General features: G+C 64.7%; 196 protein-coding genes, 4 tRNA genes and 2 pseudogenes (2 of these 202 cut by a window edge). 89 read left to right on the top strand and 113 right to left on the bottom strand.

Annotated features, from left to right (window positions below; genetic code table 11):
* A protein-coding gene (gene folE2 / locus H7A87_RS09160) for a GTP cyclohydrolase FolE2 (protein WP_119128414.1) crosses the window boundary here: on the bottom strand, window positions 1-542 show its 5' portion. The gene continues 382 nt to the left of window position 1, outside the view; 542 of the gene's 924 nt are visible here — the first part of the coding sequence; the start codon lies at window positions 540-542; the stop codon falls past the left edge of the window.
* 35 nt (window positions 543-577) lie between these two features.
* The gene (locus tag H7A87_RS09155) at window positions 578-1,738 is read right to left on the bottom strand and encodes an N-acetylmuramoyl-L-alanine amidase (protein WP_119128413.1); all 1,161 of its coding nucleotides are present in this window, start codon (window positions 1,736-1,738) and stop codon (window positions 578-580) included.
* Between the two features lie 231 nt (window positions 1,739-1,969).
* Here H7A87_RS09155 and H7A87_RS09150 point away from each other — a divergent pair, with 231 nt between their 5' ends.
* Together H7A87_RS09150 and H7A87_RS09145 are read left to right on the top strand one after the other, a co-directional pair.
* A complete protein-coding gene (locus H7A87_RS09150; RefSeq protein ID WP_180497007.1) occupies window positions 1,970-2,182 on the top strand; it encodes a hypothetical protein in 213 nt (70 codons plus the stop codon).
* Window positions 2,183-2,390: 208 nt separating this feature from the next.
* Window positions 2,391-2,861 (top strand): hypothetical protein, encoded by a 471-nt coding sequence (locus H7A87_RS09145; RefSeq protein WP_232087955.1) that lies wholly within the window; start codon window positions 2,391-2,393, stop codon window positions 2,859-2,861.
* Here the strand turns inward: H7A87_RS09145 and H7A87_RS09140 are convergent.
* The 12 genes from H7A87_RS09140 to H7A87_RS09085 form a co-directional block, all read right to left on the bottom strand.
* Window positions 2,815-4,353, bottom strand: a complete 1,539-nt coding sequence (locus H7A87_RS09140) for an MASE1 domain-containing protein (protein ID WP_119128410.1) — start codon at window positions 4,351-4,353, stop codon at window positions 2,815-2,817. The genes H7A87_RS09145 and H7A87_RS09140 overlap by 47 nt on opposite strands.
* Before the next feature lie 385 nt (window positions 4,354-4,738).
* Window positions 4,739-6,166 (bottom strand): sugar porter family MFS transporter, encoded by a 1,428-nt coding sequence (locus tag H7A87_RS09135; protein ID WP_180496957.1) that lies wholly within the window; start codon window positions 6,164-6,166, stop codon window positions 4,739-4,741.
* 87 nt (window positions 6,167-6,253) lie between these two features.
* Window positions 6,254-7,591 carry a xylose isomerase gene (xylA, locus tag H7A87_RS09130; protein ID WP_180496956.1) on the bottom strand — a complete coding sequence of 446 codons (1,338 nt, stop codon included), beginning with the start codon at window positions 7,589-7,591 and terminating at the stop codon, window positions 6,254-6,256.
* Window positions 7,592-7,638: 47 nt separating this feature from the next.
* Window positions 7,639-9,132, bottom strand: a complete 1,494-nt coding sequence (xylB, locus tag H7A87_RS09125; RefSeq protein WP_119128408.1) for a xylulokinase — start codon at window positions 9,130-9,132, stop codon at window positions 7,639-7,641.
* Window positions 9,129-11,501, bottom strand: coding sequence for a glycoside hydrolase family 95 protein (locus H7A87_RS09120; protein WP_180496955.1), 2,373 nt, complete (start codon window positions 11,499-11,501; stop codon window positions 9,129-9,131). Before H7A87_RS09120 ends, xylB begins: the two co-directional genes overlap by 4 nt.
* Before the next feature lie 91 nt (window positions 11,502-11,592).
* Window positions 11,593-14,496: a TIM-barrel domain-containing protein gene (locus tag H7A87_RS09115; protein WP_119128406.1), complete on the bottom strand. Its 2,904-nt coding sequence runs from the start codon at window positions 14,494-14,496 to the stop codon at window positions 11,593-11,595.
* Between the two features lie 122 nt (window positions 14,497-14,618).
* Entirely contained in the window at window positions 14,619-16,289 is a 1,671-nt protein-coding gene (gene galD / locus H7A87_RS09110; RefSeq protein ID WP_119128455.1) for a GH35 family beta-galactosidase GalD, read from the bottom strand.
* A gap of 83 nt (window positions 16,290-16,372) precedes the next feature.
* Window positions 16,373-18,289, bottom strand: a complete 1,917-nt coding sequence (locus tag H7A87_RS09105) for a sialate O-acetylesterase (RefSeq protein WP_119128405.1) — start codon at window positions 18,287-18,289, stop codon at window positions 16,373-16,375.
* Between the two features lie 106 nt (window positions 18,290-18,395).
* Window positions 18,396-20,654, bottom strand: a complete 2,259-nt coding sequence (locus H7A87_RS09100) for a cellulase (RefSeq protein WP_119128404.1) — start codon at window positions 20,652-20,654, stop codon at window positions 18,396-18,398.
* Window positions 20,655-20,763: 109 nt separating this feature from the next.
* Entirely contained in the window at window positions 20,764-23,487 is a 2,724-nt protein-coding gene (locus H7A87_RS09095) for a TonB-dependent receptor (RefSeq protein WP_119128403.1), read from the bottom strand.
* A gap of 340 nt (window positions 23,488-23,827) precedes the next feature.
* Window positions 23,828-26,770 (bottom strand): TonB-dependent receptor, encoded by a 2,943-nt coding sequence (locus H7A87_RS09090; RefSeq protein WP_119128402.1) that lies wholly within the window; start codon window positions 26,768-26,770, stop codon window positions 23,828-23,830.
* Window positions 26,771-27,032: 262 nt separating this feature from the next.
* Window positions 27,033-28,004 carry a LysR family transcriptional regulator gene (locus tag H7A87_RS09085; RefSeq protein WP_104582918.1) on the bottom strand — a complete coding sequence of 324 codons (972 nt, stop codon included), beginning with the start codon at window positions 28,002-28,004 and terminating at the stop codon, window positions 27,033-27,035.
* A 374-nt stretch (window positions 28,005-28,378) separates the two neighbouring features.
* Between H7A87_RS09085 and H7A87_RS09080 the strand changes: the two genes are divergently transcribed.
* From H7A87_RS09080 to fdxA, 5 genes are all read left to right on the top strand, one after another.
* Window positions 28,379-29,011, top strand: coding sequence for a 2-dehydro-3-deoxy-6-phosphogalactonate aldolase (locus tag H7A87_RS09080; protein WP_104582917.1), 633 nt, complete (start codon window positions 28,379-28,381; stop codon window positions 29,009-29,011).
* A complete protein-coding gene (dgoD, locus tag H7A87_RS09075; protein WP_104582916.1) occupies window positions 29,008-30,156 on the top strand; it encodes a galactonate dehydratase in 1,149 nt (382 codons plus the stop codon). Before H7A87_RS09080 ends, dgoD begins: the two co-directional genes overlap by 4 nt.
* Window positions 30,150-31,061 carry an SMP-30/gluconolactonase/LRE family protein gene (locus H7A87_RS09070; protein WP_119128401.1) on the top strand — a complete coding sequence of 304 codons (912 nt, stop codon included), beginning with the start codon at window positions 30,150-30,152 and terminating at the stop codon, window positions 31,059-31,061. Before dgoD ends, H7A87_RS09070 begins: the two co-directional genes overlap by 7 nt.
* Complete coding sequence (locus H7A87_RS09065) at window positions 31,058-31,936, top strand: 2-dehydro-3-deoxygalactonokinase (RefSeq protein ID WP_119128400.1); 879 nt, start codon at window positions 31,058-31,060, stop codon at window positions 31,934-31,936. Before H7A87_RS09070 ends, H7A87_RS09065 begins: the two co-directional genes overlap by 4 nt.
* A gap of 117 nt (window positions 31,937-32,053) precedes the next feature.
* Entirely contained in the window at window positions 32,054-32,377 is a 324-nt protein-coding gene (fdxA, locus tag H7A87_RS09060; protein ID WP_006453280.1) for a ferredoxin FdxA, read from the top strand.
* Between the two features lie 122 nt (window positions 32,378-32,499).
* On the opposite strand, the gene H7A87_RS09055 is transcribed toward fdxA, so the two are convergent.
* Window positions 32,500-33,018, bottom strand: a complete 519-nt coding sequence (locus H7A87_RS09055) for a hypothetical protein (protein WP_104582913.1) — start codon at window positions 33,016-33,018, stop codon at window positions 32,500-32,502.
* A 16-nt stretch (window positions 33,019-33,034) separates the two neighbouring features.
* Window positions 33,035-33,943 (bottom strand): 4-hydroxy-tetrahydrodipicolinate synthase, encoded by a 909-nt coding sequence (gene dapA / locus H7A87_RS09050; protein WP_104648540.1) that lies wholly within the window; start codon window positions 33,941-33,943, stop codon window positions 33,035-33,037.
* 92 nt (window positions 33,944-34,035) lie between these two features.
* On the opposite strand from dapA, the gene H7A87_RS09045 reads away from it, so the two are divergent.
* The 10 genes from H7A87_RS09045 (at window position 34,036) to H7A87_RS09000 (ending at window position 40,212) form a co-directional block, all read left to right on the top strand.
* Complete coding sequence (locus H7A87_RS09045) at window positions 34,036-34,662, top strand: glycine cleavage system protein R (RefSeq protein ID WP_002813792.1); 627 nt, start codon at window positions 34,036-34,038, stop codon at window positions 34,660-34,662.
* Window positions 34,663-34,675: 13 nt separating this feature from the next.
* Window positions 34,676-35,026, top strand: coding sequence for a ribonuclease E inhibitor RraB (locus tag H7A87_RS09040; RefSeq protein ID WP_104582911.1), 351 nt, complete (start codon window positions 34,676-34,678; stop codon window positions 35,024-35,026).
* Window positions 35,027-35,063: 37 nt separating this feature from the next.
* A complete protein-coding gene (locus H7A87_RS09035; protein ID WP_104582910.1) occupies window positions 35,064-35,546 on the top strand; it encodes a peroxiredoxin in 483 nt (160 codons plus the stop codon).
* A gap of 82 nt (window positions 35,547-35,628) precedes the next feature.
* On the top strand, window positions 35,629-37,026 hold the full coding sequence (locus H7A87_RS09030; RefSeq protein ID WP_104582909.1) for a PhoH family protein: 1,398 nt from the start codon (window positions 35,629-35,631) through the stop codon (window positions 37,024-37,026).
* A complete protein-coding gene (locus H7A87_RS09025) occupies window positions 37,026-37,508 on the top strand; it encodes a hypothetical protein (RefSeq protein ID WP_104648538.1) in 483 nt (160 codons plus the stop codon). The genes H7A87_RS09030 and H7A87_RS09025 overlap by 1 nt, the downstream gene beginning before the upstream one ends.
* A 6-nt stretch (window positions 37,509-37,514) precedes the next feature.
* A complete protein-coding gene (locus H7A87_RS09020; RefSeq protein WP_104582907.1) occupies window positions 37,515-38,186 on the top strand; it encodes a YoaK family protein in 672 nt (223 codons plus the stop codon).
* A gap of 37 nt (window positions 38,187-38,223) precedes the next feature.
* Window positions 38,224-39,033, top strand: a complete 810-nt coding sequence (thiD, locus tag H7A87_RS09015) for a bifunctional hydroxymethylpyrimidine kinase/phosphomethylpyrimidine kinase (RefSeq protein ID WP_180496953.1) — start codon at window positions 38,224-38,226, stop codon at window positions 39,031-39,033.
* Entirely contained in the window at window positions 39,030-39,911 is an 882-nt protein-coding gene (locus tag H7A87_RS09010; RefSeq protein WP_119128398.1) for an alpha/beta fold hydrolase, read from the top strand. Before thiD ends, H7A87_RS09010 begins: the two co-directional genes overlap by 4 nt.
* A gap of 40 nt (window positions 39,912-39,951) precedes the next feature.
* Window positions 39,952-40,028, top strand: a tRNA-Arg gene (locus tag H7A87_RS09005).
* A gap of 107 nt (window positions 40,029-40,135) precedes the next feature.
* Window positions 40,136-40,212 (top strand) — tRNA-Arg (locus H7A87_RS09000).
* A gap of 147 nt (window positions 40,213-40,359) precedes the next feature.
* Here the strand turns inward: H7A87_RS09000 and H7A87_RS08995 are convergent.
* The gene (locus H7A87_RS08995; protein ID WP_104648534.1) at window positions 40,360-41,352 is read right to left on the bottom strand and encodes a DedA family protein/thiosulfate sulfurtransferase GlpE; all 993 of its coding nucleotides are present in this window, start codon (window positions 41,350-41,352) and stop codon (window positions 40,360-40,362) included.
* Between the two features lie 44 nt (window positions 41,353-41,396).
* A complete protein-coding gene (locus H7A87_RS08990) occupies window positions 41,397-42,341 on the bottom strand; it encodes a LysR substrate-binding domain-containing protein (RefSeq protein WP_119128397.1) in 945 nt (314 codons plus the stop codon).
* Between the two features lie 137 nt (window positions 42,342-42,478).
* Between H7A87_RS08990 and H7A87_RS08985 the strand changes: the two genes are divergently transcribed.
* Window positions 42,479-43,180, top strand: a complete 702-nt coding sequence (locus H7A87_RS08985; RefSeq protein WP_104582902.1) for a pirin family protein — start codon at window positions 42,479-42,481, stop codon at window positions 43,178-43,180.
* Window positions 43,181-43,377: 197 nt separating this feature from the next.
* Here H7A87_RS08985 and H7A87_RS08980 read toward each other — a convergent pair whose 3' ends face one another.
* From H7A87_RS08980 to rlmE, 15 genes are all read right to left on the bottom strand, one after another.
* Window positions 43,378-45,342, bottom strand: coding sequence for a PAS domain-containing methyl-accepting chemotaxis protein (locus H7A87_RS08980; RefSeq protein ID WP_232087972.1), 1,965 nt, complete (start codon window positions 45,340-45,342; stop codon window positions 43,378-43,380).
* A gap of 234 nt (window positions 45,343-45,576) precedes the next feature.
* Window positions 45,577-45,669 (bottom strand) — tRNA-Ser (locus H7A87_RS08975).
* Between the two features lie 83 nt (window positions 45,670-45,752).
* Window positions 45,753-45,965: a carbon storage regulator CsrA gene (gene csrA / locus H7A87_RS08970; RefSeq protein ID WP_003481884.1), complete on the bottom strand. Its 213-nt coding sequence runs from the start codon at window positions 45,963-45,965 to the stop codon at window positions 45,753-45,755.
* A 138-nt stretch (window positions 45,966-46,103) separates the two neighbouring features.
* Complete coding sequence (alaS, locus tag H7A87_RS08965; RefSeq protein ID WP_115676777.1) at window positions 46,104-48,752, bottom strand: alanine--tRNA ligase; 2,649 nt, start codon at window positions 48,750-48,752, stop codon at window positions 46,104-46,106.
* A 101-nt stretch (window positions 48,753-48,853) separates the two neighbouring features.
* On the bottom strand, window positions 48,854-49,342 hold the full coding sequence (recX, locus tag H7A87_RS08960; RefSeq protein ID WP_104582899.1) for a recombination regulator RecX: 489 nt from the start codon (window positions 49,340-49,342) through the stop codon (window positions 48,854-48,856).
* 275 nt (window positions 49,343-49,617) lie between these two features.
* On the bottom strand, window positions 49,618-50,652 hold the full coding sequence (recA, locus tag H7A87_RS08955) for a recombinase RecA (RefSeq protein ID WP_016904265.1): 1,035 nt from the start codon (window positions 50,650-50,652) through the stop codon (window positions 49,618-49,620).
* Window positions 50,653-50,824: 172 nt separating this feature from the next.
* Complete coding sequence (lexA, locus tag H7A87_RS08950; RefSeq protein WP_104596802.1) at window positions 50,825-51,469, bottom strand: transcriptional repressor LexA; 645 nt, start codon at window positions 51,467-51,469, stop codon at window positions 50,825-50,827.
* Between the two features lie 91 nt (window positions 51,470-51,560).
* The gene (gene ubiB / locus H7A87_RS08945; RefSeq protein WP_115677095.1) at window positions 51,561-53,237 is read right to left on the bottom strand and encodes a 2-polyprenylphenol 6-hydroxylase; all 1,677 of its coding nucleotides are present in this window, start codon (window positions 53,235-53,237) and stop codon (window positions 51,561-51,563) included.
* A gap of 775 nt (window positions 53,238-54,012) precedes the next feature.
* Window positions 54,013-54,507: a CinA family protein gene (locus tag H7A87_RS08940; RefSeq protein WP_180496952.1), complete on the bottom strand. Its 495-nt coding sequence runs from the start codon at window positions 54,505-54,507 to the stop codon at window positions 54,013-54,015.
* 345 nt (window positions 54,508-54,852) lie between these two features.
* Window positions 54,853-56,172: a ribosome rescue GTPase HflX gene (gene hflX, locus H7A87_RS08935; protein WP_115676775.1), complete on the bottom strand. Its 1,320-nt coding sequence runs from the start codon at window positions 56,170-56,172 to the stop codon at window positions 54,853-54,855.
* Window positions 56,173-56,183: 11 nt separating this feature from the next.
* Window positions 56,184-56,462 (bottom strand): RNA chaperone Hfq, encoded by a 279-nt coding sequence (hfq, locus tag H7A87_RS08930; RefSeq protein ID WP_005915027.1) that lies wholly within the window; start codon window positions 56,460-56,462, stop codon window positions 56,184-56,186.
* 77 nt (window positions 56,463-56,539) lie between these two features.
* Window positions 56,540-57,523 (bottom strand): tRNA (adenosine(37)-N6)-dimethylallyltransferase MiaA, encoded by a 984-nt coding sequence (gene miaA, locus H7A87_RS08925; protein WP_115677093.1) that lies wholly within the window; start codon window positions 57,521-57,523, stop codon window positions 56,540-56,542.
* Window positions 57,523-58,425, bottom strand: a complete 903-nt coding sequence (gene folP, locus H7A87_RS08920) for a dihydropteroate synthase (RefSeq protein ID WP_119128453.1) — start codon at window positions 58,423-58,425, stop codon at window positions 57,523-57,525. Before folP ends, miaA begins: the two co-directional genes overlap by 1 nt.
* Before the next feature lie 123 nt (window positions 58,426-58,548).
* Window positions 58,549-60,489 (bottom strand): ATP-dependent zinc metalloprotease FtsH, encoded by a 1,941-nt coding sequence (ftsH, locus tag H7A87_RS08915; protein WP_164739312.1) that lies wholly within the window; start codon window positions 60,487-60,489, stop codon window positions 58,549-58,551.
* Window positions 60,490-60,549: 60 nt separating this feature from the next.
* The gene (rlmE, locus tag H7A87_RS08910; RefSeq protein ID WP_119128395.1) at window positions 60,550-61,182 is read right to left on the bottom strand and encodes a 23S rRNA (uridine(2552)-2'-O)-methyltransferase RlmE; all 633 of its coding nucleotides are present in this window, start codon (window positions 61,180-61,182) and stop codon (window positions 60,550-60,552) included.
* 65 nt (window positions 61,183-61,247) lie between these two features.
* Between rlmE and yhbY the strand changes: the two genes are divergently transcribed.
* Both yhbY and H7A87_RS08900 read left to right on the top strand, forming a co-directional pair.
* Window positions 61,248-61,553, top strand: coding sequence for a ribosome assembly RNA-binding protein YhbY (gene yhbY, locus H7A87_RS08905; RefSeq protein WP_104582892.1), 306 nt, complete (start codon window positions 61,248-61,250; stop codon window positions 61,551-61,553).
* 14 nt (window positions 61,554-61,567) lie between these two features.
* Window positions 61,568-61,942 carry an Mth938-like domain-containing protein gene (locus tag H7A87_RS08900; RefSeq protein ID WP_119128394.1) on the top strand — a complete coding sequence of 125 codons (375 nt, stop codon included), beginning with the start codon at window positions 61,568-61,570 and terminating at the stop codon, window positions 61,940-61,942.
* A 188-nt stretch (window positions 61,943-62,130) separates the two neighbouring features.
* Here H7A87_RS08900 and H7A87_RS08895 read toward each other — a convergent pair whose 3' ends face one another.
* From H7A87_RS08895 to surE, 4 genes are read right to left on the bottom strand one after another with little or no spacing between them, the layout of a single operon-like run.
* On the bottom strand, window positions 62,131-62,907 hold the full coding sequence (locus H7A87_RS08895; protein WP_180496951.1) for a peptidoglycan DD-metalloendopeptidase family protein: 777 nt from the start codon (window positions 62,905-62,907) through the stop codon (window positions 62,131-62,133).
* Window positions 62,904-63,518 (bottom strand): YqaA family protein, encoded by a 615-nt coding sequence (locus tag H7A87_RS08890; RefSeq protein WP_104648524.1) that lies wholly within the window; start codon window positions 63,516-63,518, stop codon window positions 62,904-62,906. The genes H7A87_RS08895 and H7A87_RS08890 overlap by 4 nt, the downstream gene beginning before the upstream one ends.
* Window positions 63,519-63,536: 18 nt before the next feature.
* The gene (locus H7A87_RS08885) at window positions 63,537-64,214 is read right to left on the bottom strand and encodes a protein-L-isoaspartate(D-aspartate) O-methyltransferase (protein ID WP_104582889.1); all 678 of its coding nucleotides are present in this window, start codon (window positions 64,212-64,214) and stop codon (window positions 63,537-63,539) included.
* Window positions 64,211-64,990: a 5'/3'-nucleotidase SurE gene (gene surE, locus H7A87_RS08880; RefSeq protein WP_104582888.1), complete on the bottom strand. Its 780-nt coding sequence runs from the start codon at window positions 64,988-64,990 to the stop codon at window positions 64,211-64,213. The genes H7A87_RS08885 and surE overlap by 4 nt, the downstream gene beginning before the upstream one ends.
* Before the next feature lie 99 nt (window positions 64,991-65,089).
* On the opposite strand from surE, the gene H7A87_RS08875 reads away from it, so the two are divergent.
* Entirely contained in the window at window positions 65,090-65,629 is a 540-nt protein-coding gene (locus tag H7A87_RS08875) for a Smr/MutS family protein (protein ID WP_164739314.1), read from the top strand.
* Window positions 65,630-65,770: 141 nt separating this feature from the next.
* Here the strand turns inward: H7A87_RS08875 and truD are convergent, their stop codons facing one another.
* From truD to H7A87_RS08835, 8 genes are all read right to left on the bottom strand, one after another.
* The gene (gene truD / locus H7A87_RS08870) at window positions 65,771-66,880 is read right to left on the bottom strand and encodes a tRNA pseudouridine(13) synthase TruD (RefSeq protein WP_115676774.1); all 1,110 of its coding nucleotides are present in this window, start codon (window positions 66,878-66,880) and stop codon (window positions 65,771-65,773) included.
* Window positions 66,881-67,134: 254 nt separating this feature from the next.
* Complete coding sequence (ispF, locus tag H7A87_RS08865; protein WP_104582885.1) at window positions 67,135-67,626, bottom strand: 2-C-methyl-D-erythritol 2,4-cyclodiphosphate synthase; 492 nt, start codon at window positions 67,624-67,626, stop codon at window positions 67,135-67,137.
* Window positions 67,627-67,772: 146 nt separating this feature from the next.
* Complete coding sequence (gene ispD, locus H7A87_RS08860) at window positions 67,773-68,546, bottom strand: 2-C-methyl-D-erythritol 4-phosphate cytidylyltransferase (protein ID WP_104582884.1); 774 nt, start codon at window positions 68,544-68,546, stop codon at window positions 67,773-67,775.
* Entirely contained in the window at window positions 68,543-68,899 is a 357-nt protein-coding gene (ftsB, locus tag H7A87_RS08855) for a cell division protein FtsB (protein ID WP_016904016.1), read from the bottom strand. Before ftsB ends, ispD begins: the two co-directional genes overlap by 4 nt.
* Window positions 68,900-68,902: 3 nt before the next feature.
* Entirely contained in the window at window positions 68,903-70,195 is a 1,293-nt protein-coding gene (gene eno / locus H7A87_RS08850; protein ID WP_104582883.1) for a phosphopyruvate hydratase, read from the bottom strand.
* A gap of 283 nt (window positions 70,196-70,478) precedes the next feature.
* Window positions 70,479-71,312 carry a 3-deoxy-8-phosphooctulonate synthase gene (gene kdsA, locus H7A87_RS08845; RefSeq protein WP_119128393.1) on the bottom strand — a complete coding sequence of 278 codons (834 nt, stop codon included), beginning with the start codon at window positions 71,310-71,312 and terminating at the stop codon, window positions 70,479-70,481.
* Between the two features lie 204 nt (window positions 71,313-71,516).
* A complete protein-coding gene (locus H7A87_RS08840; protein WP_119128392.1) occupies window positions 71,517-73,181 on the bottom strand; it encodes a CTP synthase in 1,665 nt (554 codons plus the stop codon).
* Between the two features lie 174 nt (window positions 73,182-73,355).
* On the bottom strand, window positions 73,356-73,604 hold the full coding sequence (locus tag H7A87_RS08835) for a hypothetical protein (protein ID WP_164739315.1): 249 nt from the start codon (window positions 73,602-73,604) through the stop codon (window positions 73,356-73,358).
* Window positions 73,605-73,766: 162 nt separating this feature from the next.
* Here H7A87_RS08835 and parE point away from each other — a divergent pair, with 162 nt between their 5' ends.
* Together parE and H7A87_RS08825 are read left to right on the top strand one after the other, a co-directional pair.
* Window positions 73,767-75,656: a DNA topoisomerase IV subunit B gene (parE, locus tag H7A87_RS08830; RefSeq protein WP_104582880.1), complete on the top strand. Its 1,890-nt coding sequence runs from the start codon at window positions 73,767-73,769 to the stop codon at window positions 75,654-75,656.
* A 372-nt stretch (window positions 75,657-76,028) separates the two neighbouring features.
* Window positions 76,029-77,528, top strand: a complete 1,500-nt coding sequence (locus tag H7A87_RS08825) for a S10 family peptidase (protein ID WP_119128452.1) — start codon at window positions 76,029-76,031, stop codon at window positions 77,526-77,528.
* A gap of 272 nt (window positions 77,529-77,800) precedes the next feature.
* Here the strand turns inward: H7A87_RS08825 and H7A87_RS08820 are convergent, their stop codons facing one another.
* The 3 genes from H7A87_RS08820 to H7A87_RS08810 all read right to left on the bottom strand — a co-directional run bounded on the left by H7A87_RS08820 (window position 77,801) and on the right by H7A87_RS08810 (window position 80,447).
* Window positions 77,801-78,562 carry a YdcF family protein gene (locus H7A87_RS08820; RefSeq protein ID WP_119128391.1) on the bottom strand — a complete coding sequence of 254 codons (762 nt, stop codon included), beginning with the start codon at window positions 78,560-78,562 and terminating at the stop codon, window positions 77,801-77,803.
* A 121-nt stretch (window positions 78,563-78,683) separates the two neighbouring features.
* Complete coding sequence (locus tag H7A87_RS08815) at window positions 78,684-79,811, bottom strand: inorganic phosphate transporter (protein ID WP_104582878.1); 1,128 nt, start codon at window positions 79,809-79,811, stop codon at window positions 78,684-78,686.
* Between the two features lie 9 nt (window positions 79,812-79,820).
* Complete coding sequence (locus H7A87_RS08810) at window positions 79,821-80,447, bottom strand: DUF47 family protein (RefSeq protein WP_104532321.1); 627 nt, start codon at window positions 80,445-80,447, stop codon at window positions 79,821-79,823.
* A gap of 274 nt (window positions 80,448-80,721) precedes the next feature.
* Here H7A87_RS08810 and H7A87_RS08805 point away from each other — a divergent pair, with 274 nt between their 5' ends.
* Window positions 80,722-82,062: a hemolysin family protein gene (locus H7A87_RS08805; protein WP_104582877.1), complete on the top strand. Its 1,341-nt coding sequence runs from the start codon at window positions 80,722-80,724 to the stop codon at window positions 82,060-82,062.
* Window positions 82,046-82,717 carry an exopolysaccharide biosynthesis protein gene (locus H7A87_RS08800; RefSeq protein WP_166766939.1) on the top strand — a complete coding sequence of 224 codons (672 nt, stop codon included), beginning with the start codon at window positions 82,046-82,048 and terminating at the stop codon, window positions 82,715-82,717. Before H7A87_RS08805 ends, H7A87_RS08800 begins: the two co-directional genes overlap by 17 nt.
* Window positions 82,718-82,751: 34 nt before the next feature.
* On the opposite strand, the gene H7A87_RS08795 is transcribed toward H7A87_RS08800, so the two are convergent.
* Together H7A87_RS08795 and H7A87_RS08790 are read right to left on the bottom strand one after the other, a co-directional pair.
* Entirely contained in the window at window positions 82,752-83,252 is a 501-nt protein-coding gene (locus H7A87_RS08795; RefSeq protein WP_119128390.1) for a pyridoxamine 5'-phosphate oxidase family protein, read from the bottom strand.
* Between the two features lie 60 nt (window positions 83,253-83,312).
* Complete coding sequence (locus tag H7A87_RS08790) at window positions 83,313-84,314, bottom strand: LLM class flavin-dependent oxidoreductase (RefSeq protein ID WP_104582876.1); 1,002 nt, start codon at window positions 84,312-84,314, stop codon at window positions 83,313-83,315.
* Between the two features lie 366 nt (window positions 84,315-84,680).
* Between H7A87_RS08790 and H7A87_RS08785 the strand changes: the two genes are divergently transcribed.
* Window positions 84,681-86,090, top strand: coding sequence for an MFS transporter (locus H7A87_RS08785; protein WP_180496950.1), 1,410 nt, complete (start codon window positions 84,681-84,683; stop codon window positions 86,088-86,090).
* A 32-nt stretch (window positions 86,091-86,122) separates the two neighbouring features.
* On the opposite strand, the gene H7A87_RS08780 is transcribed toward H7A87_RS08785, so the two are convergent.
* Window positions 86,123-87,820, bottom strand: coding sequence for an ABC transporter ATP-binding protein (locus H7A87_RS08780; RefSeq protein ID WP_180496949.1), 1,698 nt, complete (start codon window positions 87,818-87,820; stop codon window positions 86,123-86,125).
* Between the two features lie 118 nt (window positions 87,821-87,938).
* Window positions 87,939-89,000, bottom strand: coding sequence for a serine kinase (locus tag H7A87_RS08775; protein ID WP_119128389.1), 1,062 nt, complete (start codon window positions 88,998-89,000; stop codon window positions 87,939-87,941).
* 156 nt (window positions 89,001-89,156) lie between these two features.
* Here H7A87_RS08775 and H7A87_RS08770 point away from each other — a divergent pair, with 156 nt between their 5' ends.
* Both H7A87_RS08770 and H7A87_RS08765 read left to right on the top strand, forming a co-directional pair.
* A complete protein-coding gene (locus tag H7A87_RS08770) occupies window positions 89,157-90,710 on the top strand; it encodes a radical SAM protein (RefSeq protein ID WP_115676770.1) in 1,554 nt (517 codons plus the stop codon).
* A gap of 57 nt (window positions 90,711-90,767) precedes the next feature.
* A complete protein-coding gene (locus H7A87_RS08765) occupies window positions 90,768-91,982 on the top strand; it encodes a nucleotidyltransferase family protein (RefSeq protein WP_115676769.1) in 1,215 nt (404 codons plus the stop codon).
* Window positions 91,983-92,089: 107 nt separating this feature from the next.
* Here H7A87_RS08765 and H7A87_RS08760 read toward each other — a convergent pair whose 3' ends face one another.
* The 15 genes from H7A87_RS08760 to H7A87_RS08690 all read right to left on the bottom strand — a co-directional run bounded on the left by H7A87_RS08760 (window position 92,090) and on the right by H7A87_RS08690 (window position 105,947).
* The gene (locus H7A87_RS08760; protein ID WP_147295433.1) at window positions 92,090-92,305 is read right to left on the bottom strand and encodes a hypothetical protein; all 216 of its coding nucleotides are present in this window, start codon (window positions 92,303-92,305) and stop codon (window positions 92,090-92,092) included.
* A gap of 10 nt (window positions 92,306-92,315) precedes the next feature.
* Window positions 92,316-93,428 (bottom strand): glycosyltransferase family 4 protein, encoded by a 1,113-nt coding sequence (locus tag H7A87_RS08755; RefSeq protein WP_115676768.1) that lies wholly within the window; start codon window positions 93,426-93,428, stop codon window positions 92,316-92,318.
* Window positions 93,425-94,555, bottom strand: a complete 1,131-nt coding sequence (locus tag H7A87_RS08750) for a glycosyltransferase family 4 protein (RefSeq protein WP_119128388.1) — start codon at window positions 94,553-94,555, stop codon at window positions 93,425-93,427. The genes H7A87_RS08755 and H7A87_RS08750 overlap by 4 nt, the downstream gene beginning before the upstream one ends.
* A gap of 136 nt (window positions 94,556-94,691) precedes the next feature.
* Window positions 94,692-95,390 carry a class I SAM-dependent methyltransferase gene (locus H7A87_RS08745; RefSeq protein WP_115676767.1) on the bottom strand — a complete coding sequence of 233 codons (699 nt, stop codon included), beginning with the start codon at window positions 95,388-95,390 and terminating at the stop codon, window positions 94,692-94,694.
* On the bottom strand, window positions 95,387-96,619 hold the full coding sequence (locus H7A87_RS08740; RefSeq protein WP_180496948.1) for an amidohydrolase family protein: 1,233 nt from the start codon (window positions 96,617-96,619) through the stop codon (window positions 95,387-95,389). Before H7A87_RS08740 ends, H7A87_RS08745 begins: the two co-directional genes overlap by 4 nt.
* A 12-nt stretch (window positions 96,620-96,631) precedes the next feature.
* On the bottom strand, window positions 96,632-97,474 hold the full coding sequence (locus tag H7A87_RS08735) for a class I SAM-dependent methyltransferase (protein WP_104582869.1): 843 nt from the start codon (window positions 97,472-97,474) through the stop codon (window positions 96,632-96,634).
* Window positions 97,475-97,632: 158 nt separating this feature from the next.
* A complete protein-coding gene (locus H7A87_RS08730) occupies window positions 97,633-98,484 on the bottom strand; it encodes a Wzz/FepE/Etk N-terminal domain-containing protein (protein WP_119128448.1) in 852 nt (283 codons plus the stop codon).
* Between the two features lie 43 nt (window positions 98,485-98,527).
* On the bottom strand, window positions 98,528-99,661 hold the full coding sequence (locus H7A87_RS08725) for a hypothetical protein (RefSeq protein WP_119128449.1): 1,134 nt from the start codon (window positions 99,659-99,661) through the stop codon (window positions 98,528-98,530).
* Window positions 99,658-100,608, bottom strand: coding sequence for a glycosyltransferase (locus H7A87_RS08720; protein WP_119128386.1), 951 nt, complete (start codon window positions 100,606-100,608; stop codon window positions 99,658-99,660). Before H7A87_RS08720 ends, H7A87_RS08725 begins: the two co-directional genes overlap by 4 nt.
* A complete protein-coding gene (locus H7A87_RS08715; protein ID WP_119128385.1) occupies window positions 100,605-101,858 on the bottom strand; it encodes an O-antigen translocase in 1,254 nt (417 codons plus the stop codon). The genes H7A87_RS08720 and H7A87_RS08715 overlap by 4 nt, the downstream gene beginning before the upstream one ends.
* Window positions 101,855-102,967: a DegT/DnrJ/EryC1/StrS family aminotransferase gene (locus tag H7A87_RS08710; protein ID WP_119128384.1), complete on the bottom strand. Its 1,113-nt coding sequence runs from the start codon at window positions 102,965-102,967 to the stop codon at window positions 101,855-101,857. Before H7A87_RS08710 ends, H7A87_RS08715 begins: the two co-directional genes overlap by 4 nt.
* Window positions 102,967-103,899, bottom strand: coding sequence for a GNAT family N-acetyltransferase (locus tag H7A87_RS08705; protein WP_119128383.1), 933 nt, complete (start codon window positions 103,897-103,899; stop codon window positions 102,967-102,969). The genes H7A87_RS08710 and H7A87_RS08705 overlap by 1 nt, the downstream gene beginning before the upstream one ends.
* Window positions 103,886-104,839, bottom strand: a complete 954-nt coding sequence (locus tag H7A87_RS08700; RefSeq protein WP_119128382.1) for a hypothetical protein — start codon at window positions 104,837-104,839, stop codon at window positions 103,886-103,888. Before H7A87_RS08700 ends, H7A87_RS08705 begins: the two co-directional genes overlap by 14 nt.
* A gap of 2 nt (window positions 104,840-104,841) precedes the next feature.
* Complete coding sequence (locus tag H7A87_RS08695) at window positions 104,842-105,513, bottom strand: acetyltransferase (protein ID WP_104582863.1); 672 nt, start codon at window positions 105,511-105,513, stop codon at window positions 104,842-104,844.
* Window positions 105,510-105,947 carry an FdtA/QdtA family cupin domain-containing protein gene (locus tag H7A87_RS08690; RefSeq protein WP_104582862.1) on the bottom strand — a complete coding sequence of 146 codons (438 nt, stop codon included), beginning with the start codon at window positions 105,945-105,947 and terminating at the stop codon, window positions 105,510-105,512. The genes H7A87_RS08695 and H7A87_RS08690 overlap by 4 nt, the downstream gene beginning before the upstream one ends.
* Before the next feature lie 354 nt (window positions 105,948-106,301).
* Between H7A87_RS08690 and H7A87_RS08685 the strand changes: the two genes are divergently transcribed.
* The 14 genes from H7A87_RS08685 to H7A87_RS08620 all read left to right on the top strand — a co-directional run bounded on the left by H7A87_RS08685 (window position 106,302) and on the right by H7A87_RS08620 (window position 117,781).
* A complete protein-coding gene (locus H7A87_RS08685; protein ID WP_180497006.1) occupies window positions 106,302-106,868 on the top strand; it encodes a cytochrome b/b6 domain-containing protein in 567 nt (188 codons plus the stop codon).
* Between the two features lie 83 nt (window positions 106,869-106,951).
* Window positions 106,952-108,295 (top strand): cytochrome C, encoded by a 1,344-nt coding sequence (locus H7A87_RS08680; RefSeq protein ID WP_119128381.1) that lies wholly within the window; start codon window positions 106,952-106,954, stop codon window positions 108,293-108,295.
* Window positions 108,296-108,328: 33 nt separating this feature from the next.
* Window positions 108,329-108,760, top strand: a complete 432-nt coding sequence (locus tag H7A87_RS08675; RefSeq protein ID WP_104648502.1) for a c-type cytochrome — start codon at window positions 108,329-108,331, stop codon at window positions 108,758-108,760.
* Between the two features lie 448 nt (window positions 108,761-109,208).
* Window positions 109,209-109,931, top strand: coding sequence for a hypothetical protein (locus tag H7A87_RS08670; RefSeq protein ID WP_164739913.1), 723 nt, complete (start codon window positions 109,209-109,211; stop codon window positions 109,929-109,931).
* A gap of 63 nt (window positions 109,932-109,994) precedes the next feature.
* Window positions 109,995-110,576, top strand: coding sequence for a sigma-70 family RNA polymerase sigma factor (locus H7A87_RS08665; RefSeq protein WP_104582859.1), 582 nt, complete (start codon window positions 109,995-109,997; stop codon window positions 110,574-110,576).
* Window positions 110,573-111,229 carry a zf-HC2 domain-containing protein gene (locus tag H7A87_RS08660; protein WP_164739900.1) on the top strand — a complete coding sequence of 219 codons (657 nt, stop codon included), beginning with the start codon at window positions 110,573-110,575 and terminating at the stop codon, window positions 111,227-111,229. Before H7A87_RS08665 ends, H7A87_RS08660 begins: the two co-directional genes overlap by 4 nt.
* The gene (locus H7A87_RS08655; RefSeq protein ID WP_119128379.1) at window positions 111,226-112,548 is read left to right on the top strand and encodes a S8 family serine peptidase; all 1,323 of its coding nucleotides are present in this window, start codon (window positions 111,226-111,228) and stop codon (window positions 112,546-112,548) included. Before H7A87_RS08660 ends, H7A87_RS08655 begins: the two co-directional genes overlap by 4 nt.
* Window positions 112,549-112,558: 10 nt before the next feature.
* On the top strand, window positions 112,559-113,317 hold the full coding sequence (gene ccmC / locus H7A87_RS08650) for a heme ABC transporter permease CcmC (protein ID WP_115676752.1): 759 nt from the start codon (window positions 112,559-112,561) through the stop codon (window positions 113,315-113,317).
* Window positions 113,314-113,523, top strand: coding sequence for a heme exporter protein CcmD (ccmD, locus tag H7A87_RS08645; RefSeq protein WP_119128378.1), 210 nt, complete (start codon window positions 113,314-113,316; stop codon window positions 113,521-113,523). The genes ccmC and ccmD overlap by 4 nt, the downstream gene beginning before the upstream one ends.
* Window positions 113,520-113,990, top strand: a complete 471-nt coding sequence (gene ccmE / locus H7A87_RS08640) for a cytochrome c maturation protein CcmE (protein WP_119128377.1) — start codon at window positions 113,520-113,522, stop codon at window positions 113,988-113,990. The genes ccmD and ccmE overlap by 4 nt, the downstream gene beginning before the upstream one ends.
* Window positions 113,991-114,052: 62 nt before the next feature.
* Complete coding sequence (locus H7A87_RS08635; protein ID WP_119128376.1) at window positions 114,053-116,041, top strand: heme lyase CcmF/NrfE family subunit; 1,989 nt, start codon at window positions 114,053-114,055, stop codon at window positions 116,039-116,041.
* Window positions 116,038-116,580: a DsbE family thiol:disulfide interchange protein gene (locus tag H7A87_RS08630; RefSeq protein ID WP_104582852.1), complete on the top strand. Its 543-nt coding sequence runs from the start codon at window positions 116,038-116,040 to the stop codon at window positions 116,578-116,580. Before H7A87_RS08635 ends, H7A87_RS08630 begins: the two co-directional genes overlap by 4 nt.
* A complete protein-coding gene (locus H7A87_RS08625; protein ID WP_180496947.1) occupies window positions 116,580-117,062 on the top strand; it encodes a cytochrome c-type biogenesis protein in 483 nt (160 codons plus the stop codon). The genes H7A87_RS08630 and H7A87_RS08625 overlap by 1 nt, the downstream gene beginning before the upstream one ends.
* On the top strand, window positions 117,056-117,781 hold the full coding sequence (locus tag H7A87_RS08620; protein ID WP_180496946.1) for a C-type cytochrome biogenesis protein: 726 nt from the start codon (window positions 117,056-117,058) through the stop codon (window positions 117,779-117,781). Before H7A87_RS08625 ends, H7A87_RS08620 begins: the two co-directional genes overlap by 7 nt.
* Window positions 117,782-117,877: 96 nt before the next feature.
* Here the strand turns inward: H7A87_RS08620 and H7A87_RS08615 are convergent, their stop codons facing one another.
* Window positions 117,878-119,950, bottom strand: a complete 2,073-nt coding sequence (locus H7A87_RS08615; RefSeq protein ID WP_104582849.1) for a PAS domain-containing sensor histidine kinase — start codon at window positions 119,948-119,950, stop codon at window positions 117,878-117,880.
* Complete coding sequence (locus H7A87_RS08610; protein WP_104582848.1) at window positions 119,937-121,451, bottom strand: ATPase domain-containing protein; 1,515 nt, start codon at window positions 121,449-121,451, stop codon at window positions 119,937-119,939. Before H7A87_RS08610 ends, H7A87_RS08615 begins: the two co-directional genes overlap by 14 nt.
* A gap of 237 nt (window positions 121,452-121,688) precedes the next feature.
* On the opposite strand from H7A87_RS08610, the gene H7A87_RS08605 reads away from it, so the two are divergent.
* Window positions 121,689-122,033, top strand: a complete 345-nt coding sequence (locus tag H7A87_RS08605; protein WP_104648493.1) for a response regulator — start codon at window positions 121,689-121,691, stop codon at window positions 122,031-122,033.
* A gap of 37 nt (window positions 122,034-122,070) precedes the next feature.
* Here H7A87_RS08605 and H7A87_RS08600 read toward each other — a convergent pair whose 3' ends face one another.
* Complete coding sequence (locus H7A87_RS08600; RefSeq protein WP_119128374.1) at window positions 122,071-124,929, bottom strand: PAS domain-containing protein; 2,859 nt, start codon at window positions 124,927-124,929, stop codon at window positions 122,071-122,073.
* Between the two features lie 415 nt (window positions 124,930-125,344).
* Between H7A87_RS08600 and H7A87_RS08595 the strand changes: the two genes are divergently transcribed.
* The 4 genes from H7A87_RS08595 to H7A87_RS08580 all read left to right on the top strand — a co-directional run bounded on the left by H7A87_RS08595 (window position 125,345) and on the right by H7A87_RS08580 (window position 130,343).
* Entirely contained in the window at window positions 125,345-125,809 is a 465-nt protein-coding gene (locus H7A87_RS08595) for a MarR family winged helix-turn-helix transcriptional regulator (RefSeq protein WP_104582845.1), read from the top strand.
* 36 nt (window positions 125,810-125,845) lie between these two features.
* Entirely contained in the window at window positions 125,846-127,030 is a 1,185-nt protein-coding gene (locus H7A87_RS08590; protein ID WP_119128373.1) for an FAD-dependent monooxygenase, read from the top strand.
* Window positions 127,031-127,441: 411 nt separating this feature from the next.
* Window positions 127,442-129,553 (top strand): methyl-accepting chemotaxis protein, encoded by a 2,112-nt coding sequence (locus H7A87_RS08585; RefSeq protein ID WP_119128372.1) that lies wholly within the window; start codon window positions 127,442-127,444, stop codon window positions 129,551-129,553.
* Window positions 129,554-129,938: 385 nt separating this feature from the next.
* Complete coding sequence (locus H7A87_RS08580) at window positions 129,939-130,343, top strand: hypothetical protein (RefSeq protein WP_119128444.1); 405 nt, start codon at window positions 129,939-129,941, stop codon at window positions 130,341-130,343.
* A gap of 10 nt (window positions 130,344-130,353) precedes the next feature.
* Here H7A87_RS08580 and H7A87_RS08575 read toward each other — a convergent pair whose 3' ends face one another.
* Complete coding sequence (locus tag H7A87_RS08575; RefSeq protein WP_180496945.1) at window positions 130,354-130,893, bottom strand: hypothetical protein; 540 nt, start codon at window positions 130,891-130,893, stop codon at window positions 130,354-130,356.
* Between the two features lie 178 nt (window positions 130,894-131,071).
* Window positions 131,072-131,365, bottom strand: a complete 294-nt coding sequence (locus H7A87_RS08570) for a hypothetical protein (RefSeq protein WP_119128371.1) — start codon at window positions 131,363-131,365, stop codon at window positions 131,072-131,074.
* Window positions 131,366-131,909: 544 nt separating this feature from the next.
* Here H7A87_RS08570 and H7A87_RS08565 point away from each other — a divergent pair.
* Window positions 131,910-132,461: a CPBP family intramembrane glutamic endopeptidase gene (locus H7A87_RS08565; protein ID WP_104648573.1), complete on the top strand. Its 552-nt coding sequence runs from the start codon at window positions 131,910-131,912 to the stop codon at window positions 132,459-132,461.
* Window positions 132,462-132,579: 118 nt separating this feature from the next.
* Window positions 132,580-132,954 (top strand): nuclear transport factor 2 family protein, encoded by a 375-nt coding sequence (locus H7A87_RS08560; RefSeq protein ID WP_104582838.1) that lies wholly within the window; start codon window positions 132,580-132,582, stop codon window positions 132,952-132,954.
* Window positions 132,955-133,095: 141 nt separating this feature from the next.
* Here H7A87_RS08560 and H7A87_RS08555 read toward each other — a convergent pair whose 3' ends face one another.
* Complete coding sequence (locus H7A87_RS08555; protein ID WP_104648486.1) at window positions 133,096-134,889, bottom strand: PAS domain-containing methyl-accepting chemotaxis protein; 1,794 nt, start codon at window positions 134,887-134,889, stop codon at window positions 133,096-133,098.
* Between the two features lie 306 nt (window positions 134,890-135,195).
* Window positions 135,196-136,272: a catalase family protein gene (locus H7A87_RS08550; protein ID WP_119128369.1), complete on the bottom strand. Its 1,077-nt coding sequence runs from the start codon at window positions 136,270-136,272 to the stop codon at window positions 135,196-135,198.
* Window positions 136,273-136,562: 290 nt separating this feature from the next.
* On the opposite strand from H7A87_RS08550, the gene H7A87_RS08545 reads away from it, so the two are divergent.
* Window positions 136,563-137,201 (top strand): DUF6766 family protein, encoded by a 639-nt coding sequence (locus H7A87_RS08545; protein WP_180496944.1) that lies wholly within the window; start codon window positions 136,563-136,565, stop codon window positions 137,199-137,201.
* A 244-nt stretch (window positions 137,202-137,445) separates the two neighbouring features.
* Here the strand turns inward: H7A87_RS08545 and H7A87_RS08540 are convergent, their stop codons facing one another.
* The 4 genes from H7A87_RS08540 to H7A87_RS08525 all read right to left on the bottom strand — a co-directional run bounded on the left by H7A87_RS08540 (window position 137,446) and on the right by H7A87_RS08525 (window position 141,752).
* Window positions 137,446-138,255, bottom strand: a complete 810-nt coding sequence (locus tag H7A87_RS08540; protein ID WP_119128368.1) for an OBAP family protein — start codon at window positions 138,253-138,255, stop codon at window positions 137,446-137,448.
* 40 nt (window positions 138,256-138,295) lie between these two features.
* Window positions 138,296-140,887 carry a DNA ligase D gene (ligD, locus tag H7A87_RS08535; RefSeq protein WP_119128367.1) on the bottom strand — a complete coding sequence of 864 codons (2,592 nt, stop codon included), beginning with the start codon at window positions 140,885-140,887 and terminating at the stop codon, window positions 138,296-138,298.
* Between the two features lie 13 nt (window positions 140,888-140,900).
* Window positions 140,901-141,077 carry a DUF3606 domain-containing protein gene (locus H7A87_RS08530; protein WP_119128443.1) on the bottom strand — a complete coding sequence of 59 codons (177 nt, stop codon included), beginning with the start codon at window positions 141,075-141,077 and terminating at the stop codon, window positions 140,901-140,903.
* A gap of 165 nt (window positions 141,078-141,242) precedes the next feature.
* Window positions 141,243-141,752, bottom strand: a complete 510-nt coding sequence (locus H7A87_RS08525) for a ferritin-like domain-containing protein (RefSeq protein WP_104582833.1) — start codon at window positions 141,750-141,752, stop codon at window positions 141,243-141,245.
* Window positions 141,753-142,422: 670 nt separating this feature from the next.
* On the opposite strand from H7A87_RS08525, the pseudogene H7A87_RS08520 reads away from it, so the two are divergent.
* Window positions 142,423-142,707: pseudogene (locus H7A87_RS08520) on the top strand (integrase); the annotation flags it as partial.
* A 448-nt stretch (window positions 142,708-143,155) separates the two neighbouring features.
* Here H7A87_RS08520 and H7A87_RS08515 read toward each other — a convergent pair.
* Window positions 143,156-147,925 (bottom strand): RHS repeat-associated core domain-containing protein, encoded by a 4,770-nt coding sequence (locus H7A87_RS08515; RefSeq protein WP_232087954.1) that lies wholly within the window; start codon window positions 147,923-147,925, stop codon window positions 143,156-143,158.
* A 350-nt stretch (window positions 147,926-148,275) separates the two neighbouring features.
* On the opposite strand from H7A87_RS08515, the gene H7A87_RS08510 reads away from it, so the two are divergent.
* Both H7A87_RS08510 and H7A87_RS08505 read left to right on the top strand, forming a co-directional pair.
* Window positions 148,276-149,073, top strand: coding sequence for an NYN domain-containing protein (locus tag H7A87_RS08510; RefSeq protein WP_180496943.1), 798 nt, complete (start codon window positions 148,276-148,278; stop codon window positions 149,071-149,073).
* A 266-nt stretch (window positions 149,074-149,339) separates the two neighbouring features.
* Window positions 149,340-149,627 carry a hypothetical protein gene (locus H7A87_RS08505; protein ID WP_119129150.1) on the top strand — a complete coding sequence of 96 codons (288 nt, stop codon included), beginning with the start codon at window positions 149,340-149,342 and terminating at the stop codon, window positions 149,625-149,627.
* Window positions 149,628-149,679: 52 nt separating this feature from the next.
* Here the strand turns inward: H7A87_RS08505 and H7A87_RS08500 are convergent, their stop codons facing one another.
* Window positions 149,680-151,272 (bottom strand): MobA/MobL family protein, encoded by a 1,593-nt coding sequence (locus H7A87_RS08500; protein WP_119129149.1) that lies wholly within the window; start codon window positions 151,270-151,272, stop codon window positions 149,680-149,682.
* A gap of 266 nt (window positions 151,273-151,538) precedes the next feature.
* On the opposite strand from H7A87_RS08500, the gene H7A87_RS08495 reads away from it, so the two are divergent.
* The 3 genes from H7A87_RS08495 to H7A87_RS08485 all read left to right on the top strand — a co-directional run bounded on the left by H7A87_RS08495 (window position 151,539) and on the right by H7A87_RS08485 (window position 153,073).
* Entirely contained in the window at window positions 151,539-151,865 is a 327-nt protein-coding gene (locus H7A87_RS08495) for a hypothetical protein (protein WP_119129148.1), read from the top strand.
* 182 nt (window positions 151,866-152,047) lie between these two features.
* Window positions 152,048-152,431, top strand: a complete 384-nt coding sequence (locus H7A87_RS08490) for an HNH endonuclease (RefSeq protein ID WP_119129147.1) — start codon at window positions 152,048-152,050, stop codon at window positions 152,429-152,431.
* Between the two features lie 111 nt (window positions 152,432-152,542).
* Window positions 152,543-153,073 (top strand): hypothetical protein, encoded by a 531-nt coding sequence (locus tag H7A87_RS08485; RefSeq protein ID WP_232087953.1) that lies wholly within the window; start codon window positions 152,543-152,545, stop codon window positions 153,071-153,073.
* 118 nt (window positions 153,074-153,191) lie between these two features.
* Here the strand turns inward: H7A87_RS08485 and H7A87_RS08480 are convergent, their stop codons facing one another.
* Genes H7A87_RS08480 through H7A87_RS08450 form a run of 7 tightly spaced genes read right to left on the bottom strand, consistent with a single transcriptional unit; the run spans window position 153,192 to window position 162,061 of the window.
* A complete protein-coding gene (locus tag H7A87_RS08480; protein WP_119129146.1) occupies window positions 153,192-155,351 on the bottom strand; it encodes a peptidase domain-containing ABC transporter in 2,160 nt (719 codons plus the stop codon).
* Window positions 155,333-156,166: a hypothetical protein gene (locus tag H7A87_RS08475; protein ID WP_147421111.1), complete on the bottom strand. Its 834-nt coding sequence runs from the start codon at window positions 156,164-156,166 to the stop codon at window positions 155,333-155,335. The genes H7A87_RS08480 and H7A87_RS08475 overlap by 19 nt, the downstream gene beginning before the upstream one ends.
* Window positions 156,163-157,449 carry a hypothetical protein gene (locus tag H7A87_RS08470; protein ID WP_147421110.1) on the bottom strand — a complete coding sequence of 429 codons (1,287 nt, stop codon included), beginning with the start codon at window positions 157,447-157,449 and terminating at the stop codon, window positions 156,163-156,165. Before H7A87_RS08470 ends, H7A87_RS08475 begins: the two co-directional genes overlap by 4 nt.
* Window positions 157,450-157,456: 7 nt before the next feature.
* Window positions 157,457-157,903 (bottom strand): toxin-activating lysine-acyltransferase, encoded by a 447-nt coding sequence (locus H7A87_RS08465; RefSeq protein ID WP_119129145.1) that lies wholly within the window; start codon window positions 157,901-157,903, stop codon window positions 157,457-157,459.
* Window positions 157,887-160,292 (bottom strand): hypothetical protein, encoded by a 2,406-nt coding sequence (locus H7A87_RS08460; RefSeq protein WP_147421109.1) that lies wholly within the window; start codon window positions 160,290-160,292, stop codon window positions 157,887-157,889. The genes H7A87_RS08465 and H7A87_RS08460 overlap by 17 nt, the downstream gene beginning before the upstream one ends.
* A 14-nt stretch (window positions 160,293-160,306) precedes the next feature.
* Window positions 160,307-161,053, bottom strand: coding sequence for a zinc-dependent metalloprotease (locus tag H7A87_RS08455; protein WP_147421108.1), 747 nt, complete (start codon window positions 161,051-161,053; stop codon window positions 160,307-160,309).
* A 27-nt stretch (window positions 161,054-161,080) separates the two neighbouring features.
* The gene (locus H7A87_RS08450; RefSeq protein WP_147421107.1) at window positions 161,081-162,061 is read right to left on the bottom strand and encodes a hypothetical protein; all 981 of its coding nucleotides are present in this window, start codon (window positions 162,059-162,061) and stop codon (window positions 161,081-161,083) included.
* 935 nt (window positions 162,062-162,996) lie between these two features.
* On the opposite strand from H7A87_RS08450, the gene H7A87_RS08445 reads away from it, so the two are divergent.
* On the top strand, window positions 162,997-164,400 hold the full coding sequence (locus H7A87_RS08445) for a site-specific integrase (protein WP_119129144.1): 1,404 nt from the start codon (window positions 162,997-162,999) through the stop codon (window positions 164,398-164,400).
* Between the two features lie 127 nt (window positions 164,401-164,527).
* Window positions 164,528-164,917, top strand: a complete 390-nt coding sequence (locus tag H7A87_RS08440; protein WP_147421106.1) for a hypothetical protein — start codon at window positions 164,528-164,530, stop codon at window positions 164,915-164,917.
* Between the two features lie 476 nt (window positions 164,918-165,393).
* Here the strand turns inward: H7A87_RS08440 and H7A87_RS08435 are convergent, their stop codons facing one another.
* Complete coding sequence (locus H7A87_RS08435; RefSeq protein ID WP_119129143.1) at window positions 165,394-166,323, bottom strand: SIR2 family protein; 930 nt, start codon at window positions 166,321-166,323, stop codon at window positions 165,394-165,396.
* A gap of 218 nt (window positions 166,324-166,541) precedes the next feature.
* Entirely contained in the window at window positions 166,542-167,615 is a 1,074-nt protein-coding gene (locus tag H7A87_RS08430; protein WP_119129142.1) for a hypothetical protein, read from the bottom strand.
* 27 nt (window positions 167,616-167,642) lie between these two features.
* Between H7A87_RS08430 and H7A87_RS08425 the strand changes: the two are divergent.
* The 7 genes and pseudogenes from H7A87_RS08425 to H7A87_RS08395 form a co-directional block, all read left to right on the top strand.
* Window positions 167,643-168,245: pseudogene (locus H7A87_RS08425) on the top strand (hypothetical protein); the annotation flags it as partial.
* Between the two features lie 44 nt (window positions 168,246-168,289).
* On the top strand, window positions 168,290-168,604 hold the full coding sequence (locus H7A87_RS08420) for a hypothetical protein (protein WP_119129141.1): 315 nt from the start codon (window positions 168,290-168,292) through the stop codon (window positions 168,602-168,604).
* Window positions 168,601-168,981: a hypothetical protein gene (locus H7A87_RS08415; RefSeq protein ID WP_180496942.1), complete on the top strand. Its 381-nt coding sequence runs from the start codon at window positions 168,601-168,603 to the stop codon at window positions 168,979-168,981. Before H7A87_RS08420 ends, H7A87_RS08415 begins: the two co-directional genes overlap by 4 nt.
* A gap of 317 nt (window positions 168,982-169,298) precedes the next feature.
* Window positions 169,299-170,435: an ABC-three component system protein gene (locus H7A87_RS08410; RefSeq protein ID WP_232087952.1), complete on the top strand. Its 1,137-nt coding sequence runs from the start codon at window positions 169,299-169,301 to the stop codon at window positions 170,433-170,435.
* Window positions 170,432-170,962, top strand: coding sequence for a three component ABC system middle component (locus H7A87_RS08405; RefSeq protein ID WP_119129138.1), 531 nt, complete (start codon window positions 170,432-170,434; stop codon window positions 170,960-170,962). Before H7A87_RS08410 ends, H7A87_RS08405 begins: the two co-directional genes overlap by 4 nt.
* Window positions 170,959-172,923: a DUF3732 domain-containing protein gene (locus tag H7A87_RS08400; protein WP_232087951.1), complete on the top strand. Its 1,965-nt coding sequence runs from the start codon at window positions 170,959-170,961 to the stop codon at window positions 172,921-172,923. Before H7A87_RS08405 ends, H7A87_RS08400 begins: the two co-directional genes overlap by 4 nt.
* Before the next feature lie 84 nt (window positions 172,924-173,007).
* On the top strand, window positions 173,008-173,301 hold the full coding sequence (locus H7A87_RS08395; RefSeq protein ID WP_119129136.1) for a hypothetical protein: 294 nt from the start codon (window positions 173,008-173,010) through the stop codon (window positions 173,299-173,301).
* 78 nt (window positions 173,302-173,379) lie between these two features.
* On the opposite strand, the gene H7A87_RS08390 is transcribed toward H7A87_RS08395, so the two are convergent.
* From H7A87_RS08390 to serS, 5 genes are all read right to left on the bottom strand, one after another.
* Window positions 173,380-173,598, bottom strand: a complete 219-nt coding sequence (locus H7A87_RS08390; RefSeq protein ID WP_147421105.1) for a hypothetical protein — start codon at window positions 173,596-173,598, stop codon at window positions 173,380-173,382.
* Between the two features lie 190 nt (window positions 173,599-173,788).
* Complete coding sequence (locus H7A87_RS08385; RefSeq protein WP_166743186.1) at window positions 173,789-175,261, bottom strand: site-specific integrase; 1,473 nt, start codon at window positions 175,259-175,261, stop codon at window positions 173,789-173,791.
* Between the two features lie 84 nt (window positions 175,262-175,345).
* Window positions 175,346-175,435, bottom strand: a tRNA-Ser gene (locus H7A87_RS08380).
* A gap of 306 nt (window positions 175,436-175,741) precedes the next feature.
* Window positions 175,742-176,758, bottom strand: a complete 1,017-nt coding sequence (locus tag H7A87_RS08375) for a LysR family transcriptional regulator (protein WP_016903391.1) — start codon at window positions 176,756-176,758, stop codon at window positions 175,742-175,744.
* Window positions 176,759-177,220: 462 nt separating this feature from the next.
* Complete coding sequence (gene serS / locus H7A87_RS08370; RefSeq protein WP_119129135.1) at window positions 177,221-178,501, bottom strand: serine--tRNA ligase; 1,281 nt, start codon at window positions 178,499-178,501, stop codon at window positions 177,221-177,223.
* A gap of 111 nt (window positions 178,502-178,612) precedes the next feature.
* On the opposite strand from serS, the gene H7A87_RS08365 reads away from it, so the two are divergent.
* Both H7A87_RS08365 and H7A87_RS08360 read left to right on the top strand, forming a co-directional pair.
* Window positions 178,613-179,278, top strand: a complete 666-nt coding sequence (locus tag H7A87_RS08365; RefSeq protein WP_180496941.1) for an energy transducer TonB — start codon at window positions 178,613-178,615, stop codon at window positions 179,276-179,278.
* A gap of 351 nt (window positions 179,279-179,629) precedes the next feature.
* Window positions 179,630-180,097, top strand: a complete 468-nt coding sequence (locus H7A87_RS08360) for an energy transducer TonB (RefSeq protein ID WP_119129249.1) — start codon at window positions 179,630-179,632, stop codon at window positions 180,095-180,097.
* Window positions 180,098-180,253: 156 nt separating this feature from the next.
* On the opposite strand, the gene aroA is transcribed toward H7A87_RS08360, so the two are convergent.
* The 3 genes from aroA to serC all read right to left on the bottom strand — a co-directional run bounded on the left by aroA (window position 180,254) and on the right by serC (window position 184,048).
* A complete protein-coding gene (gene aroA, locus H7A87_RS08355; RefSeq protein WP_119129133.1) occupies window positions 180,254-181,567 on the bottom strand; it encodes a 3-phosphoshikimate 1-carboxyvinyltransferase in 1,314 nt (437 codons plus the stop codon).
* Between the two features lie 126 nt (window positions 181,568-181,693).
* Window positions 181,694-182,896, bottom strand: a complete 1,203-nt coding sequence (pheA, locus tag H7A87_RS08350; protein ID WP_104648569.1) for a prephenate dehydratase — start codon at window positions 182,894-182,896, stop codon at window positions 181,694-181,696.
* Window positions 182,897-182,962: 66 nt separating this feature from the next.
* Window positions 182,963-184,048, bottom strand: a complete 1,086-nt coding sequence (gene serC, locus H7A87_RS08345) for a 3-phosphoserine/phosphohydroxythreonine transaminase (protein WP_119129132.1) — start codon at window positions 184,046-184,048, stop codon at window positions 182,963-182,965.
* Between the two features lie 178 nt (window positions 184,049-184,226).
* Here serC and msrP point away from each other — a divergent pair, with 178 nt between their 5' ends.
* Together msrP and msrQ are read left to right on the top strand one after the other, a co-directional pair.
* Entirely contained in the window at window positions 184,227-185,195 is a 969-nt protein-coding gene (gene msrP, locus H7A87_RS08340; protein WP_119129131.1) for a protein-methionine-sulfoxide reductase catalytic subunit MsrP, read from the top strand.
* 152 nt (window positions 185,196-185,347) lie between these two features.
* Window positions 185,348-186,004, top strand: a complete 657-nt coding sequence (msrQ, locus tag H7A87_RS08335; protein WP_119129130.1) for a protein-methionine-sulfoxide reductase heme-binding subunit MsrQ — start codon at window positions 185,348-185,350, stop codon at window positions 186,002-186,004.
* On the opposite strand, the gene H7A87_RS08330 is transcribed toward msrQ, so the two are convergent.
* Window positions 185,946-186,755 (bottom strand): FHA domain-containing protein, encoded by an 810-nt coding sequence (locus H7A87_RS08330; protein WP_104648461.1) that lies wholly within the window; start codon window positions 186,753-186,755, stop codon window positions 185,946-185,948. The genes msrQ and H7A87_RS08330 overlap by 59 nt on opposite strands.
* 174 nt (window positions 186,756-186,929) lie before the next feature.
* Here H7A87_RS08330 and H7A87_RS08325 point away from each other — a divergent pair, with 174 nt between their 5' ends.
* From H7A87_RS08325 to H7A87_RS08315, 3 genes are all read left to right on the top strand, one after another.
* Window positions 186,930-187,205, top strand: a complete 276-nt coding sequence (locus H7A87_RS08325) for a polyhydroxyalkanoic acid system family protein (RefSeq protein WP_102596972.1) — start codon at window positions 186,930-186,932, stop codon at window positions 187,203-187,205.
* Between the two features lie 182 nt (window positions 187,206-187,387).
* On the top strand, window positions 187,388-187,942 hold the full coding sequence (locus H7A87_RS08320) for a phasin family protein (RefSeq protein WP_119129129.1): 555 nt from the start codon (window positions 187,388-187,390) through the stop codon (window positions 187,940-187,942).
* 232 nt (window positions 187,943-188,174) lie between these two features.
* Window positions 188,175-189,179: a restriction endonuclease gene (locus tag H7A87_RS08315; RefSeq protein ID WP_119129128.1), complete on the top strand. Its 1,005-nt coding sequence runs from the start codon at window positions 188,175-188,177 to the stop codon at window positions 189,177-189,179.
* A gap of 40 nt (window positions 189,180-189,219) precedes the next feature.
* On the opposite strand, the gene hutC is transcribed toward H7A87_RS08315, so the two are convergent.
* Both hutC and H7A87_RS08305 read right to left on the bottom strand, forming a co-directional pair.
* Complete coding sequence (gene hutC / locus H7A87_RS08310) at window positions 189,220-189,957, bottom strand: histidine utilization repressor (RefSeq protein WP_164740304.1); 738 nt, start codon at window positions 189,955-189,957, stop codon at window positions 189,220-189,222.
* A 40-nt stretch (window positions 189,958-189,997) separates the two neighbouring features.
* On the bottom strand, window positions 189,998-191,362 hold the full coding sequence (locus H7A87_RS08305) for a formimidoylglutamate deiminase (RefSeq protein WP_119129127.1): 1,365 nt from the start codon (window positions 191,360-191,362) through the stop codon (window positions 189,998-190,000).
* Window positions 191,363-191,422: 60 nt separating this feature from the next.
* Between H7A87_RS08305 and hutI the strand changes: the two genes are divergently transcribed.
* The 4 genes from hutI to hutU are packed head-to-tail and all read left to right on the top strand — an operon-like array spanning window position 191,423 to window position 196,741.
* A complete protein-coding gene (gene hutI / locus H7A87_RS08300; protein ID WP_104648457.1) occupies window positions 191,423-192,628 on the top strand; it encodes an imidazolonepropionase in 1,206 nt (401 codons plus the stop codon).
* Window positions 192,629-192,641: 13 nt separating this feature from the next.
* The gene (hutH, locus tag H7A87_RS08295; protein ID WP_119129126.1) at window positions 192,642-194,183 is read left to right on the top strand and encodes a histidine ammonia-lyase; all 1,542 of its coding nucleotides are present in this window, start codon (window positions 192,642-192,644) and stop codon (window positions 194,181-194,183) included.
* 13 nt (window positions 194,184-194,196) lie between these two features.
* A complete protein-coding gene (gene hutG / locus H7A87_RS08290; protein WP_119129125.1) occupies window positions 194,197-195,057 on the top strand; it encodes an N-formylglutamate deformylase in 861 nt (286 codons plus the stop codon).
* A gap of 16 nt (window positions 195,058-195,073) precedes the next feature.
* Window positions 195,074-196,741, top strand: a complete 1,668-nt coding sequence (gene hutU, locus H7A87_RS08285; RefSeq protein WP_119129124.1) for a urocanate hydratase — start codon at window positions 195,074-195,076, stop codon at window positions 196,739-196,741.
* Between the two features lie 148 nt (window positions 196,742-196,889).
* Here the strand turns inward: hutU and H7A87_RS08280 are convergent, their stop codons facing one another.
* Window positions 196,890-197,978: a hypothetical protein gene (locus H7A87_RS08280; RefSeq protein ID WP_119129123.1), complete on the bottom strand. Its 1,089-nt coding sequence runs from the start codon at window positions 197,976-197,978 to the stop codon at window positions 196,890-196,892.
* 198 nt (window positions 197,979-198,176) lie between these two features.
* Here H7A87_RS08280 and H7A87_RS08275 point away from each other — a divergent pair, with 198 nt between their 5' ends.
* Window positions 198,177-198,905, top strand: a complete 729-nt coding sequence (locus tag H7A87_RS08275) for a hypothetical protein (protein ID WP_104582817.1) — start codon at window positions 198,177-198,179, stop codon at window positions 198,903-198,905.
* 204 nt (window positions 198,906-199,109) lie between these two features.
* Here the strand turns inward: H7A87_RS08275 and H7A87_RS08270 are convergent, their stop codons facing one another.
* From H7A87_RS08270 to ligA, 6 genes are all read right to left on the bottom strand, one after another.
* The gene (locus tag H7A87_RS08270) at window positions 199,110-201,587 is read right to left on the bottom strand and encodes a membrane-bound PQQ-dependent dehydrogenase, glucose/quinate/shikimate family (protein WP_119129122.1); all 2,478 of its coding nucleotides are present in this window, start codon (window positions 201,585-201,587) and stop codon (window positions 199,110-199,112) included.
* A gap of 195 nt (window positions 201,588-201,782) precedes the next feature.
* The gene (gene gyrA / locus H7A87_RS08265; RefSeq protein WP_119129121.1) at window positions 201,783-204,494 is read right to left on the bottom strand and encodes a DNA gyrase subunit A; all 2,712 of its coding nucleotides are present in this window, start codon (window positions 204,492-204,494) and stop codon (window positions 201,783-201,785) included.
* Between the two features lie 209 nt (window positions 204,495-204,703).
* Window positions 204,704-205,768 carry an S-methyl-5-thioribose-1-phosphate isomerase gene (mtnA, locus tag H7A87_RS08260; RefSeq protein ID WP_104582814.1) on the bottom strand — a complete coding sequence of 355 codons (1,065 nt, stop codon included), beginning with the start codon at window positions 205,766-205,768 and terminating at the stop codon, window positions 204,704-204,706.
* A gap of 1,001 nt (window positions 205,769-206,769) precedes the next feature.
* Window positions 206,770-207,456: a DUF3011 domain-containing protein gene (locus H7A87_RS08255; protein ID WP_119129119.1), complete on the bottom strand. Its 687-nt coding sequence runs from the start codon at window positions 207,454-207,456 to the stop codon at window positions 206,770-206,772.
* Between the two features lie 168 nt (window positions 207,457-207,624).
* Complete coding sequence (epmA, locus tag H7A87_RS08250) at window positions 207,625-208,587, bottom strand: EF-P lysine aminoacylase EpmA (protein ID WP_119129118.1); 963 nt, start codon at window positions 208,585-208,587, stop codon at window positions 207,625-207,627.
* The gene (ligA, locus tag H7A87_RS08245) at window positions 208,584-211,085 is read right to left on the bottom strand and encodes an NAD-dependent DNA ligase LigA (RefSeq protein ID WP_119129117.1); all 2,502 of its coding nucleotides are present in this window, start codon (window positions 211,083-211,085) and stop codon (window positions 208,584-208,586) included. Before ligA ends, epmA begins: the two co-directional genes overlap by 4 nt.
* 177 nt (window positions 211,086-211,262) lie before the next feature.
* On the opposite strand from ligA, the gene H7A87_RS08240 reads away from it, so the two are divergent.
* A complete protein-coding gene (locus H7A87_RS08240; RefSeq protein WP_119129116.1) occupies window positions 211,263-212,387 on the top strand; it encodes a pyridoxal phosphate-dependent aminotransferase in 1,125 nt (374 codons plus the stop codon).
* Window positions 212,388-212,567: 180 nt separating this feature from the next.
* Here H7A87_RS08240 and zipA read toward each other — a convergent pair whose 3' ends face one another.
* From zipA to H7A87_RS08210, 6 genes are all read right to left on the bottom strand, one after another.
* Window positions 212,568-213,299, bottom strand: coding sequence for a cell division protein ZipA (gene zipA / locus H7A87_RS08235; protein WP_104648445.1), 732 nt, complete (start codon window positions 213,297-213,299; stop codon window positions 212,568-212,570).
* A gap of 56 nt (window positions 213,300-213,355) precedes the next feature.
* Window positions 213,356-216,859 (bottom strand): chromosome segregation protein SMC, encoded by a 3,504-nt coding sequence (smc, locus tag H7A87_RS08230; protein WP_119129115.1) that lies wholly within the window; start codon window positions 216,857-216,859, stop codon window positions 213,356-213,358.
* 208 nt (window positions 216,860-217,067) lie between these two features.
* Window positions 217,068-217,517 carry a 50S ribosomal protein L9 gene (gene rplI / locus H7A87_RS08225; RefSeq protein ID WP_119129114.1) on the bottom strand — a complete coding sequence of 150 codons (450 nt, stop codon included), beginning with the start codon at window positions 217,515-217,517 and terminating at the stop codon, window positions 217,068-217,070.
* A gap of 240 nt (window positions 217,518-217,757) precedes the next feature.
* Window positions 217,758-217,988, bottom strand: coding sequence for a 30S ribosomal protein S18 (gene rpsR / locus H7A87_RS08220; protein ID WP_005991243.1), 231 nt, complete (start codon window positions 217,986-217,988; stop codon window positions 217,758-217,760).
* An 11-nt stretch (window positions 217,989-217,999) separates the two neighbouring features.
* Window positions 218,000-218,434, bottom strand: coding sequence for a 30S ribosomal protein S6 (gene rpsF / locus H7A87_RS08215; RefSeq protein WP_006451585.1), 435 nt, complete (start codon window positions 218,432-218,434; stop codon window positions 218,000-218,002).
* Between the two features lie 324 nt (window positions 218,435-218,758).
* Complete coding sequence (locus tag H7A87_RS08210; protein WP_115048965.1) at window positions 218,759-219,097, bottom strand: iron-sulfur cluster assembly accessory protein; 339 nt, start codon at window positions 219,095-219,097, stop codon at window positions 218,759-218,761.
* 218 nt (window positions 219,098-219,315) lie between these two features.
* On the opposite strand from H7A87_RS08210, the gene asnS reads away from it, so the two are divergent.
* The 11 genes from asnS to H7A87_RS08155 all read left to right on the top strand — a co-directional run.
* The gene (asnS, locus tag H7A87_RS08205; protein WP_119129113.1) at window positions 219,316-220,710 is read left to right on the top strand and encodes an asparagine--tRNA ligase; all 1,395 of its coding nucleotides are present in this window, start codon (window positions 219,316-219,318) and stop codon (window positions 220,708-220,710) included.
* A 259-nt stretch (window positions 220,711-220,969) separates the two neighbouring features.
* Complete coding sequence (locus tag H7A87_RS08200; protein WP_104582804.1) at window positions 220,970-221,275, top strand: hypothetical protein; 306 nt, start codon at window positions 220,970-220,972, stop codon at window positions 221,273-221,275.
* Window positions 221,272-221,598 (top strand): hypothetical protein, encoded by a 327-nt coding sequence (locus tag H7A87_RS08195; RefSeq protein ID WP_104582803.1) that lies wholly within the window; start codon window positions 221,272-221,274, stop codon window positions 221,596-221,598. The genes H7A87_RS08200 and H7A87_RS08195 overlap by 4 nt, the downstream gene beginning before the upstream one ends.
* A 1-nt stretch (window position 221,599) precedes the next feature.
* Window positions 221,600-222,238 carry an FMN-binding negative transcriptional regulator gene (locus H7A87_RS08190; RefSeq protein WP_119129111.1) on the top strand — a complete coding sequence of 213 codons (639 nt, stop codon included), beginning with the start codon at window positions 221,600-221,602 and terminating at the stop codon, window positions 222,236-222,238.
* Window positions 222,239-222,328: 90 nt separating this feature from the next.
* A complete protein-coding gene (can, locus tag H7A87_RS08185) occupies window positions 222,329-222,991 on the top strand; it encodes a carbonate dehydratase (protein WP_016902447.1) in 663 nt (220 codons plus the stop codon).
* 85 nt (window positions 222,992-223,076) lie between these two features.
* A complete protein-coding gene (locus H7A87_RS08180; RefSeq protein WP_119129110.1) occupies window positions 223,077-223,607 on the top strand; it encodes a 3-hydroxyanthranilate 3,4-dioxygenase in 531 nt (176 codons plus the stop codon).
* Window positions 223,608-223,809: 202 nt separating this feature from the next.
* Entirely contained in the window at window positions 223,810-225,951 is a 2,142-nt protein-coding gene (locus H7A87_RS08175) for an FUSC family protein (protein ID WP_119129108.1), read from the top strand.
* Between the two features lie 34 nt (window positions 225,952-225,985).
* Entirely contained in the window at window positions 225,986-227,257 is a 1,272-nt protein-coding gene (gene kynU, locus H7A87_RS08170; protein WP_119129107.1) for a kynureninase, read from the top strand.
* 174 nt (window positions 227,258-227,431) lie between these two features.
* On the top strand, window positions 227,432-228,799 hold the full coding sequence (locus H7A87_RS08165; RefSeq protein WP_104648565.1) for an NAD(P)/FAD-dependent oxidoreductase: 1,368 nt from the start codon (window positions 227,432-227,434) through the stop codon (window positions 228,797-228,799).
* A gap of 106 nt (window positions 228,800-228,905) precedes the next feature.
* Complete coding sequence (sbcB, locus tag H7A87_RS08160; RefSeq protein ID WP_119129106.1) at window positions 228,906-230,351, top strand: exodeoxyribonuclease I; 1,446 nt, start codon at window positions 228,906-228,908, stop codon at window positions 230,349-230,351.
* Window positions 230,348-230,686: the start of a DUF2461 domain-containing protein gene (locus H7A87_RS08155; protein ID WP_119129105.1), read on the top strand. It continues 348 nt past the right edge of the window; only the first 339 of its 687 coding nucleotides appear in the window; it begins with the start codon at window positions 230,348-230,350; its stop codon lies beyond the right edge, outside the window. Before sbcB ends, H7A87_RS08155 begins: the two co-directional genes overlap by 4 nt.

Raw genomic sequence — 230,686 nt, 5'->3', positions numbered from 1 at the left:
GGCAACGCATCGCGCCTTGCGTGTTGCTGCAAGAACGCACCGCTCAGCAACTGGCGCGACAAGGCCGCCGAACAGGGACAGGTGGAGGCGTACAGCACCTCGACCTGCAACTGGATCCGGGTGCGGCCTGCACTTGACTGGGCATCGATGCGCACCGGATAGGCGCGCCAGCCGCTCAGTCCTTCGCTGCGCAGCGCCGGCACCCGCACCATCAGCTCAAAGCTCAGCGTCAGCCGCGCCGCCCGGCTGCCGCAATCGGCATGACTGTCGATCATCGCCTGCAGCAGCTGCGACACCATCGCCGGCGACACCGGCTGTTCCAGATGCCGATCCAGCAAGCGATACAAGCGCGACATATGGATGCCCTTGAGTTCCGGGCGCGGCAGATCCACCTGCACGCCGGCACGCGCGGCCACGCTGCCGCCGGGTTCGGCATCGTCCAGGCGCACCGGCACGGCAATGTCCTGCATGCCGACCCAGCGCAGCGGCGCACTCGATGTGGACGGTTCGGTAACGGCAACATCGGGAAGCGTGGTGGACATCGAAAGCTCGTTGAAGGAGATGGGGGAATCGCGCCTCAGGCGCGACCGGGGAACATCTGGAAGTAATCGTCGATACCGGCATGCAGCGTTTGCGCCAGTTCGTCCTGATGCGTATCGCCACACAGCCGCCGGCAGTCGTCGCGATTGCTCATGAAGCCGGTTTCCACCAGCAACGACGGAATGTCAGGCGACTTCAACACCGCAAAGCCGGCCTGCCCGACCTGGTCCTGATGCAGGCGCGTCACCTGCTGCAGCCGCCCGAGCATCAACTTGCCGAACGCCACGCTGCTGGCGATGGTGCCGCTCAGCGACAAGTCGGCCAGCACCTGCGACAACACCGGGTTGCTGGGCACCCGCAAACGGCGCGCGCTGTCGCCCATCTGGTCGGCGGCGTTTTCGCTGTCGGCGATCCAGCGCGCCAATGCCGAGCTGGCGCCGTTCTGCGACAACGCAAACACCGAGGCGCCGCGCGCCTGGCTGCTGGGCGCAGCATCGGCATGGATGGACACGAACAGATCGGCATTGCGGCGATGGGCGATCAACACCCGCTCGTGCAACGCCACGAAGCGATCATCGCTGCGGATCATGGTCGGCCGGTAACGCGGATCGGCCGCCAGGCGCTGGTGCAGCCGCCCCGCGACCGCCATGGCCACATGCTTCTCGTAGCGCGCATCGGCACTGACCGCGCCAGGATCCTTGCCGCCATGACCGGCGTCGATGGCGACCACGTAGGGATGCAGGCGGGAGCGCGTGGGCGCAGCCGCCGCAACAGCCGGCTCGGTCGGATCGGCTGCGGACAACGACGCAGTACCGGACACAGCAGCAAGATCGAGCACCAGCGCACCATCCTCCCAGCGCGCCGTGGCTGTCAGCGGCTGCACCAGATCGAGCACCACGCGCAGCCCATCGCCATGCGGGCCGCTACGGATGGCAACGACTGCGAGACCGTCAGGCAATGGATCGACCTGCGGTGGCTGTGTCGAAACGCCCGGCAAGTCGATGACCAAGCGCGCTGGATTGGACAGGCTGAAGCTGCGGTAGGCGACCTGCGTACTCAATGCAAGTCGAAGCTGCAGTTCCCTACCCTGGCGCTGCAGATTGCAGCTGCGCAGCTCCGGGAGCGACTGCGCATGGGCAAGGCCCGGCGACAGCACCAAGGCTGCGCCGACGGTGCGCAACACCTTCCGCCGCCTCATCGGGCCGGTTCCGGAGGATCGACGCGGCCACCGAGCCGATTCGAGTATGGAAGGTTCGGCATGGTGACCAGGCAAACAACGCTTTTTGGTAAGGGGCGCGACACGATGTGACCAGACGAACGACGGAACGAAGTGTTATAAAGTAACATTTATCGCGCAAAAGCAAGCCTGTTGTGTCCCGCCTACACCCTCACGTTCACTCTTGCCGAAGAGCCACGATGTCCCCCCGTCATCCCCGACAGCTATACCGCCTGGCGCCACTGCATCGAGGTCGACTGCGGCCAGCCACTGACCGCCTCCTTCATCGCCCGACGTCTCGCGAGCCTGCACGACCTCGGCAACCACCACACCCAGCAGTTCTTGCGTCGTTGGGGCAAGCCTCATCTCCAGCGGGTGATTGGATGGTTTGAGCGTGCTGATGGCGAACTCAAGCCGAGCCGCTAAATAGCGCGCGCTCTAGCGCTGCACATCACGCCTGACCGGATAGGTCCAGGTAACGGCGGATGCGGTTGACTGTTCCTCGCTGATCGGCGGACGGTATGCCGCAGCGATTTTCTGCGACAAACAATCAACAAAATCTGCCATTCAACACGTAACGTATAAGCGCCTGAATCGCAGGCGGTGTTGCCCCATGCAGGGGGAAGGCAAAATCATGAAGAACGCAAAAAATTGGCTTATGGCTTTTTACGTCGTTGCTGGAATGCTGTCGTCAGGCACGGCAATGGCTCAGTGCTGTGCCAATGGTGGTGTCGGCGTACATGCAATGACAGGACTTGGCGACAGCAATCCCAAGGCAGCCAACCTAACGATGGATCCGTCGCTTGCCATTTATGAACTCCATCGTGATGGAGTGACATATCTCCAGATCAACGATGTAACTGGAGTGGTCCACGCAGTGGTAGCACGAGTGGACAACGCACTCTGGACCTTGCCAATGGGCAAGGATGTAGAACGTGTCGTGTTGCCGGCAGCAAACAGGATTTCGGCAAGCACGAGCTCAAACAATCCGCTAATGCTTGATTCAACTCAGCGTGATCAAGCACGACTTGTCTACAAAACAAAGAACTTCACGGTATTCAACTGGCGGGAAGCAAGTGGGGAACACTGGATAGTCTCCCCCTGACTGCAACGGAGACTGGCTCGGTAACCAGAAAGGTCAGAACCAACGCATGGCGGCGGCGAAACATGCCGCCATGCGCTTTCAACCGCGCCTTCAGTTCAGCCTCCACATCGATCGAGTCGCTCCTGGCCGCCTCAGCTGACGACGAATCCGCAATCACGCGCACCAGCACGCCCTTAGCCCCTTTCCCTGTCCAAGCACGAGCCTGGATGAAGTGCCGACTAGCCGGCGGCAAGATCTCCACACAATTGAGCGTGCTGCGATAAGCACTCAATTGGAGTTCCAATGACAGCTTCCTGCAGTCACCGCGAAACACGCATTGAAACTGAGATTGGCAGAAGCGTTCGAGTGCTGACGAACGCAGAGCCTGATACAGCCCATGCGTCTCGATTTCCAACGGATACAGCCCGGCGACATACTGCTGAAGCAATTGCGACTCAAGAACACCAACCCGCGTCATCTCCATTGCTGCAGAATGCTGCCCTCTCCCCCTCAAATCAGCCACCACATCTTTGCGCATCTTGTTGATCTGAACATTGATGTCAGAGTATTCAAGCACCCGATTGCGCAGCATGCGCTCAGCACTGGAATAGCTTGCTCGGGCTAGGGTGAAGGCGTCATCTCTTGGCTGGTTCGAAACCTTATCGCGAGCAAGCTCGCGCAGACGAGCATTGAAAACAAAAAGAGCTGTCGTCGTGACTGCATAGAGCAACTGGATACTAAAAACTTGTTGATCAAAAAAACCGATCTGATACACCCGAGGGAGCGAGAACTCAATTGCAAAGCTTGCCAATAGTGACCCTAGAGCACTGCCTCTCCACCCCTGCCTGAAAGTCAACACGACCATTGGCACGAGCATCGCAACCATCAAGATATTTCGAGTCAATGGTTCCTGCGAGACCCCTAATAAGAAGAACAGACTGAGGATAACAGCCACCGCGATTGCGAGATCTCGCTGGAGACTCGGGCGTACAGGACCGTCATTCCAGTTAGCCCATAACATCGCAGGAAGAAGCAAGACCAGCATGCCCAGATAGCTACCTGACCAATAGCGCAATATCAGGTCTAGTGCAGGGTAAGTCTGCGGCCCACCGAGGGTCGCGTTTATTACCAGGCTGCATATAGCGTTCCAGAGAGCTATAACAAGAGCAGCAGGAATAAACCACTGCTGGCTTTTAACGATATGAGGAACTTGGTATCGAAGTAGGCCAATCGCCCCAGCAATCAAAGGCGCATGAATGAAGGGACTCAGATATGACCATAACGGATTGAAGCCCTGTAACTCGCCTAGCGGAATACGCAAGAACAACATCGCCGCAGCGTCACCTGCCAACAGAAAAGGCCACTCGCGATAAGGCCGGAAGAGCAAGGTGACTACGCGCAAACCAACCGGCAGATACCATTGGTCGATCGACAAGCGCCAAAGCGTCAGAAACACCAAGCAGTAGCACACGCTGATCAGCATGCCCCTGACAAGCTCTTTAGCTACTGCCATACCACCACTCCTTGGTTCCACGATTCGCCCTAGTCTGGAGGGAAACTGCCTGGTGGAGTATAGCGGTGGCGCACAATTTGCAAAAAGAGCCGGTGCCCTTCACGGCGGTTATCGCCGTTGAAGACGCGCATTGCACTTTGCTGGTGCGTTGGGCCACGCGGGAATCGGGTCGCCTGACACAGCAGAGGCCAGAGCTGCGAGCAGTCGCGAGGAGGCGCATGCACCGCATCCAGCCCAACGATGACAGCCGGCGCGATTGAGGCGCCTGCAGCGATGCAGGCAAGCGAGACATCGGCAAGATGCCAGGCGAGACCGTCAACGAATAAGGCCGCGCAGTGCGCGGCCTTGTTCGTCATCCATGCCGATATCAGCATAACGGGAGAGATCAGCCCTCCATCTGCTCCAGCTCCTTGCCCTTGGTCTCGTAGACGTACTTGAGCACGAAGAACACCGAGATGAACGCGGCGACGGTGTAGATGCCGTAGGCGCCGGCCAGGCCGATGCTGCCGAGCAGGATCGGGAAGCTGACGGTGATGGCGAAGTTGGAGGTCCACTGCGCGGCGCCGGCAATGGCCAGGCCCGAGCCACGGATCTGGTTGGGGAACATCTCGCCCAGCATCACCCACATCACCGGGCCCCACGAGGCGTTGAAGAACACCACGTAGACGTTGGCGGCCACCAGCGCGAGCATGCCCATGGCATCGGACATGGCGAGCTTGCCGTTTGGGTCCAGCGAGGCGGTGGCAAAGGCATAGGTCACCAGGGCCAGCGAGACCGCCATGCCGGCCGAGCCGATCCACAGCAGCGGCTTGCGGCCGACCTTGTCGACCAGCATCACCGTGACCAGGCAGGCGCCGATGCTCAGGCCGCCGGAGAGCACGTTGATCAGCAGCGCGTCCTGTTCGGAGAAGCCCACCGCCTGCCACAGCACGGCGCCGTAATAGAACACCACGTTGATGCCGACCAGTTGCTGGAACACCGCCAGGCCTACGCCGATCCAGACGATCGGGCGGATCCTGCCGGTGGCCTTGTTGATGAGGTCGGAGAACTTGGGCTTGTGCTGGTCAGCCGACATCGAGGCCGAGATCTCGGCCAGCTTGGTCTGCGCGGCGGCGTTGCCGTACAGGCGCTTCAAGACCACCAGCGCCTGCTCGCGGCGGCCCTTGACCACCAGGTAGCGCGGGCTCTCCGGGATGACCAGCAGCAGCAACAGGAACAGCAGCGAGGGAACCGCCTGCATCCAGAACATCCAGCGCCAGGCGGCCTGCCCGGCCCATAGTGGCTCGGTGGAGGCACCGGCGGCGTTGGCCAGCAGGTAGTTGCTCAGGAACGCGCAGAACAGCCCGCTGATGATGGCGATCTGCTGCATCGTGGCCAGCCGGCCGCGATAGCGCGCGGAGGCGACCTCGGCGATGTAGGCCGGCGAGATGACGCTGGCCGCGCCCACCGCAAAGCCGCCCATCACGCGGGCGAAGATGAAGAAGCCGGAACTGTGCGAGGCCCCAGCGCCAATGGCCGAGAGCAGGAACAGCGCCGCAGAAATGATCAGGACCGCGCGGCGGCCCCAGCGGTCGGCCAGACGGCCGGCAAAGAAGGCGCCAATGGCGCAACCCAGCAGCATCGAGGCGACTTCGAACCCGGTCTCGGCGGCGCTGGAATTGAAGGTCTGCTTCAGGCCATCGACAGTGCCGTTGATCACGCCGCTATCGAAACCGAACAAAAAACCGCCGATCGTGGCTACGCAACTGATCAGGACGATGAAACGGGTGTTCTCGCCGGCATCGGGGGCGCCGTCTATGGAGACACTGGACATGGGTTCACCTGGAAGCATGCAAAGGAGCGGCCACGGGGGCGGCCGACATCGGCCGGCGACGCGCACTGCGCCGCCGGCCACGGGACATCAACGCGTCAGATACTGGTTGATCAGGTTCTCGTAGGCTTCCTGGCGGCCGCTGAGTTGCTTGGGCGCGTTATCGGCCGCGTACTGGGCCAGATCCACCAGCGTGCTGCTGCCGTTGGCAAACTCCGCACCGGCGCCGCTGTCGAAGCTGGCGTAACGCTCGGCGCGCCACTGCTCCAGCGGCGAGGACGTCAGCAGCGCATTGGCCACTTCCAGCCCGCGTGCGAACGCGTCCATGCCGCCGATATGCGCCAGGAACAGGTCCTGCGGGTCGGACGACTCGCGGCGCACCTTGGCATCGAAATTCAGCCCGCCCGGTGCCAGCCCGCCCTGGCGCAGCACCACCAGCATCGCCCCGACGGTGTCGTACAGGTCGGTCGGAAACTGGTCGGTATCCCAGCCGTTCTGCGGGTTGCCGCGGTTGGCATCAATGCTGCCGAGCAGGCCGGCATCGCTGGCAACCTGCAGGTCATGCTCGAAGCTGTGGCCCGACAATGTGGCGTGGTTGGCTTCGATATTGAGCTTGAAATCCTGGTCCAAGCCGTGCTGGCGCAGGAAGCCGATCACCGTGGCGCTGTCGAAGTCGTACTGGTGCTTCATCGGCTCCATCGGCTTGGGCTCGATCAGGAAGTTGCCTTGGAAGCCGATCGCACGGCCGTAGTCGCGTGCCAGGGTCAAAAAGCGCGCCATGTTGTCCTGCTCGCGCTTCATCTGGGTGTTGTGCAGGCAGGCATAGCCCTCGCGGCCACCCCAGAACACGTAGTTTTCGCCACCCAGCTCGACGGTGGCATCGATCGCGGCCTTGACCTGCACCGCCGCACGCGCCACCACATTGAAGTCCGGGTTGGTCGATGCGCCGTTCATGTAGCGCGGGTGCGAGAACAGGTTGGCGGTGCCCCACAACAGCTTGACGCCGGTGTCGGCCTGGCGCTGCTTGGCGATGCCGACCATGTGTTTGAGGTTGCGCTCGTACTCACCGATGTCGTCGGCATCGGGCGACAGGTCGATGTCGTGGAAGCAGTAATACGGCACGCCGAGCTTGGTGAAGAATTCGAACGCGGCATCGGCCTTGGCTTCGGCACGGTCCAATGCGGTGTTGCCGATATCCCACGGATACGCGCGCGTGCCGGGGCCGAACGGATCGGCGCCATTGCCGCAGAAGCTGTGCCAGTAGGCCACGGCAAAGCGCAGGTGCTCGGCCATGGTCTTGTCGCCGATCTGCTTGTTGGCGTCGTAGACCTTGAAGGCCAGCGGGTTGTCCGAGTCGCGGCCTTCGAAGCCGATCTTGCCGATACCGGGAAAATATTCCTTGGCGCCAATGTAGACGGTGTTGCTCATGGGGTGGAATGTCCTTGCTGCTGGGGGAGTTGTAGAAAGCGTGTCGATCAGCCGGCGTAGAGCGGGCTGATCACATGCAGGTGCTTGAGGAAGTGCTGGTAGTGCTGCTGATACTGGGCCACGCGCTGCGGATCCGGGCGCGCTGACAGGCTGTCGTCGACCTGCAGATGCTCCAGCACCACATCCGACAACGCGTCCGTACCGCCGTCATCGCGATCGCAGGCCCACAAGGCCTGCAGCGCGGCACCGAAGGCAGCGCCTTCGGGCTGGGTCGGCACCACGACCTGCAGGTTGAAGATATCGGCCACCATCTGCCGCCACTGCGCGCTCTTGCTGCCGCCGCCGGTGAGCAGGATGGTGTCGAACTGCAGACCCGCCGCGACAAAGGCATCGAAGCCGTTGCGCAGGCTGTAGGTCGCCCCTTCCATTGCGGCGCGATAGAAATGCGCGGCGGTGGTGTTGTGCAGGTCCATGCCGAACAGGCAGCCGCGGGCGTCCGGCAAATTGGGCGTGCGCTCGCCGTTGAAGAACGGCAGCAGCACCAGGCCATCGGCGCCCGGCGTGGTGCTGGCGATCAAGTCCTCGGTCTGCTCGCGGGTGATCGAGAACATGCGCATCACCGCCTCGGTGGCGACGGTGCAGTTCATGGTGCAGATCAGCGGCAGCCAGCCGCCGCTGGACGAACAGAACGCGGCCCAGCGTGCGTCCTCGTCCACCACCGGGTGATCGGCGTAGGCGAACAAGGTGCCCGAGGTGCCCAGGCTCATGGTCAGGCGACCGGGCACCACGTTGCCGGTGCCGATCGCGGCCATCATGTTGTCGCCGCCGCCGGTGGTGACACGCACGCCGGCCGGCAGGTTCAATGCGTCGGCGGCTGCGTCGGACAAGGCATAGACCGCGCCGGTCTCCACCAGCGGCGGCAATGCCTCGCGCAGGTCGCGCTGTGCGTCCACCGCGCCGAGCATGCGTTCGGACCACTGCCGTGTGCGCACGTCCAGCCAGCCGGTGCCGGAGGCATCGCCGACTTCGGCAAAGCGCTCGCCGGTGAGCCAGAAGTTCACGTAGTCGTGCGGCAGCATCACCGTGGTCATCGCTGCATACGCCTCGGGACGATGCTTGCGCGTCCATGGCAATTTGGAGGCGGTGTAGCCGGCCATGATCGGGTTGCCGGCGGCGGCCACGCTGCCTGCCGCGCCACCCACCGCGTCCATGATTTCGTCGCATTCCAGCGCGGTGCTGGTGTCACACCACAACTTCACCGGTGCGGTGACGCTGCCATCGGCGGCCACCGGCACGAAGCCGTGCTGCTGGCCGGAGACCGAAATACCGCGCACCCGCGCACGCTGCTCGCCATCGAGCTGGGCGAAGCAATGCACGATGCCGTCGATCCACCACTGCGCCTGCTGCTCGCGGGTGCCATCGTCGCGGCTGATCAGCTCCATCGGCGCGGCGATCGTGGCGACCACGGCGCGCTCCTGCGGATCGTAGGCGACCAGCTTGACGCTCTGCGTGCCCACATCCAGTCCTACGTACAAGCTCATTGCATCACCAATCGGTTGTTGTTGAGGCCCACCTGCTGGGTGCGACCGGCGCCCAGTTGCAGGTCCAGGGTCTGCCCTGCGTAAGACAGTTGATAGCGCCCGCCACGATCGCTGTGCACGCGGGCCTGCTGCAGGCGACCGCCGTCCCAGTGCAGGTCCACGCTGGCGCCGCCGCGCACGCGCAAGCCCCGCACACTGCCGCGCGGCCAGGCCTTGGGCAAGGCGGGCAGCAGGAACACGCTGCCGCCCCAGCTTTGCAGCAGCATTTCGGTGATGCCGGCGGTGCCGCCGAAGTTGCCGTCGATCTGGAACGGCGGATGCGCGTCGAACAGATTCGGGTAGGTGCGTTCGGGCGAGATCAGCAGTTGCAGGATGCGGTAGGCATGCTCGCCATCGGCCAGCCGCGCCCACAGGTTCAGCCGCCAGCCGATGCCCCAGCCGGTGGTGTTGTCGCCACGGGTTTCCAGCGTGCGCCTTGCGGCAGCCGCTAGCTCGGGCGTATCGCGCAGATTGATCTGGCTGGATGGATGCAGCGCGTACAGATGCGAGACGTGGCGGTGATGGATCTCCGGCGCCTGCATGTCCCAGTCCTGCTGCCACTCCTGCAATTGCCCTGCCTTGCCGATGCGGTTGGGCGGCAATTGCTCGCGCAATTCACCCAGGCGTTGCGCGAAGGCAGCGTCGACCTTGAGCAGCTTGCTCATCGCGATGCATTGGGCGAACAGATCGCGCAGCAGCTGCGCATCCATCGTGGGGCCGGCACACAGCGCGGCGTTGAACGGATGCTGGTTTTCCGGCGACATCGAGGGGTTGGTCACCATCGCGCCGGTCTGCGGATCCTTGACCAGCGTGGCGACGAAGAACTCCGCCGCGCCCTTGAACAGGGGATAGATCCTGCCCAGATAGGCACGGTCGCGGCCGTAATCCCAGCGATCCCATAGCTGTTGCAGCAGCCAGACGCCGCCCATCGGCCACAGGCTCCACTTGGCGCCATCGATCGGCCCGGCCTGGCGCCACAGATCGGTGTTGTTGTGCACCACCCAACCCGGTGCGTCGTACATCGCGCGTGCGGTGTGCGCGCCGGTTTTGGCCAGATCGAACAGCATGGCTTCCAGCGGTTCGACGCACTCGTGCAGCGCATTGGCCTCGCTGGGCCAGTAGTTCATCTCGGTGTTGATGTTGATGGTGTACTTGCTTTCCCACGGCGGCTGCATCAGGTCGTTCCAGATACCCTGCAGATTGGCCGGCTGGGTGCCGGGCCGCGAGCTGCAGATCAACAGGTAACGGCCGTACTGGTGATACAGCGCGGCCAGCGCCGGATCGTTGCCCTGTGCAAAACGCTGCACGCGTTCGTCGGTGGGCAGCTTGGCTGCGTCGCTGCTGCCCAGGTCGATCGCCACGCGCCGGAACAGCCGCTGGTGATCGGCCAGATGCGCACGCAGCAATGCGGCGTAATCCAGTTTGCCCGCCCTCTGCATGCTTGCGGCGGTCAAGGCGAGCGGGTCGCCATCGACAGCGTCGTAGCGTTGGTAGCTGGTGGCGGCGGTGAGCAGCAGCACCACTTCATCGGCCGCTTCGATGCGCAGACGGTCGCGCAGGCCACTGAGCGTGCCGCCCTTGACCTGCGGCAGCACGCGCAAGGCAAAACGCAGCTTGCCCTCGATGCCGGCGAAACTGCCGTTGCGACCGCTGAACAACAGCCCGCCCTGCTCCACCGTGACCTCGCCGGTCTGCGGGCTGTCGATGCCCACGCGCAGGGAAATCGCGCGGGGCCGATCGCAGGACAGGCGCACCACGATGCATTGCGACTGCGCCGACACGAACACCTCGCGCGTGTGCACAGCACCGCCGGAGCGAAACGTGGTGGTGGCCACGCCGGTATCCAGATCGAGCTGACGGCGATACTCGCTGATGCCGTCGGCACGATCGAAGTCCAGCAGCAGATCGCCCAGCGGTTGATACGGCATCTGCTTGAGCGGACGCGAGAGCAGCTTGGCGTCGGCCAGTGTCTCGGCCTCGGCATAGCGCCCGGCAAACACCAGCGCGCGCACCTGTGGCAGGGCCGCCAGCGCGTCGGGGCTGGTGGCGTCGTACGGGCCGCCTGCGTACAGCGTGTCCTCGTTGAGTTGCAGGCGCTCGTGGGCAATGCCGCCCCACACCATCGCGCCCAGCCGGCCATTGCCGACCGGCAGCGCCTGCACCCACTCGTTGGCCGGTTCGCGGTACCACAGCTGCAAGGCATCGGCGGGCGCCGCGGCCGGCAACGCGGCGTGTCTGGACGATGCGGCAGCCTGCACGGCAACCGGCGCAGCGCCCAGGACCGCAATCGCGGCCCCGGTTGCCTTGCACAGTTCGCGACGGGTCAGCACGGCCACCGCCGTGCTGCCTCACCGGAACCGCCCGCGACTGCCTTGCGGCGTTCCGGCATCTGCTTGCTCATCGACTGAAGACAGCCTGCGATCATCGACGACGCGCTTTGCCGGACGCAATCTTGCGCTGCAACACGCTGACCGGCTTGCCGTCGTACTGGATGCTGGCATCGGTCCTGGGCTCCAGCGCACCGGCATCGTCGCGCGGGCCATCGACGAAGCGCACGTTGATGGTGCGCTTGGCCTGCATGCCGGTCCAGCTGCCCTCGCGCTTGCCGATGCTCAGCTCGCCCTTGGCCTGGTTCCAGACCAACGGGATGCGGCTGAACTCGCCCTTCTCGTAGCCGTAGCCCTTGCCGTCGTCCTCATACAGCGAGAACTGGCCATCGGCGCCGGTGTAGACCACCACGGTGAGCGGCGCATCCGGGATCTGGTCCACGTATTCCTGCACCGGGCCGGTCGGCACGATGGAGCCTGCGCGCACGAACAACGGCATGCGCTCGATCGGCGCGGCCGCCTCGATGCTCTGGCCGCCCTCGTAGCGCTTGCCGGTGGCGAAATCCAGCCAGCTGCTGCCGGCCGGCAGATAGACCTGACGCGAGGTGGCCCCGAAGCGGGTGACCGGTGCGACCAGGAACGCCGGTCCGAACAGGTACTGGTCGTTGATGTCGCGGACCTTGGGATCGTTCGGGAAGTCCATCATCATGCCGCGCATGATCACGCCATCGCGCTGGTAGGTATCGCCGGCCAGGCTGTAGATGTACGGCAGCAACGCGTAACGCAGGCGGTTGTAGTACGCCATGCTGTCGTAGAACGGCGTGCCTTCGGGGGCGATGTTCCAGATCTCGCGGTACGGGAACTGACCATGCGAGCGGAAGATCGGCACGAATGCGCCGAACTGGAACCAGCGCGTGTTGAGTTCGCGCCACTCCGGCAGATGCGCCGGGTCCTGGTTCTCGTAGCGCTTCTCCACCGCAAAGCCGCCGATGTCGAAGGTCCAGTTGGGCAGGCCCGACAACGCCATGTTGACGCCCCCGGAGATCTGGTCGCGCATGTCGTCCCAACGCGAGACGATGTCGCCGCTCCACACCGCCACTGCATTGCGCTGGGTGCCGGCATAGCCCTTGCGCGAGAGGATGAACACGCGCTTGTCGTCGGCCGCGCGGTCGCCCACGTACACGCCATGGGTGTGCGGCAGCGGATAGGAATTGAAGTACTCGGTGGACGAGCCCAGTGCGTTGGGCGTGGTGCGTGCCTTGCGCTCGCCGATGTCCAGGTTGGAATGCACGTCCGGTTCGTCGGCGTCCATCCACCAGGCATCGAAGCCCTTGCTGTTGAGCTTTTCGTTGACCTGGCGCCAGTAGATCGCCTGCGCCTTTTCCGAATACGGATCGTAGAACGAGTTCTTGTAGCCCTTGCCGATCCAGTCCAGCTCACCGACTTCGACATTGCGCTTGTACATGAAACCGGCCGCGTCCAGTTCCTTGTAGTTGGCGGTGGTGGGATAGAACTTGGGCCAGATCGAAATCATGATCTGCGCATGCATGTCATGCACGGCCTTGACCATGCCATCCGGATCGGGGAAGTGCTGCGGGTCGAAATCGTGCGAGCCCCAGGCATTCTCGGGCCAGTACGACCAGTCGAGCACGATGTTGTCCAGCGACAGCTTGCGCTTGCGGTATTCGGCCACCGCACCGACCAGTTCGTCCTGGCTCTTGTAACGCTCGCGGCTCTGCCAGAAGCCATACGCCCACTTGGGCAGCATCACCGACTTGCCGGTGAGTTCGCGGTAGCCGGCCACGGCCTGGTCGTACGAGTCGGCAGAGACGAAGTAGTAGTCGATCATCTGGCCGGCTTCGGACCACAGCGACAGGTCCTTCGCTTCGGCGGCCGGCAGCGGGTCGCGATGCAGCAGCGCGATGTAGCTGGGGTCGATCAGGTCCCACTCGACCTTGACGGTGTGGCGCGTGCCCGGCTCCAGCGCCAGTTTGAACTCGTGATTCCAGGGGTTCCAGTTCTGGCGCCAGCGATCGACGATCAGCTTGCCGTCCACGTACAGCTTGGCGTACTCGCTCGAATACAGCGAGAAGGTGTGCTCGCCACCGGTGAGCGCTTCGATCTGCCCCTCCCAGGTGACCTGCATGCGGCTGTTCTTGTCCTTGGTGATCGCCTTCTTCGGATACTTGGTCAGGTCGCTGAGGTACTGGTAGTTCACCTCGCTCTCGCGACGCTCGACGATCTGCTTGCCATCGATCGCATAACGCGCGGTCAGCGCACCGGCCTTGCCCTTGGCGTCGTACAACTTCAGCGTCTTGGGCAGCGGCTGCAGGCCACGCGGGTCGCCCAGGCGACTGATCGAGTTGTTGTCCCACAGCAGGCCGTAGTTGCGGCTGGACACCAGGTAGGGCACCGCCATGTCGATGTTGTTCTGCTGCAGCTCGACGTTGCGGCCCTTCTGGTTCATCCAGCCCTGCTGGTGCTGGCCGAAGCCGTACAGCGCTTCGTCGTCGGGCGACTGGAAGCGCTGACGCACGGTCAGGTATTGCTTGCCTTCCATCTTCAGCGGGGCAAAGCTGCGCCCGCCGGCCACTTCCGACAACACCGGCCTGCCATTGGCATCGGCAAAGCTGACGTGGCCATCGACGGTGGAGACGGTGGCGGTGACCTTGCCGGTCTTCAGCTGCACGCTGTCGCCCTGCTCGGCCAGCTGGAAGCTGCCATCGCCCTGCACCGGCACACGCATCAGGCTGGGGCTGCGCGCGAAGTCGCCATCCGGGTCGGCACTGACGCGGATGATGCCGGCGTCGACGACCTGCAGACGTACCGGTGCGGCGCCCTTGGCGCTCGGCACCACGGTGACGCCGTCGGCGGCCTTGCGCACTTCCTGCGCGTGCGCGGCATTGGCCAGCAGGGCCAGCGACAACGCCAGGCACTGGGCAAGCGGTGTACGTCGGGTGGCAGGCGCATGGCCGGCGGAACGGTTGATGGTTTGCATGTTCACTCCCTTGGAATTACGAAACGGTGCCGCGGGGGCGGCAGCGCATGGTTCAGTGGATTCAACCTGGCGGACCGCGTGCTGCGCAGCGGTCGGGCTGTGCAGCACGCGGCCGACCAGGCTTATTTGTAGGTGGCCAGCTTGATCTTCAGCAGCTGCGGCGCGCTGGAAAAGTTGACCCCGTAATCGGTCTGGTCGCCGTTCCAGTTGCGCTCGAACTTCCAGTCGCTGCCTTCGTAGACGCCTTCCTCGACACGGTCGTAGAGCATGTTGGCGGTCGCCTCGCTGGCCGGATGCAGGGTCACGCGCACGTGATAGCCGGTGACCAGGAATTCGTCCGGACCCAGCTCGGCGATCAACGCCGCACCGATCGGCTCGGGGTTGCCCGGCGGCTCGCCCTTGAACCAGAACTGCGGCACGCCGTAGGTGATGGTGGCGCTCCAGCGGTCGTTGAGCTTCAGCTCCTGCACGGCCTGGCCGGGTTCTTCGGCGGTGCCGTGCAGCTTGCCTTCGGAGGCGGCCTTGGCGAACGGCCGCATGCCGCGCTTGACCAGGTCAAAGCCCAGCGCGAACGGCGCCAGGGTTTCTTCGTTGACGTGCTTGGCACCCAACGGGTAGTTGGAATAGCGCGTGTAATCCATGCCGAACGCCGACCAGCCGATGCCATCATGGCCCAGCGCGGGGAACAGGTAACGTGCGTATTCGGGGCGGTTGCCGGTTTCAGCGACGAACAGCGCATTGTCCGGGCGGGCGTAGCGTTCCAGCACCGTGGTGTAGGTGCGGTACTCGGGCATGTAGATATCCGGCGCCAGCAGATCGATATGCGGGCCGGCCGCCTTCCACACGTCCAGCACGTTGTCGGTGGGGCCGCCGCTGGCGTACTGGCCGGGCTGGCCGGGATTGAACGGGCCGCGCAACGCGGCATTGACGTACATCGGCAGCGGGTATTCGGCCTTGCCGGCCTCGGCCACCTGGTCGATGTAGCGACCGATCGACCAGGCATGGAAGATCTCGTCCGCATCGGCACCGAACACCTGTGCCCAGCTGCCCGGCTGCTTGTTCAGGCGCTTGAGCAGTGCGTCCGGCACCGGGCCGTCGAACAGCTTCTGCGCCATCGGCGAGAAGTCGCGCACGCTGCCGTAGGTGCCCGGCTCGTTCTCGGGCTGGATCATGATCACGGTGTGCTGCGGATCGACTTGCTTCAGATGCTGCATGAAGGCCACGAAGGCCTTGCGGTCGGCATCCAGGGTGGCCTGCGCATGCGGCGACAGCGACCCGATCGCCTTGCCCTCGCGCGTCACCACGCGCGGGAAGCGCTGGTTGTCGGTCTTGACCCAGTGCGGCGCGTACGCCGGGCCGTTGTTCTTCCAGGTCGCAAACCACAGCAGCACCAGCCGCACCTTGTGCTCGCGCGCTTGCGTGAGCAGCGTATCGACGAAGGAGAAATCGAACTTGCCTTCTTCCGGCTCGACCTGCTCCCAGGCGATCGGCACCTGCACGGTGTTCGGGCCCAGCACCTGCATCGCCGGCCACACCTTGTCCATCACGCCGGGATAGTTGCTGGAGTTGTTGACCTGCGCGCCCAGGATCAGGAACGGCGCCCCATCGACCATCAACGCGTGCTTGCCGTCCTTGCTGACGAACTGCGGCATCGGCGTCTGCGCAGCCGGCGCCGCTGCCGCGGCAGGTGCGGTCGCTGCGGTACCGGCAGTCGGTGCGACTGCGGCCGGCTTGGCTTTGTCGTCCTGCTCGCCGGATTGGCACGCAGCCAGGGCCAACGTCAGCGCGGACAGCAGCAGCGGACGCAGGCAGCGGCGTGCAGTGGAAGGAGTAATCACACGTGCAACGGGGGAATGCATGGACATAAGACTCCGTGTCACCAGGTATCGGTGCGGAAGGGGGAAACAGGAAGGTGTTCGCGATTGACCAGGTTGGCGTCTTCCGGGTTTTCGCTCCAGCCGTAACGCACCGCGACCGGTGCAGCCACCGCGTCGCTGCGCACGATTACCTGATCGCCGTCGATGCGCGCGGTGGCCGGATGGAAGTGTTTGTCGGCACCGGCGACGCGGAAGCCCTGCACATCGCCACCATTTCGCAGCTGCAAGGCACTGCCCTGCAGATCGAAGCGCAGCACGGCCTGGCCCTGGTCAAAGCGCGCCTGCTTGAACACCGGCGCGCTGTACACCAGCGTTTCGCCGTACGCCACATGACGTGCAGCAATCGCAAGTCGATGGCCGACATCGCGCTTGTTGGTCGGATGGATATCGGTGGGGTTGCCGATATCGATGATCACCGCCTGCCCGGTCGCCGGCAGCGCCAGCGTCTTGGACTGCGACTCGCGCAACAGTGCCCACGGGCTCAACTCGCCCCTGTCGCCACCGGCCTTGAAGTTGGCCAGCTGCACCCACAGGAACGGCAGCGTTTTCGCGCCGCGCTCGGCGCGCCATTGCTGGATCATCGCGGCGAACTGCGCGCGGTATTTCACCGCGCCGGCCTCACTGGCATTGGTCTCGCCCTGGTACCAGATCACGCCCTTGACCGGGAACGGCTGCAGCGGATGGATCATCTGGTTGTACAGCAGCGTGGGCAGCTGATTCTTGTTGTCGGCCAGCGACACGCGCACGGCGGCGGGACGGAACTTCCAGCCGCCCAACGCGCGCTTGGCACCGGCGCTGGTCTGTACGAAGCGCTGCTCGTCCGGGCCATGCATGCCGCCGCCGCCACTGAGATCTTCCACCCGCACCGCGATGTGGTTGACGCCTGCACGCAAGGCGGAGGCAGGCACCTGGTAGACGCGCGGCAGGTTCCACTGTTTTTCGGTCGTGCCGACCTGCTGGCCATTGACGTAAGTGATGTCCGAATCGTCGATCTGGCCCACGCCCAGTTCGATACCGGCCTTGGCCTCGGCAGCGCTCAGGGTGACCGTGGTGCGATACCAGGCGATGCCGTCCATGCCGTCATAGCCGCTGGATTCCCATTGCTGGCTGGTCGGGATGCTGTCCCAGTCGCTGTCGTCGAACGACGCTTGGCGCCACTGCGGCATGTCGCCATCGACCTTGGGCCAGCGCGCGATGCGCTTGCCGGTGGCGGCCTGCGCGGCAGCATCGCGCTGCTTGATCGCCTCGATCGCGCCCTGGTTCTTCTCGCCATTCAAGCCCAGCGAGGCCGCGTCCATCCACGCCTCGATCGCGCTGCCGCCCCAGGTGCTGTTGACGATGCCGATCGGCACGCCGGTGCTGGCGCGCAGCTCCCTGGCGAAGAAATACCCCACTGCGGTGAACTCGCCGGCGTTGTCCGGCGTGGCAGCCTTCCAGTCGCCGCCGGTCAGGCGCGCTTCCGGCTGCAGCGACCACGACTTGGGCACCTTGAAGTGCCGCAACTGCGGGTCGTTGGCCGCGGCCACCGCCTGCGGACCATCGCTGGCCTGCGCCAACGGCCACTCCATGTTGGATTGCCCGCTGGCCAGCCACACATCGCCGACCAGCACATCGCGCACCTGCAATTGGCCGCCGTCGCCCTGCACGCTCAGCACATAGGGGCCACCGGCCTTGTGCGCGGGCAGGCTGACCTTCCACTGGCCCTTGGCATCGGCCTTGGCGGTGGCCCGCTTGCCGTCGAAGCTGACCATGATGTCGGCATTGGGCGTGGCCCAACCCCACACCGGCATGGCCTGATCGCGCTGCAGTACCGCGCCATCGGCAAACAACAACGGCAAGCTCGGTTGTGCCAATGCGGTGGGGCTGGCCAGGACCAGGCCCAACAGGCAGCCACGACGGATAAGGGAAGCGCTCATGCAATGATCTCCAGGGACGGCGCGACCAATCGGCGCGCAGCGATGCGACGGCGCACGCCGCCGTACACGGTAAGACAGCGGGATGACGCGCGCAGCGACGCAGCGCTCATCGTGGATCGCCGTAGAAGATGCCACGCCCACCGGTGGCGAAGTACACGCGCCCGGGGATGCGCGGATCGCCGGTGACGCTGTACGGCTTGCCGAACCGGTGCGCGTCGTCGTTGATGCGCAACCACTGCGCGCCTTCGTCGTCGGAGCGGAACACGCCGTCCACCCCATCCACGCGGCCGGCCAGATACAGCGCCGGCGGTGCGCCCGCGTGCAACGCCTTGCCGATGCCCAGCGAACGCGCCTGGTCCGGTTTGGACAAGGTCTGCAAACGCCCGCCCTGCCAGCGCATCACGCCCAGCGTGGGGCTGGCCAGATACACCACCCCCGCCCGCCATGGATCCGGGCGCAGCTGCGGACGCGCACGCTCGTCGCGCGCCGGGCTGCCGACCTGGGCACCGGTGTCGCGAAAGCTCGCTGCGCCATCGCGGCTCTCGAACAGGCGCCCGCTGGCGGTATCCACTGCGTACCAACGCTGCGCATCGACGCGATCGGCCACTGCCACCGCGGTCTCGGGCAGCCCCTGTACACGCTGCCAGTGCTTGCCGAAATCGGCTGTGCGCCAGTTGCCGCCGGCGTCCGGCGCCCACACCACCTGCGAGGCATCGGCGGCAATGGCGATGTTGCCGGCGCCCTGCCCGGCCGGCGGCTCGCTGGCGAATGCCGTCCACTGCGCGCCGCCATCGCGCGAATACAGCGCACGAATCTCGTTGTTGCGGCGATCGCGCACGGTGCCGCTGCGCACCACCCACTGCGCGGCCTGCCCGGCGGCGTCGATGCTTTCGCCATTGGTCAGGCGCGGGCCGGCGTACTGCAGCTGCGCACGTTCCAGATCGTCGTGCCGAAAACCGTCGATATCGCCGAGTGCGCTGAGCAGATGCGCGCCGGCCATCGGGCTGAGCAGATCCAGCGGCACGGTCTCTTCCAGCCCGCGATCCTGGAACCACCACTGCAACGGCTGCTGCGCAGAGACCTGCTGCAGATTGCGCGAGGCCCAGATGCCGTAGCCGGTGACGAACAGGGCGTGGTTGCTGTCGAACGGATCGATCGCCAGCGCGCCCATCCAGTGCGGCGTGGCGTGCGCGGTCCACGGCGCATCGCCGTGATCGAACTGCGCGCGAGCCAGCAATGGCGTCCAGCTGCGCCCCCCATCGACGCTGCGGAACAGCTCATCGCGCGGGCTACGACGGCGGAAGGTGCTGGCCAGCAGCACCTGCGGCTGTTGCGGATCCACCGCCACCGCGCCCCAGCCGAAGCCATCGCCGCTGGCCGGCTGCGCGAGCGGGCTGATCTCGCTCCAACGCGCCAGTGCCGGGGTGTACTTCCACAGCGCGCCACCGGCCATCAGATCCGGGCCGGGCTGGTCGCCGTAGCTCAGGTACCACTGCCCATCGCTGCCACCGGCCATATGGCTGGGACGCAGGCCCCTGGGTTGCCCGGCCACTGCCGACCAGCTGCGGCCGGCGTCGTCGGAGACATACAGGCTGGTCTGCGCGGTGGACACGCCGACATAGATGCGCGGGGTCGGCCGACCGGCGCGGCCACTGGCGGCATCGAAGACGACAAAGGCAATGCCCACTGCCTGTTCGCGTCCGACATGATTGCGCGCGGTTGCACCTGCCAGGGCCTCGGCAGGAAATGCGTCCACCCGCGCCCAGTGCGCGCCGCGATCGTCGCTGCGCCACAGGCCCGCATCGCGTGAGCCCAGCAACAGCACACGGCCGTCGTGCGGGTCCACCGCCAGGCGTTCGCCATTGGACCGGCCCAGTTGATTGCCGCCGAGTTTGAACGGCAGCGCGGCACGCTCGAAACTGCGGCCGCGATCGAACGAGCGCAGCAGCGCGGCATTGCCGGCACGTTCGTGCATGTAGGTGCCCGCAGCCAGATACAGCGCCTGCGGGTCGGCAGGATCGACCGCAAACGCGTCGATCCCCATCAGATTCCAGTCGTCGGCGCCCAGCCAATCGGTCAGCGCCACCCACTGCTGCGCGCGCCCATCCCAGCGGTACGCGCCACCGACATCGGTACGTGCATACGCAAGATCGCGCTCGGCGGGATGAAACAGCACACCGGTGACGAATCCGCCACCGCCAATGGCGACGCTGCGCCACTGGTAAGGTCCCTGCACCGCCGGATCGGCAGCCTGCAGCGGCAGGATCGAAAACGGCAACAGCAACAGCAGTGCCAGCCACGCACGGACCGGCCGCATCGCTGCGGTAACGCGGCGCACAGTAGGCGGATCGATTACAGCGATCATTCCTCCGGCTCCCTTGCGATCGACGGCGCGCCGTCGATAGGAAAAACACCGGTCCGACGGGCTGCCTGCACAGCTCGCCGAACCGGCGACGCACTTCCTACGGCGCGTTCTACAGGCTGGCCCGCAAGGTCAGGCCATACCGACGATCGTTGATCACGAAGTCGCGGTAGCGCGACTCGGTCCCCAGGTAGCTTTCGCGCCGGGTATCGAGCAGATTCACGCCATCGAGCGAAATCGACCACACATCATTGATGTTGAAACGCAGCGAGGCATCCAGCTGGCCGAAGCCCTTGTTGTAGACCGGCAGATTGCCGGTGCCGTTGCCTGCGGTGGTCACCAGCCAGTCGCTGCGCCAGTTGTAGGCCACACGGCCCTGGAAGCGCGAGGTTTCGTAGCTGAGGATCGCGTTGTAGCTGTTCTTGGACAGGCCTTCCAGCGGCACGGTCAGCGCCTGGCCGTTGGTGTCGGTGGCGGTGGGGCTCGGCGCCTCGCTGTCGACATAGGTGTAGTTGGTCTGCAGGCCGAAGCCGCTCAGCCAGCCCGGCAGGAAGTCGAAGAACTGCGTGTAGCCCAGTTCCGCACCGCGGATCTTGCCGGCATCGCCATTGACCGGACGGGTGATCTGCCACACGCGGCCGTCGTAGACCTCGTTGAACACGCTGTCGGCGATGAAGCCTTCGACCTTCTTGTAGAACAGGGTGCCGTACATCATCGAACCCTGGCCGAAATACCACTCCAGCGCCGTGTCGAACTGATCGGCCTTGACCGGTTCCAGATCGGGGTTGCCCGCCCTGCCGGTGAAGGTCGAGGCGCCGTTGGAGGTGCCGGTGCTCAGGCTCAGGTTCGGGTTGAGGCGATCGAAGGTGGGACGCGAGATACCGCGCGAGGCGGCAAAACGCCACTGCAGCTGATCGCTCAGCATCCAGCGCAGGTTCAAGCTCGGCAGCACGTCGGTATAGGTCTGCTGCGCGTCCACCGGAATCAGGCCGCCGCCCTCGCCGTCGGTGCCGGTACGCACGCCGGTGGAGCCGACCTCGGTCCGCACCACGCGCACGCCGATGTTGCCGTCGAACGGAATCGAATCGCTGTCCACGCCGAAGCGCAACACGCCGTAGGCCGCGTAGGTCTTCTCGGTCTGCGCGTTGATGTTGTTGGGCGAAAACTCCAGAGGGCTGGCACCGAAGGTGGCCAGGGTCTGCCGATAGTTCGCCACCGCCGCATCGGACGCGGTCAGGGTCGGGCCGAAGGCATGACTTTCACCGCGGAAGAAATCGGTGATCGGATTGGTCACGACACCAACGCTGGGGAACTGCGAGAACGGCGCACCCGCGCAGTTGTTGATGCACATGAAGCGATAGATATTGCCCTTGGTCTCGGCATCGCGGTCGGTGTAGCGCACACCGGCCTTGAAGCTGCGCACGAAGTCGCTGTCGAAGGCCAGATCCATGTCGGCGCGCCAGGCGAACTCGGTGCCCTTGTTGTCGTCCTTGTTGTCCAGGTGATAGCGCCAGCCGTCGTAGTTGTTGACGTCGGCCAGGTAGCCTTCCGCGCCGCTGGCATCGGTCACCGACAGGCGCGGCAGATCGCCGCGGAAGTCGACGTTGAACTGCGGGCTGGTGGACTGACCGGTGGACAGGATGTAGCGCGTGCCGGTGGTGGTGGCATCGACATACTGGAAGTCGGTGCTCAGGGTCAGCTTCTCGTTGACCGTCCACTTGGCGCCCAGCGAGTAATCGGTGGTCACCGAATGCCGCTCGGTCAGGCTGGTGTTGGACTCGGTCGGCACGTTCTGGAACGCGCCGTTGACGAATTCGTTGCGGTCGTTGACTTCGATGCCGGGCAGGCCCTGCATCGGGTTGGCGCCGGTCAGGGCGAAGAACGAATAGTCGTGCCAGCTGAAGTCGTATTCCGAACGCAGCACCTGCGTGTAGACCTCCACCGCATCGTTGGGACGCCATTGCATCGCGAACGCACCGGTCTTGCGCTCACGCTCGCCGACGGTGGTGTTGATGCCGGCGCCGTGCGGCACCGACACGCCCTGGCCTTCATAGCCCGGCAGATCGGTCTGGGTGTACCACGGCTCGATCGAGATGGTGTCCTGGCGGAACGGGCTCTTCTGCTGCGAGTAGTTCACCAGCAGGCCGATCTCGCCGATGCCGGTCTGCCAGCGATCGCTGAACAGGCCCGAGAACGCCGGCTTGCCGTCGTCGGCCAGGTCGTAATAGTTGTACTGGACGCTGCCGGCGATCTTGCGGCCGTCGTAGTCGAACGGCAGGCGCGTGCGCAGGTCGACGGTGCCGCCCAGGCCACCTTCGATCATGTCGGCCGAGGGATTCTTGTAGACGTTGACGCCGCCGAGCAGTTCGGCCGACACGTCCTCGAAGCTCAGGCCACGGCCATCGTTGGCGGTGAAGATGTCACGGCCATTGAGTTCGGTACGCACCTGGGTCAGACCGCGGATGGCGATCGAGCTGCCTTCGCCGTAGTTGCGCGTGATCTGGATGCCGGAGATGCGCTGCAGCGCCTCGGCGACGTTGTTGTCGGGCAGCTTGCCGATGTCTTCGGCAACGATCGAATCGACGATCTGCTCGGCGTTCTGCTTGACCAGCTGCGCCTTGGTGACGCTGCTGCGCGTGCCGGTGACCTGCACGGTGTCGAGCTGCTGGGTGGTGGAGTCCTGAGCCGGAGCGGCAGTGGTGGTCGCATCCTGCGCGTAGGCCTGCGCGCTCAACAGCGTGGCCACACTGAGGGCCATCGCGGAGCGGCGGAAATCACGGATCGAACGCTGACCCACAGTCCGGCCTGCCGGAATGTGGCGATGTTGCACTGACATGGTGCTCCCTCCCAGGACGCATGTACTTCTAATTTTTTAGCGGGTCGGTGCGCGAACGCCCTGCCCGTCGTTGGTGCTGGCCCGCATCCGCCCACGACCGGAAGGCCGGGCGGTTGCGATGCGTGGTAATCCTGACAAGGCTTACCTAGCGGCTGCGGCCGGAGCATAGGGCGGCGCCGTCGTGCCACACCAATGAAATATTCCTGGAAAGCTATTCGTAAAAACTATAGCAACCCCGACAAACCCGCCGGGTCTGGCATTGCCGACCCGGCGGGCCGGATCGGCAAAAGCGGGCTCAACTCCGCGAGCCCGGACACAGCAGTTCCGTGACGGCCTGCGCTTACCAGTTCATGCGCAGCACCAGCGAGTAGCGCCGGTCGTTGACGAAGGAAGAGCGCGTATACAGACGCCGATCCACTTCACCGCCTTCGTAGGAGGTCGGCCCCATCAGCACCTTGGTCACCGTGTTGGTCAGGTTGTTGGCCTGCACGCCCAGTTGCAGGTGCGCGTTGAAGCGGTAGAAGAACGAGCCGTCGAGCTGGCCGTAGTCGTCGGCCCAGGTGGGCAGACGGGTGGACGCATCGCTGGTGGTCAGCAGGTAGCGCGAGCGCCAGTTGTAGGCCAGGCGCAGCGACAACGGCCCCTTCTCGTAGATGCCGGCCAGGTTGTAGCTGCGCCGCGACAGGCCTTCCAGCGGCAGCTCGACACCGGTGACGGTGGTATTGGTGTACGGGTCGGTGGCGGTGTTGGCGCCGCCCTGGCTGTCGACGAAGGTGAAGTTGGCATTGACGCCGAACCCGCTCAGCCAGCCCGGCAGCTGGTCGAAGAACTGGGTATAGCCCAGCTCCGCGCCGCGGATGGTGCCCTCGTCCATGTTGTACGGGCGCGTCACCAGCCAGGGACGGTTGTCGTAGATCTCGCTGCGGGTCTGGGTGGAGAAGTAGTCCTTGACCTTCTTGTAGAACAGCGTGGCGTACAGCATGTCGCTGGTGTCGAAGTACCACTCCAGCGCAGTGTCGAACTGGTTGGCCACCATCGGCTTGAGGTTCGGGTTGCCGGCGGTGCCGACAAAATCGGTCGCCTGGCCGGCGTCGTTGGTTTCCACGTTGAGCAATACATACGGCTGCAACTGGGTGTAGTCCGGGCGCGCCATCGCCTTGGAGGCGGCAAAGCGCCACTGCAGGCTGTCGGTGAAGCGCAGGCGCAGGTTCAGGCTGGGCAGTACGTTGGTGTAGCTGCCCTGCGAGTTGTTCTCGAAGTACTGCCCGGTGTAGCGCGCCTGCAGTTCCGGCGAGACATTGAGCCCGGCCAGGTTCTGGAACTGGCCGAAACCTTCGGCCTGGGTCTTGGTCTGCACTACGCGGATGCCGACGTTGCCATCCACCGGCACGCCCCAGGCCTCGTCGTTGCCGAAGTACAGCGCCGCGTAGGCGGCCTGGGTGCGTTCGTGCTGCCGGTTGGTGTCCTGCGGCTGATACGTGTCCGGCGCCCAGCCGTAGCCACGTAGCGCCACGATCTGCTGGATCATCTGCGAGGCCGAGGCGTAGTTGTTGACCAGGCCGCTGTTGGGCACCACCAGCGTGGTCGGCACGTTCACCCCGCCACGGAAAAAGTCGGAGAAGGTGAACAACGACGACTGGTCGGTCATGAACTCGGACATGTTGGCCAGGCCGTTGCTGGTGCCCGGAATGGCGGCCCAGTTGTCGGAGATCACGCCCCAGTTGTAGCCGGAATTCTTGTTGATCTGGTTGCGGTCGGTGGCGCGCATGCCGAAGCGCGCAAAGCGCAACCAGCTGCTGTCATCGAAGGTGTATTCCAGATCCACGCGCGTGGACAGCTGACGCCCGCGGTTCTTGCCCAGGTGGTCCATCGCCGCCGCCCAGAAGTAGTTGGACGGGTCCTGGGTGAAGGCCGGGTTGGCGATCTGCACGCTGGGATACCTGCCCGACACGTCATACGACAGGCCCGGCAGATAGGTCGCACTGAACACAGTGAAATCCAGCTGTTCGTTCTCCGACTCCACCAGCTGCATATCGCCCTTGATCTGCAGGTTGTCGTTGAAGAAGTGGCTGAAACCCACCGACATGTCGGTGGTGGTGGTGCGCTGTTCGGAATAGCGGTTGTCGGTGTTGAAGCGCACGCCGTCGCCGGTGAGCACCCCGCGCCACGAGCTGGACACCGGCGAGCCGCGCAGGAAGCCGCCGCGATCGTCGTAGTCGAAGGTCGTGCCTGGCGCCGGCGTGATGCTGTTGTTGCTGTCGTTGAAGAACGCGGCGCGCTCCTGCCAGTTCATTTCGTAGCGCGAGCGCAGGAACTGCGCGTAGATCTCGGTGGCATCGCTGGGCTTCCACTGGAACGCCGCCGCGATGCCGTCGCGCTTGCGCTCGAAATCCAGCTGACGCCAGTTCACCCCGCCCGGCACGAACACCTCGCTGCGTCCGCTGCCGGCCAGCACGGCCTCGTCGGTGCGCCGCACGTACGGCTCCACCTGGATGCCGTCCGAGCGCGTGGCCAGCTCCGAGTGCGCGACGTCGATCATGAAGCCCATTTCGCCGATGCCGGTGTTCCAGCGGTCGCTGAACAGGAATGAGGCCGACGGCTTGTACTTCTTGCTCATGTCGCCGTAGTTGTAATCGACATTGCCACCGACGATCCGGCCCGGGTTGTCGAACGGCATGCGCGTGCGCAGATTGACCGTGCCGCCCAGGCCGCCTTCGATGATTTCCGCCGAGGGGTTCTTGTACACGTCCACCCCGGCCATCAACTCGGCCGGCACGTCTTCGAAGCTCAGCCCGCGGCCGCTGGCGGCGCTGAAGATGTCGCGGCCATTGAGTTCGCCGCGCACCTGGGTCAGGCCACGGATCATCACGCCACTGCCTTCGGCGGAGAAATGGTCCGGGTCGCTGCGCGCGGCAAAGTGATCGATGGTCACACCGCTGACGCGCTGCAGGGTCTCGGTGACGCTGCGGTCGGGCAAGGCGCCGATGTCCTCGGCACTGACCGAATCCACGATCTGGCTGGCATCGCGCTTGATCACCTGCGACTTGATCAGGCTGGCGCGCACACCGCGCACTTCCACCGCATCCAGATCCACCGCGTTGCCGGCAGTATTGCCGGCAGTATTGCCGGCGGGGGCAGTCGGGGGCGACTGCGTCTGTTGGGCGTACACCGGTGCGGCGAGCAACAGCCCGATGCTGACGGCCATGGCGGAATGACGCAAACGCGGGGTACGACGTGCGTGCACGCCCGTCCCTGCCGAGGCATGGCTTGAAAACTTGTACATCTGAATCCCTCCCAGGACGCAAGACGACGGAAGACTGGTTAGCGCGGCACCGTCAACGGGCCGCGTGATCGTGCAGGACACGGACGTTGCCGCCCGGCTCCACCTCCCACTGCATGGCGGCTTGGCCGCCGATCACCTGCCCGACTTCACGTGCGCTTCAGCGTGCGATCTGGCTCACAGATATAGGCGCGTGGTCTAGCGCCAGCCAATGAAAAATTCACAGCCTGGTATGCCCTTCTGGAATACGAATGGAAGAGCCCGCTTATCCAGTGGATTCCGGCCCGCGCAAGGCCGGATACAAACGCCGTGCAGTGGTGCGCAGCGCCTGCAGGATGCGCTCGGCCCCCGGCGGCAGGATGTAATCGCGCCGGCGGATGATGCCGAACGACTCCATGCGCACACCCAGTTCGATCGGCAGCACGGTCAGCAGCTTGGCCTGGATCAGCGGCGCCACCGATTCCACCGGCAAGGCGGTCAGCATGTCGGTGCCGCGCAGCAGCGTGGAGGTCACCGGCAGCGACGAGGTCTCGATCGCATTGGTCGGCGTCTGCACGCCGTGCTCCATGAACATCGAGTCCAGCCGCGCGCGCAGCACGCTGTCGGCTGGCGGCAGGATCCAGCCATGCCGTACCAGGTCCGCATGCTGCAGGCCGACCCGGCTGGCCAGCGGATGGCCGGCCCGCGCGATCACCGAATGCGGCTCGTCGGCCAGCGGCTCGAATTCCAGCTCGCCCACGCCCTCGGGCCCCAGGATGCGGCCGATCACGATATCCAGCTGGCCGTCCAGCAACTTGGCCACCAGCGGACGGCTGTAGTCCATTTCCACCCGCACCAGGATGTCGGGGAACTCGCGCTTGACCTCGGCGATCGCCTGCGGCACCAGGTTGGTGCCTGGATTGACCACCGTGCCGATCGAGGCCTGGCCCATGCGCCCGGCCCGCAACGCGGCGATTTCCTCCTGCGCCCGGCCAATCTCCGACATCGCCGCACGCGCACGCCGGATCAGCACATGGCCGTACCAGGTAGGCTCCACCCCGCGGGCATGTCGCTCGAACAGTTTCACCCCCAGCATGTCTTCCATTTCCGCCAGCAGCTTGGAGGCGGCCGGTTGCGTCATGCTGGCGGCCTCGGCCGCGCGCAGCACCGAGCGTTGTTCGTGCAGATGCAGCAGCAGCAGCAGCTGGCGCGTCTTGAGGCGGGCAGCGTTGAACCAGGGAGTGCTGGAATTTGCCATGGAGTATCGCCACGCAGGTGTATTCGTAGGAGGAATAGAATATGCCGAAAATTTCATTTGCAGCACATATCTCCGCGCGCGAGGCTATCGAACGCCGCAGCAGGAGCCCCTACCTCCCGGGCGCGGCCAGAACAGACGTGACCCCATCTTCCACGAGATGGCAACACGCACGCCATGATTGCGGAGGTGGACGACGATGACGGCAACTTGCCGGCCAATTGCAGGCCGTTGGAGTGCGCACGCAGGTGCCGCAGCCACCGCGTCGTCGCTGCCTGCCATCCTCCGCGCAGCGCCGTGCAGCGCTGCACCCTCCCCCGACGTTGGCGGCCCTTCGGTCGCCGATGGCCGTTTTCCGCTCTATCGCGAGTAACACGATGACCTCAGACACCACCGCCAGCCTGTTCGCCCTGCCACTGATCGCCATCCTGCGTGGCATCACGCCGGAAGAAACGCTCGACCATGTCGGTGCACTGATCGACGCCGGTTTCGACGCGATCGAGATCCCGCTCAATTCGCCGCGCTGGGCCGAGAGCATCGCGCTCGCGCAGCAGACCTACGGCGAGCGCGCCTGGATCGGCGCCGGCACCGTGCTGCGCAACGACGATGTCGACACCCTGGCCGAGATTGGTGCGCGCTTCATCGTCACCCCGAACACGCGCCCGTCGCTGATCCGCCATGCGGTGTCGCGCGGGCTCACCGTGGTGGCCGGTTTCGCCACCGCCAGCGAGGCGTTCGACGCCATCGATGCCGGCGCAACGATCCTGAAGCTGTTCCCGGCGGCGACCTATGGCGCGGCGCACGTGCGCGCGCTGCGCTCGGTGCTGCCCACCCACATTCCGGTCTACGTGGTCGGCGGCGTCAGCCCGCAGACCCTGGCCGGCTTCCTTGCCCAGGGCGCCGCCGGCGCCGGCATCGGTGGCGAACTGTACAAACCCGCGCAATCCCTCGAAACGACCCAGACGCATGCACGCGCCTTCGTGCAGGCCTACCAGGAACTGCAAGGATGAAGATCACCCGCCTCACCACCTACCATGCCGCACCGCGCTGGCTGTTCCTCAAGGTCGAGACCGACGAGGGCATCACCGGCTGGGGAGAGCCGGTCATCGAAGGCCGCGCGCGCTCGGTGGAAGCTGCCGTGCATGAACTGGCCGGCTATGTGATCGGCAAGGATCCGGCGCGCATCAACGACCTGTGGCAGACCATGTACCGCGCCGGTTTCTACCGCGGCGGCGCCATCCTGATGAGCGCCATCGCCGGCATCGACCAGGCCTTGTGGGACATCAAGGGCAAGGCGTTGGGCGTGCCGGTGTACGAGTTGCTGGGCGGGCTGGTGCGCGATCGCATGAAGACCTATCGTTGGGTCGGCGGCGACCGCCCGGGCGCGATCATCCAGCAGATCACCGACTACCGCGCGCTGGGCTTTGACACCTTCAAGTTCAACGGCACCGAGGAAATGAAGCTGATCGACAGCGCGCGCGCGGTCGATGCGGCGGTGGTCAAGGTGGCCGAGATCCGCGAGGCCTTCGGCAACACCATCGACTTCGGCATCGACTTCCACGGCCGCGTCGGCGCGCCGATGGCCAAGGCGCTGCTGCGCGAGCTGGAACCGTTCAAGCCGCTGTTCGTCGAGGAACCGGTGCTGGCCGAGCAGGCCGAGTACTACCCGCGCCTGGCCGCAAGCACCTCGATTCCGCTGGCCGCCGGCGAGCGCATGTTCTCGCGCTTCGAATTCAAGAACGTGCTGTGCGCCGGCGGGATCGGCATGGTGCAGCCGGACCTGTCGCATGCCGGCGGCATCACCGAGTGCGTCAAGATCGCCGCGATGGCCGAGGCCTACGATGTCGGCTTCGCGCCGCACTGCCCGCTCGGCCCGATCGCGCTGGCCGCCTGCCTGCACGTGGACTTCGTGTCGCACAACGCGGTGCTGCAGGAACAGAGCATCGGCATCCACTACAACGAAGGTGCCGACCTGCTCGACTACGTCATCAATAAAGACGATTTTCAGTGTGTCGATGGCAGTATCGCCGCCCTGCCCAAGCCCGGGCTCGGTGTGGAGATCGACGAAGACATGCTCAAGCGCGCAAACGAAAATCCGCCGGACTGGCGCAACCCGGTCTGGCGTCACAGCGATGGCAGCATCGCCGAATGGTGAGCACGCCCGAACACACCGCCGTGCTGGCGGTCGACAGCCGCTGCACGCATGGCGAAGGCGTGCTGTGGTGCGAGCAGCGTGAAGCGCTGTACTGGGTGGACATCAGCGAGAAGCGCCTGTGGCGGCATCATCCGCACAGCGGCCACACCCGGTACTGGACGTTGCCGGACCGCCCCGGCTGCCTGGGATTGATGGACGACGGCCGCGTGCTGATCGCGCTGGCCAAGTCGATCTGCATCGCCGACCCAGACAATGCCGACGGCGACAGCCTGCCGCTCCAGCACCTGGCCGATATCGAAGCCGACAACCCGCATACGCGCAGCAACGATGGCCGCGCCGACCGCAACGGCAACCTCGTGTTCGGCACCATGGACGAGCACGACCACAAGGCCGCACGCGGCGCGATGTACCAGTTCTCGCTGCGCCACGGCCTGCGTGCGTTGCCGCTGCCGGGCGTGTCGATCCCCAACTCGATCTGCTTCAGCCCCGACGGCCGCACGCTGTACTACTGCGACTCGCTGCGCCCGCAGATCCTGTGCTGCGATTACGATGCCGACACCGCCCAGACCAGCAACGTGCGCGTGTTCACCACGCTGGACCGCGACGATGCCGAGCCGGACGGCTCCATCATCGACAGCCAGGGCCATCTGTGGAATGCGCAGTGGCGTGCCTGGCGCGTGGTGCGCTACCGCCCCGACGGCAGCATCGAGCGCATCGTGCAAGTGCCGGTCAAGCACCCCACCTGCAGCGCCTTCGGCGGCGCCGCGCTGGACCGCCTGCACGTGATCAGCTCGCGCCTGGACCACAGCGCCGAGGAACTGGCCCGCACCCCGGAAGCCGGCGGCCTGTACGTCTGCGACGTGGCGATCGACGGCCTGCCCGAGAGTCGGGTGGCCAGCGCATGATCGCCATCGACTGGGGCACCAGCAGCCTGCGCGGCTATCTGCTCGCTGCCGACGGCCAGGTGTTGGAGCAGCGCCGCGGCAGCGACGGCATCCTGGCCTGCCAGGGCCGCTTCGGCGAGGTGCTGAGCACGCTGATCGAGGGCTGGGACGGCCCGCTGCTGCTGTCGGGCATGATCGGCAGCCGCAATGGCTGGGTCGAACAGGCCTATCTGCCCTGCCCGGCCGATACCGCCGCGCTGGCGCAGGCGATGCGCAGCTACGACGACCTGCTGCCCGGACGCACGCTGTGGTTCGTGCCCGGCGTGAGCACCGGCCAGCAGCACGGCGTACCCGATGTCATGCGGGGCGAGGAAACCCAGCTGGTCGGCCTGCTCGCCGCGCTCGGCGACGGCACGCACGTCGCCTGCCTGCCCGGAACCCATAGCAAATGGGCACGGCTCGACCACGGCCAGCTGACCGGTTTTGCCACCGTCATGACCGGCGAGCTGTATGCGGTGCTGCGCCAGCACAGCATCCTGGGCAAGCTGATGCAGGACGATCCTGCGGACCTGGACACCGACGCATTCGCGCAAGGCGTCGATCGCAGCGCCGAGCCCGGCGGGCTCAGCCACCACCTGTTCGGCGCGCGCACCCTGGGTTTGTTCGACCGCCTCACCGCCGCCGCGCTGCCGTCCTATCTGTCGGGCCTGCTGATCGGCCACGAGCTGCGCGAGCACCGCGGCGATCACGCCACCGTGCACCTGGTCGGCAGCCCCGGCCTGGCACAGCGCTACGCGCTGGCGCTGGCGCAGTTGGGCGTGCGGACGCAGCTGCATCGGGAAGATCTGGCTGCCACGGGATTGTTCGCACTGGCCAGGCAGCGCGGGCTGGCCTGACCGGAGACGGTCAGGACCGCGCCGAGCGGCCAGGGCTGGAGGCCGACAAATCCCCGCCAACCCCACACCGGCCACCGGACTGCTTTAGAATTGACAGGCTAAACGCCGGATTCCGCCATGCCTTTTGTTGTCACCGAAAACTGCATCAAGTGCAAATACACCGACTGTGTCGAGGTCTGTCCGGTGGATTGCTTCCATGTCGGCCCGAACTTCCTGGTCATCGACCCGGATGAGTGCATCGACTGCACGCTGTGCGAGCCGGAATGCCCGGCCAACGCGATCTACCCGGAAGACGACGTCCCGGCAGGCCAGGAAGGCTTCGTCGCGCTCAACGCCGAGCTGGCCAAGGCCTGGCCGGTGCTGACCGTGCGCCAGGAGCCGCTGCCCGATGCCGCCGAATGGGACGGCAAGCCGAACAAGCTGCCGCTGCTGCAGCGCTGACATAGCGCCTGACCGCCCTCAGCCGCAGCAACACCACGGCTGCGCAGCGATGACACCGCATCAGAAACGCAAAACGGGCGCCCGAAGCGCCCGTTCTGCTGTCTGCGATGGCTGCAGCGGCCTCAGCCGCCCAGCTTGCCCTTCAACGCAGTGATCACCGCCACCGGCGCTGCCGCGGTGGCCGGCATGCCGCGCGGATCCACTGCCGACACGTAGCTACCGGCGTCGACCTTCACAACGCGCACCAGGAAGCTGGACCCTTCGTAGCTCACGTCATAGGAACCGAGCATCTGCGCCTTGCTGGCGATGGTCAGGCCGGGAATGTCGGCCAGTGCCGCACCGACCTTGGCGAACACCTCGTCGCGCTCGCCCGGCACGGTGAAGCCGCTGTTGGCGCTGGCAGACGGCGGCGCCGAGGTGTTCTGCTGCGCGGTCGAAGCCAGCGTCGGCACCTTCATCGCGCCGGAGGTATCGGGCAGGTTCAGATCCGGCGGCACTTCCAGCGGACGGGCTTCCGGGGCCAGCGCGTAGTCACCGCGTGCGCCCTTGTGGAACCAGCTGCAACCGCTCGTGGCGGCGACGGTGGCGGTCGCCAGCAACGCGAGCGAGAGCACGCGGACGGGGGAAACGGAATGACGCATCGATAGATCTCCTGGGTCAGGCCGCGAGCATTTCGCGGCTGGAAAGCGCTTCCAACGCAACAGCGTCGGCGGCAAGGCGGTCGGCGGCAGGCTGGTGCGCCGCAGAAAGGGGCAGTAACGGCAAACGCAGGCCGTGCCCGATCCCGGCGCGCTGCAGCAGCGCCTTGACCGGGATGGGATTGGATTCGATGCCGCAGAAACTGTGGTACTCGCTCAGGCGTGCGTCCCACGTGGTGGCCGCCTCGCGCTGGCCGTCGCGGGCCAGGTCGCACAGGCGCCGATAGGCCGACGGCAAGGCGTTGGACGCCACCGAAACCAACCCGTCGGCGCCGGACAGCATCGCCTGCGCGGCGCTGCCGTCATCACCGCTGAGCACCACGAAGGACTCGCTGCGCAGCGCCACCAGCGCGGCCACGCGCTCCGGCTCGCTGCGCGCTTCCTTGATGCCGACGATGTTCGGATGCCCGACCAGCGCGGCAACCGTCTCCGGCAACAGGTCGCATCCGGTGCGGCCAGGCACGTTGTACAGCACCACCGGCAACCCGCCGTTGTCGGCAACCGCCAGGAAATGCGCCTGCAGGCCGGCCTGGGTCGGACGCACGTACGGCGGCGTCACCACCAGCGCGTACTGCGCACCCAGCGCAGCGGCGCGGCGCGTCTGCGCGATGGTCTTGGCGGTGCCCGACAGGCCGGTGCCGGCCAGCACCGGCACGCGGCCGGCCACCTGCGCGACGGCGGCACGCAACAAGGTGTCGTACTCCTCGTCGCTCAATGCGGCGGCCTCGCCGGTGGAACCGGCGACGACGATTCCCTGCACGCCGCCGTGCAGTTGCTGTTCCAGCAACCGCCGCCAGGCATCCAGGTCGAGTGCGCCGTCCGGACCGAAAGGGGTCGCCAGCGCGGTGATGATGCCGGAAAGGGACAAGATTCTGCTGCTCTTACGTGACAGGAAAGGCCCGCGCGCACGCGGGTTGTGGCCGCCTGCATGTTACTTGCGGCGCGAAACCACGGGCAAGTATGCTGGTCACCGCCAGGGCGCCTGCCCGGGCGGCCATTCAGCCTGATGCAATGCCGGAAGCCCCTTTGACCGACTCGACTCCCCGGCCCTCGCCGACCGAAAACCACCTCCTGATCAACGCCTACACGACGCATCCGGAGTCCCCCCTGTTGCCCGTCACCCGCCGCATCGCCGATAGCGGCTGCAATCTCGTGGACGCCCGCCTGGCCACGGTGGGGCGCGATGTCTCGGTCACCGCCCTGGCCACCGGCTCCTGGGACTCGGTCGCCAAGCTGGAGGCCATGCTGACCCGCCTCGAGCGCGAGGAAGGCCTGAAGCTGGTGTGGTACCGCACCGGCCCCAAGCAGACCCAGTCCAACCTGCTGCCCTACATCGTCGAAGTCATCGCCGCCGACAAGCCGGGCATCCTGTTCCAGCTGGCCGATTTCTTCGACCGCCAGGGCATCACCATCGAGAACCTGCAGAGCACGCGCTACCGCGCCATGCAGACCGGCGCGGAGATGTTCTCTGCGCAGGTGACGATCGGCGTGCCGGCCAACATGCACATCGCCGCACTGCGCGATGATTTCCTGGAATTCTGTGATCACCTCAATCTCGACGCGATCATGGACCCGATGAAGTTCTGAGGCAGACGTCCCGATGGCCATTGCCCTTTCCGCACTGAAACAGATGTTCGAGCACATCCGCTCCGAGACCGACTGGAATCTCGACGGGCCGTTGCGCTGGGAATATTTCTTCGCCGACCCGGCGCAGCAACCGCTGCAACAGCTCGCCGCGCAACTGACCCAGGACGGCTATCGCGTCATCGACATCTTCCTCGGCGAACGCGACGAAGACGATGGCGACGACGAGGAGTCCTACTTCCTGCATGTGGACAAGCTGGAACAGCACACCATCGAGTCGCTGAATCAGCGCAATGCGCAGTTCGACGCGCTTGCCAAACGTTTCCACGTGGCTGCTTATGATGGGATGGACGTCGGCCCGGCATGACCGCGCCGCACGCCCCTCCACTTTGGGCTGAGCAACGATGACCGACGCTGTACTTGACCTCCCCGCCGCAAGCCTGGACCTGCCACTGTCGCTGTCCGGTGGCATTCAGACCACCTTGCGCGGCTACGCCGGCAAATGGCTGGTGCTGTACTTCTACCCGAAGGACAGCACACCCGGCTGCACCACTGAAGGCCTGGATTTCAATGCGCTGCTGCCGCAGTTCACGCAGGCCGGCGCGGTCGTGTTGGGCGTGTCGCGCGACTCGGTGAAGTCGCACGACAATTTCTGCGCCAAGCAGGGCTTTGCCTTCCCGCTGGTCAGCGATGGCGATCAGGCGCTATGCCGCGCCTTCGACGTGATCAAGGAAAAGAACATGTACGGCAAGCAGGTGCTCGGTATCGAGCGCAGCACCTTCCTGCTGTCGCCCGAAGGGGTGGTGGTGCAGGCCTGGCGCAAGGTCAAGGTGGCCGGCCACGCCGACGCCGTGCTGGCCGCGTTGAAGGCGCACGCCAGACAGTGACGCCCCCTGGTTTCCCGTGTCCTCCATCACCCTGCCCCGCAGGCGTGATGGCTCGCCCCTGTTCCATCACTTGGAAGACCCAATGACCCGAGGCAAGCGCATCTACGTGCTGGACACCAACGTGCTGATGCACGATCCCACCGCGCTGTTCAAATTCGAGGAACACGATGTGTTCCTGCCGATGCAGGTGATCGAGGAACTGGACAACGCCAAGAAGGGCACGTCCGAAGTCAGCCGGAATGCGCGCCAGGTCAGCCGCTTCCTGGACGAATTGCTGGAGAACACCAACGCCGAGCAGATCCAGGCCGGCATCCTGCTCAGCCATCCGCAGGGCATCCAGCTCAAGGGCCAGGCCGCGATCGGCCGGCTGTATTTCCAGATCCATCCGATCGACCCGGGCCGCACCTTCGGCGCGATGATTCCGGACAACAAGATCCTGGCATCGGTGCTGGCGCTGTGCGAGGAGAATCCGGATGTACCGGTCATCCTGGTGTCCAAGGACATCAACCTGCGCATCAAGGCCTACATCAGCGGCCTGAATGCCGAGGACTACCAGAACGATCGCGCGCTGGACGATTTCAGCCTGCTGTTCACCGGCGCCATCGAGCTGCCGGAAAACTTCTGGGAAAAGCACAACCAGGACCTGCGCAGCTGGAACGAGCGTGGCCGCACCCATTACGAGATCGTGCTGGCCGACGACGAGGACTGGTATCCGAACCAGTACCTGTATCTGCCGGGCGAGGACGAAGTGGAACTGCGCGTGGCCAAGGTCGGCGGCGGCAAGGCCACGCTGTGCCTGGTCGACGATTTCCGCAGCGGCCAGCACGCGGTGTGGGGCATCGTGGCGCGCAACCGCGAGCAGAACTTCGCGCTCAATGCCTTGATGGACCCGGAGATCGATTTCGTCACCCTGCTCGGCACCGCCGGTACCGGCAAGACCTTGCTCGCCCTGGCCGCCGGCCTGGCGCAGACGATGGATCAGCAGCGTTACCGCGAAATCATCATGACCCGCGCCACCGTCAGCGTCGGCGAAGACATCGGCTTTCTGCCCGGCACCGAAGAGGAAAAGATGACCCCGTGGATGGGCGCACTGACCGACAACCTGGAAGTGCTCACCCACAACCAGGAAGGCGGCTCGTGGGGCCGCGCGGCCACCAACGACCTGCTCGCCAGCCGCATCAAGATCCGCTCGATGAACTTCATGCGCGGGCGCACCTTCCTGTCGCGCTACCTGATCCTGGACGAAGCGCAGAACCTCACGCCCAAGCAGATGAAGACGCTGATCACCCGTGCCGGCCCCGGCACCAAGATCGTGTGCCTGGGCAATGTCGAACAGATCGATACGCCCTACCTCACCGAGACCACCTCGGGCCTGACCTATGCGGTGGACCGCTTCAAGGCCTGGCCGCACAGCGCGCATATCACGCTGCGTCGTGGCGAGCGGTCGCGCCTGGCCGACTTCGCCTCGGAGGTGCTGTGATGCACCTGCTGCGCGGCGCGGCGGCGTTCACCGTCCTGGCACTTGCCGGCTGCGCGACCACGCCGCCTCCGGCCAGCGTGCCCACCAACCTCAAGAGCGGGCAATCCTGGGTCATCACCCGCCAGAGCGTCGCCGAGCAGGTGCTGGACACCTGCTCGCGCGACAGCCCGGCGCGTCATCCTGGCCAGATCACCGGCTACTGGACACCGAGCCAGCAGCAGATCGAGCAGCTCGAATCCAGGCAGGATGCCTTGACCCCGACCATCCCCGAGCCACGTGATTTCGACCGCCAGTACGTCGGCGTGGTGATCCAGGGCCAGCAGCTGATCTACATCAACGCCTTCAGGCTGCCGAACGATCCGCCAGTGAAACCGGCCAGGGACGCGATCCGGGTGTGCGATGGCGGCAGTGCGTTCTGGGGCGCGTTGTACGACCCGCAAACCGGCGCGTTTTCGCAGATCGCCATCAACGGCACGCCCTGACCGGCGATGGGCCTGTTGCTGCCGCGCTGGGTCTGGATCGGCGCGGTCGCGTTGTCGGGTGTGGCCGGCATGGTCAACGTGGTCGGCTACCTGGGTTCCGAACACCAGGTGGTCAGCCACCTCACCGGCACCACCAGCCTGCTCGGCGTGGCCCTGGTGCAGGACAGCGCACCGGAGATCGGCTTCCTGTGGGGCATCCTGATCGCCTTCTGCGCAGGCGCCATGCTCAGCGGCCTGATCATCCAGGACGATGTCCTGCGGCTCGGACAGCGCTACGGCGCGGCGCTGCTGCTCGAAGCGCTGCTGTTGCTGGCCGCGATTCCGCTGTTCAAGCTGCATCACGTCGGCGGCGCGCTGGTCGCCGCAGGCGCCTGCGGGCTGCAGAACGCCATGGCCACCACCCTCAGTGGCGCCGCGGTGCGCACCACGCACCTGAGCGGCATGTTCACCGACCTGGGCATCGGCCTGGGGCACCTGCTGCGCGGGCGCCCGCTGCAGGTGCGCCGGCTCACGCTGAGCGGGTTGATCATCAGCGGCTTTCTCGCCGGCAGCGTGCTCGGCACCTGGCTGTTCCAGCGCTGGCACTACGACGCGCTCTACCTGCCAGCCGGCCTCACCGGATTGACCGGTGCCGGCTACATTGCCTACCTGCAATGGCGTCGCTGGCGTACGCAATGATCCGCACTTCCGCCAGGCGGCAGTGCAGAATCCCCCCATGACCACGTCCAGCACGCTGTCCGCCCTGACCATCGCCGGCTCCGATTCCGGCGGTGGTGCCGGCATCCAGGCCGACCTCAAGACCTTCGCCGCGCACCGCGTGCACGGCTTGTCGGCGATCGCTGCATTGACCGCGCAGAACACCCGCGCCGTCACTGCCGTGCATATCCCGCCGGTCGCGTTCCTGCGGGCGCAGATCGATGCCTGCTTTGCCGACTTCCAGATCCAGGCGGTCAAGCTCGGCATGCTCGCCAATGCCGAGGTCATCCATTGCGTGGCCGATCTGCTTGAAAGACATCGCCCGCCCTTCGTGGTGCTCGACCCGGTGATGGTGTCCACCAGCGGCGCCCGCCTGCTCGAAGACGCCGCGCTGGAGGCGCTGCGCACGCGCCTGCTGCCGCTGGCCACGCTGATCACGCCGAATACGCCCGAAGCCGAGCTGCTGACCGGCCGACGCATCGACGATGCCGATGCCGCCGAGCACGCCACCGCCGCACTGCTCGACCTCGGCGCCAACGCAGTGCTGCTCAAGGGCGGTCACCTGCACGAGGGCACGCGCGTGATCGACCGCTTCGATGACGGCGTCACCCAGGACGTGTTCATGCATCCGCGCCTGCAGGTCGATGCGCACGGCACCGGCTGCAGCCTGTCGGCGGCCATTGCCGCGCAGGTGTGCCAGGGCCTGTCCCTGCTCAATGCCTGCGAAGCGGCCATCGACTACGTCGCGCGCGCCATCCGCCTCGGCCACAGCCCCGGTCACGGCGAGGTGCTGGTCCTGGACCATTTCGGTGCCGCGCCCAGCCCATGAGCGTGCACGCCAGCACGCTCACCGTCACCGCCGTGGATGGACATGCCTGGCAGGTGCCGCGCCACGCCCCGGCGCGGCCGATCGCCAGCCTGCTGTGGCTGCCGGCACTCGGGGTCGCCGCGCGACACTACCAGCCGTTCGCGCATGCACTGGCCGGCACCGGCATTGCGGTGTACCTGCACGAATGGCGCGGCAATGGCAGCAGCACCCTGCGCCCCTCGCGCCAGCACGACTGGGGCTATCGCACGCTGCTTGCCGACGATATTCCCGCCAGCAGGGCGCTGCTCGACCTGCATGACCCGCAGCTGCCGTGCGTGCTCGGCGGTCACAGCCTCGGCGGCCAACTGGCCTGCTGCCATGCCGCGTTGCAGCCTGCACGGATTGCGCAGCTGTGGCTGGTCGGCAGCGGCTCGCCGTACTGGCGCAATTTCCCGGTGCCGATGCGCTACGGCCTGCCGCTGATCTTCCGACTGTTGCCATGGCTGGCACGTACCCAGGGCGTGCTGCATGGACGAACGCTCGGTTTCGGCGGAACCGAGGCGCGCAGCCTGATCGCCGATTGGGCGCAGGTCGGTCGCAGCAATCGTTATCGTGCGGCCGGCACGTCATGGAATCTCGAACAGGCGCTGGGCCAACTGCGCACGCCGATCAGCGCAGTGACCTTCGCACGCGACCGCTTCGGCCCGCCCGGCGCCTTACAGGCCTTGCTGCAGAAAATGCCGCAGGCACCTGCCGAGCGCATCGCCCTGGACGATGCGCAACTGGGCGCGCGTAGCGATCATTTTGCGTGGATGAAGACGCCTGCTGCCGTTGCCGCTGCGCTGCGGCGGCAGCTTGGCGATGCGGGCAGCGACGATCGACTTTCACAAAGGGATTGACGAGCACTCCAGGCATCCGCATAATTCCGCTCCTGACGACGCGCCCGTAGCTCAGTTGGATAGAGTACCTGGCTACGAACCAGGCGGTCGGGAGTTCGAATCTCTCCGGGCGCACCATCTTCAGAACAACGAGAGACAGCCTTCAAACGCTGTCTTTTTAGTTAAAAGGTCTTATCGCACTGCGATGGATCTGCAAGTCGAAACGCAAGTCAAAACAAGATAATGCGCCCGTAGCTCAGTTGGATAGAGTACCTGGCTACGAACCAGGCGGTCGGGAGTTCGAATCTCTCCGGGCGCACCAATCTTGAAGAAAACGACCAGCTTGCTGGTCTTTTTTTTTGCCTGCCGTTCGAGGACGAATCGTGGCTGCGCCGTTACGACGCAGCGAACGCCAAGCAAGACACGCGAAAGGCCAGCATGCGCGCGGCAAGTCACCGCATCACGGCGATCAGGCCATCGCATCCAGCGCATCGGCCCCGGCCACCACCACGACCGGCAGCAGCGAGGTCACCGGATGCCCGGCGTCGCGCCAGGCATCCAGCCCACCCAACAGCGGCCGCACGTCGCGATATCCGCGCTCGCGCATCCGAGCGGCCAGCCACGCCGCCGACACCTCGTCCGGACACGCGCAATAGATCACCACGCTGCGATCGCGCGGCACGCTGGCAAGGATCTGCGCCAGCTGACGCTCGTCGGCAAACACCGCGCCGGGAATCGTGTACGGCTGCAGATCGCGATGGCCCGGCGCCCGGATATCCAGCACCGTCGGCCGCAGCGCTTCGTCGCCATCGAGCAGCGGCACCAGCTCCTCCACGGCGATCCGCGCATGCTCCAGCGAACGCAGCAGGGCATGCCGGCGCCACCAGCGCCAGCCGACGTAGCAGGCCAGCGACACGGCCACGACGACGATCGCACCGGACCCCAGGTCGGACAGCAACGCCAGCACGTCCTGCACCTGCTGCGCGAACAGCGCGCCCAGGCCCAGGCCGACCAATGCCCACAGCGACGCACCCAGGGCGTCGTAGCGCAGGAACGCCGCCGGGCGCACCCGCATCGCACCGGCCATCGGCACCGAGACCATCGACAGACCGGGCACGAACTTGGCCACCGCCAACACCCGCACACCCCAGCGCGAGAAGAACCGCTCGGTCTTTTTCATGCAGGTATCGCGCGACAACGACAGCCGGCACAGCGACTGCAAGGTACGATTACCGAAACGGCGGCCGGCCAGATACCAGGCCAGGTCGCCGAGCAGGCTCGCCAGCACCGACACCGCCAAGGCCGTCAGTCCGGCCAGCCAGGCATCCTCCCCGCCCTGCAGCGCGTAGCCGGCCCCGACCAGCACCAGGGTCGGCAGCGCCGGCACCGGCAGGCCCAGCGACAACGCCAGTACGTTGGCAAAGACCAGCGCCAATCCGTACTGTTCGATCAAGCCCTGCATGCGGCGCCCCTGCGCGACGGCGAGGGCCCATTATCCGCCCTTCTTCACGCGCGCGACTGCCCGGCGGCGACGGAACGATACGTTTCGGCAAGCGACTGCAACCAGCCATCGAACAGCCCATCGCTGCGCAATGCGCGCCGCCACCAGCCCAGCGCCTCGCCCTCCTCGCCCGGCCGCCAGGACAGGTAGAACGTTTCGTCGGGTTTGCGGGTTTCCACCTGCAGCTCGCACAGCAGGCCATCCTGCAGCGCGCCGCGCGCATATGGCTCGGGCAGAAAGCCGTAGCCAGCGCCGGCCAGCTGCAGCTGCAGCTTGGTCTGCATGTCCGGCACGGTGAGCACATCGCGCGCGGACAGCAGGCCGACCGTGCGTGGCAGCAGACGCCGTGCCGAATCGGCCACCGCGATCGCACGATGTTCGGCCAGTTCGGCCGCACCCAGCGTGCCGGCGCCGGCCAGTGGATGCGTGAAGGCCACCGCGAACACAAAGCCCAGCGTCCCGATCGCCTCGGCGACGTAGCCACCACCGCTCGGGCCCTCGCCCGCCGCGACGATCAGGTCCACGCGCCGATCCAGCAGCGCCTCCCAACTGCCGGACAAGGATTCGCTCACCACGCGCAGGCGCGTGCTGTCGGCCACCGTGTAGAAGTCCAGGATCTGCGCCTGCAGCAAGGCGACCGGCAGGATCGCGTCCAGCCCGATCGCAAAGTCCGACTCCCAGCCCGACGCCACCCGCCGTACCCGCACCTCCAGCTCCTGCGCGGCGCGCAGCAGCTGCCGCCCTTCGCGCAGCAGCTCACGCCCCGCCTGCGTGGGCGTGGCCTTCGGTCCAACCCGCTCGAACAACTGCACGCCCAGGTCGTCCTCCAGCTTGGAGACCGTGTAGGAAATCGTCGACGGCACCTTGAACATCACCTTGGCCGCCGCGGTGAACGAACCGCGGCGGTCGATCGCGTCCAGGATCTGCAGCGCTTCCAGGCTGATGTTCATCGTTCGATTTTTTCGATGGTAGTTGCCAAATCTACTCGCTTTTCGTTACCGATGCGCAGGCCCAGACTACGCATCAAGCCGCTGGGACACCGATTTCCCCTTCCCGGCGACACTCGAACCTTTCAAGGAGAAGCAGCATGTTGACTGTCCGCAAGAGCGAAACCCGTGGCCGCGCCGAACATGGCTGGCTGTCCTCGCGCCATACGTTCTCCTTCGCCAGCTACCACGACCCGCGCCACATGGGCATCGGCCCGCTGCGGGTGATCAACGAAGACAAGGTGACGCCGGGCGAAGGCTTCGGCACCCATGCCCACCGCGACATGGAGATCATCTCCTACGTCCTGGGTGGCGCGCTGGAGCACAAGGACAGCATGGGCACCGGCTCGGTGCTGCACTACGGCGACGTGCAGCGCATGAGCGCCGGCAGCGGCGTCACCCACAGCGAGTTCAACCACTCGGCCAGCGAGCCGGTGCACTTCCTGCAGATCTGGGTGATGCCCGAACGCAACGGCATCGAGCCCAGCTACGAGGAGAAGCATTTCGATGCCGACAGCAAGCGCAACCAGCTGCGCCTGATCGCCTCGCCCGGTGGCGAGCACGGCTCGCTGCGGCTGCACCAGGATGCACGCCTGTATGCCTCCATCCTCGATGGCCAGGTGCGCCTGCAACAGCCGCTGGCCGATGGCCGCATCGGCTACGTGCAGGTGGCGCGCGGCAGCCTGAGCGTCAATGGCCAGGCACTGTCGGCCGGCGACGCGCTGCAGATCACCGGCGAGCCGGAGATCGTGCTGGCCGATGCACGCGATGCGGAAGTGCTGGTGTTCGACCTGCCGCAGTAAACGGCGCCAGCCCGGCATGCAGCGTGCTGCAGACAATGCGGCACGCTGCGCGCTGGAGACTTGTCGACAGCACAAAGCCCGCTTCCGGCGGGCTTTTTTGTGCTCAGGCGATCAGCCTGCAAGGCACCGGCGATGCCGCTGCCATGCATGGCGCCATGCATCGATGCCGCCGCGCATCAGCACATCCCTGCGCGGGATCACGCGGCCTGCGGCTTGGCGAGCGGCTTGATCGGGGCCTCGCTGCGCACAGCCGCCGCCCCGGTGTCGCGATCACCGTCGCCATCGCCATTGACCAAGGCAAACAGCGCATCGGCATCGGCTTCCAGCACACGCGCCGAACGCGCCAGGTCGTCGACCATCTGCGCCTGGTCACGCGCCTGCACACCGATCGATTGCAGCGCGGTATTGGCGGTGGAAATGTCCCGCGCCTGCTCCTGGCTGGCAGCGGCAATCTGCTCCACGGTCGCGGTGACGCGCAGCACCGAGCCGACCATGTCCTGCATCACCACACCGGCCTGCTCGGCCAGGCGCGAACCATCGCCCACCTGGTCGGTCGCATTGTCGATCAAGCCACGAATCTCCTTCGCCGAGACGCTGCAGCGCTGCGCCAGGCTACGCACCTCGGTCGCCACCACGGCAAATCCACGGCCCTGCTCGCCAGCACGTGCCGCTTCCACGGCGGCATTCAAGGCCAGGATATTGGTCTGGAACGCAATGCCGTCGATCACCTCGATGATCTGGCCGATACGATCGGTCGCCGAGCGGATGCCGGCCGTGGTCTTGACCATGTCGGCGATGACGGTGGCGCCACGTCGCGCAACATCGGCCGATGCTTCGGCCATGCGCTGGGCCGAATTGGCGCTGTCGGAATTGGTGCGGACGGTCTCTGCCAGTTGGTCGATGGTGGTCGAGGTCTGCGCCACCGCTGCCGACTGCGCGGACGAGCGGCTCACCAGCTCCTGATTGCTGACCGAAATATGGTGTGCCTCGCGCTGCACGTTCTGCGCGATGCTCAGTGTCTGCTGCATCAACTGCCCCATGCGCTCGGCAGAGCGCACCTGGTCGGTGACATCGGTGGCGTACTTGACCACCTTGTACGGCCGCCCGGACACGTCCAGGATCGGATTGTAAGACGCCTGGATCCATACCGAACTGCCATCCTTGTGCAGCCGACGGTAGCGGCCCGCATCGAACTGGCCACGCGCCAGCTTTGTCCAGAAATGCCCGTAGTCTTCGGAGGCGCCGTAGCTTGCGTCGACGAAGATGCGGTGATGCTGGCCGATCGCTTCCTCGGCGGAGTACCCCAAAATGGCCAGGAAGTTGTCGTTGGCGGTCAGCACACGCCCTTCCAGATCGAACTCGATCACGCCCATGACCTTGTCGATGGCCTGGATGCGGCCATCGGCATCGGCCGAATCGATCACCTGACGGGTCACGTCGGTGGCGTACTTGACCACCTTGTACGGCCGCCCGTGCTCGTCCAGCACCGGGTTGTAGGACGCCTGGATCCACACCTCCCGACCGTCCTTGCCGATGCGCTTGTAGCGGCCCGCGTCGAACGCGCCGCGCCCAAGCTTGTCCCAGAACGCGCGATAGGCCGCCGACTGACGCGTTTGCGCGTCCACGAACATGCCGTGATGCTTGCCGCGGATCTCATCGAGCCGGTAGCCCATGGCCGCAAGGAAATTCTCGTTGGCATCGAGCACCGTGCCGTCCAGCGAAAACTCGATGACCGCCATGACCTTGTCGATCGCATCGATGCGGCCTTCGAAATCGGCGGTCTGGCGCACCTGCGCAGTGATGTCGGTGGCGTACTTGACCACCCGATAGGCCTTGCCCGCACGATCCAGCAACGGGTTGTAGGAGGCGTTGATCCATACCTCGCGCCCCTGCTTGTCCAGGCGACAGAACCGCCCGGCGTTGAAGTCGCCGCGGCGCAGCGCCTGCCAGAACTGCCGGTAGCTTTCGCTGTCGCGGTCGGCAGGGGTCACGAACATGCGGTGATGCTGACCGACGACTTCGTCCAGCCGGTAGCCCATCAGTGACAGGAAATTCTGGTTCACATGCAGGATGCGGCCATCCAGATCGAACTCGATCACCGCCATCACCCGGTCCACGGCATCGGCCTTGTGCTGCAGCCCACGGCTCCGGGAAGAAAACAGGCGTCCAAGCAGCGGCGGTAGGCGCATCGGGTTGAGATCCGAAAGAGGTGTCACAGCCTTAGCGACCCATGCCCGGGTTACTTGAATCGCTGCCTACGGCACGTTTGTGGCAATTCAGACGCTGCCGCCGGTGCGGCTGCCGGCGTTGCGCCGGCGCCTGCCTGCAATCGCCACCACCACGTCCACACAAATGAAAACGCCCGCAAATCATGGATTTGCGGGCGTTCAAAACACTGGCGGAGCGAGAGGGATTCGAACCCTCGATAGAGCTTTTGACCCTATACTCCCTTAGCAGGGGAGCCCCTTCAGCCGCTCGGGCATCGCTCCAGTTTTTGCGTCCTGCCGCGGTGTCCGTTGCAGGCCGCGAAGAATACCGGGTAAGAGGGGCTAACGTAAACCCTTTATGACGATCAATTCGAAGAATCGTCGCCGTGATGCGCACCGGAAGCGACCGGCTCATCCCCACGCTGGATCCGCTGATAGATTTCTTCGCGGTGTACAGCAACATCTTTCGGTGCGGTGATGCCGATGCGCACCTGATTACCCTTGACGCCGAGTACGGTCACAGTGACCGAGTCGCCGATCATCAAGGTTTCGCCTACCCGGCGAGTGAGGATCAACATTTTGCAAATCTCCTGGAACCGGTGGGCTTCCCACCAGCATCGGCGGCCGATTGATAAGGCCCGCCCTAGGTAAAGGGAATAGACCGGAAATGGTAGCGGGACACCCTGCCAACCAGCAAGGCATACCAGCACAAGTGTTCAGCCCAAGTGTTGCTTGACCCAGGAGGGCACGCCGTCGAGCGCGGTCGCAAGGGCGGGACCATCCTCGCCACCACCCTGGGCGAGATCCGGACGACCGCCGCCCTTGCCCCCGATCTGACTGGCGATATGGCCGAGGAGTTCCCCCGCCTTCACCTTGCCAGTTGGGCTGCCATTCACACCGGCCACGAGCGCAACCTTGCCACCGGCGGCACCTGCCAACACGATGACCGAATCGCCCAGTTGCTGCTTGAGACGATCCATCGCATCGCGCAGCGCCTTGGCATCGAAACCCTCCAGACGCACGGCGACCACCTTGACGCCTGCCACATCGACGGCACTGGAACCCAGGTCCGCAGTGGCACCGGAGGCCAGCTTGGCCTTGAGCGACTCCAGCTCACGTTCAAGCCGCTTCTGACGCTCGGTGAGCGCGCGCACCTTGTCGACCACCTCGGTAGCGTTGCCGCCGAGCAGGCTGGCCGCCTCGAACAGACGTCGCTCTTCATCGGCGACATGATCCAACGCGCCCTGCCCGGTCACCGCTTCGATGCGACGCACGCCCGAGGACACACCGCCTTCGGAGGTGATCTTGAACAGGCCGATATCGCCGGTACGGGTCACGTGCGTGCCACCGCAGAGTTCGGTGGAATAGCCGCCCATCTTCAGCACGCGCACGTTCTCGCCGTACTTTTCACCGAACAAGGCCATCGCGCCGAAATCCAGCGCTTCCTGCATCGCCATGTTGTGCACTTCGACGCTGTGGTTGGTGCGCACCTCTGCGTTGACCTTGCGTTCGATCACAGCAAGCTCTTCGGGCGTGATCGGCTGGAAGTGCGAGAAGTCGAAGCGCAAGCGGTCCGGCGCCACCAGCGAGCCCTTCTGCTGCACATGCGTGCCCAGCACCTCGCGCAGGGCCGCATGCAGCAGATGCGTGGCCGAGTGGTTGAGGATGGTCTTGCCACGACGCTGCACGTCGATGCCGCCCGCCAGCACATCGCCCACTGCCAGCGTACCCTCGGTGATGCGCCCCACATGGCCATGGAACTGGCCGGCAAATTTCTGGGTGTCGACGATCTCGATGGAGACATCGCCACCGCTGAGCTGGCCGCTATCGCCGACCTGGCCACCGGATTCGGCGTAGAACGGCGTGCGATCGGTGAATACGATGACCTCGTCGCCGGCTTGCGCGCGCTCGACCGGGCGGCCCTGCTTGAGCAATGCAACGACCTTGAGCGCATCGGCGTCATAGGCTTCATAGCCCAGAAACACCGTCGGCGACATGGTGGCGACCAGATCGGCCGGCAATGCGACACCACCGCCGAACTTGCCGGCGGCACGTGCGGTCTCGCGCTGACGCTCCATGGCGAACTCGAAGCCCTCCATGTCCACGCGCAAGCCACGCTCGCGTGCGATGTCGGAGGTCAGATCGACCGGAAATCCATAGGTGTCGAAGAGGCGGAACGCATCGGCGCCGGGAATCACTTCCTGCGAGCGCGCGGCGACCTCGTCGAAGATCTTCATGCCGGCGTCCAGCGTCTCGGCAAAGCGCTCCTCTTCGGCCAGCAGCGCCCGCGTAACGGTCTCCCGTGCGACCACCAGTTCGGGATAGGCCTCGCCCATCAGCTCGACCAGGGTCGGCACCATCTTGCTGAAGAACGGCTGGCGCACCCCCAGCATCCAGCCATGCCGCAGCGCACGCCGGATAATCCGGCGCAGCACATAACCACGGCCCTCGTTGGACGGCAGCACACCATCGACGATCAGGAACGAACAGGCGCGGATGTGATCGGCGATCACCCGCAGCGACTTGTTCTCCAGATCGGCGACACCGGTCAGCGCACTGGCCTTGCCGATCAAGGCCTGGAACAGATCGATCTCGTAGTTGGTATGCACGTGCTGCAGGATCGCAGCCAGCCGCTCCAGGCCCATGCCGGTGTCCACGCACGGCGCCGGCAACGGCACCAGGGTGCCGTCGGGCTGGCGGTCGAACTGCATGAAGACCAGGTTCCAGATCTCGATGAAGCGATCGCCATCCTCGTCCGGCGAACCGGGCGGACCACCGGCGATGTGGTCGCCGTGGTCGAAGAAGATCTCGGTGCACGGGCCGCACGGGCCGGTATCGGCCATTTGCCAGAAGTTGTCCGACGCATACGGCGCGCCCTTGTTGTCGCCGATGCGCACGATGCGACTTTCGGGAATGCCGATCATGTCGCGCCACAAGGCGAAGGCTTCTTCGTCGGTATGGTAGACGGTGACCAGCAGCCGGTCGGCCGGCAGCTTCCAGACCTGGGTCAGCAGCTCCCAGGCCCAGCTGATGGCGTCCTTCTTGAAGTAATCGCCGAACGACCAGTTGCCCAGCATCTCGAAGAAGGTGTGATGGCGCGCGGTGTAGCCCACCGAATCCAGATCGTTGTGCTTGCCGCCGGCACGCAGGCAGCGCTGCACGTCGGCCGCGCGCACGTAGCTGCGCTTCTCCGCGCCGAGGAAGACGTCCTTGAACTGGACCATGCCGGAGTTGGTGAACAGCAAGGTCGGGTCGTTGCCCGGCACCAGTGGCGCGGATGGCACGATGGTGTGGCCTTTCCCCTCGAAAAACGCGAGGAAGTCACTGCGGATCTGGGAAGTGCTGAATTTGGCGGGTGCGTTCATGTGCTGGCATTGGGCGGGCGGCAGTCCCGGTCACCCAATGAGATGTGGGCGCAGATGAGCGGAACAACCTGAAACCACGAAGGGTAGCAGGCCTGACGCCCTCAGTCCTCAAGGTCGAAGCGCGTGGCACTACGAATGCTGTTGCCATCAAAACCACGCCGGGCCAGCAGATCGGCGGCCTTGCGCCGCTGCGGCAGATCGGTGGGGCCCTGGTCGCCAAAGCGACGGCGGATCAGATCGCGCGCGTTTTCGGTCCAGTCGCCCTCGAATGTCGCCATTGCGGCACTGATGGCGTCGCTGTCCAGTCCATGGGTTCCGAGCTCGGCACGGATATGCAGCGGGCCGTAGCCCGAGCCTGCGCGATTGCGCACGACAGAAGCCGCAAAACGGGTGTCGTCCTGCCATCCTTCATCCGCCAGGCGCTCTACGGCCGCCTGTGCGGCGTCCGGCTCGATCCCGCGCGCCAGCAGCTTGCGGTTCAATTCCTTGCGCGAATGCTCGCGCCGCACCAGCAATCCCAGTGCGCGTTGGACCGGCGTCTGTTCCTTGAACCGGCGTCCCCGCTTTGGCGCGGGCGGTTGCTCGTCCATCGTGGGTGTCCCGAGTACGAAACTCAAACAGCATCAATGCGCCATCCGTGGCGCCTGCCCTCCTGGCCTTCGATAGATCTACCGCGGGAAGCGACGGCACTGACTCCGCCGTCCCCGCGATAGAAAACTTGCCGCAGCCATCAGTTCGGCCGTTCTGCCATCAGCCGGGCGCGGCCGGCAGGCGGAACCGGGGATGGCCCACTCGGACATCCTGGTTCGCGCTTGCCGCCGACACCGACCTGATCACGGCTCAGCTCGCTCTGACGGGGCTGCTGTCATTCCTTCTCGACGTCGTCACCGGCTTCGCGCGGCGCTTCGGCCGGCTGGAACTTCTCGCGCAGCTCGGCTTCCAGCCGCACCGCAACCTGCGGGTTGTCGCGAAGATAGCCGCGTGCGTTGTCCTTGCCCTGCCCGATGCGTTCTTCGCCATAGCTGTACCAGGCGCCGGCTTTCTCGACCAGCTTGGCTTCCACGCCCATGTCGATCAGCTCACCCTCGCGGCTGATGCCTTCGCCGTAGAGGATTTCGGTCACGACCTGCTTGAACGGAGGCGCCAGCTTGTTCTTGACCACCTTGATCTTGGTCTGGTTGCCGATGATCTCGTCGCCCTTCTTGATCGCGCCGATACGACGGATATCCAGACGGACCGAAGCGTAGAACTTCAGCGCGTTGCCGCCGGTGGTCACTTCCGGGCTCTGGCCCGGCATCATCACGCCGATCTTGTGGCGCAACTGGTTGATGAAGACCACCAATGTGTTGGAACGCTTGATGTTGCCGGTCAGCTTGCGCAGCGCCTGGCTCATCAGGCGGGCCTGCAGACCCGGCAGCTGGTCACCCATTTCGCCTTCGATTTCGGCCTTGGGGGTCAGGGCGGCGACCGAGTCGACCACCACGATGTCCACCGAACCGGAGCGCACCAGCATGTCGGCGATTTCCAGCGCCTGCTCGCCGGTATCCGGCTGCGACAGCAGCAGGTCGTCGACGTTGACGCCCAGCTTGGCGGCATAGATCGGGTCCAACGCGTGCTCGGCGTCGATGAAGGCTGCGGTGCCGCCCTTCTTCTGGCATTCGGCAATCGCCTGCAGGGTCAGGGTGGTCTTGCCCGACGATTCCGGACCGTAGATTTCGACCACACGGCCCTTGGGCAGGCCGCCGATCCCCAGTGCGATGTCCAGCATCAGCGAGCCGGTCGGAATGACTTCGACGGCCTCGATCACACGGTCGCCCATGCGCATCACCGAGCCCTTGCCGAATTGCTTTTCGATCTGGCTCAGTGCGGCGGAAAGGGCGCGCTTCTTGTTCTCATCCATCTGGGTGATCCTTGTCAGTGATTTCGGTGTAGGGCTAATGTAACGGCGGCGTATCGCACAGGCTGAGACTGGCTGCGACACACTCAGATTAGAAAGGTGGCCATGGCGATGGCAGCGGGAAATCCTGTGGTAGCGGCTCGGGATAACGCCAGTGCAGCCATCGGCGCAGTGCTCAACGATTCGGCCTCAACAGCCCGCAGTACAGGCCCTCGATCGCGAAATCCTGATCCGGCAGCACTTCGATCGGCGCGTAGTCCGGGTTACGCGGCAGCAAGCGGATGCGGTCCTTGCCGATCTTCAACAATTTGACCGTGATCTCCTCATCGATGCGCGCTACCACGATCTGCCCCGAGCGCGCATCGCGGGTGCGGTGCACCCCGATCAGGTCGCCGTTGAAGATACCCTCGTCGCGCATCGAGTCGCCCTGCACCTTGAGCAGGTAGTCCGGCGACGGCGAGAAGAACACCCGGTCCAGCACCACGAAGTCGTCCGAGCCGATATCCGCACCGATCGGCAGACCTGCCGCCACACGTCCCAGCACCGGCAGGCGCAGTACATCGTCGCGCATCGGCTCGTTTGCGGCAGGCGGGGTGCGTGACTGGGCGCCCTGCCCGGCCAGGCGGATGCCGCGGGCCTGCCCGGGGACACGCCGGATCGCACCGGCCTGCTCCAATGCCTCCAGATGGTATTGCGCGCCGCGCACACCCTTGAAGCCGAAGGCGCGCGCGATCTCGGTCTGCGAGGGCGGTACGCCATCGGCATCGATGCGCTCGGCGATCAAGGCCAGGATTGCTTGCTGGGTATCGGTCAGGTCCATGGTTAGTAGTATTACTACTAACTGACGCCTGCGCAAGCGCCGCGTCCTGCCTCACGCGCAGGCCGGCAACCGGGCGGTACAGGCGCCGCGTCTAGCGCCGACTCCGCCAGATGGAAAACAGGATCCAGACACCGCAGATGGCTGCGCCGATGAAGCCGCCGACCCCCAACGCAAGCAGCCAACGGCTGGCACTGCCACCGACACTGTTCATGACGATCGACGAGCCGATCACCAGCGCGGCCGTCACGATGCCCATGGTGAGCCGGTTGGCCGCGCGATCGACCTGTTCGCCGAATTCGCGCAATGCCCGCGTTTCGACCTGCAGTTGCAACTTGCCGCGCCGTGCGGCCTGCAGCAGCCGTTTGAGATCGCGTGGCAGGTCGCCGATCAGGTCGATCGCGCCGGTCACGGTGCGACGGCTGCGCCGCAGCATCGCGCTGGGCGCATAACGCTGCAGCACCACGCGCTCGAGATACGGGCGCGCCTCGGTGGCCATGTCGAAATCCGGATCGAGCTGGCGGCCCATGCCCTCGAGGGTGAGAAAGGCCTTGATCATCAGCGCCAGATCCGATGGCAAGGTCAGCCCGTGATCGCGCAGGATCGAGGTGACATCGCCCAGCATCGCGCCGATGCGCAGCTCTTTCAGCGGCACGCCGCGGTACTCGTCGACAAAGGCGCCGATGTCCTGCTGCAGCCGCGATTCATCGATCTCCAGACTGGTGCCGGCCCATTCCAGCAACACGTCGATGACCGCTTCGGCGTCGTAGCTGACCATGCCATGCAGCAGTTGCGCGACCTGGAAACGACGTTGCTCGGAAACACGTCCGACCATGCCGAAATCGATGACGGCGATGCGCCCGTCGCGCAGGTAAAAGATGTTGCCCGGATGCGGGTCGGCGTGGAAGCAGCCATCCTGCAGCACCATTTTCAGCACGATCCCGGCGCCGGTGCGCGCCAGTGCCTTGCGGTCCAGCCCGGCCGCATCCACAGCGCGCATGTCCCGCCCGGGAATGCCGTCGATGAATTCCTGCACGTTGAGCGATTCGCAGGTCCACTGCCAGTAGACCGACGGCACCACCACCCCGGGGTCGTTGACGAAGTTGGCCGCGATGCGCTCGGCATTGCGACACTCGGCAGCGAAATCCAGCTCGCGTCGCAAGGAGACGGTGAATTGCTGCACCACTTCGGCAGGGCGATAACGCTTGAGATCGGGCGCGCGCGTTTCCACGATTTCCGCCAGGCGTGCCAGCAGGCGCAGATCTGCATCGATGACATCGCCAATGCCGGGGCGGCGGATCTTCAGCACCACCGGTGTGCCATCGGCCAGCCAGGCGCGATGCGTCTGCGCCAGCGATGCCGCAGCCAAAGGCTGTTCGTCCAGGCGTGCGAACACGCTTTCCGGCTCCGCGCCCAGGGCCGCGACCAGTTGCGGGCGGATCTGTTCGAACGGCAGCGCGGGCACTGCGTTCTGCAGCTCGCTCAGTTCTTCGATCCACTCCGGCGGCAGCAGGTCCACGCGCGTGGCCAGCACCTGCCCCAGCTTGACGAAGGTCGGCCCGAGTTCCTCGAGCGCGCGCCGCACCCGCATCGCCGCAGACAGGCGCAGGCGCCCCTCGGCGTTGTGCCAGTGCAGCAGCTTGCCGGCACGTTCGAGCACGTCGGCCAGGCCGATACGCCGCACCACGTCGCCGAATCCGTAACGGATCAGCACCGCGGCGATTTCCTGCAGCCGCCCGAGATCACGAACGGTGCCGAGTGCCTCCCACATCAGCACACCGCCTGCGATTGCGCTGCGGCAACAGGCGGCATCGCACCACGCCGCATCGCCGGCCGCTTCTCGTCGTTCGAAACCAAGGCTGACCACGCACCGCCACGCGCGACACCCATCGCTGCGCGATCGCTCGCGCACAGGACGGCGCAATCACCGGCTGCCTCACGCATCGGGCGCCAGAGGGCTGCGCACCGGTCATCCAGCAATGCCAGGACACCGCCAGCAGGTGGATGCGGCGCGGACAAAAACAGCACATGAGCAGAAAGCGGAAGCATCGGCACGCAGGTTGAAGGCGAGACCTTGTTTGTAGCCGATCTGCACGTGCCTGTCGCGCCATGGACAGCTGCGGGCTTAGCCGAGGTTGCGCTCACGCAGGCATCCTGGTGCCATGGCAAGGCCGCACCAGGGCCCGATGCCGCAACCGCAAGCTCAGCCCGTACGTGCGGGGGCGCCCAGAAATGCATTCCACGCCCCCGCCTGTAGCGGCGCATCGATGACGATCTGGCGACAGGTTGCGTTGCCGATATCTTCTGCCCACGCTTCCAGCACCAGCGCTCGTCGTCGGCGCCGATGCCCAGCCACGCATCGAGCACCGTACAGCCCGGTTGCACCTTCTGCAGATGCAGATCGGAGCGCGCAGCGAACCCGGCGCAGCCAAGGCTGCATTGCCACCATGCATCACATGCGCAACCGCCCGCTGTCGAAGAGAATCGCCGCGGCCAGAGCCACACCCCGCGCAGCAGGTACGTGCGCGTGGCTGCTGCGGCGTGGCCTAGAGCAGCGCGCTCAAGCCCCGCAACGCGGCAACCACAGTCTGGCGACGCACTGCATCGCGATCGCCAGCGAAGTGGAACAACTGCGCAGTGGCATAGCCGCCGCGCCGCTTCCAGCCGATCCATACCGTGCCGACCGGCTTGTCCTCACTGCCGCCCCCCGGCCCGGCGATGCCGGTCACCGCCACCGCAATGCTCGCGCCGGAATTGACCAGCGCGCCCGAGACCATTTCGATCACCGTTTCGCGGCTGACCGCACCATGCACTTCCAGCGTGTGGGGGCGCACTTCCAGCAAGGCCTGCTTGGCCTCATAGCTGTAAGCGGCCATGCCGCAATCGAACCAGTGCGAAGACCCCGCCACATCGGTGACCGCCTTGGCGATCCAGCCGCCGGTACAGCTCTCGGCAGTGACCAGGCGCTCGCGCGCGGCAAGCAGCTGTTGCCCGAGGTGTTCGGCCAGCTGCTGCAGTTCGGAATCGGCGGACATGGACATGGGCACGGCGAATGAAGGGGCAGCCGACGTTTTAGCCCAATTTGCCGCCCCTGTCTGCGCCGGCGTCCATTCGGCACCAGCGACGACGTGGCCCAGGTTCAGTGGCAGTGTGCAGCCCATCGCAGCAGGCATCGGCTGCGATGGCGAGCGGATCGCCAGGCTGTCGGCTGCGATGGCCTGCATCATCCTGCCCTGGCGACTGCGGCAGACCTGTGTTGGCCGCCATCTGCCAAAGCGCCACGACCGGCGTGGCGCGACGCCACACCGGCTGACCCCATCGTCCCGACCCCATCGGCCTGCCAGCGTCGATCTGCACGGCCGGCAACGCCGACCGTGCAGCGCCGATCACGACTCCCAGTCTTCGCGACGATCCGGCAGCATCGCGCGCAGTGGTGCACCGTCGTCGCCGGCAGCCAGGCGCTCGGCCTCGACCATCGGCAGGTCCACATCCAGCAACCAGCCGTCCTCGTCGGACTGCTCGCCGCGCACCACTTCCAGTTGATGCAACTTGGAGCGCAGGCGGCCTGCCGACGGTGGCAACCGCAGTTGCCCGGTCACATGGCGCAGATCCAGTCGCTGCCCCAGGGCGTGCTGCAGTTCCGGCAGCCCGCGCCCATCCCGCGCAGAGACCCACACGCGTTCACGCCGCGCCTGGTCGGGAATGCCGTCCTGCGCATCGTGACGCACCTGCGCGCCTTCGATCTTGTCGATCTTGTTGAACACCAGCAGCTGCGGCAAATCGCCCGCGCCCACCGCATGCAACACCTCATCGACCTGCTGGATGCGTTCTTCGCGCAGCGGGTCGGCCGCATCGACGATATGTAACAACAGATCGGCGTCGCGCGCCTCGGACAAGGTCGAACGGAATGCAGCGACCAGTTGATGCGGCAGATCGCGCACGAAGCCGACCGTATCGGCCAGGATCGCACTGCCCCCCGGCAGCGCAATGCGACGCACGGTGGGATCGAGCGTGGCGAACAACTGGTCGGCCACGTAGGCCTCCGCACCGGTCAAGGCATTGAACAACGTGGATTTGCCGGCATTGGTGTAGCCAACCAACGCAATCCGCGGCAGTTCGCTGCGCATGCGCGCACGCCGCATCTGGGTGCGCTGCACCTCGACCTTTTCCAGCCGCTGCTGCAACTGCTCCACCCGCTTCTGCAGCAGGCGGCGGTCGGTTTCCAGCTGGGTTTCGCCAGGCCCGCGCAGACCGATCGAACCGCCGCGCTGACGCTCCAGGTGGGTCCAGCCGCGTACCAGCCGGGTGGCCATATGCCGCAACTGCGCCAGCTCCACCTGCAGCTTGCCTTCGTGGCTGCGTGCCCGTTGCGCGAAGATGTCCAGGATCAGGCCGGTGCGGTCGATCACGCGCCGCTCCAGGTAGCGCTCCAGATTGCGCTCCTGGCCGGGTGACAAGGTGTGGTTGACCAACACCAGATCCGCGCCGGTGGCCTCGGCGGCGGCCTTGATCTCTTCCAGCTTGCCGCTGCCGATCAAGGTCGACGGGTTCGGTTTGTCGATGCGCGCGGTGAGCGTGGCCGCCACCGTGGCGCCCGCCGACCTGGCAAGGTCGGCGAACTCCTCCAGCACATCCTCTTCGGCAGGCCCACCGGAGTGGGTCTGAATCAACAACGCGTGTTCACCCTTGCGTGAGCGATCAAACACGCACTACTCCATTACTGCTCGACGTCGTCATCTTCCGCCTGGTTGCCTTCATTGGATTGCACATACCCACCACCCGGTCCCACGCGCACGTTGCGCGCCGGCACGACCGTGGAGATGGCGTGCTTGTAGACCATCTGACTCACGGTATTGCGCAGCAGGACCACGAACTGGTCGAACGACTCGATCGTGCCCTGCAGCTTGATGCCGTTGACCAGATACACAGAGACCGGCACCCGCTCGCGCCGCAGCGCGTTGAGGAATGGATCCTGTAAAGATTGCCCCTTAGCCATCGAAAACTCCTCGTCATTATTGTTCTTATAGTCCCGGTCGACACCTGCCATCCCCAGCCGGTCCCGGAAACGGGATGTTACACGCCTGAAGCCTGCGGTACATCGGGACGTTGACCGAGGAAGCCGACAAGTGCGCGTTCCAGTCGATGCCGGTCAGTGTCCGGGTCGAACCAGCGTGCGTCGAGCTCGCCACGCAGCCAGGTGAGTTGCCGCTTGGCCAGTTGGCGGGTGGCCTGCACCGCCCTGCCGCGGAACTCAGCCAGGCTACCGGCCCCATCCAGATACTCCCAGGCCTGGCGATACCCCACCGCGCGCACCGCTGGCAGATCCAGCGGCGCGGCGACCGCGCGCAGTTGCGGCAGTGCTCGGAGACGTTCCACTTCGGCCAGGAAATCCTGTGCCAGCATCATGTCCAGGCGTCGTTCGATGCGCGCATGCAGCACTGCGCGCTCGCGCGGTGCCAGTACGACCTTCAGCACCCGCACCGGCAGACGTGGCCCCGGCGGTAGCGCCTGCCAGTAACTGATCGGCTTGCCGCTGATGCGATAGACCTCCAGGGCGCGCTGGATCCGCTGCGGATCGGTGGTATGGATGCGCGCAGCGGCGATCGGGTCCACGTCCGCCAGCTGCGCATGCAGCCTGGCCCAACCGAGCTGTTCGGCTTCGGCTGCGATGGCCGAGCGTACCGCCGGATCGGCCTCGGGCAATTGCGACAGCCCTTCCAGCACGGCGCGGAAGTAGAGCCCGGTGCCGCCGGCCAGAATCGGCAGCTTGCCGCGCGCCACGATCTGCCCGATCGCCTGCCGCGCATCGCTGGCAAATTCCGCCGCCGAATAGATCTGCCAGGGATCGCGCAGGTCGATCAGATGGTGTGGCACCGCCGCGCGCATCGCGGCATCCGGCTTGGCCGCGCCGATGTCCAGGCCGCGATACACCAGCGCCGAATCGACACTGACGATCTCGCCGTTCCAGCGCTGCGCTGCCTCCAGTGCCAGCGCGGTCTTGCCGCTGGCGGTCGGCCCCATCAATGCAATCGCCAGCGGACGTCGGTCGGCCGGCATCAGTCCTCGTCCGGCCAGCGAATGCTCGGTGCCGCAGGCGCGCTCACGCGTGGCAGCGGGATCGCCGCCATCGCGCTCCACACCTTCAGGGCATCCACGGTAGCGGCCACATCGTGCACGCGCAGCACCATCGCACCATGCTGGGCAGCGATCAGGTGCGCGGCGACCGAGCCGTACACGCGTTCTGCGGCGACCTGGCGCCCGGTCAGTTCACCGATGCTGCGCTTGCGCGACAGCCCGGCCAGGATCGGCAGGCCGAACTCCTGCAGGCGCTGCAACTGCGCCAGCACGGTGAGATTGTGCGTGGTGGTCTTGTCGAACCCGAACCCCGGGTCGAGGATCAACCGGCGCTTGTCGATACCGGCCATTTCCGCCGCGAAGATGCGTTCGGCCAGGAAGCGATGCACCTCGGCCACCACGTCGTCGTAATACGGCGCGTCCTGCATCGCATGGGGTGCGCTGCGTGCATGCATCAACACCACCGGCACCCGCAGTTCGGCCGCGGCATCCAATGCGCCGGGCGAACGCAGCGCGTGCACGTCGTTGATCATGCCGGCGCCGGCCGCGATCGCTGCGCGCATCACCTCCGGCTTGAAGGTATCCACACTGATCGGCACGCCGGTGTGCTGCGCCAATGCCTGGATCACCGGGATCACGCGCTGCAGCTCTTCGTCCAGCGATACCGGGGTTGCCCCCGGACGGGTGGATTCGCCGCCGATATCCAGCAGCGCAGCGCCCTGCTCGACCAGGCGCAGGCCATGCGCGATGGCGGCTTCGCAACTGGCGTGCTGGCCGCCATCGGAAAACGAATCCGGGGTGACGTTGACGATCCCCATCACCTGCGGCGCGTCCAGTCGCAGTTCGCGACCGGCGCAATCCAGCTTGAGGGCGGTGTCGAACATCGGGGGTGTCTCCTTGGAGGGGTTGCGGTAGGGCGTGGTCGGCGATGTGGCCGTATAACGCATCAAGGCCGGGAATCGCTTCCCGGCCTTGATGAATGCTTCTGCAGCTGACCGATGCGGGCGTTACAGCTGCTCGGCTGGCCCGGCAATCGGCGCCAACGGACGCGGGCTGCCCTTGTCGTTGTTGTTGCCGCCGTCCTTGTCGGACTTGCCCCAGCCGGCCGGCGGTGGCGGCTCGCGGCCTTCCATGATGGCGTCGATCTGCGGCACGTCGATGGTCTCGTACTGCAACAGCAGCTGCGACATCGCGTGCAGCTTGTCCAGGTTCTCGGTGAGGATGGCCTTGGTCTTGCTGTAGGCCTTGTCCAGGATCGAACGCACCACTTCGTCGATCATGCGCGCGGTCTCGTCGGAGACGTTCTTGTGCTGGGTCACCGAACGACCCAGGAACACCTCGTCTTCCTCCTCACCGTAGGCCACCGGGCCCAGCTCGTCGGACAGGCCCCACTTGGTGACCATGTTGCGCGCCATCTTGGTCGCACGCTCGATGTCGTTGGACGCACCGGTGGTGACCTTGTCACCGCCGAAGATCAGCTCCTCGGCCACGCGGCCGCCGTACAGCGAGCACAGCTGCGACTCGATCGCCACGCGGTTCATCGAGTAACGATCGCCTTCCGGCAAATACATCGTCACGCCCAGGGCGCGACCACGCGGAATGATCGTGACCTTGTAGACCGGGTCATGCTCGGGCACCAGACGGCCGACGATGGCATGGCCTGCCTCGTGGTAGGCGGTGAGCGTCTTTTCGTCTTCGCTCATGGCCATCGAGCGGCGCTCGGCCCCCATCAGGATCTTGTCGCGGGCACGGTCGAAGTGGTCCATGCGGACTTCCTTCTCGCTGCCGCGCGCGGCAAACAACGCCGCCTCGTTACACAGGTTGGCCAGGTCGGCACCCGAGAAGCCCGGCGTACCGCGTGCGATGACCATCGGCACCACGTCGTCGGCCAACGGCAGCTTGCGCATGTGCACACGCAGGATCTGCTCGCGCCCCTTGACGTCCGGCAGGCCGACCACGACCTGGCGATCGAAACGGCCCGGACGCAGCAGCGCCGGATCCAGCACGTCGGGGCGGTTGGTCGCAGCGATCACGATCACGCCCTCGCCACCCTCGAAACCGTCCATCTCGACCAGCAACTGGTTCAGGGTCTGCTCGCGCTCGTCGTGTCCACCGCCCAGACCGGCGCCGCGATGACGGCCAACGGCATCGATCTCATCGATGAAGATGATGCAGGGCGCATGCTTCTTGGCTTGCTCGAACATGTCGCGCACGCGGCTGGCGCCAACGCCCACGAACATCTCGACGAAGTCGGAACCGGAGATGCTGAAGAACGGCACCTTGGCCTCGCCGGCAATCGCCTTGGCGAGCAGCGTCTTGCCGGTACCCGGCGGGCCGACCATCAGCACGCCGCGCGGAATCTTGCCGCCCAGCTTGGTGAACTTGGTCGGGTCGCGCAGGAAGTCGACCAGCTCGCTGACTTCTTCCTTGGCCTCGTCGCAACCGGCGACGTCGGCAAAGGTGATCTTGACTTGGTCCTCGCCCTGTAGCTTGGCGCGCGACTTGCCGAAGCTCATCGCGCCCTTGGCACCGCCACCACCGCCCTGCATCTGGCGCATGATGAACAGCCAGAAGCCGATGATCAGGATGACCGGCAGGAAATTGAGCACCAACGACCAGAAACCCGGCCCGGTGGAGGGCTTCTGGCGGGTCATTTCGATGTTCTTGCTGTACAGCACGTCGACCAGCTTGTCGTCGCGCGGCCCGTATACGGTGGCTTCGCTGCCGTCGGTGCGCTTGAAGCGGATCGCGTTGACCGCCAGATTGGTCTCGTCGGTGTAGTCCACCGATTTGACGCGCCCGGCATCCACTTCCTTCAGGAACTGGGTGTAGGTAATCGCGTCGGGGCCGACACCGCCCGCCATCCGCGGCGAGAAGCTCTGGAAGACGACCATCAGCACAACCGCGACGACCACCCACAACAGCAGATTCTTGGTCAAGTCGTTCATCCTCATTGGCTCCGGTGCCCTCTACTCTTCAATTCTTGAAACACGGTGGTCATTGGCAGCTTACTTGATCTGGGCACGCTTGCCCTGACCGAGCGCATAAACTTCCGGGGAGCGCTTGCGCGAGGCCGCCGGTTTGCGAATCGTCACCTTGTCATAGCGGCGGCGAAGCTCACGAATGTAGTCGTCGGACCCAACGCCCTGGAACAACTTGATCAGGAACGCCCCGCCCCGTTTGAGGTGGATATCGGCAAATTCCATCGCCAGTTCCGCCAGGTGCATCATCCGCGGTTGGTCGACCGCGTCCATGCCACTCTTATTGGGGGCCATATCGGACAGCACAAGGTCCACCGGCACATCGCCCAGCATCGCCTCGAATTCCGATAGGACGGTTTGCTCCCTGAAGTCGCCGTGAAGGAACTCCACCCCGGCCAGCGGCGGCATCTCCAGGATATCCAGCGCCACCACCCGGCCGCTGTCGCCCATGGACTTGCGTACCTGCTGCGACCAGCCGCCCGGCGCCGCGCCCAGGTCGACCACCACCATGCCCGGCTTGAGCAGACGGTCGCGCTGGAGCAGTTCTTCCAGCTTGTAGGCCGCGCGCGAGCGCATGCCTTCGGCCTGCGCCTTCTTGACGAACGGATCGGCGAAGTGTTCCTTGAGCCAGCGCTGGCTGCTTTTACTACGGGAAGGCATCGGCAAAGGGGTCTGAACGGGTCGCCATGATACCCTGAACACCCTTTGCTTCCCTTTGATCCTGCATGTCCATTGTTCTCACCTCCGCCCAGAACCGTTTCCTGCGCGGCCAGGCCCACGATCTCAAGGCACTGCTGCAGACCGGGGGCAAAGGGGTCACGCCGGCATTTCTGGCCGAACTCGAGGAAGTGCTCGAGCGCCACGAATTGATCAAGGTGAAGGTGACATCGGAGGATCGCGAGGCCCGTGACGCCATGATCGCCGAACTGACCCAGCACACCGGCAGCGCGCTGGTGCAGCGGATCGGCCATGTCGCCATCCTGTACCGCCCCAGCAAGGAAAAGCGTCAGATCGTGCTGCCGCGCGGCTGACAGACGAGTTCGCCATGCCTTTAAGCCAGGAACACCCCGACTACACCTATGCGCTGCGCGCGGCCGATGGCCGCCATGCCAAGGTGAACGACCAGATTCTGCAGCGCAGCTTCATCCTGATGCCCGACCAGCTGGTGGAAGGCTGGCCGGTGCCCGGCCTGGCGCAGCTCCAGGTCGCGCATATGGACGCGGTGCTGGCACTTGCCCCGGCGGTGATCCTGCTCGGCACCGGCGAGCGGCAGCAGTTTCCGAAGACGGACGTGCTGGCAGCCTGCCTGACCCGCGGCATCGGCCTGGAAGCGATGACCAATGCGGCCGCCGCACGCACCTACAACGTGCTGGCCAGCGAAGGCCGCCGGGTGGCGCTGGCGATGATTCTGGAAGGCTGATTAGGGAATCGGGAATCGGGAATCGGGAATCGGGAATCGGGAATCGGGAAAGCAGGCTGGACTGAAACTTCGCTGTCAAGCGAAATTTACCGAGCCTTAGATGCCCTGCTCAGGTCAGGCGTCGTCCGCCATCCATCAATAAAGCCCCGGCCCAAGGCTGTTGCGATTCCCTATTCCGTACTCCCGATTCACTTCTTCGGCAGATACAGCATCGGATCCACCGGCTTGCCGTTGTAGCGGATCTCGAAGTGCAGCATGTCGCGGGCAGCGCCGCTGCGGCCCATCTCGGCGATCTGCTGGCCGGCCTTGACGCTCTGGCCTTCGTTGAGCAGGCGCTTGCGGTTGTGCCCGTAGGCGGACAGCCACTGGTCGTTGTGCTTGATGATGATCAGCTCGCCGTAGCCGACCAGGCCCGCGCCGGAGTACACCACCACGCCATCGGCGGCAGCGCGCACTGCCTGCCCGCTGGCGCCGGCGATGTCCACGCCCTGCTTGGTGGTTTCGCCGGTGACGAAGGTGCCGACCACCACGCCATCGGCCGGCCAGCGCCACGGAAATCCGCTGCTGACCGGCGCTGCGACCGGGGCACTCGGGCGCGGTGGAACCACCGTGCCGGCAGTGGAGGTGCTGCCGCCAGGCTTGCTGGCCCCGGGCGGGTAGAGCTTGAGGGTCTGGCCGGGATAGATGGTGTTCGGCGAGGACAGGCCATTCCAGGCCGCCAGATCTGGCGCGGTGATGTTGGTGCGGCGCGAGATGGCGTACAGCGTGTCACCGCGCTGAACGGTGACGGTCGCGCCCGGGCGCGGCACCGACGGACGTGGCGCCGCTGACGGACGTGCAGACGCCGAACCGCCGCCGGCTCCAGGCGAACGCACCACCGTGGCGCTGCTGCAGGCGGCCAGCCCGATGGCCACTGCGAGCAGGACTGCTGTCTTACATACCGAATTCATCTGCAACTTGCTCATCCGTTGGTTGTCTTCCACGCCAGCCACCCTGCTCCCACTGCCAGCACGGCCATGGCCACCCAGCCCAGCGGCTCGATCCAGCGATGCAACGCGGCTTCCGCACGCGCCCCACCCAGCCGGATCGCGCCGGCCACCAGGTACACGCGCTTGCCCCGCCCCACCAGCATGCTGGCGATGAAGGGCAGGATCGGCACGCCGACCACGCCCGAGGCCCAGGTAAAGATCTTCAGCGGAATCGGGGTGAAGCCCACCAGCACCAGCGCCCAGAAGGCCTTCCACGGCGAATCGGCGACCAGCGTGCGCAGGGTTTCGATCTGCGCCTGGATCTTCGCGCTCCAGCCCAGCCATTCGATCAGCGGCGACAATGCGGCAAAGGCGAAATGGCCCAGCAGATAGCCGACCAGCGCGCCGCAGACCGAGCCGAGCAGGCTCAAGGTGGCGAACCACAACGCGCGCCTGGGTTCGGCCAGCGACATCGGCGCCAGCATCACCTCCGGCGGCACCGGGAAGATGAAGCCCTCCACGAAACTGAGGCCGGTCAGCAGCGCCGGAGCGCGGCGATTGCGCGACCAACGAATGGCCACGTCGTACAACGGCCCGAAGATCTTCATCGAGGAACTCTCATGGATTCAATCCAGCATGCCCGACAACAGCGGGACGAACGTGACCGGCGCCAGAACCTGCTGCTCGATCGCGCCGTCGGCAGCGCGCGTGAGTTGCACCAGCGACTGCGACGAGGCGCCACCGACCGGGGCCACCAGCCGGCCGCCGACCGCCAGCTGATCGACCAGCGCATCGACCAGTGCCGGGGCGGCGGCGGTGACCACGATGGCATCGTAGGGGCCGTGTTCGGGCCAACCGATGCGGCCGTCGTCGTGCTTGCTGCGCACATTCATGCCCAGATGCCGGAAGCGCTTGCGCGCCTGCCGCAGCAGGTCGCCGATGCGCTCAACCGTGTACACCTCCAGCCCCAGCGCGGCCAGGATCGCGCCCTGGTAGCCGGAGCCGGTGCCGACTTCGAGCACCCTGGTCGGGCCGACCTGCAGCACCGCCTCGGTCATCCGCGCGACCACCCAGGGCTGCGAGATGGTCTGGCCGTGGCCGATCGGCAGGGCGGTGTCTTCGTAGGCGCGCGAGGCCAGCGCTTCATCGATGAACAGATGGCGCGGCACCGTGCGCATCGCGTTGAGCGTGGCTTCGTCCTGGATGCCGGCCTCGCGCAGGCGCTCGACCAGCCGGTCGCGCACGCGCTGCGAGGTCATGCCGATCCCGACCGATTCCGGTTGCAGGCGCAGCCTGGGCGTCATGCCGGGGTATCCAGCGCGGCGGTCAACCCGCCCACCCAGCCGGCCACCGTCTCCAACGCCTGATAGCGGGTCAGGTCGACATGGATCGGGGTGATCGAGATATGCCCGGTGCGCACGGCGTGAAAGTCGGTGCCGGGGCCGGCGTCCTGCTCCGGCCCGGCCGGGCCGATCCAGTACACGGTGCGGCCGCGCGGATCGCGCTGCGGCACGCAGGGTTCGGAACGATGGCGGTTGCCGAGCCGGGTGACCTCGAAACCGAGCACATCCGACCAGGCCAGATCCGGCACGTTGACGTTGAGGATGGTGTTGGCGGGCAGCGGGTCGGCCTTCAGCCGCGCCACGATCTCCACCGCCGCGCGTGCGGCGCTCTGGTAGTTGTGCGCCTCATGGTTGTGCGTCACCAGCGACACCGCCACCGCCGGCAGGCCGAGGAAACGGCCTTCCATCGCGGCGGACACGGTGCCCGAATAGATCACGTCGTCGCCGAGATTGGCCGAGTTATTGATGCCGGAGACCACGATATCCGGCTCGTAATCGAGCATGCCGGTCAGCGCCAGATGCACGCAGTCGGTCGGCGTGCCGGCCACCGCGCAGGTCTGCGCGTCGATGCGGCGGGTGCGGATCGGCACATCCAGCGTCAGCGAATTGCTGGCGCCGGAGCGGTCGCGGTCGGGCGCGACCACCATCACTTCATGACCGGCATGGCGCAGCGCCTCGGCCAAAATCTGGATGCCGGGGGCGTCGACACCGTCGTCGTTGCTAACCAGTACGCGCATGGGACTCCTCGGAAAACCGGGCCATGATACCGGATGCGTCCGCGCCCTTCGCGCTTGATCTTCGCTTGCACCTGAGGTTGGGCACGTTACGCTGTGACCATGTCGCATCCAGAAGACGAAGACGACGGCGCGCTGTTCCGCGCAGCGATCGGCGCGGTCAAGCCGATTCGCGAGGTCGCCCCACCGGCCAATGCCAAGCCGCGCCCCAAGCCGCGCGCGCGCATGGCCGAGCGCGACGACGCCGAAGCGCACACCGAATTCGCACGCCTGCTGCGCGACAGCGCGCCACTGGAAGCCGGAGATACCGCCAGCTACCGACGCGAGAATCTTCCCACCCGATTGTTTCAACGGCTCAAGCGCGGGCAGTTCTCGATCCAGGACGAACTGGATCTGCATGGCGCCACCGCCACGCAGGCCGAATCCCTGCTGCGGCAGTTCCTGCTGGAGGCACATGCGCACGACCATGGCTGCGTGCGCATCATCCACGGCAAGGGGCTGCAGTCGGACAACGGTGCGCCGGTGTTGAAGAACCTGATGGATCGCCTGCTGCGTCAACGCAATGACGTGCTGGCGTTTCATTCCGCGCCTGCCACCCAGGGTGGCACGGGGGCGTTACTGGTGTTGTTGGCGCGGCGTTAGGGCCGCTTGGGTGGCCGGTTACCGACCTGGATTGCAGGCATGCGCTTGCGTGGGGACGGGCTGAGGGGAAAGCCCGTCGCGGCCTGGTCCGCTCCTACGCGTTGGCGTGTTTGCCGGGCGGCTGACGACCACCGGGCAGGCCTAGGCGTCGGAGCGCGGGCCGGTGTTGAGACGGCCGGCGTCGCTGACCTCGCCGAGCTCCCACAGCACCGCGGTGGCGTAGCAACCGGGCGGCAGTGCGAATTCGAGCTGCAGGCTGTGTGCATCCAGCCAGCGGAACTCCAGCTGTTGCGGATGCAGGCGCAGTGCGCGGCGCTCCTGCTTCAGGCCCGCTGCTTCCAGGCCGTGGCGCAGCGCGTCGGATTGCGGATCGGACAAGGCGCCCTGCTCCACCGCCGCGGCCTGGCCGGTCGAACGCAGCTCGCCGGCACCCCACAACGGCCCGCTGGGATGGATATCGAAGCGCGCCAGGCGCTCTGCCAGTGCCTCGCTGAACGGCTCGGGGCCGAACACGCTGCGCGAGCCGTCCAGCATCCACGCCTCGCCCTCCAGTGCGGTGTCCCAGGTGCCCTGCCCCACGCGTGCGCTGAGCACTCGATTGAACAACGCCGAGCGCGCCGCCGACAGCAGCATCGAGCGCTGATCGTTGCGCAGCCGCCGCCTGGATGCCGGCGCCGCTGACAACGTGCCGTCGGCATTGGACTGGTAGCCGAACATCGCCAGCGCGGAGGCCACGTTGCCGCCATCGCGACCGAAACGCTGTTCGCCAAACCAGTTCGGGATACCGCGCGCGGCGATCGCCTGCAGGCGCTGCTCGATCGCAGCGCGTTCGCCTTCCACCTGGCGCAACGTCAACACGAAACGATTGCCCAGCAGTGCGCCGCGTTGCAGCTTGCGGTTGTGCCAGGTGCTGTCGATGACCTGCATCTCGTCGTCATCGAGCGTGGCGAGCTCCGGCGCGATGCGCTTGGGCAGATGCACGCTGAAGCGCTGCGTGGTAACCGCATGGCGGTCCTTCAGGCCGGCGTAGCTGACGCCCATCTCGGCGATCCCGGCCCAGTGCGCGAGTTTCTTCGCGATATAGGCGGTGTTCTGCCCACGCTTGCGGATGGTGAGCAACAGGTGCTCGCCCTCACCGGAGGGCTCGAAAGCCGGCAGCTCATCGACCTGAAAATCGTCGGGCGTGCTGCGCATTGCCGCGCCAAGCACCGCAGCGCCATGCGCACGTGGCAGAACAGAGGTGTCGCTCATGCTGTGATTTACCTTCGCGCCGACAGGTCGTGCGCTGTGTGCCGAATGCCTCGGCGCGGTGATGTCGCGTTGCAACGCCAAGATGAGCCCGGCGCGGGCAACCGCGATGTGGAACGGCTAGAAACCTGGCCGGCAGTGGTCAGATGCGTGTGGACGGTGCATGCAGGGCATGCGTGATGAGCGCTGTGCCTGGCACCATCGCCTGGCACCGTCCGTGCCCGGCCGGCGGTGGGCACCGGCCTTGCCGGCTGCGGTTATGCGGCGATCTTGCCAAGCAATACCGCCGCCTGCGCCGCAATGCCCTCGCTGCGGCCGGTGAAACCGAGTTTTTCGCTGGTGGTGGCCTTGACGCTGACCGCATCGAGCTCGATCGCCAGCAGGCCGGCAATGCGTTCGCGCATGGCCAGCGCATGCGGGCCGATCTTGGGACGCTCGCAGATCACGGTGACATCGGCATTGCCGACACGCCAGCCACGCTCGCGCAGCAAATGATCGCAATGCTGCAGGAACTGCGCGCTGTCGGCATCCTTCCAGCGCGCATCGGATGGCGGAAAGTGCTGCCCGATATCGCCCAGCGCCAGCGCACCCAGCATTGCATCGCACAGCGCATGCAGCACCACGTCGCCATCGCTGTGCGCAAGCACGCCATGGCTGTGCGCGACGCGCACGCCGCCCAGCATCACGTGGTCGCCCGCGCCGAACGCATGCACGTCGTAGCCCTGACCGATTCGAAAATTGAAAGACATGGAAAATCCGTGGTGAGTGAGAGTGCCCAACAACAGGGAGCAAGCAGTCGTTTAGGTCGGCATGGACGCTGTAAACAGACCGCAGTGTACGAGTGGCCTACACAGTCGGTTCCGCAAACCGGCCTCGCAATCGTTCGACAGCCGCCCTAACGCGTGTTGACGTCGTGATTGGCATCGGCAACCACCGCATCGTTGCGTGTGGCCACCAATTCGGCATCCACCGCCACGCCGCGGCGTGCGAGCTCGAATTCGAAGCGCGCCAGATCCGTTGGCGTGGTCACCTTGAAGTTGTCTTCGGCACCTTCCACCAGCAACGGGCGCAATCCCAGCCGCTCCATCGCCATCGCCTCGTCGGTCACGTCCACGCCGGCGGCCGACGCTTCGGTCAGGCCGCGGATCAATTGATGGCGACGAAACAGCTGCGGGGTCAGCGCGCGCCACAGCCGCTCGCGCGGTTCGGTGGCATCGATGCCGCCATCGTCGCCGGCACGCTTGAGGGTGTCGCGCACCGGTGCAGCCAGGATCGCGCCGACCGGATCGCCGCGGCCGATTTCCAGCAGGCGCTCCAGGTCGGCCAGGCCGAGATTGGGCCGCGCGGCGTCGTGCACCAGCACAAAGTCATCGGCGCGCACGCTCTCGGGCAAGGCCAGCAATCCGGCCAGCACCGATGCCGCACGTGTCCCGCCGCCGACGCAGGTCAGCACCGGCTTGGCCTGCACCGACGTCCAGCCCGGCCAATCCGCATCGTCGGGCGCGATGGCCACCACGATGCCGGCCACCACCGGATGCGCGGCAAGCGCCGCCAGCGTGTAGGCCATCAGCGGTTGCCCGGCGGCGGGCAGATATTGTTTGGGGGTCTGCCCGCCAAAGCGCGTGCCGCGCCCGGCGGCCGGCACGATCGCCCAGATCGAACCGGTCATGGCTGTTCCGCCGGCGCGTCGGGCTCGACGGGTGCGGCCGACGGCGCGGCCACCGCGGGCGGCAGCGGCGGTGCATCCTCGACCACGCGATAGAACGTCTCGCCCGGCTTGATCATGCCCAGCTCGCTGCGCGCGCGTTCCTCGATTGCCGCCTCGCCGTCCTTCAAATCCTTCACCTCTGCTGCCAACGCCTGGTTGCGTTGGCGCAGACCTTCGTTGTCCTGTGTCTGATGCGCGACCTGGGCTTCCAGCATCATGACTTCGCCGGAATTCCCAGGCCCGAACCAGAAGCGGTACTGCAGCCAAGCCAGCAGCACCGCCAGCACCAGCAGTAGCCAGCGCCAGTTGCGCACGGCTTATCGCTTGATCGAAACGAACGCGTCGCGGCCGGCGTAGCGTGCGCCGGAGCCCAGCGCCTGCTCGATGCGCAGCAACTGGTTGTACTTGGCGACGCGATCGCTGCGGCACAGCGAGCCGGTCTTGATCTGGGTGGCGGTGGTGGCCACGGCGATGTCGGCGATGGTGGTGTCTTCGGTTTCGCCCGAACGGTGCGAGACGATCGAGGCATAGTTGGCCGCGTGCGCCATCGCGATGGCCTCCAGCGTCTCGGTCAGCGTGCCGATCTGGTTGACCTTGATCAGGATCGCGTTGGCAGTGCCCGAGTCGATGCCCTGCTTGAAGATCTTCGGGTTGGTGACGAACAGGTCGTCGCCGACCAGCTGCACCTTCTTGCCGACGCGGTCGGTGAGCAGCTTCCAGCCGGCCCAGTCGTCCTCGGCCAGGCCGTCTTCGATGCTGATGATCGGATACTGCGCGACCCAGTCGGCCAGGAAGTCGACGAACTGCTCGCTGGTCAGGCGCTTGTTCTCGCCGACCAGGTTGTACTTGCCGTTGTCGTAGAACTCGCTGGAAGCCACGTCCAGGCCCAGCAGCACGTCTTCGCCCGCGGTGTAGCCGGCTTTGCCGATCGCCTCGAGAATGGTGTCCAGCGCTTCGACATTGCTGCGGAAGTCCGGCGCAAAGCCGCCTTCGTCGCCGACTGCCGTGCTCAGGCCGTGGCCCTTGAGCACCGACTTGAGCGCGTGGAATATCTCGGTACCGGCACGCAGCGCTTCGGAGAACGAGCTGCAACCGACCGGCAGCACCATGAACTCCTGGAAGTCGACGTTGTTGTCGGCATGCGCGCCGCCGTTGATGATGTTCATCATCGGCACCGGCAGCGCCACATCCGATTCGGTGATGGTGGACAGGTACTGCCACAACGGCTGCTTGCGCGAGGCTGCCACGGCATGCGCGGCGGCCAGCGAAACACCCAGCAGCGCATTCGCGCCCAGGCGGCCCTTGTTCTCGGTGCCGTCCAGATCGATCAGGCGGCGGTCCAGGCCCTGCTGGTCGGCGGCATCGAAGCCCTTCAGCGTCTCGGCGATGGTGCCGTTGACGTTCTGCACCGCGTGCAGCACGCCCTTGCCCAGGTAGCGGGTCTTGTCGCCATCGCGCAGTTCCACCGCTTCCTTGGTGCCGGTCGAGGCGCCCGAGGGCACGGCGGCGCGGCCGAACGAGCCGTCGTCCAGCGTGACTTCGGCCTCCAGCGTGGGATTGCCGCGGGAGTCGAGGATTTCGCGGGCGAGGATCTTGGCGATAGTGGTCATAGGTCGATCGGTTACCAGTAAGGGGGAAGGACACCGGAAACAAGCTGCCGGATTATCGCCGCAGGACTGCGGCTTGCCAAATGGCGTGAGCATGCGGCCACCGCGATGGCGACACGTCAGGACGCCGGAGCAGCAGGTGGGCGGCAGTACGGACTGCGCAGTGCAGCGGCGTCAGCTGCAGCTGTCACACGCGGTACCGTTGTGCGAACACCGGCGCCACATCCGCATCCGCGGCGCTAACGGACCACGCAGCAGCGGCCGCGCGCGCCACCGCATTGCCTGATCAGACGCCTTGTTCGAGAAAGCCGTGACGCTTGGTGATGGTGTCCAGCGCCAGCAGTGTCTCCAGCAGGGCTTCCATCTTGTCCAGCGGCCAGGCGTTGGGGCCGTCCGACAAGGCCTTGGACGGGTCCGGATGGGTTTCGGCAAACAGGCCGGAAATGCCCACCGCCACCGCGGCGCGCGCCAGCACCGGCACGAATTCGCGCTGGCCGCCGGAACTGCTGCCCTGCCCGCCCGGCAACTGCACCGAATGGGTGGCGTCGAACACCACCGGGCAGCCGGTATCGCGCATCACGCTCAGCGAGCGCATGTCGCTGACCAGATTGTTGTAGCCGAACGAGGCACCACGTTCGCAGACCATGATCTGTTCGTTGCCGGTCGATTTGGCCTTGTCCACCACCGGCTTCATGTCCCATGGCGACAGGAACTGGCCCTTCTTGATGTTGACCGGCTTGCCGGCGGCACAGACGTTCTTGATGAAGTCGGTCTGGCGCACCAGGAAGGCCGGGGTCTGCAACACGTCGACGACGGCGGCGACCTCGTTCATCGGGGTGTATTCGTGCACATCGGTCAGCACCGGTACGCCGATCTGCTTTTTCACCGCTTCCAGCACCTTCAGGCCTTCTTCCAGGCCCGGGCCGCGGAAGCTGGTGCCGGAGGTGCGGTTGGCCTTGTCGAAGCTCGACTTGAAGATGAAGTTGATCCCCAGCTTGCCGGTGATCTCCTTGAGCTTGCCGGCCACGTCGAGCTGCAGCTGCATCGACTCGATCACGCAGGGGCCGGCAATCAGGAACAACGGCTGATCCAGGCCGACGTCGAAGTCACAGAGTTTCATCAGGTCACCTTATTGATTGAGCCCCTCTCCCGTCGGGAGAGGGGTTGGGATGAGGGGGCGATTGCAACGCGCTGGTCAAGCCCGATGGCTTGCCTAGGCCGGCGCATGGCGACGCGTTCGCCATGGCTGCCATCTGCCGGTGCGTTGCGGTGCCTACTCATCCGGCACGGCGCGCCCGCGTCTCCCGCAGGGAGAACAAGCGGCTCACGCACGCGCTTCCTTCAGCAGTTTTCCGCCCGCCTTCTTCTCGCGCGCGGCGCGCACGAAGCCGATGAACAGCGGATGCCCGTCGCGCGGGGTGGAGAGGAATTCCGGATGCGCCTGGCAGGCCAGGAACCACGGGTGCGCTTCGCGCGGCAGCTCCACCATCTCCACCAGCGTGTCGTCCATCGACTTGCCGGAGATCACCAGGCCGGCGTCTTCCAGCTGGGTGCGGTAGCGGTTGTTGAACTCGTAGCGGTGGCGATGGCGTTCGGCGACCACGTCCTTGCCGTACACCTCGCGCGCCAGCGTGCCCGGCTTGAGCCGCTGCTCCTGCAGACCCAGGCGCATGGTCCCGCCCAGGTCGGATTTCTCGTCGCGCTTTTCCACTTCGCCGGTGGCGGTGCGCCATTCGGTGATCAGGCCGATCACCGGGTGCGGCGACTGGCGATCGTTCTCGGTGCTGTTTGCTGCGTCCAGGTCGGCCACGTGGCGGGCATAGTCCACCACCGCCGCCTGCATGCCGTAGCAGATGCCGAAATACGGCACCTTGTGCTCGCGCGCGTATTTGGAGGTCAGCACCTTGCCTTCGAAGCCACGGTCGCCGAAGCCGCCGGGCACCAGGATGCCGTCGATATCCTGCAGCGCTGCCATGTCGCTGCCTTCCAGGTCCTGCGCTTCCAGCCACTTCAGGTTGACCTTGGTGCGCTGGCGCAGACCGCCGTGACGCAGCGCTTCGGCCACCGACTTGTAGGCGTCCTGGTGGTCGACGTACTTGCCGACCACTGCAATGGTGACCTCGTCCAGCGGATGCTTGACCGCATCCACCACCGCCGCCCATTCGGACAGGTCGGGCGCAGCCACCTTGTCGCGCAGCTTGAACTGATCGATGACCAACTCGTCCAGGCCCTGGCGACGCAGTTCCAGCGGCATGCCGTACAGCACGTCGATATCGGGGCAGCTGATCACCGCGCGCTCGGAGACGTTGGTGAACAACGCGATCTTGCGGCGCTCCGAATCCGGAACCGCCTGCTCGGAACGGCACAGCAGCACGTCCGGCTGGATACCGATCGAGCGCAGTTCCTTGACCGAGTGCTGGGTCGGCTTGGTCTTCAGCTCGCCAGCGGCGGCGATGTATGGCACCAGCGTGAGGTGCATGAACATGGCCTTTTCGGCGCCCCGCTCGGTGCGCACCTGGCGGATCGCCTCCAGGAACGGCAGCGACTCGATATCGCCGACGGTGCCGCCGATCTCGATCAGCGCCACGTCGAAGCCGGCGGTGGCCTCGTCGATGCAACGGCGGATCTCGTCGGTGATATGCGGGATCACCTGCACGGTGGCGCCCAGGTAATCGCCACGACGCTCCTTGCGGATCACGTTCTCGTAGATGCGGCCGGTGGTGACCGAGTTCTTGCGCGACAGCCGCGTGCGCACGTAGCGCTCGTAGTGACCCAGGTCCAGGTCGGTCTCGGCGCCGTCGTCGGTGACGTAGACCTCGCCATGCTGGAACGGGCTCATCGTGCCCGGGTCCACATTGATGTAGGGGTCCAGCTTCATCATCGTGACCTTCAGGCCACGCGCTTCCAGAATGGAGGCAAGCGAAGCGGCGGCAATGCCCTTGCCTAGCGAGGACACTACGCCGCCGGTAACAAAAATCAGGGGGGTCATGGGGCTTGGAGCCTCCCGGAAAGCCATAGTTTAGCGGGTGACGGGCGAATGCCCAAGGGTTGCGTGACGATCATGTCGTCACAGCGGCGAAAGAGCGCGCGCCTGGCGCCCAAATGCAGACGCCCCGGCCAAGACCGGGGCGTCTGTGTGGCGTGGCGCCGACTCGCACTGGCATCAGCGCGCCGGCTTTTCTTCTTCCTCTTCCTCGCGCGGGGCGTCATCGGCCTTGGGTTTGTGCGCCGCGGCGGCGGCACGGCGTTCGGCCTTGCGCTCGGCTTCGGTCTTGGCCTTGGCGTCGTCGGCCTTCTGCGCGCTGGCGCCGGTGCCCTGCCCGGTCTGCTGCGGGGCCGCCTGGGCCAGGGCAGGAAGCGCGGCCACTGCGGCAGCACCGAGGGTGAGCATCAGAATGTGCTTGAACTTCATGGTGTCCTCCGGTTTCGGTGACATCCTCAGGTGGGGACGTTTGGTTCCGAATCCAACGCCAGGGTATCCAGCCGCACCCCGCCCTGCACTGAACGTCGGTCGCGTGCAAAAAATCGGCCCAGCCCCCACACTTGCGCGTCGTTTCACGTGCCAACGAGATGCATGAACACCCGTTATAACGCCGCCGATATTGAAGTGCTGTCGGGCCTGGACCCGGTCAAACGCCGCCCTGGCATGTATACCGACACTGCGCGCCCGAACCACCTGGCGCAGGAAGTGATCGACAACTCGGTCGACGAGGCGCTGGCCGGTCATGCCAGGCAGGTCGAAGTGACCCTGTACAAGGATGGCAGCTGCGAGGTGTCCGACGACGGCCGCGGCATGCCGGTGGACATGCACCCGGAAGAAAAGATTCCCGGTGTCGAGCTGATCCTGACCCGGCTGCATGCCGGCGGCAAGTTCAGCAACCGCAACTACACCTTCTCCGGCGGCCTGCATGGCGTGGGCGTGAGCGTGGTCAATGCGCTGTCGACCAAGGTCGAACTGTTCATCAAGCGCGAAGGCAGCGAGCACCGCATGGAGTTCCGCGACGGCCACGCCGCATCCAAGCTGGAAGTGGTGGGCACCGTCGGCAAGAAGAACACCGGCACGCGGCTGCGCTTCTGGGCCGATCCCAAGTACTTCGACACGCCCAAGTTCAACGTGCGCGCGTTGCGCCACCTGCTGCGCGCCAAAGCGGTGCTGTGCCCCGGCCTGACCGTCAAGCTGCACGACGAGGCCACCGGCGAGCAGGACAGCTGGTACTTCGAGAACGGCCTGCGCGACTACCTCAAGGGCGAGATGGCCGCCCACGAGCTGCTGCCGGCCGACCTGTTCGCGGGCAGCCTGAAGAAGGACACCGAGATCGTCGATTGGGCGGCGGCCTGGGTGCCGGAAGGCGAGCTGGTGCAGGAAAGCTACGTCAACCTGATCCCGACCGCGCAGCACGGCACCCACGTCAACGGCCTGCGTTCGGGCCTGACCGATGCGTTGCGCGAGTTCTGCGACTTCCGCAACCTGCTGCCGCGCGGGGTCAAGCTGGCGCCGGAAGACGTGTGGGACCGGGTCACCTTCGTGCTCAGCCTGAAGATGACCGACCCGCAGTTCTCCGGGCAGACCAAGGAGCGCCTGTCCTCGCGCCAGGCCGCCGGCTTCATCGAAGGCGCCGCGCACGATGCCTTCAGCCTGTACCTGAACCAGAACGTGGAGATCGGCGAGAAGATCGCGCAGATCGCCATCGACCGCGCCAGCGCGCGGTTGAAGACCGAAAAGCAGATCGTCCGCAAGAAGGTCACCCAGGGCCCGGCCCTGCCCGGCAAGCTGGCCGACTGCATCAGCCAGGACCTGTCGCGCACCGAATTGTTCCTGGTCGAGGGCGACTCGGCCGGCGGCTCGGCCAAGCAGGCGCGCGACAAGGATTTCCAGGCGATCCTGCCGCTGCGCGGCAAGATCCTCAACACCTGGGAAGTGGCTTCGGGCAGCGTGCTGGCCTCCGAGGAAGTGCATAACCTGGCGATCGCGATCGGCTGCGATCCGGGCAAGGACGACATCACCGGGCTGCGCTACGGCAAGGTGGTGATCCTGGCCGATGCGGACTCGGACGGCCTGCATATCGCCACCCTGCTGACCGCGCTGTTCCTCAAGCATTTCCCGGCGCTGGTTGCCGCCGGCCATGTGTTCGTGGCGATGCCGCCGCTGTTCCGCGTGGACGTGGGCAAGCAGGTGTTCTATGCGCTGGACGAAGAGGAAAAGACCACGCTGCTGGACAAGATCGCGCGCGAGAAGATCAAGGGCCAGGTCAGCGTCACCCGCTTCAAGGGCCTGGGCGAGATGAATCCGCAGCAGCTGCGCGAATCGACCATCCATCCGGATACGCGTCGCCTGGTGCAGCTGACCATCGACGATGGCGAACAGACCCGCTCGCTGATGGACATGTTGCTGGCCAAAAAGCGCGCCGGCGATCGCAAGCAGTGGCTGGAGACCAAGGGCGATCTGGCGTCGCTGGAAGTTTAAGACCTCTGGAAAGCGTGAAGGCCCTACAGGTCAAGCCCATCTCCCCTCGGGAGAGGGGTTGGGGTGAGGGTACGTGCGAAGCCACCGGGTAAGTAACCGCCTGAGGCTGCGCCCCGGACCCTCATCCGCCCCTGCGGGGCACCTTCTCCCGACGGGAGAAGGGAGTGTCATCGGTTTTCTCTTAGGTCGATGCCTATTTCAGCAGCCTGCCCAAACCTCGCCCTCTGGGTCAGACGGCTGCCTGCCGCGGCACAGACGGCGCCATGCCAGGCATGCGGCGTCGGCCGACGCGACACATGTGCCTTTGTGCACATCCATCGGGCGCCGCCGGGGGCCTAGCATCGTCGCTCCCCTGCCGAACGTCCGATGCTCATGTCCTTTTTTCTCCGCGCCAGCCTGCTGGCCTGCGTCCTGCTCAGCGGGACGGCGCTGGCCGATGCGCCCGACAAGACCGATGCAAAACCCGATACCAAATCCGACGCGGCGGTGGCCAAACCCGCGCCACTGCCGGCCGATGCCAGCGTGCGGCAAAGCACGCGCGTGGCCGGGCGCTCGCTGAGTTACACCGCAACCGTCGGCACGCTGCCGGTGCGCGACGCGCAGGGCAGGACCACCGGCGAAGTGGTGTTCACCGCCTACACGGTCGATGGCAAGGACCGCCCGGTGACCTTTGCATTGAATGGCGGGCCCGGCGCGTCGTCGGTCTATCTGAACATGGGCGCGATCGGGCCGAAGGTGGTCGGCTTCGGCGCCGAAGGCGACAGCGCGTCCGCACCGGCGACCTTGCGCGACAATCCGGGCACCTGGCTGGACTTCACCGACCTGGTGTTCATCGACCCGGTCGGCACCGGCTTCAGCCGCGCGCTCATCGGCGACGACGAGGCCAAGAAGCAGTTCTACAACCCGCAGGCCGACGTGGAATATCTCTCGCGCGTGATCTACGACTGGCTGCTGAAGAATCGCCGCCTGCAGACGCGCAAGTATCTGGTCGGCGAAAGCTATGGTGGCTTCCGCGGACCGCGCATCACCCAGTACCTGCAGACCCGCCTCGGCGTGGCGATGAACGGCGTGGTGCTGGTGTCGCCGTACCTCAACCCGACCCTGGACGACAACAGCGATGTCTCGCCGCTGGCGTGGATGCTGACCCTGCCCTCGATCGCCGCCGCGCATCTGGAGCGCCAGGGCCAGCTCAGCGACACGGCGATGCGCCAGGTGATCGACTACACCCGCGGCGACTACGCGGTGGCGCTGATGAAGGGCCGCACCGACCCGCAGGCGACCGAGGCGATGCTGCAACAGGTCGCCCGCATGACCGGACTGGACGCGACCTATGTGCGCCGCTCCGGCGGACGCCTGGAAACCCAGGCATACCTGCGCGAGGTGTTCCGCGACAAGGGCGAGCTGGGCAGCCGCTACGACTCCAACGTCACCGCGTTCGACCCCTTCCCCAACGATCCGGAGCAGCGCGCCAACGACCCGCTGCTGGACAGCATCATCGCGCCGACCACCACCGCGATGGTGGACTTCGTCACCCGGGTCGTCGGCTGGAAAGTCGATGCCCGCTATCAGGCGATCAATTACGAGGTCAATACGGCGTGGGAATGGGGCGACGAACTGCGCAAGGGCGCGGTGACGCAGCTGCGTCAATCGGTGGCGATCGACCCCAAGCTGCGTGTACTGATCGCACATGGCTGGAACGATCTCTCCTGCCCGTTCATGGGCTCGGTGCTGACCGTGGACCAGATGCCGGCGATGGGCGACCCCACGCGCGTGCAGGTGCGCGAATATCCCGGCGGTCACATGTTCTACAACCGCCCCGACAGCCAGGCCGCGTTCCGCAACGACGTCAAGGCGCTGTACGAAACCCGCTGAGCACAGCCATCGCCGGCCGCACACGCGGCTGGCGATGCAGCACACCGACGGCGCGCGCGTACCAACCCGTCGCCAAGCCACCGGCAAAGCCAATAGTGGTTTCGGGCTGCCACACATGTGACTTGCCCGCGTCAACGTTCAACACCACTCGCTGCCGTCGAGATTCAAATCAGCCGAACAAACCAAAACGCGCACCAGCTGTTACGAATCCCGAATCCCCATTTCCGAATCCCGATTTCCCGAATCCCGACTCTCTACTCCCGATTCCCCATTCACAACGCCCCAGGCGCCGCAGCCCTCACATTCCACCCCAGCCACTCGTAGACCCGATAACGCGCAATGCCCAGATACTCGTGCAGGGCGACATCGGCCACGGTGAAGTTGTAGCTCTGCGGCAACCACGCCCAGGACGCGGTCAGCCAGTCCGACCGTACCGGCGTGGCATCGATGCCGAAATGGCGGAAATACAGTTCGGCGCGCCGCAGATGGGTGGCCGAGGACACCAGCACGACGCGGTCGGGGCGGTACGTGCGCAGCAGTGGCTGGCTGAACTGCGCGTTCTGCCAGGTGTTCATGCTGGACGGCTCCATGATCAGGTCGGCCTGATCGATCCCGAGCCCGATCAGCACCTTTCGGTACACCACTGCCTCGGACAGGCCCAGTCCGCGTGCATCGCCGCCACTGATCTCGATCTTGCAGTCGCCGCCGTGCGCACGGCACTGCCGGTACAGCCGCGCCGATTCGACGATGCGGCCATAGGCGAACATGTTGGACTCGGCGGTGGCGTCGGGGCCATCCGGCCGCACCGTCCCTGCGCCCAGCAGCACGATCATGTTGCGCGCGCGCCAGTCGTTGAAGTCGTTGACGCCGGTCTGCTGCAAGCCGTGCAGCATCCAGCTCGCCAACGGGCCGCAGCCCACCAGCAGCAGCAGGGCCAGCGTGGCCGCCGCCAGCGCACGCGCACTGCGCAGCCAGCGCCGGCGGCCGGTCAACCAGGACAGCAGGAACAGCACGCACACCAGCGCAAGCATCATCGGCGCGTTTCCTCAGGCAGGACGCGTTGGGATATCAGGGTCGAACCGGATGCCCTGCAACCGGACGCCCTGCAGTCGGCGCGCATGCTCGCCGACCGAGGTGACCATCGCGCGACATCGCTCAGGTCCAGCCGAACCACTCGAAGCAGCGCAGGATCACATACGCCACGCCGCCCGCGGCCGGGATGGTCAGAATCCAGGCCCAGACGATGCGCTCGATCACGCCCAGCCGCAGCGAGCGCGGATTCTTGGCAAAGCCCACGCCCATGATCGCGGTGGAAATGCTGTGCGTGGTCGACACCGGCATGCCGAAGTGCGCGGCCACGGTGAGCACGGTCGCCGAGCTGGTTTCCGCGGCAAAGCCGTGGATGGGATGCAGCTTGACCATCTTGTGGCCGAGCGTCTTGATGATCTTCCAGCCACCGGAAGCGGTACCGGCGGCCATCACCACCGCACAGGTCAGCACGATCCACATCGGAATGCCGGCGCCTGCGGCCAGCCCGGTGCCCGGATGCAGGAACGACAGCCAGCCCGGCAGCTCGTCCAGTGCACCGGCCGACTGCGCGCCGATCAGGGTCATGGCGATGATGCCCATGGTCTTCTGCGCGTCGTTATGGCCGTGGGCATAGCCCATGTAGGCGGCCGAGGCGATCTGCGCCTTGCCGAAGAAGGCATTGACCCAGCGCGGACGCGCCAGCCGCCCGATCGGCCCGCCCAGCCTGGCCATGCCGGCGATGATCGCCCACAGCAGCAGCATCACCACGATACCGAGCAGGAAGCCGGCGATCGGCGAGGTGATCATCGGCACGAACACCTTCCACAGCAGGCCCTTGTTCTTGGCCCAGTTGCCGATGTTTTCCGACCAGATCAAGGCGTTCCAGTTGTTGTGCGCGGCCGCCAGGCCGGCGCCGCACAGCCCGCCGATCAAGGCGTGCGAGGACGACGACGGCAGGCCCTTCCACCAGGTGATCAGGTTCCAGATGATGCCGCCCAGCAGCGCGCACAGGATCACCTGCGGGGTGACCTCGACCACCTCGGTGTTGAGCAGGCCGGAGGCGATCGTCAGCGCCACCGCGGTGCCGGTGAGCGCCCCGATCAGGTTCATGCCGGCGGCCAGCATCACCGCCCAACCCGGCGACAGCACCTTGGTGGCGACCACGGTGGCGATGGAGTTGGCGGTGTCGTGGAAGCCGTTGATGAACTCGAACACCAACGCCGCCAGGATCACCACCAGGACTAGGGTAAGCACGCGGCGGCCTCAGCTGTTCTTCAATACGATCTGGTACACCACCACCCCGGCCTCGCGGCAACGGTCGATGGCCTTTTCCAGGATCTCGAAGAATTCCTTGAGCAGGAACATCTGCAGCGTGTCCAGGCGGCCGGAATAGATGTCGCGGTACAGCTCGAGCATCAGCCGGTCGGCTTCGTTTTCCAGCATGCGCAGCTTGTCGTTGAGCGCGGTCATGCGATCGATGTTCATGTGCGGCAGGTCGGTCACCATCTCCACCACCACCGCGGCGGCCTGTTCCAGCATCGCCGCGCGCGGGGCGAAGTCGATGTGCTCCAGATGCTTGGTGGCCAGCGAGTACCGGTCGGCGAACTTCTCGACCTGCTTGGGAATCTTGTACAGCGCCGACCCCAGCGCCTCGATGTCCTCGCGTTCGATCGGGGTCATGAAGCTGTCCACCAGCGCCTGGCCGATCTTGTCGGAGGCGGCGCGTTCGCGCAGGCGGGCCAGCTTGAAGGCGTCCAGCGCGGGTTGGCGGTCGGACGTGCGCATCATGGCGTGCAAGGCCTTGGTGCTGTCGTAGGCGGCCTGCGCCGCTTCGTTCAGGAGCGCATAGAACTGCTTGCCGGAACCGAAGATGGTCTGCAACGAGAACATGGGTGGAGAACTTCCTGCCGTCGAGGGAGAGACGGACGCCAAGCGCGAATTATGACCGTTCCATGACCTGTCTGGGTATCTCGGCGCCACAAGTGGCCTTCACATCGGCATTTCCCGGCTCGAACCACCCTGTGGTTTGCTAACATGCTCCCGCGCCCTCGGGTGCACCCTATGGAAGACGACCCTATATTCCCCCGTTGCCGCCCCGCCCTTGTGCGCGCCGGCCAACCCAGTGCTCGCCCGCCCTCCCCTTCACTGACCGGGGAAGACGCCCGTGGTTGAGTTTCTGATCGTCATCGCGCTGATCCTGTTGAACGGCTTCTTCGCGATGTCGGAAATGTCCCTGATGACCTCGCGCAAGAGCCGGCTGAAGCAGATGGCCGGCTCCAGCAAGCGCGCTGCGCGCGCCCTGGCACTGGCCGAAAGCCCGGAAAACTTCCTGTCCACGGTGCAGATCGGCATTACCCTGATCGGCATCCTGACCGGCGTGTTCGGTGGCGAGGCGATCGGCGAGGCCATCAGCAGCTGGCTGCAGGGGCTGTTCCCGGCACTGTCGGCCTCGTTCGAACTGGTCGGCAAGCCGCGTCCGTATTCGGTGGTGATCGGCAGCACGCTGGCGGTGGCGCTGATCACCTTCCTGACGCTGATCTTCGGCGAACTGGTGCCCAAGCGTCTGGCGCTGCGCAACTCCGAGGACATCGCCGGGGTGGTTGCGGTGCCGATGGCCTGGCTGGCGAAAATCGCCGCCCCCGGCGTGTGGGTGCTGGCGCGCTCGACCCGGCTGGTGCTGCGCATGCTCGGCATGGGCAAGGACGAATCGGCATCGGTGACCGAAGAGGAGATCCGCATGCTGGTGGCCGAAAGCCACGAGGCCGGCGTGATCGATGCGCACGAGCGCGACATGATGAATCGCGTGATGCGGCTGGGCGACCGCACCGCCGACAGCCTGATGACCCCGCGCAACCGCATCGCCTGGCTGGATGCCAATGCCGAGCCGGAACGCAATCTGCAGGTGATGCGCGAGCACGAATTCTCGCGCTACCCGGTCTACCGCGGCAGCGACCAGGACATCGCCGGCGTGCTGGAGGTCAAGTCGCTGGTCACGCGCATGGGTGGGCACGGCGAGAATCTTTTCCAGGCGCTGCGCGATACCTTGTTCGTGTCCGAGTCCACACATGCGATGAAGCTGCTGGAGATCTTTCGCGAAGAACAGCAGTCGATGGCGCTGGTGGTGGACGAATACGGCGAGATCCGTGGACTGGTGACCATCAGCGACCTGATGGGTGCGGTGGTCGGCCGTCTGCAGGCGGTGGAAAACACCGACGAGGATGCGCTGGTGGTCACGCGCGCCGACGGCTCGCTGCTGATCGACGGGTCGCTGCCGGTGGAGGAACTGCGCGAAGTGCTGGGCGCCGAACTGCCGGAAGCCGACGAAGGCGACTATCACACGCTCGCCGGCCTGTGCATCTACTACTTCGGGCGCATTCCGCAGGCGGGCGAATTCTTCGATTGGGCCGGCTGGCGCATCGAGATCGTCGATCTGGATGGCGCGCGCGTGGACAAGCTGCTGCTGAGCCGTGTCGGCGACGAGGGCAGCGATGACATCGTCGGATAACGGCGTGCCGCCGCCGGATGCGGCCGACGGCGAACAGATGCGCTATCGCAACGAAGGCATCCGCAGCCTGCTGGCGGCCTTCAGCGAAGGCGATCCGGCGCAGGTGTTGCGGGTGCGCGAGATTTTGGCCGACCTGCAGCAGAGCGCGTTCGGCGTGTTTCTGTTCCTGGCGATCCTGCCCTCGTTCATTCCCATTCCTGGCGTGGCCGGCGGCATCAGCGGCCCGCTGACGGTGCTGATCGGGCTGCAGATGCTGTGCTGCCTGCGCAAGCCGTGGGTGCCGCGTTTCATCGGCGAGCGCGGGCCGCGCCGCAGCACCAGCCAGCGTTTCGTCGCGCGGCTTGCGCCGACGCTGCAACGCCTGGACCGGCTGCTCAAGCCACGCCTGCACGGCATGCTGGACCGGATTCCGGCGCAGATGTTCACCGGCGTGCTGCTGGTGCTGGTCGGCGTCCTGCTGACGTTGCCGATCCCGTTCACCAACTACCTCTTCGGGCTGATCCTGCTGCTGTTCGCGCTGGCCCTGCTGGAGCGCGACGGCGCGCTGCTGCTGGTGGGCTGGGCCGCTGCGCTGATCTCGGTGGCGGTGTTCGGGGTCACGTCCGACCAGCTGCTGGATCTGGTGCGCGATTGGTGGCCGGTCGCCTGGCGCTGATGCGCGAGACGATCGGCCCGCATGATCGTCGCCGTTACTTCAGGTCCACCACACGGTTGTCGGACAGGCTGCCCGTGTCGTCGGTGACTGCCGTCATCACGAAGTACAGCGCCTTGCCCAGCAGCCCGCTCGGGCCGTCCCAGTACTCGGCCGATTCGGCACGCACATGGATCAGGCGCAGATTGGGGTCATCCTTGCCACCGGGGAAAAACACCTTCATCGCCGGCGACCACAGCTGCTCGATCTTGGCGCGGTCATCGACCACGCGCGCGGTGCCGGCGACCGACACGTAGCTGTTCTTCGAGGCCGAGGCATAGGCCACGTTGACGCGCGAGTCGGCAGCGATTTCGGCCACCTTCGGGCTGTCGGCGGCGGTGGCGAACCACAGGTCGCCATCGAATTCGACTTCCTGCGTGCCCAACGGCCGGCTCACCAGCTTGCCGTCGGCAGACACGGTCGTGAACATCGCGATGTCCACGCCGCGGATCAATTCCGCCAACTGCTTGATGCTCTCGCTGCGTTCCTGAAATTGCATGCTGGTCTTCCCAATGGAGGTGCATGCATCTGAGCGGATCGCCGCGCAAAGCGACGTGAATCACGCAGGAGTCACGTCCAGCTCGCGGCAGGCCATTGCGGCGATTTCGAACGAACGCAGACGCGCGGCATGGTCGTAGATGTTGGCGGTGAACAGCAACTCGTCCGGCGTATGGCGCTCGATGAACTCGGCCACGCCCCGCGCGATCTGCTCGGCATCGCCCAGCACCGTGCAGGCCAGCGCACGCTCCACGCCGGCACGTTCGTGCGGCTGCCAGAAGCTGTCGATGTCGTCGATCGGCGCGGGAATCTTGCCCGGCTTGCCGCGGCGCAGGTTGACGAAACTCTGCTGCTGGGTGGTGAACAGGCGGCGTGCCTGCGCTTCGGTCTCCGCGGCCACCACGTTCAAGGCCAGCATCACGTGCGGCTTGGCCAACTGCGCGGACGGGCGGAACTCGCGGCGGTAAATCGCCACCGCCTCGTCCATCGCATCGGGCGCGAAGTGCGAAGCAAACGCGAACGACAGGCCCATCGCTGCGGCCAGCCGCGCACTGAACAGGCTGGAGCCCAGCAGCCATACCGGCACGTCGAGTCCGGCGCCCGGCACTGCCTGCACCAGTTGCCCCGGCACGGCAGGCGCGAAGTAGCGCAACAGCTCGGCCACGTCCTGCGGAAAATGGTCCGCGCTGTCGAAATAGCGACGCAGGGCGCGCGCGGTCGGCTGGTCGGTGCCGGGCGCGCGGCCCAGGCCCAGGTCGATGCGCTGCGGATACAGCGAGGCCAGCGTGCCGAACTGTTCGGCCACCTGCAGCGGCGCATGGTTGGGCAGCATGATGCCGCCGGCACCGACGCGGATGGTCTTGGTGCCGCCGGCGACGTGGCCGATCAGCACCGCGGTGGCGGCGCTGGCGATGCCCGGCATGTTGTGGTGCTCGGCCAGCCAGTAACGCTGGTAGCCCCAGCGCTCGGCGTGCTGGGCCAGATCGAGCATGTTGGCGAAGGCATGGGTGGTGTCGCTGCCTTCGCAGACCGGCGCCAGGTCGAGCACGGAAATGGGCGTCATCGGATGACTCCGGGGAATGAATGATGTGCAAGAGATGGGGCTGGCCAGGCGACTTTGCCACCTGCCCAGGTGGCGCTGGGGGGATTACAGCATTCCAGTGGTCGAACAACGGGAGGATCTGCAACTGGCCATTCCCACGCTCCGTGCCCAGGCCCGCACTTCGTTGCACCGGCACCGCAACGCACGCGCGCAACAGCGCGCAAGCCATGCATTCGCCCCGGTGGGAGGGGCTTACGGCTACGCGCGATGGCTGTCGGTGTGTTGCGCGCGTTGGCTCGCCTGCGAATGCAGTTGCCAGGCCACGAAGCATGGGCGTCGGGTGACACCGTTGCTGGCTATGATGGTCACCGCACTGGCAGCGCCTGCATGACGATGGCTTCGACCGCTCCGCTTGACCCCGCTTCGGACACCCTGCACATCGCCGCGCGGATCGACCGGCTACCGGCCAGCGCCACCCTGTGGCGGCTGGTCGGCCTGCTCGCGCTGGGCGGTTTTTTCGAGTTGTACGACCTGTTCCAGACCGCCTACATCAGCCCCGGGCTGATCCGCGACGGCATCTTTGCCAGCGGTGCCGATGGCGCATTCGGCATGTCCGACCAGGCTGCGTTTGCGGCGGCGACGTTTCTGGGGCTGTTTATCGGCGCTGCCCTGTTGAGCCCGTTCGCCGACCGCTTCGGGCGCCGGCCGGTGTTCACCTTCGCCCTGGTCTGGTACACCGCCGCGACCGTGGCAATGGGCCTGCAGGACACCGCCACCGGTGTCATCGTGCTGCGCCTGGTGGTCGGGATCGGCCTGGGCATCGAGCTGGTCACCATCGACACCTACCTGTCCGAGCTGGTGCCGCGGCATATGCGCAGCGCCGCGTTCGCGTTTGCATTCTTCGTGCAGTTTCTGGCGGTGCCTGCAGTGGCGCTGACCGCCTGGCTGCTGGTGCCGCATGCACCGCTGGGGGTGAGCGGATGGCGCTGGGTGGTGTTGCTGAGCGGGGTGTTTGCGCTGGCGATCTGGTGGCTGCGCAGCCGTTTGCCGGAATCGGCGCGCTGGCTGGCAGCGCAGGGACGCCATGCCGACGCCGATGCGCTGCTGAGCCAGCTCGAAGCGCGCTGCGCGCGCGATCTGGGCGCGCCCCTGGATGCACCGCAGTTGCCTGTCCCCTCGCCGGCCGGCGGCGTGCAGACCGCGGCGCTATGGCGGGCGCCCCATCGCGGGCGCATCGGCATGCTGGTGGTGTTCCACATCTTTCAGGCGATCGGCTTTTTCGGCTTCGGCAACTGGCTGCCGGCCCTGATCTCGGCGCAAAGCACCGGCGTGACCAAGAGCCTGGGCTATTCCTTCGCCATTTCGCTGGCCTACCCGCTTGCGCCGCTGCTGTTGCTGCGCTTTGCGCAGCGCTGGGAGAACAAATGGCAGATCACCGCATCGGCGCTGGGCGCGGTGCTGTTTGGCGTGCTGTTTTCGCAGCAGCACCAGGCAATCGGCATGGTGGTGTGCGGGGCGATGATTGCGTTCTGCAACGCCTGGATGAGCTTTGCCTATCACGGCTATCAGGCCGAGCTGTTCCCCACCGGGCTGCGCGCGCGGGCAGTGGGCTTTTGCTATTCCTTCAGCCGCCTTTCCACGGCGGTAAGCAGCGTGCTGATCGGCTGGCTGCTCGCCCAGGTCGGCAGCCATGGCGTACTGGCCTTCATCGTGGTCAGCATGTCGATCGTGGCCGGCGTGATCGCGCTGTTCGGCCCGCGCACGCGCAACCGTGCGCTGGAAGAGATTGCCGGTTGAGCGTGGTGCCGACCCAACCCAGCCAGGTGGTATTACGCGCCTGAGCTTGCAAGCGCATCACCGTGGACGGCGGGCTGCGCGGCAGGCGCAACGCCCAGGGCTACCGTGCGATCGGCCACCGCCGCCAGGCTGGTGCGATGCGAGACCACCACCAGCACGGTCTGCGGCAGGCGTTGCCGCAGCATGCACAACAGCTGCTGTTCGGCCTCTGCATCCAGTGCGCTGGTGGCCTCGTCCAATACCGCCAGGGCCGGCTGGCGCAACAGCACCTGGGCCAGCAGCAGGCGCTGCGACTCGCCGCCGGACAGCCGCCCGTCCTGGCCGTTGATCGGGCTGTCCAGGCCTTGCCCGTCGCGCCGCAGACGCGCGCTCAGGCCGACGTCGCCCAGCACCTCCCACATGCGCGCATCGGGAGCGCCGGGCAACGCCCAGTCCAGACACGCGCGGACCGTGCGCTGCCACGGCCGCACGCCCTGGCCGAGGTAGGCGCCATGCCGTACCAGGGCGCGATACGCGGCGAAATCCAGCCGGCGCCCGCCCATGTGCGCGGTGAACTGCGCCGGCGCAGTCTGACCCGAGAGCACGTCCATCAGGCTGCTCTTGCCGACGCCGGAGGGCCCGACCACCAGGGTCAGTTCGCCGGGCAGCAGCAGCATCGGCGCGAGATCGAGCCTGGGCAACGGCGGCGCCAGGCCGATGTGTTCCAGATGCACGGCTGCCGGCAGCGGTGCTGCCGGCGCGGCCGCCGTGCGCGCGCGGGGCGCGCCCAGCGCCACATAGCGCCGCCACAACTGCAACGCCGGCCAGGCCGAGCGCAGTTGCTGCACGCTCTGGCGGGTGCTGACCAGATACGGCAGCAGGCGCCCGAGCAGCAGGCTGACGGTGATCAGCGCAGCGCGGTCCGCGCCCTGCCAGAGGTTGGCCAGCACCAGGATGGCGGCGATTGCCGCCACCGCGGTGGCTTCCAGCAGCAGCCGGCTGCCTGCCACCAGCGCCTGCTGCTGCGCATAGCCCTGCCCCAGCCGTGCGGAAATGCGTTCGTAATGGCGCGTTTCCAGCGCTTCGCGCTGGAACGAGCGCACATGCCGCAAGCGACGCGGGAAGTCTTCGCTCAACCAGAACAGCTGCGTCATGTCGGCCACATAATCGCGGCTGATGCGCGCCTGTTTGTCGCTGCTGGAGATGCGCAGGCCCAGCCACGCCAGCCCCAGCAGCAACGGCGCCGCCAGCAGCAATGCAGGCGCGATCATGACCGCGATGCAGAGGCTCACCAGGGCGGTCATGCCGGCCACCAGCAGCTGCAATGCCGCACCGAAGCCCTGGGTGGCGATTTCGATGTTGTAGGTCAGCACATTGGCGATTTCCGCCGAGCTGGCGCCGGACAGCGCAGGCAGCGGCGCATCGATCAAGGCGGCATGTACGCGCTGGCGCAGCCCGATCGCGTAGCGGCTGGTCAGCCGCGCGGCCAGCCCTGCGCCATGCCAACGCAGTGCGGCAAACACCAGGCTCACAGCCACGAACAGCGCCACCTGCATCGCCGGGCCGTGCGGTAAGGCGAGCGCGTAGCCGGCCAGGCGGACGGCGTGCCCGGGCTGCACCAGCGGCACCAGGCTGACCGCGACGAGGCTGCCGGCCAGTGCGGCAAGCAGCGATACGCCGACGTAGAGCGCGATGGTCGGCACGTCCGCCGGCACCAGCGTGCCGACGAAATCGCGCCACATCGCGCGCATGGGCCTGCGCTCTGCAGCGGCGCGTATCTCAGTCACGTGTGGGGCGCACGGTGGCATGCGGCATGCCGCATGGCGTTGACCCTGCAGACGCCGCCGCGCGGCGGCCGCGCGCATGCGCTCACCGCAACACCTGCAGCAGCGCGCGCAGCGAGGCCTGCGGATGCAAACCGCGGCGCAACGTGAACATGCCGATGCGCTGCACCTGCTCGACAAAGCGCGGCCAGCCCGGTTGACTTGCCGCATACGGCTGATCGCCTGCCAGGCAATCGGCAATGCGTTCGGCCGGCATCGCCAGCAGCAACTGCGCGGGATCGCTCGCCGGCGTCGCCGACAGCATCACCACCGCAGACAACGGCAGGGGCGCGCGCGCCGGCTGCGCGCGGCCGTGGCGAATATCGATCTCGAACTTTTCCACGCCGCTGCGGCGCCGGATGGTCGGCGAGGCGCTGATCCAGGCGCGGGTCTGCGCGTCGACCAGGCCCAGCGCGCCGGCGCGCAGGTGCAGAAAGTTGGCCACGCCGGTGGTGAGCAGGCTCTCCGGCGCCACGAACACGCCGTCTTCGGCGATGAAGTCCAGGCCATGCAACAGGCTGTGCAGCGCCAGGGTCGATTTGCCGGCGCCGCTGGCACCGAGCAACAGCACGCTGCGTCCGTGCCGGCCCACGCATGCGCCATGCAGGGGCACCAGGCCCATGCCGCGCGCGGCCAGCAGGAACACGGCAAATTCGATCAGCTCATACCGCACGTGATAGGCGTGGGCGAGCATGTCGTCGGAGACCACCAGCATGGCCCGGCGCGCGGGCACCGACAGCATCAGGTAGTTGCAGGCATCCATGACGCCACACAGCAGGCCGCCGCTGGCATGGGTGCGCACCGGTGGCGGTTCTGCGCCGGGTGGCGCGTACCCGCGCGCCACCAGATCCAGCGTGACATGAAACTCCGGCGCACCCGGCAAGCGATGCGCGGGCAGGCCCGCGTAGGCGTGGTCCACCAACGCCAGCAGCGCCTCGCTGTCGCTTTCGAAGTGAAACAGCGCGCCGAGGATTTGCCGGCGCACGCCATGCCGGCGCGGCCGATGTTCGCCAAAGGGATCTGCTGCCGCTGCCGTTGCATCCGGCGTGCCGGAGCGTGTGTCATCGCCCACCGGCAGGAGTTGCGCCAACGCAGCCGACTGCGGCATGCCGTTCCATCCATTGCATCGATCAGCCGGTATGTGCCGATCGGCAAGGGAAAGGTTGCCTGGCCGGCATCGACACGCATACCCGACGCGAGTCGGCAACCGGGCGCGCATCCGCACAACCAAAGCGGCCTGCATCCGCACCTACTGCCGAGCCGAATGCCGGTGTCTGCGCACGCCACCGCTGCGTCCACCTGGCGACAGAACGAGAGCCTTGTGCAGATGCTAAAGATCCAGGTCAGTCATTCGTATTTCCTGCGTTACGACCCCAAGCAATGGGAGCGCGGCAAACCCTATCCACCGCTGGCGACGCTGCAGGTCGCGGCGTTGCTGCGCGAACGTGGCCATGCCCTGAGCCTGTTCGACGCGATGCTGGCCGAGGACGTGCAGGAGTATGACGGCGCGTTGCACCAGGCGCAGCCGGATGTGGTGGTGTTCTACGAAGACAACTTCAACTTCCTCACCAAGATGTGCCTGAGCCGGATGCGCGAGGCCGCCTGCCGCATGATCGCGCAGGCACGGGCCGCCGGTAGCCGCGTGCTGGTCGCCGGCTCCGATGCGTCCGACAACCCGGACGTGTTCCTGGACGCCGGCGCGCATGCGGTGCTGGTCGGCGAAGGGATCGCACCGCTGCTTACGCTGATGGAACGGCTGGAAGCCGATCCGGACATCGACGGCGACGCCTGGCTGGCCGGCGTGGCACGTCTCGCCACCGCGCAACCTGCCGCCACGCGCGCGCATCCCGGCGCGCAACCACCGGACGCGCGCCTGAGCGGCCTGCCGGCCTGGGACCTGGTCGACATGCCGCGCTATCGGCGTTTCTGGCAGCAACGGCACGGCTATTTCAGCCTGAACATGGCCGCTTCGCGGGGCTGCCCGTTTCGCTGCAACTGGTGCGCCAAACCGATCTGGGGCAATCACTACACGCGCCGCGCTGCGGACGACGTGGCTGCCGAAATGATTCATCTCAAGCGCAGCTTCCAGCCCGATCACCTGTGGATGGCCGATGACATCTTCGGCTTCCATATCGATTGGGTGGAAACCTTTGCGCAGCGCCTGAGCGAGGCCGATGGCGCGATCCCGTTCACCATCCAGACCCGTGCCGACCTGGCCAGCGAGCGCATGGCCGCTGCGCTTGCGCGCGCCGGCTGCGCCGAGGCCTGGCTGGGTGCCGAAAGCGGCAGCCAGCGCATCCTGGACAGGATGACCAAGGGCACCGAGGTTGGCGAGGTGATCGCCGCACGCCAGCGCCTGGGCGCGCACGGCATCCGTGTGGGCTTCTTCATTCAACTCGGCTACCTGGGCGAAGAACTCGAAGACATCCTGGCCACGCGCGCACTGGTGACGCAGGCCAACCCGGACATCATCGGCGTCAGCGTGTCCTACCCGCTGCCCGGCACCAAGTTCTACGAGGAAGTGAAGAACCAGCTGGGCGGCAAGACCCATTGGCAGGACAGCGACGACCTGGCGATGATGTTCCATGGCGCCTACGACTCGGAGTTCTACCGCAGCGTGCGCGACCTGCTGCATACCCAGGTCGACCTGCAGCAGGCGCGCGCCACGCTGGGTGCCGATGCATTTGCGCAGGCCTCGCAGACGCTGGAAGCGCGCTGGTCCGCCTTGATCGCCAGCGAACGGCAGCATCGCACCGCGCCGCTTGCCGGCGCTGCCGAACGCCAACCGCGCCAGCTTGCCAGCGTGCTGGTCGGCTAGCGCGCAAGGCGCCGACCTCGCTTCCCCCCCTTACCTCGCCCTTCGGATCACAGCCGCATGCAGCCTTCCCTTCGCACCATCAAGCACGGCCTGCGCACGGCCACCGAACGGCTGGCCAGGGAGTTGGCGCAGCCCGGCGCAGCGGTGCCGCAGTGGGACCGGCTGCAATGGCAACTGGCTGCGGCAGCGGCTGCAGCGCATGGCGTGTCGCCGCTGCTGCAACGCCGCTCGTTGTGGCAGGACGCCGACTGGACCGCGTTCCTGCGCGAGCAACGCAGCCATGTCGAAGACCGTCATCGGCGCATCGCGCTGTTGCTGGCCCGCATCGACGCGGCAGCGCGTGCGGCCGGCATCGCCCTGGTCGGCCTCAAGGGCACCGCCTTGCATCGGCTCGGTGTCTATCTGCCCGGTGATCGCCCAATGGCCGACATCGATCTGCTGGTGGCGCCGGAAGATGCGCCCGCGGCGGCGGCGCTGCTGTGCGAACTCGGTTACGTGGCCTGCTTCGAACAATGGAAGCACCAGGTGTTCAAGCCGCTGCATGGCGAGGCGGTGGCGGGACTGGGCGAGCATCGCGATGCGCCGATCAATCTCGAGCTGCATACCCGCATCCAGGAACGTCTGCCGCTGCGCAGCGTGGACATCACCGCGTGCATCCTGCCCGAGCGACCGCAGCCGGGATTGAATCCCTACCCGTCGGTCGGCGCGCTGATGTGCCATCTGCTACTGCATGCGGCCGGCGGCATCTGCCACCGCAGCATCCGCCTGATGCATCTGCATGACCTGGCACTGCTGGCCACGCGCATGGGGCCGCGTGACTGGGACCAGTTGTGGGACGACCCGGCCGTGGCGCCGTGGTGGGCGCTGCCGCCGCTGCTGCTGCTGCAACGCTATTACCGCAGCGTGGTGCCGCCGGCGGTGATGGCGCGGCTGCAGGCCGGTTGCCCGCGCGTGCTGCGCATGCGTGCGGCCCGCCAGACCCTGACCAGTGCCTCGTGCTCCAACCTGTGGTTGTCGGCCCTGCCCGGCATCGAATGGTCACGCTCGCTGGGCGAGGCGCGACAGTACCTGCGCAATCGCGTGGTGCCGACGGCCGAGAGCCGCAAGGAACGGGCGGACATGCTGCAGACCCAGTTGTGGCTCCAGGGCCAGCCCTGGGTACGGCAGACCCAGCTGCGCCGGGTGATGACGCGCCTGACCCGGCCGGTGCCGCGCACCGACATGCTGTATGTGGTGCGTGCAGCGCTGGACGGCTATCTGCAGCCGGCCTGAGCGCGGCGGACACCGCTGCTGCGCTCAGCATCAGGTCGGCACGGCCTGCCCGGAGTCGGCAGGTGTCCGCCGCAGCGTCCGAGTCCGGGCGCGCTGCCTGCACCCAGCTATCGGCTGCTCGCAGCAGCTTTGTTGGCGATCGCAGGCCCGCAGCAGGCGTCCTCGGCCTTCAACTCGTTGACCGAATCGGCCAGCGCGGCATAGCGCTCGCGCAGGCTGGCGCTTGTGCAGCCGATCACCGTTGCGATCACGTCCCCACGTTTTGTTTGGCAGCCTCGTTGCTGCACCGCGCGTTGCCTTGCGGCTGATGCGATCTGCGTCATTGCGCCGCAGTCAGCGCAGCAGCCGCGCCTCGCACAGGTGCCGATACAGCTGCTCGAACAGCCGCGTGGTCAACGCCGCGTCCTCGCGGACCGCGCGGCATTGCGCTGCCCAGGCCAGGCGCAAGCGCAGCTCGTCGTCGGCCAAGACCTGGCGGACGGCTTCTGCCAGCCCGGCCCAGTCGCCCGGCGGCACCGCGAGTGCGCACACCGGCGCCCATTCGACCAGGTGCCCGACCGCGGTGCCGACGGTGGGCACACCGGCGACCGCCGCTTCCAGCAGCACCAGCGGTCCGGCTTCGTGCAGGGACGACAGCACCAGCAGGTCGGCCGATTGCATGATCGGGCGCAGCTCGCGCTGGGTCTTGAAACCGAGAAAACGCACCTGCGCGCCCAGGCCCAGCTGTTGCACCAGGCGTTGCATGGCGCCATCCAGCGTATCGACGCCGACCATGTCTAGGGTAAAGGCGACCTCGGCGCGTTTGAGCGCTGCCATTGCCTGCAGCAAGGTGGTCTGGTCCTTGACCGGATTGAGGCTGGCCACATGCAGCAAGCGGGCGATGCCGCCCGTGCGTGCACGTGGCGCGGCCGGCGGCCAGGCACGCAGATCCACGCCCAACGGCACCCGCTGCGCGTGGATACCGAGCGCCTGCAGCGACGCGAGAATGGGCGCGCTGGCCGCGGTGACGCGGTCGGCCAGGCGCAGGATCACCGCTTCGCGCAGGCGCCCGCGCCAACGTCGCCGGCCACCGTAGCCGATGCCATGCAACGCGACCAGCTCACCACCGGCGATATGCACCACGCTTGGACGCCGCAACAGCTTTGCCGCGGCGACGGCGACCAGACCGCAATAGCCGGAAAAGATGGCCTGGATCACATCGAACGGAGCACGACGATGTTCGTCGACAATGGCGGCGATCGCACGCGTGCGGGTGCGGCGCGCGCCGATGTTGTGCACAGTGGCACCACGCAACGCCCAGGTGCCGGGCAGCGGCTCCTGATGCAGCACGAACACATGCACCTGATGCTGGCGCGCCAGCCATTCGATCAGGGTCAGGAACACCGGGATCACGCGGACCTCGCCGCTGCGGTCCACGCCGCCCGGAACCACCAGGGCCAGTTTCATGCGGTTCGCCTCGGCGCGGCGGCCAGCAGCTGGGTGTACGCTCGCTTCCAGCGCTGCCCCACGGCGGCAAACGACAGCCGTGCATCGAAATGCGCGCGCACCTGTGCGCGATCGGGGCGTTGCCGGACGACGCGCAGCAGCAGGTCCGCCAGGGCCGAGGCATCGCCGACCGGCCACAACGCGCCGACCGCCCCGCCATCGCTGAGCGCACGGAAGGACGGGATATCGGTCAGTAGCGGCAACGTGCCGCAGGCATAGGCTTCCACCGCGGCATAACCGCAGCTCTCCGCGTGGCTGGCGGAGACGAACAGGTCGCAGGCACGCAACAGGGTTTCCACGCGGGCATGCGGCACCCTGCCCAGCAGCTGCACGCAGCGTGCAAGCAGCGGATCGGCGCGCAGACGCTGCCGTACCTGCTCCAGCAACGGCGCCTGGTCGAACACGCACCACAACCGCAACCCGGGCAACACGCGGGCGGCCATGGCGATGGCATCGAGCACACACAACGGATCCTTGGCCGCGCTCAGGTGCCCGACCCACAACACGCAGGGGTCGCCATGCAGACAGGTCTGCTCGCGTGCCTGCAGGCGATCGCCCGGCGAAAAGCGGCTGCTCGATTCGGGAACCGCAAACAGCTGCGTCTTCGCCTTGAACAGGCGCGCCTGGACGAACGGCTGCGCCATCTCCTGCGCGGTGAACGCGATCCCGGCGGCGGCCGCGTAGCGAAGGCGCCACACACTGCGGGCCCACCAGTGCGGCGGGCGGTTGGCGTGATCCTGCAGCAGGATCGGCATCTGCGGCAGCAGGCGCGCGAGACGGCGCGCATCGCCGGCAAATTCCAGGCCGTGGATGTGGATCACATCGGCGCCGATCTCGCGCAGCATCGCAGCAAGCAGACCGGCGCGCTGCGCACTGCCGCGCGCGCCCAGCTCGACGAAGCGGTAATCCACGCCCTGGCGAGTGAGCCGCAGGTTCAGTGCAGAAGCCTGGACCACCGATACGCGCACCCCGGCGCTGGCGACGGCCTCGGCGATATCGGCCAGCGATGGCCACTGCGCGAACACCTGCTCGGCAGTCAGGCCGGCGGGAGTCGGCAGCAGATTGAGCTGCGCCACCTGCAGGCTCATGGCACCGACCGCGCCCGGATTGCTTGCCCTGCCATGCTGACCAGGCCACGTGCCGCGCACTGCACCGCGCGCAAACGGCACCGCTCGCCTGCCACCGAGATGCTGCATGCGCACGCCACCATGGCCAGTACGTTGGTCACGCGATGCGCCGCAGCCGCAGCACCAGCGCGACCGGCACCCGCAGCGCGGCCTGATCGAAGCGCGCACCGGGCGCGATGTCTGCCGGGTCCAGCATCGGCTCGGCCACCGCTTCGATCTCCATGCCCAGTGCCACGCAGGCCGCATGCCAATGGCTGTAGAGATGTTGCGTATGCCGCACCGCGTACTGTCGGCCGTCGGCCTTGAAGTCGCGTTGCCAGCCCAGCGCATGGCCGATGGGGTGCACGTCGCTGCACAGCACCAGGCCGCCGACGCGGGTGACGCGGTGCAGTTCTTCCAGCGCCGTCCATAGCTGCTGCAGATGGCCGACCACCAGACCGCAGACGCTGAGATCGGCCACTGCGTCGCCCAGCGGCAGCTGCTCCAGGCTGCCCTGCTGCAGGCGCATGCGTGCCGATGGCCAGTCCTGCGCCAGCTCGGCGCGCGCACGCTGCAGCATCTGCGGCGAAAGATCCACGCCGGTCACCTGCAGCGCGCCACGCCGCAAGGCATGCAGCATGTAGCGGCCGCTGCCGCAGCCGGCGTCGAGCACGTGCTGGCCCTGCAACACGTTCGGCATCAGCGCGAGCATGGCGCGCTCTTCGGCCAGCATCACCGGGTTGTGCGCGTGCGGCGGATACGCCTGCGCCCACAGTGCATACGCCGCTGCCGGCTCGAGGATCGGTACTGCGCTCACGACAGCGCACCGCTGGCGGCCATGGCCACGCCGGGCTGGCGCGCAGGTTGGTGTGCAGGCTGGGGCACGCGCTGCAGGCCGGGTTCCAGTGCCAGTACCGCCGGATCGGCCAGCGTGGCGTCGAGCAGCTTGGGGCGTCCGTCCAGCAGCACCGGGACGGTCCGGATGCCGGCCGCGTCGAACCAGTCGGCAAAATCCGGGTCGGCAATACGCGGGGCGCCATCGCGTATCACCGCACGCAGATCGCTGCGTGCGCAGCCCACCACGCTGAGCGCGGGGTCGCCACCGCGGTCGCGCACGATCACCAGGTCCGCCGCCGCCCCCGGCGCCAGGCGCCCACGCGTGGCCATGCGCAGGATGCGTGCCGATTGATGGGTGACCAGGCCGAGCAACAGATCCGCAGCCAACCCGCTGCTGGCGGCGATGCGCAGCTCTTCCAGCAGATCTCGCGAACCGCTGACACGCGAATCGTTGCCCAACGCGAGCCGGCCCGCCATGCACAGGCGCCAGGGGTCGAGCGTGCGGCCCAGCAGTGCAAGATTGCTCGATGGGCACCACACCACCGCCGCGCCGCGTGCGATCACCCGCTCGATATCGCGTTCGCCCATGCCCACGCCGTGGATCAGCACGCTGTTGGGCGCCAGGCAACCAAGCCGGTCCAGTTCTTCCAGTTCGGCGGCCGCCACCGCATCGGTACCTTCGGCCAGATGGATCATCCAGGGATGCGCGGGCGAGGTTGCGGCAAAGCTGCCCTGCACCGGTGGGCCGTAGCCGGTCCACCCCAGCGCATAGCTCCAGCCGAACTCGCGCAACACCCCGACCGGAAAGCCGGTTTCGTCCAGCGTGGCGTGCCACGGGTCGTGCTGGGCCACGCAGGTGACGCCGGCCAGCAGGTTCTTCAACCCACCATGACGCAGACGCACCGCCTTGGGCACACGCAGGGCAGCGGCCACATCGGGATGCCGGAAATGCGCCTGGAACGCCTCGATCCATGCATAGCTGTTGGGAAACGTGGCGCCCTGCGGCAGTGGCGGCACGCAGTTGACCTGCAGATGCTCGTGCGCGTTGATCAGGCCGGGCGCCAGCACATGCCCCTGCAGGTCCAGGCGCAGGCTGCCGGTGCCAAGCGTGCCGCCGAAGCGCCCCGCGCGGATGGTCAACGGCGCGCGCGAGGGGCCGGCCAGGGTGATCGAGCGCGCGCCCTGCAGGCAGACATCGGCCATGGACATCGGCATCTCCACTCAGCGCTTGCGCAGCACGATCAGGAAGTGGTCGCCCATGTCGCGCAGCAGCGGCAGCCCGCCCAGGCGGTCGTCGCACCGGCCCAGACGCTCGGACAGGCGCGGATGCCGTTCGCAGAAATCCACCAGGTACGGCGGCGGCAGGAACAGGCTCAAGGCGCGATAGCGGTCCAGCACGAAGTGCTTGGCGAAGGCGCGGTAGAACTCGCGCGGCAGGTGGTACCAGGTCCAGATGGTGTGGCCGTTCATGCCCACGGCGGTGACCCCGCGCGCGGCCCGCACCGCGGCGCGCCTGAACCGCCCGCGCACGCTGTAGTGGCCGATTTCCCAGGGGCAGATGCGCCCGATCACCGAGAACACCAGGCAGCCATCGGCGCGCAGCAGGCGCGCGCATTCGGCCGCCACCGCCGGGAGATCCGGCGCGCAATTGAGCGGGCCGAAGTTGGAATACATGCCGTCGAAGCTGCCCTCCAGCTGGTCCAGCTGCTGGATGCCGACATGGGCGGCGCTCAGGCGCTCTTCCAGGCCTTGCGTGGCCGCGCGCTGGCGGGTGCGCTCGACCATTGCCGGCGACCAGTCGGTGGCCAGCACGCGGTAACCACGACGTGCGAATTCGCCGGCATCCAGGCCGGTGCCGCACCCCAGGTCCACCAGCCGCGAGCCCACCGGCAACTCGGCCGCGACCGTGTCCCACAGCGTGGTGCGCATACGCTGGATCAGCGCGTTGTTGCCGCGTGGGCCGTCGTAGTCCGGCGCCACGCTGTCGAACGCGCGTTGCGTCTCCAGCAGGCGCTCCGGGGCCACCGTGCCACCGCGCGCCGCATGCTCATTGGCCACCGACATGCGCAGCCTCCCACCCCGATCCAGCTGTTCTCACCACACTCTCCAGGCGCGACACCGCCGACGCGGCATCGCTTGATTGACCGGTGAGTGCCGCGTGCCGACGGTTTGGTTGCAGCGTCGGGCAGCGATGTCCACCGTGCCGCGCGCCGCGGCGCGGCTCAGCCGGCAGTCTGCGGCGCGGCGCCGGTACGCCGCCGCCAGGCATTGCGCAACACCGCAGCCAGCACCGCCAGCCCTGCCCCGCCGAGCAGGCCTGCGGCCCAAGCGGTGACGGCATTCGGAAACGCCCGCTGCTCGGGTACGTACAACGGCCATGCCAGCGAGGTCTGATAGGTGTAGCGCGTGGTCAGGCGGGCAATGAGATCGTCGCGCTCGCTCTTCAATGCGCGCACGGTGGCGTTGCTGTCGGTCAGCAGCACGCCCGCCAGGACCTGGGCCGGGGTCGCCGCAGCGGCGCCCTGCCCGGCCTGCACCTGTTGCTGCAGTTGATCGCGGTTACGGGTGGCCACGCGCAGATCGTCGGTCAGGCCCTGCAGGCGCGTGCGCGCCAGTGCGAGCGCCACTGCGTTGGTATCACCGTGCAGGCCCTGCAAGGCGCTCACCGTCGCCAGCGCCAGGCTGCGCGCCTGCGCCGACGATTCGGCCCGGATGGTCACCCCGATCAGGTTGGCATACGGGTCCGGATCCGGCTTGAGGCTGCCGCGATACAACTGCGCCGCGCGGCTTTTCAGCGGCACGCCAGCCTGGCGCAACACCGCGTCCTGGAACAGCCGCGTCTTCATGCGATCGATCACGCGCTGGAACGGTTCGACCTTGGGGTCGCGCCCGGCCGGCGTGGGGCCGATCTCGCCGACCTGGATCCAGGCGGTGGCTTCCCACTGCGGCCTGGCCAGGCGGGTAAAGGCAACGGTCAGTGCAAGCACCACCACCAGCGCGGCCAGCGCCCAGCGCCATTCGCGGCGCAGGATGCGCCACAGGTCGATCAGATAGATGTCGTCGTGTTGAGTCATGGTGCACCGGCTCTGGAACATGTGAAAACGAAGCTGCCGCGCATTACGCAGCAGCGGTGGGTGCGGCATTGCGGTTGGGCAGCAGCACCGTGCCGGCATGCAGCACCAGGCACAGCGCGATGAAGCCGAAATTGGTCCAGGTGAAGGCCTGTGGCGCGAATGGCGACATCAGGCAGGCATAGGCGATGCGCAGGAAGATCAGCACATGGAAGATCGACAGGCAGCTGTCGAGCAAGCGCACGCTCCACAGCAGGCCGGCATACAACGCCAGCAGCGCCAGCAACGCACCGGGCGCGCCCCAGGCCATCAGGAATGGAAAGAACTCGGTGCCCACATTGATGTTAGGCGCATCCAGCGGGATGCCGGTGCCGGCAGTGGCGATCGAGCCACTGAACGGCACCAGCTGATTGACCAGGAAACTGGCGTTGACATACCCCTTGGCCAGGATCGCGCCGAAGTTGTACGGCCCGGCGCTGATGTACAGCAGCAACCACTGCACGCCCTGCGGCATGGCGCGATACACGGCACTGAACGGCAGGGCGACCGTGGCCAGCGAGCCGGAACGCAGTGCGCCGAGGATGGAAAACACCCCGCCGCCGGCCAGCACCAGCAGGCCGATGGTCTTCCACGGCAGGCGGCGCGCCGGGTCGCGGCGCAACAGCATCACCAGCACGAACGAAAACAGCCCGGCAAAGATGCGGTTGCGGTCGATCACCACGATCGGGAACACGAATCCCAGCACCACCATCGCCGCGCGTAGCCCGCGATGGCGCACGCACAGCAGCGCGATCGGCGGCAGGATCCAGCACATGTTGGAGATGTGCCGCACATGCGCGCGCAACGGGCTCAAGGTGGCATAGGAGGACGGATCGCTGAACAGCGGAATCGGAAACAGCGCCACATCCACGATGCAGAACACCGTCACCACCGCCGCCAGCGCCATCACCAGGAACGCGTCGCGGGTGCCGGCATAGCGGTAGGCGCGAAAGCGCTCCACCGCAGGCAACTGTATGCGCAGCCTGGCGTCCAGCACGCAGGTCGCAGCGGCGGCGATGGCCAGCAGCGCGATGCCGTCTGCATAACCGCCGGGCAAGCTGTAGGTCAGCAGCGTCAGCGCGCAGCTGAGCAGCATCGGCAGTGCCAGATAGGTCGCCGGCCGGCGCACCAGCGTGCTCATGCCGGCTTCGCTGCGCCGCGCGCCTGCCCGGGCCGCCACCTGGCTGGCAGCGACGACCAGGCATAGGCGAGCAGGTGCCCGACCACCCTGTGCGGCCGGCGCTGCAGGAAGGCCACCTTGGCCGCGATGTAGTGCGCCTGTGCGCGCAGCAAGCTGCGCTCGGGCGCGTCGAACAATTCCGCACAGCGCACTGCCACCTGACGCGATTCGCTCAAGTTGGCAATCCGCGTGCGCACGTCCGCGGTCTTGCTGAGATTGCTGCCGTGCAGGCGGTAGGCACACACTGGCACGTCGATAAAGCCCAGCGCATCACGTGCGGCCAGGCGCAGGAAAAAGTCCCAGTCTTCGATCCGCAGCGATTCGTCCCAGCCGGCGCGCGCATCGAAGGCACTGCGGCGCAGCAACGCCACTGCGCCGCCGACCGCCCACTGCTGGATCACCGCGCGGCGGATGCCGGACGCGGAGCGGTACAGATCGACATCCACACGATGCAGGTCGCGCATGGCGCTGGCGTGCAGCAGTTGCCCATGCTGATCGACCACGCAGGCATCGCCAATCACGGCCAGCTTCTGCGGATGCGCACGCAGGTAGCGCACCTGCGCTTCCAGCCCGCCGGCCAGCAGATAATCGTCGCTTGCGCCCAGCCGCAGATATTCGCCGCGCGCACGTAGCGCCAACTCGTTGAGCGTGGCCGCCACACCGCGATTGGCGCGCTGGACGAACTGCACCGGCAGCCGGTGGCCGTGGGAAGCGATCCACTGCACGATCTTCTCGCCGGTCGCGTCGCTGGAGCCATCGTCGATGATGACCAGTTCCTTGCACGGGTAAGGGTCTTCCAGCACGCTGTCCAGGCAGCGTTGCACGAAGCGTTCGTGGTTGAAGGCCGGAATCAGCACCGACACCAACGGCCAGCGCGCACGCCGGATGGGACGGGTGGAATCGCTCATGCCGGCTGCACCAGATAACGACGCACCACCACGATGTTGAACAGCAGATACAGCACATAGTTGGCGACGAAGGCATACATCGCGCCGATCAGCCCCCACTGGGCGGTGAACAGGTACACCAGCGCCAGGTAGCTGGCGGCAAACACGCATTCGGAGATCACGAACAGCCGTGTCATCGCCTTGGCCAGCATCACGTACGACAGCACGAAGGCCGCGATCTTGATCACATCGCCCAGCAACTGCGGGGCATACAGCGGCGTGGCCTGGGCAAACCGGGCGTCAAACAACAGCCAGGTCACCCAATCGCGACACACATACACGCCCAGCGCCATGACGATCACCGCCGGCATCACATGGCGGTACGCGGTCCGCAGCTCGCGCCCGAGCGCTGCGCGCTGCTGCAGCGATGCCAGCTTGGGCAGGTAATACACGTTGATGGCGGTGGTGAAGAACAGCAGATACGCATCCGACACTCGGCTCACCGCCTGCCAGTAACCTACCTGCTGCCAGCCGAACTGCAGCGCCAGACGGTCGCGCACCAGGATGGCCACCAGTTGCGGCACCAGCGTGGCGGTCAGCGTCATCACCGAGAAAGCCGCCAGCCTGCGCGTCATCTGCGCATCGAAGCGCATGCGCAACATGTCGCGCTGAAAATAACGGCTGCGCCGCAGCGCCGGCACGCCGGCCAGCAACCACAGCACCTGGCCCAGCACCAGCGCCAGCAATGCGCCCTGCAACTGTGCCCGGCTGGACAACCATGCCACCAGTACCACGCTCAGCACTGCGCCGCTGACCTGCACCAACGCCAGGCGGCGCACGTCCATGAAGCCGTTGATCACCGCCAGGATGTAGTTGACCAGTGCGATGCCCAGCTGCGCAACGGCCACCACGCAGATCAGCGGCCGGTACGCCGCATCGCCGAGCAGGCGTTCGGCGATGGCGCCACTGAACAGCAACGCCAGCACCGCCATCACGCAAGCTGCGCAGAAGGCGTACCACAGCGCCGCGCTGAGCAGACGTGCCAGCGCAGCGGCATCGTCGCGATATTCGGCCACATACTTGACGATGCCCGCGCTGATGCCGCCACCTGCCAGCACCGCCAGCACCGACATGAGATTGAGGAACTGGCCCAGGCGGCCGACCCCTTGCGGGCCGGCGTACACCGCCACCAGCTTCACCACCACCAGCGCGGCCAGCAGCTTGGCCAGCGTCGCAACGCCGGTGTAGGCGCTGCTGCGCACGAGATTCATGCAGCGGTGCCGAACGACTGGCATGCGGCAATCACACGCGCAACCGAGGCATCGTCCAGCGCAGGCCCCATCGGCAGGCTCAGCACCTCGCGGTGCAGCCGCTCGCTCACCGGCAGGCAGGCATCGCCCAAGGTGGTGTAGGCCGGCTGCCGGTGCGGCGGCACCGGGTAATGGATCTGGGTCTGGATGCCCGCGCGCAGCAGATGCGCCTGCAAGGCATCGCGCTGGGTGCTGCGCACCACGAACAGATGCCAGACATGCTGCGCCTCGGCCACCACCGTGGGCAGCGTGATCAAGGGGTTGTCGATGCCGTGCAGGTAGCGCTGCGCCACCGCGCGGCGGCGGGCGATTTCATCGTCCAGATAGCCCAGCTTGACCCGCAGGAACGCCGCCTGCATTTCGTCCAGCCGTGAATTCACGCCCTGGCAGAGGTGGTGATATTTCACCTGCGAACCGTAATTGCGCAGCGCGCGTATACGCTCGGCCAGGCGCGCATCCGAGGTCACCACCGCGCCAGCATCGCCGAGCGCTCCGAGGTTCTTGGTCGGGAAGAAACTGAAGGCCGCCGCATCGCCGAAGGCGCCGGCACGGCGCCCCTGCGCGCTGGCGCCATGCGCCTGCGCGGCATCTTCGATCAGCAGCAGCCCGTAGCGATGCGCCAGCGTCTGTAGCGCCGGCATGTCGACCAACTGCCCATACAGATGCACCGCCATGATGGCGCGCGTCCGCGGGCCGATCGCCTTCTCCACGCTGGCCGGGTCGATGTTGAAGGTCGCAGGGTCCGGCTCCACCGGCACCAGCACCAGGTGGTTCTGGCTGATCGCCAGGAAGGTGGCGATGAAGGTGTTGGCGGGCACGATGATTTCATCGCCCTCGCGCAACACGCCCAGCTCGCGATAGCCGCGCAGGATCAGCGACAACGCATCCAGCCCGTTGCCCACACCCACCGCCTGCGCCGCGCCGCAGTAACTGGCGAATTCTTCCTCGAATGCCGCCAGCTCCTTCCCGAGCACATACCAGCCGGCATCGATCACCCGCGCCGCAGCAAGCTTCAGCGCATCGGCATAGCGCGCATTGACCGCGCGCAAATCCAGGAACGGCACATCCATTACAGCATCCACCGATAGAAGTCCTGTACCACGGCACGCGCGCCGAAGCGCTCCTTTTGTTCGACCAGACCGTCGTTGAGCACCCGGCCAGCCTGTTCGGTCGAACTACCGAAGCTGAAGTAATGGCGCTGCGCATACACCTGGGTGATCAGTTCGGCCAGCAGCAGGCTCAGCGCATCCAGCTGGCGACCGCGCGCGGAGACCGCCAGATACTGGGTATGCACGCTGCGACCGAAATCCAGCACCAGCGCTGCCGCCAACAGCTCGCCTTCGGCACGCGCCTCGTGCAGCACGATCTGCTGCGGAAACCGGTGTTGCAGCAATTGCAGCTCGTCCAGCCGATGGGTCGGCGCCACCTGATGGCGCTGCAATACCTGGGTCAGCAGGGCATGAAATTCATCGAGCCCGGTACCGACCCGGATCTGCACACCGGCCTTGCCCGCCTTGACCAGCGACCGTCGGCGTTCGGCGCTGAACGCAAACGGCTCGCGCAATGCAATTGCCGACGACAGGTCGCGCCGGTACAGCTGGGCGCCCACGCGATGCAGGGCATACAGGTCCTCTTCGGCCGGATATGCGTGAAAGATATGCGGCACCGGCTTGTACACGAGTTCGCGCACCCCTTGCGCGCGATAGTGCGCGGCGATCTGTTCGAAGACCTGCAAGGTGGCGCCCGCGCGCAAGGCCCGCGACGACAGCAGGCCCGCATAGCTCAGGCCGGCGTGGCTACTGACGCAGTCGCCTTCCAGGTTCGCCGGCAATACCGCCACCACTTCGCCACCGCGCTCGATCAGCAATGACGCATCCACGAAGCGGTCGGCGTGATAGTCCATGTAGCCGCGTCGATGCAGGACATTGCCATTGCGCGAGGACGCCACCAGTGCATCCCAGGCAGGCGCATCACTGGCCTGGTACGGCCTAACCGAAAACATGGCGCCCCTGCAGCTCCGACGGCAACACGGCATCGGCCAGGCCGAAGCCGGCCTGCCCCATTGCATTGCCGTTGTAGAACATCAACACCCGATCATGCTGCTGGATCAAGGCCGGATAACAGAGCGTGTGCGCATCCCAGCCGTGCTCGGACAGCTGCAGCCCCAGTTGACTGTCATCGCGCTGCCACTGCACGCCGTCGCCACTGAAGGCGATACCCGGGAAGTAGCCACCGTGGGTGTCGCCGCGGGTGAAATACATCAGATAGCGCCCGCCCAGGCGATACACGCGTGGACGGCCGATGCGGTATTCGTCGCCCTGCGGACGCAGGCACACCACATCCTCGGCAGGGAGATGGCGCAGATCCTCGGTCTCCGCATAGCGGATGTGGTAGCGCGGATACGGTTGGCCGCCGATGGTTTCCCAATCGTCGCCCACCGCGTACCACAGCCGCCACCGCCCATCCTCGAAACGTGCCGAATGCACCGCGGCAATCGTGCTGCGGCCGGGGGCGCGATCCAGCAACGGGGTGTCCTGGCGGCGCTCAAAACGCTCGCCGCCATCGCGGGACACCGCAAGCCCGGTGAAGGCCAGGAACTTGGCCTTGGCCACACGCTGAAAGCCGACGTAGAACATGTACAGCGCATCCGGCCCGGCCACGACATCGCCCAGAATCATGCCGTTGTCGTCGAAACAGCCATCGCGGCCGATATCCAGCACCGGCTGCCGGCTCACGCCGACGATCTGCGTCGGCGCATCGGCGCGCACGTCCACATAGCCGATCCGGCTCACCCCCTGCGCATCGCGAAAGCCTGCATAGACCCGCAGCACCTGCGCAGACAGCCGGTGCGGCGTCGGCGTCAGCGCGGCGTGCTGCATCCAGCCGCCCACGCCATCGCGCGCGACATCGAAGACCAGGCCGCGCTTGGTCCAGGCAAACATGCTCACAGCGCCACGTCGAAGCTGGACCTGTCGGCCACCGCGCGCGCCGGCGAGCCCACGTAGACGCGCTCGGGTTCGGTATGCCGGGTGACCAGCGCGCCGGCACCGATGATGTTGTCCGCGGCAATGCGCACCTTGTCGCTGAGCGTGGCGTTGACACCGATGAAGCTGCCGCGCCCGATCTCGCAATAGCCGGAAATCACCGCGTGCGAGGCGATGAAGACATTGTCCTGCACCACGGTGCGGTGACCGATATGGTTGCCGCTCCACAGGATGCAGTTGTCGCCGATCCGGGTGAACGGCTGGATGACATTGCCCTCGAAGAGGAAACAGTTGGCGCCGATCTGCGCATTGCGCCAGACGAATGCACGCGAACTGACGTAGCTGGCGCAGCGATAGCCGCGCCGCAGCATGTCCTGAAAAAAGCGCGTCCGCAGGCGGTTGAGCCGCGTGGCCGGGATGGCCACGAAGACCTCGTACTGCGCGGGCGGATAGCGCTGTTCGAGCTCCTCAAAGGCCACCACCGGCAGCTCGGCCAGCGTGGGCCGCAGCAGGAAGTCGCGCTCCACGCTGAAGGCCACCACGGTGTAGTCGCTGTCGTGCTGAAAATACTCGCAGGCGATCTGCGCAAACTCGCCTGCGCCAATGATCACCAATGGCTTGTGCACGCTCATGCTTCCAACCTGCGTGCTTCCAGGCCGCTGCCAGCGCGCGCCTCGCTGAGGAACTGGTCGTAGTCCAGAATGTAGTCGGCGGGATCGTAGAACTGGTCGGCCAGCACCATCAGCACGCAGTCGGGGCTGAAGCGATGCAGGTCGCGCCACACCATGCGGCCGAGCAGCAGGCCCTGCGATGGATCGTCCAGCACCACTTCCTGCTGGCCGTGGCCATCGCCCTGGTCCAGCAGGATCGTCACCGAGCCATGCAAGGCCACCGCAAGCTGGTTGAGCTGACGGTGTGCATGCTGTCCGCGATGGACGCCGTTGCGGGTGCCGAACAGGTAATACACGCGACGTATCTCGAACGGGACATTGCGCTGCTGCTCCAACGAAATGAGCAGTCCGCGATCGTCGCCGTGGGTATGCAACTGGATGCGTTCGATGGCCATGATCGGAAGGGCGTAACCGCTGACTGCACGTAGTGCGACATGCCTGAGTGCGCCGGGATGCGCGAAAGGTTGCGCGCGGTCACGGCGCTGCGAAGCCAGGTGCGCACAAGCGCAGTTGCGCACGCCGCAGCACCGCGATGTGCGACGCATGCGAGCGAAATGCCGACTGCAACGCAACCTTTCTCCGACATCGCCGCACATATCGGTGCACGTTCACCTGGCCGCCGTTCGGCCGGCGTGGGGAGCCAGGCCTGGCAGCGCACTGCCGGAACCAACGACCACCACCGGAAGACAGATCAGATGAGTCCATCCCCCCAGCCGCCCGCCAGTGCGTCCGCCAGCGGCGCAGGCCCCATGCCGCTGCCGGAACAGGCGCCCGCAGCGGCGCGCGTGCTGCCGCTGCCAACCTCGATGCGTGTCCTGCACTGGCTTACCGTGCTGTGCCTGGCCATGGCGGCCACGCTGATCCTGCTGCGCGCCGAACTGGATGGCCGCGCACTGCGCCAGTGGCTGCTGGAAGGTCACCGCCACTTCGGCCTGTTGGTATTGGTGTTGTTCGCCTTGCGGGTCGGTTTGCGGCTGCGTCTGCGCACGCTGCCACCCGGCCCGCCCGCCTCGCTGCCGATGCGCCTGGCCGCTGGTGCCACGCATGTGGCGATGTACGGGCTGATGCTCGCGTTGCCGTTGCTGGGCTGGGCGCTGAGCGGTGCCTTCGGCAAGACGGTGTATTTCTTCGGCATCCCGCTGCCCGCGTTGGTCGCACCCGATGGTGACCTCGGCGACACCCTGGGCATGTGGCACTTGAATGCCGCCTGGGCGCTGCTGGCGCTGGTGCTGCTGCATATCGGCGCCGCGCTCTGGCATCACCTGGTCTTGCGCGACGGCCTGCTGCGTCGCGTGCTGCCGGGCAAGCGCGCATGAGCCGCCGCATGCCGCCCTCTGTGACCCGTTTCCTCGCCCGTTCCCGCACCGCTGCATCCCGCACTGTCGAACAAGGACTTTCCATGCCTGCTCCCCAGCCCGCTCCGCGTCGCACCGCCACGCGTCCCGCCTCCCTGACGTCCTTGTTGTGCGTGTCCGGCCCGCTGCTGCTGCTGGCCAGCACGCACGCCCAGGCGATCCCCTCGTTCGCGCGCCAGACCGGCTCGTCCTGCGCGGATTGCCACATCGGTTCCTACGGCCCGTCGCTCACGCCTTACGGCATGCGCTTCAAGCTTGGCGGCTTCACCGATACCAATGGCGAAGGCACCAAGATTCCGGTGTCCGGCCAGCTGACCTGGGCGCGCAACAATCCCAGCCGCGGCGACAGCACCGCGCGGCTGACCCAGGCCGACCTGTATCTGGCCGGCCGGGTCAACGACAACATCGGCGGCTACTCCAAGATCCGCTCCAACAACAGCGGCAATGCCACCTTCGATACGCGCCTGGACGATGTGGACCTGCGCTTTGTCAGCAAACCGTTCCAGATGGCCGGCAAGGACACCATGCTCGGCGTCAGCGTCAACAACAATCCGGGCATCTCCGACCCGGTGCATGTGTTGCCGAATGCGTCCACCCTGACGCCGGCATCCACTGGCGGCGCGTCCACCATGCTCAGCTCCTCGTCCCTGTCCAACCGCGTCATCGGTGCCAGCGTGTACGGGCTGTACGACAAGAACTGGTACGGCGAAGTGGGCAGCTACAGCGCGTTGTCGCCCTCGGCGCAGGATCGGCTCGGCTGGCCGATCAATGGCGACCCGGGCAAGCTCAGCGACACCAGTTATGCGCGTCTTGCGTACATGAAGGACATGAAGCGGCAGTTCTTCTCGGTGGGCCTGACCGCGCTCAACACGCGCCGCCAGCGTCCGCGCAACGGGCCCAGCGACGACCTCACCGATTTCGGCTACGACCTGACCTATCAATTCCTCGGCACCCGCGAACACGTGCTGTCGCTGGCCTACGTCAACATCTACGAGCGCCGCAGATACGGCAGCCCGCTGATTCCGTCCGACCCGACCATGCCCGCGCTCGACCGTGGCAGCGTGCGCGACCAGACCATCAGCATGAACTACGCGTTCAAGCAGACCTACGGCGTGCTGGCCGCGCACATGATCAACACCGGTTCGTTCGATGCAGCGCGTTATTCGCCGGTCGGCATCCCCGACACCACCAGCAATCTGATCCTGGTGTACTGGAGCCCGTTCGGGCGCGAAGGCACCTACACCACCAATGCCAACCTGCGCGTGTCGGCTGGCTGGTTCCGCTTCGACAAGTTCAACGGCAGCACCTCCAACGTGTTCCGCGGACCGCCGATCACCAATCCGCGCGACCTCGACAGCTTCACGCTGTCGGTGAACCTGGCGTTCTGATTTCCCCTGTTGCACGCAACCGTACGGACTCCCATGCCTTCATTTCCCAAGACCCTGTTGTGCGCTTCGCTGGCCGGCCTGCTGCTGGCCGGCGCCACCCTGACCGCCCCGGCGCGGGCCGCCGATGGCAAGAGCGTGTTCGCAAGCGAATGTGCCGAATGCCACAGCGCCACCCAGGGCAAGAACAAGAAGGGCCCGTCCCTGTTTGGCATCGTCAACCGCCCTCCCGGCAGCGTGGCCGATTTCAGCGGCTACTCGCCCGACCTCAAAGCTTATTCGGCCGTGCTCAAGGGCCGCTCGACGGACCTGATGCCGAACAAGGGCGTCTGGGATGCAAACAGCCTGAAGGCATTCCTGAAGCAGGACTCCAAGAAGGCCCTGCCGGGCACCAAGATGAAGTACGAAGGGCTGGAGGACGAAAAGGAACTGGACGCGCTGATCGCCTACCTCGCTACCCTGCATTGAGACCGTCCGGCAGGCGACGGACCGGCCGCGCCGGCACCCCGGCGCGGGATGCCTGCCCCAGGGCGGTCCCGGCACCGGCCTGACGGCGCCGCCGGTGGAGAGGGATGCCCGCTTCAAGCAGCGTACAGCCGGCCGGCCGCAGTGTCCGCGTCCAGCACCGCCCCCCGGACCAGCACTGCACATGTGTGCCGGGCCGCGTTGCCTGAACCGGTCCCTTCGCGTATACGGACGAAACCGTCGCAGCCGCGGCGGTCTCGTCCTGCGTGATGGGTGACTATCCCGCCCCGCCCTGTGCCGACGTCCTACGCCCTTGCCCACCGTGTCACCCGCCCAGCACGCCCCCTTACGACCGCGACGCCGCTGCGCCTGCGGCGGGCAGCAGTGGGGCGCGATCGGTGCACGCCCGACGCCGCCGGGCGTGTTGTCGCCAGGCCTGCCCTGCACGTCTCTGCGCTGCGGGCGGCACCACCGCGCGCCGTTGCGCCGCAGTCTGTTGCTGGCGCTGGTGCTGGGCCCGTGCGGCAACGCGCTGGCGGATAACCTCGGCGGCGCGGTCGCCGTGGCCTCGACCCTGATCGACCGCGGCATCTCGGTCGCCCCCAACCGCGTCACCCTGCAGGCAGCCGGCTACTGGCTGCCCTCCCCCGGCTGGTCGGTCTCGGTGTCCACGGCGCTGCAGTCGCCCTCGCTGAGCCGGCCGGTGGCGGTGACTGCCCAGGGCGCACGCGCCTGGATGCTGGACGACCGTTGGCAGATGCAGGCCAGCCTGTTGTATTACGCCTACCCCGCCGACCGCCAGTCGCGCACCTTCGACCGCCAGGAAGCGAGCCTGGCGTGGTCCTACCGCGACATGTTCACGTTCTCGCTGTCCACCTTCAATTTCCCGCGTGCGCAGCGCTCGCCCTGGAACAAGGTGATCGATGTCACCGCCAGCGTGCCGCTGTCGGCCAGTGTCAGCCTCTCGGCAGGCGCCGGCATCTCCGACTTCCCGGCCATGACCTACGGTGCCCAGAGTTCCGGCCGCTATCGGTATGGGCAACTGGGCCTGAAATGGAACCACGCCGCATGGACCGTGAAGCTGGACCGGGTGCTGACCAGCAGCAACACCCCGCGTGCGCAGGGCGGCCCCGGCGAAACGCCGTGGGTGGGCATGGTGTCGCGCGCGTTCTGATCCACCCGCAACCTTTTGCCCGCTCCCGGGCACCTAGAGGTGTCCTCTGCCGTGCGTGCCTTGATGAATGATTCCGACACCCTGGGTGATGCCACCGATCGCATGCTGCTGCGCCGCATGGCGGCGGGCGATCGCGCCGCGTTGTCCACCATGTACACCAGCTATCACGGCCGGCTGTGCCGGTTCCTGTCGCGCCTGACCCGGCGCCCGGACATCATCGAGGAAGCCATCAACGACTGTTTCTGGATCGCCTGGCAGAAGGCCGGCGACTTCCGCGGCGATTCGCAGGTCTCGACCTGGATCATGGGCATTGCCTACCGCTGCGGCCTCAAGTGCCTGCGCCAGCACGACGGCGAGGCCATCGACGATACCGCCATGGTGGAAGACCACGCCCCCAGCGCCGACGACAACGACGACCGCGAACTGCGCGACTGGCTCGACAAGGGCATGGAACGGCTGTCGCCGGACCAGCGCCTGGTGATCGAACTGGTCTATGGCGTCGGCCACAAGCTGGAAGAAGTCGCCGAGATCATGCAGTGCCCGGTGGGCACCATCAAGGCCCGGCTGTTCCATGCGCGGGTCAAATTACGCAATGTGCTGCCCGGCCTGGCCGGCGGCGCCCCCTATACGGAGACCATGCAATGAAGACGTTTTTCATCGCGCCCGGCAAGGAATGCTCGCACGCCTGGGAACTGATGCCCGCGGTCCTGCTCGACAGCGCCACCGAGGAAGAGAACACCTGGCTGATCGCGCATGTGGCCAAGTGCGCCTCGTGCAGTGCCGAGTTCGCCCAGCAGAACCGCCTGCGCCAGGCGCTGGCACTGCCGTCGGCGGTGAAGCTGGACCCCGACGCCGGCCTGCAGCGCCTGCTCGGCCGGCTGGATGCGCCGGAGCAGACCAGCGCGCCTGCGCCGCCGCCGGCAGCGCGCCGCTCCGGCAGCTGGACGGTACGTGCCCTGGCGGCCGCGGCCCTGGTGCAGGCGATCGGCCTGGGCGTCATGGGCGTCAAGCTGGCCGCGCCGGCGCCCTCGCACGACTACCGCACGCTCAGCAGCGCCACCGCCCAGCCGGTGCCGCAAGGCGCCATCCGGGTGGTGCCGGACGCCAGGATGACCGTGGCCGACTGGGACCGCCTGCTGCATGCGCAGCAGTTGCAGGTGATCGGCGGGCCCAACGACATGGGCGCCTACACCGTGGTGCCGGCCGCACTGCAACCGCCGGCACAGCCGCAGCGGACCGTGCAACAGCTGCGCGCCAACCCCGGCATCCGGATGGCCGAGATCGTGTCCGCGCCATGAAGCGCATGCTCGCCATCGGCGTGATCGCCGCATGCATCGGCCTTGGCACGCACACCCGCGTGCAGGCCGCAGCGCAGGAGCCGGCGCAGGTCGCCGCCGCCAGCAGCACGCCACCGGCGGCCGATGCGCAGACGCCCGACAGCAGCCGCGACATCCTGCTGGCGGTGGCCAACCCGCTCAGTGCGCCGCCGGCGCGCGCCGGTTCCAGCCTGATCGGCTACGCCTCCAGTTACTACGGCGCCGGCCAGAAGGCGGCCGCGCGCATGGAAGCGCTCAAGCAGCGCTACAAGCTGCGCGAAGTCGCCGGCTGGCCGATCACCTCGCTTGGCCTGTACTGCGCGGTGTTGCAGCCGCCACCGGGCGTGTCGCGCGACGAGCTGGTCACTGCGCTGGCCGACGACGACGGCGTGGAGCTGGTGCAGCCGGTGCAGGATTTCTCGGTGTTTTCCGCCGACGCGTCGGAAAAGACCACTGCGCTGTCCGGCTACAACGACCCGTACGTGGATCTGCAACGCGGCTTCATCGCCACCGATGCGGCCAGCGCGCAGACCGTCACCCAGGGCCGCGGCGTGGTGGTGGCGGTGGTGGATACCGGCGTGGACACCACCCATGCCGACCTGAAGACACGCATCCGCGATGTGCACGACCTTGTCGACGACGCGCCGGTGATGACCAGCAGCGACTCGCACGGCACCGAGGTGGCCGGCATCATCGCCGCCGGCAGCAACAACCATCAAGGTATCGTCGGCATGGCGCCCAAGGCCATGCTGAGCATCTACAAGGCGTGCTGGTATGCACCCAGCGTCGGCGCCACCGCACGCTGCAACACCTTCACCCTGGCCAAGGCGCTGGCGGCGATCAACAACAGCTCCGCGCGCGTGATCAACCTGAGCCTGGGCGGCCCGGCCGACCCGCTGCTGAGCAAGATGCTGCAGCACCTGGTGCAGCAAGGGCGCATCGTGGTCACCGCAATGCCGCCGAACGGGCGCCTGGACGGCTTTCCCAACGATGTGCCGGGCGTGCTGGTGGTCCGCAGCAGCAGCTCCAGCGCCGCCATGCCCGGCGTGCTCAGCGCCCCCGGCAAGGACATCCTGACCACCCAGCCGAACGGCCGCTACGACTTCACCTCCGGCTCGTCGATGGCCACCGCGCATGTCAGCGGCATGGTCGCGTTGTTGCTGTCGCTGTCGCCCTCGCTCGATGCCAAGGCACTGCGCGAGCTGATGCAGCGCACCAGCAAGATCTCCGACGGCCAGTTGCAGGTCAACGCCGGCGCCGCCGTGCAGGCACTGGCGCCTCCCGCCCGACATCCCAACTGACGACACCGGCATGGCCAAGTGGATTCCCCTGTGGCTGCACAAACTCAGCTCGCCGCCCGTCTTCTATCGCGTCGCCGGACGCGTGCGCCCGTGGGCATTGGGCCTGGCGCTGTTGCTGGGTGCGGTGGCCGTCTACGGTGGGCTGGTGCTGGCGCCGCCGGATTACCAGCAGCACGATGCCTACCGCATCATCTTCATCCACGTGCCCAGCGCCTGGATGAGTCTTTTCATCTACGCGGCGATGGGCGTGGCGGCGTTCATCGCGCTGGTATGGCGGATCAAGCTGGCCGAGGTGGTGACCATGGCCTCGGCGCCGATCGGCGCGGCCTTCACCTTCATCACCTTGTGCACCGGCGCGCTGTGGGGCAAGCCGATGTGGGGTACCTGGTGGACCTGGGATGCGCGGCTGACTTCCGAGTTGCTGCTGCTGTTCCTGTATCTGGGCGTGCTCGGCCTGTACCACGCAGTGGAAGAGCGCCGCCAGGCGATGCGCGCGGCCGGGCTGCTCGCGCTGGTGGGCCTGGTGAATCTGCCGATCGTGCATTACTCGGTGGTGTGGTGGAACACCTTGCACCAGGGCTCCACCGTGCGCCTGCTCGGCCCCTCCACGATGAGCGCGGACATGCTGTGGCCGCTGCTGACGATGCTGCTGGCCACCAAGTGCTACTACGTGGCCAGCCTGTTCGGCCGCGTGCGCGTGGACCTGCTCGCCCTGGACAGCGGCAAGGACTGGGCACGCCGCATCGTGTTGACCGGGCGCACCGCATGACCACCTTGCTGGCCATGGGTGGTTACGGGCAATACGTGTGGACCGCGTACGCCGTGTTCGTGCTGGTGCTGCTGGCCGATCTGGCATCGCCGTGGTTGCGTCGGCGCCGCCTGCCGCGCGAACTGCGCGGCCAGTTGCAACGGCAGGCGCCGCGGCGCCCACGCGATGTGGCGTCTGCAGCGCCGCTGGAGCGTGAGGCCCCATGAACGCCACCCGCAAGCAACGCCTGTGGCTGGTGCTCGGCGCACTCGCCGCCGCCGTATTGGCGGTCACGTTGATCGTGCTCGCACTGCAACGGAACATGAGCTATCTGTTCACGCCCAGCCAGGTGCATGCCGGCGCAGCGGCGAGTTATCAGCAGTTCCGCCTCGGCGGCATGGTCAAGGCCGGCTCGATCCAGCGCGCCACCGACAGCCTCACCGTCCATTTCACCGTGATCGACAAGCATGCCGCGACGCAGGTCGAATACACCGGCATTCTTCCGGACCTGTTTCGCGACAACCAGTCGGTGATCGCCAATGGGCGCATGCAGGGCGGGCGCTTTGTCGCCAACGAAGTGCTGGCCAAGCACGACGAAACCTACATGCCGAAGGAACTGAAGGACGCGATGGCCGAAGGCCATGTCGGCAAGCCGATGCCCGCCACCGCCGTGCCGCTGTCTGCGCCGCGCTGATGCGGCGCGCACGGTGTTCCAGCAATCGATGATCTCTCTTCGCTGCACGATGCGATTCGCCCATGACGCCTGAACTCGGCCAGATCGCACTGATCCTGGCGTTACTGCTCTCGCTCGCCCAGGGCGTGTTGCCGCTGGTCGGCGCCTGGCGCGGCAACACCGCGTTGATGGGCATTGCGCGGCCTGCCGCGGTCGGCCAGGCGCTGTTCGTGTGGATGGCGTTCGGCCTGCTCGCCTGGTCGCTGCTGTCGCTGGATCTTTCGGTGCGCTATGTCGCCGACAACGCCAACACCGCCCTGCCCTGGTACTACCGCTTCGCCGCGGTGTGGGGTGCGCACGAAGGCTCGCTGCTGCTGTGGATCGCGATCCTGTCGACCTGGACGGTGCTGCTGGCCGCCTTCAGCCGGCATCTGCCGCAGCAGTTCGCCGCGCGCGTGCTGGCGGTGCTGGGGCTGGTGTCGCTGGGCTTTCTGGCCTTCATCCTGCTGACCTCCAATCCGTTCGGGCGGCTGTCGCCGATCCCGCTGGATGGCAACGAGCTCAATCCGGTGCTGCAGGATCCGGGCATGACCTTCCACCCCCCGGTGCTGTACACCGGCTATGTCGGTTTCTCGGTGGCGTTCGCGTTCGCGGTGGCGGCCCTGCTCGGCGGCGAACTGGAACAGGCCTGGGTGCGCTGGGCGCGGCCGTGGACCAACGTGGCCTGGGCCTGCCTCACCGCCGGCATCGTTGCCGGCAGCTGGTGGGCATACGCGGAACTGGGCTGGGGTGGCTGGTGGTTCTGGGACCCGGTGGAAAACGCCAGTTTCATGCCGTGGCTGGTCGGCACCGCGCTGATCCACACCCAGGCGGTCACCGAAAAACGCGGCAGCCTGCGCGCCTGGACCATCCTGCTGTCGATCCTGGCGTTCTCGCTGTCGTTGCTGGGCACCTTCCTGGTGCGCTCGGGCGTGCTGACCTCGGTGCATGCCTTCGCCGCCGATCCGCGCCGCGGCCTGTACATCCTGATCTTCCTGGTCGCCGTGGTCGGCGGCTCGTTGCTGCTGTACGCGCTGCGCGCACCCAGGATCGCCAGCGGCAAACCGTTCGCCGCCGCCTCGCGCGAGACCGCGATCCTGATCGGCAACCTGCTGCTCACCGTGGCCGCGGCGATGGTGTTGCTGGGCACCCTGTTTCCGCTGGTGGCCGATGCCTTCGGCCTGGGCAAGGTGTCGGTGGGGCCGCCCTACTTCGGCTTGCTGTTCCCGCTGCTGATGGTGCCGGTGATGCTGTTGCTGCCGTTCGGCCCCTACCTGCGTTGGGGCAAGGCCGAGGCGGCGCCGTTGCGGGCACTGGGCACGCGCGCCGGCATCGCCGCGATTGCCTGCGCGCTGGTCGGCAGCCTGTTTGCCGATGGCCAGGTCAAGGCGATTGCCGGGATCGGCGTCGCCGCGTGGGTGGCGGCCGGCACCGCGCTGTACATGCACAAGCGCTGGCGCGAGATGCCGCGCGGCCGGCGCTTTCCGGCGGAAATGGCCGGCATGCTGCTCGCGCATGCGGGCGTGGCGGTGTTCGTGGCCGGCGTGCTGGTGTCTGAAAGCCTGTCGGTCGAACGCGACGTGCGCCTGGCACCCGGGCAGACCGCCGAGATCGCCGGCTACGCATTCCGCTTCGATGGCGTGCAACTGATCGACGGGCCGAACTGGAAGGCCGAACAAGGCAGCGTGCAGGTCAGCCGCGATGGCCAGGTGGTGGCGCAACTGCATCCGCAAAAACGCCTGTACAGCAGCGAGCGCATCCAGACCGAATCGGCGATCGACCCCGGCATCACGCGCGATCTGTATGTCGCACTCGGCGAGCCGCTGGACGACCAACACATCGAAGACGACTGGACGCTGCGGCTGTACTACAAACCCTTCATCCGCTGGATCTGGGCCGGCGGCCTTTTGATGATGCTGGGCGGTTTTGTCAGCGCCTGCGCCCGCCGTTTCCGTGCGCCGGCCCTCGCCAGCACGACGGCCAGGGCACCGGCACACGGCGCCCTGGTCACCGCACAGGAATCGCACGCATGAACCGTCTGCTGCCCTTGCTGGGTTTCCTGTTGCTGGCGGCGCTGTTCGGCTTCGGCATCTACTGGACGATGCAGCACAACCCGCGCGAGGTGCCCTCGCCGTTGATCGGCAAGCCGGCGCCGGCGTTCTCGCTGCCGCTGCTGGATCAGCCCGGGCAACGCGTCAGCCGCGATCAGCTGCTGGGCAAGGCCTACGTGCTCAATGTGTTCGGCAGCTGGTGCGCCGAATGCGTGCACGAACATCCGGTGCTGATGGCCCGCGCCAGCCGGCTCGGGGTGCCGCTGATCGGCTACAACTACAAGGACGCGCCTGCCGACGCCACCGCCTGGCTCGCGCAACATGGCAACCCCTATGCCTTGGTCATCGCCGATGAAACCGGCCAGACCGCGATCGACTTCGGCGTCTACGGCGCACCGGAAAGTTTCCTGATCGATGCGCAAGGCGTGATCCGCTACAAGCACATCGGCGTGCTCACGCCCGAGGTCATCGACGACGCGCTGCTGCCCGCCATCGCCGCATTGCCCAGGACCACGCCGTGATGGCGGCGCGCCGCGCATGGCGCTGGTACTGGCGCATGCAGGGCCGGCCATTGCGTTTGCTGCTGGTGCTGCTGCTGGGCGCGCTGCTTGCACCGCCGCTGGCGGCGCAGGCGGTGGACCCGCTGCCGTTCAAGAACCGCAGCGACGAAGCGCGCTACCAGCGCCTGACCGCACAGCTGCGCTGCCTGGTGTGCCAGAACGAGAACCTGGCCGACTCCAACGCCGCACTGGCGCGTGACCTGCGCCATCAGGTGTTTGCGCAACTGCAGGCCGGCAGGAGCGATGCGCAGATCAAGCAGTACATGGTCGATCGCTATTCGGATTTCGTGCTGTACGACCCCCCGGTCAAGCGCGGCACCTGGCTGCTGTGGTTCGGTCCGTTGCTGCTGCTGGGCGCCGGTGCGGGCGTGGTGATCCATACCGTGCGCAAACGTGCGCGTGCCGGCACCCCGATGGCGCCGCAGGCGGAGGAAGAGTGGTGATGACGGGTTTCTATGTCGCAAGCGCCGCGCTGGTGGTGGTTGCCTTGCTGTTGTTGCTGGTGCCGTTGCTGCGCCGGCCCACACGCAATGGCAACGCACGCTACATCTTGCCGATTGCCCTGGTGCTCGGCGTGCCCGTCGCCACGGCCGGTCTGTATCGGCTGGTGGGCGCGCCGGAGGCGATCGCACGGCGCGTGTACGCGGCGGCGCAGCCCCTGGCGCAACCGGCCGCCGCGCCGCCGTCCATTGCCGCCGCTGAGCAAACGCGGGCCGCCCAGGCCGACGATGCCGCCGACGCTGCGCAGGAGCAGATGCTGGAAGCGTTGATGCAGCAAGCTAAAGCGCACGAGCAGGACGACCGCCCCGCCGATGCGCGTGAAGCCTACGCGCAAGCGCTGAAGATCGCGCCCGATCTCAGCGCTGCCCTGGTCGGCTGGGTGGCTGCGGACATGGCCACGCGCAGCGATTTCGCCATCGATGCCGACGCACGCGCCCGCCTGCAACAGGTGGTCGCACGCGAGCCGGATCATCAACGCGGCCTGTGGCTGCTGGGCATCAGCGACTTTCAGCAGCACGACTACCGCGCAGCCAGCGCGCACTGGCGCCATCTGCATGGCTTGCTCGACGCCGGCTCGCCGATGCAGAAAGCGGTGGCCGACAAGATCGCCGTGGCCGAAGCGCTGGCAAGCGCGCGGCAATCCAGGCGTGCAGCGCCCTGAAGCCAGCTGCGGACTGTGTCCGCGTTCAAAGACACCACGCTGCCAGCCGACCGCAGCGCCGCCATGGCGGCGGCCGCAATCGACCGCGTGACGCACTCAGGCCGACGGCCCCAGCACCTCGTGCAGCTTTCCGCTGAACTCGCCCAGCGTAAATGGCTTAGCGATCATGCTCATGCCTTCGGCAAGAAACTCGCCGCGATCGCGCGCGGTTTCCGCATAGCCGGTCATGAAGATCACCGGCAGATCGCCGCGCGACTGCCGCGCGATCTCCGCCAGCTGGCGCCCGTTCAGTCCAGGCAGGCCCACATCGGTCACCAGCAGATCGATCCGCCGCGGCGAGGCCAGGATCGGCAGCGCCGCATCGGCATCGGCAACCACATCGGCCTGATAGCCCAACTCGTTGAGCAACTCGGTCACCAGCAGCCGCACCTGTTCGTCGTCTTCCACCACCAGCACCTGCTGGCCGCGCCCGGCCACCACCGCGCCGGCTTGCGGCTGCGGCGACACCGCCTGCGGATGGAGACCGGCCGGCAGATACAGGCTCACCGTGGTGCCCTTTCCCAGCTCGGATTCCACCCATACCTGCCCGTTGGACTGCTGCATGAAGCCGTAGATCATCGACATGCCCAGGCCGGTTCCCTGCCCGATCGGCTTGGTGGTGTAGAACGGTTCGAACACACGCTCCAGCACATCGGCCGGCATGCCGGCGCCGCTGTCGGTCACCGACACCACCGCGTAATTGCCCGGCGCCAGCGTCACCCCGCGCCCGAGTGCCAGCGGCTGCCCTTCGACCTGCAACTGGCGGGTGGCGATGCGCAACCGCCCGCCGTCGGGCATCGCATCGCGGGCATTGATCGCCAGGTTGAGCAGCGCGCTTTCCAGCTGGTTTTCGTCCACATACGCCTGCGGCAGGTCGGCCTGCAGATCGGTGTCCAGGCGCACCGATTCGCCCAGCGTACGCGCCAGCAACTCCTGCAGCGACACCACCAGATCGTTCAGATGCAGGTGCCGCGCTTCCAGCGATTGCCGGCGCGAAAACGCCAGCAGCCGTTGCGTCAGTGCAGCCGCACGCAGGGCCGATGCCGACGCCACATCCAGGAAGCGGCCCAGCCCCTCGGTGCGACCCTGGTCGATGCGCAGGCGCGCCAGATCCAGCGCCGACAGGATGCCGGTCAGCATGTTGTTGAAGTCGTGCGCGATGCCGCCGGTCAGCTGGCCCACTGCTTCCATTTTCTGCGCCTGGCGCAATGCCGCCTCGCTGGACTCGCGCGCCAGCATCTGCTGCTGCAGCTCGGCGGTGCGCTCGGCCACCTTGATCTCGAGCAGACTGGCCTGCTGCTGGATCGATTCCAGCGCCAGCGCGCGCGCGGTGATGTCGGTGGCAAATACATGAAAGCCGTCCACCTTGCCGTCCGCATCCAGGCGCGGCATGTAGCGGATCTCCGCATCCCGCCGGCGCCCGTCGGCGTGCGGCCAACTCGCCTCCACCGTCAACGCCTGCCCGGCCAACGCGGCTTCGATCCAGGCGCGACGCTCCTGCACCACCGCAGGTCCGACCACGTCCACCAAGGGCTGCCCGATCACTTCTGCAGGCGGGATGCCGATCCAGTCCTCGTACGAGCGGTTGGCAAAGCGGTACACCAGGTCCTTGTCGATGAAGGCGATCAGCACCGGCAGCGCGTCGGTGACCCGGCGCAATTCGGCCTCGCTCGACATCAGTGCGGTCTTGCTTTCGGCCAGTTGCGCCATCTGGTCGCGGATCACGAACTGCTTCTGGCGCGAGCGCAATGCAGTGGAAATGGCGCTCAGCAACGACGACGAACTCAGCGGCCGTTCCAGCTCGATGACATTGGTCACTTCCGGCGGCAGCGTGGCCTGGCGCCCGCCGTGGGCGCCGCGGGGTGCACGCAGCAGCACGAACGGAATATCCGACCAGGCAGCCTGGCTCTGCAGGATGTGCGAGAGCCGCTGCAGATCGCCGCCGACCGCTTCTTCGGTCAACACCACCACACCGGAGGCATCGAGCAGGTCGTCCGCCAGCGCTGCCAGCGAGCCATACACCCGGCGTGTCAGTCCGCGCTGGCCGACGATGCCGGCAATGCTTTCCGCATCGCGGCCGAATGGCGCGATGATGTGGACGATGGATCCATCCGGGTCACAGGTAGTCAAGGGGACGATCCAGCAATGGCGTATCGTCCCCGACGAAGTGCGGCGTACCGGTCAGCACGCCGTGGAATTTCTCCAGCGGCTCGCTCAGATGGATACCGCTCGTCCCGATGCGCAACTCGCGGATCGAATCCTCATGCGCGCCACTGCGGTTCTTGATCACCGACAAGGCCTTGCGGATGCGCCCCTGCGCCTCGAAGAAGCGGAACAGGATGACCGTATCGGCCATGTAGGAGATGTTGAGGTTGCCGGTGGACATCGTGCCGACCAGGCCATGCTGCGGATTGACCAGGAAGGTGGTCACGCCGCTCTGGTTGAGATAGGAAAGCAACTCGTGCATCTGCAGCATCAACTGCTTTTCCTGCGGCATCGAGGTGAGATAGCCGTTGAGGCTGTCGATCACCAGCAAGCGGCAATCGCGCTCTTCCACACTGGCGCGCACCGCCCAGGCGAACTCGCCCGGGGTCAGTTCGGCCGGATCCATCTGATGCAGTTCCAGCAGGCCCGCGTCCAGATACTTGCGCAGATCCATGCCCAGACTCTCGGCACGCGTCAGCAAGGTGCCGGTGCGCTCGTCGAACTCCAGGATGCAGCAATGCTCGCCGCGCTCGCAGGCGGCGGTGACGTACTGCAGCGCGATATTGGTCTTGCCCGACCCGGCAGGCCCGGTCAACAGCGTGCTGGTGCCGCGCAACGGCCCGCCGTGCAGCAGCGCATCGACCCGCTCAACGCCACTGGACACCGCATCGCCAATGAACGGCACGTGGTGGTCGGAGGCGATCAGACGCGGATAGATCCGCATGCCGCCGGTGGTGATGGTGATGTCGTGATAGCCGGCGATGAAATCCACGCCACGCAATTTCTGCACCTGCATGCGCCGACGCGCCGCACCGAAATCCAGCGTCATGCGTTCCAGCGAAATCACCCCATGGCACAGGCTGTGCAGATGCGCGTCGCGTTCGCCATTCTCGCCGGTGAGGTCATCGACCAGAAACACGGTGATATTGCGCGGCGCAAAGAACTGCTTGAGCGCCAGCACCTGGCGCCGGTAGCGCAGCGAATCCTGTGCCAGCAGGCGCAACTCGGACAACGAATCGAAGACCACACGCGTCGGCTTGACCCGGTCCACTTCGGCCTGGATCAGCTTGATGGTGCCGTCCAGCTCCATTTCCCACGGGTGCAGAATGGACTGCTGGCGTCCATCGCCCAGAAACGCCTCAGCCGAAGCGAGCTCGAAGATATGCAGCGCCTCCAGTGACCAGTCGTGCGAGGTGGCCACCTCGTTGAGCTCGTCGATGGTTTCCGACAGGGTCACGTACAGACAGCTCTCGCCCTTGGCCGCGCCATCGAGCAGGAACTGCAGCGACGCTGTGGTCTTGCCCGAGCCCGGCTGGCCTTCCAGCAGGTACAGGCGGTTGGGCGGCAGCCCGCCGCGCAAGATGGTGTCAAGCCCTGTCGTACCAGTCGTAATGCGGTTTGCGATCATCGGCTTCAGATTTCCCATGGACCTAAATTTATCACGGGCGCGTCATGCGCCGCTGCGCGCACGTGAATCGATCAGCTTGCTTGGTGCACCCTGCGCACCTGCACTACCGGCATCGTGCCGTGATCGGTGCCGCGCTTTATTACAGTTCCGACACGTTCGTCACGCGCGCAGGCCTAGCGTTGCAGCTGAAGTGCATCGCGTGGTTGCGATCGCTCGAGGACTGCGGTGAATCACGCATCATGTAACGCCCGTATCTTGCTGGTCGAAGACGACGATGCCATTCGTGCGATGACCGCCGATATCCTGGGTGACGAGGGCTATCAGGTCACCGCTTCGCCCGATGCCGAGCAGGCGCTTGAGCAGCTCAACCGGTCGTGCCCGTTCGATCTGCTGCTTTCCGATATCTGCCTGCCCGGCATGAACGGGCGCGACCTTGCAGACAGCGCGCGCCGCCTGTATCCCGCATTGCCCATCGTGTTCATGACCGGCTACGCCGGCTCCATTGCCAAGCGCGCGGATTTTCTCGATACCGGCATGCGCCTGTTGACCAAGCCATTTTCCTTGCGTGACCTGCTCGGCATCGTGCGCACCGCGCTGTAGGCGCACCCAACCGCCCGCAACGTGCTCCACCTCCGCATCACGGCGCCTTGCGCTCCAGCAGTTGCGCCACACGGCGCTCCAGGTCCACCGCCAGGAATGGCTTGGTCAACACTTCCATGCCCTCGTCCAGCTGCCCGGCGCCCACCGCCGCCGTTGCCGCATAACCGGTGACGAACAGCACCGGCAGTGTCGGCCGGTACTGCCGGCCCGCGTCGGCAACCTGACGTCCGTTCAACCCGCCGGTCAGGCCGACGTCGGTCACCAGCAGGTCGATCGCTTCCTGCGAACGCAGGCGCTCCACCGCCGCGCTGCCTTCGGCGGTCTCGATGACACGGTAGCCCGCTTCGCCCAGCACTTCGGACATCAGCACGCGGATCGCGGTTTCATCTTCCACCAGCAGCACCGTGCAGCTCTGCGCCGCCGAGTGCACCGGTTGCTCGCTCGCCGGCACCGTCTCGTCCTGCGGCAGCGCGCCGTTGAAGCGCGGCAGGTACAGCGCCATCGTAGTGCCCACGCCCACCTCCGAGTCGATCCGCACGTGCCCGCCGGACTGGCGGGTGAATCCGTAGATCATCGACAGCCCAAGACCGGTGCCCTGCCCGATCGGCTTGGTGGTGAAGAACGGCTCGAAGACCTTGGACATCACCTCGGCGCTCATGCCGGTGCCGGTGTCCTGCACGCTCAGGCACACGTACTCGCCGACCGGCAGGTCCAGCTGCTGGGCGGCTTCGGCCTCCAACACCCGGTTGGCGATACCGATGGTGAGCTCGCCGCCATCGGGCATCGCATCGCGCGCATTGATGCACAGGTTCAGCAGCGCGTTTTCCAGCTGTGGCGCATCCACCAGCACTTTCCAGGCATCGGGTGCGGGGCGCAGCCGCAAGGCAATCGACGGCCCCAGCGTGCGCGCGATGATGTCGTGCATGCCGTGCACCAGTGCCTGCACCTCCAGCGCGGTGGGCGCCAGGGTCTGCCGGCGCGAAAACGCCAGCAGCCGCTGGGTCAACGCGGTGGCGCGCGCGGCACTGGATTGGGCCATCTCCACATAGCGTTCCAGGCGGTCGTACTTGCCCTGTTCGATCCGCGTCTGCAACAGCTCCAGGCCGACGCTGATCGCGGTCAGCAGATTGTTGAAGTCGTGCGCCAGCCCACCGGTCAGCTGGCCAACCGCCTCCATCTTCTGGCTCTGGCGCAGCTTCTCTTCGGCCAGCAACAACGCCGCGCTGCGTTCGCGCACACGCTCTTCCAGCGTTTCGGTCAGCTGGCGCAGCTGCTGTTCGGCCAGCCGCTTGTCGGTGATGTCGGCAGCGGTGCCGAACCACTCCACGATCTGCTCGCGCTCGTCCAGCAAGGGGATCGCGCGCATCAGGGTCCACCCCACCTGCTGATCGGCATCCAGCACGCGGTATTCCAGATCCAGCCCGGACTTGTTGACGATCGAATGCGCAATGGCTTCGGACAGCCGTGCGCGGTCGTCCGGGTGCACCATCTCCTGCTGCCAGTTCAGGCTCGACGAGAGCGCATCGCTCAGCGCGCCCTCGCCCACCAGCTGGCGAAGCTCGCGCCAATCGGCCGTGGCCGAAAAAATCGATTGCGAGGACGCGCGCACCAACGCATCCAGCCGGCGCTCGCTCTTGCGCAAGGCTTCGCTGGCCAGCCGCTCGGCGGTACGGTCGCGCAACACCTTGACAAAGCCGATCGCCGCACCGGTTTCGTCGCGCAGCACCATCAGCGAACCATTCGCCCAGAAGCGCTGGCCGGACTTGCGCACATGCCAGCGCTCGTCCATGCCGCTGCCGCTTTCCAGCGCCGCCGCCGCCTCGATCAGGATCTGCCGGCGCTCCACGTCTTCCGGGGTGAAGGTGCGCTCCAGCGTCTGGCCGAGCATCTCGGCCTCGCTCCAGCCCAGGATGCGCTGCGCGCCCTCGTTCCAGGACGTCACCAGGCCGTACAGGTCGGTGGCGATGATCGCGTAGTCCATCACGCTGTCCAGGATCTGCCGGTTGCGCACTTCGGCTTCGCGCACCGCGCGTTCCAGGCCGATGCGATCGGTGATGTCCAGGCCCTGCACGAAGACGCCGGAGACGGTGCCGTCGGCACCGGCGATCGGCTGGTAGACCAGGTCCAGCAGGCGCCGCTCCACCGCGCCGCCCGGCTCCACCTGCACGTTGTAGGCGAGCGCGTTGGCCGTGTAGGCGCGCCCGGACTGATACACCTCGTCCAGCAGACGCAGATGCCCCTGCTCGACCAGATCGGGCAAGGCCTCGGCCAGGGGCTTGCCGATCACGTCGCGGTGGCCGATCAGGCGCGAATAGCACGGGTTGGCAAACTCCACCCGATGCTGCGGACCGCTCAGGAACGCCATGAACATCGGCGCCTGCTCGAACAAGCGGATCAGCCGCTCGTGTTCATCGGCAAGCCGGTTCTGCGCCACCTTGCGGGCGGTCACTTCGTTGGTCACGCAAAACGCGCCGCCCACGCGTCCATCGTCCAGATAAATCGGCGAGAACGAGAACGTCCACCAGGTGTCTTCCGGCGTGCCGTAGCGGTTCATGCCGATCGGCACTTCATCGAAGCGCGAGGCGCGCCCCGCGAACGCGGCCTCGATCGGCGCACGCACGGCCTCCCAGGCATCGGCCCACAAGTCCCGCAACGGCGCACCCAGGGCGTGCGGCTGCCGCGGCCCCAGGATGGGCGCATACGCATCGTTGTAGAAAAAGGTCAGCGCATCGCCCCACACCACATACATGCTTTCCGGCGAGCTGAGCATCAGGCTGACGGCATTGCGCAACGGCGACGGCCACTGCGTGGTCGGCCCTAGCGAGGTTGCGGCCCAGTCGTATGCGCGCACGGCCTGGGCCATGGCGCTCTGGCCATAAGGAAACGGCGCGCTCATGCGGCGCCCGGGCGTGCTGCCGTCCAGCGGCAGGCGTCATGCATGCAGCGCGCAACGCGGTGTGCGGCCAGCTTACCAGTCACCCAAACAAGCATCTTTGACAAAACCATTGAAGAGGAATCAGGGGCCAACGCAGCGCATCGCCGGCCGGCAGGGTCGGACATGCCGGCCTGACCTGCCAGCACAACGCCCTCCGGCATCGCCGTCGGCACCGCGCGCAGCGTGCAGCGCCCGCCTACGTTACAACACCCAGGTGGCTGACGTGACCCGACTGCGCGCCGCCCACCGCACCGCGCGCGTCGCTGCCCGGCATGCTTGGCTGGGAGACCTCGCCATGGCGCGCAGGCGGTGCCCCGTGGCGCGGGTGCCCGGATAAAATCGCCACCTGGCCCAAACGCGTGGCACGGTAACGCAGATGCAGGATCGCGACGTACTCATTCACCCCCTGGCCGCGGTAGCACCGGGGTATCTGGCCAACCATGCTGCGCGGGTCTTCAATCGCCTGGTGGATGCGCAACTGCGGCCGCACGGCATGTCGCTGGCACTGATCGGGCCGATCATGCTGCTGTCCTGGAAAGGGCCGATGCTGCAACGCGACCTGGTGATCGCCTCGGCCGTGAAGCAGCCAGCAATGGTGGCCCTGCTGGACAAGCTGGAGGGCCTGAAGCTGATCAAGCGCGCCCCGACGCCGCAGGACCGCCGCGCCGCGGTGGTGTCGCTCACGCCTGCCGGGCGCAGGATCGCCGAGATCGGCGGCAGGATCCTGACCGATCTGAATGCCGATGCGCTGAAAGACTTCTCCCCCGAGGAGGCGCAGCAGACCGTCGCGTTCATGCAGCGCCTGATCGCCAACCTGGAGCAGCGCGACCAGGGCATGTAACATCACCTCTGATATTAATTCTTTGGGTGATCTGTCATGCCGCGTCGCATCCTCATCACCGGCGCAAGTGTCGCCGGCAACACCGTGGCGTGGGCACTGGCCCAACAAGGCCTTGAGGTCACCGTCGTCGAGCAGGCTGAACAGTTTCGCGATGGCGGCCAGAACATCGACGTGCGCGGCGTCGGCCGCGAGGTCCTGCGGCGCATGGGCCTGGAGCAGGCCGCACTCGACCACGGCACCGGCGAGGAAGGCACCGCCTGGGTCGACGAACACGGCCACGCGGTGGCGACCTTCAAGACCGACGACATCGACGGCGATGGCCCGACCGCGGAACTGGAAATCCTGCGTGGCGACCTCGCCCGCCTGCTCTATGCGGCCGCCCGCCAGCACGCGGAGTATCGGTTCGGCGACCGCATCGCCAGCATCGCCGACGACGGCAATGCCGCCACCGTCCACTTCCAGAGCGGGCACAGCGAGCGCTTCGATGCCGTCATCGTCGCCGAGGGGGTCGGCTCGGCCACGCGCGAGCTGCTGTTTCCCGGCGAGAACGCGCCGCGCTGGATGGATCTGACCATCGCCTACTTCACCATCACACGCACCGCCGACGATGACCGCCTGTGGCGCTGGTATCACACCACCGGCGGGCGCAGCATCTCCTTGCGCCCGGACCGGCACGGCACCACGCGCGCCATGCTCTCGCTGCAGAAAGCCTCAGAGGGCGAACAGGACTGGGACGTGGCGACCCAAAAGGCCTACTTGCGCGAACGTTTCGCCGAGGCCGGCTGGCAGGCGGCGCGGGTGCTGGACGGCATGGACGGCACCGAGGATTTCTACTTCGACGCCTTGCGGCAGGTCCGCATGCCGCGCTGGCACGCCGGCCGTGTCGTGCTCACCGGCGACGCGGCCTGGTGCGCAACCCCGCTGGCCGGCATCGGCGCCACCCTGGCAGTCACCGGTGGCTATGTGCTGGCCAATGAGATCGCACGCGCCCAGACGCTGGAACAGGCGTTTGCCGCCTACGCCGCGGCCATGCGCCCGATGGTCGACAAAGGTCAGGGCGTGCCGAAGATCGGCCCACGGCTGATGAATCCGCACAGCCGGCTTGGCATCCAGCTGTTGCACGGCGCACTGAAATTCGCCAGCCAACCCAGCATCCAGAACATCGCCACCAAGCTGATGACGCCGTCGATGCAGGCGCCGGACCTGTCGCGCTACGACTGAACCAAATGGATCAGTGGCTGCGCTGCCATGGCGGCAGTGCGCGTGCTGAGCTCCACACCGGCCATCGGCCGCAGTTCCCTCGCAGCGGCCGCCTCCCCGCGCCACACCTCATCGACTGGATCGGCGTATCTCCGGGGGCTGAGAGGCGCCGCAGCGCGTCACTTCGGCCATGCCCGCCGCTTGCGACCTCGCCCACCCTGACCCGGCGCCAGCGCGAGGCCAACCGTGGATGAATCCCTCCGGCCAGATGGTTTCATTTCCGATGGCCGAAGCCGCTAACGAACAGGTCGAGACATCCTTCGTGCAGCGGCAACGCTGCCGGCCCCATCGGTGTCCCGGGCGCATCGCCTCCCAGCTGTTGCTGGGATTCTCCCCGCTCTTCCGCTCGCCGGATCACCGATCAAACTCCCTATGTCCCTGCTTTCGAATCTGCGTATCGGTCAGCGCCTGGCCCTCGGCTTCCTCGCGATCATTGTCCTGATGGTGATCCTCACCGTCGTCGGCATCCAGCGCGTGCGCAGCATCGACCAGCAGCTCACCGCCATCAACGAAGTGAACAGCGTCAAGCAACGCTATGCGATCAATTTCCGCGGCAGCGTGCACGACCGCGCGATCGCCCTGCGCGATGTCGTGCTGCTGGACGACCCGGCAGACCGGCAGACGGCAGAGCAATCGATCGACAAGCTCGCCGCGGACTACGCCCGCTCCGCCAAGCCGCTGGACGACATGATCGCGGCCTCCACGGACGCGGAAGAAAAGGCCATCCTCCAGCGGATCAAGGCCATCGAGCAGCGCACCATGCCGTTGATCGCGCAGGTGCGTGCGTTCCGCGATGGCGCCGACAAGCCGCATGCCGAACAACGCCTGCTGCAGCAGGCGCGCCCTGCCTTCGTCGCCTGGCTGGCCAGCATCAACACCTTCATCGACCTGCAGGAAGCCAAGAACCGTGCGGCTGCCAAGGATGCGGTCACCACTGCGCGCGGCTTTGCGATGCTGATGGTGGTCTCCACCGTCATCGCCTTGCTGCTGGGCGCAACGATTGCGTTGTTGCTGACCCGCAGCGTGGTGCTGCCGTTGCGGCAATCGCTGCGGCTGGCCGAGCGCATCAATGACGGCGACCTGCGCAGCCAGGACCTGCCCACCAGCAAGGATGAATCCGGCCAGCTGCTGCGCGCCATGCAGCAGATGCAGCGCCGCCTGCAGGATGTGATCTCCGCCCAACGCAGCATGGCGGCCCGCCACGATGCCGGCGAGATCAGCTACCGCACCGACGCCCAGCAGTTCCCCGGTGAATACGGGCACATGGTGCAGGACACCAACGCCCTGGTGCATGCGCACGTGCAGACCCAGCTGCGCATGACCGAGGTCATGGGCAGCTATGCCATTGGCGACCTGGCACCGGAAATCGAGCAATACCCCGGCGAAAAGGCCGCCATCACCGCCACCATGCAGCAGGTCAAGCAGAACCTGCGCGCCATCAACGCGCAGATCCAGCAGCTCACCCAGGCTGCATGCGCCGGTGACTTCGCGCTGCGCGGCCAGCCGGAAAAGTTCGAGCACGACTTCCGCCTCATGGTCGAAAACCTCAACACCATGATGGCCACCTCCGACACCAACCTGGCCAGGTTTTCCGACCTGTTGCGGTGCATCGCCGATGGCGACCTGACCGTGCGCATGAGCGGCAACTTCCACGGCGTGTTCGCCTCCATGCGCGACGATGCCAACAGCACCGTGCATCGCCTGACCGACATCGTCACGCATATCCAGACCACCTCCAACAGCATCGGCTTTGCCACCGAAGACATCGCCAGTGGCAACCAGGAACTGTCCCGCCGCAGCGAACAGCAGGCCGCCAGCCTGGAAGAAACCGCCGCCTCGATGGAAGAGTTGACCTCCACCGTCAAGCAGAATGCCGAGCACGCCGGCCGTGCCAATCAGCTCGCGCTGGGCGCCGCCGCCATCGCCTCGGAAGGGCGCGACGTGGTCGGCCAGGTCATCGAACAGATGTCCGGCATCGAGGCATCGTCCAGGCGTATCGCCGACATCATCTCGGTCATCGACGGCATCGCCTTCCAGACCAACATCCTCGCCCTCAATGCCGCCGTCGAGGCCGCACGCGCCGGCGAACAAGGCCGAGGTTTTGCCGTGGTCGCCTCGGAAGTGCGCACCCTCTCGCACCGGTCATCGGACGCCGCCAAGGAGATCAAACGCCTGATCGACGACTCCGTGCAACGCGTCGCCGACGGTGCAACGCTGGTGCACAAGGCCGGCACCACCATGGGCGAGGTCGTCACCAGCGTCCAGCACGTCACCGACATCATGGGCCACATCTCCGCCGCCTCGCTGGAACAGGCCGGCGGCATCGAACAGGTCAACCGGACCATCGCCCAGATGGACGAAACCACCCAACAAAACGTCAGCCTGGTCGAAGCGGCGAGCACCGCCGCACGTTCGCTGGAAGCGCATTCGACGCAACTGACGCGGGCGGTCGAGGTATTCAAGGTCAATACGTCGGTGATCTAACCGGGCGGATAGCGTGACCTGCCGCCGGTCCGGACCAGAGCCGACGTGCAGCGATTGGTGATCGGCCAACCTGCGCTGCCCGGCGCCGGATGGCCGCGCGGGTAAAGGGGGAAAACGACAACGGCAATCGCACGGGGATGCCGGGACGAGGTGGATCGGCCGCTGATGCGCTGGTTCATGACATCCCGGCTCGCCGGGTCACACAGTGTCGTTGCCAGGTGCACAGATCAGTCGGCTCGCCTTCGCTGCCGGCGCTCGCGCACTGCTGGCGCCTGCGCGAGAGCACCACGGCGAAGTGACGCCACATCGCCGTGATGTGATTGCTACCCAGGTGCAGCTCGCCGAACATCAGCTTTTATTTGGACAACATGCGAGCATGACCGCCATGCAACGTATCCGCCTCTTCCGCAGACCAGTACTTGTAACGCTTCTGGCCGTTTCACTTGCCGGATGCGCGGCGGCTGGCTCCATCACTGCGCGGCCCATCGAAGGCCCGGTACGGCTGGGAGACATCGCGGCGGTCGATGGCCCCAGGGTTCGTCCCGACCGCGTCATCGAAGACAGCCGTTGCCCGGCCGAGGTGCAGTGCGTCGTGGCGGGCCGGTTGATCGTCAGGGCAACCGTGCTCGGCGGGGGCTGGTCCAAACAGATCGATCTCACGCTTGGCGTGCCGGTGGCTGTGGCCGATGGCCAGTTGACGTTGGTCGACGCCACTGCTCCACCAGCAGACTCGGCAACGGCCTCCACGTCGGCCATGCGCTTCACCTTCCGCTTTCAGGGTGGCCGTTAATCACACTACTTCAGACCCTCGGCGATGCAGCACGAACACGGGGTCCTATAGGTGCCAGCACGTCATCCAGCGCTGCTCGTAGCCGTTGAACCGAGACATATGCCTGCTCTCGCGTTGCAAAGCTCGAGAATCCCATGAGCAAACCGCCCGTCGATGAGGGCCGGATTCGCCACCTGCTCAATGCCTGAAGTGGCAGTCCGTGGGATTGGGCGGCCTGCGCCAGCAACGCATCACGTTGCCCTGTCGCGGGATAGGCCAGCACCTGGAGTCCGCCTGCCTGGGGCTGGATCGCCATGCGGGAACCAAAGATATCGGTGAGCGCATCGACCAAATAGCTGCGCCTCTGACTGTAGAGCACACGCATCTTGCGCAAGTGACGGGAGAAGTGCCCTTGCTCCATGAACTCGGCGACCGTGGCCTGTGACACGAAGGATCCCACACCGCCAAGCTGCCCGGCTGCCCCGATGAAACGTTCGATCTGGGCCTTGGGGACAACCAGATAGCCATCAATGCAGGTTGCCCGCGATGCCTGGCACTGCAGATAGCCCATCAAGGCACGGAATGGGAGCTTGCCGGCCGGCAGGAGCCTGGTCGGCACACGGTTGCAGCAGCTGCTCACCGTTGCCTTCGCCGATCCAAGCGCGACGTACGGCTCCGCTATGCACCGCGTCGCCAAGTGCTGTGCGTCAAGCACGGGCATCGCAAGCGCGGCCTGGTCGCAATCCCAGCTAGAATTGACCTCTGGCCTGGGGAAAACAGCGCTCCATTCGATCCGTCCACGCTGCCAGCTGCTCGAGCGTATACGCCTCGATGGGCTTTGCCGTTGTCGACGCGGCTTTATGTTGTGAAGCAGTTGCAATCAACGACGAAGAAAGGCGATCCCAGCAACGCATGAGCAGCACGGGAGATGGATGCGAAGCAACCACTGCCTCAAGCACCGCACCTTGAGCCACCCTTGCTGCCTGCAGGTCGCTCAACGCATCCACAACCGCTGTCATCCATTGCTCGTTCAACTGCTCCATACCTGTCAACAACGCTGTGGGAAGCGCATAGCGTATCCGGATCCACAGGCTATTGGTGGCGCCATGTGTTCCTCGCTGCAAACACAGCTGAACCAGCAAGGTGATGCCGGGTTCAAGCAGAGCGTTGGCCCGACATACGTCTGCAGGCACCGGTGGCCGACGCAGTCGCTGCGGCATAGACCCATCGCGCGAAGAGATACATGCCAGTGCTACACCGGGCGGGCTTGTTGATGATCGACGCCGGCTGACTGCCTGCGTCATTGGCCGGCCCCATGACGGTGACCGGATCATGGCCGAGACCCTGTCCATGCCCCATCCCTCTTCGCAGATAGCAGCCCATGCCCTCTGGCACAGGACGCTTGTCTCTCCTGTTGCTACCGTTCAAGGACCTACTCGATCTCCTTCCAGCATGTTTCAACAAGGCGACGCAACCGCATATCACCGCCCGGGCAGTCCTGCGCTGGGACATCCTTTGGCACGCATCGCAGCGATCGCAGTCATCCTCGCGCTGGCGCATTACCGCTGGTTGCAGTTTCCCTGGCGGATGCCGGTGGTCGGCGTACTCGGGATCGCATTGGTCTGGCTGGAAACGCGCTCGCTGGGTGCCTGCGGACTGCAGCGCCGGCCCTTTCGCGCCTGGCTTGGTTGGACACTGCTGCTGCTCGCGCTCGTCATCGGCTTGGTCAATCCGTTCGTGCAACCGCTGATCGATGCCCTGACCGGGACCAAGGCCGATTACAGCGGCTACGGTGCATTGCGTGGCAACTTCAACGCGGCCGCCCAGCTGGCAGGCGGTGCCTGGCTCAGCGCCGCGCTGGGCGAAGAACTGGTCTTCCGTGCGTTCTTGATGCACCACCTCGATCACGTGCTGGGCCGCTATCGTGGGGGCCAGGTGATGGCGGCAGTGGCAGGGGGAGCACTCTTCGGCGCGATGCACCTGAGCCAAGGTATCTCGGGGGTGCTGCTGACCGGGCTTGTCGGCGCCTTGTTTGGCTATGTCTACCTGCGATCAGGACGCAACCTGTGGGCGACGGTCCTGGCGCATGGGTTGATCGATACCTGGGGCATTGCGACGCTGTACCTGGGTTGGTATTAGGAAGCACGCACCCTGATCCGCTTGCTCCAGTGCTTGACTGCCCGGAGTCCTTGCCACGTCGTCCGCACCTGCTGTGCGGTGGCGACTTGCCTTCCCGACACGAGAAGATTGCCCAGACATGACCACCGATAACGTGCTCTCGATCGTTCAGGCGCAGCTGGACGCCTACAACGCCAAGGATATCGACGCATTGCTGGCGACCTATGCCGACGATGCCGAGCATTACACCTTGCACGGCCCCCGACTGGCGAAAGGACACGCCATGCTTCGCGAGCGCTTTCTCGCCCGCTTTGAAGAGCCGGACCTGCATGCGCGGCTGTTGTCGCGGACCGTCGTCGGCAACATCGTCGCCGATTCGGAGCTGATCACCCGCAACCTTGCTGACGGGACCAGTCTTGTTGAGATGCTCTGCATCTACGAGGTGGCCGATGGAAAAATCCAGAGGGCCTCATTCGCTACCGGCGCACGCATTGCCACTGCACCTGCGCGATGAAACATCCCAGGCGAGCGGTTTGCACCGTGCGCCTTTTTTCAGGCCGAGCGTAAAAAAGCCACCGACTGCATTCTGGTTTTCAGCGCACCGCCCTGCATCCCGGCGTCGCCAGGCCGCAGGGCGGCGCACTGGCTGCATGCGTCATGCAGCCAGTGCGAGCTTCGCCTTGCCACTGACGCTGCGTGAACTGTTCGCAACACTCTCCACCAGCGCGGTCGCCTGATCTTCCAGTGCGCGGGCCGACGATGCCATGGTGTCGACGAGCGCGGAGTTTTGCTGCGTGGCCGCATCCATCTGGGAGATCGTTTGATTGATCTGCTCGATGCCGGCGCTCTGCTCGTGGCTGGCCGCCGCAATGCCACCCATGATGTCGTTGACCTGCCTCACCGACGACAGCAGCTCTTCCATGGCCTTGCCCGCCACGTTGACCTGCTCCGCGCCCTGCCCCACCTTCGCACCCGAATCGGCGATCAGGTCGCGGATCTCCTTGGCGGCCATGGTGCAGCGCTGAGCAAGGCTGCGCACCTCCGAAGCGACGACCGCAAAGCCGCGTCCCTGCTCGCCGGCCCGCGCTGCTTCCACGGCCGCATTCAGGGCAAGGATGTTGGTCTGAAACGCGATGCCGTCGATGACGGTGATGATTTCGCCGATCTTGCGCGATGACGCCTGGATCGCTGCCATCGTGCTGACCACCCCATTGACCAGCTCGCCGCCATGCAGCGCGGTCTCTGCGGCCTGGCTCGCCAGCGAATTGGCCTGACGCGCGCCTTCGGCGTTCTTGCGAACGATGCTGGTCATCTCCTCCATGGAACTTGCGGTTTCCTCGAGGGCGGCCGCCTGCTGTTCCGTGCGCCGTGACAGGTCATCGTTGCTGCGCACGATATCGCCTGCCGCATTGCTGAGCGTGTTTGCCACCTCGCCGAGCTGACGTCCGGCCTCCACGTCCATCAACGCGCCCACCGCGCGCAACGGCGTGCCATCTGCCGCGCGCTTGGTCAGACCGCGTGCGCGGAACCAGCGGTATTGGCCGTTCTTGAGCTGCAGGCGGTACTCGATGTCGAAGTTGGTGCGGCCACTGCGGTCGTTCAGATGCGCTGCGAACGCATTCAGAGAACGCTCCTTGTCTTCCGGGTGAAGCCGTGACGCCCAGCTATCGAGCACATTGGGGAACTCCTGCTCGGACTCGAAGCCAAGCAGGTGGCGGAACTGCTGCGACCACCAGAACTCGTTGCTCGGATTGATCGGGTCACCCGCGATCACGCTCATGTCCCACAACCCATCGCTGAGCATCTGCGAGCCGAGCTCGAAGCGCGTCAGCGTGATGTCGAGGAACTGCTCCCGCTCACGGCGCTCGGTGATCTCGGTGAGCGACCCGGCCACACGCAGCGGCAGGCCTTGCGCATCGCGCTCGGTCGTGCCGAATGCGCGGAACCAGCGGTATTCGCCGGACTTCAGGCGCAGGCGGTTTTCCACGTCGTAGGGAGTGCGACCACTGCGATCGGCAAGGTGTGCCGCGAAGGCATCCAACGTCGGCTGCTTGTCGTCCGGGTGCAGGCACGCGACCCAGCTGTCCAGGACGTTGGGGAAATCCTGTTCGGACGCAAAACCCAGCAGCCGGCGCATCTGCGGCGACCACCACACCGGGCTGTCCGGATGCGTGGGATCTCCGCCGATGACGCCGATATCCCAGAGCCCGTCAGTGGTGCCGCTGGCGACCAGTTCGAAGCGCCCCTCCAGATGGCGCAACGCGGTCGTCGCCTCTTCCGCCCGGGCCTGTGCCAGATCGCGCTCCTGTTGCGCCGCATGCAGGGACTCGGCCAGCTTCCTGAGAAGCAGAGCCGTCCCGTTGTTCGGCCATTGCGCAGTGCCGCCGTTCAACGTGGCATCGACCGCTTTGGTCAGCGCGTCCACCTTGTGGCTGTCGGAGAAAAACATGGCGACCTCTGCTACTTGCGTTAGGGATGCGTCCCTAGCGGCAGCGATCGGTCCTTCTTGATAGTGGTGTCTCGATCTGACAGCCCGGATGGGTCCAGCATTCAGCTGGACGCGACCGGCAGCGCTGTTGGAGAGGGGCTGACACCTGCAACTTCCTTGCCACGCGGGGCCGGGCCGCCAAGTGGACTGACGTTGTCGTCCATCTCTTGCGAGTTCTCAAACACTCCTGGCTGGCAGCTGCAGTCCGGGGCACGCAGACCACGCGGAGGCATCGGGGCCATACGGCAAGGTCAAGCAACGACCGCGCTAGACGCCGGCCGGCTCGTGGATCGGGCAGCGATTGAACTCGGCGCGGAATCGACGTGATGCTGCCATCACGACACGGCGCGCCCGGTTGATGGCGCCCAGCGGCCGGTGAGCGGCCAAGGCATGCCACGGCGAGAAGGCGATGCGGTCTTCCAGCCGTTGCGAGTTCTCCCCGTCCCAGCCGGCCTGGCGCTCGACGACCACACGCGCCACTGCGACAAAGGGGCTGATGGATTGCGGCCACTCCGTCGAGGCATCCTCGACCGGCATCTTGTCCACATCCCGGCACAGCTGCACGCGCAGCTCCCACTCGGCTGGGCTGTCCAGGGTGCTGATGGCGTGATGAACGGCATCGCGTTGCGCGTCCTGGGAGTCGCCCACGTCCTCACCATCCAGTGCGAGGAGGTTGCTGGACACCGGCGCAAGCGAGAACTTGGCGATGTAGCGGCCGTAGAGATACGGCACCTGCGAAAAGAAGGTTTCGCCCAGCGGATGAATCTGCGGCTGCCCGCCCAGCTGCTTGATGCTGCCACTTCCCGCGCCGATCTTCTCAAGGCTGTTCTCCACCCCTCGAAGCACTTTTGAGAGCGCTGCCTTGGCACGTGGCGCCTTCTCAGTGGTCGTCGCAAGAACACGAAAATTACGCAGAAAACCGTCAGGACCCGGCGTGGTGAAGGAAGGGCCATTGACCATCAAAAAATCCTGACTGTGCTTTTCATCTCCACCCTCCACGCGCTCGCCACTCACGCCCAAGACCTTCAGCGCCAACGCACGCGGAGTCGAAACCGCATCGCTCAACTGTTCTGCAGGCGGCGATGACAAGCGGATATATGAATCGTATTGCCCGGGTTCTGCGAACAGGCCTTGCCGTAGCTCTTCCGGCAGATCGTTGAGCACGGTGAATTTGGCGGTCAGCAGGCCCTGCCCTTTCGCATGGACCGCGCGGTGCGCATGCCCCTCCTTCTCAGCCACGGTCGTTGCCATGTCAACGAACAACGCTTCCAGGGAACGGATGGTTTCCTGCTCACTGACGCTGGGCGTTTCCAGATCGGGGCGGTATTCGACGGGCGGGTTCATGCGGTTCCTGGCTTTATGGCTGGTAAGGCCACTGTGCTACACGCCCTGTTTACGCCCCGTCGAAACCAACAAGCGGATCAACGGTGGATGCTGCGCATGTTGCCTGTCCCGGCCGCCACCGATGGGCGCTCCTGCCCAAGCCCGCCATGCTCACCGACCTGATCAACGCGGCAGGGTTCCCAGATCCCGGAGTGCCCGTTGAGGGGCGGCACGCGATGCCGCTCCTTCACGAATTCCTGCGCTGGCGGGACTAACGTAGGATCGCTCGCTTACCTCTAGGGCGTATGGGCATGTGGAAACGAAATGGCTTATCGATCGTGCTCCTCTTCTTGCTTCTCTGCTTCTTTGGAGGCCAGGTGTGGACCGGCTTCCTGGCACACAATCAAGAACTCGCTGATAAGCACCGTGCGACATTGGAGCTGTGGAACTACCTGCACAGCGGGCACTTCGTCAGCGCCACCTTCGAGAACTGGGAAAGCGAGTTTCTTCAGATGGGCATGTATGTCCTGCTGACCGTCAGCCTTCGCCAGAAGGGCTCGGCTGAATCACGCCCCTTGGACGAAACTCAGGAAAAACAGCGCATCGAGGCTGGAACGACGCCTTGGGCCGTTCGCAAAGGCGGGCTCTGGAAGACCTTGTATGGTCATTCCCTGGCAATTGCCTTCGGGGCCCTGTTCCTCATGAGCTTCTCCTTGCACCTGGCGGGCAGCTGGCGTGCGGAAGTGGATGAGCAGGTGGCGCTTGGACAGCCTGCCCCCACGTGCTGGGAGCACCTCTGGAGCAGCAGCTTCTGGTTCGAGTCCTTCCAGAACTGGCAAAGCGAATTTTTGGCTGTGCTTTCATTGGTCATCTTGACCATCTTTCTACGCCAGAAGGACTCGCCTCAGTCAAAACCACTGGCCGCCCCGCACAGCCAGACGGGCGATTGAGGGAGTCAGGCCGTCCCGCTTTGCTGATCATCCACATGTCCCTGCCTTGTCACTTTGCCGGGGCCAGCAGGGGTAGATAAAACGCGCAGAAGAGCCGCGTTTACGAGATCCGCTTCATGCACGATGGTCCGGGCTTGGCGAGGACCCGCGTCACCCAGCGGCCCCTATCAACAGACTGCAAGCACCATGCGAGCGGAGCGTGCGCCGGGTGTGGCCGACCACGTCCCACTCAGGCACTGCACAGCTACCGGTCGGTCGAACCATTGGACGTCGCGTTCTCCTTCCGATTGGAGGGCTGCTTATCCCGGCTCTCGGCTCCGTGCGCGTGTCCACCGCTTGGGTCCTGGATTTGGATCACCGTCCCCTGTTGCCAGGCGTCTGCCCCCGGATCTATGTTCGGCACGGGGATATCGGCGCGACGCTTTCGCTTGTCCTCGCTACTGACGCCAAGCCGCGCATCGCGAGTGGCCACCATCTCCGGGTTTGCTTGACCATCAGCAGTGAAGCCCATCATCAGCTGCGGCATGCCTCGCGGAAGGTCCTTGTCCAAGTCGGTGTGCCAGGTGTGCCAGGTTTTCCCGTACGAGCGGATGAGCTTTTCCATGAGCTCATGCTCGGCCACCTCCGGGATCCCTGGCGCGACCAGCTGCCCCGATGTCACTTCCTGGACGTGGCTATGCCAGAGCGCCTTCTCCTGCTCAGGCAGGCCCGCGAACAGCTTCTCACTGATGATGTACTCCACGCCCATGAGCTTGGCGTCTTTCACATTGCCATCGTAGATGGTGCACTGGATGACATCCTCATTGAGGATTGAGCAGTAGTGATGCGCCTCCATCTGCGCATTCATCTGACCATTGTAGAAATGAAAGCCGTCCAGGTAGGCGTTGACGGCATCGATCGGAGGCCGATCCTGCATCACTGCTGCGCCCGTCTCCAGGGCCTTCGTCTTGGCCGTTTCCTCCGCTCCGGGCGCTTGAACACTGGACTGGGTGTTTCCGCCCCCGCACGCGGTTAGGACGACGGCTGCCGCAGCGGATAGGATGGATCGACGCATCGGTTTCTCTCCCAAATCAGTATCGAGGCAGGCGGCCAGGTCAGGCGTCTTGCGCCCAGCGGGCCAGGTTTTGCTGGATCGTGTTGATGTCCGCCCAAGGATCTTTCCTGCGTCTGGCCAACTTCGCCGGCACGTCCTTCATGGTGAACGCGTCCGCACGGGTCAGCTTGGCAAGCTCGCTCCAGGCGATGGGCATGGCCACCGGGGCGCCGGGGCGGCCGCGCAGGGAATACGACGCGACCGCTGTCGCCCCGCGGCCGTTACGCAGGTAGTCCACAAAAATGCGTTTGTTGCGAAGGCTCTTGGTTGACGTGGCCAAAAAGCGGGTCGGCTCCGATTGTGCCAACGCGTCGGCAAACCCCTTCGCAAAGCGCTTGGTCAGGTCCCAATCGCATCCCGGGTTCAACGGCACCACCACGTGCAACCCCTTCCCTCCTGACACCCGCAAGAACGACGCCAGTTCTAACTGTTCGAGCAGTTTTCGGATGTCCACGGCTGCCTTTTTGACTTCGGAAAAGGGCACATCAGGGCCGGGGTCCAAGTCAAAGACGACGCGGTCGGCCCGGTCAGGCGCTTCCGCGTGGCTGCCCCACGGGTGGAACTCCAGCGCATTGAACTGCACCAGCTCAAGCAGACTTGCCGCGTCCCTGACCACCAAGTAGTGGGCGTTGATCCCGCTGTCTTCTTTCAGCCGCACCGCATCCACGAGCTCCAGGCCGGCGGTGTGGTGCTTCTGGAAGAAGCAAGGTTTGGCGGTCCCGCTGGGGCACCGGATGATCGACAAGGGGCGGCCGATGACCTCGGGCAACACGTGGTCGATCACGGCGGTGTAGTAATCCCACACGTCCTGTTTGGTGGCCTTGATGTCAGGAAAGATCACCTTGGTCGGACTGGACAGCCGAGGGGGCGTGCGGCCTCGGGTTCCTGTCGGGGCCGTGCTGTGCTTTGAAGCATTGCCGTGCTTTGAATCGCTCTTGAGCTGCTTGCCAGGGGGTTTGAGCTTGGAGGCGTCGACGGGCTCTTCGACTGCGGCAGCCCTGTCGGAGTCCGCCAAATCGGCCACATCCTTGTCTCGCCTGACCGCCTTGAGCGAGGCTTGGCGCAGCAATTGCTGCCCGCCGATGCCGCGATAAAACACCTCCACCACGAACCTCGGCTCAAACCACGTGGCCGAGCGAAGGTCGGTGTCCTTGGTGGGAACATGAGCACTAGGCGTCTTTCCGCCGGCTTGGCCAACCAGTTGGCCCACCTCGTTGATCAGCGCCTCGGAAAAGCCCGAACCCACCCGCCCAACGTAAAGCCAGCCGTGCTTGGGGTCGGGCTTGGCCAGGAGCAACGACCCGAACCCCGTGCGGCTGCCCTTGGGCGCCGTGTAACCCACGACGGCAAACTCGTCGCTGGCCAGCTGCTTGGTCTTCTTCCAGTCCTCGCTCCGGCCTGCGTGATAGGCGCGGTCTGCACGCTTTGAGATGATGCCTTCAAAGTGGCGTTCGCCAGCCAGCCGGTAGGCCGATGCCCCATCGCCCTCGATGTGGGAGCTGAAGGCCAGGTGCCCTGGGCTGCCCTTCAACAACTCCTGCAGCAGTTGCTTGCGCTCCAGTAGGGGCGCATCGGCAATATCCACCCCGTCGATGTGGAGCAAATCGAACAAGGCATAGGCCAATGTGCCTTGCCGTTCCCCGGACAGGGTGGCCTGGAGGAGATTGAAGTCATCTTTGGTACCGCTGCCGGCGATGAGCTCACCGTCCAGCGCCCCCGACGTCAGCCCGAGGGCAGCGACGGCATCCCGGATTTCGGGAAGCTTTTTGGTCCATTCCAGGGCATTGCGGGACCAAAGGCGCACCTCACCGTCGGCAATGGTGGCCAGAATGCGGTAGCCATCCCACTTGATCTCATGCACCCAGTGGTCGCCCTGGGGTGGGGCATCGCCGAGCTTGGCCAGCTGCGGTTCGAAGGAACCGCCTGGCGGCTCGGCTTTTTTGGCCCTGGTCAGCGCGGCGGCCTTCTTCGACCAATCCTTGCGACGGCCCTTCTTTGGCAGAGCCACGGCCGTAAGCTTTCTCTTGTCTGCCTTGCCAGCCCCTGCCCGCTTCAGATCTTCAGGCGGCGGCGAGGTGACATCGCCCAACAGGTCATCTGCCTCCACATCGCTGGCGAAGGCATCGTCTTCTTTGAATAGGAGCCATTGCGGCTGCTTGGCCGGTTTGCCCGACCGGACCAGATGCCAACCGCCTTTGAGCTTGGTGCCAAAGAGCTCGAAACGCAGATGTCCCTTGGCGAGTTGGGCCTCCGGGTCGCCCGACGTAGCCCACACCCCATGGTCAAACTGGGCGACGTGGCCGCCACCGTATTGCCCCTTCGGAATCTCGCCTTCGAAGGCGGCATAGTCCACGGGGTGGTCTTCGACCTCCACCGCCATGCGCTTGACCTTCGGATCGTAGCTGGGGCCTTTGGGAACGGCCCAGCTCTTGAGTGCATCACCGACCTGGAGCCGGAAGTCGTAATGACGGCGGCTGGCATGGTGAAGTTGCACCACGAAAATCGCCCGTTGCCCTGATGGCAACACCTTTCCCGGTTCGGGTTCCTTGGTCTTGTCGAAGCTCCGCTTGCGGCGGTATTCGGTGAGGGACATGCCCTACTCCCGGTTACTTGCCCAGGTGCCTACGCACGGCCGCCGCGGTGGGGCCGACAGCCTTGACCGCCGCCCGAAGCTCCTCGGCGCTGACGCCCAGGGCCTTGGTCCAATACTGCAGCTCGTAGTCTTCATTGACGTTGACGCGATCGCGATCCGGACTACCCGCGTTGTTCTTGTCATCGGTCATGGTGACCTCCTCGATGTGTGGCGATCTGCCATCGTGCCGGTGCTGCTTATTACGGTGCTCGCCCTCTGGAAGTTCGGCACCCCCGCCCATCGCAGTACACTGGAATGTGGCGCAGAGCAGCGCCCCGGCGGAACGGCCGCCAAGGCGCCGATGGGGATCCAATGGTTATTTCTTTGCCTCGACGCCCGGCGTTGCATCGCGCACCAGGAACTCTTCGGTGAGTTCCGGCAGGTGGGTCGCGAGCCAGTCGGCCATTGCTTCCTCCTGAACCAGAATCTGCTCGCACACCCGTGCCGTTTCCGGGTCGCCGGCGGTCTTGGCCGCAGCGATTAGCGCGGTGTAGGACGCGATTTCGAAGTGTTCAAAGACATAGCCGGCCATCGCGCCTTTCACGATTTCGTCCGATGCGGTCATCCCACCCACCGCCTGGCCAAGCGCTGCCATCTTGCCCATCACGTCCTTGATCGTGGAGGGAGAACCGCCCAAACGCTTGATACACCCCTCGAGCAGCTCTCGTTGACCGATCGTTTCCTGGATGTGTTCTTCAATCCGCGCCTTCAAGACCGGGTAGTGCTCAATGCGGGACGCCTGGCCCCTCAACATGGTTTCGGCCTGCTGCTCCATCGCATGGGCATCGCGGAGCCAATCAAGCAGGTTTTCTCTGGGTTCGGCCATGAGGATATCCTCGTTAGATCAGGGAAACCGCACCCTATCCAGCCAAACATTGAGGAAAAGCGATGTTGAAGTGACGGCGGAGCGAATCCGAGCAACGAAGCGTCGGTGACGGACGCAGCAGCGTGAAGTTCCGAGATTGCGCGCTGCACGTCATCAAGGCGGCTTCAGGCAGACACCTTGCCTTCTCCCCTCGACCGCATAACCCAGGCTCTGGATCGATTTCTCCGGCCCATACATCAAGCCGGAACGGGAGGTCGCCCTCGACCAACATGCCAACTACTCCGCTCCCGTCTGCTATGTGCTCGCCCTCGCGCACCGCGTTTTGTCCATGGGCTCGGTTCCATGCTTTACGACATGCTGGCCACCAAGCTCAAGCATGCTAGGGCTACCCAGGAGGACGTCGCGACGATTACGGGACACTCCGAAGATGAGGAATGCACATGCGGGCGCTTCCTCTGCATGCATCCTGCATCCCAATCGACCCCTTCAGGATCTTAATTTCAAATCAGTGATTTAAGAGTCGATGGCGGAGAGAGTGGGATCGGATCACATCCGACTTAACCCATTCAATCCGTTGCAGAAAGCGTGCTCGGCAGGTTTCCTGTCAATGTTTCCTCGATCATAACGCCGGGCTTGACTCGATTGCTAGCGCCCGCTTGCCATCGGCAACAGGCACCTGGCCGAGGTGGGCAAGAACTGGCCCAAGGCCAAGCGCGGCTTCCACTCGCTGCGCAAAACCCTGATCCAAGAGTTGCAAGGCGCGGGCGTGGTGTCTGAGCTCCGCGCCCAGTTGGTCGGCCACGAGTTGGACGACGAGCACCACGTGACCTACAGCCGCGCCTTTACCGCCAAGGAGAAGCTGGACGGGCTCCGGGCTGTCTCGCCGGGCCTGTCCGTGCTTGCCTACGGCCTCAACCTTGATTCCCTATCGGCCTTGATGAATCAGACAACGTGAGTCGTTCCCTTTTGCGCTCAAGCGCCTTGATGCTCCGGCGCCATCTTCGCCGAACGCTCCCCGGATTTCCGGGGAGAACTTGCTTGCTCCGCTGATGGCTCCCCCTTCTCAAGAAATGGAACCTCAAGACTTCTCGGGGCGGTTCAGCAATTGGCGGCACGACGCCATCTACGTATGCCAAACAGCTGACCAACACCGATATCACAAACCCCTGCCTCTAAGCCCGACTGCTATTCAGATTGGGGGGATGTCGCCTTTGATTCACGCATGAATTTGCAGCAAATCAATAAAGCGAGTAGCCAAGCTATTACTGGATAAATTCCGGTCCAAACTTTATCCGCATTGTTGAGATCAAATGCCACGAGAACGACAAGGAAGCACACCATAAGAAATGCAAATGCCATCGCACTTGCCGCAAAAAAAATCCTGGCGATCATCTTGATCCTCATCACTTACAGCCACATTTGGAAACGGATGAATCTACAACTGTGGCTGAGCCAGCAACACCGCCAGCGCCTATTTCAAAGCCACGACTCGGGCCTTTCTCTAAGAAGTTGTAAGCACCCGACCTCTCAGGAGGACTCAGCGCCCCCCCATCACCGCCGACCTGGATCATTGAAAATCCATAGCCGCCAAATGCGGTGATGCCAGCGCTCCACATTGAAAACCATCCATTCAAAACGTTGGGATTAACGTAATTCAGTCTGTCTTGAAGGGTGACGGTTGATGTTGTGAGGCTGAAAGGCGGCACGCCTTTTATCTCCACACCAATCGTTGGGCCTATCGCAACAACTTCCGCACGCCCTTGCTCGCCATTTACGCACTCCGAATTCAGGGAGAGCCTGTAGAAGCCACCTCCAATTCCAGATGCAGCACTGCCACTGGTCATGGTTCCACTCCATTTGACTAACCCCAGTGGATCGATTAATCCAACTGGGTTACCGCCAACATAGGCATACGTGGCAATCCCCCCATCGAGCCCAATCGGATCACTCTGCCCATATCGCCCAATGGCAGCATCGTAATCCCGGAAGTAATTCTGATTTAGTCCACTAGCCGCATCAAACCGCTGCCCGGGGAACCGCATATCCAACACCAACGCCGCACCATCGCCATCCGGATCCTGATTCGGCGCAGTATTGCCGAAGGCTTCGCCCTTTAGGCTCCAGTTCCACACCGCCACGTTACGAGCCGGGTCAACCACCACACGCGGGCTGCCCAAGTGATCGGGTTCGATGTAGTGCAGCTTGTTTGCGCTGGCTAGCAAGCCGACCGGCATGTCGTCTAGCCAGATCACCTGTTGTTTGGGCGCGCCATTGGTGTCGTAGTCGCCCAACCAGTGGCCGGCTTCATCGTAAAGCGTGTAGGTGTTGGTGGTGCCGAGGAAGCGGCGCACCTGCTCGCCTTTACCGTTGTAGCGATAATTCATCACCAGCACGCCTGCACGCTTGACCATGCTCATGCGGCCGGATGCGTCGTAGGGGAACTCCCGCGCCTTGCCACCGATGCTCAGCGTATTGCCTGTCTTGTCGTAGGTGCGCGCCACGCCAGCTACTGCACTCAGGCGATGATTGGTCGTTGGATAGGTGTAAGCCTGTGTAACGCTGCCGACCTTGGCGCTGAGGCGATTGCCGGTGGCGTCATAGCTATAGCCGTCAATGACTGTTCCTGTGATGCCATCGGTGAGGGCAGTGAGGCGGCTGAGCGTGTCGTAGCCCAGGCCGATCTCCGGCGTTGGATTGCCGGCTGGGGTCAGTGCGGTGAGATTGCCCACCGCATCGAACCCGAACCCCACATCCAGACCGCCAACCGCTTTGTCTTGAATGGCCTTGGGGCGGTAATCCTGATCGTAAGCTCGGGTCAGCACGCGGCCGTTGCCGTAGGTCCAGCCGGCCACCGGGCCCATCGGCAGATACGTGGCACCCTTGACCAACACCTCGCGCGAGCCGCCAGGCGCGGTATAGCCAACCTCGGCGATCTGGCCCAGCTCATTGCGGACATAGTCAACCATCGCCCCGTCCGGATAAACCATGCTCGTCAAGTTCCCGCCTGCCGTGTAGGCATAACGGACCGTCAATGCCTTGCCATTGGTCGTCTGGACCTTGCGCACCAGGTCGCCGAATCGGTTGTAGCAATACTGCGTCGTGCCGCTGCCGTCCTTCATGCTGGCCAAGCGCCCGGCTGCGAATTGCTCTCCCGCCACGCAGACGGCCGGGGCCACGTCGTAGACAAAACGGGTCTCGAGCGCTGCATCGGCATAGGTCACCGACACTGGGCGGTTCAAGGCATCGTAGGTGTAGGTGGCCTGCCGGTTAGCTGCGTCCTTCCTGGACAGCACGTTGCCTGCGTCGTCGTAGGTGAAGCCGGTGCTGCCCGTGTCGGGACTCTGTAACGCCAACAGTTCGCCCAGACCATTGCGCTTGTAGGTCGTCTTCAAGCCTTTCGGGTCCGTTACCACTGACGGTTGTCCAAGCACGTCGTATTGGAAAGCGCTCGTCGCCTTGATGTCGGAGGTGTCTTCAATACTCTGCTTCAAGCGATGCAATGCATCATAGGCATAGGTGCTTGACCTACCCGTGGCGTCTATCCGCTCCTTCAACGTGCCCACTGCATCGTAGGTAAAATCCGTTGGGTTGCCTTGCGCATCCGCCTGCGTCTTCAGGCGACCGAGTTCGTCGTAAATACGGGACACCGTGAACAGCAAGGTGTTCTTGGCATCCGTGATGTCCTCCTTGATCCGGTGTCCCGACGTGTCCAGCGTGTAGATGAAGGAGTTGCCGTAACGATCCGATACCCTGGTCAGCCGGAATGCGCTGTCGTAGGTGAAGTTAGACACGTCGCCGCCCGGCAGCGCAACCTGCTTGACCAAGCCGGTGGGCCAATAGCTGTAGCGCGTAATGCGGTCATCCGTCTCCGAGCCGCTGTCCTGTCCCCGGACCATGCTTGCCGTCAGCCGACCTCGCGCATCGTAGCTGTAGTCGGTCACAACCCCATTCGGATCCTTCTGCGACAACACACGGCCGGCGCTATCGTAACTGAGGAGTTGGGTGACCTGGCCCACTGCATTGGTGATCGTCTTCAGGTCTCCGCCCTGGGCCGCGGGATAGTAGTCGTAGGTGGTGGCGTCGCTGAGATCCGTGCGCGCTCCGTCCACACGCAGAAGCACTCCCACCAGGGGGCAGCTTCCTGCGGTTACGTCGGCCTGCTCGCAATAGGTGAAGGTCTGCTGACGCTGCTTCCCGGAAACGGCATCTTGCTCGACCTGGGTCAGTGCTTGGCCACGCTCATTGCGAGTCCATCGCTTGGACACAACCAGCCCCTGCGCCCCCTTCACATTGAGCTCGGTCAATTGGTGGGTCAGCGCATCTCTCACGCTCTCGGTGCGCACCGCCTCCGGCGTGCCGTCGCCGACCGTCACCGCCGATTGATACGCCGGCGCGTATTCGTAGGAAACCTTGCTGCCCGATGCGTCCGTCACGCTTTGCAGCCGACCATCGCTGAAGTAGGTGTTGGACGTGCTTGCTGGGCCTTCGGTTACGTTGTTGACCGGGCTGAAAATGGTAGACCCATACTCGAAGCGCTTGACCGCGCCAGAAGCTTGTGTGACTTCCGTAACGCCTTCGGCCACGTAGTTCAGGGTCACTCCATCGACCACCTCGGTATCGCCATGGAGAACGCTGCTGATCACGCGTCCATAGGTGTCGTAACCAAACGAAGCGTAACGCTGTCCGTTCTCCCCGGTGATACCAGTCAAATAGTTGACCAGCTGGGGCTCCGCAAGCCCCTTCTCATGATAGTGGTAAAGGCGCTTTGCGCCGTCGGGATACGTTGCGACAATCAGATTTCCATCCACATCGTAGTCGTAAAGGACGATGCCGCCACCAGGAATCTCCATGCCTGTGACACGCCCGTCGGTATAGGTGAACGTCACGGCGCGGCCATGGCCATCAACCAATCGCGCAATGCGCGTGCCCTCGTAAACCACGGTTACATCACGATCCGGCGAGGCTGGATTGCGCACCGCGAGTAGCTGGCCATCCTTACCGAAATCGCGGTATTCGCCAGTTTCTTCGATGACCCGGTAATACGTAGTGCTGTTGCTGATGCGGCGATATAGCCGCCCCGAATTCTGAGCACGGCCGGTGCCAGCAGCAACCGTGGTGAAAACATCCCTGTTGCCCGCCTCGTCGAGATAGGCTGTGTTGGAACTATCGAATCGATCGCTGTAACTCAGCGACCAGCCTTCTCCGACCGGAATGGAACTCTTGGTCTGGTTGACGGAATGATAGTAGCGATTGAACGAGCGACCTGCGAACTCAAAGTCTTTCTCTTCGCGAGACTTGTCGCCTGTCGTGGGATGGCAAGGATTATTGGTGCTGCAGCTTTGGAACTGCTTTAAGGGTGACGTGACCCAGGTGTTGTCATCGTTCTTGGGCTTACAAAGAGCCTCCGTCGTAAGAGCTGCCTCCGCGAGAATTGAGTTTCCAAGAAAAGGCGTGAAGTTTGCTTCGCACGTCAACTTTCGCTTTTTATAGACATTCCAGCGCCACGACACCGAGACAGGTGCCCCCGAGTTCGACGGACAATTAAATGTCGAGGTGAAATATTTGTCTGAGCTATAGCTAACATCGCCACTTGGAAGCAGACCCAGTCCCGTCGTGTTGTAGTCCGACGTTTGAACATTGGACTGGAGCGAGCAAGATTTCCCGACCTTGGTCGTTAGGATGTCCAACGACTTGGCGATGAGTGCTCCTTCATCCGTGCACCAGCTTGATCCAAACTCTGGGGACGCTGTGCAGCCGGGGTTTCCGACCCCGTAGATACCTAGGTTGACCCCATAGGATGGGTTAGAGACCGAGGTAGCCTTTAGCGACGGCACACGGAAGTAGGTCCAGACCTCTCCCGCCCCCCGACTCAAAAAACCTCTTGAGTAGGCCTTCAAATACTGACCGATGCCTTGGTAGTCCTTGGAATTGCGAATGGCATCGGCGGCTTTCTCCATCGTGTCGTAGCAGCCGATGCCCGCTGCACAGAACGTAGCCTTGGGCGGGGTTTGGGCGTACGCAGGACTAGCGCCTAGTAACCCATAGGCACTAAAAACAACCGGTATCAAGAGCGTCGCGTAACGCGCGCCCTTTGACAGAACTGAGGAAGCAGAGAAACGCGCCACGGCCCGATTTGACACGGCAACACTCCTTGTCAGCTGCACTTGCAGCATCAGTTAGGAATCCATTCCCACCCACCCCACGCTGGCAGCGGTGGTGATTACAACCAATCCCATGAAAAGGACGGCTAAGCGTTAACGATATCGGATTAGCGATGCGGCGACAAGCAAGGCGTTTCCAAGCAGAAACTATCGTCTTAAATCATGGTGGCATTGTCAGCGGCAGTGGTTCGGGGCACCCCGAATGCAACGAAGTCAGACCGTTGCAAGAGCCTGTTCGGCAGGTTTGCTTTCAGTATTGACATGATCAGAGCTCCACGCTTTTCCCTCTTGCTAGCGCCCGCTTGCCATGGGGGAGTTGCTGACGCCATTGTCTGTCTGCGTAAAACTTGGATCTCGCCGGCATGAGCAACCCGAACAGCCCGCATGAAGCACGTGTCGCGGTATTGGTCGACTGCGACAACGTGCCGACCGACATCGTCGAGCACGCGTTGCTCATGGTGGCCCGGTTCGGCCGGGTCGTGCTGCGCCGTGGGTATGGCAACCACAACACCCTCGCGAACAAGTGGCAGGAAGTCCTGGTCCGCCAGGCGTTCACCCCTTGCCTTCAATATCAATACGCCTCCGGCAAGAACACGGCCGACATCGCTTTGGCGCTCGACGCCTTGGATGCGTTGTTCGATCACCGAGCCGACACCTTTTGCGTAGTGACGAGCGACTCGGACTTTTCTTACCTTTGCCGCAAGCTCAGGGAGCGTGGAGCGACGGTCTTCATCGTGAGCGAGCCCAAGACCCAGGATGCCTTGCGCAACGCCTGCGACCAGTTCTTCGAATGGGACCGGACGGCCAAGGAGGTGGCCGCACCCGAAGTCCAGGGCAGTGAACTGCCTGTCCTGAAATCGGAAGCGACAAAAGAAGAAGCCCCTCGCTTAGAAACTAAGCCACTGCCGAAACGGCGTCCCCGGTTCTTGGTCGAAGCCGTGACCCTGCTAACCGGGGACACCTCCGAGGGCAAGGTCGGATTGGGAGCACTGGGCCAATACCTTAAACGAACCGACCCGTCCTTCTCACCCAACCTCTATGGGCACTCCGGCCTGCTCAACATGGTGAAAACCTATGACCTGCTGACGACGCAGCGGGAGGAGACCGGCGGTTGGTCGGTCAGTATCGCGCACAAGCCAGAGCCCACCGACCCGCCTTGACTGCTTCCCTTGCCTCGGCCCAAGTTGTTCGCCTGCGTCTGCACAAAAACGAGAAGCCAGGTCGCATTCGCAACACCTCCAGTCGTCAGACGACATAGCAGCCATTAATTTTTTTCCGTATTCAAATTTTGTGAAATACGGCTCGAAGCGAGCTCTTGCGGAAGTGGCGATTCTTGGTTGGATGAGGACTTCCCCACACATGTAGGAGTTTTCATGACCGCCCATCCCAAACACTCGAAATCGCTGGCCAACTGCTCGCAGGGCTGATGAGCCAAACCCTTTCGGACGAGCCCCTCACGCGCCAGCGAAATGTTTGCAATGCCTGGGCCTCCGCTGGCGAACTGATCGTCTACAGCCAGAAGAACGTCCCGGGCGGAAGCAACGCCGCTTCATCGTTGGACCATGCTCCTCCCTGGCCCTCGCCGGCTGTGCGCACACGCGAGGCTGTCATTGTTCGAGAGCTCCCATCGATAGACGAATGGCGCGCGGGCCGGAAGAACAAAGACGCACAGTTGGATCCTGTGCGTGCCAAAAAACGGCCGCCCCTTCACTGAGTCTACCGAGAGCATATAAACATTGAGCCCCGCAGTGCGGGGCTCTTTGGTTTCAGTGGAAGCGCGGCGGCCGGGGAACGTAGGCCGGCGCAGGAGGTGCGACGATGACAGGGCTTGGACGCGGCTCATCGGGTTCATTCGCCATGTCGAGTGCCAAGGGATAGCGCTGGAGCATGTCTCGGCTCCACACCTCCAGATGCGCCGCACTGGCCAACGCATCTTTTTCGCAGAGGGCTTGTTCCTGCGGGGTCACCCGAGCCTTTGCATCGGCCAGCTCTGCGGCTTGGGCTTCGAGGGTGCTCAACCGACGCCCGCGCCGCTGCTTCCAGTCCCCCTGCATCCACGATGGACCGGGCTCGGGATTGTTCGCAACGAAGTCGTTCCACGCGTTCTCGGCCATGTGGTGCAGCTTCTCGGCGCGACGCACGGCCAGCAGCCGGCGGGCGAATTTCGTGGTCGCTGCCTTGAAGCGCCGCAGCCGACGCAGCAACTCGTTGAGGTCTGGGCGCAGCTGGGCCTCTTCGGCGAAGGCGGCCAGTTCCCTAATCCACTGCAACAGGCGCTGGGTTGCTAGGAGCGTCTGAGCCAAGCGGGGATCTGCTTGAACAGCCACTCCCCATTCGTCGCTGGCGTCCTCCGCGAGCTCCGCGACCAAACGTGGCTCGCGCGACGGCTTGACCTCCTCCGCCTCCATCAGTCCCAGCCCACGGGCAATGGTCGCCATGCTGCGGGACACCTCGATGTGCCCTGCCCCGCGCCCGAGCGACAAGGACAGCCCATCAGAAGGTCGGCGAGCTTCGCGCTCGGCCTGGGCCTGGCTGTGACCGTCGGGCACCGGCATGACGCGCCCTTCTTGTTCGAACACGGCGATGAATTTTCGGAACGTCTCCTCGTTGGTTTCTTCGATTCGACGGTTTGTGTCCGAACGCTCCGACGGCTGGCCGCGCCGCTCCAGCGCGGTGCCGTTCTTGCCGACGTGCTTGGTCGGCTCACGGGAGAGCACTGCGGCCGCGGCCAAGTCGCCGCGCGCCAAGGCGTCGCTTGCCTGTGCTTCCAAACTGCGGTGGTCCACCCGAATCTCAAGCGCTGCCTTTTCGAGATGGGCGTTGATGGTGGAGGCGATAAGTTCGCGCACCCACTGCACCTCGACACGTCCCGAGGGACCGCCGTCCAGTTCCTTGGTTTTGTCCGTGAGACCGTCTGGTCCCATGCGACGGGTCGTCGCCAGGACATGGACGTGCCAGTTAAGCCCATCCTTGGAACCAGGGCTGTGGATACTCGCTTGGGCCGCGAACCCGTAGCGACCGACGAGCGCACGGGTGACTTCCACGGCCAGGTCGGACCGCTGGAGGTCATCGAGTTCGTGCGGCAACGCGAACTCGAACTCCCGGGCAACCGTCGAATCTTTGCGACGCTCAGCCGCCTCAGCCGCCGGCCAGAGTTCAGCGGGGACCAGGGCCCAATCGGGCGCGTCCTCGGGAGCGATGCAGCGCGTTTCGACCACGCCGTCGCGACGGCGGTAGTCGTGGCGCATGCCGGTGATGGCGTCCTCCAGCAGCAGGCCGGTACGGTAGGCGGCCGCAGCGATGGACGAATGTCCTTTGGCGCGACTAAACGTCTTGACGTTGGCGTGGTAGATGGCCATGAGGCGGCGACTCCGAAGCAGTGGGGTTGCTTGGTTTATGCCTCGGCTTTGGATTTTCGCAAGCGCCCTCGGCGCTTGGGGTTCAAGGGGCGGAGCCCTTTGCACATGTGTCACGCAGTGACACCTAGGTGCGCTCTTGCTTCTTTCTTCTAAGCCTTGTTTTTCGGCCTTTTCGATTCTCGGGGCGGACGAAATTCGAGACTAGCCCAACGCTTGACTCAAGCCTTTTTCCTGATTGACTCATTTCCACAAGGCAGGAGAAACGCATGACCGCAACGAATCACTACCGAGACCAAATCCAACGAGCCACGGAGCGCTTAGCTCAGCATCAAGCGCGCGAGCTTTTAGCGCAACAGCGCCAAGCGGTAAAGGCCAAGGAGATGCAACGCCGCGAAGAAGCCAAGCGACGCACACGGGTGGCAGAGCTCGTGTTCCTTGCAGGAGCAGAATCGCTGGAGGATGCCGAGTTGGTGGGTGCGCTTTTGGCTCACGTAGGAAATCGGAGCGACGCGGCAATCCGTAACCAAGCGCGCTCCCTCGGCGCGTTGCGAATAGAAATCTCGAAGGCTGAAGAAGGTCACAGCACGCATTGAGCCTGTTCGCCCGCCCTGCCCATCGCGCGCCGAAGGGTTGCAGCCGCACCGATGGTCGGTTACAACGTGTCTGCCAGTGGGGGCATCCCCCCGGTGTTGTGCCCGCATAGCCTCTAGGCTCCGGGTGCCCGAGGTTCTCCTCTAGGAGGCACGGGAATCTTCTTTGATTCCGGAGCCCTTCTATGAGCAACAAGCGCCTCAAATCTCTTCGCACCAATGCCTTCAATGCACAGTCTGGCCGCTGCTACTACTGCGACTGGCCGATGTGGCTATCCTCACCCAGCGAGCTGGGCTTACGCCCCCGCTCTGCACGTTCTTACCAGTGCACGGCTGAGCATCTGGTAGCACAACAAGACGGCGGCTTGGATATTCCTGAAAATGTCGTTGCTGCCTGCTGCTTCTGTAACCTGCGGCGCCACCAGCGCCCCACCCCGGCTCCCTCGCCGGAGGTTTACCGGGTGCAGGTTCAGCGTAGGGTCGCAAAGGGGAAGTGGCATTCTCCAGGTCTAAGGGTTGCAATAACCAAAGCGTCTCGGGTGATTACCATTGGGCAGCCAGCGCGATGACCCGCCTCCGCTGGCGTTTCCAGGGGGCTTGTAGGACAAAGAATGGCAAAGGAATGCGCCCCATCGTGGGTGGGCCAACGCGTAACCGGATCATCGGATTGGCGCTTGCGCTTGGAAGGCTTGGAACTCGCCTTGGCGTTGGAGGGCCGCACCCACCGGGTCAACGTCGAGGACGAGGCTACTTACCGCGTCAACGCCGGCACCTTCTGGGCCGACATCACGTTCTACCCGGGTCAGAATCGGGAAGTGAAGGCCGATGGGTTGCCCAACGCCCAAGGCGCTGCCTTGGTTCAGGCGTTGAGCGTTGCGTTGACAGAAAAGCGCCTGGGCGAAAACGTGGCCTTCCTCAAGGGCGAGCAACGCACGATCGACACGTGGCTGGACCACAAGGCAGAACAAGAACGGGCTTGTTCGGAGCAACGTCGCTGGTTCACCCACGAGCAGCAAGCCGACGCCCTAGCGGCCCGCGCTCAGGTTGATCCTGGCACCCTTCGGGCCCGTTTGAAGAAGCCGGGCGTGGCGGCCCGGCTGGGGACCGGCGGCCCAGGCAATCGAGCGCTCGTTAGCTGCGTGGGAAGCCGACCACCGCCCGGTCTGGGCCGCACTCAACGCAGCCCATGTGGAACGCGAGTTGGTAGCTAGCAAGGACTTGCCGGACCGGGTGGACAGCAAACCGCTCATCCCAGAACAGGCACGGGCCGTGGTGTGCTTCGACAACCGCGTGCAATTGCTTATGTGAGTAAAGTCCGTTGCCCGTGGCCTAGCTAGATAACAAAGGGGAGATCTTACCTCCATCAAGCAAAAAGATATTATTCGCGTATCTAATTGTCTCCTGCCTGTGAGCCACAATTATTATTGTCATATCTAATTCCGAGAGCAACGCCATTACCTCGGCTTCCTTTGCAATATCCAAATGACTAGTAGCCTCATCTAGCACCAGTATTTTAGGGTTTCTATAAAGTGCTCTAGCTAAACAGACGCGCTGGCGTTGCCCACTTGAGAGCAAAACTCCAGAATCACCTACTGCTGTTTCGTAGCGCATGGGGAAGTTCTGTATATCGGCATGAATGCCCGCCAAAACCGCACAAGAAGCAGCGAAATCCTCATCAGGATTGACACTAAAACCGGAGATATTTTCCATCAAGGTACCGGACATAAGGCTGTCATCTTGAGTGACGAAAGAAATCGCATCCCTCACAATTTTCTTCCCGACTTGTCGGTAGTCGTGCCCTCCGATCATGACGGAGCCAGTCTGTGGGGTCAGGACGCCTGCAAGAATTTTGATTAGAGTGGTCTTGCCGGCTCCAGACGGCCCTACAATTGCAACTCTTGACCCAAAAGGTATGTCAAGATTCGCAAACGTCAAAAGTGATTTATCACTCGCACCATATTTAAAACTAAGTTGACGAAAAGATATATTGTATTCATCCAACGACACGCCAGGCATCCCAAGGAAATTCTGCTCCTCCTCGGAAGTCGTGATATCCTTCAGTCGACTCACATAAACCCTCAACACCTTTAGTGATACGAAGAAATCAACAAGCTTAGATGACCGGCCAGAAAACTGATCGCAGTATGCGATAAAAGCTATGAGCATACCTGCTGAAAGCTCCCCCTTGATGATAAGGCTTGCACCCAAATAAACCGTTACAACTTTCACCAGTCCAATCAATATTGTACTGACAGCGCCGAAAACAATTTGAATAGACTGCATCTTCAAATAGTTACGCTGAGCCGAGGCAGTCAAATTAACCAACTTTCCCACGGCAAAGGGCTGGAGATTTGTGAACCTAACACTTGAATGGCTTTTAATGAATTCAATAAACGAAGTTTCTTTTTTCGCGTTTGATGAGATCAGATCCACGTTTGCAGATGCAATCGAATCCAACGAAAGAAATCTAACAACTAGATAGATTATAGATCCAGATATCGCCACCCATGCCATTGCAGCGCTGTAATGGAAAAGCATAAAAACAACACCAATGAGCATTATGGCGTCGAGAGCAGCCTCTATAGATGTAACCGAAAGCAGGGTTTGCAACTCCCTAAGGCCAGAAAAGCGCGAGAGAATATCACCAACGGATCTGTTATAAAAATATTGCTCAGGCAACCTAATGAGACGCCTAAAGACATTAGCAGTCCATCCAAGATTCAACTCAGCACCAAGCACGGATAAAGCCCAGTTTCTGAATGAAGAGACAATTGTTTGGTATGCAATAAGGCCAAGGTAAGCCAAGCAGGCAACGACCAATAGCCTCGTATCACCGGTAGTGAGCACACCATCTATTACTACCTGCATAAAAAGCGGGCTAAGGAGGACGGTAAGCTCTAGAATCAAAGCCAAAATCATCATCCACAGCAGCGCGCGCTTCAGTCCCGCGACATTCCCCAACGATTTTATAAACGAGTATGTGGACTCATCCTTCTCAGCCAGTTTCTTCACAAATTGCGAGCCAGGAAAGCACTCCAAGAGCGCACCAGTGAATATGGAAGAGAAATCATCAATCTTTAAGCGGAGTCGACCTCTAGCTGGATCTACAATTATAACCTTGGTATTTGTTACTTTCTCAATAACGACAAAATGATTTCCATGCACATGAGCGATCGCTGGAAGACGCACATTAGAAAGATCATCCAGCTCAACACTTAGAGGACGGGCCTGCATGTTATTCAGTGCGGCCATTTCAATCAAATCGCCAAGAGAAGAGCCACGAGACGAAGATAAAGACGTGAGCCTCAGCTGGGCAATCGTGGTTGCGTGGCCATGATAGTTCAGCAACATCACAACACATGCCAAGCCACATTCAGAGGCCTGCGCTTGCATTACAGGAACAACTGTTTTTGACCAACCAAACTCAAAGCGCTCACTACTAAGGAGATCGTCTGCCTTAGATTCCTTTTCTACTTTTCGAATATCCATGACGCGATCGTTCTTTCCTTTGTTTTAATTGAAGCCACGACGCTCATGCCCGGCCTAATGACTTTAATTTGGTCAATAGTCAACGGACTCGAAACAACAACATCCACGAGAAATTTAGGGCTAGGGGGTGGAGGGATACCGAATAAGCTTGAAACCTCAATAGGAGATAGAGAGGTTCTGGAAATCCTAATAATTTCTCCTTGCAGAAGCGGCTTTTTGGACTGTGCAAGGTCTGGCATGGTAATTATTATCTTTTCCCCAACTGCTGTGTGTGAGACGACAGAGCCTGACGCAAGGACCTGAAAATACGTCCTACCCTCAGAAGTTGATGCCGTCACAACTGGCTGCATCGGCGAAACACTTCCGCCCTGTCTGACCAAGATATTTTCCACCTTACCGCTAACCGTAGAACTTATTACGGCATATTCGCTTTTCTCATCCTCTTTCACATCTGGAAAAAAGAAAAAAGAGTTCGCACTACTGACGAACTGAGTTTGCTCAATTTTCTTCTCTAGCGCGACCCGCGCGATTGCTCTGCCTGGCCCCAAAGAATCTCCAGGCTTAACGTAAAGTTCCAAAACAGTCCCGGGGATTGGCAGAGGCGATGAGACTGTATGCTTAGATCCGTATTCCGCCACATATCCAGAAGCCTTCTCATATTGTGAATACTTTACTGAGAAAACCATAACAATTATAGCAAGGGTACCTATCATAAATACGGAAGCAGCAATGCCCACCGCTCTTCGAGACGAAACGACTATGGCCCCCAAAGACTCTGCTTTTTTTGATGCCTGAAACTCACTTCTGAATCTCATCTTAGAATATCCCTATCCTCAACATGCAAGGCAATTAACTTATCTATCGCTGATTGTGAGGACTTATACCAATTACCCTTTTCGATAAAATATGCATCCTCCTCAACAGCCTCCCTAGATAATGCAGGACTGAAAAAAATAGGAATTTTTTTGGAAACCCCTAACTTAATATAAAAAGATCTCTCGACCTCAACCGCTTCCAAAGATGACGAGCCGCGCTGTGCTCGCTTGAAGTGAGTCTGGAATTCGTCAAATTCTATTTCACCCAGGTCCACAGAACTTCTTAAAACTCTCTTTAAGGCGTTCAAGACACTACTTTTATAAGCTTCGTTAAAGACGTGGATTGCTAGCTGCATCTCATTCCGCAAGCCACCGTATCGCTCCAACATACCTGAAACCGACCGCAAAGTCCTCTTACAATACTCCACCTCACTTCCGAACGGCGGTTCTCCTGGTTCATGGCTCAAGCTCAACCAAGATTCGACGCTTCTTGTAGATCCGAAATCTATAAGTCGTCCCCCAACGTCGGTGATTGAGGAGAACCATCCTCCGTGATACCAATGATATACATGCGCATGTGCACATTGCGCCCCCAGACGCTCCGCCAGCGCCAGCAACGAAATTTTTCCATAAGGAAATGCAATAGGAATCCAAGCTTTAACACGAGCTATATCTTGAACGTGGAACGAGCGATTAAAGCTCTCTTTGGTGTGGCCATAAGCCAACGCCCTCTCCACGTGGCTAGGTCGAAGCACAAAAGGACGAATAATCAACGCTCGACTAATATTTTTTCCATCAGGCATACTAATGGTGTCGCCACAATTAATTATGCCCCAAACTGGAACAGTTTCAAATGGAAATTCGCGCGCCATAATTGATGAGTAGATTGCTTCCCTTACCGCCTCACTAAGACCTACAGCGCCGTTGGAATGGAACCAATTAGTGTAAGAACTAATTAACGGAGTTTTGCCAATCCCCTTGATCTGTACAGCATCAACTACGGCAGCACGACCACTGCCGCCGAAATAAGTTACTCCTGAAGATCCGTAATAGTCCGCGTAAACTTCGGCGCTTGCAGTTTTAAAATTTACATCCGTTAGACGCAGTGCATATCGCCTTAAGATCTTCTCTCTACATTCGTCTAGGGTTTTAACTCCCAATGAGCTGGCTATATCGTCAAGACAAGACTCGTTAAGCCAATAGAGGCTAGCGCCTTCGATTTTTTCAGCTTTCATGTTGACGAAAAGGCGCTCATTACGAAGATGAGGAATAACAGACCTCATATTGCCATTACCGTTCGCCATTGAGAAGCTTTAATCTGATTCTAACCACAGTGTGCGCCTTTCGATTTTTGTAGTTTATTACACCGACGCTGGCACCCACCTCTTCTTTTATAAATTTTTTAACTGTAGAAAATGAATTTCCAGTCGCCACCAAATCGGTGATCCAGAATTCATCACCCTCGAGTCGCTGGTGATGCGTCAGAGGGGCCCCGAGGTCTTCAACAAATAGCTTTGATTCAGATCTATCAAGGTAAGCCCAAGAAAAATATGCAACTGCGATCCCCGTTTGATCGTAGAAAATCACTACTTGGTTGAGTTCTATAGCAGGAATTATCCAAGCCCTTAGATTTAGTAGGGACATTCCGCAGTAAACGTTAACCCTTGAGCATATGTCAAACACCGCCCCAAGCTTCGCGCTGAAGGCATCGTAATCAGGGCTAGACTGCAGGCTCATCCACTTCCTTCAATGCGAATTTTTTGAGCAAGGGGGAACAGAAAATAGGCGAAAGCACCAAAGCACTCAATAGCCAGTTCTCAGCTGAAGCAACGTAGGCCGCCAAGACAAACCAATAAACAAAACACGTTAAAAAACTGACCTCTGCTGATGAGCCTCTGTTTGCCGAATTCTCCATAGACTCCCAATCCAAGTGCCTCCTGTCCGATAAAAAACAGAAGATTGCTTTCAAAAGCGAAATTATAACCTGACCAAACCGAAGCGGCGATGCAAGCAATCTATAGAGGACAGCGTATGTCATTACGTAAGCAGCCCTCGCAATATACTTATTTTTTGAGAAACAATTTTTAGAAAAAATTATTTCAAAACTATACAGAATTAAACGAAAGAATTCGTGGTGGAACCAAATCAAGACCAGAAAAAAAACGTGCAGGATACTTCCGCCCGCCTTCGATACGATTAGAAGATATGGGAATAAAGTTGCTAAGCACACCCAAGCCAGACACTGTCTGAATATCATTGAACGTGCCACCACACCAACTTTTCCGGGTCCATTGAAACGGCCAACAAATCGAAATAAAAAATTTTGAAAATCACCCCGAGCCCAACGTTCATCTCTAACTAGCTGCGCAAAAGGATCTTTAGGAAAAGAATCGAAGATGGCGTGTGTCCCGATAAAACACGGTCGGAATACATCGGCCTCGATAGTATCGTGGCTCAGTGATCTCGATGCGTCTATTGAGTCAAAGAGCTCCTCATACAACGCAGGGTCGAACATTCCTTTGCCAAAATATCCAGCCCGTCCATACATGTTGAAAGCGTGACTCATTGCTTCCGGCGCGCCATCTGCGTTGGCTATCCCTTGAACGACTGACTCTGGCAGTTTCCACCCTTTCATAGAGAATGACTTGATGAAAAGTTGTGGAGTTGCAAGCCCATATCCCGATGTAACTCTGCCAGCCGTTATTTCGACAACATTGGATGGATGATCAAGAGCTCCAGCAAGAACGTGTAGGCAATCGCGCGACAGTACTGAATCCTGATCAAGGACCATGACGAACTTAGCAGAACTCACTAACCTACGAAAATCTTTGCCGACCGCATGGAAATCGCAAGTTTTTTTTGCGATAAACCTACTCAAACTCCGCAGCTTTCCAAGCTTTCTGTCCTCACCCATCCATATGTTTTCGCTAGGAGAATATTTCCTTAACCGATGTGCAAAGGTGACACACCTTTTATACGCGGGACCTAAATCGTTATTGATCTTTAAGATTGCGTCGGAAAGTTTAATGCAGAACTCATCGTCCTCATGCTGCTGAGCCATCTCCCCTAAATCTTTTAGATCACTGAGCACAACGAACTTTACTCTATTATCATTCGCAATAACGACATTTATGCTTATTGTCGATAATCGCTCATAAATATCGTCGTCTTTTCCAAATATTATCGGCACCGCCACGACAACATCGAACGGAAACCCGTCATGTCTGTAGTCTAGAAATGCAGTAACTCTTTTGGTCTTACCCCTAGATAAGGCAAGTTCGGATGACGAAATCGCTCTGTCGAGAATCATAGGAAGCAAGAGAAATAGCAAGCCAGATGAAAACTTGGCATGCATTAAGAAAATCGCAACTAGCATCATTTTAAAGACACAATATATAAGCGAGATGCCGGCGAGCTTGCAGAAAATGGATCCTTCCTCTTGCCTTGAATTTGCGCCCCCAAAGCCCAATGCGCTCCAGCTTCCACCCCCTGTATTGCTTTCTTCAAGATAACGCGCTCTAGAGCAACCCGCCTCTTTCGCTTGCTCTGTAATAAAATGATGCACGTAAGACTTCGATTCAAACGAAGTCACCGCATAGGATTCTCCATAAAGCGAAGAAAGTAGCTGCTCTATGCTCGAATTAGTGATGACGGCCTTAAGGCCATCATCACCTGACAGCGCTGCGATCTCCCGGGCTCGATGAGAGATTCTCGCAGCTTCCGGACTTTCCGCCACAAATATTTTAATTACGTGGATCGCACAAATGATGGCGGGAAGATACTTCTCACCATGAAATGATATTTGCGATTCAAGCAGCGTCGTTGTATTTTTTATTTTTTGCTCAACTCCATATCTGTCAAAATCAACTTCCAGCGTGCACCAGATCAGATCGATTTCCTCAGCTACCCCATCTATAAATCTGCTAGCTGGCAAATTTAGCTTAAAGGGCAATGCAACGATTACTGGCAATATCGCCTGCAGAGCATCACGCGAATTCTGCTCAATTGTGTTACTGGATAGAACAAAGCGGATATACTTCTCAGCATCCTTGAGGAGACGCAGTCTTTTTTTAAATTTTGCAATTAGCATAAATATAGGAAAAAAGCGATGGCGCAATTGCGCCATCGCTTTTTTTATAGTTAGCAATTCCCTCGAATGCCAGCCCTAAATCTTTCAAGCGCGCTAATTGCGAAAGACTCGGCATCCGCCTCTATATTACCACGCCCGACAGAAGCCATCCATTCTGGATGAGCAAACTGGAACGCGTGCTGAGTTTCGTGGGCCGTAACCATCAAAGTATTTTCCTCAGCAGTTAAGGGGCCAAGAGACTTCCCTTGCGACACCAGGTTATTACCCTCATCATAGTAAGAATGTGAATAAGTATTACCAGTTGTAGCTACAACTGCATCTGCGTAAAGCTTAAGCGATCCTCCTGTATAGGCGCCTGTGGACTGCACCCAAGTGTTCGGATTAGCGAATGTCTGCCCCCTCAACATAACCGTGCCAGGCGGCTGATAGCTACCGCTAGTATAATAATAAGTCTGAGAATTAGGGTAGTTATAAGCGTGGGAATTGTACATATCAATTGAGTAGCCGGGCACGTCATTAGGTCCATGCCCTGGAGTAGCGGCGGCCTGAGTCTGACACCGCACTTTCGTTAGATTTGGCAGTTGCGACGCGGGTAAAGCGACATTTGATGGCCCTGTCCAGGAACCACCCGTAGCACCGCCGCCGCTTTCCGAATACGTACCAGTATATGAATATCCGAAATAACTGCCGATCGACTGATAGGTTGGCGCCGTAACATTCACTGTCGGCAATGTCTGTGCGTGCGTGCCGTCACCACCAAATATTGCATCAAGCTCATCACTGTTTAAGATTCGCATCAAAGTTCCTTTTCGTATTGGTCACACTTATTTACCGCAGCGGACGGTGGTATCATCCTCCGTCAATCTGGAGTTGCCAAAAAAAGCCTTAAAATCTTGCTCTGCCTTATCCTCAGACCGTTTAATTGTTTCCGCAGATAAGTTTTTAGCAAATCTTGAGGCGTCGTATCCAAACGATGAGGCTAGATCCTCATTGTTCGAACCCAGTTGCCCTAGCCGCGAAAAGTAATAGCCCGTAGCATCATCTCCCGGCAAGACAGCAGCTAGACCAGTCCTTTCCCGGAAAGCCAATACATTCGCAGCTACGACTTTCCAGTTCCCGTTTTTCACTCCCCGCTGAACTAGTTCGTTTGCGTTGTCTTTGAACGAATTCTGGAGATCGAAAAATTGTTTCGAGTTTTTATCCGGTAACGGCCAAGGGCTAAAAATCAAACACGCGGTGGCGTCGTCTTCACCTGAGATTGCCGCGTTCAACGCGGCTCCATAAACTTGCTGGCTTGCCAACTCTCTATCAACCACTTCGTCCCACTTGGAACATTCTTTTTTAGCAGATACCATCATGTCAAGATCACGCTCCAGGTAAGAGCGCTTGAGATCTGACATACTTTCCAACTTGACTTTATCATTAAATATGGAGGACGGATCTTTTTGCATGCTATTGAAGAAATTCTCAAAAGATTTCCTGGCATAGCATTTACTGATGTGATCATAGGACTTCTGTGGCGAAACAGAATAATCTTGACCTACACCTCTAGTATCGTATTTAAACAGCCTTCCCTCCGGAACTTCTTTTAACTTGGTGGAGCGTCCACTGGCCGAAGGATTTTCACCATTTTGCGCTGAATCATTCGATTCGTCGATTCCTAACGACGCATTTCCGCTGGCCGAATACTGCATAGCAGCAAAGCCCAAAAGAAGAGCGAATCCTGAAATTGCCATAATTCCGCCTTTTTTCATTACACACCATCCGTGTATTGCTTTGCCGCTGCTTTTATAGTGTTTTTTCATTCTCCAGTCGATCCCCCTCATCTCAGAGCAAGCATCAACGACGAACGAGCGATGCACGTGGATTCGGCAAGCCGTTGATTATGCAGCTTTTAGACGTTTTCTTTAAGCGAAACCAATGTGAGGCACACATCTATTTTGCTGCATCGCAACACGGCAATTGCATCAGATCATTACGCTCCTTCCTCCGACCCAGAGCAGTTAGGCCTAGACAATTCGGCGACACTTGGGCTCAAGAAAGCCCGTTTCCATCGAGAGGTCAAAGTTCGCCGGGGGGTCTGGGTGTTCCTCCACACTAACCCGTTCAAGCCCGGGGGGGCGCAATACCACCCCAGCAAAGCCTTCAACTCCGTGGCGCCACCGTGGACAGCGGGAGGTGCTCATGGTGGTCCAAGCCTTGGCTAAGACGATGTGGAGACCGGGCTACCGTTACAAAAAGGCCGGCATCGGGCTGCTGGACCTGACCGCGGGCAACGTGCACCAGGGAGAGCTCTTCTCGGGGGGTGATTCACGGAGTAAAGCGCTCATGGAGGTCATGGACCGATGGCTTCGACCAATGCACCTGACGTTAGTGCCCTATTGGATGTCAGAAAGTTCCGAGCCAGGCAGATCGCTGCTTTGAATATAAATAAGCCTAACAATAACAGGCTAACATTTAACTTAAATTCATCTTTAAAATCGAATATCAAACTCATCTAGTTAGCTTATTTGCTGCAAACAGTACGCAATTGACTGCGATAAATCGATCCGGATTCCCTTGCAGCCCTTGGTTTATAAGGATTCCTGCCAGTAACGGATTAGCGAAGCCAGGAAGCACCCCAGAGGGGAAACCCCAACACCTAAGGACTGCGCCGCCGACGCAAAATTTTGTATCGACCCCATTGACGAATTTTCGTCCTGTCATATCCCTACTTCCATCTAATCGATGGAAGTGACCCATGACCGCTCTGCCCTCCGCCGCACTCAACGATTACATCGCCTCGCCGTTCGGCCTTCTGCATTTGGAGGGCATCCACATCGGACGGTTCCGCATTGACCGCGCCGTCATCCGAGGTCGAGAAGCCGCCATCAACCTGCAAGAATGCATCCTTGCGGCGCTCGACGAAACCGTACGAAAGAGCGGCCTTAAAAACAGCACGCGCTACCCCGCGCAGTTGCCCATGAGGACGCCGGCGCGCCCCTTGGCAAAAGAGATCGAAGACCATCTTGAAGACATGCGTCGCCGCCAACTCGACCCGAAGACTGTCCTGGCCACCGAGCGCACGTTGAAGTTGCTGCTGCTCACCTGCGGCAATATCTCCGCGTCCCGAGTGGACTACCACCACATTCAAGAACTGTGGAAACTGCTCCGCTGGACACCCAAAAACTTGCTCTCGGATCCCTTGCTCGAGAAGCTCAGTTTTGACGAGGCTATCGCCTTGGGGAAAAAGCAAGATGTGCCGCCATTGGCCCCGGCGACCGAGGAACGTCACCGCCGCTTCTTGGTCGCCTTCTTCAACCACTTGGTCAATGGACAAGCCATCGTCTCTTCGCCCATGAAGGCCTTCCGGAAGATCAAGGAAGACGCCACCATCGACCCAGAGAAGGCCATCCGGCTTTTCGAAGATGAAGATCTTCAAGCCATCTTCGACCCAGCCAACTTCCTGCCATGGGCCAACAAGAAGCCGCAGTATTGGTGGGCACCGATGATCGGTCTCTACACCGGTGCTCGCGTCAATGAGGTCTGCCAGTTGAAGTTGACCGACATCATCCAGGAGCGCGGCATCTGGTGTATTGCCTTTCAGAAGACGGTGGACAAGGACTTGGCCGCAGACCCCAAACGCCGGCGGCGCAGCCGGCAAAGCATGAAGGGCACGGGCTGCATGCGTATCGTCCCGATCGCGAAGCCACTTTTGGAGGCGGGCTTCCTGGAGTTCCTGGAGGACATGAAAGCCACCGGCCACCCCCGACTGTTCCCGCTGCTCTCTGCGGGCGTGAACCGCACGACAGGGGAAACCAACGCGCGTTACAGCCAGCAGTTCGTCGTGGACTTTGGTCGCTACCTGAAGAGCCTTGGCTTTGAAAAAGGAATCGGGTTCCACGCCTTCCGCCATACGCTGGCAACCGAGCTCGATGTCAACGACGTTCCAGAGAAGGAGATTGCCCTGGTCACCGGCCACAGCACTGACCCACGCGACCGGGTTCAAGTGCTGCGTAGGCACTACCTCCACAAAAAGCCGCAGGTGACGCGAAGCAAGCAAATCAGCGCCTTGGAGCTCTATCAGCCCAACGTGGAGCTGCCGCGCTACCAGCGGGGGCAGTTCGACAAGTGCTTGGCCGATACGAGCAAATTTCATCCCTAGCCCAAGAACTAAGAAAAATAAGGGCTGCGGTCATTCAGCATTAGACTATTGAGCAAGTTTTCCACATAATTAAAATAAACCTCATGCAGCTTCAACTCCGAGGCGCCCATCCCGAGGAAATATAGAAATGAATAGACAGTCACGACTTATTGCCCCCTGGATCTATGTCCTTGCAGTCGTGGCTGCCTTCGGTTGCATAGCAATTCTCGCATGGGCAGGGGAAATCCAATCAAAAGACCTCGCCCTAGCGCTCCTTGCGCTTCTAAGCACGTTTTTCGGCGCGCAGTTTGCCTTCCGACTAGGTGAACGTCGCGACTCAGAAAAGGAGGTTCAGCGACGAGTTTCGGCAATTAATCGATCGCTACTGGTTTTAGGCGCTCAACACAACGAAATAAGAACCATGAAAAAAGAACTAGACAGGTTCAAAAAAGACGTGGACTGCGCCCTCGGAATGAACGCCTTTGTTCCTCCGGATACCATAGGGCTTTCTCAAAAAATTGATGATTTGGATTTCTGATCGATTCATCAGATCCGAACCTCATCTTTAAAATTCACGTTGAGCAACTACGATTCGACCAAACGCTTGTCGCTACTCGTTTGAGAGCAAAGCACTGCTTAGATGAGTTACAGCCTGCATTTGCAGCCTCCACCCTGGCAAGAGGGGCCGCTTACAGTTACAAAGATCTGGAAGCAAATCTGGGTGAGCAAGTCCTGGAATCAGCGGCAAATCTCGTTAGAACTATGCGGTATCACGTCTATCAAAGCGATGAGTCAATCCCCGTCTTGCAGAAAGAGATCAGAGAAATTGGGCGACGGTTATTCCCTAAAGCTAAAATTATCAAATTTGACCTAGTGGATGTGGACCCACAATTTGATCCAAGAAAATCCCTATGAGGGAAGGCTAGATTTGCAAGAAGTTGCAACCCTCCGGCTCGCAGCGCACGGCCAGCACCACCGCGGCCTAGGCATTCACGCCGACCTTGGACATACCTCTCAGCCCCAATCGGCAAATGCCAGAATGCTCTCCATTCGCGTGACAGCTGTTTCCTTGCCTAGCGCTTTTTTCCAAAAGACCTCTCTTTCTGCCTGTTCACCGGAACCGTCCCATTCCACCACGCGGATGCGTTCCGGTGACCGTCGCTCCAAAAGCTCATTGAGATGGGTATCGAGTCCGGAATAGCCAAACAATATGACCTCGTTGGACTCCGCCAAGGCCGACTCCAGGCGCTGCCAATAGCTCTGCAAAAGCGCTGATGCGGCGATGACCGTGGGCTTGTGTTTGACATGAGTCAGCACGATGTGGGAGCCAACTACATCATCGTCTCCACCCAGCTCTCCCTGCTGCAACTTTCGGACGATGTCGTCCTGGTCGACGAACAATGGGGAACCATGTAGATGAAGGTAGTAGCCGAAAGTTCGCCCCCATTTCCGCTCCAGGTTCTCCGGCGAGAAGCCACGTCCCAGCATACCGTCAACCAACGCGCCGTCGTATCCGCTGAGCACATGCGCCTCAATCATTCGCTGATACAGCAGGTTGTCGTAGTTAAGAGTCGCGACGTGCGAGTGGGTCTCAAGAAGAAAGGCGGCCAGCGGCTTAGCGAACTCTAGCGGAAGGAGTACATCCCGCCGGTGGAACTGGAGTGCCGTCTGATAAAGAAACTTGCGCACCGCGGCAGGAAATCTTTGCCCATGGTCGCTGAGCCAATGTGCACCGCCTTGACTCATCCGATCCAAGAAGTCACATGACGAGACCACCAGTTGAAGCGCGTCTAGGTCGCCCTCTCCGTGAGGTCGCTCTGTATCGCCATCATCCATTAGGCAGCAGCGAACCAAGGCCCGCGTCTCTGGATCAAAGATCCCATCGCCTTCCCATGCCCGTCCGATCGCCTCGTCGAGCGAGAACAGGGTTGGGTCAAGAGCCATTCCTAGCCCGTTTCCAAATATAAGCGTCTTCCTCACATCCTTGTCCTCACGAATCAGCAGGCACTGTCCCTATCGGCGTGCATATCGGATTCTTAAATAGACGTAGCATCCCGCGTGGCCCGCTTTTGAGGTCGTGAGCGGAGCGGCTGGGGTAGCTATCCATCTCTGAAGAGCCAAGTAGGATTCATGGGACCCGCCCCCGCGCTTGGGACGTAGTTTTAACCCGGGGGCCTGACCAGAAACACTTGGGATGGATCCACTCCGGGCCCAGCGAAGAGTTCGGGCGTATGCGCCTCAGGAATCCCTTCCAGCATTAGGGCAGCCCTAGCCTGCTCAAACGCCCCCGCTACCGATAGCCCAAACCCTACCGCCGAATAAAACTGGGCGGCGAAAACGCGAGCGGCCTGATCGCCGATGGACGTATTCATCCCAATCGCGCAGGGCACATGCTCCACGATCGCGGCGGCTTGACCATGGGAAAAGCAAGTGTTGAAGAAGACAAGCTGGATATCGCCAGACCCCGCCATCATCGTTTGCACGATGGCTTCCTTACTGGCCAGCTTGGACCGGCCAACGCTGTCTTGGAACAAGATGTCATCTTCTTCCGACCCATGACCGCTGAAGTGCACAACGCCCGGCCTGCATTCGTTGATGGCCTGAAGCACATCCAACGGCTGGACCGCCCACCTAGACTCCAATTTCACCACATCACGGTGTTCGGACTTCCGCACCATTTCGTGGATGGACCTGGCCTCCTCGTCAAGCCGAAGCTGCTGTTGGTCAATGGGATTGGAGGCCAGGAACAGCACTGTTAAGAGCTCTGGCAACTCCTGTAACCGCTGCAAAGTAGCCTCAGTGCTTCTGTGTAGATGGTCGTGGTGCGTAAGACGGCCTTGGACCCTGGAGAGCTCTTGCGCGCTCGCTACCATTGCCCGCTTACGCTCAGCATCTCTCTTCTTTTCCTCCTGGACTTGCTTTTTTTGCTCCTGAGCTTGCGCTGCGGAAAGTTGCCGGTTGGCATTTCCTAATCGCTCATACTCCCGGGCTATCTTAGTCTCAAGATCAGCTATCTTCTTTTGAATTGCGACGGCACTGCCTTCATAGCGCTGGGCCTCGCGCAGCTTCGACTGCTGTGTGGAAACAGACCTTGTCCGACTTGCGGCCGCCGTCGCATCGAACGCTTTCTTCTTCTCCCCAACGGCCTTGGTCTCTTCTCGAGATTTTTCGGTCTGGAGCCGAGCTATTTCCTTTTGATGTCTTTCGACATCCCTACGGCGCTGGTCGACTGACATTGAATTTCCTCGATGCAGGTTAGCGGCAAGCCGCACGCCGGCACCAAGGCGGGCAGCCAAGGCACTGGCTCGATTTATGAACCCCTCAGCGGTGCAGGAAAGCTGCCCGGGCTCTTCAAAGGCGACAACCACCAGCAAGCCCAGCTCGGGAAGCTGGACTGGCCCCGCGTGGCGCTGACCTTCACCAAATGGGGCGCCTCCCTGCCCTGTTGGACCGCAGAGGCCCGCATCTGGACCAGTCCGACAGCTTCGACAACCGAGACCTTCCGCACCTGCTTCGATGCCTCGGTAACTGAAACGGACGACTTGGGTGAGACGGCTGAGCTCAACACTTCTGCTCTCTGGAAAGGCCGGGACTCGCTCAGCGGCATCCGCGTGCCGCCCAGCAAGCCCAACACGGGCATCCAGCGCTCCACCGGCCCCAACCCGCCTAGCCAACCGTTTGTGGTCAACGTGAGCCGCCCTGGCGTCGCTGACCGGGCTGTGGACGTGTCGCTGCGCGTCGCCTGGGTCAGCGGCTTCATCCAGACCGCTGATCTGCATCCTGGCCCCTCCGGGCTACTGACGCCCTTCAAGGATTCCAGGCTCTGGATCGCCGGCTTCAATCCGGGCGGCAACCGCGACAAGTAAGGCCCCGCTTTGCCAACCTACTTACGACTTAGCAAAGGAACGATATGAAAAACGCACGGATCGCCTTGGTCGTCCTGACCATGGCCCTGGGCCTGACCGCCTGCGGCGGCAAGCCCTCATCTGACAACGCCAAGGAAGCCTTTGTCCGGCTGCTACAAGACAGCGGCGCCGGCCAAGTCACCGACGTTCAGAATTTCGAGCTCACCGGCTGTGTTGAGGCGGAGGGCGTCGAAGGCTATCGCTGCGACACAAGGGGCTACGTGGCGATCGACATCGGAGGCCGCCAAGTGCCCATCCCAGTGAGCAAGAACCTGCGCTACGCCAAGAGCGACGGCACCTGGAGGGCCTACGCCAAATGAAGACCCAACCCGATTCGATGGTGGGAACGTCCGCCGGCGCTGTGGGCGGCTTCCTCGAAGACGGCGCCATGCGCGCTGCCCCTAAAAAGGTGACCACCCCGCACAACCGATTCTTCTGGTGGTTCTCGCTCAGCCTGCTCTTCCTAGGCCCACTCGGCTTCATCGTTGGGCCGCTCATGGCTCGGCGAGGTTTGCGAAAAGCAGAGCGCCTCTACGCTTTTGAGGCCCACATGGCCCGCCAGCGCGATCGTGGCTTCAGCTGGTGGCAGTGGTGGGTGATGACGCCGCTGACCGTGATGGGGGCTTTCTGGATCAGCTCGGTGCTCAGCGGACTCCCCATGGTGCTGCTGGTGTTGTGGCTTCAGCTGACCCGCTGATCCCAATGGGGCATCTGCATCAAGAAAGCGCGGCACTCCGGGCTTTCTTTTTGCTCCATGGATTGCCGGTATTGCGTCGCTGTTGAGGCCGCCGCTCATCAAGAAGCCATCCCCAACTAGCCGGACAATCCTCTTTTCGCTCCAGCGTTGGCCCCATGCCACATTCGTGCGAGGATGCGATCCACGCTCTGTCGCTCAGACTGGCAGGACGTAATTAATAGCCAAGGAATGGGGGGCCGATGACGGGGTCGACTGCAGGGACGAACACTGCCTTTGGCGCTGGCGACTCAGCGCTGGGATACCTCTATCAGATCCGCATGGCGCTTCTGACCGCCCTGCGCCGCATCAACCCCGCAGACGACGACGATTTCTCGATCTTCTTGGAGACGCTGGACGACGTCGTCTTTGAAAAGACCGGGACACCTCTTGAGCTTTTTCAGCTCAAGCACCACTCCAACGCGCAAGCGAATCTTACCGATGCCTCTCCGGACATCTGGAAGTCGCTGCGCGTATGGATCGAAGGGAAGAAGTCTGGGACCGTCACGCCACTTGACCGCTTGGTGCTCATCACTACACAAATGGTTGGCAAGGGTTCGATTGCCAGCAAGCTTCTAGCAATGAATCGCGATGAGGATGCTGCGCTCACGGCCCTGCGAAACGTTGCACAAACATCGGTAAACGCTGAAAACGCCGCCGCTTACACCGCTTTCAAAGCATTGAGTTCAGAAGGACAAAAGGCTCTTGTTGCCTCCGTCGTCATTGCGCCCAATCAACCCAACATTGAACAGGTGGGTGAGGACATTCGACACGAGGTCCGCTTCACTGTTCGACGGGATCATGTGGAGTCTTTCGTCAGTCGCCTGGAGGGATGGTGGTTCACTCAGTGCTTGAGGCACTTGGTTGGGAAATCCAAAGAGCCGTTGCGCTGCTTTGCCCTGCAAGCGCAGATGGACGACCTTCGTCACCAACTGGTCAGCGCTCTACCCGTCGATGACGACATATTTGAGCATGAGGTAGAGATTTCCAGCTACGAGAGCGAGTTGTTTGTGCACCAAGCAAGGTTGACAGGAGCTCACCACTCGCGTGTTCTTGCTGCGGTCAGAGACTACTATCGGGCCTTTGAGCAGCGGTCTCGCTGGGTGCGGGAGCACTTGATACTGGTGGGTGACTTAGAAAAATACGAGCGCACGCTCCACGAAGAGTGGGAAATTTCGTTTGCCCAGGCACTGGACGATCTTGGCCCTGGGGCCGCAGAGGAAGAGCAGCAAAAAATGGCACGCGCGGTTTTCAAATGGGTGGAATCCGCGTGCCTTCCTATCCGGAAGAACGTCGACCACCCCAGCATCTGTCGCGGATCCTTGCATATGATGGCCAATGAGTTGCGCATTGGCTGGCACCCAGAATTTGAGGCCAGACTCCGACACCTCCTCGAAATTCCAGGAGTCGCGGCATGACCGTCCACCGTGAGCGGAGGCTCATTGAGCCTCTATGGCGTCGTCAGCCGCAGGAACAAGTCCGCCTACTCAACCCTGCGTTCTTGGGAGCCTTGATCTACAGTGCCTCAAAAGGATACGAAGAAGAAAGCGACGGCAGCGGTCTCCCGTATGCATTGGCATTTGTTGCTTTGCCGGCGGTCTTGCAAAAAGTGACGCGTGAAGCCCTTCCCAGAGCCATCAGCACTAGCTTGGCAGCTTGGCTGAGCGTCCATCCATCCGCCTTGGTTGGATTTGCCGATCGGGCTAAGGCCATCGCTCCACTTATCCGGCAGTCAATTGCGGTCGCAGCGTCGAGCGGAATGATTTCTATGGATAGGAATAGGCTTGTTCCAGAATTAAATGTGCGCAAGATCAACAAGTATTATCGCGACCTCGCCACACCTGAAGTGGCCGACTGCATAAAGAAAGCCCACTTCACTGGTCGCTGGTTCGCGGCCGCCGGCGATTACACCACCGTTATGGCCCTGTGGGGCGTGCGACCATGAGCATCCAGATCCTCGACATCGTTATCTACCATGCAGGCCGGGAACATCGGACTATTTCGCTGAAGCCGGGTCGGGTGAATATTATCACCGGCGAGTCTGGCACGGGAAAGTCGTCGTTGATTGCTATCGTTGACTATTGTTTGGGCAGCGGAACCTGCGAAATACCCCACGGCATCATGGCCAAGACCATCCACTGGTATGGTCTTCGGCTGACCGATGGCACAGAAGAACACTTCGTGGCACGCCGCGCGCCTGACAAGGGAAAAACGACCACCGGGGACGCCTTCTACATTACGGGCAGCGCGCTCGCAGTTCCTAGTTATGACGATCTGTCGGTTACAACGAACATCGACGCCGTCATCGCGCGCATTGAACTGGCAACAGGAATAGGAGCTCATCGCCATGTGCCGCCAGACGGTCAGACTAGAGCACCGCTATCGGCCAGCATCCGGCACGCTTTAGCCTATGTTTTCCAGAAGCAAACGGAGATTTCCCAGCCTGGATTTCTCTTCCACGGACAAGGAGATCACTTCGTCGCTCAGGGGATCAAGGATACGTTTTCCTACTTTATTGGCGCGATGGACCACGACCACGTTGAGCTATCGGCCAAACTTCGCTCGCTGCGCCGTGAGCTTCGACTAAAGGAGTCCGAACTTTCCCGATCGCTTTCACTGACCAGCGAGGCTCGAATAGAAGGTTTGGTGGCTGAAGCCAAGTCGGCCGGGCTTATTGACGCGAACTCTTCAGGGGGAAGCTATCAGGACATGCTGGAATCCTTGCGCGTCGCCTCGACTGCGCCGTTTGAAGACCAGCTCGCACGCGCGGAAACCGAGGTTGACCAACTGGCCTTAAGTCAGCTCACTGCATCGAGATCCGAGCTGCGTGTCCGCCTTCATCTGGTTAACGATGAGTTGCAGTCAATGTCAGGCCTGCGCACGGACGGCAGTAATTTCGCCAAAGAATCTGCGGAACAGGTATCTCGACTGGAGAGCATCGGTCTCATTGATGAGGACAAGCACACCTGTCCGCTTTGCAGCCATGCCCTGACGGAGACAGTCCCATCTGCCAAGGACCTGCGAGCAGAACTCGTGTCAGTTATGACGCAGCTCCAGAACGTCCGTCGACACACTCCGGGCTTGGACACGTTGATTGGGGAGAAGACAAAGGAACTCGATGGCATCAAGGAATCATTGAAGAACAACTGGGCTGCGCTCGAAGCCGTGCGCGCCTCCGACTCCCGCCTTCAGTCGATGCGGGAGGTCACCTCTCGTCGTGCCCACGTATTGGGCAGGATCAGCCTCACCTTGGAATCGCTCCCAACCGCTAAAGACAACGAACAGCTCCAGCAGGCCATCGAGACCCTCTCCGGGCAGATAAGTGAACTGGAGCTGCAACTCAGCGACGAAAGCGTTCGCGAGCGCACCGCCTCGGCCATGAGCAGGGTGTCAACGCTGATGACTCGCTGGGCGACGTTCTTGGAACTGGAGCACGCCGGTATCCCCTTTCGGCTTGACCCGAAAAAGCTCATCGTCGTCGCTGACGCGGAAGACGGTGCCGTGCCCATGAGCCGAATGGGCAGCGGTGAGACTTGGCTCGGCTGCCACCTAATTGCCTTCCTTGCCTTACACGAATTCTTCGTTCGGGGGGAACGGCCTGTGCCGCGGTTCCTAATTCTGGACCAGCCTTCACAGGTCTACTTCCCGGCGGAAAAAGGTCGTGATGTCAACCAAGTGGGCGAGGAAGATGAGGATCGTCTGGCCGTGATTCGCATCTTCAGGCTGATTTCTAACGTAGTCCAAGACCTGTCTCCGCGCATGCAGGTCATCATCACGGAACACGCAGACATTCAGGAGCCGTGGTATCAGGATCTAGTCGTGGAGCGCTGGCGAAACGGGAAGGCGCTAGTGCCAATGGACTGGGCTGATGATTCCGTAACTGCTCCTCCCGAGTCCGAAGTCTAGGCGCGCTGCAACTGGGCACGCTGTTCGCCAGAAGGAGCACCCTCTCTCCCGCACCCCTCCCTGCTGTAGCCAGTCCGCATACCCATGAAGCCTCTGCAACGGTTCTTCTGGTGGTATTCGGGCACCTTGCTCTTCCTGGGACCTTTCGGGTTCATTGTCGGGCCGCTCATGGCCCGGCGAGGAACACGGAAGGTAGAACGCCTTCAGGCGGTCGCAGCGTGGGAAGCTCGACAACGAGACCACGGCTTCACCTGGTGGCAGTGGTGGAACATTACCCCGCTGACCCTGCTGGGCGCTGGTTGGGCCTTCGGTCTACTGAGCGGGCTACCGATGTTCCTGTTTTTGCTTTATTCGCTGATTACCGTCCCTCAGACTTGAGTCAAGTAAGCATGCGATGTGGGAAAAGGGCCACGACTGAGGGCCCTCATGCTTCATCGCCTTAACATGGACCACGACTCAATGGGCGTTAAGTCGTCTTTTGTTCATCGCCTTTACAACCATCAAATCATCAGAGATGACTACCAAAGTGATGATTAATGTCGGCACGAGCAGCGCAGCAATCTCAGAGAAGGCAACCCATCCAAGTGCGCAGCTTACGAACGTAGCAACTTGCGCAAGCAAAACGCCCCATAGGCGCAGCCGACCCCCGCGAGAGAGATTGCGAACATTATCCATGTGGTCTTTCCTTCTTGGCTGAACCCGAAGAACGGGATTACCCAAGCAGCAATAGCAACAACTGAGAGATTGTCAAGGATTCCTGCGAACCCTTTAATCTGTTCATCATTTTTCCAGATACGTGTCATATAGGCCTGCCCTTTAAATATTGTTAGTCAAGATAAGGTTTTGCCTCGCTACTTGAAGCTCATTACCTCCTCGGGAGAAGGCGCAGAGCTTTCAACCCCACTGACTGTTTTCCCAGACCTCTCAGCTTTTCGGCCACCGTGAAAGCACGGCTGTATGTCGAATGATGCTCGTCATCAAGTTCGTGCCCGACGATCTGCGCCCTGAGCTCAGACACCACGCCAGCCCCCTGCAACTCCTGGATAAACGTCTTCCTGAGCGAATGGAATCCACGCTTAGCAGGCTCCCAGCCCTTCCCCACCTCGGCCAAGTGCCGACTAAAGGCTTTGGTGATCCAGTTGCCTTGCCCATTCACCGCCGTGGCCTTGGCGGCCGGGAACAGCCTCGTCTCACCTGCTTTTCGCTTCCCTTCCACCCATCCCAGAAACCCCATCTTTAGCAGCTCGGGATGGAGCGGGACCGTCCGAAGGCTCACCTCAGTCTTCACCTTCTGGTGCTCGCCTTCGTCGGAGATGCGGATGCATGGGATGCCGTCCTCTTCGAACACGTCCTTGATCAGAAGCTGGCCGACCTCCGACGCTCTGGCGCCGGTATAGAGCCCAATGAGCGACGCCCAGCGAGCGGCCTCGGACAACTTGGCCAGCGCCTCAGGCGCGAACAGCGCCTGGATCTGTGCACGGTCGTATGCCTTGAAGCCCAGCTTCTTGCGGGCGCGCTTTTCTCGCTGTGAGTAGCTCACATGGCCGGACGCCGGGTTGTCGCCTCGCGGGTAATGACCCGACGCCATGGCCCATTCGAAAAAGCCTCCTCGCCCGCCGATATAGCTTTGCTTATTGGTGAGCGTTGGCGTCGAAGCGCCCTTCTCGCGCATGTCCTGATACCAACGCGCCAAATCTGAGCGCGTGATGGCATGGACCTTGGCCTTCTCGCCGAGGAAGCTCACCAGAGCCTCAATGGCGGTCTTCTTGATGGTGTAGGTCTTGGGCAAGGTCGAGCCCTTGAGGGTCGCCAGGAACGCATCACGGGCTTTGCCCAACGTCATCGTTTCGATGGCCGGCGCGGAGGCCTGCCTACTCGGGCCCGCATGCGGTGAGCCAAACATGGTTGAAGCGGCCACCGGAAGGGCCCTAGTCTGCAAAGCGGCGCCAGCCATCGCTTCCAGCTCCATCAGCTGCCTGTAGAGCTTTAGGTCTTTGGGACTGTCGATTTGCCACTGATCTGTCACCGTCCCATCCGGCTGGCGGGTGCGGTTGAGCGTCAGTTCCTGGAGGTTCTCGGCGCTCGTCAGGCGAGCGATGAGCAGGTCAGCGTCCGTCTTGCTCAGCTTGGCCACGCGTTGATCCTTCAACTGTGCGAAGAGCCGAGCATAGCCCGCCCCAAGCACCACCGCACGCACATGCGCCTGCGCCATGTCCTTTGTTTGCAGGGTGCGTTTGATAAGTCGGCAGCCCATCACGGTCTGCAAATCTACGGGCACACGTTGGACGAACGACCAGCGGCCAGTGGACGACCGGCTCAAATGATGAGGGATGCGCATGCGAGTGTTTTCTCTGCATGCTTCCTGCCTTCCAATCGAACCAAATCAGATTTTTATATTCAAAATCAATGACTTGGAGCTGACTGGCGGAGAGAGTGGGATTCGAACCCACGGAAGGTTTGACCCTTCGCCGGTTTTCAAGACCGGTGCCTTAAACCGCTCGGCCATCTCTCCGATGCTGCTTTGCGCGACCGCCGAAGGCGTCGGGTGATCACGCCTTGCGCCACATGCGAAACGGGTGACGTCTGTCGATGGACGCTGCATTGCGCGCTGCCCCCGACCCGGGATTGCTCCCGGGCGCGCATTCTCGCACGCCCGGGCGCGCTTTGCTAAGCGCCGCGTGTTGTTGAGCTGCACAGCGCTGCAAAGCGGTTCCGTTTGCCAGGTTACGCACCGCTCCCGATTACGCAGCGCTGCCAGGCGACACAGCGCTGATTGGCCGACATCCACACCCCGGATGTCGACGACCAGGCACAGCGATCAGCCGGCTTCGGCCACGGCCAGGCGCGGTGCGGTTGCGGCCGCACGCTTGAGCTTCTCGGCCAGCTCGGCGCAGTTACCGCCGCAATCCAGGCGCGAGCGTTCGATTTCCTGCGGCAGGTGTTCGGCCAAAAAGTCGATGAACACCCGCACCGCCGGCAGCAGGCCGCGGCGCGAGGCGAACACCGCGTGGCAGATGCCCTGCGGCAGCGACCAGTGCGGCAGCACCACTTCCAGCTCGCCGCTGCGCACAGCCTGGGCGCACACGGTTTCCGGCAGCATGGTGATGCCGAAGCCATCGCGCGCCATCGACTGCAGCAGCGGGAAGTCGAACCCGGCCAGGCGCGGCTGCAGGTCCACCCGGCGCATCTCGCCGTTGGGGCCGTGCAACTCCCAGCGCTGGTGTGCTTCGTCCTCGCTGGTGCTCATGGTGGTGTGGTTGGCCAGCTCGCTCGGGTCCTTGGGGCGCCCGGCGCGGTCCAGATATTTGGGGCTGGCCACCAGCAACTCCTGCACCTGGCCGAAGCTGCGCATCACCAGGCTGCCGTCGTCGTCCAGGCGCGAACGCACGCGCAGCGCGATGTCGTAGCCCTCATTGATGACATCGACGCGGCGATTGCTGATGTTGAGCTGCAGCCGCACCTTGGGGTACTTGGCCAGGAATTCAGGCAACAGCTTGGGCAACTGGATCTGCGCCAGCGAGACCGGAACGCTCACGCGGACAAGGCCGCGCGGCTCGGCGCTGAGACGGTCCACCACCTCGCGCGCGGCCTGCGCTTCGGCCAGCATGGTCTGGGCATGCCGGTGCACGCTGGTGCCGACATCGGTGACTGCAAAGCGGCGCGTGGAGCGCTGCAACAGGCGCACGCCCAGGTCGGTTTCGAGCTGGCTGATGCGGCGGCTCAGGCGCGACTTGGGGATTCCGAGCGCACGCTCGGCTGCAGCGAAGCCGCCGTGGTCCACCACCATCGCGAAGTAATACAGGTCATTCAGGTCGTGCATGGCGCAGGCATCCATGGATAGAACGATAAGTGACATTTAATCACCTTTATCCCAACAGAGCAACGACCTGATACACCAGAAATGTAGTTTCATGCAATCAGGACCGCGAACTGCGGCGCTCCGAGCTCCGTCGGTTTCGCCACGGTAAATGCATAGCTGGCGGCGCGCGGCTGGGGTGGAGAAAAAACGCCAGAGCGCTTCGCCACGATCGGGCGACGCAAAGGCCGCTGCATGGACATGCAAACGGGGCCATCACTGGCCCCGTTCCTGTTCCAGGTTTGTCGGTGACGCGGCGGCACATCTGGCAGCCCAGCAGCCACGCGGGCACCACTGCTTAAGTGACTGACGAACGCGGGAGCGGTCGTCAATGGGAGCTGACGGCACACGCGGCACCGCGTATCACAGCTGCACGACAACGCCGGGCATCGGCCGCGCCCGCCTGACAGCTGCGCTGCGCGGCAATTGCGCCAACCGCTCCTACCCGATCCGCTCGATCCCGCCCATGTACGGACGCAGCGCCTCGGGAACATCGATCGAGCCATCGGCGTTTTGGTAGTTCTCCATCACCGCGATCATCGCGCGGCCCACTGCGGTGCCGGAACCGTTGAGTGTGTGCAGCAGTTCCGGCTTGCCGCTGGCCGGGTTACGCCAGCGCGCCTGCATGCGCCGCGCCTGGAAATCGCCACAGTTCGAGCACGACGAAATCTCGCGGTAGGTGCTCTGCGATGGCAGCCACACTTCCAGATCGTAGGTCTTGATCGCGGAGAACCCCATGTCGCCGGTGCACAGCAGCACCTTGCGATACGGCAGGCCGAGTTTTTCCAGCACCACTTCGGCACAACGCGTCATGCGCTGATGTTCGGCATCGCTGTGTTCCGGCGCGCAGGCGGTGACCAGTTCCACTTTTTCGAACTGGTGCTGGCGGATCATGCCGCGCGTGTCGCGGCCGCCGCTACCGGCTTCGGCGCGGAAGCACATCGAGTGTGCAGTCATGCGCAGCGGCAGACGCTCGGCGTCGACGATCTCGTCGCGCACGATGTTGGTCAGCGGCACCTCGGAGGTAGGGATCAGGTAGCGGCGCGATTCACCCACTTCGGTCTGGAACAGGTCGTCCTCGAACTTGGGCAGTTGCCCGGTGCCGCGCATCGACTCGGCATTGACCAGCAGCGGCACGTTGGTTTCTTCGTAGCCATGCTCGCCGACATGCAGGTCAAGCATGAATTGCGCCAGCGCGCGGTGCAGCCGCGCGACCGGCCCACGCAGCACGGTGAAACGCGCACCCGACAGCTTGGCAGCGGTCTCGCCGTCCAGCCAGCCGTGCGGCGCGCCAAGTTCCACATGGTCCTTGACCGGGAAATCGAACTGGCGCGGCGTGCCCCAGCGCGCCTGCTCGACGTTCTCGCTCTCGTCCTTGCCCTGCGGCACATCGTCGGCCGGCAGATTGGGCAGGCCCAGCGCAATGGTCTCGAGCTTGGCGCGGATCACGTCCAGCGCTTCTTCGGAGGCCTTGAGCTCCTCACCAAAACCGGCCACCTCGGCCATCAGCGCAGTGACATCCTCGCCCTTGGCCTTGGCCTGCCCGATCGCCTTGGATTTGGAATTGCGCTGGCTCTGCAATTCCTGCGTGCGCACCTGGATGCGCTTGCGCTCGCTTTCCAGCGACTCCAGTTCCGCGGTGTCCAGGGAGAAACTGCGCGTGCTGCGCAGGCGCTCGGCAAGGTCGGCGGGATGTTGGCGAAGCAGGGCCGGATCTAGCATCGGGAGTCTGTGAGTCAGTGGGAAGCGCGAGATTATCGCCTGTTCCGCCACCTGCTGCGATCGATTCACCGCCGCTATGCCAGAATTGGCCCGATCCTTCAGGTGAGCCCTATGCCCGCGCCCCGCCCTGCGTCCGATCGCCAGATCGTCCTGCGACTGCCCCGCCACACCCTGAAAATTGCCGGTATCGCCTTCGTTGCCGGCCTGTTGTTGTTCCTGCTGGTGTGGGCCACCGGCCGCAAGGACGACTTCTACAAGGCCTCGCCTACCCACCCGGCTGCCGGTGTGCAGGCCGACGACAGCATCCAGCCGCTGCCTGCGCCGCTACCGGCCCAGGACGGCGCCAGCGACATGCCGCAGGCCAAACCGCCGGAAGACACGCCGACGCTGGTGGAGACCGCGCCGCCGGCTGCGCCTGCCCCCATGCCGTTGCCTGAAGACGCGGTTCCCGGTGCGCCGGGCAGCGCGGCCCCGTCAAGCGCCGCGGCGGCTGCAGGCGGAGATCGCCCGGTGCCGATGCAGGGCCAGATGCCGCCGCCGCGCTATCCCTCGGCGGCCTTGCGTCGCGGCGATGCCGGCGACGTGGTGGTGCGGGTGGACGTGGACGCGGCGGGCAACCCGGGCGGAGTGACGCTGGTGCAGCGCAGCGGCTCACGCGACCTGGACCGCGCCGCAATGGAAGCGGTGCGTCGCTGGCGTTTTCATCCGGCACAGCGCAATGGCCAGCCGATTGCCGGGAGCCTGGATATCCCGTTCGAGTTCAAGCCGGCGCAGTAAGAGGCGCGGCAGTGGGATGCGTCGATTGGCCCGCACGCCGATGACGGCCCACCTGCCACAAGCAAGGGAGAGCGCCGTGCGTTGACCGGAGATGGCGATCGAGCCGGGCCCGGCGCCGGGTTGACCAAGCTGAATGTCTACCGCGCATTGAATCCTCCTGAGTGCCCTGCCTTAGCTGCGCCTCAGGCAAGGCCGACCAGACTGGTCACGTCATCCCAAAGATGCGCCAGGAGGCCGGCCATGTCCTTCATCTCCAATCCCTCGCCACACCCCACGCAGGCATTGCCGCAGCGCTCCGCGCACACCGACGACCACGTCCACGACGACGCTGCCGATGGCGCCTCGCCCTGGCTGTGGGCGACCCTGCTGGCGGTGCTGGTGGTGGTGCCAACCTGGTGGTGGGCCCGACACAGCGACGAATCGTTCGCGAGCGATACGCGCCCGGCGCCTGCGGCCAGCCGCCAGATCCTGCCGACGTCGGAAGGCCCGCGCGCCATGACCATGATTGCGCATCAGCCCGTGCGCGCGCCGACCAGCACCGAAGAAGCGATTCCGCTGCCTGGCAATGCGATGCCACGCTATCCCTCAGACATCGCACAGGCCGGTATCGAAGGCAGTCGTACTGCGCGCCTGCAACTGGATGTGCAAGGCCGGGTGAGCGATGTGAGCATCGTCGATCGCAGCGGCAGCAACGACCCGCGCCTGGATGCAGCCGTGATGGACAGCTTGCGTCAGTGGCGCTTCGAGCCGGCCACCCGCGATGGCCATGCAGTGGTCAGCAGCGTGCAGGTGCCGGTGGAGTTCACCGCAGAGCGCTGAGTGGGATCACCACTCGAGTGAGCTAGCGGTATCGCCGCACTGAGTGCAAGGCGACACCCGAACCTCGACTGATAGGCGTTGCGCGCCAGCGCCGCCTCGACCGGCAATCCTTGCCGGCCAAGAACTACCGTTTTTGTTCAAACGCTGTCTGTCTACTCAGGCTGTTTCAAGCCCGAAACCGGCACCCCGCGCCAGGCCGTCGAACCCCGGGAACGAGGTGGCGACATTGGCCACGTCGTTGACCCGCACGTCGCCGGTGGACAGCTGGCCGGCAATGGCAAACGCCATCGCGATGCGATGGTCGCCGTGGCTCTCGATCACGCCGCTGCCGATGCTGCCGCCGTGAATGGTGGCGCCATCGGGGGTCTCGTCGACCTGCACACCGAGCGCGCGCAGGCCGGTGGCCATCGCTGCAAGGCGATCGGATTCCTTCACCCGCAATTCGGCAGCGCCGCTGACCACCGTCTGCCCGGTTGCCGCCGCGGCGGCCACGAACAGGGCGGGGAACTCGTCGATCATGTCCGGCACCAGCGCTTCGGGAATCTGCGCGCCCTGCAGCGGCGCGTAGCGTACGCGCAGATCGGCCACCGGCTCGCCGCCATGTTCGGCATGACGTTCTTCGGCGATATTCGCGCCCATCAGCCGCAGTGCCGCGAGCAAGCCTGTGCGACGTGGATTCAGGCCCACCGCACGCAGCAGCACGTTCGAGCCGGGAATGATGCTGGCTGCCACGATGAAGAACGCCGCCGAGGAGAAATCCGCAGGCACCGCGATATCGGTCGCGCGCAGGCGCTGGCCGCCGCGCAGGCGGGCCTTGCCGGGCGAGAAATCGATCTCCACGCCGAATGCGGACAGCATGCGCTCGGTGTAGTCGCGGGTGGGATGCGGCTCGGTGACCGAGGTTTCGCCCTGCGCATACAGGCCTGCCAGCAACACGGCGGATTTGACCTGCGCACTGGCGACCGGCGAGACGAAGTCGATGCCGCGCAGGGTCTGCCCGCCATGCACGCGCAGCGGCGGGGTGCCGTCGTCTTCGGTGTCGATGCGTGCGCCCATCTGTGCCAGCGGACCGGTCACGCGCCGCATCGGGCGCTTGGACAGCGATGCATCGCCGACCAGCGTGCTGTCGAAGCGCTGCGCCGCCAGCAGGCCGGCGAGCAGGCGCATGCCGGTGCCGGCATTGCCACAGTCCAGCGCCTCGCTGGGCGGTTGCAGACCATCCACGCCCACGCCGTGCACGATGCGCTGCGACGCTGACGGCGTGTCGATACGCACGCCGAGCTGGGCGAAAATGGCCGCCGTGGACCGGGTGTCTTCGCCTTCGAGAAAGCCATCGATCTGCGAGACGCCATCGGCCAGGGCGGCGAACATCACCGCGCGATGCGAGACGGATTTATCGCCGGGAATGGCCAGGCTGCCCTGCAAGGCGCTGCCCTGCCGGGCGATCCAGTACTGCGTGCTGCTGCTCATGCGTGTGATCCGATTGCTGCGGCATCGCCCTGTGCGGCGATACGCGTTGAAGAGTGTCGTGGCGCTGCCGCCACCTCGGCCGGCGACGGCATGCCGGTCAGGCCTGCGCTTGCGGGACGCGCCCGCTCAGGGAATGGCGACCGGGTACGAGCCCAGCACCTTGATCTGTGCCGAGTGCGCTTCCAGTTCGGCCAGCGCCTGCTTCATCGCCTCGTCCTCCACGTGGCCGGCCAGGTCGATGAAGAAGCCATATTCCCACTTGGCCTGATGCGAGGGACGCGACTCGATGCGGTTCATGCTGATGCCATGCCGCGCGAACGGGCTGAGCACGTCGAACAACGCGCCCGGCTTGTCGTGGATGAACACCAGCACCGAGGTGCGGTCATGCCCGGAGGTGGGAAAGATCTGCCGGCCAATCACCAGAAAACGCGTGGTGTTGTCGTCGTCGTCCTCGATCGACTTCATGATGACTTTCTTCAAGCCATACACATGCGCGGCGCTTTCGCCGCCGATCGCCGCGGCATCTTCGGCATTGCGGGCGCGGCGCGCGCCTTCGGCATTGCTGGAGACGGCGATCTTCTCGACCTTGGGCAGGTGCGAACGCAGCCAACCGGCGGTCTGCGCAAACGACTGCGAATGCGCGTAGATGCGCTCGATGTCTTCCAGCCGGCCATTGCGCGAGAGCAGGTACTGGTGCACGCGCAGCTCGACTTCACCGCAGATTTTCAGGTTCGAGGTCAGGAACATGTCCAGCGTGACCTGGATGGTGCCCTGGCCGGAATTTTCCACCGGCACCACGCCGAAATCGGCATTGCCCGCTTCCACTTCCTGGAACACCTCCTCGATGGTGGCCATCGGCAGGCCCACCGCCGACCGGCCGAAGTGCTTGAGCACCGCCTGCTGGCTGAAGGTGCCTTCCGGGCCGAGATAGCCGATCTTCAGCGGCTCCTGCTGGGCCAGGCACGCGGACATGATTTCGCGATACACGTGCACCAGCACTTCATCGCTAAGCGGGCCTTCGTTGCGGTCCACCACCATGCGCAGCACCTGCGCCTCGCGCTCGGGCCGGTAGTAATCCACCGCCGCGGCGAGCTTGCCCTTGGCCTTGCCGACCTGATGGGCGAAGTTGGCGCGCTCGGCGATCAACGCCTGGATGGTGCGGTCGATCTCGTCGATCTTGGCGCGCACATCGGCCAGCACCGGTGCCGCCGTGGTCGGCTTGATCGCGCGCTTGTCTGCAGCGTTGCCCGCAGCCTTGGCGGCGGACTTGCCTGCCGGTTTGGTCTTGCCGCCGGTGGCGGCACTGGGCTTGTTGGACTTGGGAGCCATCGCTCGGCATTCCTTGAAATTGCGGCGCATGCGCCTGCGCGGCATGCGCCGCGGTCGAATGAAGACTCAGCCGTGGCGCTGCTGGAAGTCGTGCATGAAGCTCGCCAGCGCCTGGGCGCCCGCCACCGGCATCGCGTTGTACAAGGACGCGCGAATGCCGCCGACCGCCTTGTGCCCCTTCAGCGCCAGCAAACCGGCTGTCTTGGATTCGCTGACGAACAACGCATCCAGCTGCTCGTCCGGCAGAAAGAACGGGATGTTCATGCGCGAGCGCACCGCCGGGGTGACCAGGTTGCGGTAGAACCCGCCGGAGCCATCGATCGCGCCATACACCAGCGCGGCCTTTTCGGCGTTGCGGCGGGCGAACTCGTCCACCCCGCCCTGCTCCAGCATCCACTTCACGGTGAGTCCGAGCAGATACCAGTTCCAGGTTGGCGGCGTGTTGAGCATCGAATCGCGTGCGGCGTGCGAGGCGTAGTTGAAGATGTCCGCGCGCGGCTGGCCAGCGCGTTCGAGCAGGTCGCGCCGCACGATCAGCACCGAGATGCCGACCGGGCCCAGGTTCTTCTGCGCGCCGGCATAGATCAGCCCATAGCGCGACACATCCAGCGGCTCGGAGGCGATCGAGGAACTGAAATCGGCAAACAGCGGCAGCGTGCCCACCGCCGGCGTGTCGCGGAACTCGACGCCGTGGATGGTCTCGTTGGCGGTGATGTGCACGTAGGCCGAGTGCGGCGACAAGGTCCAGCTGGCCACTGGCGGAATGTCGGTGAAGCCGCCTGCCTGGCCGTCGGCGGCAATGCGTGCATCCACATAGGTGGCCGCCTGCTTGATCGCGGTCTTGCCCCAGTGGCCGGTGATCACGTAGTCGGCAGCCTGGCCGGGTGCGGCGAAATTGAGCGGCAGCAGCGCCTGGATAGTGGTGGCACCACCGGCGGTGAACAGCACCGCATAGTCATCGGGAATCGACAGCAAGCGGCGCAGATCGGCTTCGGCCGCGGCCGCCACGGCCATGAAATCGGCGCTGCGGTGGCTGATTTCCACGATCGAGGCGCCGACGCCGTTCCATTCGACCATCTCCGCCTGCGCCTGGCGCAGGACCGATTCCGGCAATGTCGCAGGGCCGGCACTGAAATTGAACGCGCGTGTCATGGCACACCTTGTCGAGCTAGCCTTCTAGTATGCCGCAGCGCACCGGCCTTGGCAGCGTCGCAGAAAAGTTGCATGTGCATCCTTCTCACTGGCGGAGACGTATGGTTTGCGTAGGCCATCGGCAGCGCCATCACGGTGGTCCGTTATTCTCATCAGCAGCCACTGTCAGGAGCGAGCCATGTCCCTTCGCGATGTCTTGAAGACGCCGTCCAGCGAGATCACCGATGAGGCCGTCTACCGCGACCGACGCCGGCTGCTGCAGCTGTTTGCCCTGACCCCGGCGCTGGGCGTGACCGGCTGCGCCGAGGCCGATCCGCCGCCTCCGCCCAAGACCGTGGTGACCCCGGCGCAGGCGCGCAGCGGCTTCCGGACCGCCGAGGAACTGACCCGGCTGGAAGACGTCACCAGCTACAACAACTTCTACGAGTTCGGCACCGACAAGACCGACCCGTCCAAGGCCGCCAAGACCCTGAAGCTGTCGCCATGGTCGGTGAAGGTCAGTGGCGAGTGCGAAAAGCCCGGTAGCCTGTCGCTGGACGAATTGCTCAAGGGCATCAGCGCGGAAGAACGCATCTACCGGCTGCGTTGCGTGGAAGGCTGGTCGATGGTGATCCCGTGGACGGGGGTGCCGCTGGGCGAGGTGCTCAAGCGCTTCGCGCCAACCTCCAAGGCCAAGTACGTGGCGTTCACCACGTTGGCCGACCCGCAGCAGATGCCGGGCGTGCGCTACCGCTCGATCAACTGGCCATACCGCGAAGGCCTGCGCATCGACGAAGCGATGCATCCGCTGACCCTGCTGGCCACCGGCCTGTACGGCAAGCCTCTGCCGCAGCAGAACGGCGCGCCGCTGCGGCTGGTGGTGCCGTGGAAGTACGGCTTCAAGAGCATCAAGTCGATCGTGGAGATCCGCTTCGTCGAGAAGATGCCCGAAACCGCCTGGCACGACCTGCAGCCCTCCGAATACGGCTTCTTTTCCAACGTCAATCCGGCGGTGGACCATCCGCGCTGGAGCCAGAAGACCGAGCGCCGCATCGCCGGCACCGCCAGCAAGCTGTTCGCCGAGCGGATCGCGACCAAGCCGTTCAACGGCTATGCGGACCAGGTCGCTTCGCTGTACGCGGGCATGGACCTGAAGAAGTGGTTCTAGGCAACAAACCCTCTGATATCCATCTGCCGTAGGAGCGCACCCGGGCGCGACGGGCTTTGCTGGTGATGCCCGTCGCGCCCGGGTGCGCTCCTACGTTTCATGTCCGCGCACGTTCCCTGCCCGCGCGGCATCGCTTCCTTCTTCGAGATCGCATGGCCAAGACGTCCGCATCCCTGATCGCCGCCAAGACCCTGGTGCATGTCGCCGCACTGACGCCGATCGCCTTGCTCGGCTGGCAGTTCTGGCAGGTATGGCAAACCGGCAGCGATGCACTGGGCGCCGATCCGGTGGCCGAGATCGAGCACCGCACCGGGCTATGGGCGCTGCGCTTCCTGTTGATCACCCTGGCGATCACGCCGCTGCGCCAGCTCACCGGCCAGGCGCTGCTGATCCGCTTCCGGCGCATGCTCGGGCTGTACGCGTTCTTCTATGCCAGCGTGCACCTGGCGGCCTACCTGAGCCTGGATCTGCGCGGCTTCTGGACCCAGATCTTCGAGGAGATCCTCAAGCGCCCCTACATCACGGTCGGCTTTGCGGCATGGCTGCTGCTGGTGCCGCTGGCGATCACCTCCACCCAGGGCTGGATGCGGCGGCTCAAGCGCAACTGGGGCCGCCTGCACCTGCTGATCTACCCGATCGGGCTGCTGGCGGTACTGCACTTCTGGTGGCTGGTGAAATCCGACATCCGCGAACCGGCGCTGTATGCCGGCATTCTGGCCGTGCTGCTGGGCTGGCGGATCTGGAAAAAACTCAGCGCGCGCCGAACCACAGCAGGGCGCTCAACGCCGCCGCCAGCAACACCGCGCTGAGCAGCAGCCATGGCCAGCGCGCGACCTTGACCGGCGCACGCGCCGGCTCGCTGGTCGCGCGTGGCAGCGGCTGCGGCTCCGACTCGGGGATGTCCCAGGTGGTCCCGTGGTGGATACGCGGCACCTCGACGACAAAGCGGTGGCGCGCATCGAACACGACCTGGTCGCCGGCCTGCAGCCAGCCGTCGCGCACCTGTACGCCGTTGATCCAGCTGCCTTCTTCCGAGCCCAGATCGCGGATCAGCACACGGTCGCCGTGGCGCTCCAGCCGCGCGTGCTGGGCGGCAAAGGCCGGGTCGTCGATGACGATGTCCGCCGCCGGGTCACTGCCGACCAGCCGCGAGCGGTCCAGGGTGAAGCTGCGCCCGTGATGACGGCCGCCGAGCCCGCGCAACAGCAGGCAGACCTCGCTCAGGCCGGTCTCGTCGTCTTGAACATCGCTGGCCGGCGCGCTCGACGGCGCACTGCGCAGGAGCATCTCCACGCCGTCGGCGTAGATCGCATCGCCGGGACGCAGCAGCGCCATGCGCCGCACCGGGCGTCCGTTGACGTGGATGCCACGGATCCCGTTGGCCACCTGCAGCCACAGCCCGCGCTGGTCCAGGCAGAACTGCGCCAACAGCAGCGCCCCCTGCGCATCGGCAACCACCCGCACGCTGCCGGAGGCATGGCGGACGATCCGGTGGACGCCGGGCTTGAGGGAATGATCCGGCTGCTGCCGGTGGGTGAAATGAACTTGCAGATCGCGCACCCGCCGCAGCCTAGCAGGTTTGCCACGCGCCGCGGCCAACAACCTGACCGGTGTCGCTCCGCCCCATGCACCGGGCCGGGGTGTCGTTGCCGCTGCGTGCCACGCGCGCCGCACTTGGAGCCTGGCGCGCGCATGCGCACAATGCGCGCTCCTTTCGTCTTTTCCATGGAACCCATGTCCAGCATCGATATCCGCCACGACCATGCCCTGTCGCCGGCCCAGGCCCGCGCAGCGATCGACGCGGCGGCCCGCAAGCTGACCGATCGCTACGGCGTCGCCTCGCACTGGGAAGGCGATACCTTGCGTATCGCGCGTGCCGGCGTGGATGGGGCGATCGCCCTGTTGCCGCAGCAGGTGCATGTCACCGCCGAGCTTGGCTTCCTGTTGTCGGCGATGCAGCCGATGGTGGAATCGGAGATCCGTCGCCTGCTGGCCGAAAAACTCGCCTGAGCGTGCAGCGCCGCTGATCGGGTCTGATCGCCTGGCTCGGCCTGACTGCACTATCGCTTCAGCAACAAGTCAGCCGCGCTGTCCGTTGCAGGGGGATGCTTCATGGGTGCTTCACCTGCTCGATGCAGTGCCCGGACTAGGGTGAAGGCAACGTCACTTGGCAACCCAAACAGGAGCATTCCATGACGACCGGATACGATCAGAACGGCAAGCGCGACGATGCAGCGCACGGCTTCCAGGCGCAGGCAGAACAGATTTCGCGCCGGCTCGGTGAATCGGCACAGACGGTATGGCTGGCCGGGCTCGGTGCGCTGGGTCGGGTGCAGAACGAGGGGGGCAAGCTGTTCGACTCGCTGGTGCGCGAAGGCGCAGCGTACGAGCGCAGCGGCCAGCGCAAGGCGGCCGAAAGCGTCGACGAGCTGCGCGAAGAAGTGGAAACCCAGTTCGAGCAGGCACGCGACACGGCAGTGCGCGGCTGGGACAAGCTGGGCAAGGCCTTCGACGAACGCGTCAAGGGGGTCTTGCGCACGCTCAACATCCCCGAGCAGGACGAACTGGAAAACCTGCGCCGCGAGGTGGAATCGCTCAAGGCCCAGGTGCGTGCTAATACCGCCGCGACCAAGCGCGCCAACCGCACCGCCAACCAGGCAGCGCAGGCCGCCAGCAGCGACACCACCGGCGCAGGCACCACCACCGGCAGCGCCACCTCAAACAATGCTGCATTCGATGGTGAATAAGACAGTTCTGCAATGTTGCAAAGCAGCATGATTTTTTAGACAATCGGGAAGGACCCGCCAGTCCTGCATTACGAAGTCCGTTTGCTCCCCTCCCCTCACGGCTTCGGACTGGCGGGTCTTCTGCTGCCTGGATCACGGCGCGTGCGATCACTGTCGCCGATCCATTGACGAACCTACCGCGAAGGATTCTTCTAAGCGCACCGCTTCGTCATATGCGCCATCCCTTCGCTTGATGCTCATGCCTCCCTGGATTGTGGCGCTCGTGGCTTCCCTGCTGCTCTGGCTGGCGGTGTGCGCCTATGTATGGCTGGTGCGCCGCCGTGCCGACGAAACCACCGAGGGCGTGCATGCATTGGCGGCCATGCACTGGCGCGACTTTTCCGGCGTGGTGCTGCGCGTGCTGCAGGAGCAACGCGGTTGGCAACCGACCCAGGTCCCGCAGGACGGCCTGCCGACGGCCGAATTCATGATGCGCACCGGACAAGGCACCCGCCTGGTGGCCTGCAAGCATGGGCGCAGCTACCGCATCGGCGTGGCAGCGGTGAACGAGCTGGGTGCGATGGCGCGACTGGCCGGCGCAGGCGGCGGCGTGATGGTGACCGAAGGCCGGATGGAACGCGAAGGCATGGCCGCCGCCGAGAGGCAGTCCATCGAAGTGCTGGATGGCACGCGCCTGTGGCCCTTGCTCAAGCCGTATCTGCCGGGCGATGTGGAAGCCGGCGTGGTCCGCATGGCGCGCCGCCGCGCGATCCGTCACAGCCTCGGTGCCGGTGCGGCGCTGGCGACCCTGGCCCTGGTTGCGGCGCTGGCGCTGCAGCCGGCGCAGCCGCCCGTGCCAACACAGCAGGCCGCACTGGTGGCCACTTCGCGCGTTGCCGAATCGGTTTCTGCAATCCCGGCATCGCAGCGTCCCCCCTCGCAACAGGCAGCACCACCGACCGCCACAGCGCCTGCATCGATGCCGCTGGCAGGCACTGCCGAACCGGATGTGGCAACCGTGCAGGGTTATCAACGCGAGGTGTCAAAGGCGCTGGCTCGAACGCCCGGCCTGGTGCGCGGCATCTGGATCACCCAGGCGACGCTGGCGGTGGATCGCTCGGTCGAAGACGCTGCGGCGTGGCCGCTGATCTGCCGCGAACTGCAGCGCTACCCGTATCTGCGCACCGTGCGCGTGCAGCTCAATCCGCGGCCGGGCGTGGACGAACCGGTGCGCTGGCGGCAGTGCACGACGATCTGATGCATACATCGATCCATGTGCTCAGCCGTGCGTTTGAGGGTCAGCGCATTCCCGGCGCAAACCGCGCCACCAGGTCATAGGACCCGCCCAGAAACAATTGACGCACGTAGGTGACCGGCTGGTCGCCGCGCCAGGTGTGGCGATCGATGACCAGGCAGGCGGTGCCATCGTCCACCTGCAGGCGTTCGGCTTGCGCGGCGTCCGCACTGGCGGCGCTGATGCGGTGCTCGGCGCGCGTCCACGGCACGTTGCGCAGCAACCAACTGCCCGGCGCGATGTCGGTGAACGGCTGCAGCAATGCCTCGGGCACGGTGGTGGTGTCGATCACCCGCTGTTCCAGCGCGAATGGGCTGCCGTCTGCCAGGTGCACGCTTTCCAGCGCCAGCAGCTTGCCGCTGCTGCCCAGGGCACGCTCCTGCGGCACGCGCAGGCGCGGGTTGCGCAGCCGCCGCGACACCAGCGAGAACGCGTAGACGTGGCCGCGCGCAGTCATTTCCACCTCGATGTCGGGAATCGACAAGGCGACCTGCTCCAGATGCGGATGCGGGCGCGCCACGAACGAGCCGGTGCGGCGGCGGCGTTCGATCATGCCGGCATCGGCAAGCAGGCCGAGCACCTTGTTCACGGTCATCCGCGAACAAGCGTATTGCGCCATCAACTCGTGTTCGGGCGGCACACGGTGACCGGGCGGCCAGTCGCCACTGTGGATGCGTTGTTCCAGATCCTGCCGGATGCGTTGATGCAGGGTGCCGGGCGCGGCGATGGGGGTGGCGGTCAAAGCGGGTCTCCGGTCAGACCTGCATTGTGCGCGTATCGGCTCATTTGCTCAGCAGCGCTCGCAAAACGCCGGCAAAACGCGTGGCAATCCGCGCGCGATCCACATGGCGCCCGTCACGCACCACCGGCCGCCCGGCGCGCCAGACAGTGCGCACCGCACCGCCGCGCGCGGCGAACAGCCAACTGTCCAGCAGCGCATCGTCATCGCGCGCCAGCAGCGCCGGATGGGCCGGGTCCAGCTCCAGCAGATCGGCCGATGCGCCGACCCGGATGCCAGTGTGAGCAATGCCCAAGGCCTGTGCCGCGCCTTCGCCCGCCTGGTCGAACAGCCAGCGCCCGCTCGAGGTACCCGCCTGCGCCAGCACATTGCGCGCCTGCAGCTGCAGACGCTGGCCGTATTCGAGCAGGCGCAGTTCTTCGGCCGCGTCGATCAGGACATTCGAATCCGAACCCACGCCAAAGCGCCCGCCCGCGGCGGCAAATGCCTGCATCGGGAACACGCCATCGCCCAGATTCGCCTCGGTGATCGGGCACAGCCCGACCACCGCGCCGCTGTCGGCGATGGCCTGCAGCTCGCTCGCGTCCACGTGCGTGGCATGCACCAGGCACCAGCGCGCATCCACCGGTGCGTTGGCCAGCAGCCACTGCACCGGGCGCTGGCCCGACCAGGCCAGGCAGGCCTCGACCTCGCGCTGCTGCTCGGCGATATGGATATGGATCGGGCCCTTGGTGAGCGGCACCAATGCGGCTAGCTGCTCCGGCGTGACCGCGCGCAGGCTGTGCGGCGCCAGCCCAAGCACGGCATCCGGCAATGCCTTGAGGCTGCGCCTGCAGTCGTCCAGCAACCGCGCGAAACCATCGATGTCGTGGATCAAACGACGCTGGGCTGCGCTGGGCGCAAGGCCGCCGAAATCCGAATGCGCATAGAACACCGGCAACAGCGTCAGCCCGATGCCGGTGTTGGCGGCGGCAGCGGCGATGCGCGCGGACATTTCGCCGGCCTGCGCATATGCCGCGCCACCGGGGCTGTGGTGCAGGTAGTGGAATTCGCCGACGCGGGTGAAGCCGCTTTCGAGCATTTCCACATAGGCCTGTTCGGCGATCGCCTGCAGGCTGTCGGGATCGAGCCGGTCGACGAAGCGGTACATCAGCTCGCGCCAGCTCCAGAAACTGTCGCCGCTGCGCCCGCCCACCTCGGTCAGGCCGGCCATGCCGCGCTGGAACGCGTGGCTGTGCAGGTTGCCCAGCCCAGGCAGCAGCAGCGTGACCCGGGTATCGCCGGCGACAGGTGCGCGATCGGCCTGCACCGTGGCGATGCGCCCTTGCGCCAGCGTGATCCGCACATCGCCAGCCCAGCCATCGGGCAGGAGCGCCCGCGCTGCCCACAACGCCTGTTGGTCTGCCACTGGACACCCTCCATTGCCGGTTCTATTGTATATACATATCAGACAGCATGAGCCTGCGCCATGTATTGCGACGTCCTCTGGCACAACGCACGGCTGATGACCCTGGACGCGGCCGATGGCGGCCTGGGCATCGTGGACGATGGCATTCTGGCCTGCCAGGACGGCCGCATCGCCTATGCCGGCCCGGCCGCGCAGGCTCCGGCGTTGAAGCCGGACGTTGCGCACGATTGCCAGCGCCGCTGGATCAGCCCCGGCCTGATCGATTGCCATACCCATCTGGTGTACGCAGGCAATCGCGCCAACGAGTTCGAGCAACGCCTGCGCGGTGCCAGTTATGCCGAGATTGCCGCAGCCGGCGGCGGCATCGTGGCCACGGTGCGCGCCACCCGTGCCGCCGATGACGCAGCGCTGCTGGCCGCCAGTCTGCCGCGCCTAGACGCGATGCTCGCCGAGGGCGTGACCACGCTGGAAATCAAATCCGGCTACGGGCTGACGCTGGAGGACGAAACCAAGCAGCTGCGCGTTGCACGTCAGCTCGCTACGCTGCGCAAGGTCGAAGTGGTGCCGACCTTCCTCGGCGCGCACGCGGTGCCACCGGGCGGCGATGCGCAAGGCTACATCGACGCCGTCTGCACGCAGATGATTCCGGCGATTGCCGCGCAAGGGCTTGCCGAGGCGGTGGATGTGTTCTGCGAACACCTGGCGTTCTCGCCCGCGCAGGCCGAACAGGTCTTCCTCGCCGCACAGGCGCACGGCTTGCACATCAAGATCCACGCCGAGCAACTGAGCAACCAGCATGGCGCGCAACTGGCCGCACGCCATGGCGCCTTGTCGGCCGATCACGTCGAATACCTGGATGACGCCGGCGTTGCCGCGATGGCAGGCGCCGGCACGGTCGCGGTGCTGTTGCCCGGCGCGTTCTATTTCACCCGCGATACCCAACTGCCGCCGATCGCTGCGCTGCGCGCCGCCGGCGTGCCGCTGGCCCTGGCCACCGACTGCAACCCCGGCACCTCGCCGCTGACCAGCCCGTTGCTGGCGATGAACATGGCCGCCACGCTGTTCCGCATGACCGTGGACGAGTGCATTGCCGGTTTCACCCGGCACGCCGCACGCGCGCTGGGGCGCGGCGAGCGGCTTGGCCGGCTGCGTGCCGGCATGCACTGCGACCTGGCGATCTGGGACATTGATGCGCCGGCCGACCTGGTCTACCGCATGGGCTTCAATCCTCTTCATGCCCGCGTCTGGCGCGGGCATTCCTGCTGAATACGGAGTCCTCATGAGTGCATCTGTTGTCCTGCAGCCCGGCCAGGTCACGCTGGCGCAGTGGCGTGCGCTATATCGCGGCGCCGAGGTCGTGCTGGACGACGCCTGCGCGGCCGCGGTGCTGCGCAGCGCGCAGACGGTGGAGGCCATCGTGGCGCGCGGCGAGCCGGTCTATGGCGTCAATACCGGCTTCGGCAAGCTGGCCAGCGTGCGCATCGAGCGCGAGGACCTGCAGACCCTGCAGCGCAATATCGTGCTCTCGCACGCAGCCGGCGTCGGCGAGCCCACGCCGGTGCCGGTGGTCCGGCTGATGATGGCGCTCAAGCTCACCAGCCTGGCCCAGGGCGCCTCGGGCGTGCAGCCGGGCACGCTGGCGTTGCTGGAGGCGATGCTGCGCCGGGACATCACGCCGGTGGTGCCCTGCCAGGGTTCGGTGGGCGCATCCGGCGATCTGGCGCCGTTGTCGCATCTGGCCGCGGTGATGATCGGCGTCGGTGAGGCCTTCGTCGGCGGGCAACGCCTGCCTGCCGCCAACGCGCTTGCGCAGGCGCAGTTGCAGCCGCGCGTGCTGGGCGCCAAGGAAGGCCTGGCGCTGCTCAACGGCACCCAGTTCTCCACCGCCTGCGCATTGGCCGGCCTGTTCGAGATCGAGACCGTGCTGCAGGCCGCGCTGGTCACTGGCGCCTTGTCGGTGGAAGCGGCCAAGGGCTCGGACACGCCATTCGATGCGCGTATCCATGCCCTGCGCGGCCAGCCCGGGCAGATCGCCACCGCCGCGGCACTGCGCGCGCTGATGGCCGATTCGAGCATTCGCGAATCGCACCGGCTGGGCGATGTGCGCGTGCAGGATCCGTACTGCCTGCGCTGCCAGCCGCAGGTGATGGGCGCGGCGCTGGACATCATGCGCCAGGCCGCACGCACGCTGGAGATCGAGGCCAACGGGGTCTCGGATAACCCGCTGGTGTTCAGCGACACCGGCGAGGCCTTGTCCGGCGGCAACTTCCATGCCGAGCCGGTGGCCTTCGCAGCCGACATGCTGGCGATGGCGGTGTGCGAAATCGGCTCGATCAGCGAACGCCGCACCGCGATGCTGGTCGACCCGGCGTTGTCGGGCCTGCCGGCGTTTCTCACCCCGCGCCCGGGCCTGAATTCCGGTTTCATGATTCCGCAGGTCACCGCTGCGGCGCTGGTGTCGGAGAACAAGCAACGCGCGTATCCGGCCAGCGTCGATTCGATTCCGACCTCGGCCAATCAGGAAGATCATGTATCGATGGCCGCGCATGGCGCGCGGCGCTTGCTGGCGATGGCCGAGAACGCCGCACACGTGATCGGCATCGAACTGCTGGCGGCCGTGCAAGGCTGCGACTTCCATGCGCCGCTGCGCTCCAGCGCCGCACTGGAAGCCGCACGCGCGTTGCTGCGCGCGCAGGTGCCCACCTTGCAGGACGACCGCTATTTCCATCCCGACATGCTGGCGGCCAGCGCGTTGGTGCGTTCGGGTGCACTTGCGCAGGCGGTTGCCACGGCATTGCCAGGCGTGGAGCAGCAGGCATGATGCGAGACGCCGCATGAGCACCCTGCCCTGGCTCGACATCCACCGCGGCGATGCGCCGTTGATCCTCAGCTTCCCGCATACCGGCACCGAGTTGCCCGACGCGCTGGTGGACCAGTTCGTCTCGCCCTGGCTGGCACGTCGCGATGCCGACTGGTGGGTGCATCAGCTGTACGACTTTGCGCAATCGCTGGGCGCCACTACCGTGCGCACCGCGATCTGTCGCTCGGTGATCGACGTCAACCGCGCCCCCAGCGGGGCGTCGTTGTATCCGGGCCAGAACACCACCGGCCTGTGTCCGCTGACCACCTTCGACAACCAGCCGCTGTATGCCGATGGCGCCGAACCCGACCAAGCGCAGATTGCCTGGCGCCGCACGCGCTGGTTCGACCCCTATCACGCGGCGATTGCCGACGAAATCGCGCGCCTGCGTCGGCTGCATCCCCGAATCGTGGTGTACGACGCGCACTCGATCCGCTCCTTCATCCCGCATCTGTTCGATGGCGAGCTGCCGCAGTTCAACATCGGCAGCAACGACGACCGCAGCTGCGCTCCGGCGCTGGCCGATGCGGTGGAGCGGCTGTGCCGCAGCAGTGGCTCGAGCACCGTGCGCAACGGGCGCTTCAAGGGCGGCTGGATCACCCGCCACTATGCTCAGCCCGAGCAGGGCGTGCATACGCTGCAGATGGAGCTGGCATGCCGCGGCTACATGCGCGAGCCGGATGCGATCACCCCGCAGAACTGGCCGACGCCCTGGCTCCCCGCGCATGCAGTCGCGCTGCGCGCGGTGCTGCGGCACGTGCTGCTGGCCTGCCTGCAATTTGCCGCCGACAGCGCTCAGTCCTCCGACACCACGCCGCCTGCGGCGCACCGTTGATTGCAAGGAAACCGGCATGACCCGTCACGATGCAACCCGCGTCATCCGCGCCGCCACCGGCACCACGCTCACCGCCCGGAGCTGGCTCACCGAAGCGCCGCTGCGCATGCTGATGAACAATCTGGACCCGGACGTGGCCGAGCGCCCGCAGGAGCTGGTGGTCTACGGCGGCATCGGCCGCGCCGCGCGCGACTGGGAATCCTTCGATGCGATCGTCGCCGCGCTCACCCGCCTGGAGGATGACCAGACCCTGCTGGTGCAATCCGGCAAGCCGGTCGGCGTGTTCCGCACGCATGCCGATGCGCCACGCGTGCTGATCGCCAATTCCAACCTGGTGCCACGCTGGGCCACCTGGGACCACTTCAACGAACTGGATAAAAAAGGTCTGGCGATGTACGGCCAGATGACCGCCGGCAGCTGGATCTACATCGGCGCGCAAGGCATCGTGCAAGGCACCTACGAGACCTTCGTGGAGATGGGCCGCCAGCATTACGGCGGCAACCTATCCGGGCGCTGGTTGTTCACCGGTGGCCTCGGCGGCATGGGTGGCGCGCAGCCGCTGGCTGCGGTGATGGCCGGCGCCTCGTGCCTGGCGGTGGAATGCCGCCGCTCCAGCATCGACATGCGCCTGCGCACCGGCTACCTGGACACCTGGACCGACGACCTGGACGAAGCGCTGCGCCTGGTCGAGGAATCGTGCACGGCCAAGAAGCCGATGTCGGTCGGCCTGCTCGGCAATGTCGCAGACGTGCTGGATGAACTGCTGCTACGTGGAGTCAAGCCGGACCTGCTGACCGACCAGACCTCCGCGCACGACCCGGTCAACGGCTACCTGCCGCAGGGCTGGACGGTGGAGGAATGGGACGCCAAGCGCGTGTCCGCACCGAAGCAGGTGGAAGCGGCCGCGCGCGAGGCGATGGCCAACCACGTCCGCGCCATGCTCACCTTCCATGCCCTGGGCGTGCCCACCGTCGACTACGGCAACAACCTGCGCCAGATGGCGCTGGAAGCAGGCGTAGACAACGCATTCGACTTCCCCGGCTTCGTGCCCGCCTACATCCGGCCGCTGTTCTGTCGCGGGATCGGGCCGTTCCGCTGGGTCGCGCTCAGCGGCGATCCGGACGACATCGCCAGGACCGATGCCAAGGTCAAGGAACTCATTCCCGACGATACGCATCTGCACCGCTGGCTCGACATGGCGGCCGACAAGATCGCCTTCCAGGGCCTGCCTGCGCGGATCTGCTGGGTCGGTTTGGGTGACCGCCACCGGCTCGGTCTGGCCTTCAATGCGATGGTGCGCAGCGGCGAGCTCAAGGCGCCGGTGGTGATCGGCCGCGACCACCTGGATTCGGGCAGCGTGGCCTCGCCCAACCGCGAAACCGAAGCCATGGCCGACGGCTCGGATGCGGTCTCCGACTGGCCGTTGCTCAACGCGCTGCTCAATACCGCCTCCGGTGCCACCTGGGTGTCGCTGCACCACGGCGGCGGCGTCGGCATGGGGTTTTCGCAACATGCCGGCATGGTCATCGTCTGCGACGGCAGCGAGGCCGCCGACAGGCGCCTGGAGCGCGTGCTCTGGAACGACCCGGCCACCGGCGTGATGCGCCACGCCGATGCCGGCTACGCCATCGCCACCGACTGCGCCAGGCAAAAAGGCCTGGATCTGCCGGGGATTCTCGGCTGAGGATCCTCGGCCGCGGTTTCGCCGGCAGCGTGTACGCTGCACGCTGTCGGCACTTACCACGCCTACATCACTGGTTCTAGGCGCGCTGTCCGCAGCACGCGCCGACTGGCCGCTACATTCTGTCAGCGGCTTTCATTTCCATCACTGTCTACTGGCAGGCCGATGCAGCAGCAGCCAGCAATGCGTCGTCATCGAGCGCCGGCGCCGCCCCGCTTGCCGGATAGGCGGCTGCGATCGCCTTCGCCGCGCGATCGGCGTGCGCCTGGATATACCACTGCGATGACGGCGGCAGCGAACGCCCGCGCACCGCCTGCTCAAAGCGATACTGTCCCCAATAGATCGCCAGTGGTTCTTCCAGCGCGTTGAGCGGGTTCGGCAAGCTGGCCGCACCCGGACACAGCCGCATGAAGTTGGCAGCGAGCAGGCGTTTACGCGCCGATGGTTGCCCCGCAGACAGGTGATGACTCAATTCGTGCAACACGATCGGCGCCCAGTCCATCGAGGCCGTGCCGGTGAGCGCATCATGCTGCGAATACAGCAGCATGGTGCGTCCGCGTACCTTGGCCTGGGTGGTGTCCGGCTCCGGCCACCAGACGAATCTTGCCTGGAACAGCGCAGGCTCCGGCACCGCAAAGAACGCCCGCATCTGCGACGCCAACCGCGCAACGGCGGGGTTGGACAGTTCCTCGCGCAGCACGCGCGCCTGTTGCTCGAAACGGGGGGCAGCTGTGACCAGCCGCCTGGCGCGTGGAACGAAGCGGGCAAAATACGCACGCAACAACGCCTGGTCATCTGCCGACTGCTCCGCAATGGCGGCGCTCGCTGCGCCCTCGAATTCTGCATTCCCGAGGAAATGCCGCGAGAAAGGATCCACATCACGGGTGGCCTCTGGCGCAAACACACGGTCGAGCACCTCCGGATCGTCGCCCTTTGCCAGCCCCGAGGTGCGGCGGCGGAAATCTGCATAGGCGACCAGTGCTGCGTGATCGGCCTGATCCAGCCCTCCATGGGTTTCGAAGTAATTGCGATACACGGGCACCGTAAAACCCGGCAACCAGTCCGACAGGTTATCCAGCAGGTTGAACAGATCCGTGGCCTCGCTGTAACCCACCTGCACCGGTGCCGATGGCGGCACGGGTGGCGCGGCATGCGCGGTGGCATACAGCAACGCCCAGATCAGTCCCACTGCGCCGATGCCCCGCAGCGTTGGCGACCAGCGATCGATCCATCTGCGCATGCAAGGCTCCGGGCTGGCGAGTGCGCTGATTCGAGCATGCCTGGATACCGCCCGCCACCTGCCGTTCGTCAGGGGGCAGTGAGAGCTTCCGGCATCAGGATGCAAGCGGGGACATCGTCGTCCATCACATTCCCGACGATTGCCCTCAAGTCCGCGGCGTGCAGGCCGACAAGGTATGCAACGTTTTGAGGAATCTCCATGGGCATCTTGATCTACCTGGTGCCTGCATTCGCGCTCTGGGCGCTGATTGCCACCGTGCTGGCGTTCGTGCGTGGGCGGCAGCTGCGCGCCGAATCCGGCCAGCTCGCCAGCACGCAGGACAGCCTGGCCCGCTACCAGGCCGCGCTCTCGCAGCTGAAGGCGCGTGCGGCCGCCAGCGCGCTGGAACTGGAATCGCTGCAGCGCAGCTATACCGTGCTCAAGCAATCGCTGGAACAGCGGGAACAGACAGCCGCCGAACAGGCGCCGGCCGCTGACAGCCAGGTGATTCCGATGGTGATGGTGCAGCGGCTGGATATCGCCAACGAAATCGGCACGTTGTTCACGCACGTCGCACGGGTGGCACGCAGCCTGCGCCGCTACAGCGCCTACAGCCGCGGCCACACGGCGCCGGAACCGGCCACGGCCCGCTACGACCTGCACTGGCTGGCCGATTGCCTGCACAGCTTCGACCAGATCGGTTATGCCTTGTTGCGCGGCAATGTCGCAGCGCTGATCACCGCCTGCCAGGACCTGCTGTCGATGTACGACCATTACCTGAAGGATGGGTCCGGCTATAACAGCCGCGATACCTTCCAGCGCCTGGGCAGCGATGTGCCGCTATCGGATGCCACCGATGCCATCCGCTCGATCATCGTCAAGGCGACGCTCGCGCAGGATGTGCGCGATGCGGTGATGGAAGATGCGGCCGCTGCCAACGTCGGGTGATTCGGGAATCGGGAATCGGGAATCGGGAATCGGGAATCGTAAGAGCGTGGATGCGGGGTTCTGTTGGGTCAACAGGTAGATGCATGTTGTTTGGCCACGCTGCGATTGCCCATGAAAAAAGCGCACCGCTTGCGGTGCGCTTTTCGTTTCAGGCTTCGGGAGTGGCTAGCAAGCCTCAGCTAGCGCATTCGCTCGCTGCGTGCATCACGGTGCCTTTTGCGGCAGCGCGTAGGCCACCACGGCATCACCTGCAGGCGTCTCCATGAAGTGGTGGCCGCCGGCCATGATCACCAGATACTCGCGGCCGTTGTAGGCGTACACCATCGGGTTGGCCTGGCCACCGGCCGGCAGCTTGGCATGCCACAGCTCCTTGCCGGTGGCCAGATCGATGGCGCGGATCAGGGCGTCGGTGGCTGCGGCAATGAAGATCAATCCGCCGGCCGTCACCACCGAACCGCCATTGTTCGGCGTGCCGATCTCGATCGGCAGACCCGAACGGATACCGAACGGACCATTGCCGCGTGCGCTGCCGAACGGACGGTCCCACAGCGTCTTGCCGCTGGCCAGGTCGATCGCACGGATGCCGCCATACGGCGGCTGCTTGCACAGCAGCTTGGTGAACGGCAGGCGCCAGCCCGCATTGACGTTGATCGCATACGGCGTGCCGGCCTGCGGATCGCCCGCGCCTTCTGCGCCACCCGTATCGCCACGCACCTCATCGCGCGGCGCCCAGCCCAGCTTGTCGGCCTTGGCGCGCGGCACCAGCAGGTTGTAGTTGGGCATGTCGTTGTAGTTGGCCACGATCACGCCGCGCTGCGGATCCACCGACACGCTGCCCCAATCCGAACCGCCGTTGTAACCGGGATATTCGATCGAATGGCGGTCGGCTTCCGGCGGCGTGTAGATGCCCTTGTAGCTGGCCTTGCGGAACTGGATGCGGCAGACCAGCTGATCGATCGGCGTCATCCCCCACATGTCGCGCTCGGTCAGATCCGGCTTGCGCAGCGTGTGGTACAGCGAAAATGGCTGCGTCCTGGCACGCATCTGCGGCTCCACACCGCCACCCGGTACTGCACGTTCCTCCACACCCACCAGCGGCTTGCCGGTGCGCCGGTCCAGCACGTACAACTCGCCCTGCTTGCTCGGCAACAACACCGCCGGCACGTTGACGCCGTCCTTGGGGAAGTCGATCAGGCTCGGCTGCGAGCCCAGGTCGTAATCCCAGGTATCGATATGCGTGGTCTGGAAATTCCATACCGGCCTGCCGGTGATGACATCCAGCGCCACCAGCGAGGTCGCATAGCGATTCTCCTGCGGCGTGCGCGAGCTGCTCCAGTAATCGGCGGTGGAGTTGCCCATCGGCAGATACACATAGCCCAGCTGTTCATCGGCCGCGGCGGTGGTCCACATGTTCGGCGTGCCACGCGTCCAGGTCTGGCCCGGCGGCGGTGCGCCGTTCCAGTCCGGATGGGTCATGTCCCAGGCCCAGCGCAATTGGCCGGTCACCGCATCGAAACCCTCGATCACACCGGACGGCTCGTAACGCTTCTGCCCGTCCAGCACCTGATGTCCGGTGACGACCACGCCGCGCACGATGGCGGGCGGCGAATTGATCGACACATACCCCGGCGGCGTCTGCCCCATGCCGGCGGTGATAGCGACCTGGCCGTTGTTGCCGAAATCCGTACACGGCTTGCCGCTACGTGCATCCAGCGCGATCAGGCGGCCGTCCAGCGTGCCTTCGATGATGCGCGTGCGGCACAGCGCCGACGCATCGGCCGCCGCCGCTGCCGCGGCATCGTTGGCCGCCGCCGGGACCTGGTAGTACGACACACCACGGCAGGCGGCCGTATACGGAATCGCCTCGTCCTTGACCTTGGGGTCGTAGCGCCAACGCTCCTTGCCACTGGCGGCATCCAGCGCGATCACCTGGTTGCGCGCGGTGCACAGGTACAGGCTGTCGCCCACCTTCAGCGGCGTGGTTTCTGCACCCCAGCGCTTGCTCGGCAGGTCGCCCGTGTGGAAGACCCAGGCCTGCGTCAGCTGCGCCACGTTGTCGCGGTTGATCTGCTGCAGCGGCGAATAGCGCTGCCCGGCCTGGCTGCGTCCGTACGCGGCCCAGTCGTCGTCGGCAGGTGCATTGGCCGGTTGACCATCAGAGACTGCAGGCGATGCAGACGCACTGCGCTTGACCAGGCCCGCAGCCATGCCGGCAGCATGTGCCAGCACACCATCGGCCTCGGTCACTCCAAACGGCACGAAGGCCAGTGCGAAGGCCACCACGAACACCGCTGCCAAGACGCCGGCCACGCTGCGCGACACCGCGCGCGACACCGGGCGCTCCAGCTTCGGCAGCAGCAGCGCCAGCACGAACGCCAGGCCGACGATCAAGCCCAGCCGCGGCACCCAGCGCCAGTAGTCGCTGCCCGATTCCCACCATGTCCACAGCAGCGACGCCGCCACCACGGCGGCAAACCACCATGCGCCCGCATTGCGACCGCGAAACAGCAGCACGCCGGCAATCAGCAACGCCGCGCCCGCAGGCGCGTAATACCAGGAGCCGCCCAGCGCGGCCAGCCACACGCCGCCTGCCAGCAGCACGGTGCCCAGCACTCCAATCACGCCTCCCAACGTCGCCAGCGCCCAATGGCCGCGACGGGAAGGACGATGCAATGTCGTCATCAGTTGTTCCTCTTCGATCTGCGGCGACGCAACGCCGCCGCACCGCCGACAACCTTCGACCCGCCACGGTGAAAAAGCCGCGTTCTTTGCGACCGGCGTCGAAAAACACTGCGTTGCAGATGTCACCGCGTGCAATAAAAAAACGCCGGCTGTGCGCCGGCGTTTTTCTTCAACTGCGTTGCTCGCCTGCTGCGATCACGCTTCGGTCGGTGGCAGCTCGCCTGTGCTGGCTGCCGGTACGCCCGCTGCATCGTCCAGCACATCCTCGGCCTCGTCCAGCGAGGCATCCAGGCGTTCGACCGCCTGCAGCTTTTCGCCCTTGGACAAGCGGATCAAGGTCACGCCCTGGGTATTGCGACCCACGCGCGAGATCTCCGAACCGCGGGTGCGCACCAGGGTGCCGCCATCGGAAATCAGCAGCACTTCATCGGTGGCGCCCAGCAGCACCGCACGGACCAGCTTGCCGTTGCGTTCGGTGGTCTGGATACCGATCACGCCCTGCGTGCCGCGCCCCTTGCGCGGGTACTCGGTCAGCGGGGTGCGCTTGCCGTAGCCGTTCTCGGTGGCAGTGAGGATGTAGGCCATGTCGTCGCTTTCGGCGCCGTCAATCACCTCTGCCTCGACGCCGTCCGTGCTTTCCACCACGTCCTCGACACCCTCGTCCTCGACATCGCCTTCGATGCCGCCGGCACGCTCGGCCACGATCAGGCTGACCACCTCTTCGCCCTTGGTCAGACGGATGCCGCGCACGCCGGTGGCGGTCCGGCCCATCGAGCGCACCGTGGATTCGCCGAAGCGCACGGTCTTGCCGTTGGAGGCGAACAGCAGCACGTCGCGATCACCATCGGTCAAGGCCACGCCGACCAGCGCATCGCCCTCGTCGAGGTTGATGGCGATCTTGCCGCGTGCCAGACGGAACGCGAATTCGCTCAGCGGAGTCTTCTTGACCGTGCCGTTGCGCGTGGCGAAGAACACATAGCGGTTGTCGGCGTACTCGCGTACCGGCAGCACTGCCTGCACCCGCTCGCCCGGTTCCAGCGGAATCCAGTTGATGATCGGACGACCACGCGCATTGGAGCCGGCCTCCGGCAGCTGGTACACCGGCAGCCAGAACACCTTGCCGCTGCTGGTGAAGGTCAGCAGCGTATCGTGCGTGTTGACCAGCCACAGCTGGTCGATGAAATCCTCTTCCTTGGTCGCCGCCGCAGACCGGCCACGGCCACCACGGCGCTGCGCACGATACGCGCTGACCGGCTGGCGCTTGGCATAGCCGGCGTGCGAGAGCGTCACCACCACATCTTCCGGCGAAATCAGGTCCAGGATGTCCAGATCTTCTTCGCTGTGACGGATCTCGGTGCGGCGTTCGTCGCCGTACTCCTCGCGGATATTGATCAGCTCGTCGCGGATCACCTGCAGCAGCACGTCCGGGTTTTCCAGGATGCGGATCAGGCCCTGGATCACCTCGAGCAACTGCTTGTACTCGTCGGTCAGCTTTTCCTGCTCCAACCCGGTCAGGCGATGCAGGCGCATTTCCAGGATCTGCGAGGCCTGCACTTCACTGAGCTGGTACAAGCCGTTGGCCAGGCCCACGCCCGGCGCCAGGTCTTCCGGCTTGGAGGCTTCGGCACCGGCAGCGCCCAGCAGCGCGCCGACCAGACCCGGTTCCCAGGTCTTGGCCAGCATGCGCTCGCGCGCTTCCTGCGGATTGGCCGAGGTCTTGATCAGCTCGATCATCTCGTCGATGTTGGCCAACGCGACGGTCAGACCTTCCAGCACATGCGCACGCGCACGCGCCTTGCGCAGTTCATAGATGGTGCGGCGGGTCACCACTTCGCGGCGGTGGCGAATGAACGCCTGCAGCATCTGCTTGAGGTTCATCAACTGCGGACGGCCATCGATCAGCGCCACCATGTTGATGCCGAACACCGACTCCATCTGGGTCTGCTGATACAGGTTGTTGAGCACAACCTCGGCCGACTCGCCGCGCTTGACCTCGATGTAGATGCGCATGCCGTCCTTGTCGGACTCGTCGCGCAGCTCGCTGATGCCTTCGAGCTTCTTTTCCTTGACCAGCTCGGCGATCTTCTCGATCAGCCGCGCCTTGTTCACCTGATACGGAATCTCGGTGACGATGATCGCTTCGCGGCCGTTGTCGGCCACTTCCACATCGGCCTTGGCGCGCATGCGCACGCGGCCACGGCCGGTGCGGTACCCGGCAGCGATGCCGGCAGTGCCGTTGATGATGCCGGCGGTGGGGAAATCCGGGCCGGGGATGTACTCCATCAGGCCTTCGACATCCAGTTCCGGCGTGTCGATCAAGGCGATGCAGGCGTTGATCGCCTCGGTCAGGTTGTGCGGCGGGATATTGGTGGCCATGCCCACCGCGATACCGGCCGAGCCATTGACCAGCAGGCTCGGGAACCGGGTCGGCATGACCGTCGGTTCCAGTTCCTTCTCGTCGTAATTGGGCTGGAAATCGACGGTTTCCTTGTCGATGTCGGCCATCAGCTCATGCGCCAGCCGCGACATGCGCGACTCGGTGTAACGCATCGCCGCGGCGGAGTCGCCGTCGACCGAACCGAAGTTACCCTGGCCGTCCACCATCATGTAGCGCAGCGAGAACGGCTGCGCCATGCGCACCAGCGTGTCGTACACCGACTGGTCGCCGTGCGGATGGTACTTACCGATGACGTCGCCGACGATACGCGCCGACTTGAAGTAGGCCTTGTTGCTGTGAGCGCCCAGCTCGTGCATGGCGTACAGGACGCGGCGGTGCACGGGTTTGAGGCCATCACGGGCATCGGGGAGTGCGCGGCCCACGATCACGCTCATCGCGTAATCGAGATAGCTCTTGCGCATCTCGTCTTCCAGATTGACCTGGATGATTTCCTTGGCGGTTTCTGCCATTCGGGTTCCGTAAGTGAGGTGGCGGGCCAGCCGGAAAGCCGCGTCGGGGGCGCCTTGGTCACAGGCTGCCGACCCCACGCTCCCGCCGATCGATTCAAGCCCCCGATTGTATCACGAAGGGGCACCACGATGCCGCCGGTTTACCGGCCAGAAACAAGCACTTGCAGGATTTTGACGGGACGATGCGGCGATAGCGCGCCGCACTGGCCTCAGCCGCCGAACGCCGCCTGCATGCGCGCCGGGTCCGGCTGCACAATCACCCCGCGTTCGGTGACGATCGCATCGATCAGGCTGCCGGGGGTGACATCGAACACCGGATTCCAGGCATGGATGCCATCGGCCACGGTGCGCACGCCGCCGACCCCGAACAACTCGCCCGGATCGCGCTGCTCGATCTCGATCTGCTCGCCGCTGGCGGTGTCCATGTCCACCGTGGACGACGGCGCCACCACCATGAACTTGACGCCGTGGTGGCGCGCGGCGATCGCCAGCTGGTAGGTGCCGATCTTGTTGGCGGTATCGCCATTGGCGCAGATGCGGTCGGCGCCGACGATGACCCACTGCACCAGCCCGGACTTCATCAGATGCGAGGCGGCCGAATCGGCGATCAGGGTCGCGTCGATGCCGTCCTGCTGCAGCTCCCACACGGTCAGGCGCGCGCCCTGCAACCACGGCCGGGTCTCGCCGGCAAACACCTTGGCGATGCGCTGCTGCGCCACGCCGGCGCGAATCACGCCCAGCGCGGTCCCGAAACCGGCGGTGGCCAGCGAACCGGTATTGCAGTGGGTCAGCACGCCGCTGCCGGTGTCGATCAACGCCGCACCAAGCGCGCCCATCTGCCGATTGGCCGCCAGGTCTTCATCGGCGATGGCCTGCGCCTCGCGCGCGATCACCTCGCGCCAGTCGGCGCCGGCAGCGCCCAGCACGCGACGCATGCGCATCAGCGCCCAGGCCAGATTGACCGCGGTCGGACGCGCGGCATTGAGCCGCAACAGCGCCGGTTCGAGTTTCTGCAAGGCCGCACTACCGTCCTCGGCAGCGATGTCGCGCGCCGCCAGTACCACGCCCCACCCGGCCGCGATGCCGATCGCCGGCGCTCCGCGCACGGCCAGCGAATGGATCGCCTCGGCCACGGCGTCGCTGGTGTCGCAACGCACATGCTCGACCACGAACGGCAGCTTGCGTTGGTCGAGCAGTTCCAGGGCATCGCCGGTCCACAGCAGTGGGCGGATATGGTCGTAGCGGGCGTAGTCGATATGGGCGCTGTCGTTCATGCGGACATTGTAAGTCATGCCCTGCCTGCAACCACGCTCGCCGACCGTCGTGACTGGGTCCTTGCCCGCTCACCACCGCGAGACCTTACGCGGCATGGATGCCGCGTGCGCCCACACGGACGTATTTGCGGCGTGTCCTGCGATGGTGGGCGGGCGGGCCCTGCAGCAAACTTACAGCGTCGAGGGCGCGGTGCCCTCACCGCTTGCGGGACACGCCGTGAACCCGTCCCTGGGGGCTCGGTGGCGGCATCCATGCCGCCACACGGTCCCGCAACCGGCGAGGACACCGCACCAGACAGTTGGTCGGCGCTCATCTGAAAGCTGTCTGTCGTGCGGCGCGCATCGGACGTGGAGCCGATGCTTCACGATCGAACAAGGCGCATCCAGCATTGCTCTTACTTTGCGTACCGACCATCTCGACTGGTCCTTGCCCGCTCACCGTCGCGGGACCTTACGCGGCATGGATGCCGCGTAAGAGCTTACATGGACGTACTTGCAGCGTGTCCCGCGATGGTGGGCGGGCAAGGGCCCTGCAGCAGACCCGCAGCGTCGAGCGCGCGGTGCCCTCACCGCTCGCGGGACACGCCGTAAACCCATCCCTGGGGGCTCGGTGGCGGCATCCATGCCGCCACACGGTCCCGCAACCGGCAAGGGCACCGCACCAGACAGGTAGTCGGCGCTCATCTGAAAAGCCGTCTGTCGTGCGGTCTGCATCAGACCTGGGGCCGATGCTTCATGATCGGACGAGGCGCATCCAGCACCGCTCTTACCATGCACACCGACCATCTCGACTGGTCCTTGCCCGCTCACCGTCGCGGGACCTTACGCGGCATGGATGCCGCGTGCGCCTGCACGGACGTACTTGCGGCGTGTCCTGCGATGGTGGGCAGGCAAGGGCCCTGCGGCCAAGCCGCAGATCGTCCTCCCTACAGCCGGTAAATCCGCAACCCGCGCAATCACCTCTCAAGACAACCGAGGGCTTGAGTTGTTGATCCATTCTCTCAGTCGACGATGAACTCGGCGCGGCAGCCGTCGTTGACCCAGACGCCGTCGCGGCTCCAGCCCCAGGTCTGGCCTTCCACGCATTCCTTTTTGGAGAGCTGCCGGCCCACACGCACCCGGCGCTCCACCGAGACGCCGCAGGTGCGACGTGCACCCTTTTTCGATTCGCAGGTCACCATGCGCGGCACTGCCACGAAGCCGGAACCATCCTCGGCAGCGACTTCGAATTCGCCATCGCAGCCGCGCGAGACCCAGATTTCGTTACGGCGCGCGCCCCAGCTGCGGCCTTCCTTGCACGGCCAGACAGAGCGCTGGCGCAGCAAGCGCACCGGCGCACCACGCAGCACCACCGGGCAGACCACCTTGCCTCCGTTGGAATCGCAGCGCACCACGCGGCGCATCTGCGGGGCATGCGACGCGCGCGCGCTGGCAAACTCCGCACGGCAGCCCTGTTCGACCCACACGCCATCGCGTTCGACATCCCACTCGCTGCCGCGGATACAACTGGTTTCGGACAGCTGGCGCACCAGTTGCACGCCATGTTCGGCATCCATCGCGCAATGCACGCGTGCCATGTCCTTGGACTCGCAGCGCACCACGCCGGAGACGCGATCGACCGCGCGCGCATCGGCGAGCATCAGCAGCGGCACGCACCACAAACCGCATAAGCTGATCAGCCACTTCATGCCGACAATCCTCACCCAAACACACTCTGCGCCGCGCCCCCCGTGGACGCCACGATGAGAGCATCATCGATGTGAAGATAGCAATACGGGGGACATGACAGCGGGATGGCAGCGGGCCACACCGTGCGCGACGAGGCCACGCAGGGGCCACTGCAGGCCTTGTCGGGGTCAGGCGCTGGCGAACGCGAAGGCCAGCACATCGGCAATCTGCGTGGTGTCGCGCATGGCCATCAACAGCCGGTCCACGCCGACCGCCACGCCGGCGCAGTCGGGCAGTTGCGACAGCACTGCCAGCAGCCGCTCATCCATCGGCAGCTGCGGCAATCCGCGCGCCGCACGCACGGCGTTGTCGCGCATGAAGCGCGCACGCTGCTCCTGTGCATCGTTGAGCTCGTGGTACCCATTGGCCACCTCGTAGGCGCCCAGATACAGCTCGAAGCGTTCGGCCACCGGCGGATCGTCATGGCGGATGCGCGCCAACGCGCACTGGCTGGCCGGCCAGTCGTGCACCACGGTCAGCGTGTCGCTGGCAAAGCCCGGCTGGAGCCGATGGGTCATCAGCAGATCCAGCCAATCGTCGCGGGTCAGGCCATCCGGATCGATCGCGACATCGTGCAGCGGTGCACGCAGCGTTTCGATCGGGTCGCGCAACGGATCGATGCCCAGTGCCTGCACGAACAGCGCGCGATAGCTCAGTACCTGCACCTGCGCCTGGCGCCCGACCAGCGCAAGCGCGCGGCGCACCAGCGCGATGGTTTCCTGCGCCAAGGCGCGATCGTCCCAGCCCACCCGGTACCACTCGAGCATGCTGAACTCGGGATTGTGGCGGCCGCCGGCCTCGCCGTTACGAAACACCCGCCCCAGCTCGTAGCAATCGCCCACCCCGGCGGCCAGCAGCCGCTTGAGCGGATATTCCGGCGAGGTGCGCAACCAACGCACCGGCGCGCCGGCATCGACATGGCCGCTGAAGCGCGTGCTGAAACTGTCGATATTCGGCTCGGTGTTGCCCGCCTCCGACAGCACCGGCGTCTCCACTTCCAGCACGTCGCGCTCGGCGAAGAAATCGCGGATCAGCGCATTGAGCCGCGCGCGTAACCGCAACGCGGCCAGGTCGACCTGCGCTGCAGTCATGGCTGCTGGCCGTGCTCGCCAAGGAAGGCCAGCAAGCGCGCCTCATCCCAGATCTCCACACCCAGCGACTGCGCCTTGTCGAGCTTGGACCCGGCCTCTTCGCCGGACACCAGAAACGCGGTTTTCTTGGAGACGCTGCCGGCGACCTTGGCGCCCAGCGCCTCCAGCCGTTGCTTGGCCGCATCGCGGGTGAGCGCAGCCAGGGTGCCGGTGATCACCACGGTCTGGCCATCGAGCGGGCCCGTTTGCAGCGCATCGGCTGCGGGCAGACGCGACAGCACCGTTTCCATCGCCTGTTGCGCGGCGCTGGCCAGGGCCGCATTTTCCGGCCGCTCCAGCCATTGCAGCAACGACGCCACCACCGGCGCGGGAACGCCGGCCTGCAGCAAGGCATCGGACCCGGCGCTGCGCAGCGCATCGAACGAGGCCACCGCGGCAGCCAGCTGCTGCGCACGCACCGGCGTCACCTTGGGGATGTCCATGTCTTCCAGCACGCTGGCAAAGCTCAGCGCCTCGCGCAGCTTGGGCGATGGCGGATGCGCATCGCCGATGCGCACGCCACGCTGCAGCAGGTCGTCGATGGCCTGCTGATTGCCGGGCTGGTCGAGGAAGTGCCCGAGCGAACGCGCCACCTCGCCACCGATGTCCGGCACGCGCTTGAACAGCGGCCACGGCAGATGGCGGATCAGTTCCAGATCGCCGAACCACGCCGACAAGGCCTTGGCGGTGCTTTCGCCGACATGCTCGATACCCAGCGCGAACAGGAAACGCTCCAACGTGGTATCGCGCGATTGCGCGATCGCCGCAATCAGGTTTTCCGCCCACTTGGTGGCGATCTTCTTGCGATTCCAGTCGAACGCCGGCAGCCCGGCGCGCAACAGATCGGCCTGCCAGGTGTGCGGCACCTCGCGCTCGCCGGCCAGGTCCACACCGATGCCGACCACGGTGGTTTCCAGCTGGCCATACGCACCGCTGGCCAGATGCTCGCGCGCCTCGCGCAGGAACGCATGCGGGCTCTCGGCAGTACTGATCAGGCGCAGTTGCAGCAGCTGGTCCACGGTGAGCAGATACAGGTCGGCCACGCCCTGCACTACACCGCTATCGACCAGCACCTCGATGAATTTCTCGCCCAGGCCATCGACATCCATCGCGCGGCGCGAGACGAAATGCCGGAACGCTTCCTTGCGCTGCGCCGGGCAGGTCAGCTCGCCGGAGCAGCGCCACACCGCCTCGCCCTCCTCGCGCACGATCTCCGACCCGCACACCGGGCATTGCGTGGGCATCTGCCATGGCTGGGTGCCGGGTGGCCGTTGCTCGGCGACCACGCCGGCCACCTCCGGAATCACATCGCCGGCACGCCGCACGATCACGGTATCGCCCACGCGCACATCCAGCCGCGCGATCTGGTCGGCGTTGTGCAAGGTGGCATTGGTCACGATCACCCCGGCCACGTGCACCGGCTTCAGCCGCGCCACCGGCGTGGCCGCACCGGTGCGGCCGATCTGGATCTCGATTGCCTCCACCGTGGTGGACTGCTCCTGCGCCGGGAACTTGTGCGCGATCGCCCAGCGTGGCGCGCGCGCGACAAAGCCCATCTCGCGCTGGCCGGCCAGATCGTCGAGCTTGTACACCACGCCATCGATGTCGAAGGGCAAGCCATCGCGCGCTTCACCGATGCGCTGGTAGTACGCCAACAGGCCGTCGCTGCCCTGCACCACCTCGACCAGGGCGCTCACCGGAAAACCCCACGTGCGCAACTGCGCCAGGATTGCCGAATGCGTCTGCGGCAACGCACCTTCGCTCACTTCGCCCACGCCGTAGGCAAAGAAACTCAGCGGGCGCTGCGCCGTGATGCGCGCATCCAGCTGGCGCAGCGAACCGGCGGCGCCATTGCGCGGATTGGCCAGCACCTTGCCACCGTGCAGGCGCATCTGCGCGTTGTAGGTCTCGAAGGCGGCGCGCGGCATGTACACCTCGCCGCGCACCTCCAGTACCTGCGGCCAGCCTGCGCCACGCAGGCGCAGCGGAATCGCCTTGACGGTGCGCAGATTGGCGCTGACATCCTCGCCGGTGGCGCCGTCGCCGCGCGTTGCGCCCTGCACGAACTCGCCGTTTTCGTAGCGCAGGCTGATCGCCAGGCCATCGAGCTTGGGCTCGGCCGAGAACAGCGGCTGTTTCACCTCCAGGCGCTCGCTGATGCGCCGCACGAACTCGGTCACTTCCTCGTCGCTGAAGGCATTGCCCAACGACAGCATCGGCAGGGCATGCCGCACTTCGGCAAAGCGCGAGGCGGCCAGGTGGCCAACGCGCTGGGTCGGCGAATCGGCGCTGGCCAGCTCCGGATGCGCTGCCTCCAATGCCTCAAGTTCACGCATCAGGCGGTCGTAGTCGACGTCGGCCATCTGCGGCTCGTCGAGCACGTGATAGCGGTAGTTGGCGTCCTCGATACGATGACGCAGGGCGTCGATACGCTGCGCGGGGTCCGGGCTGACAGTCATGCGATCGCTGGGCTGGCTCTGGGCCGCCCATTCTAACGGGCCGTGCCGGGGTGCAAGTGCGGCCCGGCAGCTGGCAAACCGTGCGACAGCGAACCCTGCAGCGATTTTCCCGATAGGCAGACAGGCGCAAACCCGCTAGCGTGGCGCCCTCTTTGCCTGCTCGCCTGGAGCTTACCCGTGTCGTTGCCTGTCTCGCGCCGTTCGTTTCTCAGCCTCGCCAGCGTTGGCGTGGCAGTTTCCGCACTGGGGCTGCCCCCTGCGGCCGAGGCAGCCCGCAAACGCGCGGCTGCGCCGGCCAAGCCCGGCGTGGCACCGGCAGCGGGCGCGGTGTTTCTCAACCTCAACGAGCATCCGCTTGGCCCCGCACCGGCCGCACTGGATGCCGCAACCCGCTCGCTGGCACGCGCGGGCCGCTATCAGGTCGAGATGGAGCAGGACCTGCGCAATCTAATGACCGGCGAGCTGCAGCTGCCCGGCGACCATCTGGCGTTCTTTCCCGGGTCCAGGGACGCGCTGAATCGTGCCGGCAGCCTGTTCACCTCGGCGCGTGCCGGGCTGGTGGTGGCCGACCCGAGCTTCGATCCGATCGTCGACAGCGCAAATGCCCGCGGCGTGCCGGTACGCAAGGTGCCGTTACGGGCCGACGGCGCCCACGACGTCAAGGCAATGGCCAAGGCCGACCCGACTGCTGGCCTGATCTACCTGTGCAATCCCGGCAACGCCAGCGGCGCCATCACCCCGCGCGCCGATATCGAGTGGCTGCTGGCCAACAAGCCGGCCAGCGCCGTGCTGGTGGTCGACGAAGCGTATATCCACTACAGCAACGAGCCGTCCGTGGCCGACCTGGTGCGTCAGCGCCAGGACCTGATCGTGCTGCGCAGCTTCTCCAAGCTCTACGGCATGGCCGGCCTGCGCCTGGGTGCCGCGCTGGCGCCGCCGGGGCTGCAGACCAAGCTCGCCAGCCTGGGCAGCAACCCGCTGTCGGTCCCGGCAATGGCCGCCGGCATCGCCAGCCTGCGCGACCCGCAACTGGTGCAGACCCGTCGCGCGGAGAACGCCCGCGTGCGCGACGACACCATCGCCTGGCTCAAGACCAAGGGCTACACCTGCCTGCCCACGCAGGCCAACTGCTTCCTGCTCGACGTCAAGCGCGATGCCGGCGTGTTCGCCGATTCGATGCAGAAACAAGGCGTCATCGTCGGCCGCAGCTGGCCGATCTGGCCCAAGCGCGTGCGCGTGAGCGTCGGCACCGAGGCGGAGATGCTGCGGTTTCGCGAGGCCTTTGCCAAGGCGAAGCGCTGAGCGCACGGCGCTGGGTGGTCATCCCTTCTCCCATCGGGAGAAGGTGCACCGAAGGGGCGGATGAGGGTGCAAGCGAAGCCTTGTGCCGTCCAACTACCCCAGGGCTTCGCCCGTACCCTCACCCCAACTCCTCTCCCGCAGGAGAGTGGCTTTGATGCCCTCTCCTGCGGGAGAGGGAACTCACCAGCGCGGCGACTTGGTCAGCGGCGGGGCCTGGTGCTGGCGGTCGTAGGCGCGCAGCTCGTCGCGGATATGCGCCACCCGTTGACGGCCCAGCGCATTGCGGCTGTCGTCCAGCACCACGCCGTCGAGCAGTTCGGCCATGCGCTGCACGGTCGGCAGCATCTTTTCCCAGGCATCCAGCGCGGTCATCGGCGCCGGCAAGGTGAGGAAGAACGCAATCGCCGGGGTCTGCATCTCGCGGATGTTGGCCATGTCGAAACTGCCGGGCTTGAGGATGCTGGCCATGCTGAAGATCGGCCCGCGCTCCGGGTGCCCTTCCACCAGGCGGTGGAACACATTCATGTGCCCGAACACCAGCCCGGTCTTCTCGGCAGCGACGACAATGTCTTCTCCGCGCAGGACCTGGCCGGCCTTGGCGGCAACGAACAGCGACACGATCTTGTCGAAGTCCTGGTTCGGGCGCTTGCCGACATCGTTGCCGCCGGCCGCATCGGCATCGTCCAGGTTCAGTTCGCTTTGCTCAGCGCCTTCACTGCGCGCGAACGGGTCGCCCTCCACGCCGGGCTCGCCGGAAATGACCGGTTCGCGGCGCTCGCGCGGCTGCCCGTCGTCCTTGTCGACCCGGCGGCCTTGCGGCGATTTTTTCGGGCGACCAAACAGGAAGATGGCCGCGACCAGCAGCAGTCCAGCGATCAGGATCCCGATCCGGATCATGGCCATGTCGGACATTCAGCGTGCCTCCGCATAAGAGTGACAGGTGTCGATATTCCAACAAGCATGGCACGTCATGCCGCACCCGCCAAACGTGCGGCCTCTTCCAGGTCCACGCTGACCAGGCGGCTGACGCCCGGCTCGCGCATGGTCACGCCCGAGAGCTGACGCGCCGCCTCCATCGTTGCCTTGTTGTGACTGACGAACAGGAACTGCACCTTCTCGCTCATTTCCCGCACCATGTTGGCCAGCCGGCCGACATTGGCTTCGTCCAGCGGTGCGTCCACCTCGTCGAGCAGGCAGAACGGCGCCGGATTGAGCTGGAAGATCGCAAACACCAGCGCCACCGCGGTCATCGCCTTCTCGCCACCGGACAGCAGCGAAATGCTGGACACGCGCTTGCCCGGCGGGCGCGCCATGATGGTCACGCCGGTGTCGAGCAGGTCTTCGCCGGTGAGCTCCAGATACGCGTGGCCACCGCCGAACAGGCGCGGATACAGTGCCTGGACGCCGGAGTTGACCCGGTCGAAGGTGTCCTTGAAGCGGCCGCGGGTTTCGCGGTCGATCTTGCGGATCGCCTCTTCCAGCGTCTCCAGTGCAGTGTTGAGATCCAGGTTCTGTGCGTCCAGATATTCCGAACGCTGCGCAGCCTCGCCGTACTCCTGGATCGCGGCCAGATTGACCGGCTCCAGCCGCCGCATGCGCCCGTCGATCTGGCCGACTGCCGCTTCCCACTCGGCCACGTTCGCTGCTTCCGGCAATCCATTGACCACGTCCTCGAGCACGAAGCCGGCTTTCACCACGGCGGCCTCCAATTGCTCTGCGCTGAGCACCAGCGCCTGCTGATCGAGCTTGCGCTGCGAGATGCGCTCGCGCTGTGCCAGCGCCTGTTCGTCGCGCTGCTGACGGGTCTGCTCGTAGCTGCGCAGCTCGCCATCGATGCTCTCCAGCATCGTGCGCGCCTCGCTCAGCACGCGCTCGGTACGCACACGCTCGCTCAAGGCGGCCTGATGCTCGTGTTCCAGCGTTTCCACCGGCGAGTCGCCGTCGCTGAGCTGGGCGACCAGATCCTCCAGGCGCGTATCGAGCTGGCCACGCTGGCTGTCCATGCGCTCCAGCGTCTGGCTCAGCGAGGTGATCTGGGTGCGTTGCGATTCCAGCGTGAGCGCCAATGCGTGCATCGCATCGCGCACGCCACGTGCGGCATCGCGGGCCTGGTCGCGCGCATCGGTGAGCTGGCGGCGTTCGTTCTCCAGCGCCTCGCGGGTCCCTTGCAGATCGCCCATCAGGGTCACCGCGTCTTCGAGCTTGGCGCGTGCCTCGCGTGCCTGCTCGCGGCTGGTGTCCAGCGTTTCCAGCAGCTGCGACAATTCGTTTTCGATGCGTTCGATGCGCGTGCGCGCGGCATCGACCTTGCCCTGCTGACTCTGCAGCTGGCCGGCCAGTTCGGACACGCTGCGATGCGCCATGTACAACTGGCGCTGCGCATCTTCGCGCTGCTGTTCGGCCGCCAGCAGCTGCTCGCGGAAGCTGCCCAGGCGCTGTTCAAGCTCGGCTTCGCGCTCCTGCAGCGTTTCGATCTGCGCGCGCAGCTCCTGGATCTCGCGCTCGCGCAGCAAGGCGCCCTGCTTGGCCGCGCCGGAACGCGATACCCGCACCCAACCCTCGCCCAGCCGCTCGCCGCTGCGGGTGATGACCGAATCGCCCTCGGGCAGGCTGCGCTGCAGCGTGCGTGCCGCGTCCAGATCCTCGGCCGCGTGCAGGCGCGCGAGCAGGCGACGGATCGCGATCGGCCCCTGCACCTTGGCCGCCAGCGAGGTCGGCGCAAATGTCGCGTTGTCGTCGGCACTGGACACCAGCGCGATGCGGCCATCACCCAATTCGCCCAGCGCATCGACCAGTTGCTCGGGCGCCTCCACCAGCACGCCTTCGATCAACTGCCCCAAGGCGCCTTCGACCGCGTTTTCCCAGCCGCTTTCGACCGTGATGCGCTCGCCCACACGCGCGGCAGAATCCAGCCCGCGCGAGGTCAGCCACGCCACCGCCGCGCCCTGCTCCTGGCCGAGTGCGGCCTGCTGCAAGGTTTCCAGCGACGACAGCCGGCCACGCGCGGCCTGCGCCTGCTTGCGCACCTCGGCCAGCTCGCCCTGGCTGGCGCGCTGTTGTTCCTGCAGCCCGCCGAGCGCGTGCTTGCGCGCTTCGACCTGCTCGGTCAGCCCGTCCAGCGAAGTCTTCTGGGTTTCATGGCGCAGCTCGATCTGCTCGAACGCCTCGGCCAGCGCGTCCAGATCCAGCCCGGCGCGCTCGTTGACCAGCGCTTCGCGGCGGCGCTCGGCCTCCAGCGACTGGCGATCAAGATAATCCACACGCGTGCGTTCCACCTCGCCGGCACGCGAGGCTTCGCCGGTGTCGCGGTTATGGGTTTCCCAACGCTGCTGCCAGTCGGCCAGGCGCGCCTCGGCCTCGCGTAGCGACTCCTGGCGGAATTCGTGGTCTTCGCGCAGCTGTTCCAGCTGCGGTTCGGCAGCGTCCACCGCCTCGCGCAACACCGCCAGCCTGGCCGAGTCGCCGCTGATGTGCTGGGTCAGTTCCTGCAGCTGGCTCTGCGCCTCGTCGCGCGCCTTGTGCAGGCGATGCGAGAGCTCGCGCTGGTGCTGGATCTGCTGCTCGATGCGCGCCAACGCACCACCGACCTGATAGACATCGGCCTGCGCCTTGGCCACCGCTTCGGCGGCTTCCTCGCGACGCGCGCGCCCGGTCTCGATCCGTGCCTCGGCATCGCGCTGTTCGGCGATCAGCTGCTGCAGCCGGGTCTCTTCCTGGTTCAATTTCTCGCGCAGGCCCTGCAGCCGCCCATCCAGCCCGCGGTATTCCAGCGCCTTCCACTCGGCGTCCTTGATCCGGCGCTCTTCCTGCAAGGCCTGATACTGCTCGGCCTGGCGCGCCTGGCGCTGCAGATGCGCCAGTTGCTTGGTGATCTCTTCGCGCAGGTCGCCCAGGCGATCGAGGTTCTCGCGGGTATGCCGGATGCGCGTTTCGGTTTCCTTGCGGCGCTCCTTGTACTTGGAAATGCCGGCGGCTTCTTCCAGGTACACGCGCAGGTCTTCCGGGCGCGCCTCGATGATCTGGCTGATCATGCCCTGCTCGATGATCGAGTAGCTGCGCGGGCCAAGACCGGTGCCCAGGAACAGGTCGGTGATGTCGCGGCGCCGGCACTTGGTGCCGTTGAGGTAGTAGGCGCTGTTGCCGTCGCGGCTGACCAGGCGCTTGACCGAGATCTCGTTGAACGAGGCGAACTCGCCGCTGATGGTGTGATCGGAATTGTCGAAGATCAGCTCCACCGTCGCCTGCGACACCGGCTTGCGCGCCGAGGAGCCGGAGAAGATCACGTCGGTCAGCGAGTCGCCACGCAGGCGGCTGGCCGAACTTTCGCCCATCACCCAACGCACCGCGTCGATGATGTTGGACTTGCCGCAGCCATTGGGTCCGACGATGCCGGTCATGTTGGTGGGCAGGTGCAACGTGGTCGGGTCGACGAACGACTTGAAACCGGACAGTTTGATCGTGGACAGGCGCATGGGGCTGAAGGTTCCGGGCACCGCACGGGCGAGGCCGGCAGGCGCTTTTTCCTGTGAAGCCGACACCTAAGCCCTTGATCCACAAGATCTGCAGGCCGTGGAACCGGAAATGGAACATGAGTATAGCGGGCCTGCCATCGTTGGCGCGGCCGCACAAAGACGAAGGGCGCCCAACCAGGCGCCCTTCGGGTACAGCATGCAGCGCGGATCAGGCGTCGGATTCGACGATGACCTTGACCGAGGTTTCCACATCGGCGTGCAGGTGCAGCACAACGTCGTACTCGCCGACATTGCGGAATGCGCCTTCGCCCAGGATCACTTCGCTCTTTTCCAGCGGCAGGCCGGCGGCGGTGAACGCCTCGGCGATGTCGCGCGGACCGACCGAGCCGTACAGCTTGCCTTCGGTCGACGCATGCGCACCGATGGCGACGCTGGCGCCTTCGAACTTGCCGGCGCGGCTCTGGGCATCGGCCAGGATGGTGTTGGCCTTGGCTTCGTAATCGGCACGCTTGGCTTCAAACGCTTCAACGTTGGCAGCGGTGGCCGGCACGGCCTTGCCCTGCGGCACGAGGAAGTTGCGGCCGTAACCCGGCTTGACGCTGACCTTGTCGCCCAGGCCGCCGAGATTGGTCACTTTCTGCAGAAGAATCAGATCCATGGTGGTGCTCCGTTATTCGTTAGCGCCGGCGCTTTGTCCGACGCAACGTTTGCTGTCCGAAAAGACGGGATTCGGGAATCGGGATTTGGGAATCGCAACAGCACGATCAACACCGCATCTCGAACGACCGGCCTCTATATTTTTAGTAACCCGCACATGGATGTGCGGGCTCTTGTGAGGGACCCACATACAACTGAGGGACTCACATACAACCGTGCGGGCTATTCCGAGGGACTCGGATTAGACGTCGTGATTGTCCGTGTACGGGATCAGCGCCAGGAAACGCGAGCGCTTGACGGCCGTAGCCAGCTGACGCTGGTACTTGGACTTGGTGCCGGTCACGCGGCTCGGAACGATCTTGCCGTTCTCGGTGAGGTACTGGCGCAGGGTGTTGAGATCCTTGTAATCGATCTCCTTGACGCCCTCGGCGGTGAACTTGCAGAACTTGCGACGACGGAAGAACTTGGACATGACAGCGCTCCTTAAGCGGCTTCGGCGTTGTCGCCGTCGGTATCGGTGGCGGCAGGTGCAGCATCGCCCTCATCGTCATCACGACGACGACGCTCGCTACGCTCGGGCTTGTCGCCCTTCTCGTCCTTGCTCTTCATGATCAGCGACTGCTCGGTGTCCGGGCCGTCGCGCTTGACGACCAGGTGACGCAGCACCGCATCGTTGAAGCGGAAGCTTTCCACCAGCTCGCTCAGCACGGCCTGGTCGACTTCGATGTTGAGCAGCACGTAATGCGCCTTCACCAGGTTCTGGATCGGGTAGGCCAGCTGACGACGGCCCCAGTCTTCCAGACGGTGGATGGTGCCGTTACCACCCTCGATCAGCGACTTGTAGCGCTCGATCATGGCCGGGACCTGCTCGCTCTGATCCGGGTGGACCAGGAACACGACTTCGTAATGACGACTCATGTTGTATTACCTTTCGGATGTGGCCACGTGGGCCGGACAGCTCCCCGGTGACCCGCGCAAGGCGGCCGGTGGAGCAAGGGTTTCCGCCCAGAACCGGGCAGGAAGCCGGAAAGTATGGCAGTTCAGTCGCTTAGCCGCAACCGGGCAGACTGCCGTGAGGCTAAAAGCCCCTCTCCTCTCGGGAGAGGGGTTGGGGGTAAGGGTCAGGTGGCGAAGCCCGCGCAGAATTCGAAGGCTCATGGCTTCGCCCGTGCCCTCCTCCGCCCTTCGGGCACCTTCTCCCGAAGGGAGAAGGAACTCTAGTGCCGGTGGGCTCAGCCGGGCTCAGCGATGCTCGGCTTCGGTCGTGAAGCTTTCCCCGCACCCGCACTCGGCGGTCGCGTTGGGATTGTTGAAGGTGAAGGTCTCGCTGAGACCGTGCTTGCCGAAATCGATGCAGGTGCCATCGACCAGCGGCAGGCTGACCGGGTCGACGAAGATGCGCACCCCCTGCTGCTCGAACACCGCATCGTCGTCGCGCTTCTCGCGCGCCAGGTCGGTGACATGGCCCCAACCCGAGCAACCGGTCTTGGTCACGCCAAAGCGCAGACCCAGCGTCCCCGGGGTCTGCTGCACGAAACGCTGCACGCGCTCCAGCGCGGCGGGGGTGAGGCTGATGGCCATGGGAGATGCTCCGGAAACGATGGTGAAACACTGGTGGCAAGTATAGCGAGGCTGCAATGACCGGGGCTGCACCCGCTGATACGACGTGTTCCCCAGATGGGGCCATGCCCCGCCGTCGACAAGCGCGACCACCGGCAAGCCGTTCAGATGCTCGCGCCAGCGCGCCCGCAGCCAGTAAACTCGCAGGCCATTCAAAGTCGCTACGGCGAGGACAAGTCATGACGGTGGTCAGCGTTGAACATGCGCTTGCGGGGAAACTCCCGGAAGGCGGCGAAGTCACGGTACGGGGGTGGGTGCGCACGCTGCGCGGATCTGCCGGACTGGCCTTCATCAACGTGACCGATGGCTCGTGCTTTGCCCCGATCCAGGTGGTGGCCAACGACACCCTGCCCAACTTCGACGAGATCAAGCGCCTGACCAGCGGCTGCTCGCTGATCGCCAAGGGCGTGCTGGTGAAGTCGCAGGGCAAGGGCCAGTCGTTCGAGATCCAGGCCAGCGGCGTGGAGATCGTCGGCTGGGTCGAGGACCCGCTGACCTACCCGATCCAGCCCAAGCCGATGTCGCCGGAGTTCCTGCGTGAAGTGGCGCACCTGCGCCCGCGCACCAACCTGTTCGGTGCGGTCACCCGCATCCGCAACTGCCTGGCGCAGGCGGTGCACCGCTTCTTCCACCAGAACGGCTTCAACTGGATCAGCACCCCGATCATCACCACCTCCGACGCCGAAGGTGCCGGGCAGATGTTCCGCGTCTCCACGCTGGACATGGTGAACCTGCCGCGCGATGCCAGCGGTGCGGTGGATTTCAGCCGCGACTTCTTCGGCAAGGAAACCTTCCTGACCGTGTCCGGCCAGCTCAACGTGGAGGCGTACTGCCTGGCGCTGAGCAAGGTCTACACCTTCGGCCCGACCTTCCGCGCCGAGAACAGCCATACCACGCGCCATCTGGCCGAGTTCTGGATGATCGAGCCGGAAATCGCCTTCGCCGACCTGGCCGAAGACGCGCGCCTGGCCGAACAGTTCCTCAAGTACCTGTTCCGCGCCGTCCTGGACGAACGTGGCGACGATCTGGCCTTCCTGGCCGAGCGCGTGGACAAGAACGCCATCAGCAAGCTGGAAGCCTTCATCAATGCGCCGTTCGAGCAGATCGACTACACCGAGGCGGTGAAGCTGCTGCAGAACTCGGGCAAGAAGTTCGACTTCCCGGTCGAATGGGGCCTGGACCTGCAGACCGAGCACGAGCGCTGGCTGACCGAAGAACATATCGGCCGCCCGGTGGTGGTGACCAACTACCCCGAGCACATCAAGGCCTTCTACATGCGCCTGAACGACGACGGCAAGACCGTCGCGGCGATGGACGTGCTGGCGCCGGGCATCGGCGAGATCATCGGCGGCAGCCAGCGCGAAGAGCGCCTGGACGTGCTGGATGCGCGCATGGCGCAGTTCGGCCTGGATCAGGAGCACTACGGCTGGTACCGCGATTTCCGTCGCTACGGCTCGGTGCCGCATGCCGGCTTCGGCTTGGGCTTCGAGCGCCTGGTGGTCTACGTGTGCGGGCTGAGCAATATCCGGGACGCCATCCCCTACCCGCGCGCACCGGGCAGCGCCGAGTTCTGACCGTGCGCCTGCTGGCTGCCGCCACCCCGCACCCGCAATCGCCGGCCTTGGCGCCGGCCTTGCCAAGCCTCGGCATGGCCGGCGTGTGCGGCGTCCGGCCAGCCGAGCCGGCAGCCACGCCTCCGGTTCCAGGTGCGTGGCGGCAGGGTGATACGGCACGCCAGGCCCCCTTCCAGGCCAGGCGTCTGTTGGGGTGGACCATCGCTGCGCCGGTGGCTGGCGCAGCACTTCTGCAACGCGTACTGAGGCCGGCGGGCACATGACCCTGTTCTTCGCACTGTGTTTTGTCGGCGTCGCCGTCGCCGGGCTCACCGCCTTGCTGATCTTCTGGCCACTGACGCTGGTGCACCTGCGCGACCGTCATCCCGAGGCGCTGGCCAGCTTCGGTGATCCGGCCTTCATCAGCCCTGCGGCACTGCGCTGGTTGCTGACACGGCGCTACCGCAGCCACCGCGACAATGCGCTGTCCGGTCTGGCCACACCCGCCTGGCTGTCGCTGCTGACCATCTTCTTCGGCCTGGGCATGGCGGCCCTGCTCGGCCTGCTTTCCAAGGTAATGCCATGAATACATCGCAAGACACCGCACAGGACCACCACGATTCGTGGTGGCTGGCCACGATCGGCCGCACGCTGATCTGGGCGCGCCTGCGCGTCAAGCAGGCCGGTACCGCCGAAGTCCTGGACAGCGACGGCAAGATCCTTCCCTACGACAGCGAAGACAGCGCCCGCGCGGCCTTGTTCGATGCCGAATTCGTCGCGCTCGACGGGCTGGACGAGGAAGACGCGCTGATGCGTGGCTTCTCGCTCGACGAGGTGTCGCCGCCGCGCGGAGACGACGATGCCGACCTGCGCGAACGCATGGTGCTGACCCTGGGCGGTCGCGCCTGACATGTACGCCCCGCGCGCGTTCGCGCAGACCGATCTGGCCTTGCTGGACTGGCTGATCGCGCGCGACCCGTTCGTCACACTGATCAGCCAGGGCGAGGACGGGCAGCCGGCGATCTCGCATCTGCCGGTGCTGTACCGACGCCAGGCGCAGGCAGTGGTCATCGAAGGCCACTGGGCGCGCCCCAATCCGCAGGCACGCAGCCCCGGCGATGCGGTAATCGTGGTGCAGGGCCCGCACGCCTATGTGTCGCCGAGCTGGTATCCGGACAAGGAAGCGGCCGCACGCGTGCCGACCTGGAACTACGCCGTGGCGCATCTGCATGGACGCTGCGAGCAGGTGAGCGATGAGGCGGCGCTGGGCGACCTGATCGGCCGCATGAGCGCGCACTTCGAGCAGCGCATCGGCAGCGACTGGCTGTTCGAGATGCAGCGCGACAGCCACCGCCGCCAGTTACGCGGCCTGGTTGGCTTCCGCTTCGTTCCCAGCCGCATCGAGCTGACCTTCAAGCTCAGCCAGAATCATCCGGCCGCTAATGTGGCGGCCGTGAGCGATGCATTGCAGCAACAGGCATCGGCCGACACCCGCGATGTGGCGTCGCTGATGCGCGATGCCCTGCTTGCACGCGACCGCGCGGTCTGAGCGGCGCGGCACACCACCGATTTCTGCAACACCGCTTCTCGCTCATCTGTCGATCACACACTGCCCTCCTTCCTCTGGAATACTGCGCGCATGAACGAGCTCAACCATTTGCTTGAAAACAACCGTGCCTGGTCCGAGCGCATCCGCCGCGAGGACCCGGAATTCTTCTCCAAGCTGTCCACCCAGCAGACGCCCGAGTACCTGTGGATCGGCTGCTCGGACTCGCGCGTGCCGGCCAACCAGATCATCGACATGGCCCCGGGCGAGGTGTTCGTCCACCGCAATATCGCCAACGTGGTGGTGCACACCGACCTGAACTGCCTGTCGGTGATCCAGTTCGCAGTCGACGTGCTCAAGGTCAAGCACATCCTGGTGGTCGGCCATTACGGCTGCGGCGGCGTGTTCGCCAGCCTGACCCAGAAGCGCATGGGCCTGGTCGACAACTGGATCCGTCACGTCACCGATGTGGCCGACAAGCACGAGGCCTGCCTGCACGACGCGGGCGACCTGCCGGTGCAGCACGCGCGCCTGTGCGAGCTCAACGTGCTCGAGCAGGTGGTCAATGTGTGCCGCACCACCATCGTGCGCGACGCCTGGGACCGCGGCCAGGCACTGCAGGTGCATGGCTGGGTCTACAGCCTGCGCGACGGACGTGCGCACGACCTGGGCATGTCGATCGACCGCCCGGAGCTGCTGCAGGAACGTTACGACGCCGCATTGGCGCGCATCCAGGCCGATCACGCCGAACGCTGAGCCGCACCCGCACACCATCCCGCCGCGGCGCCCATCGGCGCCGTCGGTTGGCTATGCTGGACGTCTTCTTTGCCGAGGAACGTCGATGCTGGTCCCGCCGATCAACCTGCAAGCCTGGATCGAGCAACACCGCCACCTGCTCAAGCCACCGGTGGGCAACAAATGCATCCAGCAGGACGGCTTCATCATCATGATCGTCGGTGGGCCGAATGCGCGCACCGACTATCACTACGACGAAGGCCCGGAGTGGTTCTTCCAGCTCGAAGGCGAGATGGTGCTGAAGGTGCAGGACGAAGGCGTGGCACGCGACATCCCGATCCGCGCCGGCGAGATCTTCCTGCTGCCGCCGAAGGTGCCGCATTCGCCGCAGCGTACGGCCGGCTCGATCGGCCTGGTGATCGAACGCGAGCGCCTGCCCAACGAGCAGGACGGCCTGCAGTGGTATTGCCCGCAGTGCAATCACAAACTGTACGAGGCGATGTTTCCGCTGCAGGACATCGAAACCGATTTTCCGCCGGTGTTCGATCATTTCTATCGTTCGCTCGCGCTGCGCACCTGCAGCCAGTGCGGGCATCTGCACCCTGCGCCGGAGCGCTATGCCACTGTCGAGGCATGAGCGGGCGATGGCTGGGGCAATTCCAGGCACGCGTCGCACAGGTCTTCGGGCGCATTCGCTCGGCGGTGGCCATCGGCGCGCCGCCGCGCCCTCGCAATGCCGCGCAACGCAATGACAATGCAGCAGCTGTGCGCAGCGCGCCGTGTTTCGAGCGTGTGCACGCGCCGCAGCCGCGCCGTGCGTCCGCATTGAACCCCATGCCATGCTGCGCACGCTGATCGACCTCAAGCCGCGCGACGTGCCATTGCGCGTTGCGCTGCGCAACACCGCCGCGGTGGTGCTGCCGCTGGCGGTCGGTGTGGCCACCGGGCACGTCGCCGCCGGTCTGGCCGTATGTACCGGCGCGCTCAACACCATGTTCACCGATCAGCCCGGCCCGTATCGCGCGCGTCTGCAACGCATGCTGATGGCCGCGCTGGCAGCGGGCCTGGCTGCGTTGCTCGGCATCTGGGTCGGCCACAACACGCCGGCATTGGTGATCGCCGGGTTGCTGCTCGGTCTTGGCGGCGGCTTGCTGGTGGCACTGGGCCCGGTGGCAGCGCGGGTGGGGCTGACCAGCATGATCCTGCTGGTGGTCAGCGCCGACATGCGCCTGCCGATGCAACAGGCCGCGGGCGTGGCGGCGTTGATCTTTGCCGGCGGCCTGCTCCAGGTGGTGCTGGCGTTGGCCGCCTGGCCGCTGCAACGCTATCGCCCGGAGCGCTTCGCGCTGGCCGACCTGATGCGTCAACTGGCCGGCATCGCACGCCAGCGTCCAGAAGCCAGCGCCCCGCCGCCGGCCACCCAGGAAGTGCTCGATGCGATGGTGATGCTGCATGGCGAGCACCGCTCGCGCGCGATCGCCGTGCAGAGCTTCCGCATCATTGCCGAGCTGTGCGAGCGCGTGCGGCTGGAGCTGCTGTCGCTGGCCGATGCCGACACCCGCCTGACCGAGTCGCAGGCGCGCCCGGCGATCGAGCGCGTGCTCGAACGCAGCGCCATCGTGCTGGAACAGCTCGCGCATGCGATGACGGTGGGCGAAGACCCGCTCGCCGCCAATGCCTCGATGACCGGCTTCGACGATCTGGTCGCCGCGCTGGCGCAGTTCCAGCACGACAACGCCGATACCCGGGAACGCCGGCTGGTGCGGGTGGCGGTGGCGCGCGCGCAAGGCCTGGGCGGCCAGCTGCGCGCGCTGATCCGCAACGCGCATTGGGCCAGCAGCCGTGGCGAAATCCAGGCGCAGCTGGCCGAAGCGCGCCTGCCGGCGGCACTCAGGCCCGCCGCGACCTGGGCCACGCTGCGCGCGAACCTGGATCTGTCGTCGGTGGCCTTCCGGCATGCCTTGCGCTGCGGCGTGTGCCTGGCACTGGCGATCGCCTTCCAGCGCTGGCAGCAGATCCCGCACGGCTTCTGGATTCCGATGACCACCGCCATCGTGCTCAAGCCGGATTTCGGCGGCACCTTCAGCTTCGGTGCCCTGCGCGTGGCCGGCACCTTCGTCGGCCTGCTGGTGGCGACCTTGCTGGCGCATCTGGCGATGGACGGCGCGAGCGTCCGCCTGGCGTTGCTGGCGCTGTTCTGCCTGGGCTTCCGCCTGCTGACGCAGGTGAACTACGGCATCGGCGTGGCGTTCCTGACCGGCATGCTGGTGCTGCTGCTGTCCTTCGAGGGCGTGGCACCGGGCGAGGCCATCGGTGCGCGCCTGCAGGCGACGGTGGCCGGCAGCGCCTGGGCGCTGATCGCCTATGCGCTGTGGCCCACGCGCGAGCGCCGGCACATCCGCGCCTCGCTGGCGCAGCTGCTCAGCGCGTATCGCGATCATCTGCGCAATCTGTTGCTCGGCAGGATGGAGGATCTGGGCGACACCCGCGCTGCCGCACGCGTGGCGCGCACCAATGCGCAGGCCTCGATCGAACGCCTGCGCGGCGAGCCGCGCAGCCGGCGCAATCTGCACGAGCTCAAACTCGCCGAGTCGTTGCTGGCCAACGGCAACCGGCTGATCCGCGCCACCTTGTCGCTGGAGGCGGTGCTGCGCGACGGCCATCCCCTGCCTGTGCTGGACGCGCTGCCGGCATTCGCGCAACAGGCCGACCAGGCGCTGTCCGAGCTGATCGCCTGCCTGCTCGACGGCGGCATTCCGGCCGCGGCCACCTTGCGCAGCGCAGAGCGCCAGCTGTCCGATGCATTGGCGGCCCTGCCCGACGGCTCGCCGGCCACCGCCGCACTGGCCGACACCATCGACCGCATCACCGACAGCATCGGCACGTTGACGCATCTGCTGCGCCCTGCCCGGCCAGCCGCGACCACCGCCGCGCCCGACACACCGGCCGCGCATGACGGCGCACAGGGTGCCGGCGGGTAAACTGCGCCACTGACCTGCGTTGCGAGCCGTGATCATGACCGACCTGCTGTCCCGCGCCCATGCCGTTGCACTGGACGCCGCCGACCCGCTGCGCCAGCTGCGCGATGACTTCATCTTCCCGCAGCATGCCGGCCAGGATCAGACCTATTTCGTCGGCAACTCGCTGGGCCTGCAGCCACGCGCCGCACGCGCGATGGTGGCCGAGGTGCTCGACCAGTGGGGTGCGCTCGCGGTGGAGGGCCACTTCACCGGTCCCACCCAGTGGCTGACCTATCACCAGCTGGTGCGCGATGGTCTGGCCCGGGTGGTCGGTGCGCAGCCCGGCGAGGTGGTCGCGATGAACACGCTGAGCGTCAACCTGCATCTGATGATGGCCAGCTTCTACCGGCCCACGCCCGAGCGTGGCGCCATCCTGATCGAAGCCGGCGCGTTTCCGTCCGACCGCCATGCGGTGGAATCGCAGCTGCGCCTGCATGGGCTGGATCCGGCCACGCAACTGATCGAAGTGGAAGCCGACCAACCCAATGGCACGGTATCGATGGCGGCGATCGCCGATGCCATCGCACGGCACGGTCCGCGGCTGGCGCTGGTGCTGTGGCCCGGCATCCAGTACCGCACCGGCCAGGCCTTCGAGCTGGGCGAAATTGCGCGGCTGGCACGCGCGCAGGGCGCGATGGTGGGTTTCGATCTGGCGCATGCGGTCGGCAATATCGCGCTGACGCTGCACGACGACGGCGTGGATTTCGCGGTCTGGTGCCACTACAAATATCTCAACGCCGGCCCCGGCGCGGTGGGTGGCTGTTTCGTGCACGAACGCCATGCCAACAGCGACCTGCCGCGCATGGCCGGCTGGTGGGGACACGAGCAGCAGACCCGGTTCCGCATGGATCCGCAGTTCGTGCCCTCGCCTGGGGCCGAAGGCTGGCAGCTGAGCAATCCGCCGGTGCTGGCGCTGGCGCCGCTGCGTGCCTCGCTGGAATTGTTCGACCAGGCCGGCATGGCGGCGCTGCGCGCCAAGTCCGAACAACTCACCGGGCATCTGGAACAGCTGATCCACGCCCGTGTGCCGCAGGTGCTGCAGATCGTCACCCCGGCCGAGCCGGCGCAGCGTGGCTGCCAGCTGTCGTTGCGGGTGGCCGGCGGCCGCGCGCAGGGGCGCTCGCTGTTCGAGTCCCTGCAGTCGGTGGGCGTGCTCGGCGACTGGCGCGAACCGGACGTGATCCGCATCGCACCGGTGCCGCTGTACAACCGCTTCTGCGACCTGCACCAGTTGGTCGAGCACGTGGAATCCTGGGCCGCCGCCTGAGCACATACGGCACAGACTGTGCCAGCGAACACGGCTGCGCGTGAGCCGGAATCGGCACCCGCGCACGTACACTCCGAACCCCGCACCTGGCCGACCGCAGCAGGTGCCGCTGCCAGCCACTCTCCTTCCTCCCTCTTGGCCGGCACTCGCGTCCGGCCGCTGCCGGATACCGCATTGAGCGCAGTCTCTCCCCGTTCCCTGACCCTGATCGGCGCTGGCCTGGCCGGTTGCCTGCTGGCCATCCTGTTGTCGCGTCGCGGCTGGCAGGTCACCGTCTACGAGCGCCGCGGCGACCCGCGCATCAAGGGCTACGAGTCCGGCCGCTCGATCAACCTGGCGCTGGCCGAACGCGGCCGCCATGCACTGCGCCAGGCCGGCGCCGACGACGCGGTGATGGCCAAGGCGGTGATGATGCGCGGGCGCATGGTGCACCCGCTGCACGCGCAGCCGCAGCTGCAGCGCTACGGGCGCGACGACAGCGAAGTGATCTGGTCGATCCACCGCGCAGCGTTGAATGTCGCGCTGCTGGATCTGGCCGAACAGGCCGGCGCACGCGTGCACTTCTACCGCCGCCTGCATACGGTGGACTTCGACGCCGGCTATGCGCGCTTCATCGACGACCGCGACGACCAGCCGCACGAAATCCATTTCCAGAGTCTGATCGGCAGCGATGGCGCCGGCTCGGCATTGCGCGCGGCGATGCAGCGCAAATCGCCGCTGGGCGAGCGCACTGAATTCCTCGATCACTCCTACAAGGAGCTGGAAATTCCGCCGCTGCCCGGCGGCGGGTTCCGCATCGAAGGCAACGCGCTGCACATCTGGCCGCGCGGGCGCTACATGTGCATCGCGCTGCCCAACGACGGCGGCACCTTCACCGTCACGCTGTTTCTGCCCAACGCCGGCGAGCCCAGCTTTGCCACCACCCGCAACGGCGACGAAGCGCTGGCCCTGTTCGCGCGTGATTTCCCTGATGCGCTGCCGCTGATCCCGCAGCTCAAGGAACATTGGGAAGAACATCCGCCCGGCCTGCTCGGCACCCTCACGCTGGACCGCTGGCATCTGGGCGGCCGCGCCCTGCTGATCGGCGACGCCGCGCACGCGATGGTGCCGTTCCACGGCCAGGGCATGAATTGCGCGTTCGAAGATTGCGTGGCGCTGGCAGAGCAGCTGGACGCGCACCACGACCTGGAAACTGCGTTTGCCGCGTTCCAGGCTGCACGCCGTGAGGATGCCGCGGCGATCCAGCAGATGGCGCTGGAAAACTATCTGGAGATGCGCGACCGCGTCGACGATCCCGACTTCCTGCTGCAGCGCGCGCTCGAACAGCAACTGCAGGCACGCTGGCCCACCCGTTTCGTGCCGCATTACACGATGGTGACCTTCCTGCGCACGCGCTATTCGATCGCCCTGGCGCGCAGCGAGATCCAGCGCGAGATCCTGGTCGAGGCCACGCGCGGGCACAGCGACCTGTCGCGCATCGACTGGGCGGCACTGGAAGCGGTCGTGCATGCGCGCTTGCAACCGCTGGAAGGCGCGCACTGATCAAGCTGCACAGGCCGGCGTCAGCGGGCCGGCGCGCGGATAAGAGATACTAGGCAGCACTGGCGGCGCCCTCCGCAGCGCGCCGCGGATCTGGATTTGATACGGCATGCCTGACAGCTTTCTCTTCTACGACCTGGAAACCTTCGGCCAGGATCCGCGCCGCACGCGCATCGCGCAGTTCGCCGCGGTGCGCACCGATGCGCAGCTGCGCGTGATCGAGGAACCGATCAGTTTCTACGTGCAGCCGGCCGATGACCTGCTGCCCTCCCCGTACGCGACCATGGTCACCGGCATCACCCCGCAGCACGCACTGCGCGAAGGCGTGAGCGAGGCCGAAGCGTTCGCGCGCATCTCCGAGCAGATGAGCCGGCCGCAGACCTGCACACTGGGCTACAACTCGATCCGCTTCGACGACGAATTCGTGCGCTGCGGGCTGTTCCGCAATTTCTATGACCCGTACGAGCGCGAGTGGCGCGGCGGCAATTCGCGCTGGGATCTGCTGGACGTGCTGCGGCTGGTGCATGCGCTGCGCCCGGACGGCATCGTCTGGCCGCAGCGCGAAGACGGCGCCACCTCCTTCAAGCTCGAACACCTGGCCGATGCCAACGCGGTGCGCGAAGGCGACGCGCACGAGGCGCTGTCGGACGTGTACGCCACCATCGGCATGGCGCGCAGGTTCCAGCAGCATCAGCCCAAGTTGTGGGACTACGCGCTGCGTCTGCGCGACAAGCGCTTTGCGGCAACGCTGCTGGACGTGATCGGCATGCAGCCGGTGCTGCATGTCTCGCAGCGCTATCCCGCCTCGCGCATGTGCGCTGCCGCAGTGCTGCCATTGACGCGCCATCCACGCATCGACAGCCGCGTGATCGTGTTCGATCTGGAAGGCGACCCTGAAGTGCTGTTGCGCCTGAGCCCGGACGAGATCGCCGACCGGCTGTATATCCGCGCCGCCGACCTGCCCGAAGGCGAGCAGCGCATTGCGCTCAAGGAAGTGCACGTGAACAAGTCGCCGGCGCTGGTGGCCTGGCAGCATCTGCGCGCGGCGGATTTCCAGCGCCTGGGCATCGACCCGGACGCGGTGCTGGCCAAGGCTGCACGCCTGCGCGCGCTCGGCCCCGAACTGGCCGAAAAGGTGCGCCAGGTGTACGGCAACGAGCGCGCTGCGGCGCCGGCGGTCAACGATGCCGATGCCTCGCTGTATGACGGCTTCCTGGCCGAAGGCGACAAGCGCCTGCTGGCGCAGGTGCGCGCCAGTGCACCGGCCGAGCTGGGCGCGCTGGAATCGCGCTTTCGCGATCCGCGCCTGGTCGAGTTGCTGTTTCGCTACCGCGCGCGCAACTGGCCGCAGACCTTGTCGTTCGACGAGCAGGAACGCTGGAACGTCTACCGCCGCCAACGCCTGCTCGAGGACCGTGGCCTGGGCGAGGTCACGCTCGACCAGTTCCATGCGCAGATCGCGGATTTACGGCTTGCTCACCCGGACGATGCTACCAAGCAGTCCCTGCTCGACCAGCTCGCCGCCTGGGGTTTGGACCTCCAACGCACGCTATGACCACCTATTTTTCCGATGCCAGCTTCAAGTTCCTGCGCGCCCTGGCGCGCCACAACGACAAGACCTGGTTCAACGATCACCGGCATCAGTACGAGGCGCATGTGCGCCAGCCGTTCCTGCAGCTCATCACCGACCTGCAGCCCGCGCTGGCACAGGTCAGCGAGCACTATCGCGCCGACCCCAAGACCCAGGGCGGCTCGCTGTTTCGTATCTACCGCGATGCGCGTTTTTCCAACGACAAATCGCCGTACAAGAACTGGCAAGGCGCGCGCCTGTTCCATGAGCGCCGCCGCCAGGTACCGGCGCCGTCGTTCTATATCCATCTGCAGCCGGGC

This window comes from Xanthomonas sp. CPBF 426 (assembly GCF_903989465.1).
In the GTDB taxonomy this organism is placed as follows: domain Bacteria; phylum Pseudomonadota; class Gammaproteobacteria; order Xanthomonadales; family Xanthomonadaceae; genus Xanthomonas; species Xanthomonas euroxanthea.
Note: the sequence above shows the minus strand (reverse complement) of the source record. Positions and strands in the feature narration are given on the sequence as shown.

Coding starts and splice junctions, on each gene's coding strand:
- H7A87_RS09155 (WP_119128413.1), bottom strand. CDS start 1,738: ATGAGGCGGCGGAAGGTGTTGCGCACCGTCGGCGCAGCCTTGGTGCTG.
- H7A87_RS09145 (WP_232087955.1), top strand. CDS start 2,391: ATGAAGAACGCAAAAAATTGGCTTATGGCTTTTTACGTCGTTGCTGGA.
- H7A87_RS09140 (WP_119128410.1), bottom strand. CDS start 4,353: ATGGCAGTAGCTAAAGAGCTTGTCAGGGGCATGCTGATCAGCGTGTGC.
- H7A87_RS09135 (WP_180496957.1), bottom strand. CDS start 6,166: ATGTCCAGTGTCTCCATAGACGGCGCCCCCGATGCCGGCGAGAACACC.
- xylA (WP_180496956.1), bottom strand. CDS start 7,591: ATGAGCAACACCGTCTACATTGGCGCCAAGGAATATTTTCCCGGTATC.
- xylB (WP_119128408.1), bottom strand. CDS start 9,132: ATGAGCTTGTACGTAGGACTGGATGTGGGCACGCAGAGCGTCAAGCTG.
- H7A87_RS09115 (WP_119128406.1), bottom strand. CDS start 14,496: ATGCAAACCATCAACCGTTCCGCCGGCCATGCGCCTGCCACCCGACGT.
- H7A87_RS09105 (WP_119128405.1), bottom strand. CDS start 18,289: ATGAGCGCTTCCCTTATCCGTCGTGGCTGCCTGTTGGGCCTGGTCCTG.
- H7A87_RS09100 (WP_119128404.1), bottom strand. CDS start 20,654: ATGATCGCTGTAATCGATCCGCCTACTGTGCGCCGCGTTACCGCAGCG.
- H7A87_RS09095 (WP_119128403.1), bottom strand. CDS start 23,487: ATGTCAGTGCAACATCGCCACATTCCGGCAGGCCGGACTGTGGGTCAG.
- H7A87_RS09090 (WP_119128402.1), bottom strand. CDS start 26,770: ATGTACAAGTTTTCAAGCCATGCCTCGGCAGGGACGGGCGTGCACGCA.
- H7A87_RS09085 (WP_104582918.1), bottom strand. CDS start 28,004: ATGGCAAATTCCAGCACTCCCTGGTTCAACGCTGCCCGCCTCAAGACG.
- H7A87_RS09080 (WP_104582917.1), top strand. CDS start 28,379: ATGACCTCAGACACCACCGCCAGCCTGTTCGCCCTGCCACTGATCGCC.
- dgoD (WP_104582916.1), top strand. CDS start 29,008: ATGAAGATCACCCGCCTCACCACCTACCATGCCGCACCGCGCTGGCTG.
- H7A87_RS09070 (WP_119128401.1), top strand. CDS start 30,150: ATGGTGAGCACGCCCGAACACACCGCCGTGCTGGCGGTCGACAGCCGC.
- H7A87_RS09065 (WP_119128400.1), top strand. CDS start 31,058: ATGATCGCCATCGACTGGGGCACCAGCAGCCTGCGCGGCTATCTGCTC.
- fdxA (WP_006453280.1), top strand. CDS start 32,054: ATGCCTTTTGTTGTCACCGAAAACTGCATCAAGTGCAAATACACCGAC.
- H7A87_RS09055 (WP_104582913.1), bottom strand. CDS start 33,018: ATGCGTCATTCCGTTTCCCCCGTCCGCGTGCTCTCGCTCGCGTTGCTG.
- H7A87_RS09045 (WP_002813792.1), top strand. CDS start 34,036: ATGCTGGTCACCGCCAGGGCGCCTGCCCGGGCGGCCATTCAGCCTGAT.
- H7A87_RS09040 (WP_104582911.1), top strand. CDS start 34,676: ATGGCCATTGCCCTTTCCGCACTGAAACAGATGTTCGAGCACATCCGC.
- H7A87_RS09035 (WP_104582910.1), top strand. CDS start 35,064: ATGACCGACGCTGTACTTGACCTCCCCGCCGCAAGCCTGGACCTGCCA.
- H7A87_RS09030 (WP_104582909.1), top strand. CDS start 35,629: ATGACCCGAGGCAAGCGCATCTACGTGCTGGACACCAACGTGCTGATG.
- H7A87_RS09025 (WP_104648538.1), top strand. CDS start 37,026: ATGCACCTGCTGCGCGGCGCGGCGGCGTTCACCGTCCTGGCACTTGCC.
- H7A87_RS09020 (WP_104582907.1), top strand. CDS start 37,515: ATGGGCCTGTTGCTGCCGCGCTGGGTCTGGATCGGCGCGGTCGCGTTG.
- thiD (WP_180496953.1), top strand. CDS start 38,224: ATGACCACGTCCAGCACGCTGTCCGCCCTGACCATCGCCGGCTCCGAT.
- H7A87_RS09010 (WP_119128398.1), top strand. CDS start 39,030: ATGAGCGTGCACGCCAGCACGCTCACCGTCACCGCCGTGGATGGACAT.
- H7A87_RS08995 (WP_104648534.1), bottom strand. CDS start 41,352: ATGCAGGGCTTGATCGAACAGTACGGATTGGCGCTGGTCTTTGCCAAC.
- H7A87_RS08990 (WP_119128397.1), bottom strand. CDS start 42,341: ATGAACATCAGCCTGGAAGCGCTGCAGATCCTGGACGCGATCGACCGC.
- H7A87_RS08985 (WP_104582902.1), top strand. CDS start 42,479: ATGTTGACTGTCCGCAAGAGCGAAACCCGTGGCCGCGCCGAACATGGC.
- csrA (WP_003481884.1), bottom strand. CDS start 45,965: ATGTTGATCCTCACTCGCCGGGTAGGCGAAACCTTGATGATCGGCGAC.
- alaS (WP_115676777.1), bottom strand. CDS start 48,752: ATGAACGCACCCGCCAAATTCAGCACTTCCCAGATCCGCAGTGACTTC.
- recX (WP_104582899.1), bottom strand. CDS start 49,342: ATGGACGAGCAACCGCCCGCGCCAAAGCGGGGACGCCGGTTCAAGGAA.
- recA (WP_016904265.1), bottom strand. CDS start 50,652: ATGGATGAGAACAAGAAGCGCGCCCTTTCCGCCGCACTGAGCCAGATC.
- lexA (WP_104596802.1), bottom strand. CDS start 51,469: ATGGACCTGACCGATACCCAGCAAGCAATCCTGGCCTTGATCGCCGAG.
- ubiB (WP_115677095.1), bottom strand. CDS start 53,237: ATGTGGGAGGCACTCGGCACCGTTCGTGATCTCGGGCGGCTGCAGGAA.
- H7A87_RS08940 (WP_180496952.1), bottom strand. CDS start 54,507: ATGTCCATGTCCGCCGATTCCGAACTGCAGCAGCTGGCCGAACACCTC.
- hfq (WP_005915027.1), bottom strand. CDS start 56,462: ATGGCTAAGGGGCAATCTTTACAGGATCCATTCCTCAACGCGCTGCGG.
- miaA (WP_115677093.1), bottom strand. CDS start 57,523: ATGCCGGCCGACCGACGTCCGCTGGCGATTGCATTGATGGGGCCGACC.
- folP (WP_119128453.1), bottom strand. CDS start 58,425: ATGTTCGACACCGCCCTCAAGCTGGATTGCGCCGGTCGCGAACTGCGA.
- ftsH (WP_164739312.1), bottom strand. CDS start 60,489: ATGAACGACTTGACCAAGAATCTGCTGTTGTGGGTGGTCGTCGCGGTT.
- rlmE (WP_119128395.1), bottom strand. CDS start 61,182: ATGCCTTCCCGTAGTAAAAGCAGCCAGCGCTGGCTCAAGGAACACTTC.
- yhbY (WP_104582892.1), top strand. CDS start 61,248: ATGTCCATTGTTCTCACCTCCGCCCAGAACCGTTTCCTGCGCGGCCAG.
- H7A87_RS08900 (WP_119128394.1), top strand. CDS start 61,568: ATGCCTTTAAGCCAGGAACACCCCGACTACACCTATGCGCTGCGCGCG.
- H7A87_RS08895 (WP_180496951.1), bottom strand. CDS start 62,907: ATGAGCAAGTTGCAGATGAATTCGGTATGTAAGACAGCAGTCCTGCTC.
- H7A87_RS08890 (WP_104648524.1), bottom strand. CDS start 63,518: ATGAAGATCTTCGGGCCGTTGTACGACGTGGCCATTCGTTGGTCGCGC.
- H7A87_RS08885 (WP_104582889.1), bottom strand. CDS start 64,214: ATGACGCCCAGGCTGCGCCTGCAACCGGAATCGGTCGGGATCGGCATG.
- surE (WP_104582888.1), bottom strand. CDS start 64,990: ATGCGCGTACTGGTTAGCAACGACGACGGTGTCGACGCCCCCGGCATC.
- H7A87_RS08875 (WP_164739314.1), top strand. CDS start 65,090: ATGTCGCATCCAGAAGACGAAGACGACGGCGCGCTGTTCCGCGCAGCG.
- truD (WP_115676774.1), bottom strand. CDS start 66,880: ATGAGCGACACCTCTGTTCTGCCACGTGCGCATGGCGCTGCGGTGCTT.
- ispF (WP_104582885.1), bottom strand. CDS start 67,626: ATGTCTTTCAATTTTCGAATCGGTCAGGGCTACGACGTGCATGCGTTC.
- ispD (WP_104582884.1), bottom strand. CDS start 68,546: ATGACCGGTTCGATCTGGGCGATCGTGCCGGCCGCCGGGCGCGGCACG.
- eno (WP_104582883.1), bottom strand. CDS start 70,195: ATGACCACTATCGCCAAGATCCTCGCCCGCGAAATCCTCGACTCCCGC.
- kdsA (WP_119128393.1), bottom strand. CDS start 71,312: ATGAAACTCTGTGACTTCGACGTCGGCCTGGATCAGCCGTTGTTCCTG.
- H7A87_RS08840 (WP_119128392.1), bottom strand. CDS start 73,181: ATGACCCCCCTGATTTTTGTTACCGGCGGCGTAGTGTCCTCGCTAGGC.
- H7A87_RS08835 (WP_164739315.1), bottom strand. CDS start 73,604: ATGAAGTTCAAGCACATTCTGATGCTCACCCTCGGTGCTGCCGCAGTG.
- parE (WP_104582880.1), top strand. CDS start 73,767: ATGAACACCCGTTATAACGCCGCCGATATTGAAGTGCTGTCGGGCCTG.
- H7A87_RS08825 (WP_119128452.1), top strand. CDS start 76,029: ATGTCCTTTTTTCTCCGCGCCAGCCTGCTGGCCTGCGTCCTGCTCAGC.
- H7A87_RS08820 (WP_119128391.1), bottom strand. CDS start 78,562: ATGATGCTTGCGCTGGTGTGCGTGCTGTTCCTGCTGTCCTGGTTGACC.
- H7A87_RS08810 (WP_104532321.1), bottom strand. CDS start 80,447: ATGTTCTCGTTGCAGACCATCTTCGGTTCCGGCAAGCAGTTCTATGCG.
- H7A87_RS08800 (WP_166766939.1), top strand. CDS start 82,046: ATGACATCGTCGGATAACGGCGTGCCGCCGCCGGATGCGGCCGACGGC.
- H7A87_RS08795 (WP_119128390.1), bottom strand. CDS start 83,252: ATGCAATTTCAGGAACGCAGCGAGAGCATCAAGCAGTTGGCGGAATTG.
- H7A87_RS08790 (WP_104582876.1), bottom strand. CDS start 84,314: ATGACGCCCATTTCCGTGCTCGACCTGGCGCCGGTCTGCGAAGGCAGC.
- H7A87_RS08785 (WP_180496950.1), top strand. CDS start 84,681: ATGACGATGGCTTCGACCGCTCCGCTTGACCCCGCTTCGGACACCCTG.
- H7A87_RS08780 (WP_180496949.1), bottom strand. CDS start 87,820: ATGCGCGCGATGTGGCGCGATTTCGTCGGCACGCTGGTGCCGGCGGAC.
- H7A87_RS08775 (WP_119128389.1), bottom strand. CDS start 89,000: ATGCCGCAGTCGGCTGCGTTGGCGCAACTCCTGCCGGTGGGCGATGAC.
- H7A87_RS08770 (WP_115676770.1), top strand. CDS start 89,157: ATGCCGGTGTCTGCGCACGCCACCGCTGCGTCCACCTGGCGACAGAAC.
- H7A87_RS08765 (WP_115676769.1), top strand. CDS start 90,768: ATGCAGCCTTCCCTTCGCACCATCAAGCACGGCCTGCGCACGGCCACC.
- H7A87_RS08760 (WP_147295433.1), bottom strand. CDS start 92,305: ATGACGCAGATCGCATCAGCCGCAAGGCAACGCGCGGTGCAGCAACGA.
- H7A87_RS08755 (WP_115676768.1), bottom strand. CDS start 93,428: ATGAAACTGGCCCTGGTGGTTCCGGGCGGCGTGGACCGCAGCGGCGAG.
- H7A87_RS08750 (WP_119128388.1), bottom strand. CDS start 94,555: ATGAGCCTGCAGGTGGCGCAGCTCAATCTGCTGCCGACTCCCGCCGGC.
- H7A87_RS08740 (WP_180496948.1), bottom strand. CDS start 96,619: ATGTCCATGGCCGATGTCTGCCTGCAGGGCGCGCGCTCGATCACCCTG.
- H7A87_RS08735 (WP_104582869.1), bottom strand. CDS start 97,474: ATGTCGGTGGCCAATGAGCATGCGGCGCGCGGTGGCACGGTGGCCCCG.
- H7A87_RS08730 (WP_119128448.1), bottom strand. CDS start 98,484: ATGACTCAACACGACGACATCTATCTGATCGACCTGTGGCGCATCCTG.
- H7A87_RS08725 (WP_119128449.1), bottom strand. CDS start 99,661: ATGAGCACGCTGGTGCGCCGGCCGGCGACCTATCTGGCACTGCCGATG.
- H7A87_RS08720 (WP_119128386.1), bottom strand. CDS start 100,608: ATGAGCGATTCCACCCGTCCCATCCGGCGTGCGCGCTGGCCGTTGGTG.
- H7A87_RS08715 (WP_119128385.1), bottom strand. CDS start 101,858: ATGAATCTCGTGCGCAGCAGCGCCTACACCGGCGTTGCGACGCTGGCC.
- H7A87_RS08710 (WP_119128384.1), bottom strand. CDS start 102,967: ATGGATGTGCCGTTCCTGGATTTGCGCGCGGTCAATGCGCGCTATGCC.
- H7A87_RS08705 (WP_119128383.1), bottom strand. CDS start 103,899: ATGTTTTCGGTTAGGCCGTACCAGGCCAGTGATGCGCCTGCCTGGGAT.
- H7A87_RS08700 (WP_119128382.1), bottom strand. CDS start 104,839: ATGTTTGCCTGGACCAAGCGCGGCCTGGTCTTCGATGTCGCGCGCGAT.
- H7A87_RS08695 (WP_104582863.1), bottom strand. CDS start 105,513: ATGAGCGTGCACAAGCCATTGGTGATCATTGGCGCAGGCGAGTTTGCG.
- H7A87_RS08690 (WP_104582862.1), bottom strand. CDS start 105,947: ATGGCCATCGAACGCATCCAGTTGCATACCCACGGCGACGATCGCGGA.
- H7A87_RS08685 (WP_180497006.1), top strand. CDS start 106,302: ATGCCGCTGCCGGAACAGGCGCCCGCAGCGGCGCGCGTGCTGCCGCTG.
- H7A87_RS08680 (WP_119128381.1), top strand. CDS start 106,952: ATGCCTGCTCCCCAGCCCGCTCCGCGTCGCACCGCCACGCGTCCCGCC.
- H7A87_RS08675 (WP_104648502.1), top strand. CDS start 108,329: ATGCCTTCATTTCCCAAGACCCTGTTGTGCGCTTCGCTGGCCGGCCTG.
- H7A87_RS08665 (WP_104582859.1), top strand. CDS start 109,995: ATGAATGATTCCGACACCCTGGGTGATGCCACCGATCGCATGCTGCTG.
- H7A87_RS08660 (WP_164739900.1), top strand. CDS start 110,573: ATGAAGACGTTTTTCATCGCGCCCGGCAAGGAATGCTCGCACGCCTGG.
- H7A87_RS08655 (WP_119128379.1), top strand. CDS start 111,226: ATGAAGCGCATGCTCGCCATCGGCGTGATCGCCGCATGCATCGGCCTT.
- ccmC (WP_115676752.1), top strand. CDS start 112,559: ATGGCCAAGTGGATTCCCCTGTGGCTGCACAAACTCAGCTCGCCGCCC.
- ccmD (WP_119128378.1), top strand. CDS start 113,314: ATGACCACCTTGCTGGCCATGGGTGGTTACGGGCAATACGTGTGGACC.
- ccmE (WP_119128377.1), top strand. CDS start 113,520: ATGAACGCCACCCGCAAGCAACGCCTGTGGCTGGTGCTCGGCGCACTC.
- H7A87_RS08635 (WP_119128376.1), top strand. CDS start 114,053: ATGACGCCTGAACTCGGCCAGATCGCACTGATCCTGGCGTTACTGCTC.
- H7A87_RS08630 (WP_104582852.1), top strand. CDS start 116,038: ATGAACCGTCTGCTGCCCTTGCTGGGTTTCCTGTTGCTGGCGGCGCTG.
- H7A87_RS08625 (WP_180496947.1), top strand. CDS start 116,580: ATGGCGGCGCGCCGCGCATGGCGCTGGTACTGGCGCATGCAGGGCCGG.
- H7A87_RS08610 (WP_104582848.1), bottom strand. CDS start 121,451: ATGGGAAATCTGAAGCCGATGATCGCAAACCGCATTACGACTGGTACG.
- H7A87_RS08600 (WP_119128374.1), bottom strand. CDS start 124,929: ATGAGCGCGCCGTTTCCTTATGGCCAGAGCGCCATGGCCCAGGCCGTG.
- H7A87_RS08595 (WP_104582845.1), top strand. CDS start 125,345: ATGCAGGATCGCGACGTACTCATTCACCCCCTGGCCGCGGTAGCACCG.
- H7A87_RS08590 (WP_119128373.1), top strand. CDS start 125,846: ATGCCGCGTCGCATCCTCATCACCGGCGCAAGTGTCGCCGGCAACACC.
- H7A87_RS08585 (WP_119128372.1), top strand. CDS start 127,442: ATGTCCCTGCTTTCGAATCTGCGTATCGGTCAGCGCCTGGCCCTCGGC.
- H7A87_RS08580 (WP_119128444.1), top strand. CDS start 129,939: ATGCAACGTATCCGCCTCTTCCGCAGACCAGTACTTGTAACGCTTCTG.
- H7A87_RS08575 (WP_180496945.1), bottom strand. CDS start 130,893: ATGGGCTATCTGCAGTGCCAGGCATCGCGGGCAACCTGCATTGATGGC.
- H7A87_RS08570 (WP_119128371.1), bottom strand. CDS start 131,365: ATGGAGCAGTTGAACGAGCAATGGATGACAGCGGTTGTGGATGCGTTG.
- H7A87_RS08565 (WP_104648573.1), top strand. CDS start 131,910: ATGCCGGTGGTCGGCGTACTCGGGATCGCATTGGTCTGGCTGGAAACG.
- H7A87_RS08560 (WP_104582838.1), top strand. CDS start 132,580: ATGACCACCGATAACGTGCTCTCGATCGTTCAGGCGCAGCTGGACGCC.
- H7A87_RS08555 (WP_104648486.1), bottom strand. CDS start 134,889: ATGTTTTTCTCCGACAGCCACAAGGTGGACGCGCTGACCAAAGCGGTC.
- H7A87_RS08550 (WP_119128369.1), bottom strand. CDS start 136,272: ATGAACCCGCCCGTCGAATACCGCCCCGATCTGGAAACGCCCAGCGTC.
- H7A87_RS08545 (WP_180496944.1), top strand. CDS start 136,563: ATGTGGAAACGAAATGGCTTATCGATCGTGCTCCTCTTCTTGCTTCTC.
- H7A87_RS08540 (WP_119128368.1), bottom strand. CDS start 138,255: ATGCGTCGATCCATCCTATCCGCTGCGGCAGCCGTCGTCCTAACCGCG.
- ligD (WP_119128367.1), bottom strand. CDS start 140,887: ATGTCCCTCACCGAATACCGCCGCAAGCGGAGCTTCGACAAGACCAAG.
- H7A87_RS08530 (WP_119128443.1), bottom strand. CDS start 141,077: ATGACCGATGACAAGAACAACGCGGGTAGTCCGGATCGCGATCGCGTC.
- H7A87_RS08525 (WP_104582833.1), bottom strand. CDS start 141,752: ATGGCCGAACCCAGAGAAAACCTGCTTGATTGGCTCCGCGATGCCCAT.
- H7A87_RS08515 (WP_232087954.1), bottom strand. CDS start 147,925: ATGCTGCAAGTGCAGCTGACAAGGAGTGTTGCCGTGTCAAATCGGGCC.
- H7A87_RS08510 (WP_180496943.1), top strand. CDS start 148,276: ATGAGCAACCCGAACAGCCCGCATGAAGCACGTGTCGCGGTATTGGTC.
- H7A87_RS08505 (WP_119129150.1), top strand. CDS start 149,340: ATGAGCCAAACCCTTTCGGACGAGCCCCTCACGCGCCAGCGAAATGTT.
- H7A87_RS08500 (WP_119129149.1), bottom strand. CDS start 151,272: ATGGCCATCTACCACGCCAACGTCAAGACGTTTAGTCGCGCCAAAGGA.
- H7A87_RS08495 (WP_119129148.1), top strand. CDS start 151,539: ATGACCGCAACGAATCACTACCGAGACCAAATCCAACGAGCCACGGAG.
- H7A87_RS08490 (WP_119129147.1), top strand. CDS start 152,048: ATGAGCAACAAGCGCCTCAAATCTCTTCGCACCAATGCCTTCAATGCA.
- H7A87_RS08480 (WP_119129146.1), bottom strand. CDS start 155,351: ATGGATATTCGAAAAGTAGAAAAGGAATCTAAGGCAGACGATCTCCTT.
- H7A87_RS08475 (WP_147421111.1), bottom strand. CDS start 156,166: ATGAGATTCAGAAGTGAGTTTCAGGCATCAAAAAAAGCAGAGTCTTTG.
- H7A87_RS08470 (WP_147421110.1), bottom strand. CDS start 157,449: ATGAGGTCTGTTATTCCTCATCTTCGTAATGAGCGCCTTTTCGTCAAC.
- H7A87_RS08465 (WP_119129145.1), bottom strand. CDS start 157,903: ATGAGCCTGCAGTCTAGCCCTGATTACGATGCCTTCAGCGCGAAGCTT.
- H7A87_RS08460 (WP_147421109.1), bottom strand. CDS start 160,292: ATGGCGCAATTGCGCCATCGCTTTTTTCCTATATTTATGCTAATTGCA.
- H7A87_RS08455 (WP_147421108.1), bottom strand. CDS start 161,053: ATGCGAATCTTAAACAGTGATGAGCTTGATGCAATATTTGGTGGTGAC.
- H7A87_RS08450 (WP_147421107.1), bottom strand. CDS start 162,061: ATGAAAAAACACTATAAAAGCAGCGGCAAAGCAATACACGGATGGTGT.
- H7A87_RS08445 (WP_119129144.1), top strand. CDS start 162,997: ATGACCGCTCTGCCCTCCGCCGCACTCAACGATTACATCGCCTCGCCG.
- H7A87_RS08440 (WP_147421106.1), top strand. CDS start 164,528: ATGAATAGACAGTCACGACTTATTGCCCCCTGGATCTATGTCCTTGCA.
- H7A87_RS08435 (WP_119129143.1), bottom strand. CDS start 166,323: ATGGCTCTTGACCCAACCCTGTTCTCGCTCGACGAGGCGATCGGACGG.
- H7A87_RS08430 (WP_119129142.1), bottom strand. CDS start 167,615: ATGTCAGTCGACCAGCGCCGTAGGGATGTCGAAAGACATCAAAAGGAA.
- H7A87_RS08420 (WP_119129141.1), top strand. CDS start 168,290: ATGAAAAACGCACGGATCGCCTTGGTCGTCCTGACCATGGCCCTGGGC.
- H7A87_RS08415 (WP_180496942.1), top strand. CDS start 168,601: ATGAAGACCCAACCCGATTCGATGGTGGGAACGTCCGCCGGCGCTGTG.
- H7A87_RS08410 (WP_232087952.1), top strand. CDS start 169,299: ATGGCGCTTCTGACCGCCCTGCGCCGCATCAACCCCGCAGACGACGAC.
- H7A87_RS08405 (WP_119129138.1), top strand. CDS start 170,432: ATGACCGTCCACCGTGAGCGGAGGCTCATTGAGCCTCTATGGCGTCGT.
- H7A87_RS08400 (WP_232087951.1), top strand. CDS start 170,959: ATGAGCATCCAGATCCTCGACATCGTTATCTACCATGCAGGCCGGGAA.
- H7A87_RS08395 (WP_119129136.1), top strand. CDS start 173,008: ATGAAGCCTCTGCAACGGTTCTTCTGGTGGTATTCGGGCACCTTGCTC.
- H7A87_RS08390 (WP_147421105.1), bottom strand. CDS start 173,598: ATGGATAATGTTCGCAATCTCTCTCGCGGGGGTCGGCTGCGCCTATGG.
- H7A87_RS08385 (WP_166743186.1), bottom strand. CDS start 175,261: ATGCGCATCCCTCATCATTTGAGCCGGTCGTCCACTGGCCGCTGGTCG.
- H7A87_RS08375 (WP_016903391.1), bottom strand. CDS start 176,758: ATGGATGCCTGCGCCATGCACGACCTGAATGACCTGTATTACTTCGCG.
- serS (WP_119129135.1), bottom strand. CDS start 178,501: ATGCTAGATCCGGCCCTGCTTCGCCAACATCCCGCCGACCTTGCCGAG.
- H7A87_RS08365 (WP_180496941.1), top strand. CDS start 178,613: ATGCCCGCGCCCCGCCCTGCGTCCGATCGCCAGATCGTCCTGCGACTG.
- aroA (WP_119129133.1), bottom strand. CDS start 181,567: ATGAGCAGCAGCACGCAGTACTGGATCGCCCGGCAGGGCAGCGCCTTG.
- pheA (WP_104648569.1), bottom strand. CDS start 182,896: ATGGCTCCCAAGTCCAACAAGCCCAGTGCCGCCACCGGCGGCAAGACC.
- serC (WP_119129132.1), bottom strand. CDS start 184,048: ATGACACGCGCGTTCAATTTCAGTGCCGGCCCTGCGACATTGCCGGAA.
- msrP (WP_119129131.1), top strand. CDS start 184,227: ATGTCCCTTCGCGATGTCTTGAAGACGCCGTCCAGCGAGATCACCGAT.
- msrQ (WP_119129130.1), top strand. CDS start 185,348: ATGGCCAAGACGTCCGCATCCCTGATCGCCGCCAAGACCCTGGTGCAT.
- H7A87_RS08325 (WP_102596972.1), top strand. CDS start 186,930: ATGTCCAGCATCGATATCCGCCACGACCATGCCCTGTCGCCGGCCCAG.
- H7A87_RS08320 (WP_119129129.1), top strand. CDS start 187,388: ATGACGACCGGATACGATCAGAACGGCAAGCGCGACGATGCAGCGCAC.
- H7A87_RS08315 (WP_119129128.1), top strand. CDS start 188,175: ATGCTCATGCCTCCCTGGATTGTGGCGCTCGTGGCTTCCCTGCTGCTC.
- hutI (WP_104648457.1), top strand. CDS start 191,423: ATGTATTGCGACGTCCTCTGGCACAACGCACGGCTGATGACCCTGGAC.
- hutH (WP_119129126.1), top strand. CDS start 192,642: ATGAGTGCATCTGTTGTCCTGCAGCCCGGCCAGGTCACGCTGGCGCAG.
- hutG (WP_119129125.1), top strand. CDS start 194,197: ATGAGCACCCTGCCCTGGCTCGACATCCACCGCGGCGATGCGCCGTTG.
- hutU (WP_119129124.1), top strand. CDS start 195,074: ATGACCCGTCACGATGCAACCCGCGTCATCCGCGCCGCCACCGGCACC.
- H7A87_RS08280 (WP_119129123.1), bottom strand. CDS start 197,978: ATGCGCAGATGGATCGATCGCTGGTCGCCAACGCTGCGGGGCATCGGC.
- H7A87_RS08275 (WP_104582817.1), top strand. CDS start 198,177: ATGGGCATCTTGATCTACCTGGTGCCTGCATTCGCGCTCTGGGCGCTG.
- H7A87_RS08270 (WP_119129122.1), bottom strand. CDS start 201,587: ATGACGACATTGCATCGTCCTTCCCGTCGCGGCCATTGGGCGCTGGCG.
- gyrA (WP_119129121.1), bottom strand. CDS start 204,494: ATGGCAGAAACCGCCAAGGAAATCATCCAGGTCAATCTGGAAGACGAG.
- mtnA (WP_104582814.1), bottom strand. CDS start 205,768: ATGAACGACAGCGCCCATATCGACTACGCCCGCTACGACCATATCCGC.
- H7A87_RS08255 (WP_119129119.1), bottom strand. CDS start 207,456: ATGAAGTGGCTGATCAGCTTATGCGGTTTGTGGTGCGTGCCGCTGCTG.
- epmA (WP_119129118.1), bottom strand. CDS start 208,587: ATGACTGCAGCGCAGGTCGACCTGGCCGCGTTGCGGTTACGCGCGCGG.
- ligA (WP_119129117.1), bottom strand. CDS start 211,085: ATGACTGTCAGCCCGGACCCCGCGCAGCGTATCGACGCCCTGCGTCAT.
- zipA (WP_104648445.1), bottom strand. CDS start 213,299: ATGTCCGACATGGCCATGATCCGGATCGGGATCCTGATCGCTGGACTG.
- smc (WP_119129115.1), bottom strand. CDS start 216,859: ATGCGCCTGTCCACGATCAAACTGTCCGGTTTCAAGTCGTTCGTCGAC.
- rplI (WP_119129114.1), bottom strand. CDS start 217,517: ATGGATCTGATTCTTCTGCAGAAAGTGACCAATCTCGGCGGCCTGGGC.
- rpsR (WP_005991243.1), bottom strand. CDS start 217,988: ATGTCCAAGTTCTTCCGTCGTCGCAAGTTCTGCAAGTTCACCGCCGAG.
- rpsF (WP_006451585.1), bottom strand. CDS start 218,434: ATGAGTCGTCATTACGAAGTCGTGTTCCTGGTCCACCCGGATCAGAGC.
- H7A87_RS08210 (WP_115048965.1), bottom strand. CDS start 219,097: ATGGCCATCAGCCTCACCCCCGCCGCGCTGGAGCGCGTGCAGCGTTTC.
- asnS (WP_119129113.1), top strand. CDS start 219,316: ATGACGGTGGTCAGCGTTGAACATGCGCTTGCGGGGAAACTCCCGGAA.
- H7A87_RS08200 (WP_104582804.1), top strand. CDS start 220,970: ATGACCCTGTTCTTCGCACTGTGTTTTGTCGGCGTCGCCGTCGCCGGG.
- H7A87_RS08195 (WP_104582803.1), top strand. CDS start 221,272: ATGAATACATCGCAAGACACCGCACAGGACCACCACGATTCGTGGTGG.
- H7A87_RS08190 (WP_119129111.1), top strand. CDS start 221,600: ATGTACGCCCCGCGCGCGTTCGCGCAGACCGATCTGGCCTTGCTGGAC.
- can (WP_016902447.1), top strand. CDS start 222,329: ATGAACGAGCTCAACCATTTGCTTGAAAACAACCGTGCCTGGTCCGAG.
- H7A87_RS08180 (WP_119129110.1), top strand. CDS start 223,077: ATGCTGGTCCCGCCGATCAACCTGCAAGCCTGGATCGAGCAACACCGC.
- H7A87_RS08175 (WP_119129108.1), top strand. CDS start 223,810: ATGCTGCGCACGCTGATCGACCTCAAGCCGCGCGACGTGCCATTGCGC.
- kynU (WP_119129107.1), top strand. CDS start 225,986: ATGACCGACCTGCTGTCCCGCGCCCATGCCGTTGCACTGGACGCCGCC.
- sbcB (WP_119129106.1), top strand. CDS start 228,906: ATGCCTGACAGCTTTCTCTTCTACGACCTGGAAACCTTCGGCCAGGAT.